This window comes from Pseudomonas fluorescens, from assembly GCF_001708445.1.
Taxonomy (GTDB): domain Bacteria; phylum Pseudomonadota; class Gammaproteobacteria; order Pseudomonadales; family Pseudomonadaceae; genus Aquipseudomonas; species Aquipseudomonas gorinensis.
Window position 1 is genome coordinate 574,087 of sequence record NZ_CP015637.1, and the last position, 165,914, is coordinate 740,000.

At 61.5% G+C, this 165,914-nt stretch carries 138 protein-coding genes, 2 tRNA genes, 2 rRNA genes and 2 pseudogenes (2 of these 144 only partly in view); 80 read left to right on the top strand and 64 right to left on the bottom strand.

The genetic code is table 11. The annotated features are described in order from the left end of the window. From mutL to A7317_RS02490, 9 genes are all read left to right on the top strand, one after another. Positions 1-1,833: the 3' portion of a DNA mismatch repair endonuclease MutL gene (gene mutL, locus A7317_RS02450; protein ID WP_024073079.1), read on the top strand. It extends 81 nt beyond the left edge of the window; the window shows 1,833 of its 1,914 coding nt (coding positions 82-1,914); the start codon falls outside the window, past its left edge; the stop codon is at positions 1,831-1,833. Then, positions 1,833-2,804: a tRNA (adenosine(37)-N6)-dimethylallyltransferase MiaA gene (gene miaA / locus A7317_RS02455; protein ID WP_069075151.1), complete on the top strand. Its 972-nt coding sequence runs from the start codon at positions 1,833-1,835 to the stop codon at positions 2,802-2,804. Before mutL ends, miaA begins: the two co-directional genes overlap by 1 nt. Positions 2,805-2,898: 94 nt before the next feature. Beyond that, positions 2,899-3,159: an RNA chaperone Hfq gene (gene hfq / locus A7317_RS02460; RefSeq protein ID WP_003171355.1), complete on the top strand. Its 261-nt coding sequence runs from the start codon at positions 2,899-2,901 to the stop codon at positions 3,157-3,159. Positions 3,160-3,171: 12 nt separating this feature from the next. Next, complete coding sequence (gene hflX, locus A7317_RS02465; RefSeq protein ID WP_024073081.1) at positions 3,172-4,473, top strand: ribosome rescue GTPase HflX; 1,302 nt, start codon at positions 3,172-3,174, stop codon at positions 4,471-4,473. 96 nt (positions 4,474-4,569) lie between these two features. Next, complete coding sequence (gene hflK / locus A7317_RS02470; protein ID WP_024073082.1) at positions 4,570-5,745, top strand: FtsH protease activity modulator HflK; 1,176 nt, start codon at positions 4,570-4,572, stop codon at positions 5,743-5,745. After that, a complete protein-coding gene (gene hflC, locus A7317_RS02475; protein WP_010213607.1) occupies positions 5,745-6,611 on the top strand; it encodes a protease modulator HflC in 867 nt (288 codons plus the stop codon). The genes hflK and hflC overlap by 1 nt, the downstream gene beginning before the upstream one ends. Positions 6,612-6,905: 294 nt before the next feature. Further along, on the top strand, positions 6,906-8,093 hold the full coding sequence (locus tag A7317_RS02480) for an ATP phosphoribosyltransferase regulatory subunit (RefSeq protein ID WP_024073083.1): 1,188 nt from the start codon (positions 6,906-6,908) through the stop codon (positions 8,091-8,093). A gap of 54 nt (positions 8,094-8,147) precedes the next feature. Continuing rightward, positions 8,148-9,437 carry an adenylosuccinate synthase gene (locus tag A7317_RS02485; RefSeq protein WP_024073084.1) on the top strand — a complete coding sequence of 430 codons (1,290 nt, stop codon included), beginning with the start codon at positions 8,148-8,150 and terminating at the stop codon, positions 9,435-9,437. 139 nt (positions 9,438-9,576) lie between these two features. Then, complete coding sequence (locus tag A7317_RS02490; protein WP_069075152.1) at positions 9,577-11,511, top strand: methyl-accepting chemotaxis protein; 1,935 nt, start codon at positions 9,577-9,579, stop codon at positions 11,509-11,511. A gap of 75 nt (positions 11,512-11,586) precedes the next feature. Here the strand turns inward: A7317_RS02490 and A7317_RS02495 are convergent, their stop codons facing one another. From A7317_RS02495 to A7317_RS02510, 4 genes are all read right to left on the bottom strand, one after another. After that, positions 11,587-13,152 carry an ABC transporter permease gene (locus A7317_RS02495; RefSeq protein WP_069075153.1) on the bottom strand — a complete coding sequence of 522 codons (1,566 nt, stop codon included), beginning with the start codon at positions 13,150-13,152 and terminating at the stop codon, positions 11,587-11,589. Beyond that, positions 13,152-14,177, bottom strand: coding sequence for an iron ABC transporter substrate-binding protein (locus A7317_RS02500; RefSeq protein ID WP_024073087.1), 1,026 nt, complete (start codon positions 14,175-14,177; stop codon positions 13,152-13,154). Before A7317_RS02500 ends, A7317_RS02495 begins: the two co-directional genes overlap by 1 nt. A gap of 144 nt (positions 14,178-14,321) precedes the next feature. Beyond that, positions 14,322-14,408 (bottom strand) — tRNA-Leu (locus A7317_RS02505). Between the two features lie 179 nt (positions 14,409-14,587). After that, positions 14,588-14,674 (bottom strand) — tRNA-Leu (locus A7317_RS02510). Between the two features lie 225 nt (positions 14,675-14,899). Here A7317_RS02510 and rnr point away from each other — a divergent pair. The 14 genes from rnr (at position 14,900) to A7317_RS02580 (ending at position 33,469) form a co-directional block, all read left to right on the top strand. After that, positions 14,900-17,536 (top strand): ribonuclease R, encoded by a 2,637-nt coding sequence (gene rnr, locus A7317_RS02515; protein WP_024073088.1) that lies wholly within the window; start codon positions 14,900-14,902, stop codon positions 17,534-17,536. After that, positions 17,533-18,288: a 23S rRNA (guanosine(2251)-2'-O)-methyltransferase RlmB gene (gene rlmB / locus A7317_RS02520; protein ID WP_024073089.1), complete on the top strand. Its 756-nt coding sequence runs from the start codon at positions 17,533-17,535 to the stop codon at positions 18,286-18,288. Before rnr ends, rlmB begins: the two co-directional genes overlap by 4 nt. Positions 18,289-18,596: 308 nt before the next feature. After that, a complete protein-coding gene (rpsF, locus tag A7317_RS02525) occupies positions 18,597-19,013 on the top strand; it encodes a 30S ribosomal protein S6 (protein WP_005784250.1) in 417 nt (138 codons plus the stop codon). 28 nt (positions 19,014-19,041) lie between these two features. Continuing rightward, positions 19,042-19,272 carry a 30S ribosomal protein S18 gene (gene rpsR / locus A7317_RS02530; RefSeq protein WP_002551829.1) on the top strand — a complete coding sequence of 77 codons (231 nt, stop codon included), beginning with the start codon at positions 19,042-19,044 and terminating at the stop codon, positions 19,270-19,272. Positions 19,273-19,308: 36 nt separating this feature from the next. Beyond that, positions 19,309-20,202 carry a hypothetical protein gene (locus A7317_RS02535; protein ID WP_024073090.1) on the top strand — a complete coding sequence of 298 codons (894 nt, stop codon included), beginning with the start codon at positions 19,309-19,311 and terminating at the stop codon, positions 20,200-20,202. A gap of 18 nt (positions 20,203-20,220) precedes the next feature. Next, positions 20,221-20,667 carry a 50S ribosomal protein L9 gene (gene rplI / locus A7317_RS02540; protein WP_010563337.1) on the top strand — a complete coding sequence of 149 codons (447 nt, stop codon included), beginning with the start codon at positions 20,221-20,223 and terminating at the stop codon, positions 20,665-20,667. A 110-nt stretch (positions 20,668-20,777) separates the two neighbouring features. Further along, entirely contained in the window at positions 20,778-22,175 is a 1,398-nt protein-coding gene (gene dnaB, locus A7317_RS02545) for a replicative DNA helicase (RefSeq protein ID WP_024073091.1), read from the top strand. 96 nt (positions 22,176-22,271) lie between these two features. Next, positions 22,272-24,575 (top strand): YgiQ family radical SAM protein, encoded by a 2,304-nt coding sequence (locus tag A7317_RS02550; RefSeq protein WP_024073092.1) that lies wholly within the window; start codon positions 22,272-22,274, stop codon positions 24,573-24,575. A gap of 211 nt (positions 24,576-24,786) precedes the next feature. Continuing rightward, complete coding sequence (locus tag A7317_RS02555; RefSeq protein ID WP_024073093.1) at positions 24,787-25,707, top strand: hypothetical protein; 921 nt, start codon at positions 24,787-24,789, stop codon at positions 25,705-25,707. Beyond that, on the top strand, positions 25,704-26,162 hold the full coding sequence (locus tag A7317_RS02560) for a hypothetical protein (protein WP_024073094.1): 459 nt from the start codon (positions 25,704-25,706) through the stop codon (positions 26,160-26,162). Before A7317_RS02555 ends, A7317_RS02560 begins: the two co-directional genes overlap by 4 nt. Then, positions 26,159-26,455, top strand: coding sequence for a hypothetical protein (locus tag A7317_RS02565; RefSeq protein WP_024073095.1), 297 nt, complete (start codon positions 26,159-26,161; stop codon positions 26,453-26,455). Before A7317_RS02560 ends, A7317_RS02565 begins: the two co-directional genes overlap by 4 nt. A 187-nt stretch (positions 26,456-26,642) precedes the next feature. Continuing rightward, positions 26,643-29,933 (top strand): DUF2126 domain-containing protein, encoded by a 3,291-nt coding sequence (locus A7317_RS02570; protein ID WP_024073096.1) that lies wholly within the window; start codon positions 26,643-26,645, stop codon positions 29,931-29,933. A gap of 159 nt (positions 29,934-30,092) precedes the next feature. Then, positions 30,093-32,579, top strand: coding sequence for a circularly permuted type 2 ATP-grasp protein (locus tag A7317_RS02575; protein WP_024073097.1), 2,487 nt, complete (start codon positions 30,093-30,095; stop codon positions 32,577-32,579). Next, positions 32,579-33,469, top strand: a complete 891-nt coding sequence (locus tag A7317_RS02580; protein ID WP_024073098.1) for a transglutaminase family protein — start codon at positions 32,579-32,581, stop codon at positions 33,467-33,469. The genes A7317_RS02575 and A7317_RS02580 overlap by 1 nt, the downstream gene beginning before the upstream one ends. Positions 33,470-33,792: 323 nt before the next feature. On the opposite strand, the gene A7317_RS02585 is transcribed toward A7317_RS02580, so the two are convergent. Continuing rightward, positions 33,793-33,975, bottom strand: coding sequence for a hypothetical protein (locus A7317_RS02585; RefSeq protein WP_024073099.1), 183 nt, complete (start codon positions 33,973-33,975; stop codon positions 33,793-33,795). Between the two features lie 334 nt (positions 33,976-34,309). Between A7317_RS02585 and azu the strand changes: the two genes are divergently transcribed. Then, positions 34,310-34,756 (top strand): azurin, encoded by a 447-nt coding sequence (azu, locus tag A7317_RS02590; RefSeq protein ID WP_069075154.1) that lies wholly within the window; start codon positions 34,310-34,312, stop codon positions 34,754-34,756. Between the two features lie 124 nt (positions 34,757-34,880). Here the strand turns inward: azu and nadE are convergent, their stop codons facing one another. From nadE to A7317_RS02605, 3 genes are all read right to left on the bottom strand, one after another. Then, on the bottom strand, positions 34,881-35,708 hold the full coding sequence (nadE, locus tag A7317_RS02595) for an ammonia-dependent NAD(+) synthetase (protein WP_024073103.1): 828 nt from the start codon (positions 35,706-35,708) through the stop codon (positions 34,881-34,883). Positions 35,709-35,711: 3 nt separating this feature from the next. Beyond that, complete coding sequence (gene pncB / locus A7317_RS02600; RefSeq protein ID WP_024073104.1) at positions 35,712-36,926, bottom strand: nicotinate phosphoribosyltransferase; 1,215 nt, start codon at positions 36,924-36,926, stop codon at positions 35,712-35,714. 206 nt (positions 36,927-37,132) lie between these two features. After that, on the bottom strand, positions 37,133-38,023 hold the full coding sequence (locus A7317_RS02605) for a LysR family transcriptional regulator (RefSeq protein WP_024073105.1): 891 nt from the start codon (positions 38,021-38,023) through the stop codon (positions 37,133-37,135). Positions 38,024-38,177: 154 nt separating this feature from the next. On the opposite strand from A7317_RS02605, the gene A7317_RS02610 reads away from it, so the two are divergent. The 9 genes from A7317_RS02610 to A7317_RS02650 all read left to right on the top strand — a co-directional run bounded on the left by A7317_RS02610 (position 38,178) and on the right by A7317_RS02650 (position 49,311). Next, positions 38,178-39,668: an aldehyde dehydrogenase family protein gene (locus A7317_RS02610; protein WP_024073106.1), complete on the top strand. Its 1,491-nt coding sequence runs from the start codon at positions 38,178-38,180 to the stop codon at positions 39,666-39,668. A gap of 157 nt (positions 39,669-39,825) precedes the next feature. Beyond that, positions 39,826-41,109 (top strand): NAD(P)/FAD-dependent oxidoreductase, encoded by a 1,284-nt coding sequence (locus A7317_RS02615; RefSeq protein ID WP_024073107.1) that lies wholly within the window; start codon positions 39,826-39,828, stop codon positions 41,107-41,109. 374 nt (positions 41,110-41,483) lie between these two features. After that, entirely contained in the window at positions 41,484-42,620 is a 1,137-nt protein-coding gene (locus A7317_RS02620) for a branched-chain amino acid ABC transporter substrate-binding protein (protein ID WP_024073108.1), read from the top strand. A 201-nt stretch (positions 42,621-42,821) separates the two neighbouring features. Further along, a complete protein-coding gene (locus A7317_RS02625; RefSeq protein WP_024073109.1) occupies positions 42,822-43,736 on the top strand; it encodes an ABC transporter permease subunit in 915 nt (304 codons plus the stop codon). 2 nt (positions 43,737-43,738) lie between these two features. Further along, positions 43,739-45,016 (top strand): high-affinity branched-chain amino acid ABC transporter permease LivM, encoded by a 1,278-nt coding sequence (livM, locus tag A7317_RS02630; RefSeq protein ID WP_024073110.1) that lies wholly within the window; start codon positions 43,739-43,741, stop codon positions 45,014-45,016. After that, the gene (locus A7317_RS02635) at positions 45,013-45,888 is read left to right on the top strand and encodes an ABC transporter ATP-binding protein (RefSeq protein WP_024073111.1); all 876 of its coding nucleotides are present in this window, start codon (positions 45,013-45,015) and stop codon (positions 45,886-45,888) included. The genes livM and A7317_RS02635 overlap by 4 nt, the downstream gene beginning before the upstream one ends. Beyond that, on the top strand, positions 45,885-46,601 hold the full coding sequence (locus tag A7317_RS02640; protein WP_024073112.1) for an ABC transporter ATP-binding protein: 717 nt from the start codon (positions 45,885-45,887) through the stop codon (positions 46,599-46,601). Before A7317_RS02635 ends, A7317_RS02640 begins: the two co-directional genes overlap by 4 nt. An 819-nt stretch (positions 46,602-47,420) precedes the next feature. Beyond that, positions 47,421-48,188, top strand: coding sequence for an SDR family oxidoreductase (locus A7317_RS02645; RefSeq protein ID WP_024073113.1), 768 nt, complete (start codon positions 47,421-47,423; stop codon positions 48,186-48,188). A 217-nt stretch (positions 48,189-48,405) separates the two neighbouring features. After that, entirely contained in the window at positions 48,406-49,311 is a 906-nt protein-coding gene (locus A7317_RS02650) for a cation diffusion facilitator family transporter (RefSeq protein ID WP_069075155.1), read from the top strand. 58 nt (positions 49,312-49,369) lie between these two features. On the opposite strand, the gene A7317_RS02655 is transcribed toward A7317_RS02650, so the two are convergent. The 5 genes from A7317_RS02655 to ureE all read right to left on the bottom strand — a co-directional run bounded on the left by A7317_RS02655 (position 49,370) and on the right by ureE (position 53,082). Next, entirely contained in the window at positions 49,370-50,491 is a 1,122-nt protein-coding gene (locus A7317_RS02655) for an AGE family epimerase/isomerase (RefSeq protein WP_024073115.1), read from the bottom strand. Between the two features lie 171 nt (positions 50,492-50,662). After that, entirely contained in the window at positions 50,663-51,235 is a 573-nt protein-coding gene (locus tag A7317_RS02660; RefSeq protein ID WP_024073116.1) for a HupE/UreJ family protein, read from the bottom strand. 21 nt (positions 51,236-51,256) lie between these two features. After that, a complete protein-coding gene (gene ureG / locus A7317_RS02665) occupies positions 51,257-51,871 on the bottom strand; it encodes an urease accessory protein UreG (RefSeq protein WP_012721947.1) in 615 nt (204 codons plus the stop codon). 39 nt (positions 51,872-51,910) lie between these two features. Continuing rightward, entirely contained in the window at positions 51,911-52,585 is a 675-nt protein-coding gene (locus tag A7317_RS02670; RefSeq protein ID WP_069075156.1) for an urease accessory protein UreF, read from the bottom strand. Further along, complete coding sequence (ureE, locus tag A7317_RS02675) at positions 52,582-53,082, bottom strand: urease accessory protein UreE (RefSeq protein WP_024073118.1); 501 nt, start codon at positions 53,080-53,082, stop codon at positions 52,582-52,584. Before ureE ends, A7317_RS02670 begins: the two co-directional genes overlap by 4 nt. Before the next feature lie 336 nt (positions 53,083-53,418). On the opposite strand from ureE, the gene A7317_RS02680 reads away from it, so the two are divergent. Further along, entirely contained in the window at positions 53,419-53,940 is a 522-nt protein-coding gene (locus A7317_RS02680; RefSeq protein WP_024073119.1) for a C40 family peptidase, read from the top strand. A gap of 5 nt (positions 53,941-53,945) precedes the next feature. Here A7317_RS02680 and A7317_RS02685 read toward each other — a convergent pair whose 3' ends face one another. Beyond that, positions 53,946-54,578 (bottom strand): TetR family transcriptional regulator, encoded by a 633-nt coding sequence (locus tag A7317_RS02685; protein ID WP_024073120.1) that lies wholly within the window; start codon positions 54,576-54,578, stop codon positions 53,946-53,948. Positions 54,579-54,740: 162 nt separating this feature from the next. Next, on the bottom strand, positions 54,741-55,184 hold the full coding sequence (locus A7317_RS02690; RefSeq protein ID WP_069075157.1) for a hypothetical protein: 444 nt from the start codon (positions 55,182-55,184) through the stop codon (positions 54,741-54,743). Between the two features lie 358 nt (positions 55,185-55,542). Here A7317_RS02690 and A7317_RS02695 point away from each other — a divergent pair, with 358 nt between their 5' ends. Continuing rightward, positions 55,543-57,612, top strand: coding sequence for an AsmA family protein (locus A7317_RS02695; protein WP_024073122.1), 2,070 nt, complete (start codon positions 55,543-55,545; stop codon positions 57,610-57,612). A gap of 227 nt (positions 57,613-57,839) precedes the next feature. Here A7317_RS02695 and A7317_RS02700 read toward each other — a convergent pair whose 3' ends face one another. Beyond that, on the bottom strand, positions 57,840-58,370 hold the full coding sequence (locus A7317_RS02700; RefSeq protein WP_024073123.1) for a ferritin-like domain-containing protein: 531 nt from the start codon (positions 58,368-58,370) through the stop codon (positions 57,840-57,842). 176 nt (positions 58,371-58,546) lie between these two features. On the opposite strand from A7317_RS02700, the gene A7317_RS02705 reads away from it, so the two are divergent. Next, entirely contained in the window at positions 58,547-59,437 is an 891-nt protein-coding gene (locus tag A7317_RS02705) for an esterase/lipase family protein (protein ID WP_024073124.1), read from the top strand. Positions 59,438-59,461: 24 nt separating this feature from the next. Here A7317_RS02705 and A7317_RS02710 read toward each other — a convergent pair whose 3' ends face one another. Continuing rightward, complete coding sequence (locus A7317_RS02710; RefSeq protein WP_069075158.1) at positions 59,462-60,349, bottom strand: DMT family transporter; 888 nt, start codon at positions 60,347-60,349, stop codon at positions 59,462-59,464. Between the two features lie 97 nt (positions 60,350-60,446). On the opposite strand from A7317_RS02710, the gene A7317_RS02715 reads away from it, so the two are divergent. The 3 genes from A7317_RS02715 to A7317_RS02725 all read left to right on the top strand — a co-directional run bounded on the left by A7317_RS02715 (position 60,447) and on the right by A7317_RS02725 (position 62,796). Next, a complete protein-coding gene (locus A7317_RS02715; protein ID WP_024073126.1) occupies positions 60,447-61,235 on the top strand; it encodes an AraC family transcriptional regulator in 789 nt (262 codons plus the stop codon). A 71-nt stretch (positions 61,236-61,306) separates the two neighbouring features. Then, the gene (locus tag A7317_RS02720) at positions 61,307-61,606 is read left to right on the top strand and encodes a PsiF family protein (RefSeq protein WP_024073127.1); all 300 of its coding nucleotides are present in this window, start codon (positions 61,307-61,309) and stop codon (positions 61,604-61,606) included. A 176-nt stretch (positions 61,607-61,782) separates the two neighbouring features. Then, positions 61,783-62,796, top strand: a complete 1,014-nt coding sequence (locus A7317_RS02725) for an AI-2E family transporter (protein WP_024073128.1) — start codon at positions 61,783-61,785, stop codon at positions 62,794-62,796. 288 nt (positions 62,797-63,084) lie between these two features. Here the strand turns inward: A7317_RS02725 and A7317_RS02730 are convergent, their stop codons facing one another. Further along, positions 63,085-64,353: an Hsp70 family protein gene (locus tag A7317_RS02730; RefSeq protein ID WP_024073129.1), complete on the bottom strand. Its 1,269-nt coding sequence runs from the start codon at positions 64,351-64,353 to the stop codon at positions 63,085-63,087. A 285-nt stretch (positions 64,354-64,638) separates the two neighbouring features. Between A7317_RS02730 and cbpA the strand changes: the two genes are divergently transcribed. From cbpA to A7317_RS02745, 3 genes are all read left to right on the top strand, one after another. Beyond that, a complete protein-coding gene (cbpA, locus tag A7317_RS02735) occupies positions 64,639-65,583 on the top strand; it encodes a curved DNA-binding protein (protein WP_024073130.1) in 945 nt (314 codons plus the stop codon). Between the two features lie 82 nt (positions 65,584-65,665). Next, on the top strand, positions 65,666-66,085 hold the full coding sequence (locus A7317_RS02740) for a hypothetical protein (protein WP_069075159.1): 420 nt from the start codon (positions 65,666-65,668) through the stop codon (positions 66,083-66,085). A 145-nt stretch (positions 66,086-66,230) separates the two neighbouring features. Further along, positions 66,231-73,229, top strand: a complete 6,999-nt coding sequence (locus A7317_RS02745) for an NEL-type E3 ubiquitin ligase domain-containing protein (protein WP_069075160.1) — start codon at positions 66,231-66,233, stop codon at positions 73,227-73,229. Between the two features lie 61 nt (positions 73,230-73,290). Here A7317_RS02745 and ureC read toward each other — a convergent pair whose 3' ends face one another. The 12 genes and pseudogenes from ureC to urtA all read right to left on the bottom strand — a co-directional run bounded on the left by ureC (position 73,291) and on the right by urtA (position 83,452). Beyond that, positions 73,291-74,991, bottom strand: coding sequence for an urease subunit alpha (gene ureC / locus A7317_RS02750; RefSeq protein ID WP_024073133.1), 1,701 nt, complete (start codon positions 74,989-74,991; stop codon positions 73,291-73,293). Between the two features lie 116 nt (positions 74,992-75,107). After that, on the bottom strand, positions 75,108-75,413 hold the full coding sequence (locus A7317_RS02755; protein ID WP_024073134.1) for an urease subunit beta: 306 nt from the start codon (positions 75,411-75,413) through the stop codon (positions 75,108-75,110). After that, entirely contained in the window at positions 75,410-75,943 is a 534-nt protein-coding gene (locus A7317_RS02760; protein WP_024073135.1) for a GNAT family N-acetyltransferase, read from the bottom strand. The genes A7317_RS02755 and A7317_RS02760 overlap by 4 nt, the downstream gene beginning before the upstream one ends. Before the next feature lie 5 nt (positions 75,944-75,948). Continuing rightward, a complete protein-coding gene (locus A7317_RS02765; RefSeq protein WP_069075161.1) occupies positions 75,949-76,461 on the bottom strand; it encodes a GNAT family N-acetyltransferase in 513 nt (170 codons plus the stop codon). A 9-nt stretch (positions 76,462-76,470) separates the two neighbouring features. Next, positions 76,471-76,773 carry an urease subunit gamma gene (locus A7317_RS02770; protein ID WP_069075162.1) on the bottom strand — a complete coding sequence of 101 codons (303 nt, stop codon included), beginning with the start codon at positions 76,771-76,773 and terminating at the stop codon, positions 76,471-76,473. A 148-nt stretch (positions 76,774-76,921) separates the two neighbouring features. Then, positions 76,922-77,761, bottom strand: coding sequence for an urease accessory protein UreD (locus tag A7317_RS02775; RefSeq protein WP_024073138.1), 840 nt, complete (start codon positions 77,759-77,761; stop codon positions 76,922-76,924). A gap of 30 nt (positions 77,762-77,791) precedes the next feature. Beyond that, a complete protein-coding gene (gene urtE, locus A7317_RS02780) occupies positions 77,792-78,490 on the bottom strand; it encodes an urea ABC transporter ATP-binding subunit UrtE (RefSeq protein ID WP_024073139.1) in 699 nt (232 codons plus the stop codon). Between the two features lie 22 nt (positions 78,491-78,512). Then, a pseudogene (locus A7317_RS30955) lies at positions 78,513-78,599 on the bottom strand (outer membrane lipoprotein carrier protein LolA); the annotation flags it as partial. 24 nt (positions 78,600-78,623) lie between these two features. Further along, positions 78,624-79,472 (bottom strand): urea ABC transporter ATP-binding protein UrtD, encoded by an 849-nt coding sequence (gene urtD, locus A7317_RS02785; protein WP_024073140.1) that lies wholly within the window; start codon positions 79,470-79,472, stop codon positions 78,624-78,626. Then, positions 79,469-80,548, bottom strand: a complete 1,080-nt coding sequence (gene urtC / locus A7317_RS02790; RefSeq protein ID WP_024073141.1) for an urea ABC transporter permease subunit UrtC — start codon at positions 80,546-80,548, stop codon at positions 79,469-79,471. Before urtC ends, urtD begins: the two co-directional genes overlap by 4 nt. Further along, complete coding sequence (urtB, locus tag A7317_RS02795) at positions 80,548-82,050, bottom strand: urea ABC transporter permease subunit UrtB (protein ID WP_069075163.1); 1,503 nt, start codon at positions 82,048-82,050, stop codon at positions 80,548-80,550. Before urtB ends, urtC begins: the two co-directional genes overlap by 1 nt. A gap of 136 nt (positions 82,051-82,186) precedes the next feature. Continuing rightward, entirely contained in the window at positions 82,187-83,452 is a 1,266-nt protein-coding gene (gene urtA, locus A7317_RS02800) for an urea ABC transporter substrate-binding protein (protein WP_024073143.1), read from the bottom strand. Positions 83,453-83,825: 373 nt separating this feature from the next. Between urtA and A7317_RS02805 the strand changes: the two genes are divergently transcribed. Continuing rightward, on the top strand, positions 83,826-88,418 hold the full coding sequence (locus A7317_RS02805; protein ID WP_155766426.1) for a DUF4329 domain-containing protein: 4,593 nt from the start codon (positions 83,826-83,828) through the stop codon (positions 88,416-88,418). A 159-nt stretch (positions 88,419-88,577) separates the two neighbouring features. On the opposite strand, the gene A7317_RS02810 is transcribed toward A7317_RS02805, so the two are convergent. From A7317_RS02810 to A7317_RS02840, 7 genes are all read right to left on the bottom strand, one after another. After that, entirely contained in the window at positions 88,578-89,960 is a 1,383-nt protein-coding gene (locus tag A7317_RS02810) for a PepSY-associated TM helix domain-containing protein (protein WP_069075165.1), read from the bottom strand. A 118-nt stretch (positions 89,961-90,078) separates the two neighbouring features. After that, positions 90,079-92,148: a TonB-dependent copper receptor gene (locus A7317_RS02815; RefSeq protein ID WP_069075166.1), complete on the bottom strand. Its 2,070-nt coding sequence runs from the start codon at positions 92,146-92,148 to the stop codon at positions 90,079-90,081. 92 nt (positions 92,149-92,240) lie between these two features. Next, complete coding sequence (locus A7317_RS02820; RefSeq protein WP_024073147.1) at positions 92,241-92,642, bottom strand: DUF2946 domain-containing protein; 402 nt, start codon at positions 92,640-92,642, stop codon at positions 92,241-92,243. 10 nt (positions 92,643-92,652) lie between these two features. Further along, a complete protein-coding gene (locus A7317_RS02825) occupies positions 92,653-93,135 on the bottom strand; it encodes a copper chaperone PCu(A)C (RefSeq protein WP_069075167.1) in 483 nt (160 codons plus the stop codon). Positions 93,136-93,182: 47 nt separating this feature from the next. Further along, positions 93,183-93,578 carry a DUF2946 domain-containing protein gene (locus A7317_RS02830; RefSeq protein ID WP_024073149.1) on the bottom strand — a complete coding sequence of 132 codons (396 nt, stop codon included), beginning with the start codon at positions 93,576-93,578 and terminating at the stop codon, positions 93,183-93,185. A 97-nt stretch (positions 93,579-93,675) separates the two neighbouring features. Then, positions 93,676-93,963, bottom strand: a complete 288-nt coding sequence (locus A7317_RS02835) for an addiction module antidote protein (RefSeq protein ID WP_024073150.1) — start codon at positions 93,961-93,963, stop codon at positions 93,676-93,678. A gap of 3 nt (positions 93,964-93,966) precedes the next feature. Beyond that, positions 93,967-94,269, bottom strand: a complete 303-nt coding sequence (locus tag A7317_RS02840) for a type II toxin-antitoxin system RelE/ParE family toxin (RefSeq protein ID WP_024073151.1) — start codon at positions 94,267-94,269, stop codon at positions 93,967-93,969. A gap of 517 nt (positions 94,270-94,786) precedes the next feature. On the opposite strand from A7317_RS02840, the gene A7317_RS02845 reads away from it, so the two are divergent. Beyond that, a complete protein-coding gene (locus A7317_RS02845; protein ID WP_069075168.1) occupies positions 94,787-95,041 on the top strand; it encodes a DUF6124 family protein in 255 nt (84 codons plus the stop codon). A 43-nt stretch (positions 95,042-95,084) separates the two neighbouring features. Here the strand turns inward: A7317_RS02845 and A7317_RS02850 are convergent, their stop codons facing one another. Genes A7317_RS02850 through A7317_RS02865 form a run of 4 tightly spaced genes read right to left on the bottom strand, consistent with a single transcriptional unit; the run spans position 95,085 to position 97,730 of the window. Further along, positions 95,085-95,408, bottom strand: coding sequence for a DNA-binding protein (locus A7317_RS02850; protein WP_024073153.1), 324 nt, complete (start codon positions 95,406-95,408; stop codon positions 95,085-95,087). A 5-nt stretch (positions 95,409-95,413) separates the two neighbouring features. Further along, the gene (locus A7317_RS02855; protein ID WP_024073154.1) at positions 95,414-95,746 is read right to left on the bottom strand and encodes a type II toxin-antitoxin system RelE/ParE family toxin; all 333 of its coding nucleotides are present in this window, start codon (positions 95,744-95,746) and stop codon (positions 95,414-95,416) included. 56 nt (positions 95,747-95,802) lie between these two features. Beyond that, positions 95,803-96,528 (bottom strand): cobalt-precorrin-6A reductase, encoded by a 726-nt coding sequence (locus A7317_RS02860; RefSeq protein ID WP_024073155.1) that lies wholly within the window; start codon positions 96,526-96,528, stop codon positions 95,803-95,805. After that, positions 96,525-97,730, bottom strand: coding sequence for a bifunctional cobalt-precorrin-7 (C(5))-methyltransferase/cobalt-precorrin-6B (C(15))-methyltransferase (locus tag A7317_RS02865; RefSeq protein ID WP_024073156.1), 1,206 nt, complete (start codon positions 97,728-97,730; stop codon positions 96,525-96,527). Before A7317_RS02865 ends, A7317_RS02860 begins: the two co-directional genes overlap by 4 nt. A gap of 95 nt (positions 97,731-97,825) precedes the next feature. Here A7317_RS02865 and cobG point away from each other — a divergent pair, with 95 nt between their 5' ends. From cobG to A7317_RS02890, 5 genes are all read left to right on the top strand, one after another. Continuing rightward, on the top strand, positions 97,826-99,115 hold the full coding sequence (cobG, locus tag A7317_RS02870) for a precorrin-3B synthase (RefSeq protein WP_081329144.1): 1,290 nt from the start codon (positions 97,826-97,828) through the stop codon (positions 99,113-99,115). Next, positions 99,108-99,734, top strand: coding sequence for a precorrin-8X methylmutase (locus A7317_RS02875; protein WP_069075170.1), 627 nt, complete (start codon positions 99,108-99,110; stop codon positions 99,732-99,734). Before cobG ends, A7317_RS02875 begins: the two co-directional genes overlap by 8 nt. Beyond that, the gene (locus tag A7317_RS02880) at positions 99,734-100,465 is read left to right on the top strand and encodes a precorrin-2 C(20)-methyltransferase (protein ID WP_024073159.1); all 732 of its coding nucleotides are present in this window, start codon (positions 99,734-99,736) and stop codon (positions 100,463-100,465) included. Before A7317_RS02875 ends, A7317_RS02880 begins: the two co-directional genes overlap by 1 nt. Further along, on the top strand, positions 100,465-102,102 hold the full coding sequence (gene cobJ / locus A7317_RS02885) for a precorrin-3B C(17)-methyltransferase (protein ID WP_069075171.1): 1,638 nt from the start codon (positions 100,465-100,467) through the stop codon (positions 102,100-102,102). Before A7317_RS02880 ends, cobJ begins: the two co-directional genes overlap by 1 nt. A gap of 238 nt (positions 102,103-102,340) precedes the next feature. Beyond that, positions 102,341-103,117, top strand: coding sequence for a hypothetical protein (locus A7317_RS02890; RefSeq protein ID WP_069075172.1), 777 nt, complete (start codon positions 102,341-102,343; stop codon positions 103,115-103,117). Here A7317_RS02890 and A7317_RS02895 read toward each other — a convergent pair. The 3 genes from A7317_RS02895 to A7317_RS02905 form a co-directional block, all read right to left on the bottom strand. Further along, positions 103,114-103,710 carry a MarC family protein gene (locus A7317_RS02895; RefSeq protein WP_024073162.1) on the bottom strand — a complete coding sequence of 199 codons (597 nt, stop codon included), beginning with the start codon at positions 103,708-103,710 and terminating at the stop codon, positions 103,114-103,116. The two genes, A7317_RS02890 and A7317_RS02895, sit on opposite strands and share 4 nt — an antisense overlap. Before the next feature lie 476 nt (positions 103,711-104,186). After that, complete coding sequence (locus A7317_RS02900) at positions 104,187-105,680, bottom strand: CoA-acylating methylmalonate-semialdehyde dehydrogenase (RefSeq protein ID WP_069075173.1); 1,494 nt, start codon at positions 105,678-105,680, stop codon at positions 104,187-104,189. Positions 105,681-105,719: 39 nt separating this feature from the next. Further along, on the bottom strand, positions 105,720-107,069 hold the full coding sequence (locus A7317_RS02905; RefSeq protein ID WP_003188272.1) for an aspartate aminotransferase family protein: 1,350 nt from the start codon (positions 107,067-107,069) through the stop codon (positions 105,720-105,722). Positions 107,070-107,195: 126 nt separating this feature from the next. Here A7317_RS02905 and A7317_RS02910 point away from each other — a divergent pair, with 126 nt between their 5' ends. The 6 genes from A7317_RS02910 to A7317_RS02935 all read left to right on the top strand — a co-directional run bounded on the left by A7317_RS02910 (position 107,196) and on the right by A7317_RS02935 (position 113,558). Next, positions 107,196-108,116, top strand: coding sequence for a LysR family transcriptional regulator (locus tag A7317_RS02910; RefSeq protein WP_024073208.1), 921 nt, complete (start codon positions 107,196-107,198; stop codon positions 108,114-108,116). An 88-nt stretch (positions 108,117-108,204) separates the two neighbouring features. Then, positions 108,205-109,599: a uracil-xanthine permease family protein gene (locus A7317_RS02915; protein ID WP_024073207.1), complete on the top strand. Its 1,395-nt coding sequence runs from the start codon at positions 108,205-108,207 to the stop codon at positions 109,597-109,599. Between the two features lie 87 nt (positions 109,600-109,686). Further along, positions 109,687-110,346, top strand: coding sequence for a TetR/AcrR family transcriptional regulator (locus A7317_RS02920; protein WP_024073206.1), 660 nt, complete (start codon positions 109,687-109,689; stop codon positions 110,344-110,346). A 12-nt stretch (positions 110,347-110,358) separates the two neighbouring features. After that, positions 110,359-110,940: an IMPACT family protein gene (locus tag A7317_RS02925; protein ID WP_069075174.1), complete on the top strand. Its 582-nt coding sequence runs from the start codon at positions 110,359-110,361 to the stop codon at positions 110,938-110,940. A 388-nt stretch (positions 110,941-111,328) separates the two neighbouring features. After that, positions 111,329-112,015 (top strand): SDR family oxidoreductase, encoded by a 687-nt coding sequence (locus A7317_RS02930; RefSeq protein WP_069075175.1) that lies wholly within the window; start codon positions 111,329-111,331, stop codon positions 112,013-112,015. 184 nt (positions 112,016-112,199) lie between these two features. Continuing rightward, a complete protein-coding gene (locus A7317_RS02935) occupies positions 112,200-113,558 on the top strand; it encodes an 8-oxoguanine deaminase (RefSeq protein ID WP_069075176.1) in 1,359 nt (452 codons plus the stop codon). 62 nt (positions 113,559-113,620) lie between these two features. On the opposite strand, the gene A7317_RS02940 is transcribed toward A7317_RS02935, so the two are convergent. Next, on the bottom strand, positions 113,621-114,709 hold the full coding sequence (locus A7317_RS02940; RefSeq protein ID WP_024073202.1) for a calcium:proton antiporter: 1,089 nt from the start codon (positions 114,707-114,709) through the stop codon (positions 113,621-113,623). Between the two features lie 193 nt (positions 114,710-114,902). Here A7317_RS02940 and A7317_RS02945 point away from each other — a divergent pair, with 193 nt between their 5' ends. Then, on the top strand, positions 114,903-115,856 hold the full coding sequence (locus A7317_RS02945) for an adenosine deaminase (protein ID WP_024073201.1): 954 nt from the start codon (positions 114,903-114,905) through the stop codon (positions 115,854-115,856). Positions 115,857-115,931: 75 nt separating this feature from the next. Here the strand turns inward: A7317_RS02945 and A7317_RS02950 are convergent, their stop codons facing one another. From A7317_RS02950 to A7317_RS02960, 3 genes are all read right to left on the bottom strand, one after another. Further along, positions 115,932-117,302 carry an MFS transporter gene (locus A7317_RS02950; RefSeq protein ID WP_024073200.1) on the bottom strand — a complete coding sequence of 457 codons (1,371 nt, stop codon included), beginning with the start codon at positions 117,300-117,302 and terminating at the stop codon, positions 115,932-115,934. Between the two features lie 116 nt (positions 117,303-117,418). Next, entirely contained in the window at positions 117,419-118,114 is a 696-nt protein-coding gene (locus tag A7317_RS02955) for an ArsR/SmtB family transcription factor (protein ID WP_069075177.1), read from the bottom strand. Positions 118,115-118,251: 137 nt separating this feature from the next. Then, entirely contained in the window at positions 118,252-119,178 is a 927-nt protein-coding gene (locus A7317_RS02960; RefSeq protein WP_024073198.1) for a LysR family transcriptional regulator, read from the bottom strand. 117 nt (positions 119,179-119,295) lie between these two features. On the opposite strand from A7317_RS02960, the gene A7317_RS02965 reads away from it, so the two are divergent. The 3 genes from A7317_RS02965 to A7317_RS02975 all read left to right on the top strand — a co-directional run bounded on the left by A7317_RS02965 (position 119,296) and on the right by A7317_RS02975 (position 121,073). Then, entirely contained in the window at positions 119,296-119,589 is a 294-nt protein-coding gene (locus A7317_RS02965; RefSeq protein WP_069075178.1) for a putative quinol monooxygenase, read from the top strand. Between the two features lie 142 nt (positions 119,590-119,731). Next, on the top strand, positions 119,732-120,745 hold the full coding sequence (locus tag A7317_RS02970) for a zinc-binding alcohol dehydrogenase family protein (protein WP_069075179.1): 1,014 nt from the start codon (positions 119,732-119,734) through the stop codon (positions 120,743-120,745). Between the two features lie 145 nt (positions 120,746-120,890). After that, entirely contained in the window at positions 120,891-121,073 is a 183-nt protein-coding gene (locus tag A7317_RS02975) for a hypothetical protein (RefSeq protein ID WP_024073195.1), read from the top strand. A gap of 8 nt (positions 121,074-121,081) precedes the next feature. On the opposite strand, the gene A7317_RS02980 is transcribed toward A7317_RS02975, so the two are convergent. Both A7317_RS02980 and A7317_RS02985 read right to left on the bottom strand, forming a co-directional pair. Beyond that, positions 121,082-122,275 carry a multidrug effflux MFS transporter gene (locus A7317_RS02980; RefSeq protein WP_024073194.1) on the bottom strand — a complete coding sequence of 398 codons (1,194 nt, stop codon included), beginning with the start codon at positions 122,273-122,275 and terminating at the stop codon, positions 121,082-121,084. Positions 122,276-122,361: 86 nt separating this feature from the next. Continuing rightward, positions 122,362-122,559 carry a heavy-metal-associated domain-containing protein gene (locus A7317_RS02985; RefSeq protein ID WP_069075180.1) on the bottom strand — a complete coding sequence of 66 codons (198 nt, stop codon included), beginning with the start codon at positions 122,557-122,559 and terminating at the stop codon, positions 122,362-122,364. Positions 122,560-122,706: 147 nt separating this feature from the next. On the opposite strand from A7317_RS02985, the gene A7317_RS02990 reads away from it, so the two are divergent. The 3 genes from A7317_RS02990 (at position 122,707) to cueR (ending at position 125,758) form a co-directional block, all read left to right on the top strand. Then, positions 122,707-123,087 carry a hypothetical protein gene (locus A7317_RS02990; protein ID WP_024073192.1) on the top strand — a complete coding sequence of 127 codons (381 nt, stop codon included), beginning with the start codon at positions 122,707-122,709 and terminating at the stop codon, positions 123,085-123,087. 65 nt (positions 123,088-123,152) lie between these two features. Next, positions 123,153-125,354: a heavy metal translocating P-type ATPase gene (locus A7317_RS02995; RefSeq protein ID WP_024073191.1), complete on the top strand. Its 2,202-nt coding sequence runs from the start codon at positions 123,153-123,155 to the stop codon at positions 125,352-125,354. A gap of 2 nt (positions 125,355-125,356) precedes the next feature. Next, positions 125,357-125,758 carry a Cu(I)-responsive transcriptional regulator gene (gene cueR / locus A7317_RS03000; protein ID WP_069077361.1) on the top strand — a complete coding sequence of 134 codons (402 nt, stop codon included), beginning with the start codon at positions 125,357-125,359 and terminating at the stop codon, positions 125,756-125,758. 180 nt (positions 125,759-125,938) lie between these two features. On the opposite strand, the gene A7317_RS03005 is transcribed toward cueR, so the two are convergent. Further along, positions 125,939-126,838, bottom strand: a complete 900-nt coding sequence (locus A7317_RS03005) for a PA4780 family RIO1-like protein kinase (protein ID WP_024073189.1) — start codon at positions 126,836-126,838, stop codon at positions 125,939-125,941. 134 nt (positions 126,839-126,972) lie between these two features. After that, complete coding sequence (locus A7317_RS03010) at positions 126,973-128,250, bottom strand: acetyl-CoA C-acetyltransferase (protein WP_069075181.1); 1,278 nt, start codon at positions 128,248-128,250, stop codon at positions 126,973-126,975. Between the two features lie 114 nt (positions 128,251-128,364). Here A7317_RS03010 and A7317_RS03015 point away from each other — a divergent pair, with 114 nt between their 5' ends. Both A7317_RS03015 and A7317_RS03020 read left to right on the top strand, forming a co-directional pair. Beyond that, complete coding sequence (locus tag A7317_RS03015; RefSeq protein ID WP_024073187.1) at positions 128,365-129,717, top strand: 3-oxoacyl-ACP reductase; 1,353 nt, start codon at positions 128,365-128,367, stop codon at positions 129,715-129,717. Positions 129,718-129,719: 2 nt separating this feature from the next. Beyond that, on the top strand, positions 129,720-130,568 hold the full coding sequence (locus A7317_RS03020) for a MaoC family dehydratase (protein WP_069075182.1): 849 nt from the start codon (positions 129,720-129,722) through the stop codon (positions 130,566-130,568). Between the two features lie 24 nt (positions 130,569-130,592). On the opposite strand, the gene A7317_RS03025 is transcribed toward A7317_RS03020, so the two are convergent. The 5 genes from A7317_RS03025 to pbpC all read right to left on the bottom strand — a co-directional run bounded on the left by A7317_RS03025 (position 130,593) and on the right by pbpC (position 135,342). After that, positions 130,593-131,150, bottom strand: coding sequence for a DUF4136 domain-containing protein (locus A7317_RS03025; protein ID WP_024073185.1), 558 nt, complete (start codon positions 131,148-131,150; stop codon positions 130,593-130,595). Positions 131,151-131,194: 44 nt separating this feature from the next. Next, positions 131,195-131,797, bottom strand: coding sequence for a DUF4136 domain-containing protein (locus tag A7317_RS03030; protein WP_069075183.1), 603 nt, complete (start codon positions 131,795-131,797; stop codon positions 131,195-131,197). Between the two features lie 24 nt (positions 131,798-131,821). Beyond that, positions 131,822-132,571, bottom strand: coding sequence for a methyltransferase (locus tag A7317_RS03035; protein WP_069075184.1), 750 nt, complete (start codon positions 132,569-132,571; stop codon positions 131,822-131,824). Continuing rightward, positions 132,564-132,872, bottom strand: coding sequence for a MazG-like family protein (locus tag A7317_RS03040; RefSeq protein WP_024073182.1), 309 nt, complete (start codon positions 132,870-132,872; stop codon positions 132,564-132,566). Before A7317_RS03040 ends, A7317_RS03035 begins: the two co-directional genes overlap by 8 nt. Before the next feature lie 109 nt (positions 132,873-132,981). Further along, entirely contained in the window at positions 132,982-135,342 is a 2,361-nt protein-coding gene (gene pbpC, locus A7317_RS03045; protein WP_256335343.1) for a peptidoglycan glycosyltransferase PbpC, read from the bottom strand. A gap of 184 nt (positions 135,343-135,526) precedes the next feature. Here pbpC and A7317_RS03050 point away from each other — a divergent pair, with 184 nt between their 5' ends. Further along, positions 135,527-135,817: a hypothetical protein gene (locus tag A7317_RS03050; protein ID WP_024073180.1), complete on the top strand. Its 291-nt coding sequence runs from the start codon at positions 135,527-135,529 to the stop codon at positions 135,815-135,817. A 183-nt stretch (positions 135,818-136,000) separates the two neighbouring features. Here A7317_RS03050 and A7317_RS03055 read toward each other — a convergent pair whose 3' ends face one another. Then, a complete protein-coding gene (locus A7317_RS03055) occupies positions 136,001-140,902 on the bottom strand; it encodes an alpha-2-macroglobulin family protein (protein ID WP_069075185.1) in 4,902 nt (1,633 codons plus the stop codon). Positions 140,903-141,055: 153 nt separating this feature from the next. On the opposite strand from A7317_RS03055, the gene A7317_RS03060 reads away from it, so the two are divergent. Both A7317_RS03060 and A7317_RS03065 read left to right on the top strand, forming a co-directional pair. Beyond that, entirely contained in the window at positions 141,056-142,399 is a 1,344-nt protein-coding gene (locus tag A7317_RS03060) for an MATE family efflux transporter (RefSeq protein ID WP_069075186.1), read from the top strand. Positions 142,400-142,520: 121 nt separating this feature from the next. Further along, a complete protein-coding gene (locus A7317_RS03065; RefSeq protein ID WP_081329145.1) occupies positions 142,521-144,029 on the top strand; it encodes a M91 family zinc metallopeptidase in 1,509 nt (502 codons plus the stop codon). 49 nt (positions 144,030-144,078) lie between these two features. Here A7317_RS03065 and speA read toward each other — a convergent pair whose 3' ends face one another. Both speA and A7317_RS03075 read right to left on the bottom strand, forming a co-directional pair. Beyond that, a complete protein-coding gene (gene speA / locus A7317_RS03070; protein WP_024073176.1) occupies positions 144,079-145,992 on the bottom strand; it encodes an arginine decarboxylase in 1,914 nt (637 codons plus the stop codon). 142 nt (positions 145,993-146,134) lie between these two features. After that, a complete protein-coding gene (locus A7317_RS03075) occupies positions 146,135-146,506 on the bottom strand; it encodes a translation initiation factor Sui1 (RefSeq protein WP_017849660.1) in 372 nt (123 codons plus the stop codon). 126 nt (positions 146,507-146,632) lie between these two features. Here A7317_RS03075 and A7317_RS31345 point away from each other — a divergent pair. Beyond that, a pseudogene (locus tag A7317_RS31345) lies at positions 146,633-146,722 on the top strand (outer membrane lipoprotein carrier protein LolA); the annotation flags it as partial. Positions 146,723-146,821: 99 nt separating this feature from the next. Here A7317_RS31345 and A7317_RS03080 read toward each other — a convergent pair. Together A7317_RS03080 and A7317_RS03085 are read right to left on the bottom strand one after the other, a co-directional pair. After that, on the bottom strand, positions 146,822-147,358 hold the full coding sequence (locus A7317_RS03080; protein ID WP_041160831.1) for an NUDIX hydrolase: 537 nt from the start codon (positions 147,356-147,358) through the stop codon (positions 146,822-146,824). Between the two features lie 2 nt (positions 147,359-147,360). Next, positions 147,361-148,428 (bottom strand): DUF2333 family protein, encoded by a 1,068-nt coding sequence (locus A7317_RS03085; RefSeq protein WP_024073174.1) that lies wholly within the window; start codon positions 148,426-148,428, stop codon positions 147,361-147,363. 300 nt (positions 148,429-148,728) lie between these two features. On the opposite strand from A7317_RS03085, the gene A7317_RS03090 reads away from it, so the two are divergent. From A7317_RS03090 to A7317_RS03145, 12 genes are all read left to right on the top strand, one after another. Beyond that, positions 148,729-150,399, top strand: a complete 1,671-nt coding sequence (locus A7317_RS03090) for a response regulator (protein WP_024073173.1) — start codon at positions 148,729-148,731, stop codon at positions 150,397-150,399. A gap of 52 nt (positions 150,400-150,451) precedes the next feature. Beyond that, the gene (locus tag A7317_RS03095) at positions 150,452-152,413 is read left to right on the top strand and encodes a methyl-accepting chemotaxis protein (protein ID WP_069075187.1); all 1,962 of its coding nucleotides are present in this window, start codon (positions 150,452-150,454) and stop codon (positions 152,411-152,413) included. Positions 152,414-152,711: 298 nt separating this feature from the next. Further along, on the top strand, positions 152,712-153,167 hold the full coding sequence (gene aroQ / locus A7317_RS03100; protein WP_024073171.1) for a type II 3-dehydroquinate dehydratase: 456 nt from the start codon (positions 152,712-152,714) through the stop codon (positions 153,165-153,167). A gap of 24 nt (positions 153,168-153,191) precedes the next feature. Further along, a complete protein-coding gene (accB, locus tag A7317_RS03105; RefSeq protein WP_069075188.1) occupies positions 153,192-153,653 on the top strand; it encodes an acetyl-CoA carboxylase biotin carboxyl carrier protein in 462 nt (153 codons plus the stop codon). 17 nt (positions 153,654-153,670) lie between these two features. Beyond that, complete coding sequence (gene accC / locus A7317_RS03110) at positions 153,671-155,032, top strand: acetyl-CoA carboxylase biotin carboxylase subunit (protein ID WP_024073169.1); 1,362 nt, start codon at positions 153,671-153,673, stop codon at positions 155,030-155,032. A gap of 277 nt (positions 155,033-155,309) precedes the next feature. Next, entirely contained in the window at positions 155,310-156,188 is an 879-nt protein-coding gene (prmA, locus tag A7317_RS03115) for a 50S ribosomal protein L11 methyltransferase (RefSeq protein ID WP_024073168.1), read from the top strand. 30 nt (positions 156,189-156,218) lie between these two features. Further along, on the top strand, positions 156,219-157,472 hold the full coding sequence (locus tag A7317_RS03120) for a DUF3426 domain-containing protein (RefSeq protein ID WP_024073167.1): 1,254 nt from the start codon (positions 156,219-156,221) through the stop codon (positions 157,470-157,472). Positions 157,473-157,657: 185 nt separating this feature from the next. Further along, positions 157,658-158,671: a tRNA dihydrouridine synthase DusB gene (gene dusB / locus A7317_RS03125; RefSeq protein ID WP_024073166.1), complete on the top strand. Its 1,014-nt coding sequence runs from the start codon at positions 157,658-157,660 to the stop codon at positions 158,669-158,671. Then, positions 158,668-158,988, top strand: a complete 321-nt coding sequence (gene fis, locus A7317_RS03130) for a DNA-binding transcriptional regulator Fis (RefSeq protein ID WP_002555375.1) — start codon at positions 158,668-158,670, stop codon at positions 158,986-158,988. Before dusB ends, fis begins: the two co-directional genes overlap by 4 nt. An 81-nt stretch (positions 158,989-159,069) precedes the next feature. After that, on the top strand, positions 159,070-160,677 hold the full coding sequence (purH, locus tag A7317_RS03135) for a bifunctional phosphoribosylaminoimidazolecarboxamide formyltransferase/IMP cyclohydrolase (protein WP_024073165.1): 1,608 nt from the start codon (positions 159,070-159,072) through the stop codon (positions 160,675-160,677). A gap of 149 nt (positions 160,678-160,826) precedes the next feature. Further along, entirely contained in the window at positions 160,827-162,119 is a 1,293-nt protein-coding gene (purD, locus tag A7317_RS03140; RefSeq protein WP_024073164.1) for a phosphoribosylamine--glycine ligase, read from the top strand. 102 nt (positions 162,120-162,221) lie between these two features. Beyond that, positions 162,222-164,993, top strand: a complete 2,772-nt coding sequence (locus A7317_RS03145; RefSeq protein WP_069075189.1) for a hybrid sensor histidine kinase/response regulator — start codon at positions 162,222-162,224, stop codon at positions 164,991-164,993. Between the two features lie 126 nt (positions 164,994-165,119). Here the strand turns inward: A7317_RS03145 and rrf are convergent. Beyond that, a 5S ribosomal RNA gene (gene rrf, locus A7317_RS03150) occupies positions 165,120-165,235 on the bottom strand. Between the two features lie 157 nt (positions 165,236-165,392). Next, a 23S ribosomal RNA gene (locus tag A7317_RS03155) occupies positions 165,393-165,914 on the bottom strand (it continues 2,370 nt past the right edge of the window).

The window sequence follows — 165,914 nt, forward strand, 5'->3', positions numbered from 1 at the left end:
GTGGTCGAGCGGCCCGCCTCGGTTATCAAGGAACTGCTGGAAAACAGCATCGATTCCGGCGCCAAGCGCATCGATGTCGACGTCGAGCAGGGCGGTGTCAAGCTGCTGCGGGTTCGTGACGATGGCAGCGGTATCTCCGCGGACGACCTGCCGCTGGCCCTGGCCCGTCACGCCACCAGCAAGATTCGTGACCTGGAAGACCTTGAACGGGTGATGAGCCTGGGCTTTCGCGGTGAGGCCCTGGCCTCCATCAGTTCCGTGGCCCGCCTGACCCTGACTTCCCGTACCCGCAGCGCCGACCAGGCCTGGCAGGTGGAAACCGAAGGCCGCGACATGGCGCCTCGGGTCCAGCCGGCGGCGCACCCGGTGGGTACCTCGGTGGAAGTGCGCGACCTGTTCTTCAACACCCCGGCGCGGCGCAAATTCCTCAAGGCTGAAAAAACCGAATTCGATCATCTGCAAGAAGTCATCAAGCGCCTGGCTCTTGCGCGTTTCGACGTGGCGTTTCACCTGCGTCACAACGGCAAGACCATCCTCAGCCTGCACGAAGCCAATGACGACGCTGCACGTGCTCGCCGGGTAGCGGCAGTGTGCGGCGCGGGGTTCCTGGAGCAGGCGTTGCCGATTGAAATCGAACGCAATGGCCTGCGCCTGTGGGGTTGGGTGGGGTTGCCGACCTTCTCCCGCAGCCAGGCGGACTTGCAGTATTTCTTTGTGAACGGTCGGGCCGTACGCGACAAACTGGTGGCCCACGCGGTGCGCCAGGCCTATCGCGATGTGCTGTTCAATGGGCGGCACCCGACCTTTGTGCTGTTTTTCGAGGTCGACCCTGCGGTGGTCGACGTCAATGTGCATCCGACTAAACACGAAGTGCGTTTCCGTGACGGCCGCATGGTGCATGACTTCCTCTACGGCACCTTGCACCGCGCCCTGGGCGATGTGCGCCCGGATGACCAGTTGTCGGCACCGATTGTCACGGCGGTGGTCCGGCCCAGCGGCCCGCAAGCCGGTGAGTTCGGCCCCCAGGAGGAAATGAGCCTGGCGGGTAACCTGTTGCAATCGCCGCAACCGCAGCCGACTTATTCGGCGCCGGGTTCCGGTTCCGGGGCGGGTTACCAGTATCAATACACTCCACGTCCGCAATCGGCCGTGCCGGTGGCCGAGGCCCAGGCGGCCTACCGTGAGTTCTTTGCGCCGCTGCCGGGGGCTGAGCCTGGTGCGGTCGCCTTGCCGGAAGGCGGAGGGGATATTCCTCCGCTGGGCTACGCATTGGCACAGCTCAAAGGCATCTACATCCTCGCGGAAAATGCCCATGGCCTGGTGCTGGTCGACATGCACGCCGCCCATGAGCGGATCATGTACGAACGCTTGAAGATCGCCATGGCCAGCGAAGGCCTCAGTGGCCAGCCGCTGTTGGTGCCGGAGTCTTTGGCAGTCAGCCAGCGCGAGGCCGATTGCGCCGAAGAACACCACGGCGTGTTCCAGAAACTGGGCTTCGAATTGCAGCGCCTGGGCCCGGAAACCCTGGCGATCCGCCAGATTCCCGCGCTGCTCAAGCAGGCCGAGGCCAACCGGCTGGTAGCCGATGTACTGGCAGACCTGATGGAGTACGGCACCAGTGATCGTATCCAGGCACACATCAACGAACTGCTCGGCACCATGGCCTGCCACGGCGCTATCCGCGCCAATCGCCGCCTGGCCTTGCCGGAAATGAACGGCCTGCTGCGCGACATGGAAAATACCGAGCGCAGTGGCCAGTGCAATCATGGCCGACCGACCTGGACCCAGATGGGCCTGGACGACCTGGACAAACTGTTCTTGCGCGGTCGTTGATGAGTGCCTTGCCCCCCGCGATCTTCCTGATGGGCCCGACGGCCGCAGGCAAGACCGACCTGGCCATCGAGCTGACCAAGGTGCTGCCCTGCGAGCTGATCAGTGTTGACTCTGCGCTGGTTTATCGGGGCATGGACATCGGCACCGCCAAGCCTTCCAAGCAGATGCTGGCGCAATATCCGCACCGATTGATCGACATCATCGACCCGGCCGAGAGCTATTCCGCCGCGGATTTTCGCGCTGATGCGCTGGCGGCGATGGCCGATATCACTGCGCGCGGCAATATCCCACTGCTGGTGGGCGGCACGATGCTCTACTACAAGGCATTGCAGGAAGGGTTGGCCGATATGCCGCCCGCCGACGCCCAGGTGCGCGCGGAGCTTGAGGAGCAGGCTGCACGCCTTGGCTGGCAAGCCCTGCATGATCAGTTGGCGGCTGTCGATCCGGTGTCCGCCGCTCGTATTCACCCCAATGACCCTCAGCGGCTCAGTCGGGCCCTGGAAGTCTGGCGTGTGAGCGGCCAGACCATGACCGAGCATCGGCAGCGACAATCTGCGCAAAGTGCTGACGCAGGCGCATCGGGGCAGTCACAATTGCCCTATACTGTGGCGAATCTGGCCATCGCTCCGGCAAATCGCCAGGTGCTGCATGAACGAATTGCACAAAGATTCACAATTATGTTGGAACAGGGGTTTGTGGAGGAGGTCGTAGCACTGCGTTCAAGAGGTGACCTGCATCCAGGGTTGCCTTCGATACGTGCTGTAGGCTACCGCCAAGTCTGGGATCATCTGGATGGCAAGCTGACGTCAGCTGAGATGCAGGAGCGCGGCATCATTGCCACGCGCCAATTGGCGAAGCGCCAGTTCACCTGGCTGCGCAGCTGGAGCGATTTGCACTGGTTGGACAGCCTGGACAGCGACAATCTGTCACGCGCCTTGAAATACCTGGGAACGGTCTCCATATTGAGCTGAGTCCTTGCAATTGCCGTCTATCCTTGGGGGTGTGACGGCCATAAGCTATCTATTTTCCGATTTTTTATTATTGATCCTTAAAGGAGTGCGGCACATGTCAAAAGGGCATTCGCTACAAGACCCTTACTTGAATACTTTACGTAAAGAGAAAGTGGGGGTTTCCATCTATCTGGTCAACGGTATCAAGCTGCAAGGCACGATCGAGTCGTTTGACCAGTTCGTGATCCTGCTGAAAAACACCGTCAGCCAGATGGTTTACAAGCACGCTATCTCGACAGTGGTTCCAGTTCGTCCAATCCGTCTGCCTAGCGCAGCGGGTGATGATGCAGCTGACGCTGAGCCAGGTAACGCCTGATAGGAGTCTCCTTTGTTCTTTGAGCGCCACGGTGGTGGTGAACGAGTGATCCTCGTTCACTTGGATGGACAGGACCCTGAGGCGCGCGAAGATCCGCAGGAGTTTCAGGAGTTGGCAAATTCGGCCGGCGCCGAGACCGTTGCGTTTTTTAACGTGCCGCGTCATCGGCCAACCGCCAAATTCCTGATTGGCAGCGGCAAGGTCGAGGAACTGCGCGACCTGGTCCATGCTCAAGAAGCCGATCTGGTGATCTTCAATCACATCCTCACGCCCAGTCAGGAACGTAACCTCGAACGTGTCTTCGAGTGTCGCGTGATCGACCGCACCGGCCTGATCCTCGATATTTTCGCCCAACGCGCCCGTACCCATGAAGGCAAGCTCCAGGTTGAACTGGCCCAGCTTGATCACATGAGTACCCGACTGGTGCGTGGCTGGACTCACCTTGAGCGCCAGGGTGGCGGTATCGGCATGCGTGGCCCGGGTGAGACCCAGCTCGAAACCGACCGGCGTCTGTTGCGGGTTCGCCTGCGCCAGATCAAGGGCCGGCTGGAAAAAGTCCGCAGTCAGCGCGAACAGTCGCGACGTGGCCGTTCTCGGGCCGATATCCCTACCGTTTCCCTGGTGGGCTATACCAACGCCGGTAAATCCACGCTGTTCAACAACGTGACGAAATCGGACGTGTACGCGGCCGACCAACTGTTCGCGACCCTCGATCCGACCCTGCGTCGCCTGGAATTGGCTGACCTGGGGCCGATTGTCCTGGCCGATACCGTGGGTTTCATTCGTCACCTGCCCCACAAGCTGGTCGAGGCATTTCGGTCTACGCTCGAGGAATCGAGCAATTCCGACCTGTTGTTGCACGTGATCGATGCGGCCGAACCGGATCGCATGCTGCAGATTGAACAGGTGATGGTGGTGCTGGGCGAGATTGGCGCCCAGGACTTGCCGATCCTCGAGGTCTATAACAAACTCGATTTGCTTGAAGGCGTTGAGCCACAAATCCAACGCGATGAAGATGGCAAGCCCCAGCGGGTCTGGCTGTCGGCACGTGATGGCAGTGGCCTGGAATTGCTTGAACAAGCCATTGCCGAGTTGCTGGGCAACGATTTGTTTGTCGGCACCTTGCGCTTGCCGCAACGTTTTGCTCGACTGCGTGCACAGTTTTTCGAATTGGGCGCGGTACAGAAAGAAGAACACGACGAAGAAGGGGTCAGCTTGCTGGCCGTTCGATTGCCGCGCTCGGAACTCAATCGGCTGGTCAGCCGCGAGGGTGTCGTACCGACCGAGTTCATCGAACAACACACTTTGCAATAAAAGCCTGAGAAAGCGGTTGTGCCGCGGTAGCAGGCATTCTGTAGCATTGGTCGGCGCGCCGTGGGTGCGTCTTTGCTTTATCAGATGGAGAGCGCTATGGCTTGGAATGAGCCGGGTGGCAACTCGAATAATCAGGATCCTTGGGGTGGAAAGCGCCGCAATAATGGCGACCGCAAGGGGCCACCGGATCTCGACGAGGCCTTCCGAAAGCTGCAGGAAAGCCTGAATGGGTTGTTCGGTGGTGGGAAAAAACGTGGTGGTGACGAAGGCGGTCGCCCAAGCAAGGGTGGCGGCTACGGCCTGCTGGGCCTGGGTCTTGTCGTGCTGGCGGCCGTATGGCTGTACAGCGCGGTCTACGTGGTGGACGAGCAGGAACAGGCCGTGGTGCTGCGTTTCGGCAAGTACTACGAGACAGTCGGCCCTGGCCTGAACATCTACTTCCCGCCGATCGACAAGAAGTACATGGAGAACGTCACGCGTGAGCGTGCCTACACCAAGCAGGGCCAGATGCTGACCGAAGACGAGAACATCGTCGAAGTGCCGCTGACCGTGCAGTACAAGATCAGCAACCTGCAGGACTTCGTGCTGAACGTTGATCAGCCGGAAATCAGCCTGCAACACGCGACCGAAAGCGCGCTGCGCCACGTGGTGGGTTCGACCGCCATGGACCAGGTGCTGACCGAAGGTCGTGAATTGATGGCCAGCGAGATCAAGGAGCGCCTGCAACGGTTCCTCGACACCTATCGCACCGGTATCACCGTGACCCAGGTGAACGTACAGAGCGCAGCGGCACCGCGCGAAGTGCAGGAAGCCTTTGATGACGTGATCCGCGCCCGTGAAGACGAGCAGCGTTCGCGCAACCAGGCTGAAACCTACGCCAACGGCGTCGTGCCGGAAGCTCGCGGTCAGGCCCAGCGCATCCTCGAGGATGCGAACGGTTACCGCGACGAAGTGGTCTCCCGTGCCAAGGGTGAGGCGGATCGCTTTACCAAGCTGGTCGCCGAGTACCGCAAGGCCCCTGAAGTCACGCGTGAACGTCTGTACCTGGACACCATGCAGGAAGTCTTCAGCAACACCAGCAAGGTTCTCGTGACCGGCAGCAAGGGTGGGCAGAACAACCTGCTGTACCTGCCGCTGGACAAGATGATCGAAGGTGGTCGTAGTAGCACCAGCGCGCCGTCCACCGGTTCCAATGCCGCTGCCAACGAAGCGAGCGCCCGTGCGGCCGCTGACTTGCTGCAACAGCAAACACGTACCAGGGAGAGTCGTTGATGAGCAATAAATCGCTGACCGCCCTGATTGTGGGCGTCGTCGTGGTCATCGCTGCCTGGAACTGCTTCTACATCGTGGCTCAGACCGAGCGTGCGGTGCTGCTGCAATTCGGTCGCGTGGTCCAGGCGGATGTCCAGCCGGGCCTGCATGTGAAAGTCCCCTACGTCAATCAGGTGCGCAAGTTCGACGCGCGCTTGATGACCCTGGATGCTCCCACACAGCGCTTCCTGACCCTGGAAAAGAAAGCCGTGATGGTAGACGCCTACGCCAAGTGGCGCGTCAAGGATGCCGAGCGCTTCTACACCGCGACCTCCGGCCTCAAGCAGATTGCCGACGAGCGTTTGTCGCGCCGCCTGGAGTCGGGCCTGCGTGACCAGTTTGGTAAGCGCACCCTGCACGAGGTGGTATCCGGTGAACGTGATGCGCTGATGGCGGATATCACCCGTTCGCTGAACACGATGGCAGAAAAAGAGCTGGGCATTGAAGTTGTCGATGTTCGGGTCAAGGCCATCGACCTGCCGAAGGAAGTCAACCGCAGCGTGTTCGAGCGGATGAGCACAGAGCGTGAGCGTGAGGCTCGTGAGCACCGTGCCAAGGGTAACGAGTTGGCTGAAGGTATCCGTGCGGATGCCGACCGTCAGCGTCGCGTACTATTGGCAGAGGCCTATCGTGAGTCTGAAGAGGCCCGTGGTGATGGCGATGCTCAAGCGGCGGCGATCTACGCCAAGGCTTACGGCCAGGACCAGGAGTTCTACGCGTTCTACCGCAGCCTGCGTGCCTACCGTGAAAGCTTCGCGAACAAAACCGACGTCATGGTGCTGGACCCAAGCAGCGACTTCTTCCGCTACCTGGAAAAGTCCAAGTAACCAGCCTGTGATTCTGCAGGGCTCACTTCCGTCGGGCGGCTAAAACGCCTGGCGGGGTGATCCTTTCAGAAAACGGGTGTATGATGCGGCAGCCGGGAAATTCCCGGCTTTTTTGCGTCTGCATGTTTGATTCGGCAGGCGTGACAGGTTTTTCGAGGAAAGTGCCCGACGAGGCCGCTTGCAGGTCGTTCGTCACGTCGCTCTTGCGCGTGGTTTATGCAGGGGGCGGGTATTTTCTGCTTCACTCAAGGCTCGGCCGAGGGCTGGCCGCCCGGATCATAGGGGAATGGCGTAATGGCAACGGTAGACCGCTGGCTGCTGCCAGATGGCATCGAAGAAGTACTGCCACCAGAAGCTGCGCGCATTGAAGTAGCGCGTCGCCAGGTGTTGGATCTGTTCCAGAGCTGGGGTTACGAGTTTGTCGTGACCCCCCATATCGAGTACCTGGAATCCCTGCTGACCGGCGCGGGCCAGGACTTGGATCTGCGCACCTTCAAGGTTATCGATCCGCAATCGGGCCGGCAGATGGGCTTTCGTGCCGACATCACGCCGCAAGTGGCGCGCATCGATGCGCACACCCTGCGCCGCGAAGGCCCGAGCCGCCTGTGCTACGCCGGCAGCGTGCTGCATGCTCAACCGCGTGCCTTGTCGTCTTCCCGTAGCCCGATCCAGTTGGGCGCCGAGTTGTATGGCGACGCCAGCCCGAGCAGTGACGTGGAAGTGATCAGCTTGATGCTGGCCATGTTGCAACTGGCTGACGTGCCGGATGTCCACATGGACCTGGGTCACGTCGGCATCTATCGTGGCCTGGCCCGTGCGGCCGGTTTGTCCGGCGAAGTCGAGCAACAGTTGTTCGATGCCCTGCAGCGCAAGGCCATCGATGAAGTCATCGCCCTCACCGAGGGTGTGCCTGCCGATCTGGCCGGCATGCTGCGTGCGCTGGTTGGCCTGTGCGGCGGCCGTGAAGTACTGGCGGCTGCGCGTGAACGCCTGGCCCATGCGCCAGCGCCGGTATTGGCTGCGTTGGATGATGTGGTCGCCATTGCCGACCAGCTGTCGGCGCGGTTCCCGCAGGTGCCGTTGTACTTTGATCTGGGCGAGTTGCGTGGCTATCACTACCACACCGGCGTGGTGTTCGCGGTGTTTGTGCCGGGGGTTGGCCAGGCCATCGCCCAGGGTGGTCGCTACGACGACATCGGCGCCGACTTCGGTCGTGCGCGTCCGGCCACTGGCTTTTCCACTGATTTGAAAACCCTGGTGACCCTGGGGCGTGCTGAGGTCGAGCTGCCGTCTGGTGGCATTTGGATGCCCGACAGTACGGACGCAGCACTCTGGCAGCAGGTTTGCCAGTTGCGCAGTGAGGGTCAGCGTGTCGTTCAGGCCTTGCCTGGGCAGCCATTGGCCGCCGCCCGTGAAGCGGACTGCGACCGGCAATTGATTCTGCAGAACGGGCTTTGGCAAGTATCGCCACTGGCTTCTTGAGTTTTCCTGCCGGCCATCGCCGGCACCAAGTTTGCGCGAATGAGGACAAGTGTTATGGGTAAGAATGTCGTAGTCCTGGGCACCCAATGGGGTGATGAGGGCAAAGGCAAGATCGTTGATCTGCTGACCGAACATGCTGCCGCCGTAGTGCGCTACCAAGGCGGCCACAATGCTGGCCACACCCTGGTCATCGATGGCGAAAAAACCGTCTTGCACCTGATCCCATCGGGCGTACTGCGCGAAGGCGTGCAGTGCCTGATTGGCAATGGCGTGGTGGTTGCACCGGACGCCTTGCTGCGCGAGATCACCAAGCTGGAAGAGAAAGGCGTGCCAGTGCGCGAGCGCCTGCGTATCAGCCCGTCTTGCCCGCTGATCCTGTCTTTCCACGTAGCGCTGGACCAGGCTCGTGAAAAGGCCCGTGGCGAGCTGAAGATCGGTACTACCGGTCGCGGCATCGGCCCGGCCTACGAAGACAAAGTTGCACGTCGTGGCCTGCGTGTGGGCGACCTGCTCAACATGCCGCGCTTTGAAGACAAGCTGCGTGAACTGGTGGATTACCACAACTTCATGCTGGTGGGTTACTACAAAGAGCCGGCCATCGAATTCGACAAGACCCTGGCCGAATGCAAGGAATACGCGGAGCTGCTCAAGCCGCTGATGCTGGACGTGACTGCCGAGTTGCATGACCTGCGTCGCGCGGGCAAAGACATCATGTTCGAAGGTGCCCAAGGTTCGCTGCTGGACATCGACCATGGTACCTACCCGTACGTGACCAGCTCCAACACCACCGCTGGCGGCGTTGCCACCGGTTCGGGTGTTGGCCCTATGTTCCTGGACTACATCCTGGGCATCACCAAGGCTTACACCACTCGCGTAGGTTCGGGTCCATTCCCGACTGAACTGTTCGACGCAGTAGGGGCGCACCTGGCGAAGCAAGGTCACGAGTTCGGTGCGACCACCGGCCGTGCCCGTCGTTGTGGTTGGTTCGACGCCGTTATCCTGCGTCGTGCTATCGATGTGAACAGCATCTCGGGCATCTGCCTGACCAAGCTGGACGTGCTCGACGGCCTGGAAACCATCAACATCTGCGTCGGCTACAAAGATGCAGAGGGTCAGGACGTTGCTCCGACTGATGCTGACAGCTACGTGGGCCTGCAGCCTGTGTACGAAGAGGTGCCAGGCTGGGCCGAATCGACCGTGGGTGCCAAGACCCTGGAAGAGCTGCCAGCCAATGCTCGAGCCTACATCAAGCGCGTTGAAGAGCTGATCGGCGCACCGATCGACATTATTTCGACGGGCCCGGACCGCAACGAAACCATCGTTTTGCGTCATCCGTTCGCTTAATAAGTTATTGATGTAAAAAGCAAAGGGCTCCTTCGGGAGCCCTTTGTCGTTTCAGTTCGCCAAGCGGCACGACCCTTGCTGTGTTTCTTTCTTTCGCGGTGCTATCAAATTAATGGCACCCGTGGTGGAGGGATTCCCGATGTCTGCCGTTCTCTCATTGTTACAAAGCCGTCTGTTGCGGCCGGTGTTCGTTACCCTAGGTATCGCTCTTTTGGTGCAAGTGCTGGTGGCGGTTGCTCTGACCCGGAGCACGGTCACGGCACTTGAAGCTGATTTGGGCAGTCGCCTGGGCGTCGATAGTCAGAAGCTCTCTGGCGAACTGGCGCAGGCCGGCAAGGAAGTCACATCCAGCCTGGACAGCTTGTCCAGCAGTACCCGTCAGCGTCTGACCGCCGGGCTTTCCGAGCGCCTGCAGGCAGAACAGAAGCAATTGCGGGCGACCCTGGAAAAAGACCTGCAAGACTCCGCCAATGATATGGCGCAACTGCTGGCCTCGGTGGCGCCCCGCGCCATGTGGGACAGTGATGTGCCCACGTTGTCTGAGTTTGCCCGGCGTGCCCAGCGCAATCCCAACGTGTTGTTCGTGGTCTACGACGACGCCGCCGGTGAGCATTTGACTCGCTACCTGAACCGCGAAAACCCGATCAACCAGGTGTTGCTGGCAAAGGGCGCGGGTGATCGCGCGCTGGATAAAGTGCTGGATGCGGCCAAGACCGACCCTTCTGTGTACTACGTCGAAGCGTCCATCAGCCCCAATGGTGTCGAGATTGGCAAAGTGCGCATGGGGGTTTCGACGGCATCGGTAGAAGCCGACCTGCAGGCGTTGGACAAGCGTTTTGCCGCCTTGATTACCAGCGGTGATCAGTTGGTCGGCGATAGCCTCAAAGGGGCGGCAGCAGACAGCGCGACTGCCATGGGCGCGCGCCTGCAATCGGCGCAAACCACCGCCACCCAAATGACCGCCAATACCACCAGCGCTGTGCAGGAAGCCGCCGGCACCTTGCGCTGGCGCATCGGCATGGGGCTCGCAGGGGTTGGCTTTGGCGTGTTGCTGCTGATCGCCGTGGTGCTTGGGCGCCGTGTGGTCAATCGCCTGAAGTTGCTGATTGCGGCCATGGATGACCTGGCGGCGGGCGAGGGCGACCTGACCAAGCGCGTGCAGATCAATAGCCAGGACGAAATCGGCGACATGGCCTCGGCGGTCAATCGCTTTGTGGATAAGTTGCAGCCCATCGTGCGTGAGGCGGGTGATGTGGCTCAGCGGACCGGCGTGGAGATCGGTGCCATGACCTTGCGCAATGCCGGTGCCGATGCGGCCGCCGGCCTGCAGCGTGATGAGGTGGCCGAGAGCTTGCGCGCACTCTCGCAAATGGCTGATGAAGCCCAGGCCGAGAGCCATGCGATGCAGGCAGCGTTGCAGCAGGTGGTGGATATTCGTCAGGCCACCGATGAGAACGCGCGTACCTCGGCTGAAGTGGGGAGCCTGATTGAAGCGCTGGCGGGGCAGGTCGAGGCGGGGTCCAAGGTGATCGAGCGACTGGCGCAGCAAAGTGAGCAGATCGAGGTGGTGCTGACCGTGATTCACGGCATTGCCGAGCAAACCAACCTGCTTGCCCTGAACGCCGCGATCGAAGCGGCACGCGCCGGTGAGACGGGCCGTGGCTTCGCCGTGGTGGCCGATGAGGTGCGGGCGCTGGCCAGCAAGACCCAAAGCTCTACCGGCGATATCCAGGCGCATATCGTGGCGCTGCAGCAGGGCGCGCGTGAGGCGGTGGAAACTATCGGCAAGGCCGGGCGCCAGGCCAGCGAAGGGTTGCTGGTGCTGCGCGACAGCGTGCGCTTGCAGCAGACCGTGCAGGCTTCGGTGGAGCAGGTGCATGCCGCGATCGGCCTGGCCACGCGCGCAGCCGAGCATCAGGCCCAGGGTGCCCATGCAGTGCGGGGGCGGGTCGAGGTGATCCATGCCCAGGCCGAACGTGCGGCGCAGGCGGTGGTGGAGACGACGGCCAGTGGTAAGGTGCTGGATGGTTTGGCGGCGCAGTTGAAGGCGAGCCTGGGGCAGTTTCGGGCTTAGCCTCGCCTGGACTGGCCCCCTCCCACGGGTTGAAATGCATTCAAATGTGGGAGGGGGCTTGCCCAGATAGCGGTTTTAGCGACTCAGATACATCCGTGTCGTCAGCAAATACACCGGCAACCCCGACACCAATATCAACAGCGCCGCATAAGGCGCCGCCGCCGCGAATTCCACATTCGAGGTATGCGCCCACACCGCCGTCGCCAAGGTATTCAGCCCGGTTGGGCTGAGCAGCAACGTCGCCGTCAATTCCTTCATTGCGTCCAGGAACACCAGCGCAAACGCCGCGCCCAATGCCGGGAAGATAATCGGCAAGGTTACCCGGCAAAACGCGCTGAACGATGACGCGCCCAGTGTGCGCGCGGCTTCTTCCAGTTGTGGCGCGGCTTTGTTCAAGGCGGTACGAACCGGCGCCTGGGCCAGCGGCAAAAACAGTAGCGCATAGGCAATCAGCAACAGCGCTGACGTCTGGTACAGCACTGGCACGTAATGCAGGGCGAAATACACCAGGGTCAGCGCAATCACCAGGCCGGGCAGGGCGTGCAGCAAGTACGGCAGGCGTTCGGCCCAGATCGCCAGTTGGCCCTTGTAGCGCACCACCAGCAACCCCACCGGCACCGCCAGCACCAGGCACAGCGCCGCGCCACCCAGCGACAACGCCAGGGACGATAGCAGCGCCTCACTGATCTCGGCCACCGGGAACGCCGCCGACGAGCCCACCGCCAGCCAGTAACCCAGCATGCCCAGGGGAATGCCACTGCCGATGATTGCCAGCGCAAGGCAATAGACTTGGCCCAAGAGCGCCCACCTGCCCAGGCGAACCTGTTCGGCATGCCGCGCAGCCCCTTGGCCGATGCGTACGTGTCGGCCCTTGCCGCGCACGCGCAGCTCCAGCCACAGCAGGGTGAGGCACATCACCAGCAGCACCGCCGATAACATCGCGGCGTTGGCATTGCTGAACTCCAGTTCGAACTGCTGGTAGATCGCCGTGGTAAAGGTCTGCAGGCCGATGATCGACAGTGCGCCGAATTCCACCAGCATATGCAACGCGATCAACAGCGCCCCGGCCAGCAGGGACGGCCACAGCAGGGGCAGGGTAATGCGAAAGAATACTCCCCAGCGATTGAGCCCCAGGGTGCGGGCTGATTCCTCCAGGGACGGGTCCAGATTGCGCAGGGTCGCCGCCACCGGTAGGAACACCAGCGGGTACTTGGACAGGGTCATGACCAGGATCGCCCCGCCGAGTCCTTCGAAGTTGGCGCTCAGCGACACCCAGGTGAAGCTGCTGACAAACGCCGGTACCGCAAACGGCAGGCACAGAATCACGCCCCAGATGCGTCGCCCTGGCAAGTTGCTGCGCTCCAGCAGCCAGGCCAGGGACAAGCCGATCACACCACACGCCAGCGTTACCCCGACCATCAAGGCGAGGGTATTGCGCAATAAGCCAAAGACGTAGGGCCGCCATAGCAGATGCAGCGCCTGCGCCCAGCCCGCTTGCCAGGCTTTGAGCCCGACGTAGGCCAGCGGCAACAGGCTCAAGCCCACCAGGAGCAGTACGGGCAGCAACAGCCAGATCGACGGGCGCTTGCGCCGTGGGCTGAACCCCCCGCGTAGCGCGGGGGCGGGTGGCGATGGGTTCATCAGTTCAGGCCAACGTCACGTTCCAGCTCGAGGGCTTCTTCGGCGTTGCCCAAGTCAGCCGGGGTGACTTTCGGCGGTTGCAGTTCGCTGAAAGGCTTGAGGCCACGATTGGATTGCATGCCCTTGCGCAGCGGGTATTCGGCCGAGGTGTTGGTGATTACACGCTGGCCTTCTTCGCTGGCCATGAATGCCAGCAGTTGCTGGGCCTCTTTGGGATGCTTGCTGGATTTCAGTGCCGCCGCCGAGGAGACCGTGATCAGGCCGCCGGCATCGCCATCGGTGAAGTAGTGCAGCTGGGAGTCCAGGTTGGTTTTTTCCTTCTTCAGGGCAAACCAGTAGTAGTTGTTGACCAGTACGGTGGCGACTTCGCCATTTTCCACGGCTTTGAGGGCAACCATGTTGTTGCTGTACACCTTGCCGAACGCGCGCAGGCCGGTCAGCCATTCTTCGGCGGCTTCGCGACCGTGCAGCTTGATGATTGCCACAGCTTGTTCCTGGAAGGCGCCGCTGGTTGGTACAAAGCCGACCTTGCCTTGCCACTCGGGGCCGGCGAAATCCAGAACCGATTTGGGCAGGTCTTTTTCGGCGATCAGTTTCGGGTTGAAGGCCACGACGCGGGTGCGTGCGGTCACGCCCATCCAGTCGCCGTTGCTGCCCACATAGTCCTTGGGCAATACATTCAGGGTGCTGGCATCGATCTTGGCCAGCAGGCCTTGTTCGCCGAGTTTGTTCAGTGGCGGCGATTCTTCGGTGTAAATCACGTCGGCAGGGGAGCGGTCACCTTCTTCCACGACCTGGCTGGCCAGCTGGTTGCTGCTGCCTTTGCGTACGTTGACGTGAATGCCGGTCTTGGCTTCGAAGGCCTTGGCGAGTTCATCGCCGACCTCTTTGTGTTGGCCGTTGTACAAGGTCAGGGAGACTTTATCGGCGCAATAGGCGGCAGGCGAAAGCAGGGCCAGTCCGAGTAGAGTGAGGGTCATGCCACGCAGAAGGGATGTTTTGAGACGGGTATCGCGGATCATCATCCAGGGTTTTCCTCGCTTGTGTGCAACAAATCATTGCAAGGATAAACGATAAAACTTCTCAAGTGCGGATGAGGGGCAAATAGCTGGGGAAGTTTTCAAACCCCGGAAACGAAAAAACCCGCTTTCGCGGGTTTGATCTGAATTTGGTGCCCAGGAGAAGACTCGAACTTCCACGACCTTGCGATCACCAGCACCTGAAGCTGGCGTGTCTACCAATTTCACCACCTGGGCATTCTCAAGCAGCGTTGCCGCTGTTGATGGGGCGAACTATACGGCGAGCTTTTTGATCTGTAAACCCCTGATTCGAAAAATATAAATCAAAATTCTCGTTAAAAATCAAAGGCCTGAAACGCAAAAACCCGCTTTCGCGGGTTTTTGGAGACTCAAGGTTGAAATCTTGAGTTTGAAATTGGTGCCCAGGAGAAGACTCGAACTTCCACGACCTTGCGATCACCAGCACCTGAAGCTGGCGTGTCTACCAATTTCACCACCTGGGCAGCATCAACAACGTTGCCGTCGTCGATGGCGCGCACTATACGGAGAGGATTTTTGGCTGTAAACCCCCGCTATCAAAAAAAACCTGGAAAATGTCACCAGTGGTCGTGCAAGGTGCTTTCCGAGGGGCGCAAAGGGCTTTTAAACGCTTGTTGATGCCTGAAATTTCCCGTTTCAATACGCGTATGCCAAACTAACCCGCATATAGACAAGGTGAAAACTCTCTAATGGCCGATTGGCAGTCCCTCGATCCCGAGGCCGCTCGTGAAGCGGAAAAATATGAAAACCCTATCCCTAGCCGCGAACTGATCCTGGCGCATCTCGCCGATCGGGGTTCGCCTGCTAGCCGTGAGCAGTTGGTCGAAGAATTCGGTCTGACCACCGAAGACCAGCTCGAAGCCCTGCGCCGCCGTTTGCGTGCCATGGAGCGCGATGCTCAACTGATCTACACCCGTCGTGGCACCTACGCGCCTGTGGACAAGCTCGACCTGATCCTCGGCCGCATTGCCGGTCATCGTGACGGCTTCGGCTTCCTGATCCCGGATGACGGCAGCGACGACCTGTTTATGAGCCCTGCGCAAATGCGCCTGGTGTTCGATGGCGACCGTGCCTTGGCGCGTGTTTCCGGCCTGGACCGTCGCGGTCGCCGTGAAGGGGTGATCGTCGAAGTGGTGTCCCGTGCCCACGAGTCCATCGTCGGCCGCTACTTCGAAGAAGGCGGTATCGGCTTCGTTGTGCCGGATAACCCTAAGGTCCAGCAGGAAGTGCTGATTACCCCGGGGCGCAATGGTGCCGCCAAGGTCGGTCAGTTCGTCGAGGTGAAAATCACCCACTGGCCCACTGCGCGCTTCCAGCCGCAAGGCGATATCGTTGAAGTGGTCGGCAACTACATGGCGCCGGGCATGGAAATCGACGTTGCGCTGCGCACCTACGATATTCCTCACGTCTGGCCTGAAGCTGTGCTCAAGGAAGCCGCCAAGCTCAAGCCGGAAGTCGAAGAGAAAGACAAAGAAAAGCGCATCGACCTGCGCCATCTACCGTTCGTCACCATCGATGGTGAAGACGCCCGCGACTTCGACGATGCGGTCTATTGCGAAGCCCGGCCTGGAAAACTGCGCCTGTTCTCCGGCGGCTGGAAGCTGTTCGTCGCGATTGCCGACGTGTCCAGCTACGTGAAGATCGGTTCGGCCCTGGATAACGAAGCCCAGGTGCGCGGCAACTCCGTGTACTTCCCTGAGCGCGTGATCCCGATGCTGCCTGAGCAGCTGTCTAACGGCCTGTGCTCCCTGAACCCTCTAGTCGACCGTTTGGCCATGGTGTGCGAGATGACTATCTCGAAAACCGGCGAAATGACCGACTATCAGTTCTACGAGGCGGTGATCCACTCCCAGGCCCGCCTGACCTACAACAAGGTCAGCACTATCCTGGAACAGCCGAAAACCAGCGAGGCTAAGGCCTTGCGTGGTGAGTACGGCCATGTCGTGCCGCATCTCAAGCAGCTCTATGCACTTTACAAGGTGCTGCTGGGGGCCCGTCATGTGCGTGGCGCGATCGATTTTGAAACGCAGGAAACCCGAATTGTCTTCGGTTCCGAGCGCAAGATCGCCGCAATCACCCCGACTACCCGTAACGATGCGCACAAGCTGATCGAGGAATGCATGCTGGCGGCCAACGTGGCCACGGCTGAATTCCTGAAGAAGCACGAGATCCCTGCGCTGTACCGCGTGCACGACGGCCCGCCGCCGGAGCGTCTGGAAAAACTGCGCGCTTTCCTCGGCGAGCTGGGCCTGTCCCTGCATAAAGGCAAGGACGGCCCGACGCCGAAGGACTACCAGGCGCTGTTGGCCAGCATCAAGGACCGTCCCGATTACCATGTGATCCAGACCGTGATGCTGCGCTCCCTGAGCCAGGCGGTGTACAGCGCCGACAACCAGGGTCACTTCGGCCTGAATTACGAGGCGTACACCCACTTCACCTCGCCGATTCGCCGTTATCCGGACTTGCTCACGCACCGTGCAATCCGCAGCGTGATCCATTCCAAGCAGAACACCCCGCACGTCAAGCGTGCCGGTGCCATGACCATTCCGAAGGCACGGATCTATCCGTACGACGAAGCGGCCCTGGAACAGTTGGGCGAGCAGTGCTCCATGAGCGAACGCCGCGCCGACGAAGCCACGCGCGACGTGGTGAACTGGCTCAAGTGCGAGTTCATGAAGGATCGCGTGGGCGAGTCGTTCCCAGGTGTGATCACGGCCGTGACCGGCTTTGGTCTGTTTGTCGAACTGACCGACATCTATGTCGAAGGCCTGGTGCACGTCACCGCCTTGCCGGGTGACTACTACCACTTCGATCCTGTGCATCACCGCCTGGCGGGTGAGCGTACCGGTCGCAGCTTCCGTTTGGGCGATACCGTGGAAGTGCAGGTCATGCGCGTCGATCTCGACGAGCGCAAGATCGACTTTGGCATGCCTGACAAGCCCGCCGAATCGCCAACTGGCCGTAAAAAGCGTGGCAACGAGACGACTGCGCCTGCCAGCAAAGGCAAAGGCGCTCCCGCGAAAGCGGCAGTTGCAGAGCCCGCTCCAGCCAAGGCCGGGCGCCGTCCTGCAGCCAAGGACAAAGTGCCCGAGGCTTACCGCCCAAGCGATGCAGCGGCGAAAAACGCTGAACTGCGCAAAAGCCGTGAGTTGAAGCAGCAGTTGCTCAATGAAGCCAAAAGCGGTGGTAAAGCGGCGTCTGGGGGAAAGTCCCAAGGGGCGGAAAAACCGTCGAGCAAACCCAGTAAACACCGTAAAGGCCCGCCTAAAGCGGGTTCGGCCCCCTCGAAAAGCGGCGGGTCGCGCAAACCTAAGGCCAAGCCATGAGTCTGGAAAAAATCTACGGCGTGCACGCCGTAGAAGCACTGCTGCGTCACCATCCCAAGCGCGTCAAGCAGGTTTGGCTGGCGGAAGGTCGCAGCGAGCCGCGCGTACAGGCGCTGGTCGAGTTGGCCAACCAGAATAAAGTTGCCATCGGCCAGGCCGAGCGTCGTGAGATGGACGTGTGGGTCGAAGGCGTTCACCAGGGCGTGGTTGCGGATGTAAGTCCAAGCCAGGTCTGGGGCGAGGCGATGCTCGACGAGCTGCTCGACCGTACTGAAGGCGCTCCGTTGTTGCTGGTGCTGGACGGCGTAACCGATCCGCACAACCTCGGTGCCTGCCTGCGTTCAGCGGATGCGGCCGGTGCGCTGGCGGTGATCGTGCCCAAGGACAAGTCGGCAACCTTGACCCCGGTCGTGCGTAAAGTCGCCTGTGGCGCTGCGGAAGTGATTCCGCTGGTGGCCGTGACCAACCTTGCGCGAACCCTGGAGAAGCTCCAGCAGCGCGGCCTTTGGGTCGTGGGCACGGCAGGGGAGGCCGAGGTCAGTATCTATGACCAGGACCTCACCGGCCCAACCATCCTGATCATGGGGGCCGAAGGCAAAGGCATGCGCCGCCTGACCCGTGAGCATTGTGACTACCTGGTGCACCTGCCGATGGCTGGTAGCGTCAGCAGTCTCAATGTGTCGGTGGCGACGGGCGTGTGCCTGTTCGAGGCCCAGCGTCAGCGCGGTGCCAAGGTCAAGGCCAAGAAGTAATTCTGAGCCTGGCATAGATGCAAAATGTGGGAGGGGGCTTGCCCCCGATAGCGGTAGATCAGTTACAGATGATGTGGCTGGCCCACCGCAATCGGGGCAAGCCCCCTCCCACATTTGCTGTGTGGTGTTTGGAAGGTTGTTCAAATAATCACCAATTGCCTTGCGCCCATTCTCCCCCTTCTCTACAATTGCGCCCCTTGCCTTCCTGGCAGGCACCGATGTGCCTCCCTGCGGCAAGATCCATAAGTGTCATTCACTCCTTGTCTGACCGTTTTTGAGCGGCAGGCTACAACCCGTAAGGAGCATTCATGCGTCATTACGAAATCATCTTTTTGGTCCACCCGGATCAAAGCGAGCAAGTCGGCGGCATGGTTGAGCGTTACACCAAGCTGATCGAAGAAGACGGCGGCAAAATCCACCGTCTGGAAGATTGGGGTCGTCGTCAACTGGCCTACGCAATCAACAATGTTCACAAGGCTCACTACGTGATGCTGAACGTTGAGTGCACTGGCAAGGCCCTGGCCGAGCTGGAAGACAACTTCCGCTACAACGATGCAGTGATCCGTAACCTGGTCATCCGTCGCGAAGAAGCCGTTACCGGCCAATCCGAGATGCTCAAGGCTGAAGAAAACCGCAGTGAGCGCCGTGAGCGTCGCGACCGTCCTGAAGAAGGCGCTGATGATAGCGCTGATGACAGTGACAACAGCGATAACGCTGACGAGTAATCCACGGACCTTTTAAGGAGCCTATCAAATGGCACGTTTCTTCCGTCGTCGTAAATTCTGCCGTTTCACCGCTGAAGACGTGAAAGAGATCGATTACAAAGATCTCAACACTCTGAAAGCCTACGTATCCGAGACCGGCAAAATCGTTCCAAGCCGTATCACCGGTACCAAAGCACGTTATCAGCGTCAGCTGGCCACCGCTATCAAGCGCGCCCGCTTCCTGGCCCTGCTGGCCTACACCGACAGCCACGGCCGCTGAGACCGGGCAGTCGACAAGTAGTAAGGGATTGAATGCATGCGCGCCTTAGCTGAGTTCATCATGCGCGGTCGTGTGCAGGCCACTCTGGTAGTGGCTGGATGTGCAGCATTGCCGTTGTTGTATTGGTTGGGTGCTGCCGCGGGATGCCTTGTGCTCCTGCGGCGCGGTTTGCAGGACGCCGTGGGTGTCCTGGCCCTGGGATTGCTGGCCGCCTTGATCTGGTGGCTGCAATTGGGCGAACCCAAGGTGCTTATGGTGCTGTTGGGGTCGTCGAGCCTTGCGTTGGTTTTACGCGCAAGTGAGTCCTGGGTCCGCACGCTGCTGGTCAGCGTGGCATTGGGGTTGGTGTTTTCAGTGTTGCTCGGCGCGGCTTTCCACCCGCAAATCGAGGCGCTGGCGCAAGAGATCGTCAAGGTCCTGCCGCTGGCTCTCGGGGATCTCTACCAGCAGTTATCGGTAGATGAGCGAGCGCGCCTTGCGGCGCTGATAGCACCGGCCCTGATCGGCCTGATGGCGGTAGTGTTGCAGATTGTCAGTGTGCTGAGCCTGATGCTTGGGCGTTACTGGCAGGCGTTGTTGTACAACCCGGGTGGTTTTGGTCGCGAATTTCGCAGTATCAGGATTCCCGCGGGCCCGGCGATGTTGTTGCTGGCAGGCATGGTGGTGGGGCCGAACTTCGGTCCACAAGCTGCCTTGTTATTGCTGTTTTGCAGCGTACCGCTGGTGTTTTCCGGGCTGGCCCTGATTCATGGGCTGGTGGCGCAGAAGCGCCTGGCCAGGTTCTGGCTGGTGGGGTTGTACGTCACGCTGATGCTGTTCATGCAACTGATCTATCCGTTACTCGTGGTTTTGGCCATTGTCGACGGCCTGATTGATTTTCGCGGTCGTCTGGCGCCGAAAGACGCCGATAACGCGAACGGTGAAGGTTAAAAGTTAGAGGATTTTCACATGCAACTGATCCTTCTGGAAAAAGTCGCCAACCTGGGCAACCTGGGCGACAAAGTGAACGTTAAGGCCGGCTACGGTCGTAACTACCTGCTGCCATACGGCAAAGCCACCGCTGCAACCGCTGCCAACCTGGCTGCGTTTGAAGAGCGTCGTGCTGAGCTGGAAAAAGCAGCAGCAGACAAAAAAGCTTCGGCCGAAACTCGCGCTGCCCAACTGGCTGAGCTGGAAGTGACTATCACTGCCACCGCCGGTGACGAAGGCAAGCTGTTCGGTTCGATCGGCACCCACGACATCGCTGATGCACTGACCGCCTCCGGCGTTGAAGTTGCGAAAAGCGAAGTTCGTCTGCCGAACGGCACTATCCGTAACGTAGGTGAATTCGACGTAGCCGTGCACCTGCACGCCGAAGTTGAAGCCACCGTACGCGTTGTCGTGGTAGCAGCTTAAGCAGTACCTAACTGACTGGCACCTCGCGTGTCAGCCAGTTAACATCGGGCACGATCCTGTTTACAGGTCGTGCCTTTTGTTTTTCTACACACCCCTAATTCCAAGTGGCCATGAACGATATTTCAGCTCCTGAGCAATACGATCTGCAAACCGCTGCCCTGAAGGTGCCGCCGCATTCCATCGAGGCCGAACAGGCCGTGCTCGGTGGCTTGATGCTGGATAACAACGCCTGGGAGCGCGTGCTGGATCAAGTCTCGGACGGTGATTTCTATCGTCATGACCACCGCCTGATCTTCCGCGCCATTGCCAAGCTGGCCGACCAGAACTCGCCGATCGACGTGGTGACCCTGGCCGAGCAACTGGACAAGGAAGGCCAGACCTCCCAGGTCGGCGGCCTCGGTTACCTCGGTGAGCTGGCGAAAAACACGCCATCCGTCGCCAACATCAAGGCCTATGCCCAGATCGTCCGTGAGCGCGCCACCCTGCGCCAGTTGATCGGCATCAGTACTGAAATCGCCGACAGCGCCTTCAACCCTGAAGGCCGCACCGCCGCCGAGATCCTCGACGAAGCCGAACGACAGATCTTCCAGATCGCCGAAGCCCGCCCTAAAACCGGCGGGCCGGTCAGCGTCAACGACCTGCTGACCAAAGCGATCGATCGTATCGATACGCTGTTCAACACCGACAACTCCATCACGGGTATTTCCACCGGCTACACCGACCTCGATGAGAAGACCAGCGGTCTGCAACCGGCCGACTTGATCATCGTCGCCGGGCGTCCATCCATGGGTAAGACCACCTTTGCGATGAACCTGGTGGAAAACGCCGTGTTGCGCAGTGACAAGACGGTGCTGGTGTATTCCCTGGAGATGCCAGGTGAATCGCTGATCATGCGGATGCTCTCGTCCTTGGGCCGTATTGACCAGACCAAGGTGCGTGCCGGTCGCCTGGAAGATGACGATTGGCCAAGGTTGACCTCCGCGGTCAACCTGCTCAACGATCGCAAGCTGTTCATCGATGACACCGCGGGTATCAGCCCGTCCGAGATGCGTGCACGGACCCGTCGCCTGGTGCGTGAACATGGCGATATCGCCCTGATCATGATCGACTACCTGCAACTGATGCAGATCCCGGGCTCCAGCGGTGACAACCGGACCAACGAGATTTCCGAAATCTCCCGGTCCTTGAAAGCCCTGGCCAAGGAATTCAACTGCCCGGTGGTGGCGTTGTCCCAGCTCAACCGTTCCTTGGAACAACGTCCCAACAAGCGCCCGGTCAACTCCGACTTGCGGGAATCCGGAGCGATCGAGCAGGATGCTGACGTGATCATGTTCGTATACCGCGACGAGGTGTATCACCCCGAGACCGAGCACAAGGGGATTGCCGAGATCATTATCGGCAAGCAGCGGAACGGGCCGATTGGCTTTATCCGCCTGGCATTCATCGGTAAGTACACCCGTTTCGAGAACCTTGCGCCGGGTAGCTACAACTTCGACGACGACGAATAACCCTCGTGTTCAATTCCGACCATTACCGTCGGAATTGGTCAAAATTTGTGCTATATTCCGCGCCCGCGATTTTTCATCTCAACACCGGTCACCGTCATGCAAACAGCCAAGCCGTTATTTGACTATCCCAAGTACTGGGCCGAATGTTTCGGTCCTGCGCCATTCCTGCCGATGAGCAGGGAGGAGATGGATCAGCTTGGCTGGGATTCGTGTGACATCATCATCGTCACCGGTGATGCGTACGTGGACCACCCGTCGTTTGGCATGGCCATCATCGGCCGGCTGCTGGAGTCCCAGGGCTTCCGCGTCGGGATCATCGCGCAGCCGAACTGGCAGTCCAAAGACGACTTCATGAAGCTCGGCGAGCCGAACCTGTTCTTCGGCGTCGCGGCCGGCAACATGGACTCGATGATCAACCGCTACACCGCCGACAAGAAAATCCGCTCCGACGACGCCTACACCCCTGGCGGCATGGCCGGCAAACGCCCGGATCGCGCCAGCCTGGTGTACAGCCAGCGTTGCAAGGAGGCCTACAAGAACGTACCGATCGTACTTGGCGGCATCGAAGCCTCCTTGCGCCGCATTGCCCACTACGACTACTGGCAGGACCGGGTGCGCAACTCGATCCTGATCGACGCCACCGCCGACATCCTGCTGTACGGCAACGCCGAGCGGGCCATCGTCGAGGTTGCCCAGCGCCTGTCGTGGGGCCACAAGATCGAAGACATCACCGACGTGCGCGGCACCGCGTTCATCCGTCGCGACACGCCAGCCGGCTGGTACGAAGTGGACTCCACCCGTATCGACCGTCCGGGCAAGGTCGACAAGATCATCAACCCGTACGTGAATACCCAGGACACCCAGGCCTGCGCCATCGAGCAGGAAAAGGGGCCCGTTGATGATCCGCAGGAAGCCAAGGTCGTGCAGATCCTGGCCAGCCCGCGCATGACCCGCGACAAGACCGTGATCCGCCTGCCATCGGTGGAAAAGGTCCGTGGCGACGCCGTGCTCTATGCCCACGCCAACCGCGTGCTGCACCTGGAAACCAACCCAGGCAACGCCCGCGCCCTGGTGCAGAAGCACGGTGAAGTGGACGTGTGGTTCAACCCGCCGCCCATCCCGATGACCACCGAAGAAATGGACTACGTGTTTGGCATGCCATACGCGCGTGTCCCGCACCCGGCGTATGGCAAGGAAAAAATTCCGGCCTACGACATGATCCGTTTCTCGGTGAACATCATGCGTGGCTGCTTCGGCGGCTGCACCTTCTGCTCGATCACCGAGCACGAAGGCCGGATCATCCAGAACCGTTCCGAAGAGTCGATTATTCGCGAGATCGAGGAGATCCGTGACAAGGTCCCAGGTTTCACCGGGGTGATCTCCGACCTCGGCGGCCCGACCGCCAACATGTACCGCATTGCCTGCAAGAGCCCGGAAATCGAATCCGCGTGCCGCAAGCCGTCGTGCGTGTTTCCCGGCATCTGCCCGAACCTGAACACCGACCACTCGTCGCTGATCCAGCTGTATCGCAGCGCCCGGGCATTGCCGGGTGTGAAGAAGATCCTGATCGCTTCCGGCCTGCGCTACGACCTCGCGGTCGAGTCGCCGGAATACGTCAAAGAGCTGGTCACCCACCATGTCGGTGGCTACCTGAAGATCGCCCCGGAACACACCGAGGAAGGTCCGCTCAACCAGATGATGAAGCCGGGCATTGGCAGCTATGACAAGTTCAAGCGCATGTTCGAGAAGTACACCAAGGAAGCGGGCAAGGAGCAGTACCTGATCCCGTACTTTATCGCGGCCCACCCCGGCACCACCGATGAAGACATGATGAACCTGGCCCTGTGGCTCAAGGGCAACGGCTTCCGCGCCGACCAGGTGCAGGCGTTCTATCCGTCGCCGATGGCCACCGCCACCGCGATGTATCACTCGGGCAAGAACCCGCTGCGCAAGGTCACCTACAAGAGTGACGCGGTGACCATCGTCAAGAGCGAAGAACAGCGCCGCCTGCACAAGGCGTTCCTGCGTTACCACGACCCGAAAGGTTGGCCGATGCTGCGTGAAGCGCTGACCCGCATGGGCCGCGCCGACTTGATCGGGCCGGGCAAGGATCAATTGATCCCCTTGCACCAGCCCGCCACCGACAGCTACCAGAGCGCGCGTCGCAAGAACTCGACGCCGGCCGGCAGCCATAAGGTCGCCAAGGAAACCACCACCCGGATCCTCACCCAACACACCGGCCTGCCACCCCGTGGCAGTGACGGCAGCAACCCGTGGGACAAGCGCGAGCAAGCCAAGGCCGCGGCCATGGCGCGCAACAAGCAGGCGGCCAAGGAGCGCGCTGATGCGGCCAAGGGCAAGGGCGGCAAGCCAGCCCGCAAGCCGGTCGTGCCGCGTTGATCGCCGCGTGAATATGCAAAACGCCAGCCTCGTGCTGGCGTTTTGCTTTCTAGGCGGTGGGGAGTCTGTTTGTTAAGGTGGCGGCCATTAAATCGCTATCGGGGGCAAGCTCCCTCCCACATTTTGAATGTATTCACACATCAAGTGTGGGAGGGGGCTTGCCCCCGATAGCGTCACTCCAGTTACCACCTCTTCAAGGAAGAACACCCCCATGGGCAACCCCCTGCTCGGCATCGGCATGGACTCCAACCGCTCCCAGTTCATGGCGCGCCAGCGCATCGAAAGCCAGATCAACCTGCAGCGCCTGTTCGCCGCCATCGACGCCGACCCCGGTATCGTCGGCGCGGGGGTGGTGTATGTCGACGCTGACTTCAATGTCATTACCCTGCGCGAATTCAAGCCCATCTGCAGCATCAAGCCCAAGCGCATCATTTTGCGTGAAGCGCAGAAGTACATTGCGCCAACACAGTTTGCTCAACATGTCGTGAGCAATCCTCGAGAATCGCGACTGATTGGCGAAGCCGTGAATACCGGAATCTCCTGCTTGGGGGCGGTCATCAGTTGGGCTGCGATCGCCAGTGGAACAATTCTGGTGCCTTTCAGCGCTGGAGCCAGTTCCGTCATCGTTGTAGTGGGGTATGCGGCTGCCGGCGCAAGTACGCTTCAGTGTTTCAACGGCATTGCCCGAACAGCGCTGGAAGTCGCCAAACCTGAGGTCAAGGATTCGCTCGACAGTGAAGGCTGGTACCAGAATGCGTCCATCGTGCTGGACGCCGTATCACTGGCAGGCGTGGGCGCTTCGGCCCTGACGACGGTCAAGCTGGTCAGGGCCGCCAAAGCATCGACGGGCAAGAGCCTGCGTGATGTGCTTCGCGGTTTGAATCGCCAGGAAAGAGCCAAGCTGACGAAAGAGCTGCTGAGCATCAACCATCCCAGCTTGACCGCGAAGATGATCAAGTTGAGGCAGGCGTCGGGCGAACTCACCAAGCGTTTCACCCCTACGCAGCTCAAGCACAGCACCACTACCCAGATCAAAGACGTCCTGGGCGCAAGCGTTGGGTTTGGCGGGAGTGCCTACTCCGGAAACGTCAACACCATCGCGATTGGACTGTACGAGGAGGTAAGCGAATGAGCGAATTGATGACGCTACGCGACTTTTTCAGACAATACTTTCTGACGTTTATGGGCGGCGTATTTGCTGCGTGTTTTTCTTTGGCGTTGGCTGTGGCGCTGGCGTTCATCACCTATTTTCGTGATGCGCCGATGGCTCAAGTGGGGCTCAAGATCATGTCTGCCGGGGCGCTGCTCATTCTGTTGACGGTCCATAGCAACTTTATGATTTTGCGGGGGCGACCCTCCTGGGTGTGGGTAATGGTCGGTATCTATGTCGCCTGTCTACTGTTTGTAGTTCCGATGGTTCAATTCCAGCCTCACAAAGTCCTTTATGGGTTGGCGCTGTTATTCCCATTGCTTGGATTATTGACACTTAACAGCAAGGTTCAACGAGAGATGCGCACGAAACTCGTGGGAATCCGTCGCATTCGGCAGGCGGTTAAATCAACCGTCAGATCGAGTAGTCGCATGTGAAGGCGCCGCCTTCGATAAACGGTTTCCTCGCGCGCTATTTCCCGGTCTTCATGGGGACGATTTTCATGGCGATCTTCTCCGGCTCAGCCTCGTTTTCCATGGCTGGCGTGACCTATTTGCGCGGTCTTGATCCCGCGCTCAAGGCCAACTATTCAGTAGGCGCGATCCTGGTGCTGTTTCCGTTGCTGGGCTTGCTGTTGCTCAACAGCAAGCGCCACCGCGAAATGCGCCAAAAGCTGCTGGAAATTCGCCGCCTTAAAGAAGCCGTGATCGCCAAGCACAAGGCTCGCTGACTGGGTAGATTCACCACCCCTCCTCACACGGGCGCCACAAATATGTGCAACCCTCGCACCAGGGCGCACACGTTGGCGCCGTTTTGGTGCTGTACTGCACCGGGTCTTACGATAAAGCGCAATGACCGCCGCTCTGGCATAAGTCTTGCGCGCGTTGTGTCCATGCCCTGGCTCGCAGGAGGCCGCCGTGTCGATTCATGTCGCGTTGCACCATGTTACGCATTACCGCTACGACCGCGCGGTCGAACTCGGCCCACAGATCGTGCGTCTGCGCCCGGCTGCCCATAGCCGCACGCGGATTTTGTCCTACGCTCTCAAAGTGCTGCCCGAGCAGCATTTCATCAATTGGCAGCAGGACCCCCAGGGCAATTACCTGGCGCGCCTGGTGTTCCCGGAAAAAACCGATGAACTGCGCATCGAAGTCGACCTGGTCGCCGAGATGGCGGTGTTCAACCCGTTCGACTTTTTCCTTGAGCCCTACGCCGAAAAAATCCCCTTCAGCTACGCCGCCGATGAGCAGCGTGAGCTGGCGCCGTACCTGGAAACCTTGCCGCTGACGCCGAAGTTTGCCGCCTACTTGGCGGGTATCGACCGCACGCCGTTGCCGGCCGTTGATTTCCTGGTGGGCCTCAACCAGCGCCTGGCCGCCGACATCGGCTACCTGATCCGCATGGAACCAGGTGTGCAAACCCCGGAATTCACCCTGGAAAACGCTTCCGGCTCCTGCCGTGATTCGGCCTGGCTGCTGGTGCAACTGTTGCGCAACCTCGGTTTGGCGGCGCGGTTTGTGTCCGGTTATCTGATCCAGCTGACCGCCGACGTCAAAGCCCTCGACGGCCCCTCCGGCACCGAAGTCGACTTCACCGACCTGCACGCTTGGTGCGAAGTGTATTTGCCCGGTGCCGGCTGGATCGGCCTGGATGCCACCTCCGGGTTGTTCGCCGGTGAAGGGCATATCCCATTGGCCTGTAGTCCTGATCCATCGTCTGCTGCGCCGATCAGCGGGCTGGTGGAACCCTGCGAGTGCGAATTCACCCATGAAATGTCGGTGGAGCGCATCTGGGAAGCGCCACGGGTGACCAAGCCCTACACCGAAGAGCAATGGCTGGCGATCCAGGCCCTGGGCCGGCAGATCGATGGCGACCTGCTCAAGGATGATGTGCGCCTGACCATGGGCGGCGAGCCGACCTTCGTTTCCATCGACGATCCTGATGGCGCCGAGTGGAACACCGCGGCTCTCGGGCCGGACAAGCGTCGCTTGTCCGCCGAGCTGTTCCAGCGCATGCGCAAGCACTACGCACCCAAGGGGCTGGTGCACTTCGGCCAGGGCAAGTGGTACCCCGGCGAGCAATTGCCGCGCTGGTCGCTTAACTGCTATTGGCGCCGTGACGGCGTGCCCATCTGGCACAACAGCGCGCTGATTGCCGACGAACAACAGGACTACGGCGCCGATGGCGCATTGGCTGGGCGCTTCCTCGCCAGTGTCGCCGAACGCCTCAAGCTGCCGGCACGCTTTGTGTTCCCGGCCTATGAAGACAATTTCTACTACCTGTGGCGCGAAGGTGCGTTGCCGCAAAACGTCACCGCCCAGGACCCGCGCCTGAGCGACGACCTGGAGCGCGAACGCCTGCGCAAGGTGTTCAGCCAGGGCCTGGATAAAGTCATCGGCCAAGTGCTGCCGCTGGCGCGCACGGCGGCCAATGACCGCTGGCAGAGCGGGCGCTGGTACCTGCGCGATAACCATTGCCGCCTGGTGCCGGGGGATTCGCCGTTGGGCTATCGCCTGCCGTTGGCCTCGCAGCCGTGGGTGACGGCGGCGGAGTATCCGTTCGTGCACCCGACTGACCCGAACCAGGATCAGCCGGAGTTGCCGACCAGCGCCCAACTGCAAAGCCATGGCGAACCGGCGCCGAGCGACGAGCGCGTGCCGAAGATCGATGAGTCTGCCGACTGGCTGACCCGCACCGCTCTGTGCGCCGAAGCGCGGGAAGGGCGCCTGTACCTGTTCATGCCGCCATTGGAGCGGGTCGAGGACTACCTGGAGTTGGTCGCCGCCATTGAAGCCACCGCCGAAGAGCTGCATTGCCCGGTGTTGCTGGAAGGCTACGAGCCACCGTTCGATATGCGCCTGAGCAACTTCCGCGTCACGCCGGACCCGGGTGTGATTGAGGTCAACGTGCAGCCGTCCGCCACTTGGGACGAATTGGTGGAACGTACCGAATTCCTCTACGAGGAGGCGCGGCAAACCCGCCTGACCACCGAGAAGTTCATGATCGACGGCCGCCACACCGGCACCGGCGGTGGCAACCATTTTGTACTGGGCGGCGCGACGCCCAAGGATTCGCCGTTCCTGCGCCGGCCCGACCTGCTACGCAGCCTGATCAGCTACTGGCATAACCACCCCTCGCTGTCGTACCTGTTTTCCGGCCTGTTTATCGGTCCGACTTCCCAGGCACCGCGGGTGGATGAAGCGCGCAACGATGCGCTGTATGAGCTGGAAATCGCCTTCGCCCAAATGCCCCAGCCCGGTGAAGAATGCCCGCCGTGGTTGGTGGACCGCCTGCTGCGCAACCTGTTGATCGACGTGACGGGCAACACCCACCGCGCCGAATTCTGTATCGACAAGCTCTACTCGCCGGACGGTGCCACTGGCCGCCTGGGCCTGCTGGAATTGCGCGCCTTTGAAATGCCGCCCCACGCACGCATGAGCCTGACCCAGCAATTGCTGCTGCGGGCCTTGGTGGCGCGTTTCTGGCGTGAACCCTATGCGCCGCCGAAACTGGCGCGCTGGGGCACTGAGTTGCATGACCGTTTCCTGTTGCCGCACTTTATCGAGCAGGATTTTGCCGACGTAATCGTCGAGTTGAACGCCGCCGGTTACCCGTTGCGGGCCGAATGGTTCGCCGCACACCTGGAGTTCCGCTTCCCCAAGGTCGGCGATTACGCCGTCAGCGGGATCGAACTGGAACTGCGCCAGGCCTTGGAACCCTGGCATGTGCTGGGCGAAGAGGGCGCGGCGGGCGGCACGGTGCGTTATGTGGACTCGTCCCTTGAGCGCCTGCAGGTCAAACTGACCGGGCTGGCGCCGCAACGTTACCTGCTGACCTGCAATGGCATTCCGGTGCCGTTGCAAGCTACCGGACGGGTGGGTGAGTTTGTCGCCGGCGTGCGTTACCGCGCCTGGCAACCGGCCAACTGCCTGCAACCGACCATCCCGGTGCATGCGCCGTTGGTGTTCGACCTGCTCGACACCTGGATGCAGCGCTCGCTGGGCGGCTGCCAGTACCATGTCGCGCATCCGGGCGGGCGTAACTACGACAGCTTGCCGGTGAATGCCAATGAGGCGGAGAGCCGGCGCATGGCGCGGTTCTTCCGTCTCGGCCATACACCAGGAAAGCTCCCCGTGCCGAGTGTTGTGATCAATGACGAATTCCCGATGACCTTGGATCTGCGGCGTCACCCCAATAATAATGACTGAATGCGATCCAAATGTATGAGGGAGCGTGCTCCCGATTGCGGTGAGTCAGCCGATACCTAGGTTGACTGACCCGCCGCGATCGGGAGTAAGCCCCCTCCCACAGGGATTTGCAGTGTTTGTTAGGTTAATCTGAGCCCCCTTGCCTCTGCCGAGCGTTCCATGCCCGATTTGCTCGACCAATACCCGCTGACTGCGGGCACTTATCACGAACTCCTGGATGACAGCGGCGCGGTGCGTGCCCATTGGCGGCGCCTGCTTGATCACCTGCAACGCAGTACGCCCGCGCAGTTGGCCCAGCGCCAGGCGCTGCTGACCCGGCAGATCCAGGAAAACGGCGTGACCTACAACGTCTACGCCGACCCCAAGGGTGCCGATCGCCCGTGGGAGCTGGACCTGCTGCCCCATGTACTGGCGGCTGATGAATGGCAGCACTTGTCGGCCGGTATCGCCCAGCGTGCACGCCTTCTCAATGCGGTGCTGGCCGATCTGTATGGCCCGCAACGCCTGATCAAGGAAGGCCTGCTGCCGGCCGAGCTGGTGTTCGGGCATAACAACTTCCTGTGGCCGTGCCAGGGCATCCAGCCGCCCGACGGTGCGTTCCTGCACCTGTATGCCGTGGACCTGGCGCGAACCCCGGATGGCCGCTGGTGGGTCACCGCCGACCGTACGCAGGCACCCTCGGGTGCCGGTTATGCGCTGGAAAACCGCACCATTGTGTCCCGCGCTTTCCCGGATCTGTACCGCGACTTGCAGGTGCAGCACCTCACGGGCTTCTTCCGTACGCTCCAGGAAACCCTGGCGCGCCAGGCGCCGAGTGACAGCCAGCCGCCGCTGATCGTGCTGCTCACCCCAGGCCGGTTCAACGAAAGCTATTTTGAACACTTGTACCTGGCGCGCCAGCTGGGCTATCCATTGGTGGAAGGCGGCGACCTCACGGTGCGCGACAGCACGGTGTTCCTCAAAACCCTCAGCGGCCTGCGCCGGGTACACGCGATCATGCGTCGTCTCGATGACGATTTCTGCGACCCGCTGGAGCTGCGCACCGACTCTGCCCTTGGCGTGCCCGGCCTGCTCGACGCCGTGCGTCAGGGCAATGTACTGGTGGCCAATGCCTTGGGCAGTGGTGTGCTGGAGTCGCCGGGTCTGCTTGGCTTCCTGCCGAAGATCAATGAATTTCTGTTCGGTGAAGAACTGATCCTGCCGTCCATCGCCACGTGGTGGTGCGGGGAGGCGCCCGTGCTGGCCGAAGCCTTGGAGAAGCTGCCCGAGCTGCTGATCAAGCCGGCGTTTCCATCGCAGAGTTTTGCCCCGGTCTTCGGTCGCGACCTGGACGACGAACAACGCCAGGCCCTGGCCGAACGCATGCGCGCGAGGCCTTATGCGTATGTCGCCCAGGAGCTGGCGCAATTGTCCCAGGCGCCGGTATGGCACACCGTGGATGACCACCTGCAACACCGCGCCATCGGCATGCGTGTGTATGCCGTCGCCAGCGAAGACGGCTACCGCGTGCTGCCGGGTGGCCTGACCCGCGTGGCTGCCGAGGCCGATGCCGAAGTGGTCTCGATGCAGCGCGGTGGCGCGAGCAAGGACACCTGGGTGCTCGGTGAGCGCGCTGCTGGTGGTGAACATTGGCGCGCCCAACGCGCCATTGGTGCCCATGACCTGGTTCGCCGCGATCCGTACCTGCCTTCGCGTGTGGTGGAAAACCTGTTCTGGTTCGGCCGCTATTGCGAGCGCTGCGATGACAGCGCGCGCTGGTTGCGTATCGTGTTGGCGCGCTATGTCGACGGCGACGATCCGCTGGCACTGCGGGCGGCGGTTGAGTTGGGTGAGAACCTGCACCTGCTGCCGGAGGAGGGCGAACTGCCCGAGCGTTTGCAGGCGGCCTTGCTCGGCGATGATTGGCCATCGAGCCTGCGCGCCAACCTGCAACGCTTGCAGTGGGCGGCGTCTCAGGTGCGCGGCAAGTTGTCCCGGGAAAACTGGCAGGCGCTGGTGGAGTTGCAGCGCGAAGCCCTGGAGCTGGAAAGCGAGAGCCCTGACTTTGGTGAGTTGCTGGATTTCCTCAACCGCCTGGTGATGTCCCTGGCGGCGCTGTCCGGGTTTGCCCTGGACGACATGACCCGCGACGAAGGTTGGCGTTTCTTGATGATGGGCCGGCGCATCGAGCGCCTGCAATTTCTCAGCAGCAGCTTGGCGGCGTTCCTGCGTGGCGTGGCGGTGTTCGATCAGGCGGGGCTGGAATGGTTGCTGGAACTGGGCAACAGCAGCATCACCTATCGCTCGCGCTACCTGGCGGTGCCGCAGCTGATCCCGGTGCTGGACTTGTTGCTGCTGGACGAGCAGAACCCCCATGCGGTGCTGTTCCAACTGAAACTGGTCAGCCGCACCTTGCGTCGCCTCAACGACGACTTCGGCGTACCCCGGGAAACCGGTCTGGCACCCTTGGTGGAGCGCCTCGCGCGGTTCGACCTGAGCTGCCTGGAGAACCCGCTGTTTGGCGAGCCCAGCGTGCGTGCCGCGCTGGATGGCCTGGCCGACCTGCTGCAAGCGGTGGCCGATGAGAGTGGGCAAGTGTCGGATCGCATGGCCTTGCGCCATTTTGCCCATGTAGATGATGTCAGCCAGCAAACGGTGTCGGTGTGATGAGTGCGCGCTATCAGATTTTCCACGATACCCATTACCACTACGACAGCCCGGTGTCCCTGGCCCAGCAGCTGGCGCACCTGTGGCCCCGGCCCTGCGCCTGGCAGCGTTGCAGCGCGCAGCAGTTGGACATCAGCCCGGAGCCGACGTCGCGGCGCGATGAGTTGGACGTGTTCGGCAACCCGATCACCCGCCTGGCCTTCGAGCGCCCCCACGATGAATTGCTGGTGAACGCCTCGCTGACCGTCGAAGTGCTGGCGCGGCCGGTGCTGGATTTCCAGGCGTCGCCGGCCTGGGACCAGACCCGCGACAGCTTGACCTACAGCAGCCAGCCGCTGTCCGGGGAGTTGATTGAAGCCTGCCGCTATCGCTTCGAATCGCCCTACGTGCATTTGAAAAAAACCTTCGTCGAGTTTTCCGAAAGCTGCTTTCCGCCGGGCCAGCCATTGCTACTGGGCGTGCAGGCGCTGATGGAAAAGATCTTCGATGAATTCACTTTCGATGCCGAAGCGACCCAGGTCGCCACGCCGCTGGTGGAAGTGCTGGAGCGCCGACGCGGCGTGTGCCAGGACTTCGCCCACCTGATGCTCGCCTGCCTGCGTTCACGGGGCCTGGCGGCGCGCTACATCAGCGGCTACCTGCTGACCCAGCCGCCACCCGGCCAGCCACGGCTGATCGGCGCCGATGCGTCCCACGCGTGGGTTTCGGTGTATTGCCCGGTTTCGGGCTGGGTGGATTTTGACCCGACCAACAATGTGCAGCCGGCACTGGAGCACATCACCCTGGCCTGGGGCCGGGATTTTTCCGATGTGTCGCCGTTGCGGGGGGTGATTCTGGGGGGCGGGAGCCATGACCCGGAAGTGCGGGTGACGGTGATGCCGCTGGAATGATGGGCTGGCAGCAGTCGGGCGGCTTGCCGATACAGGCGTGTCTGGCAAGCGGGCCTGCTGTGGTATTAGCGGGCTTGTTGTAGCGAGTTGTGGCGAGCGGGCTTGCCCCGCGTTGGGCTGCGAAGCAGCCCCAATCAATCGGAATGCGGAGTATCAGGCACTCCTCGGCGGCTGGGGGCTTGCCCCGCGTTGGGCTGCGAAGCAGCCCCAATCAATCGGAATGCGGAGTATCAGGCACTCCTCGGCGGCTGGTTCTGGGGCTGCTGCGCAGCCCAACGCGGGGCAAGCCCGCTCGCCACAACAAGCGCGCACAGCAACGGAAATTATTCAGCCGGGTCTTTCGGCGTTTCAGTCTCGTCTGCTGCCACTTCGCTTTCCGCGTCCGGATTCAGTGCGCCCGCTTCTTCATCGACAGCGGCTTTCTTGCGTTGCAGCTTTTCCTCTTTCTTCTGTTCCTTGGCCAAGTCTCTCTGACGTTTGGCGAAGGAGTAATTAGGTTTGGCCATGGGCGATCCTCTAAGGTCGAAGGTGAGGGTGGGCGGCGCGCAGCTGCCTTGGGTCGCTATGGTAGCAGCTTAGCGGCGCGCTTGGCCCTCACTTACCGCAGGCGTACGCGGCCAACAGGCCATTGAACAGTTGATTGAGATGCATGGCTGGCGCTCCATAAGGGGGATGGGGCGATCATAGGGCGCGTGTGACACTTTGGCTGGTTGATTGTGTCGATAGGTCTGATAGCCTAAAGTTGTATACAATTTGTTGATTCAGGTCATAAGCCTTTATGCCTGGTTCAGGCACCCTTGTCGCACTACGCGTTTTTTAAACCCTGCCTTGGAGATCCACATGTTTGCCAAACTCGTTGCTGTTTCCCTGCTGACTCTGGCCAGTGGCCAGTTGCTTGCTGCAGAGTGCAAGGTCACCGTCGACTCCACCGATCAGATGTCCTACGACACCAAGGAAATCACGATCGACAAGAGCTGCAAGACGTTCACCGTAGAGTTGACTCACTCCGGCAGCTTGCCGAAAAACGTCATGGGCCATAACTGGGTGCTGACCAGCGCCGCCGACATGCAGCCGGTCGCGACCGATGGCATGGCCGCCGGCCTCGACAAAAACTACCTGAAAGAAGGCGACGAACGCATCATCGCCCACACCAAAGTCATTGGTGCTGGCGAGAAAGATTCGGTGAGCTTCGATGTGTCCAAGCTGAAAGCGGGCACTGACTATGCGTTCTTCTGCTCGTTCCCAGGCCACATCTCGATGATGAAAGGCACTGTGGTCGTCAAGTAAGACCGCGTTATCGTTCATCGGGGGCAAGCCCCTCCCACATTTGAATGTGTTCACAAATCAAGTGTGGGAGGGGGCTTGCCCCCGATGGCTGCCTGACCCTCAATACAACGCTCTCTGGCTCACCTCACGGCGCAAACGGCATCACCCGCTTGTGCTCAGTCTTGCGGTACGTATCGCAGATAATCCTGAACGCCTCTTCCCGCACCGGCTCCCCGTGCAGGAACGCATCGATCTCGGCGTAAGTCACGCCATGTGACGCTTCGTCTGGCTTGCCTGGCGACAGGTCTTCCAGGTCCGCCGTCGGCACCTTCTCCACCAACGACTCCGGCGCCCCAAAGTGCCGTGCGATCGCGCGTACCTGGTTTTTCACCAGCCCGCTCAACGGTGCCAGGTCGCAGGCGCCATCGCCGAACTTGGTGAAAAAGCCCATCACCGCTTCCGCCGCATGGTCGGTGCCGATCACCAGGCCACCGGCCGCGCCGGCGATGGTGTACTGCGCCACCATGCGCATGCGCGCCTTGGTGTTGCCGAGCACGAAATCGCGGGACACCGCCGCCTTGCCTTCAAACGCCGCCACTTCATTGGCCAGGGATTTCACCGCCGGGCCGATGTTCACGGTATGGCGTTCGTCCGGTTCGATAAAGTCCACCGCCGCCTGGGCGTCGATTTCATCGAACTGGGTTTCGTAGGGCAGGCGCACGGCGATAAAACGGTAGGCCTCGTCACCCGTGCTGGAACGCAGTTCCTGCATCGCACGCTGGGCCAACAGGCCAGCGGTCAGGGAGTCGACGCCACCGCTGATGCCCAGCACCAATGTCTTGAGCCCGGCATTGCGCAGGCAGTCCTGGATAAAGGCCACGCGTCGGGCGACCTCGGCCTCAAGGGCGGCCTGGTCTTTGAACGGCGCTTGGACCTTGAGCTGCTGTGCAATCTCACGCTGTACGGCTTGCATGATTCACTCCTTGCTGGAAAGGGCAGGTACTTTGAAAACGTGACGCAAATAGGCGACGAAATTCGGGTCGGTGCAGTGGGTCTTGCCCGCTTCATCGGAGATTTTCGCGACGGGCTGGCCATTGCACGCGGTCATTTTAAGCACGATGCTCATCGGTTCCACACCTGGAATATCGCAGGTCAGGTTGGTGCCGATACCGAAGCTGACATTAATGCGCCCCCGCAGCGCACGGAATATCTCCAAGGCCTTGGGCAGCGACAGGCTGTCGGAAAACACCAGGGTCTTGCTCATCGGCTCGATGCCCAGCTTGTGGTAGTGGGCGATGGCTTTCTCTGCCCATTGCACCGGGTCGCCGGAGTCGTGGCGCAGGCCGTCGAACAGCTTGGCGAAGTACAAGTCGAAATCGCTGAGAAAAGCGTCAGTGGTGATGCAGTCGGTCAGCGCGATACCCAGCAGGCCACGGTATTCGCGGACCCAGCAGTCGAGGGCGGCAATCTGGCTGTCGATCAGGCGCGGGCCGAGTTGCTGGTGGGCCATGATCCATTCGTGGGCCATGGTGCCCAGCGGCTTCATATCGAACTCGCGCGCCAGGTGCACGTTGCTGGTGCCGACAAAACGGCCGGGGAAGTCGTGCTTGAGCACGCTGACCACTTCTTCCTGCACGCGGTACGAGAAACGTCGGCGCGTGCCGAAGTCGGCCACTTGCAGCTCGGACAGTTCATCGCTGCTGGCGTTGGCGGTCAACCAGTCGAACTTGCGGTACAGCTGCTCGCGGGCCTGTTCGAGGATCACGGTCTGGTAACGGTAGCGGTTGCGCACTTCGCTGACGATGGCCAGCATCGGCACTTCAAACAGGATCACATGCAGCCACGGCCCGCGCAGGCGGATAAACAGCTCGCCGTTCTCGATACCGGTCTGCACATAACGCAGGTTGAAACGAAACAGCCCGAGGAAGCGCAAAAAATCCGGCTTCATAAAGCTGATGCGTTCCAGGAAACCCAGTTGGTCCGGGCTCAGGCTCAGCTCGGCGAGGCGCTCGATCTGGTAGCGGATCTCCGCCAGGTACGGGCGCAGGTCTTCGCTGTTACGGCAACGAAACTCCCATTCAACTTCCACATTGGGGTAGTTGTGCAGCACCGCCTGCATCATGGTCAGCTTGTAGAAGTCGGTGTCGAGCAAGTTCTGCACGATGCGATCGGCAAACACACTCTCGCTCATAACGGGAATCTCCAGACAGGTCGGCGATGGGCGACGACCTTTACGCACAATTAAGGAAGGGGGCTAGTGGCGCATAGACCTATGGGGTTTTGCCAGTGATTTTTTCGGCCAGGCCACTGGCCTCATCGGGGGCAAGCCCCCTCCCACACTTGGAATGTGTTCCTGATGTGGGAGGGGGCTTGCCCCCGATAGCGCGATTTCAGGCACTAAATAACCTGCTCCATCATCCACTTTACAAACTCGCGCACCTTGGGCACTTCTGCCGAATGCTCGGGGTAGGCCAGGTAATACGCATCCTGGCTTGGCATCGCGTGCTGCCAAGGGATCACCAGCTTGCCCTCGGCCAGTTCCTCCTCCACCAGGAACCGCGGCAGCAGCGCCACGCCGCACCCCACCTGCGCCGCACGAATGCACATATAAAAGGTATCGAAGCGCGGCCCATGGTAGCTGTGCTCGGTGTGGAAACCCTGGTCGGCAAACCAGTCATGCCAGCCTTGGGGCCGCGAGGCGTTTTGCAGCAGCACCAGGTTGCTCAGTTGCGTGGGGTCGGTGAACGGCTGCGCGGGCAGGCTCTCCGGGGCGCATACCGGGATCAGTTCTTCGCTGAACAGCTTCAGGCTCTCCGTGCCGGGGCGCGCGCCCTGGCCGAAGTAGAACGCCATGTCGGCCTTGCCTTGCAGCAGTTCATCCGGCGCCTGTTCGTTGCACAGGTCCAGGTGAATCTGTGGGTGACGCAGGCGCCAGCCCTTGAGGCGCGGTACCAGCCAGCGCGCGCCAAACGTGTAGGGCGTGGACACGCGCAACACTTCGGTCTCGCCGCCATAGGAGCGCAGGTAATGGGTGGACATCTCCACCTGGGTGAGGATCTTGCGCACTTCCACCAGATACAGGTCGCCCGCCGGGGTCATCTGCAGGCGGCGGCGTACCCGGCGAAACAACAGGTGTTGCAGTAATTCTTCCAGCTGCGCGACCTGTTTGCTCACCGCGCTTTGCGTGAGGTTCAACTCCTCGGCGGCGCGGGTGAAGCTCAGGTGGCGGGTGGCGGCTTCGAAGCACTGCAGGGCAGTGATCGAGGGCAAATGTCTTTTGTTCAGCACGGCACGCCTCTTTTTATTCTTTGCATGAATAAACGGAATGATATCTCGCCTAATCGTCGTTTGTTGGCAAGTCTTGGGCCAGCTACAAATAAGGTCCGGATCGCCGTGTGGGCCGCGGCGCAATTTTTTTGTTGGTAGATTGAAGGAGTGACCCATGGTTGCCGCATTGCTTGATCGTCTCGGGGTAAACCCGGCGCTGTACCAGTCGGGTAAACAGCCCGTGCATTCGCCGATTGATGGCAGCCGTATCGGCAGCGTGCACTGGGAAGGTGCCGCCGAGGTGGAGCAACAGGTCAGTCGCGCCGAGCATGCATTCGAGGCCTGGCGCAAAGTGCCAGCGCCACGCCGTGGTGAGCTGGTACGCCAATTCGGCGACGTGTTGCGTGAATACAAGGCCGACCTGGGCGAGCTGGTGTCCTGGGAAGCCGGCAAGATCACCCAGGAAGGCTTGGGTGAAGTGCAGGAAATGATCGATATCTGCGACTTCGCCGTCGGCCTGTCGCGCCAGCTGTACGGTTTGACCATCGCCTCTGAGCGCCCCGGCCACCATATGCGTGAAACCTGGCACCCGTTGGGCGTGGTCGGCGTGATCAGTGCTTTCAACTTCCCGGTGGCCGTATGGGCGTGGAACACCACCCTGGCCCTGGTGTGCGGCAACGCCGTCATCTGGAAGCCTTCGGAAAAGACCCCGCTCACTGCCCTGGCCTGCCAGGCGCTGTTCGAGCGCGTGCTGAAGAACTTCAAGGACGCCCCGCAGTACCTGAGCCAAGTGATCATCGGTGGTCGTGACGCCGGTGCCGCACTGGTGGATGACCCGCGTGTCGCCCTGATCAGCGCCACCGGCAGCACGCGTATGGGCCGCGAAGTCGCGCCGAAAGTCGCCGCGCGTTTCGCCCGCAGCATCCTTGAACTGGGCGGTAACAACGCAATGATCCTCGGCCCGAGCGCCGACCTGGACATGGCCGTGCGCGCGATCCTGTTCAGCGCCGTCGGCACCGCCGGCCAGCGTTGCACCACCCTGCGCCGCCTGATTGCCCACGAGTCGGTCAAGGAAGAAATTGTCACCCGCCTCAAGGCGGCCTATTCCAAGGTGCGCATCGGCCACCCGCTGGAAGGCAACCTGATTGGCCCGCTGATCGACAAGCACGGCTTCGACAATATGCAGGACGCCTTGGAGCAAGCCCTGAGTGAAGGCGGCAAGGTGTTTGGCGGTAAGCGTCAGTTGGAAGACAAGTTCCCGAATGCCTACTACGTGTCGCCAGCGATCGTGGAAATGCCCGAGCAGAGCGACGTGGTGTGCACCGAGACCTTCGCACCGATTCTCTACGTGGTCGGCTACACCGACTTTGCCGAAGCCCTGCGCCTGAACAACGCGGTGCCGCAAGGCTTGTCGTCGTGCATCTTCACCACCGATGTGCGCGAAGCCGAGCAGTTCATGTCGGCAGTGGGCAGTGACTGCGGTATTGCCAACGTCAACATCGGCCCGAGCGGCGCCGAAATCGGCGGCGCGTTTGGCGGTGAGAAAGAGACCGGCGGCGGTCGTGAGTCGGGTTCGGATGCATGGCGCGGTTACATGCGTCGCCAGACCAATACCGTGAACTACTCGCTGGAGTTGCCATTGGCCCAGGGCATTACCTTCGACTGATTTCTGTAGGAGCGAGCTTGCTCGCGAAGATCGTCAACGATCAGGCGGGCAACCTGAATGAGCGCGATGTCCTTGCGTTTTTCGCGAGCAAGCTCGCTCCTACAGTGATGGTGTTGAACAAGAAAAATTGTTTGTTAGGTCTCATCGGAGTCTGGCAATGGCACTGCGCGAAACATGTTTGTGGGAACACCTCACCCCCGGCCGGCCGGATCGCGCCGCGCTCAAGGGCGAGGTCAAGGTGGATGTGTGCGTGATCGGTGCCGGGATCACCGGTTTGTCCGCGGCCATTCACTTGTTGGAACAGGGTAAAAGCGTCGCCGTGCTGGAAGCCCATCGCACCGGTCATGGCGGTTCGGGGCGCAACGTCGGGTTGGTCAATGCCGGCCTGTGGATTCCCCCGGACGAGATCGAAGCCGGTTTCGGCGAGGCGGTGGGCAGCCAGCTCAACCGCATGCTGGGTGCGGCACCGTCCCTGGTGTTCAGCCTGGTCGACAAATACAACATCGATTGCCAATTACGCCGCGAAGGCACCTTGCACATGGCGCACAACGCCCGTGGCGAAGCGGATCTGCGCAGTCGTGAAGAACAATGGAAGCGCCGTGGCGCGCCAGTCGAGCTGCTCACCGGCCAGGCCTGCGAGCAGGCCACCGGCACCCAAAAAATCGCCGCAGCCTTGCTGGACCGGCGCGCGGGCACCTTGAACCCGATGGCTTACACCAGTGGTTTGGCGAATGCGGCGGTCGGGCTGGGCGGGCAATTGTTCGACCATTCCCCGGTGACCCAGCTGGAACGCCAGGGTTCGCACTGGTCGGTGCAGACGGCCAACGGTGCGGTGCAGGCTGCACAAGTCGTGATCGCTTCCAATGCCTACACCGAAGGCGAATGGACCGAGTTACGGCGCAATTTCTTCCCCGGTTACTACTATCAGGTGGCTTCCGCCCCATTGACCGACGCCGCGGCCCAGCAAATCCTCCCCGGTGGCCAAGGTTCGTGGGACACACGCCAGGTCTTGAGCAGCATCCGCCGCGATGCCGATGGCCGCCTGTTGCTCGGCAGCCTGGGCAATGGCAGCCAGAAACCGACGTGGTTCCTCAAGGCGTGGGCCGATCGGGTGCAGCAGCATTACTTCCCGTACCTCAAATCGGTGCAATGGGAATACACCTGGACCGGTTGCATCGCGTTCACGCCCGATCACCTGATGCGCCTGTTCGAACCTGCCCCCGGCCTGGTCGCGGTAACGGGCTACAACGGGCGTGGCGTGACCACCGGCAGCGTGGTGGGCAAGGCATTCGCCGACTATTTGTGTCACCAGAATCCCCAGGCCCTGCCGATTCCGTTTACGCCAATGCAACCACTGGCCGCGGTGGGCCTGCGCAGCTGCCTTTATGAGGCCGGATTCTCGCTGTATCACGCAGGGCAATGCTTGAGGATCGTGATCTGATCAGCGAGATACCGCTCAGAAGCCTGCGTTTTCTGAGTAGGCTACTAATCTGTATTGGTGCAAGTCGTAGCAGTCGCGCACTGTAAATGTGCAGTTCCGTTACGCAGTCGGTTACAGCTGTAGGAACTGTCGTTTATCGCTTTGGTTGCAGGTGCGACCCGCCAGGGTTGTACTTTTTTGGCTGTAGGGTTGCACCTCTTGATACTAGAGGGTTGCACGTCCTGGCGAGCGGAGTCGAAACATCTGAAATAACAATGACACCGTGTCTTTTTGAAGAATAAAAACGTAATGGCACGAGGCTTGCTCAGGGCTTTCAGTGAAAGGTTTGAACGCAAGTTGTCGTGCCAAAAATCAAAAATATCGGAGCACCACTCATGTCCCAGACGTTTTACAAGAAAGGTTTTCTGGCCCTCGCCGTTGCAGCGGCACTGGGTGTTTCTACGTTTGTTCAAGCTGATGTGAAGATCGGCGTAGCGGGGCCCATGACCGGCGCCAACGCGTCGTTCGGTGAGCAGTACATGAAAGGTGCCCAGGCGGCAGCCGAGGTGATCAACAAGGCCGGCGGTATCAACGGCGAGAAGGTCGTGCTGGTTGCCGGTGACGATGCGTGTGAGCCGAAGCAGGCTGTGGCCGTGGCCAACCGCCTGGCGGACCAGGACAAAGTGATTGGCGTGGTCGGGCACTTCTGCTCGTCGAACACCATCCCGGCCTCCGAGGTTTACGACGAAGCGGGCATCATCGCGATCACCCCTGGCTCTACCAACCCACAAGTGACCGAACGCGGCCTGGGCGCCATGTTCCGTATGTGCGGCCGTGACGACCAGCAAGGCATCGTCGCCGGCGATTACATCGTCGACGTGCTCAAGGGCAAGAAAGTCGCGGTCATCAACGACAAGGACACCTACGGCAAAGGCCTGGCCGACGCCACCTCCGCCCAGTTGACCAAGCGCGGCGTCAAGCCGGTGCTGGAAGAGGGCCTGACCCGTGGCGAGAAAGACTTCAGCGCCCTGGTCACCAAAATCCGCTCCCTGGGCGCCGACGTCGTGTACTTCGGTGGCCTGCACCCGGAAGCCGGTCCGCTGGTCCGCCAGATTCGTGAAGCGGGCCTCAAAGACGTCAAGTTCATGTCCGATGACGGCGTGGTGACCGATGAACTGGTGGCCACCGCTGGCGGCGCGCAATACGTCGATGGCGTGTACATGACCTTTGGTGCCGACCCGCGCCTGCTGCCAGACAGCAAGGCCGTCGTGGAAGAGTTCCGCAAGGCCGGTTATGAGCCAGAAGGCTACACCCTGTACGCCTACGCCTCGCTGCAGGCCCTGGCCGCCGGTTTCAACGGCGCCAAGTCCAACAAGGGCGAAGACGCCGCCAAATGGCTGAAAGCGCACCCGGTCAAAACCGTGATGGGCGAGAAGACCTGGGACGCGAAGGGCGACTTGAAAGTCTCCGACTACGTGGTTTACCAGTGGGATAAAGACGGCAAATACCACCAGCTGGAAAAGCAGAAGTAAGGCATAGCTCCGACGTCCGAATGTGGGAGGGGGCTTGCCCCCGATGACGGTGTGTCAGCCCCCCGATGTACAGCTGACGCTCCGCAATCGGGGGCAAGCCCCCTCCCACAGGGGGACCGTGTTCTGATCGAGATCTGTCTTTTCCTCCAGAAGCGCCGCACACCTACTGGTGTGCAGGTGCTCACCGCGTGAGATTGCGTTATGGATGGTATTTTCCTGCAGCAACTGGTCAACGGCCTGACCCTCGGGTCGGTCTATGGCCTGATCGCCATCGGCTACACAATGGTCTATGGCATCATTGGCATGATCAACTTCGCCCATGGCGAGGTTTATATGATTTCCGCTTACCTCGCGGCGATCAGTCTGGCACTGCTGGCTTACTTCGGCATCGAATCCTTCCCACTGCTCATTCTCGGCACCCTGATCTTCACCGTGGTCGTCACTGGCGTTTACGGTTGGGTCATTGAACGTGTCGCCTACAAACCGCTGCGCAACTCCACCCGACTGGCACCGCTGATCAGCGCCATCGGGATCTCCCTGATCCTGCAGAACTACGCGCAGATCGCCCAGGGTGCGAAACAACAAGGCATTCCAACCCTGCTGGCCGGCGCCTGGCGCGTCGACATCGGCAGTGGGTTCGTCCAGCTCACGTACACCAAGATCTTCATCCTCGTGGCGGCGTTTGCCGGCATGGCGTTGCTCACCTACATCATCAAGTACACCAAGCTCGGCCGCATGTGCCGCGCCACCCAGCAAGACCGCAAGATGGCCTCGATCCTGGGGATCAACACCGACCGCGTGATCTCCTACGTGTTTATCATCGGTGCCGCCATGGCGGCCCTGGCCGGCGTGCTGATCACCCTCAACTACGGCACGTTCGACTTCTACGCCGGCTTCATCATCGGCATCAAGGCGTTTACCGCAGCGGTACTCGGCGGCATCGGTTCCCTGCCTGGGGCCATGCTCGGCGGGATCATCCTGGGTATTTCCGAGTCGTTGTTCTCGGGGTTGATCAACTCTGACTACAAAGACGTGTTCAGTTTCTCCCTGTTGGTGGTGATTCTGATTTTCCGTCCTCAGGGCCTGCTTGGTCGCCCACTCGTGGCGAAGGTGTAAACATGTCTGCTGCCAAACCTATCGATATCAAGAAAAGTGTGGTCGATACGATCCTTGCCGGGCTTATTTCGCTGATCGTATTCGGTCCGATCGTCGGCGTGGTCCTCGACGGCTACAGCTTTAACCTGGAACCTGCGCGCGTGGCCACCTTGGTCGCCATCGTGATGGCCGGCCGCTTTGCCCTCAGCCTGTTCCTGCAAACCCCCAAAGGCCTGAAGATTCTGCAAGGCTTCGAAAGCAGTGGCTCCGGCGTGCACGTACTGCCACCGGACTACAAGTCGCGGCTGCGCTGGATCATCCCGGTGTTGATCGTGATCGCCATCGTGTTCCCGATCTTCGCCAACAAATACCTGCTGACCGTGGTGATCCTCGGGTTGATCTACGTGTTGCTGGGCCTGGGCCTGAACATCGTGGTCGGCCTGGCCGGCTTGCTCGACCTGGGTTACGTGGCGTTCTACGCCATCGGTGCCTACGGCCTGGCGCTGGGCTACCAGTACCTCGGCCTGGGCTTCTGGACGGTGCTGCCCCTGGCAGCCATCTGTGCGGCGCTGGCGGGGTGCATACTCGGATTCCCGGTGTTGCGAATGCACGGTGACTACCTGGCCATCGTGACCCTGGGCTTTGGTGAAATCATTCGGTTGGTGCTGAACAACTGGCTGTCATTTACCGGCGGCCCGAACGGTATGCCGGTGCCTTCGCCAACCTTCCTCGGCCTGGAGTTCGGGCGCAAGGCGAAGGATGGCGGGATTCCGTTCCATGAGTTCTTCGGCATCGATTACAACCCCAACATCAAGTTCATGTTCATCTACATCGTGCTGTTCCTGGTGGTGCTGGCTGTGCTGTACATCAAGCACCGTCTGACCCGCATGCCTGTAGGCCGTGCCTGGGAGGCCTTGCGCGAAGATGAGATCGCCTGCCGTTCCATGGGCCTGAACCATGTATTGGTCAAGCTCTCGGCGTTCACCATTGGCGCTTCCACTGCCGGCCTGGCCGGGGTGTTCTTTGCCAGCTACCAGGGCTTCGTCAACCCGTCGTCGTTCACCTTCTTCGAGTCGGCGCTGATCCTGGCCATCGTCGTACTGGGCGGCATGGGCTCGACGGTTGGCGTGGTGATTGCGGCATTTGTATTGACCGTCGCCCCGGAACTGCTGCGCAGCTTCTCCGAATACCGCGTGCTGCTGTTTGGCGTGTTGATGGTGGTGATGATGATCTGGCGACCGCGTGGGCTGATCCGCATCAGCCGTACCGGCGTGACCCCACGTAAAGGAGTGGCGCCATGAGCAAGGAAATCGTCCTCAGCGTGGAACACCTGATGATGCACTTCGGTGGCATCAAGGCCTTGAGCGATGTGAGCCTCAAGGTCGAACGCAACTCGATCTTCGCCCTGATCGGCCCCAACGGCGCGGGCAAGACCACCGTGTTCAACTGCCTCACCGGCTTCTACAAAGCCAGCGGTGGCAAGATCGAGCTCAACGTACGTGGCAAGCAGACCAACGTGATCCAGTTGCTCGGCGAGCGCTTCAAGGCCGTCGACTTCGTCTCGCCGAAAAGCTTCTTCAGCCGGGTGTTCTACAAGATGTTCGGCGGTACTCACCTGGTCAACCGTGCCGGCCTGGCCCGCACGTTCCAGAACATCCGCCTGTTCAAGGAAATGTCGGTGCTGGAAAACCTGCTGGTGGCCCAGCACATGTGGGTCAACCGCAACATGCTGGCGGGCATCCTCAACACCAAGGGCTACCGCAAGGCCGAAAGCGATGCACTCGACCACGCGTTCTACTGGCTCGAAGTAGTCGACCTGGTGGACTGCGCCAACCGCCTCGCCGGCGAACTTTCCTATGGCCAGCAACGCCGTCTGGAAATCGCCCGCGCCATGTGCACGCGACCGCAGATCATCTGCCTCGACGAGCCCGCGGCGGGCCTCAACCCCCAGGAAACCGAAGCCCTCAGCGCGATGATTCGCCTGCTGCGCGACGAACACGACCTCACGGTGGTGCTGATCGAACACGACATGGGCATGGTGATGAGTATTTCCGACCACATCGTGGTGCTCGACCACGGCAACGTGATCGCCGAAGGTGGGCCGGAAGCGATCCGCAACGACCCGAAAGTGATTGCCGCCTACCTGGGTGCTGACGAAGAGGAGCTGGTATGAGTGCGCCTATCCTCGAAATGAAGGACCTGGATGTGTTCTACGGCCCGATCCAGGCCCTGAAGAAAGTCTCGCTGCACATCAACGAAGGCGAGACCGTCAGCCTGATCGGCTCCAACGGCGCGGGTAAATCCACGTTGCTGATGTCGATCTTCGGCCAGCCACGGGCGGAGTCGGGGCAGATTCTCTATAACGGTGTCGACATTACCCACAAGTCGTCCCACTACATCGCCTCCAACGGTATTGCGCAGTCGCCGGAAGGGCGGCGGGTGTTCCCCGACATGACCGTCGAGGAAAACCTGCTGATGGGCACCATCCCTATCGGTGACAAGTTCGCCCAGGAAGACATGCAGCGCATGTTCGAGCTGTTCCCGCGGCTCAAGGAGCGGCGTAACCAGAGGGCCATGACCATGTCCGGTGGCGAGCAGCAAATGCTCGCCATTGCCCGCGCGCTGATGAGCCGTCCCAAGTTGCTGTTGCTGGATGAACCGAGCCTGGGCCTGGCGCCGATTGTGGTGAAGCAGATCTTTTCCACCCTGCGCGAACTGGCCTCCACCGGGATGACCATCTTCCTGGTGGAGCAGAACGCCAACCATGCACTGCGTTTGTCGGACCGGGCGTATGTGATGGTGAACGGCGAGATTCGCCTCACAGGCACCGGCAAGGAGCTGCTGGTGAACGAGGAAGTGCGCAACGCCTACCTCGGCGGCCACTGATCCAAATAACAATGCAGTCCCCCTGTGGGAGGGGCGGTGCGACGATTCGACTTGCCCCCGATGGCGGTGTATCAGTCGGCACATCTGATACTGACCCACCGCTATCGGGGGCAAGTCGAATCGTCGCACCGCCCCTCCCACATTTGGTTTTATGGTGCCCACAAGGGCGATCCCAAATTGTGGAAAACAAATCCAGCCTCCCTCCAAAGCGCGACATATAGCCGCCGCAAATCCCTGTTTTGTCACAGTTTTGACTTGTCCCCATCCACTGTGGAACCGGCTGTGGGTAACGTGGGAGTAGCTGGCTGAACGCCTTTAAAACCGTGGCTTCCAGCTGTGTGGTTGTTTTTTGATCAGTGGCTTTTTCGCGGCCGATCGAGGGGTTTGTCAACCTGTTTAAAGACACAGGTATATGACTGAAATATGTCCCGCCAGCCTGTGGATAAGTCTGTGATTAAACTCTGGAAAGACTGCCGCAGAGGCCGGAATGACTGGCCTGGAGCCATCGTTCGATTTTCCCCGCTGCCTATGGGGCTACATACGCCTGCGCTCAGGTCAAGCAAAAAACTTTCTAAAATCGCCTGAAAGCCTTGTACACAGCGGCCTGAAGCGTTTTGCACTTGCCCCCAAAGACTGTGGGCGCAGCTGTGGATAACCTGCGTGCATATGGCTGCAAGCCACGGCTCATAAGGCTTTGCTCGTTATGGTTAAAAAATAACCAGGCGTGAGTGAGGTGATGTGCATAGCGGTTGCCGCAACCGCGGCGTAAAGGCATTCTGCTGGCTGATTTTTTTCCCCGATGCCCGCAAGGAGAACACCATGTCCAACACGCTGTTTATTACTGGCGCCACCTCAGGTTTCGGCGAAGCCTGCGCCCGTCGGTTCGCCGAAGCCGGCTGGAAACTGGTGCTCACCGGTCGTCGTGCCGAGCGTTTGAACGCGCTGGTCGAAGAGCTTTCCAAGCAGACCGAAGTGCATGGCCTGGTGGTGGACGTCCGTGACCGCAAGGGCATGGAGGATGCCATCGCCAACCTGCCACCATCGTTCGCCACGCTGCGCGGCTTGATCAACAACGCCGGGCTGGCCGTGGGCACTGACCCTGCACCCAAGTGCAACCTCGACGACTGGGAAACCATGGTCGACACCAATATCAAGGGCCTGCTGACCACCACCAGCCTGCTGCTGCCGCGCCTGATCGCCCATGGGCGTGGTGCCGGGATCATCAACCTGGGCTCCATTGCCGGCAGCTACCCGTATCCAGGCAGCCACGTGTATGGCGGCTCCAAGGCGTTCGTGAAGCAGTTCTCGCTGAACCTGCGTTGCGACCTGCAAGGCACAGGCGTGCGCGTGACCAATATCGAGCCGGGCTTGTGCGAGAGTGAGTTCTCCCTGGTGCGCTTCGGTGGTGACCAGGCGCGCTACGACGCCACCTACGCCGGCGCCGAGCCCATCCAGCCGCAGGACATTGCCGACACCATCTTCTGGGTGCTGAACACCCCTGCGCACGTCAACATCAACCGGTTGGAGCTGATGCCGGTGAGCCAGACCTGGGCTGGGTTTGCGATTGAGCGTGGGGCTAAGGCCTAAGCCGCTTACGCCATACACTGTAGGAGCGAGCTTGCTCGCGAAAAACGTCAACGATGACGCGTGCATTCTGACTGCACGTGGCGCCCTCGGGTTTTTCGCGAGCAAGCTCGCTCCTACAATAAATGGCGGCAAATCGGTCAAAACAGGCCATAAGGTACACTCCACTCCTGAAAACCCCACCGCATCCAGCGGTTCAAAGGTTTTGACGGGAGGAATTGTGAGTAACCGAGGTGAGCAGTCGCTGCTCAAACAATCGACGATCCTGATGTTCGCTGTCGCGATCGCCGGGATTGTCACGGGTGTGGTTTCTGGCGCCCAATCCATTTTATTCGACGGCTTTTTCTCGCTGATCGCCACCGCCATCAAGGTGTTGATGCTGATCACGGCCAAGCTGATCGCCAAGAAAAGCAATGAGCGTTTCCAGTTCGGCTACTGGCACTTGGAGCCGATGGTATTGCTGATCGAAGGCAGCTTCCTGCTGCTGATCGCCATCTATGCGTTCCTTAACGGTGTGTTCGGCATTATCAATGGCGGGCGCGAGATCGAGTTGGGCCTGGTGATTATCTATGCCGCGGTATTTACCGTGGTCGAGTTCGCCTATTTCTTCTATGTGCGCTACCGCAACCGCAGGCTCAAGTCATCGCTGATCCAGTTCGACAACATCAGTTGGCTGGTGGACGCGATGCTTTCGGTGGGCTTGCTGGTCAGCTTTCTCGCCGCGCTGTTGCTTAAGTCCCAGGGCTATGGCGAGTGGGCGGTGTATGTCGACCCGTTGATCCTGATCCTGCTGGCCCTGAGCATGCTGGCGCCGGCCTTCAAGATCCTGCGCCCGGCCTTGCGCGAGGTGTTGGGGATTGCCCCGGACCACTTGGACGACAAGGTGCGTGAAGTGATGGACGCCGCCCAGGCCAGGCATGGTTTCGAAGACTACGTGTCCTACGTGCAAAAGCACGGACGGGCGCGGTTTATCGAGATTCATGTGGTGTTGCCGGCGGACTACCCGGTGGATAGCGTCGCGACCCTCGACGGGCTGCGCGAAGAGATATCCACAGGGCTGGGCACACCGGATGCGGCGCGCTGGTTGACGATCAGCTTTACCGGGGATCGCAAGTGGATTGCTTGATGGTCAGTTAGACCGAGTCGTCTGCATCGGGGGCTTGCCCCCGATGAGGCCCTGAAGGTCACCCGAGATGCTGGATCAAACCCTGATAACAGGTCGCCAAATGATAAGGCGTGGTCGACGGCATATCCCGCCGGCTCACGTCGCCTTTGGCATCCAGGCATTCATGCCAGCCTTTTTCATGCAGGAAATGCTGTTGCAGCGCGAGCAATTGGCGCTGCAGCACGGCCTCACTGCCAGGCCGCAAGGTCAGTGCCCGCAGGTATTCCGCCTGGGCCCAGATACGCTGGGTGCCGTCGCGCACCGTACCGTCGAGTGCCAGCATGCCGCTGACCGCCCCGGTCGCGCTATCCACACCCTTGTGCTCTGCGTAGGCAAACGCCCGCGTCAGTGACCCATGCAGTGGAGTGCCGCGCAGCACGGGCGACGATTCCAGCAAAAAGAACCACTCGAACTGGTGCCCCGGCTCAAACCAGTTATCCACAGCGCCCAGCGGTTTTTCCATCATCACGCCATGCTGGCGTTCGATAAAGCGCTGCTGCATGGCCGTCGCCAGGCTCAGCAGGGCCGCTTGCACGCCGGTATCCTCACGCACCGCCAGGGTGGCGAGGAAGCCTTCGGCCAGGTGCATCAGCGGGTTTTGCAGCGGGCCGGACTTGAGTGATGACCAGTTGCGCTCCAGCACCGCCTCGTACAGGCCATCGCCGTTGGCGAAGCGCTCGGCCACCACTTCCAGGGCGGCATTCAATACCGACTCCACCAGCGGCTCACGCACCTTGGCCCAGTAATGGGCGCAGGCAAAGATGATGAAGGCGTGGGTGTAGAGGTCCTTGCGTTTGTCCAGTGGCTGGCCGGCAGGGTCGATGCTGTAGAACCAGCCGCCATGTTCGGCATCGTGGAAATGCCGTTGCAGGGAGCGAAACAGCGCCGCTGCGCGTTCTTCGGCAAAGGCGGCACCGGGTACGCCGATCAGGCTGGCGAACAGGTACAACTGCCGTGCGCAAGCCATGGCGCGGTAGCGTTGCGGGGGCAAGGGCCGGTGATCGGCGTCCAGCGCCTCATAGGGTAACGTCAGCTCGGCATTCCAGCCCGGGCCCTGCCAGAGCGGCACGATCACGTCATGGAAGTGCGAGAGCACGGCATTCAAGGAAGACTGGGGGGTGGAGCTTGGAACGGTGGGCATCGGCTGGCGTCGTCACGGCAGGGGTGTAGGCGCGCATGGTAGCAGGCTTGGGATCAGTGGTGTCTGCGCCACCGCTATCGGGAGCAAGCTCCCTCCCACATTTGGATTTGTGAACACAGTCAAATGTGGGAGGGGGCTTGCCCCCGATGAGGCCCTTACAAACGGCGCAAATCAGCCCGCCAGCAACCACACTCCGGTCGCCGCCGAAGCCGCCCCGGCAACCCGCACCAACGGCGCCGCCGCAGCCGGCAGCCAGCGCACCAGCGCATACCCGGCGGCGTGCAGTGCAGCGGTCGCGCCGACAAACCCTGCGGCATACGCCCAAGGGCTCGACATGTCTGGCAGCTCAAGGCCATGGGCAACCCCGTGGAACAAGGCAAACACCGCCGTCGCCGCCACCGCCACGAACAACGGCGGACGCACTGCCAGCGCCACCGCCAGGCCCAGTGCCAGCACCGACGCGGCAATCCCGCTTTCCAGTGCCGGCAACCCCAGGCCCTCAAAACCCAGCACGCCGCCTATCAGCATGGTGCCCACAAACGTGCAAGGCAGGGCCCAACGCGCCGCGCCTTTTTGCTGCGCGGCCCACAGGCCTACCGCCACCATGGCCAGCAGGTGGTCGATACCGCCCAATGGATGGCTGATACCGGCCACCAGGCCGTTGTCGCCATGGCCCGGGTGAGCGAAGGCCAGGGCAGGGGTGAGCAGCAGGGCGGCGGCGCCGAAGAGTTTTTTCAGGCTCATGGACAGGTTCCTTAGGGTTGATCAGGCCGCGGTCAACAGACCTTGGCGTTCGATAAAGGCGACGATTTCTTCCAGGCCGACACCGGTTTTCTGATTGCTGAACACGAAGGGTTTGCCGTTGCGCATGCGCTGGGTGTCGCTGTTCATCAGTTCCAGCGAGGCGCCGACCAGCGGTGCCAGGTCGATCTTGTTGATCACCAGCAGGTCGGATTTGCAAATACCGGGCCCACCCTTGCGGGGCAGCTTGTCGCCGGCCGACACATCGATCACGTAGATGGTCAGGTCCGACAGCTCCGGGCTGAAGGTGGCCGACAGGTTGTCGCCGCCGGACTCCACCAGGATCAGGTCCAGGCCAGGGAAGCGGCGGTTGAGCTGGTCCACCGCTTCCAGGTTGATCGAGGCGTCTTCGCGGATCGCCGTGTGCGGGCAGCCACCGGTTTCCACGCCGATGATGCGCTCGGGCGCCAGGGCCTGGTTGCGCACCAGGAAGTCGGCGTCTTCGCGGGTATAGATGTCATTGGTGACCACCGCCAGGTTGTAGCGATCACGCAGCGCCAGGCACAGGGCCAGGGTCAGGGCGGTCTTGCCGGAGCCCACCGGACCGCCGATGCCGACGCGCAGAGGTTGTGTGTTCATGTGCTTCTCCAAAATAAAAGGCCTCCGACGTAAAAGGACCTATGAACGGAACAGGCGGCTGTACTGGCGCTCATGGGCCATGCATGCCAAGGACAGGCCGAAGGCGGCACTGCCAAAATGGTTGGGGTCGATGCGACCGGCGTCCTGTTGGGCCTGTTGCAGCAGCGGCAGCAGTTCGCTGGTCAGGCGCTGGGCGGCTTGCTGGCCGAGGGGCAGGGTTTTCATCAACACCGCCAATTGGTTTTCCAGCCAGCTCCACAGCCAGGCAGCCAGGGCATCGTCGGGGCTGATGCGCCAGGCGCGGGCGGCCAGGGCCCAACCGAGGGCCAGGTGGGGTTCGGTGTGTTGATCGAGCACTTCGCGAGCGTCGGCGTCGAGCTCGGGCAAGCCGTTGAGCAGTTGTTGCAGGGAGTAGCCCATCTGCCGGCTTTCCTGATACAGCTCGCGCGTCTCACGACTGGCGCGGTGTTCTGCGCACAACTGCGCCAACTGCGGCCAATCCTCGTCGGCGGCAGCACGGCAATGGGCAAGCAGCAGCGGGGCTTCGAAGCGTGCAAGGTTGAGCAGCAACTGGTCGCTGATCCAGCGTCGGGCGCTGTCGGCATCACTCACGCGGCCATTTTCCACGGCCATTTCCAGCCCCTGTGAATAGCTGTAGCCGCCAATCGGCAGTTGCGGACTGGCCAGACGCAACAGCGCCCAGGCTGGGTTCATAACCGTACGCCGAACTGGTGCAGCTTGGGCGGGTAGTTGAAATCTTCGTCGCCATGGCGCGAATGATGATGGCCGCCGCCATAGGCGCCATGTTCCGGCTGGAAGGGCGCTTCGATGGTTTGCGTGGTGGCACCCAGTTGATCGAGCATCGCCTTGAGCACGTAGTCGTCCAACAAGCGCAACCAGCCATCGCCGACCTGCAGGGCGACATGGCGATTGCCCAGGTGATAGGCGGCACGGGTCAGTTCAAACGCGCTGCTACAGGTGACATGCAGCAGTTGTTCAGGACGCGCGCAGACGCGTACGACACGTCCGTCTTCAGCTTGTAGGAATTCGCCATCGTGCAGCGGCGGTTGGCCACGCTCCAGAAACAGGCCGACATCTTCGCCGTCGGCACTGAAACAGCGCAGGCGGCTTTTGCTGCGCGCTTCGAAATTCAGCAGCAATTCAGCGGCCCAGAGGGCCTGCGGGGCGATTCGGCGGTGGATCACCAGCATCAGGAAACTTCCAGCTATGAGCGATGCAAGAGCTAGAGCAAGGGCCTTGCCAATCAGGCCGTGGAGTAGGAATTGCCTGTAGGTGCGTGGCAGTGCTGCCGAATAGGGCGTCAGAAAACTTCGTCAATGTTTCAAATTGGTGCGTCTCCCTGTTTATGGCACCAAATATGTGCGCTTCTCCTTGGGGCGGACGGGGGCTGCAGGAAATCTCTTTCATCTTTTTTATCGCTGAATTTTTTCGGATTTGTCCTACGTGCTCACAGGAATAGGAGTTCATCGGATTACCTGATCGTTGATTAGGATTTGCGCCGTGCTCAATCCACGACGGGTTCCACCATGTTCAAATCAATTGTGTGTGTATTCATTTTCGGCCTTTTCCTGGTCACCACGTCTTCATCGGCCAATATCCAGAAGCGCGCTGTCGCCCCTCTCAAGGTCGACACTGCACTGCCAGCCCTGTCACGCAAACCGTCCATCGACGATGTGATCGATCGCGCTCATGAGTTACTCGGCACCCCCTATAAATGGGGTGGGAATTCAGTCGAGCAGGGCTTCGATTGCAGCAGCTTCCTGGTGTACCTGTTCAAGACCCAGGCCAATATCCACCTGCCGCGTACCACGGCGGCGATGCATGGTTCGAAGGCCGCCACGATCAAGCGCAACGCCTTGAAGCCTGGCGACGCGGTATTTTTCAAAGGTAACGGGCGCGGGCGGGTGAGCCATGTCGGCCTCTACATAGGCGAGGGCAAATTTATCCATTCGCCACGGGCGGGCAAAACCGTGCGTATCGACTCGCTGAGCAACCGTTACTGGGACCGTAATTTCACCACCGCCAAGCGTTTCCACGCCGCGGGCTGAGGGACTTACTCCGTGCTGCCCAGGCCCTGCCAATGCTTGAGGCCGATAAAGATAAAGCGCAGTTGCTGGGTGATTTTCGCCTGGGGCGTGAGGTGAGCCGGGAGGGCCTGGGCGGGAGGGTCGATGATGTCGGGCAGGGTGGCGAACACGCTCTTGACGATCAGGTCGGCCATCACGTGCAAACCGTCGGCATCCAGGTGCTGGAGCTTGGGCATGTGGGTGAGGTCCGCCGCGAGGTCGCGGGTGATGTCTTCGCGCAGGGCACCGATGGCCTGGCGCACCGCCAGGCAGCCGCCATATTGTTCGCGGGCGAGGAACAAAAACTGCGAACGGTTGGCCGAGACCACATCGAGGAAGATCCGCACGGACGCATCGATGATGCCGCCCATCACGAATTCGTTATGGCGCACCAGGCGAATGGTGGCGCGGAAGGTCTGGCCGACTTCGCTGACCAGCACCAGGCCCAGCTGATCCATATCGGCAAAATGTCGATAGAACCCGGTCGGTACAATTCCGGCCGTCTTGGCCACTTCGCGCAGGCTCAGGCTGCCAAACCCACGGCCACACTCCATCAGATGGCGGGCTGCGTCCATCAAGGCGAGGCGGGTCTGTTGCTTCTGTTCGGCGCGGGGCAGCATGTGGGGGCGGGCTTTGTCGGCAAGTACAGCGACGCACTCTAGCAAAACAACTTCGTTGACGTCGAACTTGACGGCGAGGTGTGCAGGGGGAGATGTGACGCAGGCTACATAAAGTCAAAAGCCCGATCGGCTGATCGGGCTTTTTTCTGGGCCATCACAGGCTTAGCTCTGTGCTTGATGCAGTTCTTGCAGACGGTCAGCACCGCCTTCGGCAACGGTGTTGCGTTCTTGCAGACGGTCAGCGCCGCCTTCGGCTACGGTGTTGCGTTCCTGCAGACGGTCAGCTCCACCTTCAACCAGGCCTTTCTCTTCCAGGCGATTACGGCCATTTTCAGCGACGCCTTGGGTGTAGGCACGGTCGTTGGCTTGTTCAGCGCCGCCCTCTACCAGGCCTTTCTCTTCCAGGCGATTACGGCCATTCTCAGCAACGGCGCCTTTGGCGTAGTCGCGGTTTTCATCTTCTTGCGAACCGCTGCGAGCCAGGGTTTGGCTGGATTGAACGGCTTGGGCTTTATTCTGTGGGGTGGCCTGTTCCGCAGCTGGCAGGGCAAAGGCACTGGAAGCCAGGACAGACATCAGGACGGTAGCAAGGACTTGGCGTTTCATGATGGGTTGCTCCTTGGGAGGGCGATAAAGTGGGTACGGAGCTAATGCTACTCTCGATAAGTCGATATAAAAGTTCATAAACACAATGGTAATAATCAACAGAATTGATTGTTCTCGGCGGAGGCTCTAGAACGAGCCTCTCAAGCCCGCGGTTTTGCACCGGTGTGGGTATTTTCGACACGAACCTGGGTAACAATGGTGCGCCGTTGAAGATCAAATTTGCCTGGTCGGTCAGGAAAGCCGGTATCCGCGGGTTAAATCGTGCATCGGGTTAAACCCCCGTGTGGTTTACCAGTCGTAGTTTTATAGGCTGCTCTATAGGGGTAGCTCAGCCAGTCGTATTCAGGAGTCCTGTGCAATGACGCGCACTCGTAAAATCGTCGCTTGGAGCTGCGCCAGCTTCGTTCTATTAATTGCCATTGTGGCTCTGGTCCTGGTGTTCTTTGACTGGAATCGCATCAAACCCCCGCTCAATGCCAAGGTCTCCGAAGAGCTGCATCGTCCGTTCGCCATCAATGGCAACCTCGCGGTGGTGTGGCAGCGTGAGCCAGACGAAGGCGGTTGGCGTGCCTGGGTGCCGTGGCCCCATGTGATTGCCGAAGACCTGACCCTGGGTAACCCTGACTGGTCGAAAAAACCGCAGATGGTCACGCTCAAGCGCGTTGAACTGCGTATCTCTCTCCTGGCCTTGCTGGCCCAGCGTGTGGTGATCCCGCGCATCGACCTCACTGAGCCGAGCGCCGAGTTGCAGCGCCTCGCCGATGGCCGCGCCAACTGGACCTTCACGTTCGACCCCAAGGACCCCAGCGCCGAACCTTCCAGCTGGGTGGTGGACATCGGCACCATCGGCTTCGACAAAGGCCATGTGACCCTTGACGATCAAACCCTCAAGACCCAACTCGATGTGATCATCGACCCGCTGGGCCAGCCCATTCCGTTTGCTGAAATCGTCGGTGACGCCGATGCCAGGAAGGCCCTGGAAAAAGGCGCGGCCCCCCAGGACTACGCGTTTGGCCTCAAGGTCAAAGGCCAGTACCACGGCCAGAAACTCGACGGCACCGGCAAGATCGGCGGCCTGCTTGCCTTGCAGGACGCGGCCAAGCCGTTCCCGCTACAGGCCCAGGTGGACATCGCCGACACCCGTATCGCCCTGGCCGGCACCCTGACCGACCCACTCAACCTGGGCGCCCTCGACCTGCGCCTGAAACTTGCCGGCAGTAGCCTGGGCAACCTGTACCCATTGACCGGCGTCACCTTGCCGGATTCACCGGCCTACTCCACAGACGGCCACCTGATCGCCAAGTTGCACGAGGCCAATGGCGCGTCGTTCCGCTACGAAAACTTCAACGGCAAGATCGGCAACAGTGACATCCACGGCGACCTGGCCTATGTCGCCAGCCAGCCGCGCCCCAAGCTCAGCGGCACGTTGGTTTCCAACCAACTGCTGATGACGGACCTCGCGCCCTTGATCGGCGCCGACTCCAACGCCAAGCAAAAGGCCCGTGGTGGGATGAGCAAGCAACCGGCGAACAAAGTGCTGCCGGTGGAAGAGTTCCGCACCGAGCGCTGGCGTGTGATGGATGCCGATGTCGAATTCACCGGCAAACGCATTGTGCACAGCGCCGACTTGCCGTTCACCGACCTCTATACCCACCTGGTCCTCAACGACGGCGAGCTGAGCATGGAACCCCTGCGCTTCGGGGTGGCCGGTGGCAAGCTGGATGCGCAGATCCGCTTGAACGGCCGCACGGTGCCCATGGAAGGCCGGGCCAAACTGACCGCGCGTAACTTCAAGCTCAAGCAACTGTTCCCGACTTTCGAACCGATGAAAACCAGCTTCGGCGAACTCAACGGTGATGCGGATATTTCCGGGCGCGGCAACTCCGTGGCGGCGCTGTTGGGCACTTCCAACGGCGACCTGAAAATGTTGATCAACGATGGCGCCATCAGCCGTGGCCTGATGGAAATCGCCGGGCTCAACGTCGGTAACTACGTGGTGGGCCGCCTGTTTGGCGACAAGGAAGTCAAGATCAACTGCGCGGCGGCGGACTTTGGCATCAAGACCGGCCTGGCGACGACCCGGTTGTTTGTGTTCGATACCGAGAACGCCATCATCTACGTCGATGGCACTGCGAACATGGCCACCGAGCAGTTGGACCTCACCATCACGCCGGAGTCCAAAGGGTTCCGCCTGTTCTCGTTGCGTTCCCCGCTGTACGTCAATGGCCCGTTCATCAAGCCGAATGCCGGCGTCAAAGCCATCCCCCTGGCCCTGCGTGGCGCAGGCATGGTCGCACTGGGCGTGATCGCCGGCCCGGCCGCCGGCTTGCTGGCGCTGGTGGCGCCGAGTGGCGATGCGCCGAACCAGTGTGCGCCGTTGCTGCAACAGATGCGGGAAGGCAAGGCACCAAAGACGGTGAAAGGCTGACAGACCAAACCGCGAACAAAAATGGGGGAGGGGGGCCCCTGATGCCGTTCAGTTAAGCGTATATCGCCTTCTGTAGGAGCGAGGGGGACGCCTAGTTCTTGCTCGCGAAGAACGTCAACGATAACGCGTGTCTCCTGAATGAACGCGGCGCCTGTGAGTTCTTCGCGAGCAAGCTCGCTCCTACAAAAAAGCCATTAACTAAATGGCATTAGGGCTTGCCACAGGGGTTACAGGCTTTCCAGGATGTCGGCCATGTCATCGGCATGCTCTTCTTCCTGAGCCAGGATCTCTTCGAACAGGCGGCGCGTGGTCGGGTCTTTATCACCGATGTACTGGATGATCTCGCGGTAGCTGTCCACCGCAATCCGCTCGGCGACCAGGTCTTCGTAGACCATTTCCTTCAGCGTATTGCCGGCCACGTACTGCGCGTGGGAGTTTTTCGACAGCAGGTCCGGGTTGAACTCCGGTTCGCCGCCCAACTGCACGATGCGCTCGGCGAGTTTGTCGGCGTGTTCGGCTTCCTGGGTGGCGTGTTCGAGGAACTCCTCGGCGGCGATCTGGGCCTTGACGCCGCTGGCCATGAAGTAGTGGCGCTTGTAGCGCAGCACGCAGACCAGTTCAGTGGCCAGCGAGGCATTGAGCAGGCGAATGATCTCTTCGCGGTCGGCGTCGTAGCCCTCGGTCACGGCGCCGTTTTCGACGTTCTGGCGGGCGCGGCTGCGCAGGGTCGCAACGTCAGTCAGGTTTGCTTCAGTCATCTCAATCTCCTGGTGCTAATCCGGTTTTGCGCCACGCTCTGCTGGCGTGATCGCTCCCAGTTGTGAGTGCCGCGCAACGCAAAAAGTTTTATTGGATTTACTGGGCGGTGTCATCTGCTCGTCGCCGGATTGGGCTAGCCTGCGCCTATCCTGTATCGATCAAGGACGTTCGCCCCATGCCGCAGTCGTTAGCCACGCGTTACCCCTTGGTGTTGGTGCCCGGCATGCTCGGGTTCGTGCGCCTGGGGTGGTTTCCCTACTGGTATGGCATCGTCCCGGCGCTGCGGGCGGGTGGGGCGCAGGTGTTTGCGGTGCAGGTCGCGCCGCTGGATTCCAGCGAGGTGCGGGGTGAGCAGTTGCTGGCGCACATCGAGCGGATTCGCCGCGAGACCGGGGCCGATAAGGTCAACCTGATCGGCCACAGCCAGGGGGCGCTGACCGCGCGCTACGCGGCGGCCAGGGTGCCGGAGTGGGTGGCGTCGGTCACGTCGGTGGCCGGGCCCAACCATGGTTCGGAACTGGCCGACCATATCCACACCCATTACCCGGCCGAGAGCGTCAGGGGTCGGATCATGAGTGCCCTGTTCCATTGGGTCGCCTGGGTGATGGGTGTGCTGGAAACCGGCTATCGCGGGCCGCGCTTCAAGGCTGACTTGCACGCCTCGCACCATTCGCTCACCAGCGTCGGCGTGGCCGCGTTCAACCGTGCGTACCCCCAGGGCTTGCCAGCAACGTGGGGCGGGCAGGGGGCTGCCGAGGTCAATGGCGTGCGCTATTACTCGTGGTCCGGCACCTTGCAGCCGGGCAAGACCGACCGCGGGCGCAACCTGCTGGACGGGACGAATCGCAGCTGCCGCCTGTTCGCCCGCAGCTTCGTGCGCGAAAAGGGCCAGTGCGACGGCATGGTCGGGCGCTACAGCTCACACCTGGGCGTGGTGATCGGCGATGACTATGCGTTGGATCATTTCGATATCGTCAACCAGTCCCTGGGGCTGGTGGGCAAGGGGGCGGAGCCGATCCGGCTGTTCGTCGAGCATGCGCAGAGGCTCAAGGCGGCCGGGGTGTAGCAGGTGCGCCGCGAGAACCATCGCTCAGGCAGCGGCGCGTTGACGCCCGACCGGCGTGGTCCAGCGCTCCGACAAAATCACCCCGCCCAGGGTCAGCAAACCGCCCACCAGGTGATACAGCGCCAGCGCTTCTTTCAACACCAGCGCTGCGATCAGCGCGGTGATCAACGGCAGCAGGTTGAAAAACAGCGTCGTGCGGCTCGGCCCCAGGGTTTTCACCGAATGCATCCATGCCAGCGGCGCGAGCATCGAAGCCAGCAAACACGCATACAGCACCAGCGGAATATTCGCCCAGTCCAGGCCGGCTTTGGCTGAGAACAGGAACAGCGGAAACAGCACCAGCACCGCCACCAGCACCTGCAAGTACAGCAACACTAACGGCGGCAGGCGCAGTTGCCACTTTTTCAGCAAGGTGCTGTAGACCGCGTAGGCCAGGGTCGCCACCAGCATCATGCCGTCGCCCAGGTTGACCCCGTGTTGCAGCAGCGCCCCCAGGCTGCCGGCCGATACCACCACCACTACGCCGGCGAACGACAGCAGCGCACCGGTGAGTGCGCCGAAGGTCAGGCGCTGGCCCAGGCTGATGATCGCGGCGGTCAGCGCCATCAACGGCATCAGGGACAGGATGATGCCCATGTTGGTGGCCGAGGTCAGGGTGGCGGCGTAATAGGCCAGGCTTTGGTACACGGCCATGCCCAGCACACCGAGGATGAAGATCTTGCCCAGGTTGCGGCGGATGATCGGCCACTGGGCGAGCACCGGCTTGAGCATGAACGGCGTGAAGAGCACGGCCGCCAGCAACCAGCGGTAAAAGCCGATTTCAGCCGGGAAGATCGAACCCACGGCCAATTTATTGACCACGGTGTTGCCGGCCCAGATAAAAATGGCCAGCAGGGGATACGCGTATTGCATCGAAAGAAACCAGGTGGGTTGATGAGGCAGGATTATCCCCTGTCTGGATCGAAGCCTATACTGCGATCCAGACAACCGACCTTTGTATCCAGACAATATGCCCAGACATACCGTACGCCTTGCGGATTTCCCCCGGCTGCCGAGCCCGGTGTACTTCCGCTACTCCGATTTCGCCCCCGATACTGAATGCACGCCGCACCGGCATTCCTGGGGCTCGCTGGATTACTCGGCCAGCGGGGTGATGCGGATGGAGGTGGCCGGCAACCGCTTTATGTCGCCGCCGCAATACGCCGTGTGGATACCGCCGAATACCGAACACAGCTCCTACAATGCCCAGGCGATTGTCTATCGCTCGGTGGGCCTGGCCCCACAACTCTGCGAGCAACTGCCCAAGCAGCCTTGCACCCTGGCGATCAGCGAGATACTCAAGGCCATCCTCAGTGACTTCGCCCTGCGAGACGTCAACATCCCCCGCAGCGAGGCGGATATCCGCCTGGCCCAGGTGCTGGTCGACCAGCTCAAGCAGGCGCCGATCCACGATTGCTTCCTGCCCTACGCGCGCCACCCTGGGCTGCTTGGCGTGCTCGAAGGCATGCAGGCGGAACCCGGCGACAACCGCCCCCTGGCGCAATGGGCCGAGCAGGTGCACGTGAGCGAACGCACCCTGGCGCGCCAGTTCGTGCGCGAGTTGGGCATGAGCTTTGGCGAATGGCGCCAGCGCCTGCGTTACCTCGCCGCCATCGAAGCCCTCGACAGCCAGCGCAGCGTGCAACACGTGGCGTTTGACCTGGGCTACAGCAGCGCCTCGGCGTTTATCGCGATGTTCCAACGCCAGGCCGGCTGCACGCCAGAGCAGTACCGGCGGACGAATATCCGCAGCCGATGAAGATGTAACAAGGTTTGGCTACACTGCTGGGTAGGCCGTGCCTCCCGGCACGGTAACAGGGAGAAAACTCCATGAAGATGCTGCGTATTCCGTTGTTGATGATGGGCCTGCTGCTGTGTTCCCAGGGCTTCGCTGCTACTGCCCAGCAAAACAAGATGACCACCTGCAATGCCGAAGCCACCACCAAGACGCTCAAGGGCGACGAGCGCAAGGCGTTCATGAAAACCTGCCTGTCGGCGCCGGCGGCCAATGACGCGAAGACGCTCACGCCGCAGCAGCAGAAGATGAAGGATTGCAATGCGGACGCCAAGACCAAAGCCTTGACCGGTGATGCGCGCAAAACCTTTATGAGCACCTGCCTGAAGAAATAATAGCCCCAGGCCATAGAAGGCTGCGACACTCGCACACAGCCCCCTGTAGGAGCGAGCTTGCTCGCGAAGAACGCAATGGCCCCGCGTTTATTCAGAGTAAACGCGTTATCGTTGGCGACCTTCGCGAGCAAGCTCGCTCCTACAACATCCTTTAACGCAGTTCGTTTTGAGGCTGTATGCCAACGTTTTCTCAGCGTCACGTGTTATTGCTGGCCAGCTACATCATCATTTTCGGCGGGTTGTTGCTGGTATTGCCGCTGAAGTTGTTGCCCAGCCTGCTGGCCGGCCTGTTGGTCTTTGAACTGGTCAATATGCTCACCCCCCAACTGCAACGGCTGATCGAAGGCCGGCGCGCGCGCTGGCTGGCGGTGGCGTTGCTCGGCACCCTGATTGTCAGCGTGCTGGCCCTGATCTTCGCCGGCGCTATCAGCTTCCTGCTCCACGAGGCGGAAAACCCTGGGGCCTCCCTCGATAAATTCATGGGTGTGGTCGATCGCGCGCGCGGCCAGTTGCCGCCGTTTCTCGATGCCTACCTGCCCGCCAGCGCGGCTGAATTCCGCGTGGCGATTGGCGATTGGTTGAGCAAGCACCTGAGCGAACTGCAACTGGTCGGCAAAGACGCCGCCCACATGTTCGTCACCCTGTTGATCGGCATGGTGCTCGGCGCGATCATCGCGCTGCAGCGCGTGCCCGACGTGACCAAACGCAAACCCCTGGCCGCCGTGCTGTTCGACCGTCTGCACCTGTTGGTCCAGGCGTTTCGCAATATCGTCTTCGCGCAGATCAAGATCGCCGCGCTGAACACCGTGTTCACCGCGGTGTTCCTGGCCGTGGTGCTGCCCCTGTGTGGCATCCACCTGCCGCTGACCAAGACCCTGATCGTGCTGACCTTCCTGCTCGGCCTGCTGCCGGTGATTGGCAACCTGATGTCCAACACCCTGATCACCATCGTCGCGCTGTCGCTGTCGATCTGGGTGGCGGTAGCGGCGCTGGGGTATTTGATCGTGATCCACAAGGTCGAGTACTTCCTCAACGCGCGTATCGTCGGCGGGCAGATCAGTGCCAAGTCGTGGGAGTTGTTGTTGGCGATGCTGGTGTTTGAAGCCGCGTTCGGTTTGCCGGGCGTGGTGGCAGGACCGATTTACTACGCGTATTTGAAGAGCGAATTGAAGCTCGGCGGGATGGTTTGAAGGTGGGAGGGGAAGGGGCAACACTGTAATTGTGGTGAGCAGGCTGGCTTGTGGCGAGCGGGCTTGCCCCGCGTTGGGCTGCGAAGCGGCCCCAAAACCAGGCACCGCGGTGTGTCAGTTAAAAAGGCTTGCCCCGCGTTGGGCTGCGAAGCGGCCCCAAAACCAGGCACCGCGGTGTGTCAGTTAAAAACACATCGCCTGTCATGGGGCCGCTGCGCAGCCCAACGCGGGGCAAGCCCGCTCGCCACAACGCTGCGTCGAAGAGGGAGTGGGTGAGATCGGTGGCGGTCAGCAGCCGTAACGCTTGCTGGCCTCGATCGCCAAGCCACTGCCGATGCTGCCAAAGATATTCCCTTCCACATGCCGCGCATTCGGCAACATCGCCGAGATGCTGTGGCGCAGCGCCGGAATGCCGCTGGAGCCGCCGGTAAAGAACACCGTGTCCACCTGGGCCACGTCCACCGAAGCGTCATTGAGCAATTGGGTGACGCTGTTACGCACGCGCTCCAGCAAGCCATCGATGGCCGATTCGAACAAGCTGCGGCTCAGGTCCACGCTCAGTCCTGGCTCAACCCGGTCGAGCAGCACATGGCGGCTGTCTTCGTGGGTCAGCTGGATCTTGGTTTCTTCCACTTCCATCGCCAGCCAATGCCCGGCGCGCTGTTCGATCAGCTTGAACAGGCGGTCGATGCCGCCGGTGTCTTCGATGTCGTAGCGCATGCTGCCCAGGGCCAGCTGGGATTTTTGCGAGTACACCGAGTTGATGGTGTGCCAGGTGGCCAGGTTCATGTGGTGGCTGGTGGGCATGTAGGCCCCGCTCTTCATCCGGCTGCCATAGCCGAACAACGGCATCATGCCGGCGAGCGAGAGTTGCTTGTCGAAGTCGGTACCGCCGATGTGTACGCCGCCGGTGGCGAGGATGTCATCGTGGCGGTTGTCATTGTGACGGCGATCGGGCGACAGGCGCACCAGCGAGAAGTCAGAGGTACCCCCGCCGATGTCGACAATCAGCACCAGCTCTTCTTTTTCAATGGTGGACTCGTAGTCGAAGGCCGCCGCGATCGGTTCGTACTGGAACGAGATGTCCTTGAAGCCGATCTTGCGTGCCACGTCCACCAGGGTGTTTTCCGCTTCCTGGTCGGCCATCGGGTCGTCATCGACGAAGAACACCGGGCGCCCCAGCACCACCTCTTCGAACTCACGGCCGGCGGTAGCTTCCGCGCGGCTCTTGAGCTGGCCGATAAACAGCGCCAGCAGGTCGGTGAACGGCATGGCCGTGCCGAGCACGCTGGTGTCGTGCTTGATCAGCTTGGAACCCAGCAGGCTCTTGAGCGAGCGCATCAGCCGGCCTTCGTAGTTTTCCAGGTATTCATGCAGGGCCAGGCGCCCGTAGACCGGGCGGCGCTCCTCGAAGTTGAAGAACACCACCGACGGCAAGGTGATCTTGTCGTCCTCCAGCGCGATAAGCGTCTCCTCGCCGGGGCGGATCCAGCCGACGGTGGAGTTGGACGTGCCAAAGTCGATGCCGCAGGCACGGGCTGGGGATGGGTTTTCCATGTCTATCGGGTTCCGGTTGAAAAACGGCCGCGCAGTGTATGCCACCCGCGTGCAGATGCGTAGGCCGACTATCTGTTAAATAGCGGGCACTGCGCCTTGAAAGACCAGGGTTCGTCCCCAACTTGTCCAGCATACGGTCGGTGGGTGCAAGGATATTCGTGCACTGCCGATAAACTTCTACGCACCCATCGGCTTGGGATTGAGATCAGTCAATTCAAACGCTGCAATCCGGCGCATGCTGTGCCGCTGGCTGTGCGAAATCGATCACGGAGGGTGACCCCCCAGATGGACTTTAAAGACTATTACAAGATTCTTGGCGTAGAGCCGACGGCGGACGACAAGGCGATCAAGGCGGCCTATCGCAAGCTGGCGCGCAAATATCACCCGGACGTGAGCAAGGAAAAGGACGCTGAAGCCAAGTTCAAGGATGCGTCCGAGGCCTATGAAGCGCTGAAAAGTGCCGACAAGCGCGCCGAATACGACGAGTTGCGCAAATACGGCCAGCATGGCCAGCCGTTCCAGGGCCCGCCAGGCTGGCAGAGCCGTGGCGGTTTTGGCGGTGGCCAGGGCACCGAGGACTTCTCCGACTTCTTCAGCTCGATCTTTGGCGGCCGTGGCGATGCCTTCGGCGGTGGCCAGCGCCGCAGTGCCGGGCGCAAGGGCCAGGACGTGGAGATGCAATTGTCGGTGTTTCTCGAGGAAACGCTGTCCACCGAGTCCAAGCAGATCAGCTTCCAGGTACCGCAATACGACGCCTCGGGGCGGCACGTCAGCAACACCACCAAGAGCCTGAACGTGAAGATCCCCGCCGGCGTGGCCGACGGTGAGCGCATCCGCCTCAAGGGCCAGGGCGCGCCGGGTGTTGGCGGTGGCGCCAACGGTGACCTGTACCTGATCATCAAGTTTGCACCGCACCCCAAATTTGAGGTGGAAGGCGAAAACCTGGTGATCACCGTGCCGGTAGCGCCTTGGGAGCTGGCGCTGGGTACCGAGGTGGCCGTGCCAACCCTGACCGGCAAGATCAACCTCAAGGTGCCCGCCGGCAGCCAGAACGGCCAGCGCATGCGCGCCAAGGGCCATGGCTTGCTGAACAAAAGCGGGCAGCGCGGTTACCTGTTTATCCAACTGAAGGTGGTGATGCCTAAAGACGCCGATGACGAGGTCAAGGCCTTGTGGCAGGCACTCGCTGACAAAGCCGCTTTCGAACCGCGCAAAACCTGGAGTCACTGACCCGGCACCTGCCCTGCATAGTTAAGGCCCGGTCTTTGTGGGTCATGAATAAGCTCCTCATTTCTCATTGAGGTACTGGTTCATGGCCCATGCTCAACCCCCGCTTCCTCCGGGAGATCAGGGGCAGCACTATGCAACGCTCGTCTCCCTCATACCGCAGGCGCTGGTAAAGGCTTCGCCTCCCCAACGTACGGCGTTGCGCGCTATAGACCCCAAGCTCCCCGCTGGGTACACCAGCGCAACCCAGCAGCAAAAAGACGCGCTCAAGACCTATGTCGACGCCAGTTGGACCTCATTGGTCCAAGGGGAAACGCAGATGGCGAAGATCCAGACGGTTGTGGCGTTCGCCAAGCCGCTGCTGGAAGCAGCCCTCAAGCGTCCCGGCCAGGTGATGACGGACGAACAATACTATGCAGACATCCTGATCTTGGATGAGGAAAGAAAAACCATACTGCGCAGGCTCTGTGACCAGGCGATGGGGCGTACCGCCAGCGTTGCCTAGTGTGCTCGACGCCCTGTACGCCCGGTGTGCGTTCACTGACCAGATGCGCACACCGATCGCCTGAGATGCGGTAGCTATACAGTCCACCCACACTGGGTCGTTCGATAGGCTGAGGGCTTCGGCTAACCCTCAAGGACGATCCACCATGTCAACACCCGTCATATCCTCCACCCTCCCCGAAGGCACGTTCACCACGGACCTTCGGGGTGTTCATTACGATTTTCTCAAAGACCGCGTACCCACCTGGTTCAACCAGGCCATCCCGTACCGACAGGAAGAACTCGGCAACCATGAAATGCACCAGCTACCCTCCTGGTATCGGACAGCTTCGCCTGACGCCAGGGCCCGGCTGGCAGACAGCCACAGCACCTTTCGTGAAACGCTGAACACGATCGAAAACAGCCTGGGGAGCATCACCGACATTCTGGCGTTTGCCGAGCAGCCGCTCAAAGAGGCGATCAAGCGAACCTTCAACCTGGACCTGGATGTCAGAAGCGTCTACTTCGCGCGCAAATATGCGTATCCACGAGGGCGTACAGACCTCTATGGTTTTTTTGCCTTCGAGCAACAGAACGATCCGACGCTGAGCTACCGGTATCGCGCTGTCTCCCTGCTGGAGGCCGCCCTGGCCAATTTCGAGCCCGGCGAAGAACGAGCCCCCTCCTGTCACGACTGCCAGATCATTACCACCTTCGGCGCGTATGACGGCGAGATTATCCCGACGTTCGATGCGCTCAGCGAACAGGCCGTGGCCATCGCCCCTCATGCGTTTGCCGCGCTGTGCCGGACGTTGGATCTGGGCGCGCGGTATCAAAAACACCTCAAGGAAATATTGACCCCCACAGGGAACGCCGAGCGCTCCGCACTGATGCAGCAACTGCAAACCCATCAGCGTCAACAGCTGGCGCTGAGCGGCGAGATCGCGAACCTTCAATTTGCCCTTCGCCCTGGCACCCGCCGGGTTGAATCGGGCATCAGTGCCGATGCCTACCGCATGCTCAAGCAAGTGCTTGCCGACCCGTCCGGCGCGACCTTGGACGGCCGCCCCGTCACGTTCGCGGCATTGAAAATCTTTGGGGTGTCCTTGATCGGGCCCTTGTTGATCGGGCCCGACCGTCAAAGCAGTCGCAGGGTTGAGCGCCTGCTGGCATACATCCCCAATGACCCGCAGCAACCGCTCAAGGAGTATGCATCGGGTGCCGACTTCATGGCTGATCTGAGGTCGCGCTTGCACAGTGCGTCCTATCGCCGGTTCTTCAGTCGGTTTATCCCGCAGCGCGAACAGTGGGCGTTCTTTAAACAGTTCAACCGGTTGTACCAGCCTGCCAGCAACGGCAACCCGGCCACCGATTACCCGCTCAAGCCTGAGCCCGCGCGGTTGCGTTTGGAAGAGACGCCCCTTACCGCCGCGCTGTGGGAGCAGCAGGTCCAGGCCTTCATCAACAAGGTGTTCGACGATGCCAGGGCGGTCGCCGTGCCCACCGGAGACGAGGACCGCAAGGCCCGCACGGAGCGTTTAGAGGGCTATCTCGATGCGGTGCTCAGCTTTTTGAACGTGGCCGCCTTTGTTGTGCCGGGGCTGGGCCCGATCATGCTGGCGGTGGGCGCGGCGCAGATGTGTTCCGACGTATTCGAAGGGATCGAAGCGGCTGAACAGGGCGATACCCGGGCGATGTGGGCACATTTTTCCTCCGTGGCGCTCAATGCCGCGTTCTTTGCCGCCGGGTCCCAGGTAGTGCCCAGGATCAAGTTCGTGAGCATGTTGGATAATTTCAAACCGGTCACGATGCCCTCGGGAAAAAGGATGTTGTGGAAGGCTGACCTCGGGCCCTATGAGTCCACGGTCACTCTTGCGCCGCAGTCCAAGGCCAACGAGATTGGCCTGCACCAGCACCATGGCCGGACGGTGCTTGCGCTGGAGGGCAAGCACTACCAGGTCAGGCAAGACGCGGATACCGGGCAATACCGTATCCAGCACCCGACCCGGCCCGATGCCTATGCGCCGAAACTGGAGCATAACCACCAAGGTGCCTGGAGCCATGAAGTCGAAGAGCCGCTGACGTGGGACGAGCCGACGCTGTTGCGGCGCCTGGGGCTTGCCGAGTCATCGGACCAGGTACGTATCAGTGGGGTCGAGCCGCAAACACTGCGTGAAACCTTCGTCAATCATGAGCCTGTTCCCCTGACCCTGGAGGAAACCCTCAAGCGATTTGAGATCCATCAGACGCTCACCACGTTTGTTGAGCAGATGCGTAGCAGCGATCCACTCGTTTATGCGAAGGCTGATCCGGTGTTGCAGCTGCAAAGCATGCAGCGCTACAGCCTGTTGCCCGAGACGCCGCTGCTTCGCGTATTGGACAGCGACGCCAATGTGCTGTGGGAAGGCGACGGCCCTGCATCAACCGACAGGCGAATGGTGGTGCTCAGCCAGGGCAACGTGGATCGGGGCGAATTGCTTAACGAGGTGCTGTACACGTTGCAAGGTGTCGATGCGGACCTGCCGGGTATTCCTGGCAGCGCCCAGGACCCGTTGCATGCCCGGGCCAGCCAACTGCGGCGATTCATTGCCGACAAGGTGGATGCCATCAAGGGTTCGATGGTGAATGAGCGCTACAAAGCCTTGACCCGTACGGATGACCCCGATGTTCAGCGGGTGCAGGCGGACTTCCCCGCCCTCTCGACCCCCGTGGCCACCCAACTGCTGGAAAACCTGAGCGCCGAGGCGTTGCAGCGTTTTCGCGGCAGCGGTCGCTTGCCTGAGGCCGTGGTTGAACAGGCCAAATGGTTTGAGCAGGAAGCGCGTGTCGCCCGTGCCTATGAAGGGCTGCACCTGGACACGCTGACGGACCTCGACAGCCAACGGTTGGCCTTGCGTACCCTCGAAACCCTGCCGGGGTGGCGGCGAGGAACGCGAGTGGAACTGCGCCAATATTCGGCGCAGGGCCCGATACTGGATGCCATCGGCTCCCCAGATGCGTTGCCCGCCAGGACGTTGGTCATCCAGAAAGACGATCGGTTTTCGGCGGGGGATTTTTACACCGCTGCCTGGGAAATCATGTCGCCGGGCGAGCGCCAAGCCATGGGGTTTAGCGAGGCGTCTCAATTGAAGCCGGCGATCCAGCAATCCCCGCTGTCGCGCCAGCGCCTGCGCACTGTGTTGCTGGAACATCCGGTCCGCAAGCCGGCGTTTGATCCGTCGATGCGTGCAGTGGGCGGCGGCCCGGGCTTTCGGCAACTGTTGAAAAAAACCACACAGGCTTTCCGTTCTCCCGAAGCGCGCGTTCGCACGCTGTTTCCTTCGTTCACTGACGAACAGGTTATCGAGTTCATTCAGTCATTGGGCACGGATGTATCGGCTGGGCTGGCTCGCCGCGAGGCGGAATTCGAAACCCTGGATAAGACGCTCAAGGCGTGGGTCAAGGAAAACACCCCGCAACTGGCGATTACCGCATTTGATCGTAACGGTGGCATGGCCGGTCGTACTGCCAATGACATCCGGCGTTGCTGGCGCCGGGAGACGGGGCCGGCGTTAACCCTGACGTATGGCCGGGGGACAACGTTGCCGGCATTGAGCGGGGACTTCAGTCATGTCCAAACGCTCGAACTCGCCGGTTTCAGGGGCGCAAGCAACGTAGACACGCTGCTCAAGAATTTTACCGCGTTGAAAAGCTTGAGCGTGCGCAACTGCCAGCTTGCCGAGGTTCCCCTGGCAATCGATGCCATGCCAGGCCTGACCTCCCTGAGCCTGGAGACCAATCGAATTCGGCTGACCGCCCAAAGCGCAGCGAGGCTGAGTGCGCTCACCACGCTTGAGGAACTGAATCTGCAAGGCAACCCGCTGGGCGTGACGCCGGATTTCAGCGGCATGCTCCAGCTGAAAAGGTTGAATTTAATGCTGACGCAACTGGAGCAATGGCCAACGGGGTTGCACAACCAGACCTCATTGGAAATCGTCAACCTCAGCCGTAACCGGTTGCAAGAAGTCCCCCAGGCCAACCTGAATCCGCCACCTGAGCAGCTTGCGGCGATTGCCCGGATCAATCGCGTGACGCTGCTGGATCACAATGCGTTTCCTGAAGACTACTGGCAACAATTTGACAGCTACTGGAAACGACTGGGAGAAAACCGGCCCGATTTACTCCCCGGTGGGCTTAATGAGGCGTTTGACAGCGGCAACCCCAGGGTGGGCATTGTGCGCAAAATGTACCCAGGCTATGGCGTTCAAAAGGCCCGGGAATTTATCTGGAACCTGGGCCCTGGGGCAGACGCCGAGCTGGCCAGGCTTGAGCAAGCGTTTGATGTCCTCCAGGCTCAACTCAATGCCTGGGCATTCTCGGGAGGTGGCGCGTATCAGCGGTATGCCCGCCCAGGTGAGCGGAACCTCAATACAGTGGCGCACCGGGCGCGGCGCGAAGCTCAGCAGCGGATCTTGAGCTGCTGGAGACAGGAGACCCCTCAGATGCTGGCCAACGACGGCACCCGGATTGGCCTGGAACTGGACCTCAGTGGCTTGGGTTTGCCGAGCTTGCCCGACCTTGACGTGGACTTCAGTCATGTCGGTTCGCTCAAGCTGAGCAATATGGGCCTGAGCGCTTCTCCCGAGGGGTTTCTGTCGCGGTTCCGCGGGGTGCGCTGGCTGGACCTGTCAGGCAACCAGCTGCGCGAACTCCCGCCTGCGCTGGGCGAGATGCGTGGGTTGACCCGTTTGTTCTTGCACAACAACAGGATTCGCTTGAGCCCGGAGACGGCCAGGATGTTGTCCGAGCGCGTGTCCCTCAGAGCCTTGATCATCCATGACAATGACCTGCGCCTGTCGCCCGATTTCAGCCAGATAACGGATATGCGCTCGCTCAGCATGGCGCGCGCAGGTCTTGAGACATGGCCGAGCGGTTTGGCCGAACAGCCGCTGCTGGACCGGATAGACCTGTCTGGCAACCGCATGACAACCATACCGGCGTCCGTCATTGCGCCGCCAGACGAACGCCTGGCGCAAACCGCCCGGGTCAATAACGTGACGCATGCGAACGACAACCCCTGGACGGATGCCACGCTGCAACAAGTGCGCGACTACGGCCAGCGACTTGAACGGGCGGGGCTGGCATCGCCCGGTAACCCCAACCGCCTGGTGGTCACGGCTTCTTCGGATGTGAGTCGCGTCGCCATCGCGGCTCGGCCCGATGCACCGTTTCGGCGCTGGGCGGCGGGGTTGACCGAAGAGCAAATAGCCAGCCGAAAAGCCCAGTGGGACAGCCTGCGAGGGCAGGCCGGGGCCGATGGGTTCTTCGAGGTGCTCAGGGACCTGCAAGCGGGCGCCGCTGAGCATGAGGATCTTCAGCGCCGGGTGTGGGACGTGATAGATACCGTCAGCGCACACTCCGCCGAGTCTGAAAGCCTGCGCGAGCAGATGTTCGAATGGGCAGGCAGGGCGACGTGTTGCGATCGTGCGGCCTTGTCCTTCAGTAATCTGGAAATCATGGCAATGGTCTACAAGGCGCGGGCCCAGGCCCTGGACTCGACCCAGGGCGAGGTCTTGTCGACATTGTCCAGAGGCCTGTTTCGTCTGGACCAGGTTGAGAAGATCGCCTTGAACGATATCGATCAACGTAGAACCGCCATTAACAACTCGAACCTGACGCCTGATCAGAAAACCCAGCAGTTGGAAAAACTGGAAGAAGTCGAAATAAGGCTGGCCTATCGGTATGGCCTCAAAGATCGGTTGCAGTTGCCGGGGCAGCCGCAACATGCGCGGTTCATCGGCCTTGGAAAGGTTACCCAGGCGATGCTGGACGCTGCTTATGAACGCATCGTGGCACTGGATAACTCACCCGAGGAGTTTCAGGCGCTGCTGTCCAGAGACTTCTGGCAGGACTATGTGACCCATAAATACCGCTCGCGATTCGAGGCGCAAAGCAAACCTTATCAAGATGAACTCGCCGTTTTGTTCGATAGATATACCGAGGGGAGTTTGTCGACCCACGCCTATGAGCGCCGGGCCCAAGAGCTGCAAGCGCGGCTGGTGATTGACGACGGCCTGTTGATTGATGCGCTGACCCGCGAAGAGATCGTTACCCGCCCGATGGCGTCGGGAGATCTTGAAGCGCTGGTGGAGCCCGCTCCCGGCAGCTTGGCGGTGTTGGCGCTGTCGCAGGCACGCCCCATTGAGTTCGAGGGCAAGCGCTATTTTATTGCGAGCATGCCGGATGCCGGTGATGGGCAGTATTACCTGTTGAGGGTGCAGAGCCGGAGCAACCCCTACGAGCTGGTCAGCAGCGGGATTGTCGCCAAGCCTGACGTGGCCGGCGTTTGGAGACGTAGAGGCGAGACCGGCGGGGGCGGGACAGGCGCGTCTGGCGAGGCGCATGCCACCGTACCGGAGTCGATACCGATGGTGCCCTACACGGCGGGCGAACTCAGCTTCATGCGGCGGGACGTTCACTTCACCACCCAGCAAAACAAGTTGGGTAGCTATAACCGCGTCAACAACGGCAAGTATCCCCTCCGGGACCTGCAGGGCCGACCCATTCGCATTCGAAGCCTGCAGACGCAAGTCAAAATGCCTTCAGGTCACACCTATACGTCCACGCCAATCAAACCCTATATCAAGTTTGAAGGGTTTGAGGCGGTAGGGGCGCTTTATGAAGAGAAACTGCGGTGGCGAACGTTCACTGCCGACGATGTGAAAGTCCCTGGAGAAGCCGCGTTGGTCGGGCAGTCCATGGTGGTTGCCAACCGGCCCATTGCCAAAGGAGAAATCGTGGGGGTGTACGGCGGGGTGATTTTACCGCGCAGTTTGTCTGTGGCCTCGGAGGGGACATTCGGCATGGTCGTCGGCACGGCAAAAGTCGTTGAGGGCGGCACTTTCCATACCGTACCGCTCTTTATCGAGGGCGACTCCATCATTTCCAGAATCAACACCCATTTCGAATATGACGCCGATGGCAAACCTGTCCGACAGGCTGCGGGCGGTTACAACGTGGAGTCCGTGCCTTTCGCGGTAGAGGCCGAGCACGCGACCAGCCGTCCAGGCGTGAGGACCAACTATGTGCTCAATGCTGTGTTTGCCACTGAAGACATTCCGGCGGGTGTCGAGTTGCGACTGAACTACGAATATACGGAGGCGATGATCAAAACCAAGTTTGCGTGACTCTGCCAGTAGAGGTTCAACCCTGGACATGCAGGCCATGTTCAGGGTTGAGTGGCCCCCGTTAAAACAGGAAATACCGCTGCGCCATGGGCAGCACATCCGCAGGTTCACACCACAGCAACACGCCGTCGGCCTTGACCTGATAGGTCTGTGGGTCCACCTCGATGTCCGGCAGGTAATCGTTGTGGATCAGGTCGGTCTTCTGCACATTGCGGCAGCCCTTGACCACGGCGATCTGTTTTTTCAAGCCCAGGGTTTCCGGCAACCCGGCCTCCTGCGCCGCCTGGCTGATAAACGTCAGGCTGGTGGCATGCAGCGAGCTGCCGAAGCTGGCGAACATCGGGCGGTAGTGCACCGGTTGCGGGGTGGGGATCGACGCGTTGGCGTCGCCCATCAGGCTGGAGGCGATCGCGCCGCCCTTGAGGATCAGGGTTGGCTTGATGCCAAAGAACGCCGGACGCCACAGTACCAGGTCAGCCCACTTGCCGACTTCGATGGAGCCGACGATATGGCTGATGCCATGGGTGATCGCCGGGTTGATGGTGTACTTGGCGATGTAGCGCTTGGCGCGGAAGTTGTCGTTGCCAGGGCCGTCGCCGGGCAGCGCGCCACGTTGTTTTTTCATCTTGTCGGCGGTCTGCCAGGTGCGCGTGATCACTTCGCCGACACGGCCCATGGCCTGGCTGTCGGAACTGATCATCGAGAACGCGCCGAGGTCATGCAGGATGTCTTCGGCGGCGATGGTCTCGCGACGGATGCGGCTTTCGGCGAAGGCCACGTCTTCGGCGATGCTCGGGTCGAGGTGATGGCAGACCATCAACATGTCCAGGTGCTCGTCGATGGTATTGCGCGTGAACGGCCGCGTCGGGTTGGTCGAGCTGGGCAGCACGTTGGGGAAGCCACAGGCCTTGATGATGTCGGGCGCATGACCGCCGCCGGCGCCTTCGGTGTGGTAGGTGTGGATGGTGCGGCCCTTGAGCGCGGCGAGGGTGGTTTCGACGAAGCCGGACTCGTTGAGGGTGTCGCTGTGGATCGCCACCTGCACATCGTATTGGTCGGCGACGCTCAGGCAGTTGTCGATACTGGCGGGCGTGGTGCCCCAGTCTTCATGCAGCTTCAAGCCGATGGCGCCGGCCTTGACCTGCTCGATCAACGGCTCCGGCAAGCTGGCGTTACCCTTGCCGGTGAAGCCGATGTTCATCGGGAACGAGTCACTGGCTTGGAGCATGCGCGCCAGGTGCCAAGGCCCTGAGGTACAGGTGGTGGCGTTGGTGCCGGTCGCCGGGCCGGTGCCGCCGCCGATCATGGTGGTGACGCCACTGGTCAGGGCCTCTTCGATCTGCTGCGGGCAGATGAAATGCACATGGGAGTCGATGCCGCCGGCGGTGAGGATCATGCCTTCGCCGGCAATCACTTCGGTGCTGGCGCCGATGGCCATGGTCACGCCGGGTTGGATATCCGGGTTGCCGGCTTTGCCAATGGCGTGAATGCGGCCGTTCTTGAGGCCGACGTCGGCCTTGACGATGCCCCAGTGATCGATGATCAGCGCGTTGGTGATCAGGGTGTCGACCACCTCGTGAGCGAGCAACTGGCTCTGGCCCTGGCCGTCGCGGATGACCTTGCCGCCGCCGAATTTCACTTCTTCGCCATAGACGGTGAAGTCCTGTTCCACTTCGACGAACAGCTCGGTGTCGGCCAGGCGGACCTTGTCACCGACGGTGGGGCCGTACATGTCGGCGTAGGCTTGGCGACTGATTTTCATGTGTGTGCCCTGAAGATGTGTGTTGAATGTGAAATCGCTATCGGGGGCAAGCCCCCTCCCACCTTTGATTTGTGAACCCATTCAAATGTGGGAGGGGGCTTGCCCCCGATGAGGCCCTAAAGGTCGCCCATGATCCGTCCGGCAAACCCGAACACCCGCCGCCCGCCGCTCAAATCAACCAGCTCGACCTCGCGACTCTGCCCCGGCTCGAACCGCACCGCCGTGCCCGCCGGAATATTCAGGCGCATGCCGCGGCTCAATGGGCGGTCAAACGTCAGCGCGTCATTGGTCTCGAAAAAATGGTAGTGCGAGCCCACCTGGATCGGCCGGTCGCCGCTGTTGGCCACGTTGAGGGTGACGGTGCGGCGGCCGACGTTGAGTTCGATGTCGCCAGGCTGGATCTGATATTCACCAGGAATCATGCAGGTTGCCCCAGGGTCTTGAAGTAGATGGCGGTCGGGCTGTAGCGCCCGTCCGGGCTTTGGCAGTAGTCGGGCAGTTCACCCAGCTTGGTGTAGCGCAGCGACTGGTAGAAAGCTTCGGCCGGCGAGCCGGCCTCGGTGTCCAGGTACAGCAGGCCGCGCTTGTGCTGGCGCGCGGCGAGTTCCAGGGTGTTCATCAACTGTTGGCCCAGGCCATGGCGGCGTGCGCTGCTGTGCACCAGCAGCTTTTGCACCTCGGCGCGGTTCAGGCCATTGGCTTTCTGGCATAGCGCCAGTTGCACGCTGGCGATCACCTGTTCATCGCGCACCACCACCCATAGCAACAGGCTGGCGTCTTCGATACTTGCCTGCACAGCGTTCAAATAGCTGCGGGCCTGGGCCTCGTCGAAGTCGGCCATGAAGCCGACCGAGGCGCCGTGCTTGACCGCGTCCAGCAACAGCTCAATCAAGCCCAGGCGGTAGTGGGCAAAACTTTCAGCATTGACTCGACGTAATTGCGCGGCGCTCATCGATCTCACTCCTTGGGCGGTTCTGCGCCCGGGTTCAAGGTCAGTTGCATAAAGGTCAGGTCGAGCCAGCGGCCGAACTTGATGCCCACTTGCGGCATCTGCCCGGTGGTGGTGAAGCCCAGGCGCTCATGCAGGCGGATCGAAGCCTGGTTGCCGCTTTCAATGGCGGCAACCATCACGTGCTTGCCGCAGGTGCCGGCGCGTTCGATCAAGGCTTGCATCAGGCGTGGGCCGAGGCCCTTGCCGCGCTGGTCGCTACGGACGTACACCGAGTGTTCGACGGTGTAGCGATAGCCTTCGAAGGGGCGCCAGTCGCCAAATGAGGCGTAGCCCACCACTTCATCGTGTTCCACCGCGACCAGGATCGGGTAGCGCTGGGCCTGGCGCGCGCTGAACCAGGCCAGGCGGTTCGCCAGGTCCACCTGTTGCTCGTTCCAGATCGCCGTGGTGTTGAGTACCGCGTCATTGTAGATGTCGCGGATTGCCGGCAGGTCGTGCTCGGTTGCGTCACGAATCATGGCCGGGCCTCAGGCAATGGGCTGGTGGACGGTGACCAGCTTGGTCCCGTCGGGGAAGGTGGCTTCCACCTGGATATCCGGGATCATTTCCGGGATGCCTTCCATCACCTGTTCGCGGGTGAGCAAGGTGGTGCCGAAGTGCATCAGGTCGGCCACGGTGCGGCCATCGCGGGCGCCTTCCATCAAGGCGGCGGAGATATAGGCGATGGTTTCCGGGTAGTTGAGTTTCACCCCGCGCGCCAGGCGCCGTTCGGCGACTAAGCCTGCGGTGAAAATCAGCAGTTTGTCTTTTTCCCGTGGGGTCAGGTCCATGGTTCAAGGTCCTTCAAAGAATGCATTCTTAAATACAACAGAGATCAAGTGTGGGAGGGAGCTTGCTCCCGATAGCAGTGGGTCAGGCAATACGTGTGCTGACTGATCCGCCGCCATCGGGAGCAAGCTCCCTCCCACATTTTGATCTTCATGTGCTCCAGATTCGTGGTGAGACCGCCTCTCGCCCAAACAGGGCGGGGCGTAACAATTTCCATAAATCGATCAACCACTGCCGCGCCAGCAATGCTTCACTGGCCAGGCAGCGGGCCACCAGCAGGCCGGGCAGTTGGGTCAGGTCGCCGCGCACCGCGTGGGGCAGTGAACGGCATTGTTCAAGCAATTCGCCAGGGATTTCGCCAGTCACCAGCAACGTCGCAAACGCCGGCTGCCCATCCAGCCCGATGGGCGAGTCCAGCAAACCATCGGCGCCCACAATGCGCTGGCGTTCATGCCAGAGCAACTGGCCGTCGCGGCGGATATCCAGGTGCGATTGGAAGTGGCCCAGGTCGAAACGCTCACCACTGGCCGGGCGGCCGAGGGCGACCACGTCCCAGTAGAACAGGCGGGCATCGCCTTGCAGCTCGATACGCGTGGTGAGCTCGGCCTGGGCGGCGCTGAATACGATGGTTTCCTGGGGCAGCCATTCCAACGTGGCGCCGGCTTCTACGGTGAGATCGAGTTGCTGAAACGCCGGGCCGCTCGCGCGATACCACTTGGCAGCGCCGGGGCTGGTCAATTGCGCCCAGGCGCCCGCGCCGACGTGGGCGCTGATATCCAGGCGATCGCCGCCGGCAATCCCGCCGGGCGGGTGCACGATGATGTGCTGGCACACTTCGGGGCCTTCGGCGTACAGGTGCTTTTGCACCCGCAGCGGGCCGTGGTGGCGACGCATCACCGGGCGCGTGGTATCGCCGAAACGCGCGTAGCCGAGTTCCAGCGCGGCATGCCAGCTGGGGGTGAACAGGGCGGGGGAAACGGGCAGGTTCATGGCTCAGGCTTATTGTCAGGACGCTACAGATTAGATGGTTACGAGACCGCGTACACCGTCACTTTCCATATTTTCACCGCGGCCTTGCTGCACGATTTCGCCACGGGACATCACCAGGTACTGGTCGGCCAACTCGGCGGCGAAGTCGTAGAACTGCTCCACCAGCAGGATCGCCATATCGCCCCGCGCGGCAAGCTTCTTGATCACCGCCCCGATTTCCTTGATCACTGACGGCTGTATGCCTTCGGTGGGCTCATCAAGGATCAACAGGCGCGGGCGACTGGCCAGGGCGCGGCCAATAGCCAACTGTTGCTGCTGGCCGCCGGACAAGTCACCGCCACGCCGATGCTTCATTTGCAGCAACACCGGGAACAGTTCGTAGATAAACGCCGGCACTTCCTTGGCCTCGGAGCCAGGAAAACGCGACAGCCCCATCAACAGGTTTTCTTCCACGGTCAGCCGCCCGAAAATCTCCCGGCCCTGGGGCACATAGGCGATCCCGGCGTGTACACGCTGGTGCGGCTTGAAGCCGGTGATGGCCTGGCCTTCCCAATTCACCGCGCCCTCTTTGGCCGGCAGCAAACCCATCAGGCACTTGAGCAGGGTGGTCTTGCCCACGCCGTTACGCCCGAGCAGGCAGGTGACTTCGCCGACCTTCACGTCGAAAGACAGCCCCCGCAGGATGTGGCTACCGCCGTAGTACTGGTGCAGCTTGTCGACTTGCAACATTCTCAAAACCTCCTCAATTCCCTGTAGGAGCGAGCTTGCTCGCGAAAAACCTGAGGGCGCCGCGTGCATTCAGGCTGCCCGCGTTATCGTTAACGATTTTCGCGAGCAAGCTCGCTCCTACAGAAAAGCGAACTCAGCGCCCGAGGTACACCTCGATCACGCGCTCGTTTTCCTGCACCTGCTCCAACGAGCCTTCGGCCAGTACGCTGCCCTGGTGCAGCACCGTCACATGGTCGGCGATCGAACCGACAAAGCCCATGTCGTGCTCCACCACCATCAGCGAGTGCTTGCCCGCCAGGCGCTTGAACAGTTCGGCGGTGAATTCGGTTTCCGCGTCGGTCATGCCGGCCACCGGTTCATCCAGCAGTAGCAGTTGCGGGTCTTGCATCAGCAGCATGCCGATTTCCAGGAACTGCTTCTGGCCGTGGGACAGCAACCCCGCCGGGCGCTGCACCGAGGCGGTGAGGCGGATGGTGTCGAGCACTTCATCGATGCGGTCTTTCTGCTCTCCACTCAGGCGCGCACGGAGGCTGGCCCATACGGATTTATCGGTCTTCTGTGCCAGCTCCAGGTTCTCGAACACGCTCAAGGCTTCGAACACCGTGGGTTTCTGGAACTTGCGGCCGATACCGGCCTGGGCGATCTGCACTTCGCTCATGCTGGTCAGGTCGAGGGTTTCGCCAAACCAGGCCTTGCCGTGGCTGGGCCGGGTCTTGCCGGTGATCACGTCCATCAGCGTGGTCTTGCCTGCGCCGTTGGGGCCGATGATGCAGCGCAATTCACCGACACCGATGTACAGGTTGAGGTCGTTGAGCGCCTTGAAACCGTCGAAGCTGACGCTGATATCTTCCAGGGTCAGGATCGTGCCGTGGCGCGTGTCGAGGCCCGTCCCGGCCGCCTGGCCGATACCGATCGCATCGCGACCGCTGCCGGCATCAAGGATAGGTTCGAGCATAAATTCCGCCGTCGCAGTGATTCTCATGGTTCACCCCGTTTCTTCAGCAGGCCGATCACGCCCTTGGGCAAATACAAGGTGACGATGATGAACAGCGCCCCGAGGAAGAACAGCCAGTATTCCGGGAACGCCACGGTGAACCAGCTCTTCATGCCGTTGACCACGCCAGCGCCGAGCAGCGGCCCGATCAAGGTGCCGCGTCCGCCCAGGGCCACCCATACCGCAGCTTCGATGGAGTTGGTCGGCGACATTTCGCTGGGGTTGATAATGCCCACCTGCGGCACATACAACGCGCCCGCCAGGCCGCACAGCACCGCGCTCAGCACCCACACGAACAGCTTGAAGCCGCGTGGGTCGTAGCCGCAGAACATCAGGCGGTTTTCCGCATCGCGCAATGCCGTCAGCACCCGGCCGAACTTGCTTTGCGCCAGGCGCCAGCCGATGTACAGGCTGGCCACCAGCAACAGCACCGTGGCCACGAACAACACCGCGCGCGTGCCCGGCTCGGTAATGCCAAAGCCGAGGATGCTGCGAAAGTTGGTGAAGCCGTTATTGCCGCCGAACCCGGTCTCGTTGCGAAAGAACAACAGCATCCCGGCGAAGGTCAGGGCCTGGGTCATGATCGAGAAGTACACGCCCTTGATCCGCGAGCGGAAGGCGAAGAAGCCGAACACCAATGCCAGCAAGCCCGGTGCGAGCACCACCAGGCACAGCGCCCAGAGGAAGTGCTCGGTGCCGACCCAATACCAGGGCAATTCGGTCCAGGATAAAAACGTCATGAACGCCGGCAGCCCGTCACCGGAGGCCTGGCGCATCAAGTACATGCCCATGGCGTAGCCACCGAGGGCGAAGAACAACCCGTGGCCGAGGGACAGCATGCCGGCGTAGCCCCACACCAGGTCGAGCGCAAGGGCCACGATGGCGTAGCAGAGGATCTTCCCCACCAGCGTCAGCGTGTAGGCCGATACATGCAGCGGGTTTTCCGGCGCCAGCAGCGAACACAACGGCAGGGCCAGCAGCAGGGCCAGGATCACGGCGCCGACGGCAATCGTCACTTTGGGGCCGGCCTTTTGCGTGGCGGTGAGCATCAATGGCTGGTTCATCAGTCGATCACCCGTCCTTTCAGTGCGAAGAGTCCTTGCGGGCGTTTCTGGATAAACAGAATGATCAGCGCGAGGATCAGGATCTTGCCGAGTACGGCGCCGATCTGTGGCTCCAGGATCTTGTTGGCGATGCCCAGCCCGAACGCCGCCATGACGCTGCCGGCCAACTGGCCGACCCCGCCGAGCACCACCACCAGGAACGAGTCGATGATGTAGCTCTGGCCCAGGTCCGGGCCGACGTTGCCGATCTGGCTCAGCGCCACACCGCCCAACCCGGCGATGCCGGAGCCGAGGCCAAAGGCGAGCATGTCCACGCGCCCGGTGGGCACGCCGCAGCAGGCGGCCATGTTGCGGTTCTGGGTCACGGCACGCACATTCAGGCCCAGGCGCGTCTTGTTCAGCAGCAGCCAGGTGAGCACCACAACAAACAGTGCGAACGCGATGATCACGATGCGGTTGTACGGCAACACCAGGTTGGGCAGCACCTGGATGCCACCGGACAGCCAGGCGGGGTTGGCCACTTCAACGTTCTGCGCACCGAACACCAGGCGCACCAGTTGGATCAGCATCAGGCTGATGCCCCAGGTGGCGAGCAGGGTTTCCAGCGGACGCCCATACAGGTGACGAATCACCGTGCGTTCCAGGGCCATGCCGATGGCGGCGGTGACGAAGAACGCCACCGGCAGCGCGATCAGCGGGTAGAACTCGATGGCCTGGGGCACATAGCGCTGCATCAGCAACTGCACCACGTAGGTGGAGTAGGCACCGAGCATCAGCATTTCGCCGTGGGCCATGTTGATCACGCCGAGCAGGCCGAAGGTGATCGCCAGGCCCAGGGCCGCCAGCAGCAGGATCGACCCCAGGGACATGCCGCTGAAGGCCTGGCCGAGGATTTCACCCAGCATCAGTTTGCGTTTGACCTGCGCCAGGCTGGTCTCGGCGGCGGTGTGTACGCTGGCGTCGGCTTCCACGCCGGGGGAGAGCAGGGCTTCGAGGCGGGTACGTGCCAGCGGGTCGCCGGTACTGCCGAGCAAGCGCACGGCGGCCAGGCGTACCACCGGGTCGGTGTCCACCAGTTGCAGGTTGGCCAGTGCCAGGCTGAGGGCGGTGTGCACGTCCTCATTGGTTTCGGCGGCGACCTGCTGGTCGAGGAATTTCAGTTGCGCCGGTTGCGCGGTTTTTTGCAGGGTTCGCGCAGCGGCCAGGCGTACCTTGGGGTCGGCGGCGAGCAGTTGCTGGCTGGCCTGTACGTTGTCGATCAGGCCGCGCAGGCGGTTGTTCAGGCGTACGGTCTTGGTTTCACCGTTGAGCGTGAGCTGGCCTTGTTGCAGCGCGTCCACCAACTCGATGCGCGCCGGGTCGGGCTGGGCGGCCCAGTCCTGGAGCAGCTTGGCTTGTTGCGCGGGGTTGGCGGCGAGGAAGTCTTCGGCGTCGCCTGCATGTGCCGCCAAAGGCAGCAACAGCAGCAATGCCAGGAAATAGTGATTGAGGGCAGCGGGCATAAACAAATGTCCTAGTCATGCGCGGACAGTGTGGGAGGGGGCTTGCCCCCGATAGCAGTGGGTCAGTGACAAGTGCATTGCCTGACACGCCGCTATCGGGGGCAAGCCCCCTCCCACAGTTGACCTGTGGTGGGGCTTAGTTGCTCTTCACCGCATAGTCCGGCTTCTTGTCATTGCCAGGGATGTACGGGCTCCACGGCTGCGCCCGGATCGGCTCCTGGGTCTGCCACACCACGGAGAACTGACCGTCGGCCTGGATCTCGCCGATCATCACCGGCTTGTGCAGGTGGTGGTTGGTCTTGTCCATGGTCAGGGTAAAGCCCGACGGTGCCGCGAAGGTCTGGCCGGCCAGGGCTTCACGCACTTTGTCGACGTCGGTGGACTTGGCTTTCTCGGCGGCCTGGGCCCACATATGGATGCCCACATAGGTGGCTTCCATCGGGTCGTTGGTCACGGCTTTGTCCGCGCCCGGCAGGTTGTGTTTCTTGGCGTAGGCTTTCCAGTCGGCGACGAATTTCTGGTTGACCGGGTTCTCTACCGACTGGAAGTAGTTCCAGGCCGCGAGGTTGCCCACCAACGGTTTGGTATCGATGCCGCGCAGTTCCTCTTCACCTACCGAGAACGCCACCACCGGTACGTCGGTGGCCTTCAGGCCCTGGTTGGCCAGCTCTTTGTAGAACGGCACGTTGGAGTCGCCATTGACGGTGGAGATCACCGCCGTCTTGCCGCCAGCGGAGAACTTCTTGATGTTGGCGACAATGGTCTGGTAATCGGCGTGGCCGAACGGGGTGTAGACCTCTTCGATATCTTTATCCGCCACGCCCTTGGAATGCAGGAACGAGCGCAGGATCTTGTTGGTGGTGCGTGGGTACACGTAGTCGGTGCCCAGCAGGAAGAAGCGCTTGGCGCCGCCGCCTTCTTCGCTCATCAGGTATTCCACCGCCGGGATCGCCTGCTGGTTCGGCGCCGCACCGGTATAGAACACGTTAGGCGACATCTCTTCACCTTCGTATTGCACCGGGTAGAACAGCAAGCCGTTGAGCTCTTCGAACACCGGCAGCACCGATTTGCGCGACACCGAGGTCCAGCAGCCGAACACCACGGCGACCTTGTCCTGGGTCAGCAACTGCCGACCCTTTTCAGCAAACAACGGCCAGTTGGACGCCGGGTCCACCACCACGGGTTCGAGCATTTTGCCGTTCACACCGCCTTTGGCGTTGATCTCGTCGATCGTCATCAAGGCCATGTCTTTCAGCGAGGTTTCGGAGATCGCCATGGTCCCTGACAGCGAGTGCAGGATGCCGACCTTGATGGTTTCTGCGGCCTGTACGGTCCAGGTCAGACCCATGGCGGCAATGGATGCCGACAACGTTAACGCCTTGATCAAGCTGCGACGCTGCATGGTGCGATCTCCGAGAGTGAGTGATTATTTTTCTGGGGCGCACGAACCGCCCGCCAACGTGGCTGTTTCGGTGATTGCAAAGGCTGTGCCCGGTCAGCGCCCGGTATGAAAGCGGCCTCTTTACGGGGCATTTGCAATGGCGGTTGTTCCAATGTGGGGCTGAAATGTCAGCGTGGGGCCTGCATCGGCACCGTTCTGGTGCTTTGCGCTGCGTCGCGTGTGAGGAGGGGCTACGCCAGGTCTACACATGTAGTGCCTGGCGCCTGGCGGGGGTGTTCAAAATCGCTGGACGGGGTGCGACATCCGTCAAGCGCCCACATCCGTCTACCAGCCGTCAGGAGTACAGGAGTTGGACAACCCACTATTCAGAGATGTGCGTTCAGCGCAGGGCACCCATGTTGCCGTATTACCACCGCTTAGCCCTCCTTTCATCACGGCGGACGACGCCGCCCGCTGGGCTCAGCAACACGTGGGCAGGAGTGTCGGCGACAAAGAGTTCGGGGGTGCGATTTTCAAGAAGGACAATCACTTTTTCGCCACGCGTCCCGTGGAGGGTGGGGAGGTCACGTTTGACCATCGCGAGATAATGGCCGTGGATGAACGCGATCATTTCATCGCCCCGGCTGGCTACACCTGCGCGGCGTTGTACCACTCCCACCCTGCGCACGCCGACAAGATCAAACAGCATAACCCCACCTTTACCGACGATCAGGCCGCCGTCTTTACAAGCTTTTTTTCGCCGGCCGATATGGTGTTTATCATTGAGCATCGCCAGTCGGTACCGGCCCACTATTTGTGTGGGCCGACCGGCACGCTGTTGAAATACACCACCAGTGGCAATGCCCTGGAAAAGACGCTGCTGCAAGGCTTGAAAGGTCAGGTGCCGCTGGCAGCCAGTGCGGATTTTGAGAGCTTTATCTGGCAGGTCGCCGAGGGCGGCGATCTTCGGGTGGTGGTGGCCGATGCCTTGTGGGGGCAAGTGCGTGGCCGGGTAAAGCGCGGTTGGAGAATCAAGTCGCCGGTCGGGCCGCTGGAGACGGTACAGGAACAACCGTTTTTTACCCGGGTATTCAAGCGCCCCGAGTTGGCCGTGCTCGCCGCGTTGGAGAGCACCCCGGCGACCGTCACGGGGCGCACAGTGGGGTTTGTGCTCAAGCATGTCCAGAAAGACACCTACGTCGCCACTCGGCCGCAGGCGCCGGGCCCGGTGCTGTTCTCGCCGGCGAGCCTGTTCCCCAAGCGTCCCGACGGTAAACCCCGGTTACCCTCGCAGTTCCGGCTGGAGGCCATCTACTACCGGTCCTGGCCGCAGCCAAGTGATTTTCCGTCGAAAGAACCCTGGATGTACTCGGCGTTCTTTACGCCGGCGCAACTTGTTGCGGGCATTACCCAGGCCCGCAACACCGCCGATATCCAGGCCGACACCCGTGGCCTGGCGCTTTACATGGAGGCCAGCGACGGGGCCGTGCTGAAACTCCAGTTGCCCGGTGCCGTAGAGGCTGAAGAGTTGGTGGACGAAGGCCCCGGCGGGGTGTTCAACGACAAGGGTGCCCAGGCCGAGATGATCGCCGGCACGCTGACCCCGCGTGGTTTTGTCCGGCGGGTGATCAATACGTGCAGCCTGTCGGTGGTCCGGCCCGGTGAACTCTGGCGACGCGTAGGGGAGGTGGACAATCGCTCGTCGTTACTCACGCCGTTTTATCAAGCGGTACTCAGCCCGACGTTTCTCTCGGCCACGGACGCTGCGGTGTATGCCCACGAGAAAGTGGGTGGGCGGCGGGACCGATCCTATGGTGGCTACATTCTCAAGGGCGAAGATGGCCGCTTCATTATCACTGAGCCGATGGAAAGCCAGGTCAACCCTTTTGCCTCGGCGCTGTTTTTCCCCGCGGGCGACCAGGGCCCGCTGGTTCCTCCTGAACCCTATGTGATTCATGGGCGCTATGGTTCCCACGTGGCGTTGTCCATGGTGCATCCCGACTGGATCGAGCAGCGCCGTTGGACGCGGGAAGAGGCCGAGATCAACCTGCAGGTGTTTTCCGCCGAAGAGCTCCATGGGGTGATCCAACAAGGTCGTCCGGCGTATCTATCGGCAAGCGAGGCATGCCTCTTGGCGTATACGCCAAGCGGTTCGGCAAATGAAACCGTGCTGTTGAACGGTGTCGTGCCGGAGCCTGGTGGCAGCAGGGCTCAACAGCGCCTGGACAAAGGGCTGATCAAACCTGCGCAATGGGTTGGCCGGGTGGCCGAGACCGGAGGTTTACAGGTTATCCAGGGGAATGCGCTGTGGGGGCCGCGTTCTCCCGTGTATTCAGACTGGACACCGAACTTCACCTACGCAGACCGCGCAGGTCCGCCCGACTTCATCACCTATGGCGCGATTTTCTCCACGGCAGAGGAGGCCGCCCGGGACCTGCATGCCCGGGTTCATGGGCGCAACCGGGCCACTGAGTCCTGTTACGCGTTCATTCTCAAACACACGCAAAACGAGCAGTACATCGCGACTCAGGTGATGGATGTGACGACGTCTATCAAGCTGTTTTCGCGCAATGCGTTGTTTGCGAGGACGGATAAGGGCTATGTATTCCCGCCAGGGTTCATGCTCCGCGCGCTGTTTCGCTCCCAACAATGGCAACCCACCGGGCTGACCACTTCGAAGGCCTGGCTGACGCGTTTTTTCGTATTGCCAACGGTGCTGTATTCGAGCCTTTACGACGCGAAGCGTTTTGGCGAGCTGTACAACGCCGGGGACAACTTGCCTATCTATTTCTCCACCGAGGAGGGCGCGTTGCTGCGCTATCGCCTGCCGGGGCCGTTTGCGTTCGGCAGCGGCGGCGCGCTTGAAAAAGAACTGGAGGCCACTCAAACAGCGCTGGCCAGTGGTGCCAAGACACCGCTGGACTTTGTCCGGGAATGGGCCAAGCGCGGTCAGTTGCATGTGGTGCGCACCAGCCAGTGTTGGGACGAGCGGGGCGCGGTCAATGAGCATTGGCAAGGGTATGCAACGCTCATGCGACGACGCCTGAGCCCCGCATTTGCCGAGCCGGACGATGCCGTGCGGCATGTGCGCACGTTGATTGGTGACAATCGTCAACGCGCCTATGGTGGTGTAGTGCTGCGCCTCGGCAATGGGCTGTTCGTCGCCACGGCGCCCTTGGCGATACCGCCTCAAGGTTTTGTGCTCAATTGGATCTTCCCTGACCAGGCGGTTTCGAAAGGCTTGTACCCAGAGGGGGCGACCGTTGTCGGGCGTTACCGCTCCACGCTTGCGCGTGAGGTGCCGATCCTATTGTCTGCGACCGAGAAGGCCATCTACACCAGCATGGTACCCACCAGCGTGCTGTCGAACCTGTTGCGGCGTGAAGTGCATGTCAAGCGTGAGTACCTGATCGGCTCCGATGGCGTCTTGTTGAGCTACAACCTGACGGACTCCCCCGAGGAACAGACGCTCAAAGCGGATCTGGCTGCGCTCGACCTGGTCAAGGGCGACGTTGGGGATAACCTCATCGAGCGGCGGATTCGCAGTGGCGAACTGTTGCCCACGCAGTTTGTGTCGCGGGTGGCGAAGGCGGGCGAGTTGAGGGTGGTTGAAGGGAGCCGGTACTGGGGACCGCCCAGGCGCTTGCTCGGCGAATTTTCCGCATTCGTTTATCAATGGCCAGGGCTCTTGATTCGGGGCTCCTTGGCTGACCCCGCGTTCAGCCCGGTGTTCACCCAGGCCGACGACGCCGTGAGTTCAGTGCTGCCACCGTCTGACGCGAGAGAATGGCTGACGTTTGGCTATCTGCTCAAGTCAACCCGGAAAGAGCACTACAGGGTCACGCTGCCGTTGCAACGGCAGGACTTCTCCCGGCTCGAGCAGGTGTTCCCCTACGCGCAGTTGCCTCAGGGCTATGCCATTGTGGGGTTGTATCTGTGTGCCTCCAGCGCAGCTATCGGCAAGGCTGGTGACCCCATGGGGCGCAGCTTTTTTTGGCCGCGCGACATTGCCGATGGACTGAGTTTCGTCAAGAAAACCGCAGATGAAGGTTATTGGTCGTTGTATCTGCGCTGCGCTGACGATGCTTTGCTCAAGTTTCAATTTGATGGCCTCGACCGGTCGGTGATGTTTTCCAGTGAAACGACCAAGCTGCACAGTTACTTGCGGGGTGGGGCGCTGCAACTGGTCGACTATGTGCACAGCCTGGCGGTCAAAGGCACGCTGGATGTCGTGGAAACGAGCCCGGTCTGGAACGGTCGAGGTCGCATTGACACCTCCTGGCAACCGGGCGCCGCCGCTGTGTATGTCGATGGCTTTCCGGCGCCTCTACTGGTGTGCGGACCGGTGTGTGCCCATCCTGATGACGCCGCACGGCACGCTCAGGGGTTGTCTGCCGGGTTTGCCGGCAAGACGCTCCTGGGCGGCGTGCTCAAGGTCGCCGGCACCAACGATGTGTGCGCGGTGACGCCGATAGAGGAAGACCAAAGCACGGCATTGACGGTGCCGGCGCTGTTTGCAAGTGGCGGCGGCCTGGCGCTGGCGTCGGCCCATCGAGCCGGTTACTACCAGGTCGTGGCCGTGCAGTCGTTCTATAAGGCAATGGCGGTTTCAGCGGGTGCCGAGGTTTTCGAAAGCACTCTCAGGGCCAACTTCATCGCCGAGGCGGATTTGAAGGCGATGCTGGACACTCTGCGAATGAACGAGCCGTCAGCCGAGGGATGCTATTTCATCAGCGGAGGCGGCGCATTGCTCAAGTACTTGCCGACCAACCCGGCGACAGAACACACACTGGCCGCCACGGGGCCCCAACGTTCTGCGACTCAATTGATCGGAACGCTGAGGGCAAACGGAAAGCTGTCGGTGCTGGAGACCGATGCTTTCTGGACGCGTCTGGGGGAGTTGGGGGATGAATGGCAAATCAAGGATGTAGGCGTCCAACCTGAGCCTGAAGACGTCCAGTACGGTCGAGACAGAGATGAACTTTGACCCCCCCCGGTGACAAAGAGCCTGAAGGATGAAAAGAAATCCTTTGGCAACGCTGGAACAGGGCCATGACGGCGCCCCCGAGGGGCGGTGAAAGGGCCCGGATCAACGAACCGCCGCTGCCCAGGCCGTGTTGCCGGTGGCCTGGGCGCGGCGCCTGTTTCATGCGGAGCGGGAAGCAGATTTGTCGGGGTTGAAAAAACGCGTCAACACCAGGCGATCCAAGGCCCATACGGTTATCAACGACGCGCCCACCAAGGGAAAAATGATCGCCAACCCGAGCATGATCACCAGGGCGGTTTTCCACTTCGGCAGGTCATGGCGCAGCGGCGGAACCCCCAGGCCACCCTGTGGCCGGCGTTTCCACCAGATCACCACGCCACTGACCGCACTGAGCAGGATCATCAGGCAGATCAGCAGCACGATCAGTTGGTTGACCCAGCCGAACATCTTGCCCTCATGCAGCATCACACCGGTCTCGGTCGCGCGTGCGACGATGCCGTAGTGTTCCCAGCGCACGTCGGCCAGCACCTTGCCGGTGTATTGATCCACATGCAGGGTGGCGTCGTTGCGCGGGTCGTCGGCGAATACCGCGATGGTGAACACACCGTCGGCCGTGGTGGGGAACGTGATGCTGTAGCCGGGTTCGACCTTGCGTGCGTTGGCCAGCTCGACCACCTGTTGCAGGCTGACCGTGGGCGCGGCGGGAGCGGCGTGCGTGGCACCGTGCTGCATGTGCTCGGCATGGTCGCCGGACATCGGCATCGGCGTGTTTTCCATGGCCCAGGGCACGGTCTGCTGAGTCGCCGTGTTGAGCACCCGCGCCTGCTGGTCTGACTGCGGCACGTTGTTCCACATCGCCGCCGGGAAGGTGTTCCACAGGTCAGCGTATTGCTTGCCCCAGAAGCCCGTCCAGGTCATGCCGCTGAGCAGCATCACCAGCAAGAAGGCCGCGCCCCAGAAACCGGCGACCGCGTGCAGATCGCGCCAGAACACACGGCCACGACTGCTGAACCGTGGCCACAGCACCCCGGCCGAGGCCTTGCCGCGCGGCCACCACAGGTACAGGCCGGACACCACCAGCATCACGCCCCAACCGGCGGCAAGCTCCACCAGGCGATCGCCGACGGTGCCGATCATCAGCTCGCCATGCAGGGCGCGGGCGATGGCCTGCAGGTTGTACTTGGCATCCTGCTCACCCAGTACCGTACCGCGATAGGGGTCGACAAAGACCGTCACGTCGCGGCCGCCAGCGCGCATGACGAACTGTGCGCTGCTGGTGGCGTCGGCCGGTGGCAAGTACTTGCTGAGCTTGCCGTGGGGAAAGGCCGCCTGGGCCCGTTGCAGTTGCTCATCGGCACTCAACGCGTGCTCGGCGGTTTGCACCTTGAGCAGGTCGCCATACATCAGCGGGTCGAGCTGGGGCTTGAACAGGTAGATGATGCCGGTCAGGGCCAGCAGCACCATGAAAGGGGCGACGAAGAGCCCGGCGTAGAAGTGCCAGCGCCAGGCCAGGTTGTAGAAGGAGACTTTTTGAGTGGTCATTGGGGATGCTCCGCAAAGCTTGAATTGTTGTCGTTGGTCAGGCCGCCATCGGGGGCAAGCCCCCTCCCACATGTGGAATGCATTCCAATTGTGGGAGGGGGGCTTGCCCCCGATGCTTTTAGAAGCTCATGTCCACCTTGGTCCAGAGCGTGCGCCCCGGTTCCTTGATGGCTTGCGGGTCGCTGGCCGGGTAGCCGAACCCCGCGTTGCCGGCCAGGTTCAAGTGCTCGGCGTAGGCCTTGCCGAACAGGTTGTCGACGCCGGTGCTGACCTTGAAGTTTTTATTGATGCGGTACGCGCCGTTCAGCGAGAACACGCCAAAGCCACCGCTCTTGTCGTAGTCCTTGCCGACCACGTTGCCCGCGTTCTGGTCGATGCGGTTTTGTGCGGCGACCACGCGCCACAGGGCGCCGGCACTCCAGTCGTCCTCGCTGTAGGTCAGGCCCAGGCGTGCGTCCAGGGGCGGCATTTGCGGCAGGGCCTTGCCGTCGCTGCTGTTCTTGCCCCAGGCGTAGGCGAGGGTGGCGTCGGCCTTCCAGTTTGGGGTCAGCTTGTAGGCCGCGCCCAGTTCGCCGCCCATGATGCGCGCATCGACATTACGTGCCTGGGACGTGGTACCCATCATCCCAGGCTGGTAGTCGAACAGGATGAAATCGCGCACCTGGCCGATGTAGCCCGAGGCCCAGGCTTCAAGGTCGGCAGTCTTGTATTGCGCGCCGAAGTCGAGCTGGGTGGTTTTCTCCGGCTTCACGCCATCGAACGCGTTGACTGATCCGACCGCCCCGGTGTTGGGGGAAAACAGCTCCCAGTAATCCGGGAAGCGCTCCGAGTGGCCCAGGCCCGCATAGAGGGTCGTGGGGGTGTCGGCCAGGTCATGCTCATACCGCACAAAGCCCGAAGGCAGGGTGTCGGCGCGGGTGTCGTTGGCGGTCGGGTTGGGGCGGGCCATCATTCCCGAGCCGGTAGTCTGGCGGAAGTCCTTGGCCGAGGCGCGGTCCAGGCGTGCGCCGGTGACCAGGCGATCGCGGTCGGCGGCGTACCAGGTCAGTTCGCCGAACACGCCGTAGTTGTGGAAGTTGGCGTCCTTGTTGCGTGGCAGGTCCTTGTAGGTATCGATGCCCATGCTGCTGCGCTGGCGGTGTTCGTTGGTCTGCGCGTCCAGGCCACTGATGAGCTGTACATCGGCCCAGCGCCAGGTGGCCTTGATGCGCGCGCCGAGGGTGCGGCGGTCAACGTTGGAGGCCATGGGCCCGGCCATCATCCCGGTGCCCGACGGGACGCGCAGGCTGTAGTTGTCCATCACGTGGTCGGCGTAGTTGTAGTAGACCTGGGCTTCGACCTTATCCAGCACCTCGCCGAGATTGGATTTCTCGAAACGCAGGCCCAGGCTTTCGCGCAGGAACTGCGAGCCATCCATGCCGCGCCCGGCGTAGCGCGCCTCGCCATCGCCACGGCCGGCGGTGAGTTCGAGCAGGGTATCGGCGTCGGGGGTGAAGCCGACCGCGACGTCGCCGTTCCATTTGTCATAGCGCGAGGCGACGGTGTCGTTGTTGCCGTCCTTGTAGTCGTCGGCATGCGCCTGGTTGCCGATCACCCGCACATAGCCCAATGGCCCGCCAGCGGCGGCATCGATGACTTTGTCGAAGCGGCCGTTGGAGCCGGCCAGCACGCTGGCATTGATCCGCGTGCCGAGTTCGCCGAACTGCTCCGGCTCGCGCTCGAAGAGAATCGTGCCCGTCGAGGCGCCGGGTCCCCAGAGCACGGTCTGCGGGCCTTTGATCACGGTGAGCTTGTCGTAGGTTTCCGGGGAAATATACGAGGTGGGCGCATCCATCCGCCCTGGGCAGGCGCCGAGCATCATGCTGCCATTGGTGAGGATGTTCAGGCGCGAACCGAACATGCCGCGCAGCACCGGGTCGCCATTGGTGCCGCCGTTGCGCACCAGGGCAAAGCCGGGGATGGTCTTGAGGTAGTCGCCGCCGTCGCTGGCGGGCACCGGTTGGCGCGGGTCCTTGGGGTTGGTGACCACGGTCAGTGGCGAACTGGGAGCGATCGCGGTGATCACGGTGGGCGTCAGCTCATGCTCGGCGTGCTCGTCGGCATGGGCCTGTGGCGCCAAGAGTGCGCCGCACAGAACGGCGAACACGGGGGCGTTTCCCAAACGGGAGTCAGCAGTAAACCTGGACATACACATTCCATCTATCAATCGTAAACAACACGGCCAGCAGCCTGCGGCTGTCTGTCTAAAGTCGGCCGGGGTGAAGTAACGGTGTTAAGGGTTTACGAGGCGATGGGGGGCGCGCGGCTGCGTGCGCCGGGGAAAATGCTCTGCCGGGCATGGCCCAGGCGCGGGGAGGGGGTGAGGGCATTGGCCGGCGGTGGGGGGCCGAGGGCCATGAATGACACGCTGCCAGGCAGGGCCGGGCAACTGAAGAGCAGGCTGCAATAGCCGCACTTTTCCCAGAGGACGTGATGCTCGTCGGGCGTCTTGGTTGGCTTGGACTCGCCATGGCAGTTGGGCATGTCCATCGACATGGCCATGGACATACCGGCGTGCTGATCCGTCGGCATCGCTTGGGAAATCAGCGGACCGATAAAGATCATCAGCATGGCGAACAGGCTGATCCAACTGCCGCGCATCACGCGGCGATGTGGAGATAACCTGGCGCGAGGGGCGCCCATCGAGGTTGGCTTACTGAGCGTGCATATGCTCGTGGCCGGCCATCGGCGGCGCTTTCTGCACCGACACTTCCACTTCGACCTTGCCGGCTTTTTCGAAGGTCAGGGTCAGTGGGAATTGCTTGCCATCGGCCAGCAGGCTGCGGTCCTTGAGGCCCAGCAACATCACGTGATAGGCCATGGGTGCGAAGGTCAAGTCACCCTTGGCCGGCACGGCAACGCTGGGCACTTGTTGCATCTTCATCAAATCGCCCTGCATCACATGCTCATGCAGCTCAGCCTTGTCCGCCACCGGCGTCTCGACGCTGAGCAGGCGGTCTGGCTTCTCGCCGGTGTTATGAATCACGAAATACGCGGCGACGGTCGGCGCATTGGGCGGCAACGCCTGGGACCAGGGATCGCTGACCGACAGGTCTCCAGCCTTGTAGTCGGCGGCATTGGCAGCACTGAACACTGGCAGCAGCAACGCAGCCAGAAGCAGGGAAGATTTAAGCATGGCAGTTCTCCAGAACGGTTCTAAACGCAGTTCATTTGCGAAGGCAATCAGACCGTTGGAGAGGCGCGGGGGTTAAGGCTCGGCCATTGCTGGCGCGGTGTGGGATTTTGCGACGAGGGCGGCGGCAGGCTCTGCACCGCCTCGAACCGCGTGACGTACAACTGCGGCACATGCCCCGGCAACGCCACCAGCGACGGTGAGCCCGAGCAACACCAGCAATGCTGCATGGCGGAATGCTCGTCCTGCTGCGGCGCCGGAATTTCCAGCTTGCCCAAGGCAATCGTCTTCAGGCTGGCGCCATTGGACGAACAGAAACTGCCCCACATCAATTGCCGTACGGGGTCCTTGGACTGCTGCATTGCACTGGCCATCGGCATGGCAAACGCATTGAACAGCACTGCAAGGCAGGCGATCCAGGCAATTGCAAAGCGTTGACGGGCCATGGCGGACAATCCGTAGGGTTAAACGATCAGGTGGGTATTTAGCCTGATCGAGGGGGATAAGTAAAAAGGGGCGGTGTGGTTTGGTGTCGCAGTACTATCAGATCGCTGTAGCGTGAAGCTTGAGGCCCAAAGCCTTCATGACTTTCATGATAGTCGCGAACTCGGGATTGCCATTGCTGGAGAGGGCTTTGTATAGACTTTCTCTTCCGAGGCCGGCATCGCGGGCTACTTGGGTCATGCCTTGGGCGCGGGCGATGTTGTTTAGCGCTGAACGGATCAGCAGACCGTCACCCGTATCTTCTTCGAAGCACGCTTCAAGATATTCGGCCATATCCTCGGGGTTTTTTAGGTGCTCCGCCACGTCGAAGTCAGTGAATTCATTCATGAGTTACTCCTTTTTTTCAAAGTCTTCTGCAATTTGTTTAGCGCGCTGAATGTCACGTTTCTGCGTTGATTTGTCGCCTCCGATCAACAGCAGGTAAACCACCTCGCCTCTGCGAGTGAAATAAACCCTGTAGCCAGGGCCATAGTGGATGCGCATTTCAAAAACGCCATTTCCGAGTGCTTCGCAGTCTCCAAAGTTGCCCCATTGCGCGTGATCCAACCTTGCCAGTACGCGTGCTCGCGCGGGTTTACTGCGTAACGAATCAAGCCATTCTAAAAAGTGTTTTGACTTCTTAAACTGAATCATCTTGGATCGTATTCCTTGGGATACAAAGTGGCAAGATGCGACGCGCTGCAAAAGCAGTGCATCCCCCTCGCGGGCGCTGACGTAAAACCGCGAGGGAGGAGGTTAGGGCGGGGGCTTTTGGCTGAGCCAGCCAGCTGGTTCGGAAGTGTTTGTAGGGAGAATCGACTTTTTGGAGGGAGGCCAAATAGCTAGTCGTTTGGCTGGTTATTCGTACAAGCAGAAATTTCCGACAGGGATTTGAGGTTGTCCCTAGGACACTCGGTCTCTAGTCTCCGTACACCGCTGTAAACGCAGCGGACGGGCGTCGCGGCCCGGGTTTTCTAAGAGCAAAAGCGCTATCGCCTGCTTTCAGTTGATGCTTTTTTATCGTCTACTGTGCGGCTAAATGGTGGCTGTGCGCGGGATACCTTCGGGTATGCCGGGATGCCTTAGACCGGTCCGCGAACCTGCGTACAGCTGCCACCCTATCGCGTCGCGGCGAATCAGTGGCAGCTCCACCTTTCTAAGGAGCTTCACAATGATCAAACCCACCCCAAATCCCCCCGTTTGGCTGTTCACCGTGGCAGATGGCATCAGCGCCGAAGACCTGTTGGTCAACCTCAGCGAAACACTCGCCTCGGCCAATGCGCTGAGTTGCGACTTCGCCTTTAACCTGGAAGGCGCACCACGCGAGGAATTACTGGGCGTTGCGCAGTTGATCGAGCTGGCGCAGTTGCTGGCTGATCGGGTACACGATGGTGTTGGGCAGACAACAGCCGCAGGCAGCGAATAACACGACTGTGATCGTCCCCACGCAGAGCAGGGGAACGATCAAATTAGGCAGTGGGAACTCCGTGTACCTGCATATCAACGCCCAGGGCTTTTCTAATCACCGCAAAAATCGCCGAGAGATTATCCATGCTTGGATTACCACTGGCTGATAGCATCCGATGCAGGCTTTTGCTCGGTTTGGCGGTTTCCTTTGCGAGTCCTTCAAAGCCCACTGTGGCGTTGACCAAATCGCGCAGAATCACACGTGAAATTTCCGGTTCACCATTGAGAAACAGTGTAGCGGCCTCATCAAGAAGAGCTTGGGCGAATTCAGGATCACGTTGAGCACGCTCGGCGATTGTGTGTTTGTAGCTGCGGGTAAGCGCCATGCTGGTTACCTCTTTTGTTTCACTTTCTTGTCACGCTGATACTGATCGATCAGCGACTTCACGGTCTTGATATCGCGCTTTTGACTGGACTTGTCGCCACCACCGAACAGAATGATTAATCGGTGGCCCTCTTGTATCAGATAAATTCGTAGGCCTGGCCCCCAGTCGATGCGGTATTCGCCGAGCCCATCGAACCATTTGATGTTGCTTGTATTGCCCATTTCAAGTCGAAACAAAGCAGTTGAAACTTTGGTTGCTGCCGGCACACTCAACGATGAAAACCACTCATCGAATGGGCTCAACTGGTTATCGCGTCGGTATTCTTCAATTTCAATCATTGGTCGCCCTGAAGGTAACAAATAGGTTACTAATCAAGCAAGCGAGCGATCCTGACTTATCGAATGAAATCTGCCAACGAATCGATTGTTTCCGCGGGCGACAAAAGCTCCCGATCCACAGCCGCCAACACCGGCCGCTTCAACACCAATACCGGCACCCCACGCTCCCTCGCCACTTCCAGCTTCGGCTCCGTCGCTGTGCTGCCGCTGTTCTTGCTGATCAGCACGTCAATGCCACGCCGTTCGAACAACGCCCGCTCATCCTCGATCAAGAAAGGCCCGCGTGCGCCAATCACTTCACAGCGCTCATTGCCGGGATACACATCCAGCGCGCGCAACGTCCAGAACTGCTCCGGCGGGATCTCATCAAGGTGCTGCAGCGGCTCTCGTCCCAACGTGAACAGCGGGCGCTTGAACGGTTTCAACGCTTCAATCAACGCGGCCCAATCGCTGACCTCTCGCCAATCATCCCCCGCCTGCGGCTGCCACGCCGGACGCCGCAACGCCCAACACGGCACACCGCACACCCTTGCTGCCTCGGCGGCATTGCGGCTGATCTGCGCCGCGTACGGGTGGGTGGCGTCGAGAATCAAGCTGATGTGTTCGTCGCGCACAAACTGCGCCAGCCCTTCGGCGCCGCCATAACCGCCGACACGCACTTGGCAGGCGAGATCGGTCGGCACACGGCCCACACCGGCCAGGCTGTAGATATGCTCCGGCCCCAACGTACGAGCGATAGCCAGCGCTTCGGTCACACCGCCCAGCAGCAGGATGCGTTTCATCGCGGCTTGACCACTTCCAGCAGGGTGATCGGAAGCGCCTGCCGCCACGTATCGAATTCACCCAGCGGCTGGGCCTGAGCGACGTGGATACGGGTCAGTTCGCCGCCATGTTGAGCGCGCCAGTTCATCAAGGTCATTTCACTTTGCAGGGTCACGGCGTTGGCGACGAGCCGGCCGCCGGGGCGCAGGTGTTGCCAGCAGGTGTCGAGCACGCCCTCGCGGGTGACTCCGCCGCCGATGAAGATGGCGTCGGGTGCTGTAAGGCCGTGCAAGGCTTCCGGGGCTTTGCCACGAATCAACTGCAAACCGGGCACGCCGAGGGCGTCGCGGTTGTGTTCAATAAGGCCCTGGCGGCCTTCGTCCGCTTCAATCGCCAGTGCGCGACAGCTGGGGTGCGCACGCATCCATTCGATGCCGATGGAGCCGCTGCCCGCACCCACATCCCACAGCAGCTCGCCGGGCATCGGGGCGAGGCGGGCGAGGGTCATGGCGCGGACGTCGCGCTTGGTCAGTTGGCCGTCGTGCCGGAAGGCGGAATCGGGCAAGCCAGCGAGGCGCGATAGACGGGGTGTGTCGCTGGAGGCCAGGCAGTCGATGGCGACCAGGTTCAAGTCGGCGACCGAGGCGTGTTGCCAATCCTCGGCCAAACCGTCGATGCGCCGCTCATCCGCGCCGTCCAGGTGTTCAAACACTGTCAATCGGCTGGGCCCAAACCCGGATTCGGCCAACAACGAAGCAATCAACGCGGGACTGCCGCCGTCATTACTCAGTACCAATAAACGCACACCCGTGGCCAGATGCGCGTTGAGCGCCGCCACCGGCCGGGCCACTACGGACAGCGTCACCACCTCCTGCAACGGCCAGCCCAACCGCGCCGCCGCCAACGACACCGACGACGGCGCCGGCAAGATCAGCAGTTCTTCAGCCGCCACTTGGCGCGCCAAACTGGCGCCCACGCCATAGAACATCGGGTCGCCGCTGGCCAGCACGCACACAGGCTCGCCACGCCGCGCCAGTACCGGTTCCAGGGAAAACGGGCTCGGCCACACCTGGCGCTCACCACGAATACACACCGGCAACAGGTCCAACTGGCGCTGACCACCTATAATCCGCGAGGCGCGCAACAGGGCATGCCGGGCATTCCTGCCCAGCCCCTTGAAGCCGTCTTCACCGATGCCTACAACCGTCAGCCAGGGCGACATATCAATTCCTTGAACGACATCCGACGGGCAGGCTTTTCATGCCGCCGGACAAAGCAGGCATAATACCGCGCCTTTACCCGTGAACCGGTAGCCCTGTGAACCCAACGCCCGCTCTGAACACCTTGCGCCCCTCGGCTTGTCCGGGGTTGCTGCGTATCGTCCAGGCGCTGGATGGCGGCATTTGCCGGATCAAATTGGCCGGTGGCTCGATCAGCGCCGCCCAGGCCCATGCCGTGGCGGATGCGGCCCAGGCGTACGCGGGGGGCGTGATCGAGGCGACCAACCGCGCGAACCTGCAGATTCGCGGGATCGGTGTCGAGCAAGACGCCTTGATCGCCAGGCTGCTGGCCGCCGACCTGGGTCCGAGCAACGCCGCCGGGGATGACGTACGCAACCTGATGCTCAGCCCCAGTGCCGGTATTGATCCACAGATGCTGTTCGACACCCGCCCGCTGGCCGAGCAGATCCTCGCCACCCTGCAAAATCATCCGCGTTTCCATGAGTTGTCGGCCAAGTTCGCCGTGCAACTGGACGGCGGCGAGGCCCTGGCGATGCTCGAGCATCATCACGATCTGTGGCTGTCGGCGTTCGTGCGCAATGGCCAGACGCTCCTCGCGTTCGGCCTGGCAGGTTGTCCGGGACTGGATGCGCCGTTGGCTGCCGTGCCGTTGGAGCAGGGTCATGCATTGGTGGTGGCGGTGTTGGAGGCGTTTCTTGACCTCGCCACCCCAGAGCAAACGCGCATGCGCCATCTGGCTGTGGATAAGTTGCTGAGCCGCCTCAGCCTGCCGCTGCTGCCAGCCGACGGCTTCCAGCGCCCGCCCAGCGGTGCTTTGCTGCACCTCGGGAGTTATCCACAGTCTCAAAAAAATCAATTCTACGTCGCTGCCATCGTACCCTTGGGGCGCCTGGATTCGACGATGCTCAGGGGCGTCGCGCAACTCGCCAACGAACATGGCGACGGCACATTGCGCTTCACCCCTTGGCAAGGTGTGCTGCTGCCCAACGTCGAAAAACCTCACGCCGTGACCCAACGCCTGGGGCAGCTGGGCTTCCTCTGCACTCCCGACCAACCCCTGGCGCGCATGACCGCCTGCACCGGTTCCAGTGGCTGCGTAAAGGCCCTGGCCGATACCAAGGTCGACGCCATGCGACTGGCCTCATTACAGACCGAGCACGAGGTTCACCTGTCCGGCTGCCCACGCTCCTGCGCTGCGGCACATACCGCGCCGGTCACCCTGCTGGCGGTGAGTCCCGGCCACTACGACCTCTATTTTCGCGATGCCGCCCACCCAGGCTTCGGCCGGCTGCACGCGCGCACTCTTTCCATTGAAGCGGCGGGCGCCCTGCTGCGCGCTCGCCCACGGAGCAACACCGATGATTGATTACATCCGCGACGGTCAGGAGATCTATCGCAACTCCTTCGCCATTATTCGCGCGGAAGCCAAGTTGGAGCGTATCCCGGCTGATTTGGAGAAACTCGCGGTGCGGGTGATTCATGCCTGCGGCATGGTCGAGGCCATCGACGGCCTGCAGTTTTCCGAAGGCGCGGGCAAGGCCGGGCGTGATGCGCTGGCTGCTGGCGCGCCGATTCTGTGTGATGCGCGGATGGTCTCCGAAGGCGTGACCCGCGCGCGCCTGCCGGCCAACAACGAAGTGATCTGCACCCTGCGCGACGACAGCGTGCCGGCGTTGGCGCGGGAGCTGGGCAACACCCGTTCCGCCGCCGCACTGGAGCTGTGGCGCCCGCACCTGGCAGGCAGTGTGGTGGTGATCGGCAACGCGCCGACGGCTTTGTTCTACCTGCTGGAGATGCTCGACGCCGGTGCGCCGAAGCCGGCGCTGATCCTGGGGTTCCCGGTCGGTTTTGTCGGCGCCGCCGAGTCCAAGGCCATGCTGGCCGCCGATAGCCGTGGCGTGCCCTTCGTGATCATGCAAGGCCGCCTGGGCGGCAGTGCCATGGCCGCCGCCGCGGTCAATGCCCTCGCCACGGAGGTCGAATAATGCCGGCACGCGGACGTTTGATCGGCCTGGGCGTCGGTCCCGGTGACCCGGAGCTGATCACCCTCAAGGCCCTGCGCCTGCTGCGCGAGTCGCCCGTGGTGGCGTACTTCGTGGCCAAGGGTAAGAAGGGTAACGCCTTCGGCATCATCGAAGACCATCTGGTGCCGCAACAGACCCTGATGCCGCTGGTGTACCCCGTGACCACCGAAGCGCTGCCGGCGCCGCTGTCCTATGAGCAAGTGATCAGCGACTTCTACGACGGCGCCAGCCTCGACGTCGCCGCGCATCTGGACGCCGGCCGCGACGTGGCGGTGATCTGCGAAGGCGACCCGTTCTTCTACGGCTCCTACATGTACTTGCACGACCGCCTCGCCGAGCGCTACGAAGCCCAGGTCATCCCGGGCGTGTGCTCGATGCTCGGTGGCGCCTCGGTACTCGGCGCGCCATTGGTGTATCGCAACCAGAGCCTGTCAGTGCTCTCGGGTGTGTTGCCCCATGACGACCTCAAGCGCCGCCTGGCGGATGCCGATGCGGCGGTGATCATGAAACTGGGGCGCAATTTCCCCAAGGTGCGCCAGGTGCTGGAAGAACTCGGCCTGGCCGAGCGTGCGCTGTATGTGGAGCGCGCCACCATGGCCAACCAGAAGATCGTGCCGCTGGATCAGGTGGAGCCGATGTCGTCACCGTATTTCTCATTGATCATCGTGCCCGGTGAACGGTGGCAAGGTTGATGAAGCCGGCGATTGTCATCCTTGGCCAGGGCAGCCTGGCCACTGCGCGCAAGATTCAACAGGTTTACCCTGGCGCGCTGATCCATGGCCTGGCCGGGCGGGTCGACGGCGCGGACCAAGCCTACAGTGAGTTCGGTGCGACCCTGCGCCAGCTGTACCAGCAAGGCACGCCGCTGATTGCGTTGTGCGCGGCCGGTATCGTGATCCGCACCCTGGCGCCGCTGCTGCTGGAAAAAGGCGAAGAACCCGCCGTGCTGGCCGTGGCTGAAGACGGCAGTGCCGTTGTACCGCTGCTGGGCGGCCTGGGAGGCGTAAACGTCATGGCGCGGGATATTGCCGCGGCCCTGGGCGTGCACGCTGCGATCACCACCAGCGGCGAGTTGCGTTTCGGCACCTGCCTGCTCAACCCGCCGGCGGGCTATCAACTGGGTGACCTGGAGCTGGGCAAGCGCTTTGTCTCGGACCTGCTGGCCGGCGAAAGCGTGCGCATCGAAGGTGCCGCGCCGTGGCTGGACCAGGCCAACCTGCCGCAGGATCAGCAGGCGCGCCTGGCGATTCATGTGGGCAATACCGAGCGTGCGCCTGCGGCCAATGAATTGCTGATCTATCCGAAGAACGTCTGCGCTACGTGCAAGCCCGGTGCGCAGTTGGCGGCGCGTGTGCGCACGGCGTTGCATGACGCGGGGATCGCCGTGCAATCCCTGGCCTGCCTGTTGGCCAGTGAGACGCAGATGGCGCAAGCATCGTTGCAGGATGCCGCGTTGGCGTTGGGCGTGCCGCTGCGCTTCGCCAAGGTGGAGCAAGACGCAGAGATCATGCTCACTGTCGCCGAGCAGCCCCTGGATGTGTCGCAAATTGGCCGCGCGCGTGGGCGCCTCGCCGTGATCGGCCTGGGCCCTGGCGCGGCCGAACTGATGGTTCCGGCGGTGAAGGCCGAGCTGGCGCGTTGCACCGATGTACTGGGCTATGAAACCTATGTGCGCATGGCCGGGCCTTTCCGTGACGACCAGGTGCAGCACTGCACTGATAACCGTGAAGAAATGCAGCGTGCACGCCACGCGTTCGAGCTGGCAGCCCAAGGCCGTTCGGTGGTGGTGGTGTCGTCCGGCGACCCTGGTGTATTCGCCATGGCTGCGGCGGTGATCGAGGCGTTGCACGAGTCCAGTGACCCGGCGTGGCATCAGGTCGACCTGGAAATCCTGCCGGGGGTGTCCGCCAGCCTGGCCACGGCTGCCCAGGCAGGCGCACCGTTGGGACATGATTTCTGTGTGATGTCGCTGTCGGATAACCTCAAGCCCTGGGCGATTATCGAAAAACGCCTGGACCTCGCTTCCCAGGCCGACCTGGCCCTGGCGTTCTACAACCCGATCTCGCGGGCGCGGCCATGGCAATTGGGGCGTGCCCTGGAAATCGTCGCGCAGCACCGCACGGCCGACACGCCGGTGGTACTGGGCCGCGATATCGGGCGCCCCGGCCAGACCCTGCGGGTCACCACGCTGGGGCAACTCACGCCCGACCAGGTGGACATGCGCACCATGGTGCTGGTCGGCTCATCCACCACCTGCACGTTCCCACGTGCCGGTGGCGGTGAGTGGGTGTACACGCCGCGCTGGTACGGGGCCAAGCCCGTCGCCTGAAAACGGCCCCGCAGTGGCCTGAAAGCTCCGAGTGACGATGGGTGAACACCTGCCGTTATGCGGGGCTTTTTCTTTTTTTGTCGATGAAAGCCGGAAGGCCGGGGGATACGCCCAACGATCGCTGGGAGGCGTTTTTCGCGGTGTGTTCGCAAGCGATGTTTGTCGTCTGGAAAACCCGCCAGCCCCTGGACTAGTGTGGTCACACGCCCTATGTGGGGTGCTTGTGGAGAACTGGAAAATGGAGCGACATCACAGAAGGATCAATCACACCAAACGGCGCAAGTTGATCGCCGCGTACAAACTGCCTGGGGCGCCTGGGGCGCAGCCGGTCAAGATCGACGTCGAGGATGACTGCAATGCGGCGGTGGTGAACAACGGCGTGATTTCATTTGCCGACGGCCTGAGCGGCCTGAACCGCGAGTACATTCGCAAAAGCTATCTGCTGGCCAGCAGCTACGTGAGCGATGTGTTGAAGGTCCACCGGGGTACGGAACAGTGGTACGACGAATTCATCAAGGTCATGGTCAGCCTGGGCTGGCTGCCGGTGCGCAGTCGCTTCGAGCGGGTCTCAGGCTCTGGCAAGGGCCTGACGGTGCAACTGGCAGCGTTGAATATCATTGCTGCCATGCTGGCGTCGACATCCCTGAGCGGACCCTGGCTGGAGGCGCTGCCGAAGTTGGCGGCCGATGCGTTGGAAGCCTTGAAGCAACAGCCGGCTTCTTTCGAGCTGTTCAAGCGCAACAGCACCGTACGCCAGGGCGGTGATTTTGGCCTGGCATCCTGCGCCGAGCGCGACGGCGAAGTGATGATGGTACTGGTGACCTACAGCAGCCAGGGCGTGAGCAAGCAGGTGGGCTTGCCGTTTCTGGAGTGGGACAGCTCGTCGTTCGAGGCTTTCAGCGGGCAAACCTGCCTGGTGCTGAATACCTCGGTGGTCAACGAAAAAACCATCCAATTGATGCGTGAGAGTGCGGGCGACAAGGTCCAGCTGGCAATCGCCAAGTACCGGATCTAGGGCACCAGGTAACCGCGCACGCCGGTAAAGATGATTTGCGCAGCGAGGGCGCACACGAACAACCCCATCAACCGGCTGACAATCTGTAAGCCCTGGTCGCCGAGAATGCGTTCGATACGGTTGGACAGGTACAGCACCACGCCCACTGTGAGGCTGGCCAGGGCGATGCTGAGGATGGCGGAGATCTTGTCATCCCAATGGGGCTGGCTGACGCCCATCACCAGCAGCGCACCGATAGTGCCGGGGCCGACCGTGAGCGGGATCGTCAGCGGCACAATGGTGACGTCCTGTTGCACGTTGTCGGTCTGTACCGCCGACTTGCCCTGGGCCATCCCCAGGGCGGAGATAAACAGCACACTGCCGGCGCCGATGCGGAACGCATCCACGGTGATGCCGAATACACTGAAAATCACCCGGCCGAACAGGTAGAGCAACACGCTTGAGATCAGGGTCGCCAGCGCCACTTTCCAGGCCAGGCGCCGCCGCTCCTTGCTGGAGTAGCCACGGGTCAGGCTGATAAAGCAGGACAGTACGAAGAACGGGCTGTAGAGCACCAGCATCTTCAGGTAAACGCTGAATAGCACGTGGAGCATGGGAGCGGCTCGTGGGCGGGGAAAGTGTGGAGAGTCTATCAGGCGTCAGAGATCAAATGTGGGAGGGCGCGTGCCCCGATGACCATGGGTATCTGCCCCACTTTTCAGCCCCAGACAAATCCCCCCTGTGGCGAGCGGGCTTGCCCCGCGTTGGGCTGCGAAGCGGCCCCAAGCCCAGCCTCTACAGAGTGTCTGATACACCGCGTTCTTTTTTTACTGGGGCTGCTGCGCAGCCCAACGCGGGGCAAGCCCTAATGCCGTTCAGTTAAGCGTACATCGCCTTCTGTAGGAGCGGTCGAATCTTGCGTAACTCTTTGTTTACCAAGGAGTTTTCCGTTTCGACTGCGCCGGAAGTGGGGCGAATTATAGACTTCCAGAATCTGCCGTCAACACCTATTTTCATATTTCTGTCATATCGATCAAAAAAGCCTCAAATACACGAAAGCCGGCCCCAAGGGGCCGGCTTTCAACGCTTATTACAAGCTAGGAAACGCAAACTGCGACGCTTCATGACTGGCCCGTTGCGGCCAACGCTGGGTAATCGCCTTGCGACGTGTGTAGAAACGCACCCCATCCGGACCATAAGCATGCAAGTCACCGAACAGCGAACGCTTCCAACCACCAAAGCTGTGATACGCCACCGGCACCGGCAGTGGCACGTTCACGCCGACCATCCCCACTTCAATCTCGTCACAGAACAGACGCGCCGCCTCCCCATCACGGGTGAAGATGCAGGTACCGTTGCCGTACTCGTGATCGTTAATCAGCTGCATCGCAGCTTCCAGGCTATTCACCCGAACCACACACAGCACCGGCCCGAAGATCTCTTCTTTATAGATACGCATCTCGGGCGTCACGCGATCGAACAAACTGCCGCCCAGGAAGAACCCCTCTTCATGCCCGGCAACACTCAAGCCACGACCATCAACTACCAGTTCAGCGCCCGCAGCCACACCGTCTTCTATATAGCCACTGACCTTATCCCGCGCCTGCCCTGTCACCAGCGGCCCCATATCCAGCCCGCAGGAGGTGCCCGCACCGATCTTCAGCGCCTTGACCTGCGGCACCAGCTTGGCGATCAATGCATCCGCCACCTGGTCACCCACGCACACGGCCACCGAGATCGCCATGCAACGTTCACCGCACGAACCATAGGCCGCCCCCATCAAGGCACTGACCGCATTATCCAGGTCCGCATCCGGCATCAGCACCGCATGGTTCTTCGCCCCGCCCAGTGCCTGCACGCGTTTGCCACGTTTGGTCGCTTCGGCATAGATGTACTCGGCAATCGGTGTCGAGCCGACGAAGCTCAGCGCCTTGACTTCCGGCGCCTCGATCAACGCATCCACCGCGCCCTTGTCACCGTGCACCACGCTCAGCACACCTTTAGGCAGGCCAGCCTCCTGCAATAGTTGCGCGATCAGCAACGTCGAGCTTGGATCACGCTCCGACGGCTTGAGGATGAAGCAGTTGCCGCAAACGATCGCCAGCGGATACATCCACAGTGGCACCATCGCCGGGAAGTTGAACGGTGTAATGCCTGCCACCACGCCCAACGGCTGGAAATCCGACCAGGCATCAATGTTCGGCCCGACATTGCGGCTGTACTCGCCCTTGAGAATCTCCGGCGCCGAGCACGCGTACTCCACGTTCTCGATCCCACGCTTCAACTCACCGGCGGCGTCTTCCAGCGTCTTGCCATGCTCTTCGCTGATCAACTGCGAGATACGTGCTTCGTTCTGCTCCAGCAATTGCTTGAAACGAAACATCACCTGGGCACGCTTGGCCGCTGGCGTATTCCTCCAGGCCGGAAATGCTGCCTTGGCCGAATCGATTGCGCTCTGAATAGTCTCGCGGCTGGCCAACGGCACCTGGTGAATCACCTGGCCAGTGGACGGGTTGTACACATCGGCAGTGCGACCGGTCTCGCTGACCAACTGGCCATTGATCAAATGCTGGATAAGGCTCATGCAGGGCTCCTGAAAAGTTGTTCTATATAGAAGGAGAAATCAGTCGATCTTGTTCAGCACTTCGCCGACCGCATCAAACAGACGATCCAGGTCCTGCGGCTTGCTGTTGAAGGTTGGCCCAAACTGCAGGGTGTCCCCACCAAAGCGCACGTAGAAGCCAGCTTTCCACAAAGCCATGCCGGCCTCGAATGGACGCACGATCGCATCACCATCACGCGGGGCAATCTGGATCGCACCGGCCAGGCCGTAGTTACGAATGTCGATTACGTTCTTGCTGCCCTTCAAGCCGTGCAGCGCATTCTCAAAGTGTGGCGCGACTTCAGCCACGCTCTGCACCAGGTTTTCCTTCTGCAGCAGATCCAGTGCCGCCAAGCCAGCGGCACAGGCCACCGGGTGCGCCGAATAGGTGTAGCCGTGGGGGAACTCCACTGCGTACTCCGGCGTCGCCTGGTTCATGAAGGTCTGGTAGATCTCGCTGCTGGCAATCACTGCGCCCATCGGGATCGCGCCGTTGGTGACTTGCTTGGCGATGCACATCAAGTCCGGGGTCACGCCGAAGCTGTCCGCACCGAACATCGAGCCGGTACGGCCAAAACCGGTGATCACTTCATCGAATACCAACAGGATGTTGTGCTGGTCGCAGATTTCACGCAGGCGCTTGAGATAACCCTGTGGCGGCACCAGCACGCCAGCGGAACCGGCCATCGGCTCGACAAACACTGCCGCGATGTTCGACGCGTCATGCAATTCGATCAGCTTGAGCAGCTCATCGGCCAAGGCGATACCGCCCTGCTCCGGCATGCCGCGGGAAAAGGCATTGCTGGCCAGCAAGGTGTGAGGCAGATGGTCGACATCCATCATCGCCTGGCCAAACAGCTTACGGTTGCCGTTGACGCCGCCCAGGCTAGTACCGGCGATGTTCACACCGTGATAACCACGGGCACGCCCAATCATCTTGGTCTTGGTCGCCTGGCCTTTCAGGCGCCAATAGGCACGCACCATTTTCACCGCCGTGTCGGCGCACTCGGAGCCGGAGTCAGTGAAGAACACATGGTTCAGGTTGCCTGGGGTCAGGTCGGTGATCTTTTCCGCCAATTGGAAGGACAACGGATGACCGTATTGAAAGCCCGGCGAGTAATCCAGGGTACCCAGTTGCTTGGCGACGGCTTCCTGGATCTCCTTGCGCGTATGCCCGGCGCCGCAGGTCCACAGCCCCGACAACGAATCGTAAACCTTGCGCCCCTTGTCATCGGTCAACCAGCTGCCTTCGGCGGCCACGATCAGGCGCGGGTCGCGCTGGAAGTTACGGTTGGCGGTGTAGGGCATCCAGTGCGCGTCCAACTTCAGTTGGCTGGCCAGGGACGATGGGGCGTTTTCGGGCATGTTCATCAGCAAAACCTCGCAGGGCAACAGGCAGCGTCGGGATTGAAAAAGCGTTGTTGCAGCTAAATTGCCACGGGGATAAAGTCGGTGAAATTCAACTCTTCTAACCTTCAGTCAGGGATTCACTAAACTATGAGCAGTCGCCGACCCGATCCCCTGGCTCAAGTCAGTGACTTCGATATTCGCCTGCTGCGTATCTTCCGCAGCGTGGTGGAATGCGGTGGCTTCTCGGCGGCGGAAACCGTGCTGGGCATCGGGCGCTCGGCCATCAGCCAGCAAATGAGCGACCTGGAGCAACGCCTCGGGTTAAGGCTGTGCCAACGCGGGCGCGCCGGTTTCTCCCTGACCGAAGAAGGCCGCGAGGTCTACCAATCGGCCCTGCAACTGTTAAGTGCCCTGGAAAGCTTTCGCACCGAGGTCAACGGCCTGCACCAGCATTTGCGCGGCGAGTTGATCATTGGCCTCACCGACAACCTGGTCACCCTGCCCCACATGCGCATCACTCACGCCCTGGCGCAGTTGAAGGAGCGCGGTCCGGACGTGCAAATCCAGATCCGCATGATCGCGCCCAATGAAGTGGAACAAGGCGTACTCGACGGGCGCCTGCATGTCGGTGTGGTGCCCCAGGCCAGTGCATTGTCCGGCCTGGAATACCAACCGCTGTACAGCGAACGCTCACTGCTCTACTGCGCGGTTGGCCATCCCCTGTTTTATGCCGACGACAAGCAACTGGACGACGAACGTATCAACACCCAGGACGCCATCGCCCCCACCTTTCGCCTGCCCGCCGAGATCCAGGCCCACTACCAGGCACTCAATTGCACTGCCAGCGCTTCGGACCGCGAAGGCATGGCGTTCCTGATCCTGACCGGCCGCTATATCGGCTACCTGCCCGACCACTACGCCAGCCTCTGGGTGCAACAAGGCCGACTACGCGCGTTGAAATCGGCTACACGCTTTTACGATTTGAGCCTGGCTTCGGTCACGCGCAAAGGCCGTCGCCCCCATTTGGTGCTGGAAAGCTTCCTGGAAAGTCTGGCGGCAACACGGTAATTCGGGCTCCACACAAAAAGCTGAGCAACTGGACAGCTTTTTGCAAGGGCACTGGGACCTAGAACTGTCCGCCTCGAGTTTGCCCGCCATGCCACCAGAATCTTCCAGCCCCAGTGACCTGATCTACGGCCTCAATGACCGCCCAAAACCCTTAGCGGCGATATTGGCCGCCCTGCAACATGTACTGGCGGCCTTCGTCGGTATCATCACTCCGCCGCTGATCATCGGCTCCACCCTGGGCCTCACCGCCCACCTGCCCTACCTGATCAGCATGGCGCTGATGGTGTCCGGTGTCGGCACATTCATCCAGGCACGCAGGCCATTTGGCATCGGCGCCGGCATGATCTGCCTGCAAGGCACCAGCTTTGCGTTTCTGGGCGCGGTGTTGTCGGCCGGGTTCCTCGTGAAGCAACGCGGCGGTAGCCCGGAAGACATCATGGCGATGATCTTCGGTGTGTGCTTTTTCGGCGCAGCCGTCCAGATCGTACTGAGCCGATTTATCGGTCAATTGCGTCGAGTAATCACGCCGCTGGTCACCGGGATTGTCATCACCCTGATCGGCATCAGCCTGATCAAGGTTGGGATCACCGACCTGGGCGGCGGCTTCAACGCCCCCGATTTCGGCGCGCCCACCAACCTGGCGCTGGGCCTGTTCGTGGTATTGACCATTATCCTGCTCAACCGCTCGAATACCCCATGGGTGCGCCTCTCGGCGATCATCATCGGCCTGGCCCTTGGCAGCATAGCCGCCTGGTTCAGCGGCAAGCTGGTGCCCCAAGCCCTGCCCGACCTGCCCTTGATCAGCGTGCCGATGCCGTTCCGTTTCGGTTTCAACTTCGACTGGAGCGCCTTCCTGCCGATCGCGCTGATTTATCTGATCAGCAGCATCGAAACCGTGGGCGACCTTACCGCCAATTGCATGATCGCCCGCCAGCCCATCAGCGGGCCTTCCTATATAGGCCGGCTCAAAGGTGGCGTGCTGGGGGACGGCGTCAGTTGCATGATCGCCGCGACGTTCAGTGCGTTCCCCAACACGACCTTCGCCCAGAACAATGGCGTGATCCAACTCACCGGCGTCGCCAGCCGTTACGTTGGCTTATACATCGGTGTCGTGTTGTTTTGCCTCGGCCTGTTTCCGCTGATCGGCGCGGTACTGCAGCAGATCCCCAAGCCGGTATTGGGTGGTGCAACCCTGGTGATGTTTGGCAGCGTGGCAGCGGCCGGCGTGCGCATCCTGGCGCAGGCACCGCTGGACCGACGCAGCATGCTGATCATCGCCACCTCCTTTGGCGTGGGCCTGGGCATTGCCGCCCAACCCAACCTGCTGCACTTGATGCCAACCCTGGTGCAAAACCTGTTCGACTCGGCCATCACCAGCGGCGGGCTGACGGCCATCGTGTTGTGCCTGCTGCTGCCGGAAGCCAAGGCGGGCACCGCTGCCGCAAACCACGGGCCAGAAAGCGACACTCTGGAACCGCTTTGACGCTTTTATTGCATCAGGACTTGTCTGAGGCTTGAGGGTGGGTTATCTGTGCACACGTCGTCTCTATCGATCAGCACGGAAACCTCCATGAGCCTCGAAGTTCCTGCCCACAGCAACCCCGCCGGGAAGCCCGCCAGCCGTATTCGGCAAAAGAACGAACAAGCGATTCTTCAAGCGGCTGAAGATGAATTCGCGCGCCATGGCTACAAGGGCACCAGCATGAACACCATTGCTGCCAGTGCCGGGTTGCCGAAAGCCAACTTGCACTACTACTTCACCAACAAGCTGGGCCTGTATATCGCGGTGCTCAGCAATATCCTCGAACTGTGGGACAGCACCTTCAACGCGCTGACCGCCGAGGACGACCCTGCGGTGGCACTCACGCGCTACATCCGCACCAAGATGGAATTCTCGCGGCGCCAGCCGCAGGCCTCACGCATCTTCGCCATGGAGATCATCAGCGGCGGCGAATGCCTGACCGAATATTTCAGCCAGGACTACCGCGCCTGGTTCAGCGGCCGGGCCGCGGTATTCCAGGCCTGGATCGACGCCGGCAAGATGGACCCCATCGACCCCGTGCACCTGATCTTCCTGCTGTGGGGCAGCACCCAGCACTACGCCGACTTCGCCACCCAGATCTGCCGCGTCACCGGTCGCACCAAACTGACCAAGCAGGATATGGAAGACGCCGGCACCAACCTGATCCACATCATTCTCAAAGGCTGTGGCATCAAGCCTGCCTTCTAGACGACGAAACTTATGCCTTTCACGCTTACCGGCCTTTGCGAATTTCGTGAAGAAATACGCAAAAGCCGCTTCATCACCCTGGCCGCACCGATCACCAGCCCACAAGAAGCCCAAGGGTTTATCGAGCAGCACAGCGACCTGAACGCCACACACAACTGCTGGGCCTGGAAGCTGGCCGATCAGTACCGCAGCAACGACGACGGCGAACCCGGCGGTACGGCGGGCCGGCCGATCCTGGCGGCGATTGAAGCCCAAGGTTTTGATCAGGTCGTGGTGCTGGTGATTCGTTGGTATGGCGGCATCCAGTTGGGCACTGGTGGATTGGCCCGTGCCTACGGCGGCGGCGCGAATAAATGCCTGCAAACGGCCGAACGTATTGAATTGATCAGCCGGGTACCGCTCAGTTGCGTCTGCGGATTCTCCGAACTGAACCTGGTCAAGCTGCGCGTCGCCGAACTCGGCGGCTTGGTCGTGGAGGAAACCTTCACCGCCAATGGCGTGGAATTGCAACTGGCCCTGGGCGAACTGCAGATCGAGACCCTGCAAATCCAGCTCGCCGACTTAAGCCGTGGGCGCATCCTGCTGCAACGCTGAAACTGCCCACATCTACTGTGCACCTGCCTGTGGATAAGCTGAGCACATTCGTCTGTAACCCCTCTGTCACAAGGGTTTGCGGGCATTGATCAGTTTTTGTTCAAGCTAGCCGGTCCCCAAGCCAATCTCACTCCAAAACAGTCAGTTAGGCTGCTTATGGCCTTTAGAACAAAGGAGCGCAGCGCTTATATCCACAGCCGTGGCTTGCGCACAATAACTGTGGAGCAAGCTGTGGATAACCCGTGCAAGAGTACACAGGTCGCACGCCGTGCAATGCTCGGCGCAAACTGTACGTTTTTTGATCAGCAAGGCCCGCTCCTTTTTTTCGACGCCTGCGGTAAGGTGGTGCGCTGAATTCCCTGAATCGCGTCTGAAAAGGAAGCTCTTCATGTCTACGCCAAAAACCGCACTGATCATCGGCGCCTCTCGCGGGCTGGGTCTTGGCCTGGTCCAGCAACTGCTCCAGGACGGCTGGGACGTGACCGCCACCGTGCGTGACCCGAACAAGGCCGATGCACTGAAAGCCGTTGGCCCGGTTCAGATCGAGAAACTCGACATGGACGATCAGCAAGCCGTGATTGCCCTGAGCCAGCGCCTCAAGGACCGCACCTTCGACCTGCTGTTCGTCAACGCCGGCGTCAAGGGCCCCGCGAACCAGGAGCCCGGCCACGCCACCCTGGCGGAAGTCGGCCAGCTGTTTTTCACTAACGCCGTGGCGCCGATCAACCTGGCCCAGCGCTTTGTCGGACAGATCCGCAAGGACAGTGGCGTGCTGGCCTTCATGAGTTCGGTGCTGGGCAGCGTCACCATTCCCGATGGTTCGGACCTGGCGTTGTACAAAGCCAGCAAGGCCGCACTCAACTCGATGACCAACAGCTTTATCACCCAACTCGGCGATCATAAATTGACCGTGCTGTCCCTGCACCCAGGCTGGGTAAAAACCGAAATGGGCGGCGAAAACGCGCACATCGATGTCGCCACCAGCGTACGTGGCCTGGTCGATCAGGTGAATGCCTACACCGGCAAAGGCGGCCATCACTTTGTGGACTACCGGGGCCACACCATTCCTTGGTAAGCCGCGATCAAAGGGGGGAGCGCGCTGGCTCGCGATGAACTCGAAAGCCGCGCTTTCCTACAGCTAGACCAGATCCAGAACTACACGTAATCTACCCACCTCGCCCTCCCCGGCGACCCTGGATCAGCAGACAGGGCAACACTGAGCTGGCAAACCTGAACCCATCATTCAGAGGAGCCGGCCAATGCCTGCGACCCGTACCTGGTTAAAAAACCCCCGCGCGATTTTCACTGCCAATGGCCTCGATGCCCGTGGCGGCCTGGTGCTGCAAGACGGTGTGATCACCGAAGTGCTGGGCATAGGGCAAGCACCTGCGCAGCCCTGTGCACAAGTATTCGATGCCCGCGAGCATGTGGTTCTTCCAGGGTTGATCAACACCCATCATCACTTCTATCAAACCCTGACCCGTGCCTGGGCGCCGGTGGTCAACCAGCCGCTGTTTCCATGGCTGAAGACCTTGTATCCGGTATGGGCGCGACTGACCCCGGAAAATCTCGCCCTCGCGTCCAAAGTTGCGCTGGCGGAGTTACTGCTTTCAGGCTGCACCACGGCGGCTGACCACCACTACCTGTTCCCCGACGGCCTGGAAAATGCCATCGACGTGCAAGTCGAAACGGTGTGCGAACTGGGTATGCGCGCCATGCTCACCCGCGGTTCCATGAGCCTGGGCGAAGCCGACGGTGGCCTGCCGCCGCAACAGACGGTGCAAGAAGGCTCTGTCATCCTGGACGACAGCCAACGCCTGATCCGCCAGTACCACGAACGCGGCGAGGGCGCGCAGATCCAGATCGCCCTCGCGCCCTGCTCACCGTTTTCCGTCACCCCGGAGATCATGCGCGCCAGCGCCGAACTGGCCGAGAGCCTCGATGTACGCCTGCACACTCACCTGGCGGAAACCCTCGACGAGGAAGATTTCTGCCTGCAGCGCTTCGGCCTGCGCACCGTGGATTACCTCGACAGCGTCGGCTGGCTCGGGCCGCGCACGTGGCTGGCACATGGCATTCATTTCAACCCGGACGAAATCGCGCGCCTGGGTGCCGCCGGCACCGGGGTCTGCCACTGCCCGAGTTCGAACATGCGCCTGGCTTCCGGTATTTGCCCGACCCTCGACCTGCTCGCGGCCGGCGTGCCCATCGGCCTGGGCGTAGACGGCTCGGCCTCCAACGATGCCTCGAACATGATCCTCGAAACTCGCCAGGCGCTGTACATCCAGCGCCTGCGATACGGCGCGCAAAAAATCACACCCGAGGGCGTGCTGGGCTGGGCGACCAAAGGGTCGGCACACCTGCTGGGCCGTACGGACATCGGTGAATTGGCCGTGGGCAAACAGGCCGACCTCGCGCTGTTCAAACTGGATGAGCTGCGCTTCTCCGGCAGCCACGATCCGATTTCAGCGCTGCTGTTGTGCGGCGCCGACCGCGCGGACCGGGTAATGATCGCCGGCAAATGGCGGGTGATCGACGGACAGGTCGAAGGCCTGGACCTGAAAGGCTTGATCGCCGATCACAGCCAGGCGGCGCGGCGGCTAATCGCCGGAACCTAAGTCAAACACAGGTCAGAATGTGGGAGGGAGCTTGCTCCCTCCCACATTGGATTGCGCGGTGCTTACAAGCCCAACATCGACAACATGATAAACGTCGCAAACAACACAAAATGGGTCATCCCTTCGATGGCGTTGGTTTCGCCATCGTTGAGGTTGATCGCGCTGACGATCAGCGTGATCAGCACCATCACCGTTTGCACCGGCGTCATCGCCATCTGGAACGGCTGCCCGGTGTAGAGCGCCATGGCCTCCATCACGGGCACCGTCAGGATCACCGTCGACAACGATGCCCCCAGCGCAATATTCACCACCGACTGCATGCGGTTGGCCAACGCGGCCCGCAACGCCGTCAGAATTTCCGGTGCCGCCGAGATAGCGGCGACCACGATCGCCGTGACCACCGGCGGAGCGCCCGTGCCTTCCAGGCCGAGGTCGAGCGTCTTGGACATCACCTCGGCCAGCGCACCGATCACAATCACGCCAAACACCAGGGTGCCGATGGAGAACGCCAGGTTCACCGGCGGCGCCTCTTCCTCCGGCAATTGCTTGCGACGCTTTTCCGGGTAGCTGTAGCTGAAGAAGTAACTGTGCGGGCCCACCTGCATGCGCAGGAACAAGGTGTACAGCACCACCATCGCGCCGATGGTGAATGCAGAGTAAATTTTCCAGTCCGCCTCAGGGATAAACTCCGGCACCACCATCGACACGCCCATGGCAGTGAGGATCATCACGCTGTAGGTCCGCGCCGAATCATCGTTGTAGGACTGTTCGCCGTGCTTGATCCCGCCCATCAGCGCGGCCAGGCCGAGGATGCCGTTGATGTCGAGCATCACCGCCGAATAGATGGTGTCGCGCACCAGCGTGGGGGACGGTTCGTTACTCATCATGATCGCCAGGATCACCACTTCCACCAGCACGGCGGCCAGGGTCAGGATCATGGTGCCGTAGGGGTCGCCCACCTTTTCCGCCAGTTGCTCGGCATGGTGGGCAACGCGCATGGAGGCGACCACGATAAAGCCGATCAGCACCAGGCCGGCCAGCAGCGCGACCATTTGCCCGCTGTGGAGCATCCAGTGCTCCAGCGGATAGGCGGCGATGGCGGCAATCAGCGCCAGCAGCATGAATTTTTCTTGCTTGAGGGATGTGAGCATTCCGGGCCTTTTAGTGCGGCAGATCAGTCATTGATGGGGTACAGACTGCGCCAAGCCGCTAACGTTTCGTTACACCTTAGTTCACGTCGCCCTTGCGTGAATCAAACCAATACACTCCTGCTGGTCAGGTTTTGCCGATTATTTCAGCTATGGCCTGTAGAATGCCGCCATTGCACCTGATGAGATTTTAGAAATGTACGATTGGCTCAACGCCCTGCCCAAGGCTGAATTGCACCTGCACCTGGAAGGCTCGCTGGAGCCGGAGTTGCTGTTCGCCCTGGCCGAACGCAACAAGATTGCGCTGCCGTGGAACGACGTCGAAACCCTGCGCAAGGCCTATGCCTTCAACAACCTGCAAGAGTTTCTCGACCTGTATTACAAGGGCGCCGACGTGTTGCGCACGTCCCAGGATTTCTACGACCTGACCTGGGCCTACCTGCTGCGTTGCAAGGCGCAGAACGTGATTCACACCGAACCTTTCTTCGACCCGCAGACCCACACCGACCGTGGTGTGCCGTTCGAAGTGGTGCTCAACGGCATCGCCGCGGCGCTTAAAGATGGCGAGCAACAATTGGGCATCACCAGTGGTTTGATCCTCAGCTTCCTGCGCCACTTGAGCGAAGCCGAAGCCGAGAAAACCCTCGACCAGGCCCTGCCGTTCCGCGATGCGTTCGTGGCCGTCGGCCTGGACAGTTCGGAAATGGGACACCCGCCGAGCAAGTTCCAGCGCGTGTTCGACCGCGCTCGCCACGAAGGCTTCCTCACGGTGGCCCACGCCGGCGAAGAAGGCCCGCCGGAGTACATCTGGGAAGCCATCGACTTGCTGAAAATCCAGCGCATCGACCATGGCGTGCGCGCCATCGAAGACGAACGTCTGATGCAGCGCATCATCGACGAGCAGATCCCGCTGACCGTATGCCCGCTGTCCAACACCAAGCTCTGCGTGTTCGACGACATGGCCCAGCACAACATCCTCGAGATGCTCGAACGTGGCGTGAAGGTGACGGTGAACTCGGACGACCCGGCGTATTTCGGCGGCTATGTCACCGAGAACTTCCACGCGCTGTACACCTCCCTGGGCATGACCCAGGACCAGGCCAAACGCCTGGCGCAAAACAGCCTGGATGCGCGACTGGTCAAACCGTAACCCGCACTCACTGGATGAATGCAGGCTGGATGTGGGAGGGGCACCGCTCCTCCCACAGTGGTTGCGTGTTGCGCTTTAGATTTCGGCGAGTTCCTCAAGCGTCTTGCCCTTCGTTTCCATCCCGAACACCCATACCACCAGTGCGGCCACCGCAAAACACAGCGCCCCCAAGGCAAACACCCCGCCCTGGCCGGTGATCGGGAATACCAACCCCGTCACCAACGGCCCCAGCAACGACCCGACCCGGCCAATTGCCGATGCAAACCCGGAACCCGTCGCGCGCGCCGAGGTGGGATACAGTTCCGGCGTGTAGGTGTACAACACCGCCCACATGCCAAACAGGAAGAACTGCATCAACAGTCCTGACGTAATCAGCAGGCCGACGTTGCCGCCAAACACCGCGCTCTGCCCATACAGGAACGCCATCACCCCGCCGCCCAGCAATGTCACGACGCACACCGGCTTGCGCCCCCAACGCTCCACCAGCCAAGCCGCCATCAAGAAGCCGGGGATCCCGCCCAGGGAAATGATCACGGTGTAGTACACCGACTGGGTCACGGCAAAACCCGACTGCTGCAACAGCGCACTCAACCACGAGGTCAACCCGTAGAAGCCGAGCAAGGCAAAGAACCACACGCTCCAGATCATCATCGTGCGTTGGCGGTACTGCGCCGACCACAATTGCTGAAACGCCGAGAAAAAATTCCCCGGCGCGCTCTCCACCCGTGGCAGGCGGATGGGCTGCGGCAAGTCAGCACGGCCCAGGGAGTCACGCACCTTTTGCTCGATGCCCAACAGCACCTTGTCTGCCGCCTCAGTTCGCCCGGCCTGCTCCAGCCAGCGCGGTGACTCCGGGATAAAAAACCGGATCGCCAACACGAAGACCGCCGGCACGGCCAGCACCAGGAAGATGTCGCGCCAGCCAATCACCGGCAACAAGAAATAACTCAGCACGCCCGCCGCCACAAAGCCCAACGGCCAGAACCCATCCATCAAGGCGATATAGCGCCCGCGCCGTTTGGCCGGAATCAGCTCCGAGAGCATCGACTGCGCGATGGGAAACTCCATGCCCATGCCTATGCCCAGCAGGATGCGAAACAACGTCAGCGTCTCCACCGTCTGCGCGGTGGAACACAGGTAGCTGGCAATGCCCCACAACACGATGCTCCACTGGAATACCGGCTTGCGCCCGAAACGATCCGCAAGCATCCCGGACAACGAAGCGCCCACCACCATGCCGAAGAAACTCGAACTGGCGAGCAAGCCGGCCTGTGCCGTGCTCAGGCCGAACTCGGCTTTGATCGAGCCTAGAAGGAAAGTCATCATCGCCAGGTCCATGGAGTCGAAGAAAAACGCCAGGGCGATGATGATAAAGATGACTCGGTGGTAGCCACTGATGGGCAACCGTTCCAATCGCTCTGCCGCGCTATAGCCTTGCTTACCCATGCCGCACCCCCTGTGTGGAAATCCCCTCAGCGAGTGTGCGGCATCGTTTTTCCCGATTATTGCTGGATGCGACCTGACCGAAACTCTGAACGACCCTGCTACCGCGCAAACCGAAACTAGTGCCCGTGGGAGGCAGCCAAACGGGTGATTTCCACCAAGCCGGTATCGCTCACCAGCAACGTCAGGGAATCATTGAGCGCGTTGATCCAGTTCGACTGCATGAACAGTTGCAATAGCCCCGCCCCCAACGCGCCCCCAAGGTGGGGTTGCTGCTGGCTCCAGTCGAAACAGTCGCAGACCAGCGGAGACGCCAGGGCCTGGGTGAAAATGCCCAGGTCCGCCAGGTGCTGCGCGCCTTTAACGGTCACCTCGATACGCTGCTCGTGACGCTCGATCCACCCTGCCGCCAGCATCCGTTGATACAACGCCGCCGCCAGTTCACCGCCCAGGTGGCCATGGCACAACCGTGCGCGGCGCAACAACGGTGGCGCCACCAGTGCCACCGGTAATGCGTTCGGCGTAGTACGCACCGCACTGGCCATGGTGGTACTGGCCAGGGCATCGATGGCGGTGGTGACATCGGCGGCGGCCACGCGAAACAGCCGTTTGCCGCGACGCGCCTCGACCCGCAGCAAGCCGCTGCCGGCCAGGCGCGCCAGGTGCGCATTGGCCGACGCCGGTGACAGCCCGGCGAGTGTCGCCAACTCATCCGCAGACTTGGTCGATCCGTCCATCAACGCCCAGAGCATTGCGGTGCGTTTGGGCTCGGCGAGCAAGCTGGCGATCTGACTGATGCAAGGTGCCTGTTCCATCGTTTCACTCCCTGTTAAATCATATGTCTGCTGCGGTTGGCGCCAAAGTATAGGTGCGCAAACAGCCGGTTCCGCGGCGTCCGACAGCTCAGAACAGGACAGGACCTGAGTGAAGTTTCCTGCTTTGCTGGAGGCAATTACCCAGAGGTCAATAGCTCCAACCTTTGTGCTGTCAATTTCGCACAGCGGGACACGAGCATTTCCCGCAGCAGGTTGATGGGCTTGCTCAACTGCGCGCGGTGCGCGCACAGCAGATTGAGCGGCGTACGTTCGCCGCGCAGCTCCGGCAGGATCACGCGCAAGCGCCCAGCCAGTACATCGGTGCTCACATCCAGCCAGGACTTGTAGGCAATGCCTACACCCGCCACCGCCCAACGTCGCACCACATCAGCGTCATCACTGAAGCGGTCACCGCTGACCGTCAGGCTGACTTCGCGTTTGCCGTCGTGGAAACTCCAATGGTCATGGACGCGACTGCCGAGCATGTACAACAGGCAATTGTGCTGGGCCAGTTGCTCCAGGTGACGCGGCGCCCCCATCCGCGCGAGGTAGCTGGGCGCCGCACACAGCACACGCAGATTGTCCGGTGCGACAGGCAACGCGATCAGGCTGGAGTCCTCCGGCTCGCCGTAGCGCAGGGCGATGTCCACCGGTTGACGGAACAGGTCGGCGATCCGATCGCCCAGCAACAGGCGCACCGTCAACTGCGGGTACTCACGCTGGAACTCGTCGAGCCACGGCAACAGCTGGTTGCGACCAAAATCCGACGGGGCTGACAGCTGCAACACGCCGCTGACATGGTCCTGGCCGCTGGCGAGCAAGCGGCGCCCTTCATCCAACGACCCCAGCGCCGCACGTGCATATTCCAGGAAGCCTTCCCCTTCGGCGGTCAGGCGCAGGCTGCGGGTGGAGCGCGCCAGCAACCGCGCGCCCAGTTGTTGTTCAATTCGCTTCAAGGCGGCACTGGCCACCGCGGGCGACAGGTCCATGACCCGCGCCGCCGCCGACAAACTGCCCAAGTCCGCCGCCCGAACAAACAACTGCAAATCATCGAAACGCAGCATTCAACCCATCCATTATCAAAATATTATTGAAACAGACTGCTGTTTTAGCCGCTTTTATCTTCGCCTGAAATAGCCAATGATCGGTGCATCTCATTCATCCCGTGTCAGGAGTCGAATATGTCCGCTGCCTTTAACGTCATCGCCACGCTGATCGCCAAACCCGGCCAACAAGACACCCTGGAACCCCTGCTGCGTGGCCTGTTGGAACCGACCCGCCTGGAAGCCGGGTGCGAGCAGTACGACCTGCATCAGGACCTGCAACACCCCGAGACCTTCTACATGCTCGAACGCTGGAGCAACGATGCAGCACTCGCCGCCCACGACCAAAGCGCCCATATCCAGAGCTTCCGCGCCAAGGCCGCTGATGTGCTCGAGCACTTCGAACTCAAGCGCCTGAAATTTCTCGCCTGATCACTCTGCTTTTTTTGTAGGAGCGAGCGTGCTCGCGAAAATCGTAAACGATGACGCAGCGCTTCTGGTTCAGCACGGCGCCTATGCGTTTTCCCCGAGCAGGCTCACTCCTACAGTCAATCCCCAACTTCTGGAGCCCCCCATGAAAGCCATTGCCTACTACGCCTCACTGCCAATCAACGACCCCAAGTCCCTGCAAGACATCGAGCTGCCGGCGCCCATCGCCGGCCCGCGCGAACTGCTGGTGGAGGTCAAAGCCATCTCGGTCAACCCGGTGGACACCAAGGTGCGCCAGAACGTCGCCCCGGAAAACGGCGCCGCCAAAGTGCTCGGTTGGGACGTGGCTGGCGTGGTCAAGGCGGTCGGCAGCGACGTGACGCTGTTCAAGGCCGGCGACAAGGTGTTCTACGCCGGCTCCCTGGTTCGCCCGGGCGGCAACAGCGAGCTGCACACCGTGGACGAGCGCATCGTCGGCCATATGCCCAAGAGCCTGGGTTATGCCGAGGCTGCTGCGCTGCCGCTGACCGCCATCACCGCCTGGGAACTGTTGTTCGAACGCCTGCAAGTGCGTGAAGGTAAAGAAGACGAAGGCCAGAGCCTGCTGATCGTCGGCGCGGCCGGCGGCGTAGGTTCGATCCTGACTCAGTTGGCCAGCCAGCTCACCGCATTGAAAGTCATCGGCACCGCGTCACGCCCGCAAACCCAAGCGTGGACCAAGGCCCTCGGCGCCGACCTGGTGATCGACCATAGCCAACCCCTGAGCGAAGCGCTGAAAGCAGCCGGCCACCCGCAAGTCACCCACGTCGCCAGCCTGACCCAGACCGACCATCACCTGGATCAACTGGTGGAAGCCTTGCAGCCCCAGGGCAAGCTGGCACTGATCGACGACCCCAAGGCGCTGGACGTGAGCAAGCTCAAGCGCAAGAGCCTGTCGCTGCACTGGGAATTCATGTACACCCGCTCGATGTTCGAGACGCCGGACATGATCGAGCAGCACAACCTGCTCAACCGCGTGGCCGCGCTGATCGATGACGGCACCCTGAAAACCACGGTGGGCGAGCACTTCGGTGTGATCAACGCCGAGAACCTGCGCCGCGCCCATGCGCTGCTGGAAAGCGGCAAGGCCAAGGGCAAGATCGTGCTGGAAGGGTTCTAAGACCGGTCTGTCGGTGTCGCCCGTTCTTCCTGCGAGGAACGGACGACACCGCTAGTCAGAGAGTTGACTTTTGTCATATTTGTGAACGTGTTCGGGTTTATATTGGCCGCCTTTGCCACGATTCTTTTACATGAGGAAGTCAGCAATGAAGATCCTGATAAAAGCGTTAGCAAAATCCCCGGGCAATAAATGGCAGGTCCGTCTCGACGGCGACGCTTTCACCTTCCGCAGTGAAGCCGAGGCCCGCGCCTTTGCCGACACCCTGCAAGCCCGCATCCAGGCCCCCCATCGCTTTCCGCTCGGCCAGCAACGCTCCGCCGCTGGCTGATCCGTACCTCAGTCCTGCGCCTGCACGGCCCTGGCCCGTTGCAGGCGCTGGGTCGACATCGCAATCGTCACGGCCAATACACCGCACAAGCTGATGACCATGGCCATCGGCATTGCCGTGCCGTCATGCAGCACGCCCACCAACGAAGCGGCACCCGCTGCCACACCGAACTGAATGCAGCCGAGCAACGCCGAGGCGCTCCCCGCCCGAGCGCCCTGCCCGCTCATCGCACACGCCGAGGTGTTGGGCAAAATACAGCCCAGGCTAGCGATGCAGATAAACAGCGGCACCAGCAATGGCCACAAGGCCTGCGTACGCAACGCGGCAATACCGAGCAAGGTCAACGCGGCCAGGACGTAGACCCACACCGTGCGCGACAACAAAAACGCCGGGCCGCGCTTGGCCAGCAAGCGCGCGTTAACCTGGGCAACCAGGATGAAGCCCGCGGCGTTGGAGCCGAACAGCCAGCCGTAATGCTCGGCAGGCACGCCATAGAGTTTGATGAATACGAACGGCGATCCGGCGATATAGGCGAACATGCCGGCAATCGAAATCCCCCCGGTCAACGCGTAGCCCAGGTAAACCGGGTCTGACAGCAGCGCGCCATAACGGCGCAGCGACCCGGACAAAGGCTGGCGCGGCTGATGGGCCGGGAAGGTTTCCGGCAGGCCGAACGCCACAGCGATGGCCGCCATCACGCTGAACACCGACAGGGCCAGGAAAATCGACTGCCAACCCCACACCCCCACCATCACCCCACCCGCCAACGGCGCGAGAATCGGCGCCAGGCCGGTCACCAGCATCAATTGCGAATACACCTTGGCCGAGCCCACGGCATCACATTTATCGCTGACCACCGCTCGCGAAATCACCATGCCCGCACATCCGCCGAGGGCCTGCACGAAACGTGCGCCGATCAGCCATTCAAGGGAGGGTGCATAGGCACAGGCAAAGGATGCCAGGGTGAACAGGGTCACGCCGCTGAGCAGCGGCACACGTCGGCCAAAGCGGTCCGCCAGCGGACCATAGATCAATTGACCGATCGCCAGCCCCCCGAAATACACCGCCAGGGTCAGCTGGATATGTTTTTCATCGGTGGCGAAAGCTGTGGCCATCGCCGGAAAACCGGGCAGGTAGAAGTCGATCGCCAGCGGCGCAAAGGCGCTCAAGGCACCCAAAATCAGGATTATTCGCAGGTTCATCGGGCACCCAAGTGAGTCGGCAGCCCGACAGTCTAGCCGCGCTTGAGTGCCTTGAACATTACGTTAGCTCGCTAACTATCAGAAAATCAGGCGAGCGTGGCTGTGTAACCCTCTTCGCCGATCAGGCTGATGATCTGCTCGGCAGGCAGGCGGCTTTCAACCTCAACCTTCTTGGCCGCCAGATCGACCTTCACACTGGCCGCCGGGTCTTGACCCTGCACCGCCTGGGTCACCGCCCGAACGCAATGGCCGCAGGTCATTCCTTGAACGTTGAATATTTGCATGACATGACTCCTTGAATGAGGTTGGACCCAGTCTCAACCTTGCCACGATAGCAAGGTCAAGTTTTGAAAATATCAGCCGGGCTGGTATTCGGGCGCGGCCTCGGCCAAGCTTCACTTATCTTTGATGTGAACCACGGAGCATTCGCCATGCGCTGGTCGTTTTTTGCCCTTGCCGGCCTGATGAGCCTGTCTGCCGCTGCGCCCATGGCCAGTGCCGCCGAAGACTATGCAGTGCTGATCATTTCCCGCGAACGCCTGGAAGTACCGACCAACTGCGAGATCGGCCTGTACATCCAGGACCAGTTGGCCGGGCGCTTGTTTCAGGAACAGTCCACCTCATTCAACCTGCCCGCCGGCAATGTGTCGTTGCGCCTGAAGTTGCTGCCGGGCCAATCGCCCGGTTGCCTGCCTGGCCTGCTGGCGCCACCCGCGCAGAACATCACGCTGAAGGCCGGTGACGTGCGCAAGCTGCGCATCGCCCAAGGCCCCGAAGGCATGTACCTCAAGCCCGCGGCATTGGAGTATTAAAGGCGCTTGACCTTCCCCACAGGTCAAGGTTGATCCTAGGGGCAACGTCTTAGGAGGACTGCCCCATGAATGGATCCACCACGTTTGACCTGCCCATCGGTGGCATGACCTGCGCCAGCTGCGCTGGGCGTGTCGAGCGCGCGTTGGGCAAGGTGCCGGGAGTGCAACGTGTCAGCGTCAACCTGGCCAACGAGCGCGCTCATATCGAAGTACTCGGCCAGATGGACCCCGCCGTGTTGATCGCCGCCGTCGACAAGGCCGGCTACACCGCCTCCCTGCCGCAAACCGAAACCAAGACCGACGCCGATCAGGCCCAGCGCCTGCACCGCGAACGCTGGTCGCTGACGCTGGCTATTGTGCTGGCGTTGCCCCTGGTGGTGCCGATGCTGGTGCAACCCTTCGGCCTGCACTGGATGCTCCCGGCCTGGGTGCAGTTCGCCCTGGCCACGCCGGTGCAGTTCATCTTTGGTGCACGTTTTTATATCGCCGCGTGGAAAGCCGTGCGTGCCGGCGCCGGCAATATGGACCTGTTGGTGGCCATCGGCACCAGCGCCGGTTACGGCCTGAGCCTGTATGAGTGGCTCACTGCCCCGGCCGGCAGCATGCCCCATCTGTATTTCGAAGCCTCGGCGGTGGTGATCGCCCTGGTGCTGCTCGGCAAATACCTGGAAAGCCGTGCCAAACGCCAGACCGCCAGCGCCATCCGTGCGCTCGAAGCCCTGCGCCCGGAGCGGGCGATCCGGGTGCGTGAGGGCCAGGAAGAAGACGTCGCCATCAGCGCGCTGACCCTCAATGACCTGGTGCTGGTCAAACCCGGCGAACGCTTCCCGGTGGACGGTGAAGTGGTGGAGGGCCAGAGCCACGCCGATGAAGCCCTGATCAGCGGCGAAAGCCTGCCGGTGCCAAAACAACCGGGGGACAAGGTCACCGGCGGCGCCATCAACGGCGAAGGACGCTTGCTGGTACGTACCCTGGCCCTCGGCGCAGAGAGCGTACTGGCGCGGATCATCCGCCTGGTGGAGGACGCCCAGGCCGCCAAGGCACCGATCCAGAAACTGGTGGATAAAGTCAGCCAGGTCTTCGTCCCGACCGTGCTGGTACTGGCGTTGATCACGCTGCTGGGCTGGTGGCTGTATGGCGCCTCACTGGAGACAGCGATCATCAATGCGGTCGCGGTGCTGGTGATCGCCTGCCCATGTGCCCTGGGCCTGGCCACACCGACCGCGATCATGGCGGGCACCGGCGTCGCCGCGCGCCACGGCATCCTGATCAAGGACGCAGAAGCCTTGGAGCGTGCCCATGCCGTGAGCGCCGTGGTATTCGACAAGACCGGCACCCTCACCTCCGGTACGCCAAAAATCGCGCACCTGGCGGCGGTCGACGGCAACCAATCCCTGTTGCTGCAACAGGCCGGCGCCCTGCAACGCGGCAGCGAACACCCCCTGGCCAAGGCCGTGCTGGATGCGTGCAACGAGCAAGGCTTGAAGGTCGAGGATGTCAGCGCCAGCCAATCCCTGACCGGGCGCGGCATTGCCGGCACCCTCGACGGCCGGTTACTGGCCCTGGGCAACCGGCGCCTGCTGGAGGAAAGCGGTTTGGAGGCAGGCGACCTGGCCGCCTCCGCCAAGCATTGGGAAGCCGAAGGCCGTACCTTGTCCTGGTTGATCGAACAAGGCGCGCAACCGCGTGTACTGGGGCTCTTCGCCTTCGGTGACACCCTCAAGCCCGGCGCGCTGGAGGCGGTGACACAACTCAAGGCGCGACACATCAGCAGCCATTTGCTCACCGGCGACAATCGCGGCAGTGCCCAGGTGGTCGCCCAAGCGCTGGGCATCGACGATGTGCATGCCGAAGTGCTCCCCGCCGATAAAGCCGCCACCGTGGCCGAACTGAAGAAAACCGGCGTGGTGGCGATGGTCGGCGATGGCATCAACGACGCCCCGGCGCTGGCCGCCGCCGATATCGGTATCGCCATGGGGGGCGGCACCGACGTGGCCATGCACGCAGCCGGCATCACCCTGATGCGCGGCGATCCACGCCTGGTACCGGCCGCGCTGGAGATCAGCCGCAAGACCTACGCGAAAATCCGCCAGAACCTGTTCTGGGCCTTTGTGTATAACTTGATCGGCATTCCCCTGGCGGCGTTCGGTCTGCTCAACCCGGTATTGGCCGGCGCGGCGATGGCACTGTCCAGCGTCAGCGTGGTAAGCAATGCCCTGCTGTTGAAAACCTGGAAACCCAAGGATCTGGAGGACCCGCACCCATGAGCATGAACATCGGCCAAGCGGCGCGCTCAAGTGGCTTGAGCGCGAAGATGATTCGCTACTACGAATCCATCGGCCTGCTGAAAGCCGCCCATCGCACCGACAGCGGCTACCGCGTGTACGGCCCCGACGAGTTGCACACCCTGGCGTTTATCAAGCGTTCGCGGGACCTGGGGTTTTCCCTGGAGGAAGTCGGCAAGTTGCTGGCCCTGTGGCAAGACCGGCACCGGGCCAGCGCCGACGTGAAAGCCTTGGCGCGCCAGCATATCGAGGAGTTGAACCAGAAGATTCGCGAGCTGGGGCAACTGCGCGATACGTTGCAGGACCTGGTGGAGCACTGCCAGGGGGATCACCGGCCGGATTGTCCGATTCTCAAGGAGTTGGCGTCGGGCAGTTGCTGCGCCTGAAGGAGTAAAAGGTGTACACAAAACCAATGTGGGAGGGGGCTTGCCCCCGATAGCAGTGGACCAGTCAATACAAGTATCGACTGACACGGCGCCATCGGGGGCAAGCCCCCTCCCACATTTTTAGATCTCCAATTGCTTGAAGATCACTTCCTCACTTTTAGATCGACAACAGCGTGGGGATCACTGCATCCAAGGCGGCGGCGGAGGCTCTTCCGACGCTTTGCCTGGCGGTGCATCATCCGCCGCCCGAATCGCCTGGCGTCGCTCTTCATCCAGCCGCGCTGCTTCGATTTCGCGGATCACGCCGCCGACATCCGCCAGCTCTTCCGGTTCGTCGAACTCGCCGGTCAAGATGCTGGCCGGGTGCAAAGTGCCGGCTTCATACAACGCCCACATTTCCTTGGCGTACTTGGTCTTCTTCAACTCCGGCGCAAAACGCCCGAAGTAGGACGCCATGTTGCCCACATCCCGCTCCAGCATGTTGAACGCGTGGTTGTTGCCCGCCGCATCCACCGCTTGGGGCAGGTCGATGATCACCGGCCCCGTAGGTGTGAGCAGTACGTTGAACTCGGACAGGTCACCGTGCACCAGGCCGGTACACAGCATCAGCACGATCTGGGAAATCAGGAAGGCGTGGTATTCGCGCGCCTGGTCCGGCTCCAGCACCACATCATTCAGACGCGGCGCCGCATCGCCGTACTCGTCGGCCACCAGTTCCATCAACAGCACGCCTTCGAGGAAGTCGTAGGGCTTGGGCACGCGAACGCCGGCACCGGCCAGGCGGAACAACGCCGCGACTTCAGCGTTCTGCCAGGCGTCCTCGGTTTCTTTCTTACCGAACTTGGAACCCTTGGCCATGGCCCGGGCCTGCCGGCTGTTGCGGACCTTGCGGCCTTCCTGGTATTCGGACGCCTGACGAAAACTTCGTTTATTCGCCTCCTTGTAAACCTTGGCGCAACGCAATTCGTTGCCGCAGCGCACCACATAAACAGCTGCTTCTTTACCACTCATGAGTGGGCGCAGCACTTCGTCGACCAGACCGTCTTCGATCAGGGGTTCAATGCGTTTAGGAGTCTTCATCAGCTTTTATTGTGGGTCCTTTATTACCAAACACGCGTATGGCACTCGTTATACGGCAATCCACTCGCCTCGGGGAGGGGCTACCGACCTTTGACCGTTTAAGAATGCATCCAATATGCCAATTTCCGGCGCAATCAACGTTCGATGATTGCCGTCACACCTTGCCCACCGGCGGCGCAGATCGAAATCAGCCCGCGTCCCTTGCCCGCGGCATCCAGCAGCTTGGCCAGGTTGGCGACGATACGCCCACCCGTGGCAGCAAACGGGTGCCCGGCTGCCAGCGAACTGCCCTTGACGTTGAGCCGGCTGCGGTCGATAGACCCCAGCGGCGCATCCAGCCCGAGGCGTGTCTTGCAGTAGTCCGCATCCTCCCACGCCTTGAGCGTGCACAACACCTGGGCCGCGAACGCTTCGTGAATCTCGTAGTAATCGAAGTCCTGCAGCGTCAGGCCGTTCCTCGCCAGCAAACGCGGCACGGCGTACACCGGCGCCATCAACAGGCCCTCGGCACCGTTGACGAAATCCACCGCCGCCGCTTCGCCATCGCGCAGGTACGCCAGGATCGGCAAACCGCGCTCCCGAGCCCAGGCTTCGCTGCCGAGCAGCACCAGGGAGGCGCCGTCGGTCAGCGGCGTGGAATTGCCGGCAGTGAGCGTACCTTTCTCGCTGCGTTCGAAGGCAGGCTTGAGCGCAGCGAGTTTTTCCAGGGTCAAGTCGGGGCGCAGATTGTTGTCACGGGTCAGGCCGAGAAACGGTGTCAGCAAATCGTTGTGCCAGCCCTCGGCATAGGCCGCAGCCATTTTCTGGTGGCTTTCCAGGGCCAGCTGTTCCTGTTCTGCACGGGGAATCTGCCAGGTTTGCGCCATCAACTCGCAGTGTTGGCCCATGGACAAACCGGTGCGTGGTTCGCCATTGCGCGGCAGTTCCGGCTTGAGGTGATGGGGACGAAGTTGTAACAGGACTTTTAGTCTATCCGCCAAGGTTTTGCTGCGATTGGCTTGCAGCAGAATCTGGCGCAGCCCTTCATTCACGCCGATGGGGGCATCGGACGTGGTGTCCACCCCGCCGGCAATCCCGCACTCGATCTGGCCCAAAGCGATCTTGTTGGCCACCAGCAACGCGGCTTCAAGCCCGGTGCCGCAGGCCTGCTGGATGTCGTAGGCCGGGGTTTGCGGCGACAGGCGCGAACCGAGCACGCATTCGCGGGTCAGGTTGAAGTCACGGGAATGCTTGAGCACCGCCCCGGCGGCCACCTCGCCCAAACGCAGGCCGTGCAGGTTGTAGCGTTCGATCAGGCCCTCCAGGGCCGCGGTCAGCATCGCCTGGTTGCTCGCCGTGGCATAAGGGCCATTGGAGCGGGCGAAAGGAATGCGATTACCGCCAATGATCGCTACACGGCGCAATTGAGTCATGGAAAGCTCCCTGTCGGTTGTGGGGTAAGTCTCTCAGACTAGCCTAGGCTCAATCGAACGACTGCCGCCCCGGGGTGGTCAACCCTTTGAACCCCAGCCTTCGGAGAGCGTTCCATGTCTGACCGTTATATCGACTTCGCCAACTCAAGCCTCGGCCATCGCCTGGTCGCCGCCATTGGCTTGCCGTCACCGGTACGTCTGGAGCGCTGGCAAGCCGGGCGCCTGCGCCCGGTCGAAGGCGCACTGTTGCTGGGCGGCGGCGCGCTGGCGGCCAAGGTGCTTGCATTTGCCAACAAACTCACCGATGCCACCTACCACTATGGCCCCGAGCCGCTGGAAGCAACGACCTGGATTCCCGGGCATGGCCCCAAAATCAAAGCCGTGGTGTTCGATGCCAGCGACTTGCAGCACACCGACCAGCTCAAGCAACTGCGCGAGTTCTTCCAGCCATTGCTGAAAAACCTCGATCACAGCGCCCACCTGGTGATCCTCGGCCGCGCCCCGGAAAGCCTCAGCGACCCATTCGCCGCCAGCGCACAGCGCGCCGTGGAAGGCTTCAGCCGCTCTCTGGCCAAGGAACTGCGCAACGGCGGCGTGTTGCAGTTGCTGTACGTCGGCGACGGTGCCGAAGACCAGCTCGAAGGCGCCCTGCGGTTCTTCCTCTCGCCCAAGAGCGCCTATATCTGCGGCCAGGTGATTCGCCTGCAAGCCTGCGCCACACCGGTGGAGGACTGGACGCGCCCGCTGGCCGGGCGCAAGGCACTGGTCACCGGCGCCGCCCGGGGCATTGGCGCTTCCATCGCCGAAACCCTGGCCCGCGATGGCGCCGAAGTGATCCTGCTCGACGTTCCCCAGGCGAAAGCCGACCTCGAAGCCCTGGCCGCGCGCCTGGGTGCGCGCACCCTCGTGCTGGATATCTGCGCCGAAGATGCCGCCGCCCAATTGATCGAACACCTGCCGGCGGGCCTCGACATCCTGGTGCACAACGCCGGTATCACCCGCGACAAAACCCTGGCCAACATGACCCCGGAGTACTGGGACGCCGTGCTGGCGGTCAACCTCAATGCGCCGCAGGTGCTGACCAAGGCCCTACTCGACAGCGGCACCCTGCACGACAACGCTCGCGTGGTGCTGCTGGCCTCCATCAGCGGTATCGCCGGCAACCGTGGGCAAACCAATTATGCCGCGAGCAAGGCCGGGCTGATCGGGCTGGCCGAAGCGTGGGCACCGCTGCTGAAGGAACGCGGGATCAGCATCAATGCCGTGGCACCGGGCTTTATCGAAACCCAGATGACCGCGCATATCCCCTTCGCCCTGCGCGAGGCCGGACGGCGCATGAGCTCGCTGGGCCAGGGTGGCTTGCCCCAGGACGTCGCCGAAGCGGTGGCGTGGCTCGGCCAGCCGGGTTCCGGAGCAGTCAGCGGCCAGGCACTGCGGGTGTGCGGGCAAAGTCTTCTGGGAGCATAAGCATGCAATGGCGAACCTTGGGCAACACGCCGTTTCTTCCACCGCTGTACTGGCGCGCGGCACTCAAGCGCAAGATCAGCGGCAGTCGCTTGCCCGAGCAGGGCTTGCGCTGCCGGGTGAACGTCAATCCCCAGCACGTGGCGGCGTATCGCACGGTGTGCGGTTTTGCCGACAGCCCCATCCTGCCGGCGACGTATCCGCACATCCTGGCGTTCGGCCTGCAGATGCAACTGCTGACGGACAAGGCATTTCCGTTCCCACTGCTGGGTTTGATCCACCTGAGCAATCGCATCCGAATCCATCGGCCCCTGGGCGCCATCAGTGACCTGACCCTCAGCGTGCACACCCAGAACCTCAAGCCCCACGCCAAGGGCGCAACCTTTGACCTGGTCACCCGCATCGAAGACGCCCTCGGCCTGCTCTGGGAAGCGGAAAGCCGCATGCTCTGCCGCGGTGTAAAACTCGAAGGCGAAGCGGCAGACGACACCTTGCCAGCGCCCAGCCAAGTCAGTGAGCTGACGCACTGGAAAGCCCCTGCCGATATCGGACGGCGCTATGCGCGGGTTTCCGGCGACTACAACCCGATCCACTTGAGCGCCCTGACCGCCAAACTCTTCGGCTTCCCCCAAGCCATTGCGCACGGGCTGTGGAACAAGGCACGCACCCTCGCCGCCCTCACCGAACACCTGCCCGCCGCCAATATCGACATCCAGGTCGAGTTCAAGAAACCGGTGCGCCTGCCCAGTGAAGTGCGTTTGTATGCCAGCGCTGCCGGTTCCAGTGGCGAGTTGTTACTCAAAGGCGCGGGCGATATTGAACATATGGTCGGCACGTGGCGACCGATTGCCTGACGACATGTGCCGACGCCGGATCGGTCAGTGCGGGGGGTAGTTGGAGAGGATCTTGGTGACGGTGGTGCGGATGGCGTGGCTGCGATCCTGGGGTTCAGGCGAGTTGGCCATCATCTGTTCGTCACTGCCCCGCCACACAAGCTTGCCGTCCTTGCCATCGAGCAGGTCGATCTGGATCGTCGCCACCTTGTAGGTGATGTTGCGCGTTTCGTTGTACATCGGGCCGCCCCAGTAACCGTTCCATGGACCGCCCCAGGCCCCACCGTAGTTGGTGGTGACCTGTTGCTGACGGTCTTCGACGATCAGGTATGCCTGTACGTTCAGGTCAGCCCTGGTGCCTGGTGCGGCGGGGCGCAAGCCGCGCTGGTCAAGTTGTTCGCCCACCGCCTGGCGGATACGTTGTTCCGTCAGGTCACTTTTGATCCGTGGATCATCGGGGCGGTACTGCAGGGCCGGGTCTTTCCAGGCCCAGTTGCGATAGGCACCGAAGTCTCGACTGGCGTCAAAATCGTGATTGACCTGGTTGGTCTGGCAACCGCCCAGCAGCAGTACAACAGCGAGCGTAGCGATACGACGGAACATGGTGGTTCTCCAAGGCGCGACCTGCACTTTAATGAGAATAGCTGTTAACTGGGCGGATAGGCGCTCATTGCCTTTTGCACGGCCTGGCGCAACGCGTCTCCCCGCTCGCTGAGGCTGCCCTGGCTGCCCGTTTCCGCGCTGGCGCTCCATACCGGCTGGCCGCTGCGGGCGTCGAACAGATTGACCCGGACCACCACGACCTGCACCTCGTAGGTGCGCACGATCGGCACCGAGTTGTACATGCCGTAGCCATTGCCATAACGGTTATAACCACCGTAACCGTAGCCATAGTCATCCTGGACTTGCTTGAGGCGCTTCTCCAGGTGCACGTCGGCGCTGACCAGCAGGTCCGGCGGGCGATTGTCATGCAGGGGCCGCAAGCCGCGCTGGTCCAACGCTCCACTGACCGCCTCGGCCACCTGTGCCGAGTCCGCCCAGGCCGTCCCCGCCGGCAACTGGCCGTTGCGCCACGCCCAGTTGCGGTAGGCGCCGTAGTCGCGCACCGGCGCCGGATAAGCGCTGGCATCGAAGGTGTTCGCCGCCTGGGCCGGCGCCGGTGGCATCGGGGCCGACGCAGCGACATAGGGATTGGGGCTGGAGCAAGCGCCCAACCCGAGTGACAACACGATTAAACAGAGACGACGCATTTCGACCTCCGCAGACTGGGCCGCTTAAACCGGACGGCAAATCCAGTGCAAATAACGCCCAAGTCCGGCAAAGCTTGGGTGACGACGGTGAGCAAGTTCCATTTCCAGCAAGTCCTGCAAATCCGCACGGGCCTGGAATTCCACCGGCATATAGTCGTGGAACACCCGCACACCACTTTGGCTTTCGACCTGCCAAAGCCCTTCGAGTTGCGCCGCTAACGCCCTTGGATCCAGGGGTTGCTGGGGCGTAAGGCTCTGCTTTTCGCCGGCCATGTCGTTCTTGCGCATCTTGCGGAAGTGGCCTTTGAGCAGGTTGCGATAAATCAGCGCATCGCGGTTATAGAACGCCAGCGACAACAGGCCATCGGGCGCGGTCAGCTGGTGCAGCACCGGCAGGATCGCATGGGGTTCGGCCAGCCACTCCAGCACAGCGTGGCAGAGCACCAGGTCATAGGGCTCGGTGAGTTGGCCGAGCAGGTCTTGCCAGGGTGCCTGGATAAAGGTCGCGCTCTGCCCCGCGTCGGCAAAGCGTTGGCGCGCGCCCTCGAGCATGGGTTCGGCGGGCTCGGCCAGGGTCACCTGGTGGCCGCGTTCGGCCAGCCACAGCGACATATGCCCCAGGCCGGCGCCGATATCCAGCACGCGCAGGGGCCGGTCCGGCAAGGCTTCGCTGAGGTCAGCCTGCAATACGGCAAGGCGAATCGCGCCCTTGGCACCGCCGTAGATCTTCTCGGCGAAGCGCGTGGCCAACTGGTCGAAATGACGATCAGTCATGGGCGAACCGCCGTTCGCTGTCGGCCAGTTTGGCGCGTACGACCTGGTCCATGTCCAGGCCCAGTTCGCTGCACAGCAACAACAGGTACAGGACGATATCGCCGACTTCCTGCCCGGCATGGGCAAGCTTGTCGGCTGGCAACTGGCGGGATTGGTCTTCGGTGAGCCACTGGAAGATTTCCACCAGTTCGGCCATTTCGACGCTGGCCGCCATGGCCAGGTTTTTCGGGCTGTGGAACGGCTTCCAGGCATTGGTATCGCGGATGCGGTGCAAGCGTTCGGTGAGGTGTTCGATATTCATGAAAGGCTCCTGAAGGGGTATAGCTTCGGGGGGATGGGCCTTGAAGGCAAGTGAATAGCGGGGGGTGTTCTTAAAGACGCCATCGGGGGCACTTGCCCCCAATAAGCGCCTAGTCGACGACACTGAACTCGATCCGGGCTGTCTGGCCGGCTTCATCAAGCACGCTGAGCTGGTAGCGGCCCAACTGCTCGAAACTGGCGTTGATGCTGTCCTGGTTGGCACTGTCGCCCAGCGGCGCGCCATTGAGGAACCACCAGCGTCGGCCGCTGCCGCCCAAGGCGGAGATTTTCAGGCGCAGGGCCTGTTGGCTGGCGGCGGGCAGGCGCAGTTGATCGCCCTCGCGCACGCCGACAATCGACAGCGGCGAAGACGCGGCCAATGCCGGCGGCGGGCAATCCGGGTCGGCTGCAGGGATACGCGCTTCGCGCCGCTCGGCCCTGGGTAGCCAGGGTTCCAACGGCGCGGGCCATAGGGCGATGTCTTTGGCGAACGCCCCTGGGCAATGGGCATCGACCCGCAAGCCCTTGGCGTTGACCCACACGGTTTCCTTCAAGCCCACGCTCAGCGGTTGATCCAGCGCCTGCAAGGTTGGCGGCGTGGTGTTGTCCAGGGTCCAGGCGAAGCGCTGGCGCCGGCAATTGGGATCACTGCGGCTCATGGGCTGGCCCAGCGGCCAACAGATGGCCGCCACGCCGACATTGGCCGGCACCGCCTTAACCGGCGCAGTGATCCCGCGCTGACTGTCGCGGTTAGTCAGCACATCGTGCACCTGCAACATCAACGGCGCGGCCGATGCCAAGCCGAACTGGCCAGGCACCGGGGTGCCGTCCGGTCGGCCGATCCACACGCCGATCAAGTAACGCGGGCCCACACCGATCGCCCAGGCATCGCGGAAACCGTAGCTGGTGCCGGTTTTCCAGGCCAGCACCGGCCGTTGCACCAGCTCGGCGCGCGGGTCGCGGTCGGGCCGCGCCTGGCCGCTGAGGATGCGCCGTACAATCCAGGCGGCACCGGGCGATAGCATTGGCCGCTCCCTCAGCACATCGTCCGGCTGCAAGCGGATCGTGGCGCTCCTGCCGTCCCGGGCGAACGCGCTGTAGCCACTGACCAGGTCTTCCAGACGGCTACCCGCGCCCCCCAGGATCAGCGCCAGGTTCGGCTCGGCCAATGCAGGCAACGCCAACGGTATACCGCCTATGCGCATCTGCGCGGCAAAGCGCTTGGGCCCGTAGGCTTCCAGCAGTTGCACCGCCGGCAGGTTCAGCGAACTGGACAGCGCCGTGCTTGCCGGCACCGCACCGGTAAAACCCATCGAGAAGTTGCCCGGCCGGTAATCGCCATAACGCCGGGGTACGTCTTGCAACAGGGATTCGGAATGAATCAACCCTTCATCCAGGGCCATGCCATACAGGAACGGTTTCAAGGTGGAGCCTGGCGATCGCAACGCGCTGATCATGTCCACATGGCCAAAGCGCCTGGCGTCGTTGATATCCACCGAGCCCAGGTAGGCGCGCACGGCCATGGTCTCTTCCTCCACCACCAGGATCGCGGCCGAGGTGTGCTCCGGCAAACGTGCGCGCCAGCCCAGCAGCAGGTCTTCAAGGCGACGTTGCAGGGTGGCGTCCAGGGTGGTGCGGATCAGCGGCGGGCTGTCGGGGCGGTTCAGGCGGCGGGCGAGCAAGGGGGCCAGGCTCGGCTCCAGGCGGGGCGCCAGCAGCAGCGGTTCTTCAAGGGCTTCATCGACCGCCGAGGGCGGCCAAACCTGGAACTCGGCAAGCCGGCGCAGCACTTTGTCCCGCGCGTGCTGGGCGCGTTGGGGATGACGGTCCGGGCGCAGGCGGCTTGGCGCCTGGGGCAGTACGGCGAGCAAAGCGGCTTCGGCATGGGTCAGTTGCGCCGGCGACTTGCCCAGGTACGCCCAACTGGCCGCCGCCACGCCCTGCAAGGTGCCGCCAAACGGCGCGCGGTTCAGGTACAGGTTGAGAATTTCTTCCTTGGACAGGTGCCATTCCAACTGCGCCGTACGCCATAGCTGGCGCAGCTTGCCGTAGAAGGTGCGCGAATGCGGGTCCAGCAAGCGCGCGACCTGCATCGACAAGGTGCTGCCGCCCGATACTACCCGCGCGCCGGTCAGGTTCTGCCAGGTGGCGCGCGCCAGTGCCAGCGGGTTGATACCGGGGTGCTGGTAGAACCAACGGTCTTCATAGGTGAGTAACGCATCGAGGTAATACGGCGATACTTCGCTGGTCTGCACCGGATAACGCCACACCCCATTGGCATCGGCAAACCGCCACAATGGCGTGCCATCCTCAGCCAGCACCACGCGCGCCAGGTCATCCTTGGGCAAGGGCAAAGGCCAGATGCGATCAGCCAGCCACAGTAGCGCAACCAGCAGCAATACAGCGCCCAACGCCCACCGCAGTACCCGTTTAAGGCGGCTTGTTCGCGAGGGCGGCGAGCCATTGGGTATAGCGGTCACAGACCCACCGCCATCGGGAGCAAGCCCCCTCCCACATTCGTCGGCGCATCCCCATGGGAGATTAATCGCAAATTCAACCCCGCAAACCTCTATGCTTCAGGGAACTAGCCGCCCCCAGGCACGACCAAAGGCTCAGTCCTGGCAATTTTGTCCACTCCTTCATCGAGACGCACCTATGCAAGCAGACTTTTTCGGATGGCTGGGTCACACCCTGGGCTTGATCATCCATTACATCGTCGAGTTCTTCAGCGGGCTGTTCAATATGCTGTCCAACGCCGGTGGCGATTTTGTCGAAGGCCTGTCCCGGGCATTGGGCATGGACACCTCGATCATCAGCATCATCACCTTGATCGTCGGCCTGCTCTTTTTGTATTCGGCCGTGCGCGCCTTTATGCGGGCCTCGATCATCGTCGGCGTCATCTGGTTGATGCTCGGCCTGTGGCTGCTCAGCTGGGTCGTCCACTAACCCCGAGCGTGCAGCCATTCCCCTGCAAGCGTACATCGGCTTCTGTAGGAGCGAGGGGGACGCCTAGTTCTTGCTCGCGAAAAACGTCAACGATAACGCGTGTGTCCTGAATGAACGCGGCGCCTGTGAGTTTTTCGCGAGCAAGCTCGCTCCTACAAAAAGGGCTTATACCAAGCGGGGCTATCAGCGCCCCTTGATCACCAGATCCGCCGGTGTCTCACCCACCGCCTGCCAGTTCGGTCGATACATCGACTCCACCTGCGGCGGCGGCACGCGGTAGGTGCCTGGCGTCACCGCCCGCGCCAGATACAGCAAATGCGTGGTGCCAGAGCCGTCCAGGTTGATCGCCGCCACATAGCGGTCATCACGAAACTCCTGATGTTTGAGCGACGCGTTCTGCATCGACTCACGCCACTCCTTCACCTGGCTGCTGGCGTTCTCCAGGCTCGCCGCACTCTGCGCGAGGTTCTGGTTCTCCAGCTCCAGGCCCGCGGGCAGCAAGTCCACGACCAACGCATCCGGCACCCGTTGCTTGGCGCTCACCGCCACATGCACCAGCACCAGATCGCCGCTGTTCACATTACGCAGGTTCAGCGGCTGCCCGTTCATGCCCAGGTATTCACGGCGGATGCTCAGGTTGTCGCCGCCTGCGGCCGGTGGCACCTGTGGATAACCGGAAATCGTCAACTGCTGGTACACCGGCGCCTGGCCCTGATTGCTCAGGCTCAGGTCGCTGGACAACTGTTTGCCATCCAGCTCAAGCGTCGACTGCTGATTGTTCAACTCATGCACGCCACCACTGCCGGTGAGCGATACCTGCCAGTTGGCCTCCGGCTGGGCAAAGCCCAGGCGGCCGGCCAGGAACAGGGAATTACGCTCCTGGGTCGACAGGTACGGGCTGGCGGCCAGTTGATCCGACAGGGTGAACAAGCGCTCCTCACGCTTGCCCTTGGCCAGATCATTTTCTTCCAGCAAGGCCAGGATCATCGCCTGGTCACGCAACGGGCTGCCGTAGTCGGCCAGCCACTCATTGGCATTGCGTTGCGCCGCCAAGCCGGCCAGCAGCGCCTGATCGGCACGCGGCTGGTCGCCCATTTTCTGCAAGGCGATGGCCAATTGCACCAGCGGCAAGCCGGACCGTGCATCGCTGCGCCGCTCGAAGATGCTGCGCAACGCGCCCAATGGCGCCTGTTGGCTGCGCGCCAGGACCATGCCCGCATATGCCTGCACGGCAAAGCGGGTGTGGTCGGCGTTGTCGCTGTAGTCGACTTCGATCAGGTTGCGTTCCTGCACGTAGCGCAGCAGACGCTCACTGGCTTTTTTCAGCGCTTCGGGTGGCACGGCAAAACCCTGGTCGCGGGCGCGCAGCAGGAAGTCGGTGACATAGGCGGTCAGCCAATATTCTTCTTCGCCATCGGCGCCCCACAAACCGAAGCTGCCGTTGTAGCGCTGCATGCCCAGCAGGCGTTCGATACCCAGTTCGATCTTGCGTTTGCGCGCGGCATCCGGCTCGCCCTTGACGCCCAGGCGCTTGAGCAAGGCGTCGTCGGCATACAGCGATGGGTAAAGGCCGCTGGCGGTTTGTTCGAGGCAACCATAAGGGTAAGCCTTGAGCGCACTGATCTGCGCGCCGAGGTTCAACGGTGGTCGGCTCGACAGGCTGAGCAATGCCTGGCGCCCCGATGCATCGAACTGATCCAGCGCGCCCGACGGCAGGCTCCACGGCTGATCCTTGAGGACGGCGCGGTAATGCTTGAGCAGCGCCGGGTACGCCGGACGTACGCCCAAGGTCCATTCACGACTGAACGGCGGCAGGTTTTCGCCCGGCAGGTCCAGGCCATTCACGCTGACCTTGACCTTGCCTTGCCCCAAGCCGCCCCAGGCTTTCACCGGGATCCGCAAGGTGGTGCGCTGGCCTTGCTTGAGCTCGACGGTTTGAGCCCCCGCGTTGACCAATTCCAACTGCCCTTCGGCGGTCAGTTGCACATCAAGCTTCTGCGCCTTGCCCGACAGGTTGGAGAGGTCCAGCGCCAGGGTGGTTTCATCTCCCCCGGCGAGGAAACGCGGGGCCGACAATTCGGCAATCAGCGGTGCGGCGATCACGGTCTTGCCTTCGGCCATGCCGTAGCGGTCGTCGCTCCAGGCCTGGGCCATCAGGCGCAGCTCACCGTTGAAATCGGGGATATTGACGCTGACTTCGCCCTCGCCCTGCTCGTTCAACGTCACTGGCGCGCTCTGGAGGGCGACGATGGTCACACTGGTGTCCGGGCGCTTGCCACCCTTGGCCAACGCCGCGTCACCCCCGAACGCCAGGCTGGCCAGACGGCCCTGGCCGGCTTCGATCAACTGGCCATAGATGTCAAATTGGTCCACACCATAGGCCTTGCGACCGAACAGGCTGGAGTACGGGTCGGGCGTGGGGTATTCGGTGATATTGAGAATGCCCACGTCCACCGCCGCCAGCAGCACATGCACCTGTTTGGGCACGCTGCCGTCGGCATTCCTGGCGGCGATTTTCACCGTCAGCGCCTGCTTGGGGCGCATTTTTTCCGGGGCGGTGAGGGTCAGGCCGAGTTTGCGCTGGGTGCGATCCAGCGGCAGGTGAAGCAGGCCCACCGCGCGTTTGGGGGTGATATTGGCCTTGCGCTCGCCGGGACGAATCACCAGGGCGCTCACATACAGATCATGGCGCGACCATTTCGGGTCAAGCTTCACCGCGAAGCTTTTGCCCTCGGCGGGGACATCGATTTCCTGCCACCACAACGGCCCTTCGCTGGATTCCACCAACAGGTAACCTTTGCCAGCGGCCGGCGGAGTCACGGTGACGTTAGCGGTATCACCGTCGCCATAGGCCGGCTTATCCAGCGCCAGCTTCACTTGGTCAGGGCGCACGGCGCCGCCTTCGGTGTTGTCCTGGGCCTGGTAGCCGGCCCAGAAGCGCAGGCTGCTGACCAGCCCGGTCTGCGGGTCTTCGACCTCGACACGGTACGGGCCCCACTCCACCTGGAAGCTGACCTTGGCGGTGTCGCCGGCCTTGATGTCGAGGGTCTGTTCGTCGAGGTTGAGGAATTTTTCGTTGTAGTGATAGCTCCAGCCGTCGCTGTCCGAGTAGTTCCAGTAATAGTCGCGGCGCTCGCGTACCAGGCGCACCTTGAGGTTTTGCGCGGCGAGTTTCTGGCCCTCCTGGTTGGCCACCAGCACCTCGAATTCCACCGGGCCATCGCCATTGGTTTCCTTGCCGTCAAACAGCCCGCGCAGGCCCGGCAGTTGCTCGGCCGGCCAGATCGGCTGCACCAGGCGCCGGGTAATCGGCCGCCCGCCCGACTCCTGCAAGCTGGCTTGCACGATCAGTTGCAGCGGCGATTTGGCCTCGGCCCATTTGCTTTCCAGGGTCAGGGCCTCCTGGCCCTTGGCGTCGAGCACGCTTTCGTCCAGCTCGAAATCCTGGCTCAGCTCCTCTTCGGTGACGGAGCCGAACTGGTAGCCGGGCAGCGACTTCACCGCTTCGCGCAGCGGCCGTACATACACTTGCCCGCTGACCCGATTGCCTGACGCCGGGGCGCCATACAGATAGCGGCCGTTGACGTGGATCACCGGGTTATCGGCCGGGCTCAACGCGCTGTCGCTGCCCTTGAGCTCCAGCGCCAGGCGCTCGGGCAGGAAGTCTTCGACAAGGAACTCATACAACTGCGGCTTGCCGTCACCCAGGTCGAACACCAATTGCCAGCGCCCGGTCGGCGCTTCGCCGGCCAGTTGCAGTGAGTATTGATACAGGCCGGAGGCGTCGGCATCCCACACGAACTTACGGCTGACCTGCTCATCCGGGCGGCGCACTTCGACGCTCACCGGTTGCGGCTTGACGGCGTTGCCGTCCTTGTCGCGCAACAGCGCATTGAGCAACACGGTTTCGCCGGGGCGATACAGGTCACGCGGGCCAAACACAAAGAATTGCAGCGGGTGTGCGGGTTGGCCGCCAATGTCGAACTCCGCCAGGTCCAACGCCGCGCTGTCGAGGCGCAACAGACTGGTCTGCTCGCCCTGCTTGGCCAGCAGTACCTGGGCCTTTTTCGGCAACGGCAACTCGGCGTGGCCGCCCTTCTCGGTCTTGCCCTGGCCCAGCACACGGCCGTCGGCATCGAGCACCTCGAGGTCCACGCCATCCAGTGCCTTGCCGCCTTCCAGAGCCTGGGTAAACACATCCAGGCGATTGGCGTAGCGGTGCACCGACAAGCCGATATCACTCAAGGTAAACAGCGTGGCCGGTTGCGAATAGTTGTAGGTGCCCGACGCGCGCATGACCGCCAGGTAAACCCCCGGCTGTTGCAATTGCTTGAGACCGGCAATCGGCAACAACAGGGTTTCGCGGGTATTGCGGGCAGGGTTCAGGTCGAAACGCCCACCGTAGACCAGGTCGGCCATCGGCAGCAGTTCACGCGATTCATAGCTTTGCAGGCTGGTGTTGCGCCCCCACTGCGCCAGGAACGACGGCAGGGATTCGGGCTTGATACGGAAAAATTCAACGTCGATCTTGTCGACGTTCAACGCGATCACCGGCAGGCCCTCGGCCAGGCGCGTCGGCAACAACGTGCCGCGGCTGGCGAAGCCGACAGTGGCTTGCAGGTCGCGTGTTTCCAGGCGAGCACTGTACTCGGCGGGCAGCAGGTTGTTATTCACCGCGCGCACGCCGGGATCAATCGTCAGCACCAACTTGCGCTGCGGCTCCAAGTGGCGCAGTCGCAATTCCATCAGGTTATCCGACAGTTCCCAGGCGCCGTCGACCTTGCCGGACTTGCTGTCTACCAGATGGAGTTTGTCGGCAAACTTCTGCTCCGGATCCAACGGAATGGAAAAGCTCACCGACAAGGTGCTGGCCCCGTCCAACTGCACCTCGGACACGTCCACCACGCTCAACTCGCGACCGGCATAGCGCTGCTTCAACGCCGCCACATCCACCGCCGCCTTGGCCGGTTTCGGCGCCACGCTGGTTGCCGCCGCAGGTGCGCTCGGCGCAACCGGTTTATCGGAAGAATCACAGGCGCTCAGCAGGGCCAGCGCGCAAGCCAGGAACAGTCCTTTGTTAAGCATGGGGCACTCGTAGTCAGAGGGAACCGAGGGGTGAACTATATATCAGCGCCGGCCAAGCCGATGTGGCGCTGGTCACATTGACCGACGGAGGGTGGTTTGGTTCTGCGGCGGGTCGAGGGGACGGTTACAATGCCGCTCCACCAAGGAGCCTGCATGCCCACCCTACTGACCGACTGGCGCCACCGCCCCACCCATCGCCGGGTCTGGGCCCTGGCCGCGCCGATGATTCTGTCGAACATCTCGGTACCGCTGGTGGCCCTGGTCGACAGCATGGTCATCGGCCACCTGCCCCATGCCCACCAACTGGGTGCCGTCGCGGTCGGGGCCAGCCTGTATACCTTCCTGGCCTGGGCCATGGGTTTTCTGCGCATGGGCTCCACCGGTTTCGCCGCCCAGGCCGCCGGGCGCAATGACGGGGCGGCGTTGCGGCAAATCCTGTTGCAAGGTTTGCTGTTGGCGCTGGGCCTGGCGATGTTGCTCGGCACAGTGGGTATTCCGCTGAGCCACCTGGCCCTGGAATGGATGCAGCCCTCCCCCGAACTCAATCAACTGACCCGCGAATTCTTCCATACCCGCCTGTTCGGCCTGCCCGCCGCGTTGGCCAGCTATGCCCTGGTCGGCTGGTTCCTCGGCACGCAGAACGCGCGGGCGCCGTTGGCAATTTTGCTGACCACCAACCTGGTCAACATAGCCCTCAACCTGTGGTTCGTCCTTGGCTTGGACTGGGGCGTAGTCGGCTCCGCCCGCGCCTCGGTGATCGCCGAATGGACCGGTGCGCTGCTCGGCCTGGCCCTGACGCAAAAAGCCCTGCGTGCCTATCCTGGGCATATTGCCTGGACCGCGCTCAAGCGGTGGCAAAGCTGGCGCCCGCTGCTGGCGGTGAACCGCGACATCTTTATCCGCAGCCTGGCGTTGCAGTCGGTGTTTTTCATGATCACGGTACAAGGCGCCCGCCTGGGGGATGCCACGGTGGCGGCCAATGCGCTGCTGCTGAACGGCCTGTTGCTCACTGCTCATGCGTTGGACGGCCTGGCCCACGCGGTCGAAGCCCTGTGCGGCCACGCCATCGGCGCCCGCGATCGCCAATCGTTGCGGCGCTCAATGGTGGTCGCGGGCGGTTGGTCACTGATCGCCAGCGTCGGTTTCGCCCTGCTGTTCACCTTCGCCGGCCACCTGTTTATCGCCATGCAAACCGACATTCCCAGCGTGCGCGAAACCGCCGACATCTACTTGCCTTACCTGGCGCTACTGCCGTTGATTGCGGTGTGGAGTTATTTGCTCGATGGCCTGTTTATCGGCGCCACACGGGCGCGGGAGATGCGCAACGGGATGTTGCTGACCGTGATATTGGTGTTGCCCGTTGCCTGGGCGTTGCAGGGGTTGGGCAATCACGGGCTTTGGATCACGTTTCTGCTGTTCATGGCACTGCGCAGCCTCACGTTATGGGCGATCGCCTGGCGACTTAACGATCAGGACCGATGGCTCAGCCCCCCCTGAGCACAGTAGGCATCATTGGATTGTTACAAAGCGGCTTGACATTTTCGGGACACAAAAACCACAGAGCACTTGATAGCTGCGTGGCTAGACATCCAACCCCCCGAATTAAGGTCGCCCCTGAATGAACATACTTACGACGCCACCGGCGTCCCTCCTCTCTGTTCCCCCCGCCGAAGCACCGGCGAAACCGGACAAGACTCAGCATTTCGCTGTGCTGGCGGACGATGGAAACGCCAGGATCCGAAGCCTGTCCACCTATGAAACGAATGCCAAAGGCGAGCAGGTCCTGGACATCTGCAGGGTCCTGATTACCACCTACGACCAGGCCGACATTGTCAGTATCAGCGTAGGCGCAGACCACCAGCTCAACGCACGTATAAATGGCAAAGACTACAAACTCCCACTGACCGCCAATAACGATGCGCACTCGCTGAGAATCAAAACTGCAGGAGGAAATGACCGTATTAACGTCGACGAGCAGATCAACATCGAAATGCACATACACGGTGGCGACGGCGACGATTTTATTGTGGCGAATGGACGTGTGGGCAGCGTAACCGGCGATACAGGCAACGACTACATACGTTTGGGAACCGGCCATGTCGTGGCGTTTGGCGGTGACGGCGACGGCGACGATATCATGATCGCAGGCGCCGGCAATGCCGTGATATCGGGCGGCAAAGGCAATGACAAGCTGTACGCCAGCTACCCCGCACAAAAGACAGATCTGCGCCAGGTGTACCTCAATGGCGACCAGGGTAACGACGAACTCTATGCGGGGACGGGTAGAAGCATCTTAAACGGTGGACTTGGCGACGATAAACTCGTTGGCTACCGCCAGACCACGATCTATACCGGGGCGGGCCAGGATTCGGTCCACTCCTACGACACTCAGGATCGGATCTACGCCAAAAAAGCCGATAGGGTCCACGCCCCCGAACAGGTAACACCAGCCTCAGTCGAATACACCAACGCAGGCAAACAAGGCTTCAAGATAGAGGGCCCCGCAGAATTCGTTGAACGGGTAGAGGACTATCTCGAGCAACTCAGGGGGTCGCCGGCGGGGCAGAAAATGTTTCAGGAAATGGACCGCCTTGCCGAGAAAAATGGCGGGCCGGTGACCATAATGCTCTCCGACTTCATCGCGCTGAACTCTTATCAATTCGCCAATGCGTTCAGCGACAACATACCTGACGGGGAGTATGAAAAATTCCAGTACCGGCCTGAGCTTGGCTATATAAAAGATGGTGTTGCCGGGTCGCCCGCCACACATGCAAAGATAGCCTTTGACCCCGATCACTTCGAAAAGACCTTTACCCTATCGCCCTTGATTGCGCTGTACCACGAGATGAGTCATGCCTATGACGGCGCCACCGGGCGGTTCATACCAGGCACTTCGCTGATATTTAACAAAGATGGCAGCCCGGCCATGGACCAGGGCCAGCAGTTGCAAGTGGAGAACCTCGAGTATCAAGCCGTAGGCCTTCCACCCTTCGATCACGACAACAACCCGCTGACCCCTCCCATCACAACCAACCCCTGGCCATTCAACGAAAACGCCCTGCGCGCAGAAATGAACGTACCGCTGCGGGATCGATATGACGTGGAGGAGCCCCCACACATGGTTTAGGAGGATAGCCGCAGACGCTGCCAATCCCCCCGTTAAAGACCAATGGGTGTCAGGAAGACAGGTATGAAGACCGCGTCAGCCCCAGGCGCAAGGCATCGAGGAACTGCGTGCGCTCAGATGCACTGATCTTCGCACTCGCACACTTGTCACGGTAATGCGTCATCAGTTCCTCCGGCGACAAATGCACGTAGCGCAGCATGTCTTCGATGGTGTCGTGGGTCTCGATACCGGCGCTGTACACCGAACCGTCTTCACGCTGGTAGATGTTCACCGAGTCGGTGTCACCGAACAGGTTGTGCATGTCACCGAGGATTTCCTGGTAGGCGCCGACCAGGAAGATACCCAGCAGGTAGTCCTCGCCATCGTTCAAGGCGTGCACCGGCAGGCTGGTCTCGATGCTCTGCTCGTCGACGTATTGCTTGATCTTGCCATCGGAGTCGCAGGTCAAGTCTTGCAGCACGGCACGACGCAACGGTTCTTCGTCAAGACGGTGCAGCGGCAGGATCGGCAATACCTGGCCGATGGCCCAAGTGTCCGGCAGGCTCTGGAACACCGAGAAGTTGCAGATGTACTTGTCGGCCAGCTTGTCGTTGAGTTCGTCCAGCACCTGGCGATGCGAGCGCTGGCGGGCTTTCAGCGAGTTATGCAGGCGGCGGCACACGGCGAAGTAGCACTGCTCGGCCAAGGCTTTTTCGGCCAGGGTCAGCTTGCCGTCGGCGTATTGGCTGGCCACGTCGCTCATGTAGTGGGTGGCACGCCAGTAAGTCTCGGTGACCATCTCGATGTCGGTCGGGCCGAGCAGGTCCACCAGCCACTGCACGGTTTCCGGCAGGTTTTCCTTGTTCTCAATCACCGGTACGTCGTCGTTGTGCTTCTCGACGTCAGTGACTTGCACCACCAGCATGGCGTGGTGGGCGGTCAGGGAGCGGCCGCTTTCGGAGAAAATGTTCGGGTGCGGCAGGCTCTGCGCATCGCAGAATTCCTTGAGCATGCCCACGACCACACCGGCGTAGTCGTCCATGTCGTAGTTGATGGAGCTGGCGTTACGGGAGTGAGTACCGTCGTAGTCCACGCCCAGGCCACCGCCCACGTCGATATGGTCCACCGGCAGGCCGAGGTTACGCAGTTCGCCGTAGTAACGAATGGCTTCCTTGAAGCCGTGCTGGTAATCGGCCAGGTTGGCGATCTGCGAACCCATGTGGAAGTGCAGCAGGCGGATGCCCTGGTCCAGGCCGGCCACGCGGAAGCGCTCGACCACCGACAACAATTGCGCCGCGGACAAACCGAACTTGGACTTCTCGCCACCGGTGTCGGCCCACTTGCTCGACGCCAGGGACGACAGGCGCACGCGCAGGCCGACCTGTGGCTTGACCTTGAGGTTGGCGGCTTCTTCGATCACCAGCTCAACTTCGGATTCTTTCTCGATCACGATGAACACGTTGTGGCCGAGCTTCTGGCCCATCAACGCCAGGCGGATGAACTCGCGGTCTTTATAGCCGTTGCAGACAATGGTGCCGCCCTTCGGTGCCAGGGCCAGCACGGCCAGCAGCTCCGGCTTGGAGCCGGCTTCCAGGCCGATGGACACGTTCTGGGTGGCGATGATGTTTTCGATCACCGCTTCCTGCTGGTTGACCTTGATCGGGTACAGCGCGGTGTATTTGCTCTGGTATTCCAGGCGTTCGATGTTCGAATCGAAAGCACCGGTCAGCTGGCGCACGCGATCTTGCAGAATGTCGGGGAAACGCACCAGCAGCGGCAACGACAGGCCGCTTTTGCGCAGTTCGTCCACTTGCTCGTACAGGTCGACCGGCGTGCTGTTCGGGCCGTTCGGACGGACTTCAACGCGACCGGCTTCATTGATCGCGAAATACCCGGCCCCCCAATGGCGAATCCCGTAAACACTGCGGCTGTCCGCAACTGTCCATTGGCTGCCATCGTCTTTGCGTGTGCGTCGTACGGACATCGAAGTCCCCTATAAATGAAGGCGAAGGCGCTGCCCCTCGTGGAGGCAGGCGCAGTCTAAAGAATGAAAATGACGATTTGCCTGTAAGGGAGGTAGACCCCACTCGCAGGACAGAGTTTAGACACAGGTTGCGAAGAGGCTTTCAGCCGCCGGACTTCTTGGCCTTGTAACCGAGCTTGATCAACTCGGCCAACAGCAACTCGACGTGATCGCCCTGGATTTCGATGACGCCGTCTTTCAACGCGCCACCGGTTCCACAACGCTTCTTCAGCGTGGTAGCCAGCTCCTTGAGCGCGTCTTCAGCCAGGGGCACGCCGGTGATGGTGGTCACCGTCTTGCCGCCACGGCCTTTGCTCTCGCGGCGCACGCGGGCAATGCCGTCGCCTTCGGGGATCAGGGTCTGTTTACAGGTACACGCGTCCACGGGCTGACGACAGTCCGGGCAGTGTCGACCTGCGTCGGTGGAAAATACCAGGCCACCAAGGGCGGCGAAGGATGCGGCTTTTTTGGCCACCGGCAATCCTCTTGGGAGGACAAAGACTGATCGGCGCGCCAGGCGCCACCGACCGCGAAGCCCCACTCAGGCAGGGGCAGCGCTACCGACCCGCCAAGGTCACGCTCCCCACCTGTAGGAGCGAGCTTGCTCGCGAAAATCGTCAACGATGACGCGGGCATTCTGAATGCACGCGGCGCTCTTGAGTTTTTCGCGAGCAAGCTCGCTCCTACAGTGATCCCAGGGTGAAACAATGGCGGTTCGGGTGAAAAGTCGCGCAGTGTAACGGCAAAAAGCCGACTTGCTAAGAGCCAAATGGCGCCAATTTATACAACTTTAGCGACGCAGGGCCAGATAGCGGCGCAAGCCCTCCTGGGCGTCCGGGCAGTAGGGCTTTTGTTCCGCTTCCTGCAGGACCGTTTCAATCGGCAAAAAGCGTGCTTCCATGACTTCTTCGGGCTGCAATTGCAGCGGGCCGTCCCACACGGCGGAGTAGGATTTGCACCAGAGGCGGCTCTCGCCATCTTCGAAGTAGAAATGGTCGTGCTCGGTCAACGCTACCCCGCTGACGCCCAACTCTTCCTCCAGCTCGCGAGCCGCCGACAATGCATAGGACTCACCGGCCGCGACCATGCCCCCCGCTGCCGTGTCCCAGAATCCGGGGTACAGGGCTTTGCTCAGGGTGCGCCGATGCACACACAACTCATCGGCCGAATTGAACAGGAAGATAAAGGTGCAACGGCCGATCAGGCCGCGCTGGCGAAGGTCGGACCTGACGAGGTGGCCGAGCAGATTGTCCTGCTCGTCGACCCAGCAGATCAGTTCGGCATCAGAGGCCGCACGGTGCGCGGCCTCCTTTTGAGTTGCGTCCATCATCAACCCTGGTTGAGTAACTGGCGCAGATCGATCACCGCCGCATTGGCCCGGGAAATGTAGTTAGCCATGACCAGCGAGTGGTTGGCCAATACGCCAAAGCCACTGCCGTTAAGAATCATAGGGCTCCACACCGGCTCCTGCGACGCCTCCAGCTCACGAATGATCTGGCGGACGCTGACGGTGGCGTTTTTCTTGGCCAGCACGTCGGCAAAGTCGACTTCGATGGCGCGCAGCAGGTGGGACAGGGCCCAGGCCTGGCCACGGGCCTCGTAGAACACGTTGTCGATCTGCATCCAGGGGGTTTCCACCACTTCTTCATCAACCTGCGGCACTTCACCGGGCGCCAGGGCTTCGGTTTTCAGGGCGGTGTTCAGCTTGACGCGGCCGACACTGGCCGACAGGCGTTGCGACAACGAACCCAGGCGCGTGGCGACGTCGCCCAACCAGTTGTTCAAGTTATCGGCGCGGGCATAGAACAACGCGCCCTTCTGGTTCGGGTCAGACAGGCGCGCTTCATAGCGGCTCAGGGAGTTGATGCCTTCCTGGTATTCCGACTCGCTGGAGGGCAGCACCCAGCTCTTGTTGTCGAAATTGAAGCGCGGCTCGGCCTTGGCCAGGTCGCTGTCTTCGGCCGACTGTGATTGCGAGCGGGCGAAGTCTTTACGCAGGGCGCGGGTCAGGTCGCGCACTTGCACCAGCACGCCGTATTCCCAACTGGGCATGTTGTCCATCCACAGGCCCGGCGGGAAGCGGTCGTTGGAGATGTAGCCACCCGGCTTATTGAGCAAGGTGCCGACCACGGTCTTCAGGGTTTCGACGGTGGTAAAGCCCACCACCATCTGCTTGCCATCCTTTTCGGCGGCGATTTGCGCATTTTGCTGGACCGGAAACAAGGCCGGTTCTTCGCTCCAGTACCAACCCAGGGCACCGGTCACGACCAAATACAGGCCAACCAGGGAGAGCAAGGCCCGACTCATCAACAGGTTACCCAGGTAGCCGCGGCGAGCCGACTTGGGCGCAGGGGCCGGGCCCTTTGCGCTGCCTTCACGGTTTTTCCAGTCCAGCATGGCGATATCCTTTCAATCACTTGAGTTCATGCACTTCTAATCGACGGCGTGCGTTCAAAAACTACGACCACAACCCTACCCCATCGTGCCAGCGCGTGCGGCGCTTTTAATCAAACGGGCGGTTGGCGAACTTCCGACTATAAAGGATGCACGCCATTTCCGCTGCGCGACTAATAGGTCGGTAACTGAATACCAGGGACATGCAGTTAATTGACGTATGACACTCATCGAACGGAAAAGAGGTGCTAGCATAGAGCCATCAGTTCGACCTCAGCATGCACCCTAACTAGTAGTCAGGATATGACCGAGCCAGAAGATCCCAGCCGTGAGCGCCTCAAGCACCATTTTGCCCAGCGGGTAATTCATCAAGCACGTCAAATTCTTGAGATCTGGCAGCGCCTGCAACGCAGCGAATGGTCCAGCGCCGACCTTTCCGAACTCAGCGAAGCCAACCTGCGCCTGCTGCGCTTCGCCGAGCGCTTCGAACAGCCGGAGCACGGCCAACTGGCGCACCATATCGGCGAGTCACTCAAGGCCGTGGACGAAAATCGCGGCCGCCTGAGCAGCCAACTGATCACCGAACTCAACCGCTTGATGCAACGCCTGTCCCGCACCGGCCTGCGCCAGGGCGACCAGCTGGAACAAACCTTCCTGCCGCCGATGCGCAAGCCGATCTACGTAATGCTCGCCGATCATGACCGCGCCGAACGCCTGGCCAAGCAGCTGGAGTTCTTCGGTTTGAGCGCCCAGTCCCTGGACAGCGTGGCAGCGTTCCGCGCATGCATGGCCGACCGCCTGCCATCGGCGATTGTGATGGACGTGGATTTTTGCGGCCCGGGCCTGGGCCTCCAGTTGGCCGCCGAAGCCCAGGAAGGTCTGGAGCAAAAGCTGCCGTTGCTGTTTTTCAGCCTGCACGAAACCGATACCCCGACCCGCCTGGCGGCCGTACGCGCTGGCGGCCAGGAATTCCTCACCGGTACGCTGGAAGCCTCGAGCCTGCTGGAAAAGATCGAAGTGCTGACCTGCGTCGCCCAGTACGAACCCTATAAAGTGTTGATCATCGACGACTCGCGGGCCCAGGCCCTGCATACCGAGCGTTTGCTCAACAGCGCCGGCATCGTCACCCGCACCTTGATCGAACCGATCCAGGCCATGGCCGAACTGGCGGACTTCCAGCCCGACCTGATCATCCTCGACATGTATATGCCGGCCTGCACCGGCACTGAACTGGCCAAGGTGATTCGCCACAATGACCGCTATGTCAGCGTACCGATCATCTACCTGTCGGCCGAAGACGACTTGGATAAACAGCTGGACGCCATGAGCGAAGGCGGCGACGACTTCCTCACCAAGCCAATCAAGCCGCGCCACCTGATCACCACGGTGCGCAACCGCGCCGCCCGTGCGCGCAACCTCAAGGCGCGGATGGTGCGTGACAGCCTGACCGGGCTGTACAACCACACCCATATCCTGCAATTGCTCGAAGACTGTAGCTTCCGCGCGCGCCGCGAGAACAAGCCGTTGAGCTTCGCCATGCTCGATATCGACCACTTCAAGCGAGTCAATGACAGCCACGGCCACCCCATGGGCGACCGGGTGATCAAGAGCCTGGCGTTGTTTCTCAAGCAACGTTTGCGCAAGACCGACTACATCGGCCGCTATGGCGGTGAAGAATTTGCGATTGTAATGCCCGACACCGACTTGGAATCGGCCTGCAAGGTGCTGGATGAAATTCGTGGCCGCTTTGCCGAAATTCACTACCCGGCCCAGCCCCAGGATTTGTGGTGCACCTTCAGCGCCGGGCTGGTGGAGCTGTGCGACGGCTCCGACAGCCTGATGATGGCCGCCCAGGCCGATGAAGCGCTGTACCGCGCCAAGGACGCCGGGCGCAATCGCGTACAAGCGGCGCGCACATCAAAGCAAAGTGCCATCTTTTCACCGGAATCCAGTGATTCCGTCATAACTCTGTAACGCAAACGCAATAACTTCAGGCACTTATCTTCGCTGTCGGTTGAAATTACGCATGCGCCTGAAGCTGCTGACCAATCTCAATACCCTCCTGCTGGTGGCCGTATGCCTGGCCCTTGGGGCGACGCTGTGGTGGTCGCAACGAGCGCTTGAGCGCCCCTATTTGTTGATGGAACGCTACCTGAGCCTGTCGCAGACCTTCCAGAACCAGGCCGCGCGCAATATCGACGACTACCTGGCCAGTGGCGATGCCCTACGCTTGAGCAGCGCCAGCCAGAGCCTGGAAAACCTGCTGAAACACCTGGACGAACTGCCGACGGCACTGGCGCAAAACCTGCGGCCCAGCCTGGTGGAACTGGATGCCTTCAGCAAAACCGACCTGCTCGCCGCTGGCAAACTGGCCGGCGACCCACAAGCCCTGTTGCTGCAAGCCGAGCGCGAACTGGGCGCAAACCTGGAGCAGTTGAGCCGGTACGCCATCGGCGTCAACACGCCGGACGCCGCGCGCTACTTGCCGCCGCTTTTAGCCGCCGCCCAACACCTGGGCAAGCTGTCCCTGGCCCGCGACAAGCTGGTGAGCAGCGGTCGCGCGGAGCTGGCCGATGATGTGGAGCGTGAAGTCGGCACTATCCGCAGCCAGGCAGACCTGCTGGAGCAATTGCCATTGCTTGGCGTCAAGGCCAGCACCGAGTCCAACACCGATGACTTTTCCGCGTTGATGGGCCTGGAAAACAGCGAAAAAACCGAAGCCCAGGACACGGGCGTCGACCTCAAGCGCGAACTCAACAGCCTGCTGACCCGCTACCCCGCCGAACTCAAGCGCACCCGCGAGCAGATCCAGCAACGCACCGCCCTGGCCGCCAGCACCCACCTGAAAATCACCGCCGTGCAGCAGGCCATCGCCAGCCTGGAACCGGTGGTGCGCGGGCAGCATGCGCAGATCCAGGGTGAAGTGCGCCTGATGCAAGGGGTGATGATTGGCCTGATCCTGTTGATCGCGCTGCTGATCGACACCCTCCAGCGGCGCTTGGCGCGGGTGCTGACCAACCTGGCACCGGCCTTGTCGACATGGGCCGAAGGTGACTTCAGCCAGCCGATTGCCCTGGGCAAGACCAACCGCGAACTGCGCGATATCGAGGCGTCCTTGAACCGGCTGCGCGCCTATCTGGTGGACCTGGTGGGCACCATTCGCGGCAATGCCGAAGAAGTGGCCGGCAGCAGCCGGGCCCTGGCCGAGTTGAGCAGCGGCCTGCACGATGGCGCCGAACGCCAGGCCGGGGATACCGCGCAGATCCGCGATTCCCTGGGCGAACTGGAAGCGACCATCCAGCAGGTGGCCGGCGATGCCAGCCAGGCTGCCGGCGCCAGCCGCAGCGCGGGCCAGGCGGTCGAGCAAGGCCAGCGGGTGATCGGCCTGAGCCTGACCGGACTGCATGCGCTGGTAGGCGAAGTGCAGCAAAACGCACAGATGATCGAAAAACTCGCCGAAGAGTCCGCGACTATCGGTGGGGTGCTGACAGTGATCCGTTCGATTGCCGACCAGACCAACCTGCTGGCACTCAACGCCGCCATCGAAGCCGCACGTGCCGGTGAGGCCGGGCGCGGTTTTGCCGTGGTCGCCGACGAAGTACGCACCCTGGCCCAACGTACCGCTGGCGCCACCGCCGAAATCCAGGGCTTGATCACCGGCCTGCAAACCGCGGCCCACCAATCGGTGCAGGGCATGCGCGCCCAGGTCGAACACGCCGAGGCCACCGCCCAGCAAGCCCAGGCAGCGGACGGCGCCCTGGATGAAATCGTCAGCGCGATCCAGACCATCTCCGACACCGCCGTGCGCATCGCCGATGTGACCGCGCAGCAGAGTGGCGCGGTGAGTGAGATTCGCGATAACAGCGAGCGGATTCACCAACTGGGTGAGGATAATTTGCTGCGCATCGGCCAGGGACGTAGCCAGGGTGAGCACCTGCTGGTGCTGGGTGGGCAGCTCAATACCGCCGTAAAAGCCTTCCGGGTCTGACCCCCCGCCAGGCGCCAGGTGAACAACAAATGTGGGAGGGGGCTTGCCCCCGATAGCGGAGTGTCAGTCGACATCTATGTGACTGATCCACCGCTATCGGGGGCAAGCCCCCTCCCACATTTGATCGCTACAGGTTTCAAGACGGTATTACCCATGACCGGATCCCAGGCCTCAGTCATAAATTTTGCGCTATCCTCGCTAATCGTGCCGCCTACTGCATAGAACTGGACAGTCACAAAGGCTTTGCGGCATAGTCGCCGGGTTCTGCCGTACCCACATCAATAACAAGGAACAGCCGATGGCGACCTTACTGGTTCTTCACGGACCCAACCTGAACCTGCTCGGCACCCGTGAACCGGGCGTCTACGGGGCAGTGACCCTCGATCAGATCAACCTTGATCTGGAACGACGGGCCCGTGATGCCGGCCACCATTTGCTCTACCTGCAAAGCAATGCCGAGTACGAATTGATTGATCGCATCCATGCCGCGCGCGGCGAAGGCGTGGACTTTATCCTGATCAATCCCGCCGCTTTTACGCATACAAGCGTTGCATTACGTGACGCGTTGCTGGCGGTGAGCATCCCATTCATCGAAGTGCATTTGTCCAACGTGCACAAACGCGAACCTTTCCGCCATCACTCTTACTTCTCCGACGTAGCGGTAGGAGTGATCTGCGGCCTTGGCGCCAGCGGTTACCGACTGGCCCTGGAGGCCGCCCTGGAACAGCTTGAAGAACAGGCCAAGCGCCCCTGACCGACCCTTGGGAGTTGATGATTCATGGATATCCGTAAAGTTAAGAAACTGATCGAACTGCTGGAAGAATCCGGTATCGACGAGCTGGAAATCAAGGAAGGCGAAGAGTCCGTACGGATCAGCCGTCACAGCAAGACCCCGGCCCAACAGTTCTACGCACCACAAATGCAAGCACCGGCACCTGCTGCCGCGCCGGCCGCCGCACCTACTGCTGCCGCTGCTCCAGCCGCACCGGCCGCGCCAGCGCTGAACGGCTTCGTGGTCAAGTCGCCAATGGTCGGTACGTTCTACCGCACCCCGGCACCGACCTCGCCAGCCTTCGTTGAAGTAGGCCAGACCGTGAAAGTGGGCGACACCATCTGCATCGTGGAAGCGATGAAAATGATGAACCACATCACCGCTGAAAAAGCCGGCGTCGTCGAATCCATCCTGGTAGAAAACGGTCAGCCGGTTGAGTACGACCAGCCGCTGTTCACCATCGTTTGAACCGCGGAGCGCCTTCGATGTTGAAACCTGCGAAGAAACTGCAAAAAGTCCTGATCGCCAACCGCGGCGAGATCGCGCTGCGTATCCTGCGCGCCTGTAAGGAAGAGGGCATCAAGACCGTCGCTGTTTACTCGACGGCCGATACCGAATTGATGCACGTGAAACTGGCGGACGAAAGCATCTGCATCGGCCCGCCACTGGCCACGAACTCGTACCTGAAAGTCTCGAACATCATCGCGGCCGCTGAAGTGACCGGCGCTGATGGCATCCACCCGGGCTACGGCTTCCTCGCGGAAAACGCCGATTTCGCCGAACAGGTGGAAAAATCCGGGTTTGCCTTCATCGGCCCGAAAGCCGAAACCATTCGCCTGATGGGCGACAAGGTCTCGGCCAAGGACGCCATGATCGCCGCCGGCGTACCCACCGTGCCTGGCTCCGACGGCCCGCTGCCTGAAGACGAGGCAACCGCCCTGCGCATTGGTCGCGAAGTCGGTTACCCGGTGATCATCAAGGCCGCCGGTGGCGGTGGTGGTCGCGGCATGCGCGTGGTGCACAAGGAAGAAGAACTGATCGAAGCGGCCAAGCAGACCCGCTCGGAAGCTGCCGCCTGGTTCGGCAACCCGATGGTCTACCTGGAAAAGTACCTGACCAACCCACGTCACGTGGAAGTGCAGGTTCTGTCTGACGGCCAGGGCCACGCCATCCACCTGGGTGATCGCGACTGCTCGCTGCAACGTCGTCACCAGAAGGTACTGGAAGAAGCACCAGCACCGGGCCTGGACGAGAAAGCCCGCCAGGAAGTCCTGGCGCGCTGTGTCAAGGCGTGCATCGACATCAACTACCGTGGCGCCGGTACCTTCGAGTTCCTCTACGAGAACGGTCGCTTCTACTTCATCGAGATGAACACTCGCGTGCAGGTAGAGCACCCGGTTTCGGAGATGGTCACCGGTATCGACATCGTCAAGGAGATGCTGAGCATCGCCGCCGGCAACGTGTTGTCCTTCACCCAGGACGACGTGAAGATCCACGGCCACTCCCTGGAGTGCCGGATCAACGCCGAAGACCCGAAGACCTTTATCCCGAGCCCAGGCCTGGTCAAGCACTTCCATGCCCCAGGCGGCAACGGCGTTCGCGTCGATTCGCACCTGTACAGCGGCTACAAGGTCCCGTCCAACTACGACTCGTTGATCGGCAAGCTGATCACCTGGGGCGCCACCCGCGACGAGGCCATGGCCCGTATGCGCAACGCCCTGGACGAAATCGTGGTCGACGGCATCAAGACCAACATCCCGCTGCATCGGGACCTGGTTCGCGATGAAGGCTTCTGCGAGGGTGGTGTGAACATTCACTACCTGGAACACAAGCTGGCCAACCAGTAAGTGCTCCACCCAACAAAGCCGCCTTCGGGCGGCTTTGTTGTTTGTGGGCCCTCTACTTTGAAGATGTACACAGTCCAAATGTGGGAGGGGGCTTGCCCCCGATAGCGGTGGATCAGTGACAGATACTGAGACTGACACACTGCATCGGGGCAAGCCCCCTCCCACATTTGACCGGCGTGCAGTCAGTAGTGTCGTCTTCTGCTGTTCGCTGGCGTAAACTTGCGCGCTTTCGCGACCTCGCTCGTCGCACACTCATTTTTATTCAAAGGTGCCCGCCATGCCTTGGCTGCAAGTCCGCCTCGCCATCAGCCCAGAACAAGCCGAAACCTACGAAGACGCTTTCCTCGAAGTGGGCGCGGTGTCGGTGACGTTCATGGACGCCGAAGACCAACCGATCTTCGAGCCGGAACTCAATACCACCCCGCTGTGGTCCCATACCCATCTGCTCGCCCTGTTCGAAGACGGCACCGATGCCGCCGCCGTCCTCGCCCATATGGAACTGCTCACCGGTGGCCCGCTGCCAGAGCACCACAGCGAAGTGATCGAAGACCAGGACTGGGAACGCAGCTGGATGGACAACTTCCAGCCAATGCGTTTCGGCCAGCGCCTGTGGATCGTGCCAAGCTGGCATGCCGCCCCTGAGCCGGATGCAGTCAACCTGCTGCTCGACCCGGGCCTGGCTTTCGGTACCGGCACCCACCCGACCACGGCCCTGTGCCTGGAATGGCTGGACGGCCAGGACCTGACCGACAGCCACGTGCTGGACTTCGGCTGCGGCTCGGGGATCCTGGCGATTGCCGCCCTGCTGCTGGGCGCCAAGGAAGCCGTGGGCACCGACATCGACGTGCAAGCCCTGGAAGCCTCCCGCGACAACGCCGGGCGCAACAACATCCCTGAAGGCAAATTCCCACTGTACCTGCCGGAGCACTTGCCCCAGGTGCAAGCCGATGTGCTGGTGGCCAACATCCTCGCCGGCCCGCTGGTCTCCCTGGCGCCGCAGCTGTCGAGCCTGGTCAAGCCGGGTGGCCGCCTGGCGCTGTCGGGTATCCTTGCCGAGCAAGGCGAAGACGTTGCCGCCGCGTACGCGAAGGATTTCGAGCTGGATCCGATCGCCAACCGCGATGGCTGGGTACGCATCAGCGGGCGTCGGCGCTAGAATGAGCGCTTGCCTGAATCGGATGGCCGCATGACCGACAGTTTCGTCACCCAATGTCCGCATTGCCAAACGCGCTTTCGCGTCAACCACGCTCAGTTGAGCGTGGCCCGCGGCGTAGTGCGCTGCGGCTCGTGCCTGCAAGTGTTCAACGCCGCTCGCCAGTTACTCGAGCAGCGCGCCCACGCGCCCGCCGCCGCTGTGGAACCACCGGCGGCCCTTGAGCCAGCCCCGCAGGCAGCGCCCGAGACAACACGGGCAATCAGCCAGAAGCAGTGGACAGCCGAAGAGCTGGACCTGGATAACCTGGACCTGGACGAAGAACTGGCCAAGCTGGAACGCCGCGAGATTCAGCACACCCAGCCGGTGGGTGCGGAGCGTCGCCAACCCGGCTCCGACCGCCGGCAAAAAGAAGAGTCCCTCAGCGCCAGCCGCGATACCGTCAAGGCCGAGGAAGAAAAGTGGGCCGCCAGCCTGTTCAGCGAGCCGCCTGAAGAACGCACCCAAGCCGCTGAAGACGAGCCTGAGCCAGCCAAGGCAACGGCGCCCCGACAGCGCACCGAACCGTCCATGTCATTCAGCATGGACGATATCGATGACGAACCACCGCTGCATGCCACCCATGACGCGGCTGAACTCGACCCGCCCGTCACCCCCATTACCGACGAAGCAGACACGGCAGCCCCCGAAGAACGCCCCCTGCCCCGCCGCAAACGCCCGCGCGCCGAGACCGGTGCCCACGACGATGTCCTCCAGGACCTGGAAGACGACCCGCTGCACCTCTACGCGCAGAAACGCCCGTCGGGTTGGGGCCGTCGCCTGATCTGGCTGTTGCTGGTGCTGATCGCCGCCGCCGGCCTAGCCGGCCAGTACATCGCCTACCAATTCGACGACCTGGCCCGCCAGGACGCCTACCGCCCATGGTTCCAGCAGTTATGCCCGACATTGGGCTGCACCGTGCCGTCGCGCGTCGATATCGCCCATATCAAGAGCAGCAACCTGGTGGTACGCAGCCATCCGGACTTCGCCGGGGCGCTGGTGGTGGACGCGATCATCTATAACCGCGCGACGTTTTCCCAGCCATTCCCGCTGCTGGAACTGCGCTTTGCCGATTTGAACGGCGGCCTGATCGCCAGTCGTCGCTTCAAGCCCGCCGAATACCTGAGTGGCGAGCTGGCCGGGGTGAGCGAAATGCCCTCCCAGACGCCGATCCATATCTCCCTGGACATCCTCGATCCGGGCAACAAAGCCGTGAATTACAGCCTGAGCTTCCACTCGCCCGAGTGAATCGGTTCACGCAGCGAAGCTTTACGATAGATTCCAGACTGAGTCACCGGCGACCAAACCGGTGGCGATAAAGAAATAACTGTTCAGATTTTATCCAATTCAGCCTTTATCCAGTCATCGAGAGCGGGTATCATGCCAACCCTTTTTCGAACTCTAATGATCCGGCCCCACAACAGGGAAGTCCTATGTCGGCGGTACGCATCGGCCCATACACATTGCAGAATGGCTTGATTCTCGCCCCCATGGCGGGCGTCACCGACCAGCCCTTTCGTCAGCTGTGCAAGCGTTTGGGCGCGGGTCTAGTAGTCTCGGAAATGGTCACCAGCGACATGAGCTTGTGGAACACCCGCAAATCGCGGATGCGCATGATCCACGAAGGTGATCCCGAGCCCCGCTCGGTACAGATCGCCGGTGGAGATGCACAGATGCTGGCGGATGCGGCCCGAGCCAACGTGGAGCTGGGTGCGCAGATCATTGATATCAACATGGGCTGCCCGGCCAAGAAGGTTTGCAACAAGGCCGCCGGTTCCGCGTTGTTGAAGGACGAGCAGTTGGTCACCGAGATCCTGCAGGCCGTTGTCGCCGCAGTGGATGTGCCGGTGACCCTGAAGATTCGTACCGGCTGGGACCGGGACAACAAGAATGGCCTGACGGTGGCGAAGATCGCCGAACAGGCGGGTATTACAGCGCTGGCGGTACATGGCCGCACCCGCGCCGATCTGTACACCGGTGAAGCCGAGTACGACACCATTGCCGCGATCAAGCAGGCGGTGTCGATGCCGGTGTTTGCCAATGGCGATATCGATTCAGCCGAGAAAGCCCGGCGCGTGCTGCACGCAACCGGTGCCGATGGCCTGTTGATTGGCCGGGCCGCCCAGGGGCGACCGTGGATTTTTCGTGAGATCGAGCATTTTCTGCGTACGGGCGAAACCCTGCCGGCACCGGAGTTGATCGAGGTGGAACGTATTCTGCTAGAGCATCTGGCCGCCCTGCACGCCTTCTATGGAGACGTGATGGGAGTACGCATTGCTCGCAAGCATGTCGGCTGGTATCTCGCAACCCTGCCGGGCGCCAGGGAGTTCCGCGCCCACTTCAATCGTTTGGATGATACGGAAGCACAGTGCGCCAACGTTCGTGAGTTCTTCAGCGAACGTTACAAGAGCCTGGGGACAGGGGACGGAAAGGGGGTGGCCGCATGACGATGATGACCGAGACTTTAGTGAGTGGAACAACACCCGTGAGCGACAACGTCAATTTGAAACAGCACCTCAACACGCCGAGCGAAGAAGGCCAGACCCTTCGCGGGAGTGTCGAGAAGGCGCTGCACAATTATTTCGCCCACCTTGAGGGCGCTTCCGTCACGGACGTGTACAACCTGGTGCTCTCCGAAGTCGAGGCACCCTTGCTCGAAAGCGTGATGAACTACGTCAAGGGCAACCAGACCAAAGCCAGTGAGCTGCTGGGCCTCAACCGTGGCACCTTGCGCAAAAAGCTCAAACAATACGATTTGCTGTAAGCATTCAATCCAACCAGAAAGGCGCCCGCGTAAAACCGGTCGCCTTTTTTGCTGACTCCTTTGCTTTTGATGGAAATTGAAATGACCGACCAGACTACCCGCCTGCCGATCCGCCGCGCCTTGATCAGTGTTTCCGACAAGACCGGGATCCTCGAATTTGCCCGGGGGCTGGAAGCCCTGGGCGTGGAAATCCTCTCCACGGGCGGGACCTTCAAACTGCTGCAGGACAACGGCGTGGCCGCAGTAGAAGTCGCGGACTACACCGGTTTCGCAGAAATGATGGACGGTCGGGTCAAGACCCTGCACCCGAAAATCCATGGCGGCATCCTCGGCCGTCGCGGCGTCGACGACGCGATCATGAACGAACACGGCATCAAGCCGATCGACCTGGTGGCCGTCAACCTCTACCCGTTCGAAGCCACCATCAACAAGCCAGGCTGCGACCTGCCGACCGCCATCGAGAACATCGACATCGGCGGCCCGACCATGGTGCGCTCGGCGGCCAAGAACCACAAAGACGTGGCGATCGTGGTCAACGCCAGCGACTACGCCCAAGTGCTGGAAAGCCTGAAGGCCGGTGGCCTGACCTACGCCCAGCGTTTCGACCTGATGCTCAAGGCGTTCGAACACACTGCCGCCTACGACGGCATGATCGCCAACTACATGGGCACCGTGAACCAGGCCGCCGAAACCCTGAGCACTGAAGGCCGCAGCCAGTTCCCGCGCACCTTCAACAGCCAGTTCATCAAGGCCCAGGAAATGCGCTACGGCGAGAACCCGCACCAGAGCGCGGCGTTCTACGTGGAAGCCAAACCGGCCGAAGTGGGCATCGCCACCGCGACCCAGCTGCAAGGCAAAGAGCTGTCCTACAACAACGTGGCCGATACCGACGCCGCGCTGGAATGCGTGAAGAGCTTCGTCAAGCCCGCCTGCGTGATCGTCAAGCACGCCAACCCATGCGGCGTGGCCGTCAGCCCCGACGCTGAAGGCGGCATCCGCCAGGCCTACGAACTGGCCTACGCCACCGACACCGAGTCGGCCTTCGGCGGCATCATCGCCTTCAACCGTGAACTGGACGCCGAGACCGCCAAGGCCATCGTCGAGCGTCAGTTCGTCGAAGTGATCATCGCGCCCTCCGTCAGCGAAGAAGCCCGCGCCATTGTTGCCGCGAAAGCCAACGTGCGCCTGCTGGCCTGCGGCGAGTGGTCGGCCGAACGCGCCGCCGCCTGGGACTACAAGCGCGTCAATGGCGGCTTGCTGGTCCAGAGCCGCGACATTGGCATGATCAGCAGCGCCGACCTGAAGGTAGTGACCAAGCGCGCGCCGACCGAGCAGGAAATCAACGACCTGATCTTCGCCTGGAAAGTGGCCAAGTATGTGAAGTCCAACGCCATCGTCTACGCCAAGAACCGCCAGACCATCGGTGTCGGCGCCGGCCAGATGAGCCGCGTGAACTCGGCGCGTATCGCCGCGATCAAGGCCGAACACGCCGGGTTGCAGGTCGCCGGTTCAGTGATGGCTTCCGATGCGTTCTTCCCGTTCCGCGACGGTCTGGACAATGCCGCGAAAGCTGGCGTGACTGCCGTGATCCAACCGGGCGGCTCGATGCGTGACGCCGAAGTGATCGCCGCCGCAGATGAAGCCGGCATTGCCATGGTCTTCACCGGCATGCGCCACTTCCGTCACTAAACACCACTGCTTTCCTACTGTAGGAGCGAGCTTGCTCGCGAAAAGCCCGAAAACGCCACGGGGAGCCAGATGCCCCCCGTCATCGTTGACGATCTTCGCGAGCAAGCTCGCTCCTACAGAAAGCACAGCGTTTCACAGAGGTTTTTGACATGAATGTTTTGATCATTGGCAGCGGTGGCCGTGAACACGCCCTGGCCTGGAAAGTTGCCCAGGACCCACGCGTCCAGAAAGTCTTCGTCGCCCCCGGCAACGCCGGTACCGCCATCGAAGCCAAGTGCGAAAACGTCGCCATCGACGTACTGGCCCTGGAACAACTGGCCGACTTCGCCGAGAAAAACGTCTCCCTGACCATCGTCGGTCCGGAAGTGCCATTGGTTGCCGGTGTCGTGGACCTGTTCCGCAGCCGCGGCCTGGATTGCTTCGGCCCAACCGCTGGCGCGGCCCAGCTGGAAGGCTCGAAAGCCTTCACCAAGGATTTCCTGGCGCGCCACAAGATCCCGACCGCCGACTACCAGAACTTCACCGAGATCGAGCCGGCCCTGGCCTACCTGCGTGAAAAAGGCGCACCGATCGTGATCAAGGCCGACGGCCTGGCCGCCGGTAAAGGCGTGATCGTCGCCATGACCTTGCAGGAAGCCGAAGACGCGGTGCGCGACATGCTCGCCGGCAACGCGTTTGGTGATGCCGGTTCGCGCGTGGTCATCGAGGAGTTCCTCGACGGCGAAGAAGCCAGCTTTATCGTGATGGTCGACGGCAAGAACGTACTGCCGATGGCCACCAGCCAGGACCACAAGCGCGTCGGCGACGGCGACAGCGGCCCGAACACCGGCGGCATGGGTGCCTACTCCCCAGCCCCGGTGGTGACCGCCGAGGTGCACCAGCGCGTCATGGACCTGGTGATCTGGCCAACCGTGCGCGGCATGGCCGACGAAGGCAACGTGTACACCGGCTTCCTGTACGCCGGCCTGATGATCGACAAGGCCGGCAACCCGAAAGTCATCGAGTTCAACTGCCGCTTCGGTGACCCGGAAACCCAACCCGTGATGCTGCGCCTGCAATCGAGCCTGGTGCTGCTGGTGGAAGCCGCCCTCGCCCAGGCGCTGGACAAGGTTGAAGCACAGTGGGATCCACGCCCGAGCGTCGGCATCGTGCTGGCAGCCGGCGGCTACCCTGCCGACTACGCCAAAGGCGATGTGATTGAAGGCCTGGACGCGGCTGCTACGCTGGAAGGCAAGGTGTTCCATGCGGGCACCGCGCTCAAGGATGGCAAGGTTGTCACCGCGGGTGGCCGTGTGTTGTGCGCTACCGCGATGGGTGCCAGTGTCGACGCTGCGCAGCAACAGGCTTACAAGCTGGCGGCGAAGATCGACTGGAAAGGCTGTTTCTACCGCACGGACATCGGTTATCGCGCCATTGCACGCGAACGTGGCGAAAACCAGTAACACTAGCTATCCGTTCGGTTAGGCAAGGGCCTCTGGCCCTTGCCGTATACAGGCCTCCCCGCGCATAGTTAACCGTGCATCAACCTACGAAGGGATTTCGCCGTGCGCTGGCTCAGGATCGCCATAGGTTTTACTGTCAGTCTGCTGACACTGCTCTGCTTGTTCCCGGCCCAGGCCGCCGCGCAAGGCAGTGGCTGGGCGGTATTGCTTGATGAACAGGCCGACCTGCAACTGAGCGACATCCGTTCCTCGCGCTACACCAATCAATTCAGCCCCATCGAACTGGACCGGATTACCGCCGCCGTGCCGGACGGTGCGTTGTGGGTACGTTTCAAGCTGCAGCCCGGCAAGCACGAGCAAGTGCTGCGCATATTCGCCCCGGACGTCTCACACCTGAGCCTCTATGTGCTGGACGGCGACACCCTGATCGAACAACAGAGCACCGGCACCCGCCAGCCCCAGGCGGAACGCCCGTTGCCCAGCAGCGATTTCATGCTGCCGATGCCCCAGAGCCAAAAGCCCCTCGAGGTGTACCTGCGCCTGGTCTCGGAACACGAACTGCGCCCCTACATCACCCTGGAGCCGGCCGTCCTGGCCGCCGCCGACCAGAACCAGACGCTGATCTATGGCCTGCTGTTCGGCTGCCTGTTGATGTTGATCCTGCACAACCTCACACGTTTCGCCTACCACCGCTCGCGCAGCAGCCTGTGGCTGGCGGCGTGCGAAGGCCTGTTGATGCTCAGCCTGGCGCTGCTGCTCAACCTGGTGGGGCCATGGCTGCCCGACTGGCACGCGATCCAGACGCCAGGCGCCTACCTCGCCCTTCTGCTGACTGCACCCTGCGGGCTGATGTTTGCCTACCGCTTCTTCATGCCCCTGGGCCCGCACCCGCTGAACAAGCTGCTGATGGCCGACATCCTGCTGATCGTGCTGTGCGGCCTGTTGCTGTTGTTCGTCAATACCCTGCCGCTGAACATCATCACCTACGTCCTGGTAGCGCTGGCGGGCCTGAGCATGCTGTTTGTCTCGGCCTACCACTGGCAAAAAGGCTACCGCCCGGCGCGGCTGTTCGTGGCGGCGATGGTCGTATTCAACATCGGCACGTTGATCATCCTGCCCGCCCTGCTCGGTCTGACCCTGGTAGCACCCCAAGGCCTGATCATCACCTTGCTCGGGTTTGTCTGCCTCAGCGGCCTGCTGATGAGCCTGGCCCTGGGCGAGCGCCAGCGCGCGATTGTCGAAAAACGCTTCAGTGTCAGCCGCGACCTGGCCGCCAGCAATGCCGAAATCGCCGCCAAGGCCGAGTTCCTGGCGAAAATCAGCCACGAAATCCGTACCCCCATGAACGGCGTGCTGGGCATGACCGAACTGCTGTTGGGCACGCCTTTGTCGGTGAAGCAGCGCGACTATGTGCAGACCATTCACAGCGCCGGTAATGAACTGCTCACGCTGATCAACGAGATTCTCGATATCTCCAAGCTCGAATCCGGGCAAATCGAACTGGACGACGTGCAGTTCGACCTGAATGCCCTGATCGAAGACTGCCTGAGCATCTTCCGCGCCAAGGCCGAGCAGCAGAACGTCGAGCTGATCAGTTTTATCCAGCCCCAGGTGCCGCGCGTGATCAGCGGCGACCCGACACGCCTGCGCCAGGCGATGCTGAGCCTGCTGGAAAACGCCCTGCAGAAAACCGACGAAGGTGAAGTGCTGATCGTCGTGGCACTGGACGAACGCAGCACCAAGCCGCGCCTGCGCATTGCCGTACAAGACAGCGGCCTGCCGATGGAAGCCGCCGAGCGCGACGCGTTGCTGCACAGTGAGTTGCACAGCAAGAACTTCCTGTCGGAGACGCGCTTGACCGGCCACCTGGGCCTGGTGATCGCACGCCAACTGATCCTGTTGATGAATGGCGAATTTGGTATCAAGAGTGGCGCGCAACAGGGCAGCACCCTGTGGCTGACCCTGCCGCTGGACCCGGAACGCCTGGAGCACCCGACCTCCGACCTCGATGGCCCGCTCAAGGGCGCGCGGGTACTGGTGGTGGACGACAACGACACCTGCCGCAAAGTGCTCGTGCAGCAATGCACCGCCTGGGGCCTCAACGTCAGCGCCGTGCCGTCGGGCAAGGAAGCCCTGGCGCTGCTGCGCACCAAGGCGCACCTGCGTGATTACTTCGATGTGGTGCTGCTCGACCAGAACATGCCGGGCATGACCGGCATGCAACTGGCGGCGAAAATCAAGGAAGACCCGAGCCTGAACCACGACATCCTGCTGATCATGCTCACCGGCATCAGCAACGCGCCGAGCAAGATCATTGCGCGCAATTGCGGAATCAAGCGCATCCTCGCCAAGCCGGTGGCCGGCTATACCCTCAAGACCACCCTGGCCGACGAGCTGACCCAGCGCAGCAAAGGCAATGTACAGCCCCGCGCGCCCCTGAGCGTGCCAGCGCCTGTCATCGTGCCCAGTGATTTCCGCATCCTGGTCGCTGAAGACAACAGCATCTCCACCAAAGTGATCCGCGGCATGCTGGGCAAGCTCAACCTCAACCCGGACACCGCCAGCAATGGCGAAGAAGCCCTGGAAGCGATGAAAGCCCAGCGCTACGACCTGGTATTGATGGACTGTGAAATGCCGATCCTCGACGGCTTCTCGGCGACCCAGCAATTGCGTGCGTGGGAGGTCAGCCACCAACGCATCCGCACGCCGATCGTCGCCCTCACGGCGCACATCCTCTCGGAACATAAAGAACGCGCACGCCAGGCCGGAATGGACGGGCATATGGCCAAGCCGGTAGAGCTGTCACAACTGCGCGAATTGGTGGAGTTCTGGGTGGCGCAGCGTCAACAACGCCCGGAACACGCCCCGTCCTGAACGCAGAACACCCGGCAGATAGAACTGTTGTGGCAAGCCCGCTTGTTGTGGCGAGCGGGCTTGCCCTAATGCCGTTCAGTTAAGGCTTTTTTGTAGGAGCGAGCTTGCTCGCGAAGAGGAATTTAATCTTGACGATGACCTACTCTCACATGGGGAAACCCCACACTACCATCGGCGATGCATCGTTTCACTACTGAGTTCGGGATGGGATCAGGTGGTTCCAATGCTCTATGGTCGTCAAGAAATTCGGGTACTGAGTCGTGGCCAGCTGGCCTCGCTTCAGCAAATTGGGTATGTGATAGCTTTCGGTGTTTTGTGAACTTCGAACTTTCGGTTCGTTTCGTCTTCACACACCGCAATCTGGTGCCTTTTCAGGTCAGCAAATTGCTTGGGTGTTATATGGTCAAGCCTCACGGGCAATTAGTATTGGTTAGCTCAACGCCTCACAGCGCTTACACACCCAACCTATCAACGTCGTAGTCTTCGACGGCCCTTCAGGGGACTCAAGGTCCCAGTGAGATCTCATCTTGAGGCTAGTTTCCCGCTTAGATGCTTTCAGCGGTTATCTATTCCGAACATAGCTACCCGGCAATGCCACTGGCGTGACAACCGGAACACCAGAGGTTCGTCCACTCCGGTCCTCTCGTACTAGGAGCAGCCCCTCTCAAATCTCAAACGTCCACGGCAGATAGGGACCGAACTGTCTCACGACGTTCTAAACCCAGCTCGCGTACCACTTTAAATGGCGAACAGCCATACCCTTGGGACCGGCTTCAGCCCCAGGATGTGATGAGCCGACATCGAGGTGCCAAACACCGCCGTCGATATGAACTCTTGGGCGGTATCAGCCTGTTATCCCCGGAGTACCTTTTATCCGTTGAGCGATGGCCCTTCCATACAGAACCACCGGATCACTAAGAC

Bases quoted from the DNA above. Each gene is read 5' to 3' on its own strand.
- A7317_RS02890 (WP_069075172.1), top strand. From the start codon at position 102,341: ATGGAGCGACATCACAGAAGGATCAATCACACCAAACGGCGCAAGTTG.
- A7317_RS02820 (WP_024073147.1), bottom strand. From the start codon at position 92,642: ATGGGCGCCCCTCGCGCCAGGTTATCTCCACATCGCCGCGTGATGCGC.
- A7317_RS02745 (WP_069075160.1), top strand. From the start codon at position 66,231: ATGTCAACACCCGTCATATCCTCCACCCTCCCCGAAGGCACGTTCACC.
- A7317_RS03020 (WP_069075182.1), top strand. From the start codon at position 129,720: ATGCAATGGCGAACCTTGGGCAACACGCCGTTTCTTCCACCGCTGTAC.
- A7317_RS02835 (WP_024073150.1), bottom strand. From the start codon at position 93,963: ATGAATGAATTCACTGACTTCGACGTGGCGGAGCACCTAAAAAACCCC.
- urtA (WP_024073143.1), bottom strand. From the start codon at position 83,452: ATGCAGCGTCGCAGCTTGATCAAGGCGTTAACGTTGTCGGCATCCATT.
- A7317_RS02985 (WP_069075180.1), bottom strand. From the start codon at position 122,559: ATGCAAATATTCAACGTTCAAGGAATGACCTGCGGCCATTGCGTTCGG.
- rlmB (WP_024073089.1), top strand. From the start codon at position 17,533: ATGAGTCTGGAAAAAATCTACGGCGTGCACGCCGTAGAAGCACTGCTG.
- urtD (WP_024073140.1), bottom strand. From the start codon at position 79,472: ATGAGAATCACTGCGACGGCGGAATTTATGCTCGAACCTATCCTTGAT.
- A7317_RS02710 (WP_069075158.1), bottom strand. From the start codon at position 60,349: ATGCAATACGCGTATCCCCTGCTGGCCATTTTTATCTGGGCCGGCAAC.
- A7317_RS02610 (WP_024073106.1), top strand. From the start codon at position 38,178: ATGGTTGCCGCATTGCTTGATCGTCTCGGGGTAAACCCGGCGCTGTAC.
- A7317_RS02715 (WP_024073126.1), top strand. From the start codon at position 60,447: ATGCCCAGACATACCGTACGCCTTGCGGATTTCCCCCGGCTGCCGAGC.
- A7317_RS03065 (WP_081329145.1), top strand. From the start codon at position 142,521: ATGAACATACTTACGACGCCACCGGCGTCCCTCCTCTCTGTTCCCCCC.
- A7317_RS02845 (WP_069075168.1), top strand. From the start codon at position 94,787: ATGATCAAACCCACCCCAAATCCCCCCGTTTGGCTGTTCACCGTGGCA.
- A7317_RS02900 (WP_069075173.1), bottom strand. From the start codon at position 105,680: ATGAGCCTTATCCAGCATTTGATCAATGGCCAGTTGGTCAGCGAGACC.
- aroQ (WP_024073171.1), top strand. From the start codon at position 152,712: ATGGCGACCTTACTGGTTCTTCACGGACCCAACCTGAACCTGCTCGGC.
- A7317_RS03040 (WP_024073182.1), bottom strand. From the start codon at position 132,872: ATGAATATCGAACACCTCACCGAACGCTTGCACCGCATCCGCGATACC.
- accC (WP_024073169.1), top strand. From the start codon at position 153,671: ATGTTGAAACCTGCGAAGAAACTGCAAAAAGTCCTGATCGCCAACCGC.
- A7317_RS02575 (WP_024073097.1), top strand. From the start codon at position 30,093: ATGCCCGATTTGCTCGACCAATACCCGCTGACTGCGGGCACTTATCAC.
- rpsR (WP_002551829.1), top strand. From the start codon at position 19,042: ATGGCACGTTTCTTCCGTCGTCGTAAATTCTGCCGTTTCACCGCTGAA.
- A7317_RS02965 (WP_069075178.1), top strand. From the start codon at position 119,296: ATGTCCGCTGCCTTTAACGTCATCGCCACGCTGATCGCCAAACCCGGC.
- A7317_RS03060 (WP_069075186.1), top strand. From the start codon at position 141,056: ATGCCCACCCTACTGACCGACTGGCGCCACCGCCCCACCCATCGCCGG.
- ureE (WP_024073118.1), bottom strand. From the start codon at position 53,082: ATGCTGGTGATCCACCGCCGAATCGCCCCGCAGGCCCTCTGGGCCGCT.
- rpsF (WP_005784250.1), top strand. From the start codon at position 18,597: ATGCGTCATTACGAAATCATCTTTTTGGTCCACCCGGATCAAAGCGAG.
- dnaB (WP_024073091.1), top strand. From the start codon at position 20,778: ATGAACGATATTTCAGCTCCTGAGCAATACGATCTGCAAACCGCTGCC.
- A7317_RS03090 (WP_024073173.1), top strand. From the start codon at position 148,729: ATGACCGAGCCAGAAGATCCCAGCCGTGAGCGCCTCAAGCACCATTTT.
- A7317_RS02580 (WP_024073098.1), top strand. From the start codon at position 32,579: ATGAGTGCGCGCTATCAGATTTTCCACGATACCCATTACCACTACGAC.
- A7317_RS02810 (WP_069075165.1), bottom strand. From the start codon at position 89,960: ATGACCACTCAAAAAGTCTCCTTCTACAACCTGGCCTGGCGCTGGCAC.
- hflC (WP_010213607.1), top strand. From the start codon at position 5,745: ATGAGCAATAAATCGCTGACCGCCCTGATTGTGGGCGTCGTCGTGGTC.
- A7317_RS03015 (WP_024073187.1), top strand. From the start codon at position 128,365: ATGTCTGACCGTTATATCGACTTCGCCAACTCAAGCCTCGGCCATCGC.
- purH (WP_024073165.1), top strand. From the start codon at position 159,070: ATGACCGACCAGACTACCCGCCTGCCGATCCGCCGCGCCTTGATCAGT.
- A7317_RS02955 (WP_069075177.1), bottom strand. From the start codon at position 118,114: ATGGAACAGGCACCTTGCATCAGTCAGATCGCCAGCTTGCTCGCCGAG.
- A7317_RS02740 (WP_069075159.1), top strand. From the start codon at position 65,666: ATGGCCCATGCTCAACCCCCGCTTCCTCCGGGAGATCAGGGGCAGCAC.
- hflK (WP_024073082.1), top strand. From the start codon at position 4,570: ATGGCTTGGAATGAGCCGGGTGGCAACTCGAATAATCAGGATCCTTGG.
- A7317_RS03010 (WP_069075181.1), bottom strand. From the start codon at position 128,250: ATGACTCAATTGCGCCGTGTAGCGATCATTGGCGGTAATCGCATTCCT.
- A7317_RS02775 (WP_024073138.1), bottom strand. From the start codon at position 77,761: ATGAACCTGCCCGTTTCCCCCGCCCTGTTCACCCCCAGCTGGCATGCC.
- cueR (WP_069077361.1), top strand. From the start codon at position 125,357: ATGAACATCGGCCAAGCGGCGCGCTCAAGTGGCTTGAGCGCGAAGATG.
- A7317_RS02660 (WP_024073116.1), bottom strand. From the start codon at position 51,235: ATGAGCCTGAAAAAACTCTTCGGCGCCGCCGCCCTGCTGCTCACCCCT.
- A7317_RS02930 (WP_069075175.1), top strand. From the start codon at position 111,329: ATGTCTACGCCAAAAACCGCACTGATCATCGGCGCCTCTCGCGGGCTG.
- cobJ (WP_069075171.1), top strand. From the start codon at position 100,465: ATGAAGCCGGCGATTGTCATCCTTGGCCAGGGCAGCCTGGCCACTGCG.
- A7317_RS03035 (WP_069075184.1), bottom strand. From the start codon at position 132,571: ATGACTGATCGTCATTTCGACCAGTTGGCCACGCGCTTCGCCGAGAAG.
- purD (WP_024073164.1), top strand. From the start codon at position 160,827: ATGAATGTTTTGATCATTGGCAGCGGTGGCCGTGAACACGCCCTGGCC.
- A7317_RS02670 (WP_069075156.1), bottom strand. From the start codon at position 52,585: ATGAACCCAGCCTGGGCGCTGTTGCGTCTGGCCAGTCCGCAACTGCCG.
- A7317_RS02555 (WP_024073093.1), top strand. From the start codon at position 24,787: ATGGGCAACCCCCTGCTCGGCATCGGCATGGACTCCAACCGCTCCCAG.
- A7317_RS02625 (WP_024073109.1), top strand. From the start codon at position 42,822: ATGGATGGTATTTTCCTGCAGCAACTGGTCAACGGCCTGACCCTCGGG.
- A7317_RS02535 (WP_024073090.1), top strand. From the start codon at position 19,309: ATGCGCGCCTTAGCTGAGTTCATCATGCGCGGTCGTGTGCAGGCCACT.
- A7317_RS02495 (WP_069075153.1), bottom strand. From the start codon at position 13,152: ATGAACCCATCGCCACCCGCCCCCGCGCTACGCGGGGGGTTCAGCCCA.
- A7317_RS03120 (WP_024073167.1), top strand. From the start codon at position 156,219: ATGACCGACAGTTTCGTCACCCAATGTCCGCATTGCCAAACGCGCTTT.
- rnr (WP_024073088.1), top strand. From the start codon at position 14,900: ATGGCCGATTGGCAGTCCCTCGATCCCGAGGCCGCTCGTGAAGCGGAA.
- A7317_RS02755 (WP_024073134.1), bottom strand. From the start codon at position 75,413: ATGATTCCTGGTGAATATCAGATCCAGCCTGGCGACATCGAACTCAAC.
- ureC (WP_024073133.1), bottom strand. From the start codon at position 74,991: ATGAAAATCAGTCGCCAAGCCTACGCCGACATGTACGGCCCCACCGTC.
- A7317_RS03055 (WP_069075185.1), bottom strand. From the start codon at position 140,902: ATGCTTAACAAAGGACTGTTCCTGGCTTGCGCGCTGGCCCTGCTGAGC.
- A7317_RS02910 (WP_024073208.1), top strand. From the start codon at position 107,196: ATGAGCAGTCGCCGACCCGATCCCCTGGCTCAAGTCAGTGACTTCGAT.
- nadE (WP_024073103.1), bottom strand. From the start codon at position 35,708: ATGCAAGCCGTACAGCGTGAGATTGCACAGCAGCTCAAGGTCCAAGCG.
- A7317_RS02960 (WP_024073198.1), bottom strand. From the start codon at position 119,178: ATGCTGCGTTTCGATGATTTGCAGTTGTTTGTTCGGGCGGCGGACTTG.
- A7317_RS02920 (WP_024073206.1), top strand. From the start codon at position 109,687: ATGAGCCTCGAAGTTCCTGCCCACAGCAACCCCGCCGGGAAGCCCGCC.
- A7317_RS02720 (WP_024073127.1), top strand. From the start codon at position 61,307: ATGAAGATGCTGCGTATTCCGTTGTTGATGATGGGCCTGCTGCTGTGT.
- A7317_RS02980 (WP_024073194.1), bottom strand. From the start codon at position 122,275: ATGAACCTGCGAATAATCCTGATTTTGGGTGCCTTGAGCGCCTTTGCG.
- A7317_RS03025 (WP_024073185.1), bottom strand. From the start codon at position 131,150: ATGTTCCGTCGTATCGCTACGCTCGCTGTTGTACTGCTGCTGGGCGGT.
- A7317_RS02840 (WP_024073151.1), bottom strand. From the start codon at position 94,269: ATGATTCAGTTTAAGAAGTCAAAACACTTTTTAGAATGGCTTGATTCG.
- A7317_RS02860 (WP_024073155.1), bottom strand. From the start codon at position 96,528: ATGAAACGCATCCTGCTGCTGGGCGGTGTGACCGAAGCGCTGGCTATC.
- A7317_RS02865 (WP_024073156.1), bottom strand. From the start codon at position 97,730: ATGTCGCCCTGGCTGACGGTTGTAGGCATCGGTGAAGACGGCTTCAAG.
- A7317_RS02830 (WP_024073149.1), bottom strand. From the start codon at position 93,578: ATGGCCCGTCAACGCTTTGCAATTGCCTGGATCGCCTGCCTTGCAGTG.
- A7317_RS03080 (WP_041160831.1), bottom strand. From the start codon at position 147,358: ATGGACGCAACTCAAAAGGAGGCCGCGCACCGTGCGGCCTCTGATGCC.
- A7317_RS02945 (WP_024073201.1), top strand. From the start codon at position 114,903: ATGTACGATTGGCTCAACGCCCTGCCCAAGGCTGAATTGCACCTGCAC.
- A7317_RS02895 (WP_024073162.1), bottom strand. From the start codon at position 103,710: ATGCTCCACGTGCTATTCAGCGTTTACCTGAAGATGCTGGTGCTCTAC.
- azu (WP_069075154.1), top strand. From the start codon at position 34,310: ATGTTTGCCAAACTCGTTGCTGTTTCCCTGCTGACTCTGGCCAGTGGC.
- A7317_RS02690 (WP_069075157.1), bottom strand. From the start codon at position 55,184: ATGAAACGCCAAGTCCTTGCTACCGTCCTGATGTCTGTCCTGGCTTCC.
- A7317_RS02695 (WP_024073122.1), top strand. From the start codon at position 55,543: ATGACGCGCACTCGTAAAATCGTCGCTTGGAGCTGCGCCAGCTTCGTT.
- fis (WP_002555375.1), top strand. From the start codon at position 158,668: ATGACGATGATGACCGAGACTTTAGTGAGTGGAACAACACCCGTGAGC.
- A7317_RS02685 (WP_024073120.1), bottom strand. From the start codon at position 54,578: ATGCTGCCCCGCGCCGAACAGAAGCAACAGACCCGCCTCGCCTTGATG.
- A7317_RS02655 (WP_024073115.1), bottom strand. From the start codon at position 50,491: ATGCCCACCGTTCCAAGCTCCACCCCCCAGTCTTCCTTGAATGCCGTG.
- A7317_RS02825 (WP_069075167.1), bottom strand. From the start codon at position 93,135: ATGCTTAAATCTTCCCTGCTTCTGGCTGCGTTGCTGCTGCCAGTGTTC.
- A7317_RS02875 (WP_069075170.1), top strand. From the start codon at position 99,108: ATGATTGATTACATCCGCGACGGTCAGGAGATCTATCGCAACTCCTTC.
- A7317_RS02725 (WP_024073128.1), top strand. From the start codon at position 61,783: ATGCCAACGTTTTCTCAGCGTCACGTGTTATTGCTGGCCAGCTACATC.
- A7317_RS02645 (WP_024073113.1), top strand. From the start codon at position 47,421: ATGTCCAACACGCTGTTTATTACTGGCGCCACCTCAGGTTTCGGCGAA.
- A7317_RS02950 (WP_024073200.1), bottom strand. From the start codon at position 117,302: ATGGGTAAGCAAGGCTATAGCGCGGCAGAGCGATTGGAACGGTTGCCC.
- A7317_RS02770 (WP_069075162.1), bottom strand. From the start codon at position 76,773: ATGGACCTGACCCCACGGGAAAAAGACAAACTGCTGATTTTCACCGCA.
- A7317_RS02620 (WP_024073108.1), top strand. From the start codon at position 41,484: ATGTCCCAGACGTTTTACAAGAAAGGTTTTCTGGCCCTCGCCGTTGCA.
- prmA (WP_024073168.1), top strand. From the start codon at position 155,310: ATGCCTTGGCTGCAAGTCCGCCTCGCCATCAGCCCAGAACAAGCCGAA.
- A7317_RS02975 (WP_024073195.1), top strand. From the start codon at position 120,891: ATGAAGATCCTGATAAAAGCGTTAGCAAAATCCCCGGGCAATAAATGG.
- A7317_RS02680 (WP_024073119.1), top strand. From the start codon at position 53,419: ATGTTCAAATCAATTGTGTGTGTATTCATTTTCGGCCTTTTCCTGGTC.
- ureG (WP_012721947.1), bottom strand. From the start codon at position 51,871: ATGAACACACAACCTCTGCGCGTCGGCATCGGCGGTCCGGTGGGCTCC.
- A7317_RS02990 (WP_024073192.1), top strand. From the start codon at position 122,707: ATGCGCTGGTCGTTTTTTGCCCTTGCCGGCCTGATGAGCCTGTCTGCC.
- livM (WP_024073110.1), top strand. From the start codon at position 43,739: ATGTCTGCTGCCAAACCTATCGATATCAAGAAAAGTGTGGTCGATACG.
- hfq (WP_003171355.1), top strand. From the start codon at position 2,899: ATGTCAAAAGGGCATTCGCTACAAGACCCTTACTTGAATACTTTACGT.
- A7317_RS02480 (WP_024073083.1), top strand. From the start codon at position 6,906: ATGGCAACGGTAGACCGCTGGCTGCTGCCAGATGGCATCGAAGAAGTA.
- A7317_RS02730 (WP_024073129.1), bottom strand. From the start codon at position 64,353: ATGGAAAACCCATCCCCAGCCCGTGCCTGCGGCATCGACTTTGGCACG.
- urtB (WP_069075163.1), bottom strand. From the start codon at position 82,050: ATGCCCGCTGCCCTCAATCACTATTTCCTGGCATTGCTGCTGTTGCTG.
- A7317_RS03005 (WP_024073189.1), bottom strand. From the start codon at position 126,838: ATGAAGACTCCTAAACGCATTGAACCCCTGATCGAAGACGGTCTGGTC.
- A7317_RS03095 (WP_069075187.1), top strand. From the start codon at position 150,452: ATGCGCCTGAAGCTGCTGACCAATCTCAATACCCTCCTGCTGGTGGCC.
- A7317_RS02550 (WP_024073092.1), top strand. From the start codon at position 22,272: ATGCAAACAGCCAAGCCGTTATTTGACTATCCCAAGTACTGGGCCGAA.
- A7317_RS02640 (WP_024073112.1), top strand. From the start codon at position 45,885: ATGAGTGCGCCTATCCTCGAAATGAAGGACCTGGATGTGTTCTACGGC.
- A7317_RS02940 (WP_024073202.1), bottom strand. From the start codon at position 114,709: ATGCTCACATCCCTCAAGCAAGAAAAATTCATGCTGCTGGCGCTGATT.
- A7317_RS02850 (WP_024073153.1), bottom strand. From the start codon at position 95,408: ATGGCGCTTACCCGCAGCTACAAACACACAATCGCCGAGCGTGCTCAA.
- A7317_RS02560 (WP_024073094.1), top strand. From the start codon at position 25,704: ATGAGCGAATTGATGACGCTACGCGACTTTTTCAGACAATACTTTCTG.
- A7317_RS02815 (WP_069075166.1), bottom strand. From the start codon at position 92,148: ATGTCCAGGTTTACTGCTGACTCCCGTTTGGGAAACGCCCCCGTGTTC.
- rplI (WP_010563337.1), top strand. From the start codon at position 20,221: ATGCAACTGATCCTTCTGGAAAAAGTCGCCAACCTGGGCAACCTGGGC.
- A7317_RS02615 (WP_024073107.1), top strand. From the start codon at position 39,826: ATGGCACTGCGCGAAACATGTTTGTGGGAACACCTCACCCCCGGCCGG.
- A7317_RS02765 (WP_069075161.1), bottom strand. From the start codon at position 76,461: ATGATTCGTGACGCAACCGAGCACGACCTGCCGGCAATCCGCGACATC.
- speA (WP_024073176.1), bottom strand. From the start codon at position 145,992: ATGTCCGTACGACGCACACGCAAAGACGATGGCAGCCAATGGACAGTT.
- A7317_RS02635 (WP_024073111.1), top strand. From the start codon at position 45,013: ATGAGCAAGGAAATCGTCCTCAGCGTGGAACACCTGATGATGCACTTC.
- A7317_RS02700 (WP_024073123.1), bottom strand. From the start codon at position 58,370: ATGACTGAAGCAAACCTGACTGACGTTGCGACCCTGCGCAGCCGCGCC.
- urtE (WP_024073139.1), bottom strand. From the start codon at position 78,490: ATGTTGCAAGTCGACAAGCTGCACCAGTACTACGGCGGTAGCCACATC.
- A7317_RS02485 (WP_024073084.1), top strand. From the start codon at position 8,148: ATGGGTAAGAATGTCGTAGTCCTGGGCACCCAATGGGGTGATGAGGGC.
- urtC (WP_024073141.1), bottom strand. From the start codon at position 80,548: ATGAACCAGCCATTGATGCTCACCGCCACGCAAAAGGCCGGCCCCAAA.
- A7317_RS02905 (WP_003188272.1), bottom strand. From the start codon at position 107,069: ATGAACATGCCCGAAAACGCCCCATCGTCCCTGGCCAGCCAACTGAAG.
- miaA (WP_069075151.1), top strand. From the start codon at position 1,833: ATGAGTGCCTTGCCCCCCGCGATCTTCCTGATGGGCCCGACGGCCGCA.
- A7317_RS02995 (WP_024073191.1), top strand. From the start codon at position 123,153: ATGAATGGATCCACCACGTTTGACCTGCCCATCGGTGGCATGACCTGC.
- A7317_RS02925 (WP_069075174.1), top strand. From the start codon at position 110,359: ATGCCTTTCACGCTTACCGGCCTTTGCGAATTTCGTGAAGAAATACGC.
- A7317_RS02970 (WP_069075179.1), top strand. From the start codon at position 119,732: ATGAAAGCCATTGCCTACTACGCCTCACTGCCAATCAACGACCCCAAG.
- A7317_RS02855 (WP_024073154.1), bottom strand. From the start codon at position 95,746: ATGATTGAAATTGAAGAATACCGACGCGATAACCAGTTGAGCCCATTC.
- A7317_RS02880 (WP_024073159.1), top strand. From the start codon at position 99,734: ATGCCGGCACGCGGACGTTTGATCGGCCTGGGCGTCGGTCCCGGTGAC.
- A7317_RS02585 (WP_024073099.1), bottom strand. From the start codon at position 33,975: ATGGCCAAACCTAATTACTCCTTCGCCAAACGTCAGAGAGACTTGGCC.
- pncB (WP_024073104.1), bottom strand. From the start codon at position 36,926: ATGAGCGAGAGTGTGTTTGCCGATCGCATCGTGCAGAACTTGCTCGAC.
- A7317_RS02705 (WP_024073124.1), top strand. From the start codon at position 58,547: ATGCCGCAGTCGTTAGCCACGCGTTACCCCTTGGTGTTGGTGCCCGGC.
- accB (WP_069075188.1), top strand. From the start codon at position 153,192: ATGGATATCCGTAAAGTTAAGAAACTGATCGAACTGCTGGAAGAATCC.
- A7317_RS02500 (WP_024073087.1), bottom strand. From the start codon at position 14,177: ATGATGATCCGCGATACCCGTCTCAAAACATCCCTTCTGCGTGGCATG.
- A7317_RS02915 (WP_024073207.1), top strand. From the start codon at position 108,205: ATGCCACCAGAATCTTCCAGCCCCAGTGACCTGATCTACGGCCTCAAT.
- A7317_RS02490 (WP_069075152.1), top strand. From the start codon at position 9,577: ATGTCTGCCGTTCTCTCATTGTTACAAAGCCGTCTGTTGCGGCCGGTG.
- A7317_RS03085 (WP_024073174.1), bottom strand. From the start codon at position 148,428: ATGCTGGACTGGAAAAACCGTGAAGGCAGCGCAAAGGGCCCGGCCCCT.
- A7317_RS02935 (WP_069075176.1), top strand. From the start codon at position 112,200: ATGCCTGCGACCCGTACCTGGTTAAAAAACCCCCGCGCGATTTTCACT.
- A7317_RS02760 (WP_024073135.1), bottom strand. From the start codon at position 75,943: ATGAGCGCCGCGCAATTACGTCGAGTCAATGCTGAAAGTTTTGCCCAC.
- A7317_RS03030 (WP_069075183.1), bottom strand. From the start codon at position 131,797: ATGCGTCGTCTCTGTTTAATCGTGTTGTCACTCGGGTTGGGCGCTTGC.
- dusB (WP_024073166.1), top strand. From the start codon at position 157,658: ATGTCGGCGGTACGCATCGGCCCATACACATTGCAGAATGGCTTGATT.
- cbpA (WP_024073130.1), top strand. From the start codon at position 64,639: ATGGACTTTAAAGACTATTACAAGATTCTTGGCGTAGAGCCGACGGCG.
- A7317_RS03050 (WP_024073180.1), top strand. From the start codon at position 135,527: ATGCAAGCAGACTTTTTCGGATGGCTGGGTCACACCCTGGGCTTGATC.